This window comes from Brevibacillus sp. SYP-B805 (assembly GCF_011059135.1).
GTDB lineage: Bacteria > Bacillota > Bacilli > Brevibacillales > Brevibacillaceae > Brevibacillus_F.
In genome coordinates, this window is record NZ_JAALGD010000002.1 from 228,865 (window position 1) to 452,657 (window position 223,793).

General features: G+C 56.7%; 202 protein-coding genes, 2 pseudogenes, 2 riboswitches and 2 other annotated features (1 of these 208 running past the window's edge). Of the genes and pseudogenes, 44 read left to right on the top strand and 160 right to left on the bottom strand.

Annotated elements, in window-relative coordinates:
* The 5 genes in view from G3578_RS03910 to G3578_RS03930 are tightly spaced (at most 41 nt apart) and all read right to left on the bottom strand, a layout consistent with a single transcriptional unit that may run on beyond the window.
* Positions 1-690, bottom strand: partial view of a type II secretion system F family protein gene (locus tag G3578_RS03910; protein ID WP_165208826.1) — the 5' portion only. 519 nt of this gene lie to the left of the window's left edge; 690 of the gene's 1,209 nt are visible here — the first part of the coding sequence; its start codon is at positions 688-690; its stop codon lies off the left edge, out of view.
* 4 nt (positions 691-694) lie between these two features.
* A complete protein-coding gene (locus G3578_RS03915) occupies positions 695-1,741 on the bottom strand; it encodes a type IV pilus twitching motility protein PilT (RefSeq protein ID WP_165208828.1) in 1,047 nt (348 codons plus the stop codon).
* Between the two features lie 9 nt (positions 1,742-1,750).
* Positions 1,751-3,409 carry a GspE/PulE family protein gene (locus G3578_RS03920; RefSeq protein ID WP_165208829.1) on the bottom strand — a complete coding sequence of 553 codons (1,659 nt, stop codon included), beginning with the start codon at positions 3,407-3,409 and terminating at the stop codon, positions 1,751-1,753.
* A gap of 24 nt (positions 3,410-3,433) precedes the next feature.
* Positions 3,434-5,023 (bottom strand): VanW family protein, encoded by a 1,590-nt coding sequence (locus G3578_RS03925; protein ID WP_165208830.1) that lies wholly within the window; start codon positions 5,021-5,023, stop codon positions 3,434-3,436.
* 41 nt (positions 5,024-5,064) lie between these two features.
* Positions 5,065-5,943 carry a hypothetical protein gene (locus G3578_RS03930; RefSeq protein ID WP_165208831.1) on the bottom strand — a complete coding sequence of 293 codons (879 nt, stop codon included), beginning with the start codon at positions 5,941-5,943 and terminating at the stop codon, positions 5,065-5,067.
* A 196-nt stretch (positions 5,944-6,139) separates the two neighbouring features.
* Between G3578_RS03930 and G3578_RS03935 the strand changes: the two genes are divergently transcribed.
* From G3578_RS03935 to G3578_RS03945, 3 genes are read left to right on the top strand one after another with little or no spacing between them, the layout of a single operon-like run.
* Positions 6,140-6,688 (top strand): type IV pilus modification PilV family protein, encoded by a 549-nt coding sequence (locus tag G3578_RS03935; RefSeq protein WP_165208832.1) that lies wholly within the window; start codon positions 6,140-6,142, stop codon positions 6,686-6,688.
* Entirely contained in the window at positions 6,685-7,473 is a 789-nt protein-coding gene (locus tag G3578_RS03940; RefSeq protein WP_165208833.1) for a hypothetical protein, read from the top strand. The genes G3578_RS03935 and G3578_RS03940 overlap by 4 nt, the downstream gene beginning before the upstream one ends.
* Positions 7,463-9,268, top strand: a complete 1,806-nt coding sequence (locus tag G3578_RS03945) for a hypothetical protein (RefSeq protein ID WP_165208834.1) — start codon at positions 7,463-7,465, stop codon at positions 9,266-9,268. The genes G3578_RS03940 and G3578_RS03945 overlap by 11 nt, the downstream gene beginning before the upstream one ends.
* A 50-nt stretch (positions 9,269-9,318) precedes the next feature.
* Here the strand turns inward: G3578_RS03945 and G3578_RS03950 are convergent, their stop codons facing one another.
* The 6 genes from G3578_RS03950 to G3578_RS03975 form a co-directional block, all read right to left on the bottom strand.
* Positions 9,319-13,266, bottom strand: a complete 3,948-nt coding sequence (locus G3578_RS03950; protein WP_165208835.1) for a VWA domain-containing protein — start codon at positions 13,264-13,266, stop codon at positions 9,319-9,321.
* A gap of 242 nt (positions 13,267-13,508) precedes the next feature.
* Positions 13,509-14,891: a UDP-N-acetylmuramate--L-alanine ligase gene (gene murC, locus G3578_RS03955; protein ID WP_165208836.1), complete on the bottom strand. Its 1,383-nt coding sequence runs from the start codon at positions 14,889-14,891 to the stop codon at positions 13,509-13,511.
* Position 14,892: 1 nt separating this feature from the next.
* A complete protein-coding gene (locus G3578_RS03960; RefSeq protein ID WP_165208837.1) occupies positions 14,893-16,260 on the bottom strand; it encodes a bifunctional folylpolyglutamate synthase/dihydrofolate synthase in 1,368 nt (455 codons plus the stop codon).
* 100 nt (positions 16,261-16,360) lie between these two features.
* Entirely contained in the window at positions 16,361-19,030 is a 2,670-nt protein-coding gene (locus G3578_RS03965) for a valine--tRNA ligase (RefSeq protein ID WP_165208838.1), read from the bottom strand.
* A gap of 49 nt (positions 19,031-19,079) precedes the next feature.
* Positions 19,080-19,341 (bottom strand) — a binding site (T-box leader).
* A 63-nt stretch (positions 19,342-19,404) separates the two neighbouring features.
* Positions 19,405-19,719 (bottom strand): STAS domain-containing protein, encoded by a 315-nt coding sequence (locus tag G3578_RS03970; RefSeq protein ID WP_165208839.1) that lies wholly within the window; start codon positions 19,717-19,719, stop codon positions 19,405-19,407.
* A 164-nt stretch (positions 19,720-19,883) separates the two neighbouring features.
* Positions 19,884-22,031 (bottom strand): PP2C family protein-serine/threonine phosphatase, encoded by a 2,148-nt coding sequence (locus tag G3578_RS03975; RefSeq protein WP_165208841.1) that lies wholly within the window; start codon positions 22,029-22,031, stop codon positions 19,884-19,886.
* Positions 22,032-22,130: 99 nt separating this feature from the next.
* Between G3578_RS03975 and G3578_RS03980 the strand changes: the two genes are divergently transcribed.
* A complete protein-coding gene (locus tag G3578_RS03980) occupies positions 22,131-22,313 on the top strand; it encodes a hypothetical protein (RefSeq protein ID WP_165208843.1) in 183 nt (60 codons plus the stop codon).
* Positions 22,314-22,345: 32 nt separating this feature from the next.
* Here G3578_RS03980 and G3578_RS03985 read toward each other — a convergent pair whose 3' ends face one another.
* The 16 genes from G3578_RS03985 to G3578_RS21255 form a co-directional block, all read right to left on the bottom strand.
* Complete coding sequence (locus tag G3578_RS03985; protein WP_165208845.1) at positions 22,346-23,341, bottom strand: phosphotransferase; 996 nt, start codon at positions 23,339-23,341, stop codon at positions 22,346-22,348.
* Positions 23,328-24,332 carry a phosphotransferase gene (locus G3578_RS03990; RefSeq protein ID WP_165208847.1) on the bottom strand — a complete coding sequence of 335 codons (1,005 nt, stop codon included), beginning with the start codon at positions 24,330-24,332 and terminating at the stop codon, positions 23,328-23,330. The genes G3578_RS03985 and G3578_RS03990 overlap by 14 nt, the downstream gene beginning before the upstream one ends.
* Before the next feature lie 17 nt (positions 24,333-24,349).
* Positions 24,350-25,774 carry a LysM peptidoglycan-binding domain-containing protein gene (locus G3578_RS03995; protein ID WP_165208849.1) on the bottom strand — a complete coding sequence of 475 codons (1,425 nt, stop codon included), beginning with the start codon at positions 25,772-25,774 and terminating at the stop codon, positions 24,350-24,352.
* 155 nt (positions 25,775-25,929) lie between these two features.
* The gene (locus tag G3578_RS04000) at positions 25,930-26,784 is read right to left on the bottom strand and encodes a DUF4097 family beta strand repeat-containing protein (RefSeq protein ID WP_165208851.1); all 855 of its coding nucleotides are present in this window, start codon (positions 26,782-26,784) and stop codon (positions 25,930-25,932) included.
* Position 26,785: 1 nt separating this feature from the next.
* Positions 26,786-27,337 (bottom strand): HAAS signaling domain-containing protein, encoded by a 552-nt coding sequence (locus tag G3578_RS04005; RefSeq protein ID WP_165208853.1) that lies wholly within the window; start codon positions 27,335-27,337, stop codon positions 26,786-26,788.
* Between the two features lie 209 nt (positions 27,338-27,546).
* On the bottom strand, positions 27,547-29,418 hold the full coding sequence (locus tag G3578_RS04010) for a bifunctional metallophosphatase/5'-nucleotidase (RefSeq protein ID WP_346773950.1): 1,872 nt from the start codon (positions 29,416-29,418) through the stop codon (positions 27,547-27,549).
* Between the two features lie 76 nt (positions 29,419-29,494).
* Positions 29,495-30,283 (bottom strand): alpha/beta fold hydrolase, encoded by a 789-nt coding sequence (locus G3578_RS04015; RefSeq protein WP_165208855.1) that lies wholly within the window; start codon positions 30,281-30,283, stop codon positions 29,495-29,497.
* A gap of 432 nt (positions 30,284-30,715) precedes the next feature.
* Positions 30,716-32,005, bottom strand: coding sequence for a glutamate-1-semialdehyde 2,1-aminomutase (gene hemL / locus G3578_RS04020; protein WP_165208857.1), 1,290 nt, complete (start codon positions 32,003-32,005; stop codon positions 30,716-30,718).
* A 178-nt stretch (positions 32,006-32,183) separates the two neighbouring features.
* Positions 32,184-33,236: a siroheme decarboxylase subunit alpha gene (ahbA, locus tag G3578_RS04025; RefSeq protein ID WP_165208859.1), complete on the bottom strand. Its 1,053-nt coding sequence runs from the start codon at positions 33,234-33,236 to the stop codon at positions 32,184-32,186.
* Between the two features lies 1 nt (position 33,237).
* Positions 33,238-34,218, bottom strand: a complete 981-nt coding sequence (gene hemB / locus G3578_RS04030; protein ID WP_165208861.1) for a porphobilinogen synthase — start codon at positions 34,216-34,218, stop codon at positions 33,238-33,240.
* 39 nt (positions 34,219-34,257) lie between these two features.
* A complete protein-coding gene (cobA, locus tag G3578_RS04035) occupies positions 34,258-35,787 on the bottom strand; it encodes a uroporphyrinogen-III C-methyltransferase (RefSeq protein WP_165208863.1) in 1,530 nt (509 codons plus the stop codon).
* On the bottom strand, positions 35,784-36,728 hold the full coding sequence (gene hemC / locus G3578_RS04040; RefSeq protein WP_165208865.1) for a hydroxymethylbilane synthase: 945 nt from the start codon (positions 36,726-36,728) through the stop codon (positions 35,784-35,786). The genes cobA and hemC overlap by 4 nt, the downstream gene beginning before the upstream one ends.
* Positions 36,661-37,380, bottom strand: coding sequence for a precorrin-2 dehydrogenase/sirohydrochlorin ferrochelatase family protein (locus tag G3578_RS04045; RefSeq protein WP_165208867.1), 720 nt, complete (start codon positions 37,378-37,380; stop codon positions 36,661-36,663). The genes hemC and G3578_RS04045 overlap by 68 nt, the downstream gene beginning before the upstream one ends.
* Positions 37,381-37,398: 18 nt before the next feature.
* On the bottom strand, positions 37,399-38,217 hold the full coding sequence (locus G3578_RS04050; RefSeq protein WP_165208877.1) for a cytochrome C assembly family protein: 819 nt from the start codon (positions 38,215-38,217) through the stop codon (positions 37,399-37,401).
* Positions 38,218-38,252: 35 nt separating this feature from the next.
* Positions 38,253-39,611, bottom strand: coding sequence for a glutamyl-tRNA reductase (gene hemA, locus G3578_RS04055; protein ID WP_165208880.1), 1,359 nt, complete (start codon positions 39,609-39,611; stop codon positions 38,253-38,255).
* Between the two features lie 228 nt (positions 39,612-39,839).
* Positions 39,840-41,459 carry a methyl-accepting chemotaxis protein gene (locus G3578_RS21255; protein ID WP_165208883.1) on the bottom strand — a complete coding sequence of 540 codons (1,620 nt, stop codon included), beginning with the start codon at positions 41,457-41,459 and terminating at the stop codon, positions 39,840-39,842.
* Positions 41,460-41,633: 174 nt separating this feature from the next.
* On the opposite strand from G3578_RS21255, the gene G3578_RS04065 reads away from it, so the two are divergent.
* Both G3578_RS04065 and G3578_RS04070 read left to right on the top strand, forming a co-directional pair.
* Positions 41,634-42,566 (top strand): DMT family transporter, encoded by a 933-nt coding sequence (locus tag G3578_RS04065; protein ID WP_165208885.1) that lies wholly within the window; start codon positions 41,634-41,636, stop codon positions 42,564-42,566.
* A gap of 314 nt (positions 42,567-42,880) precedes the next feature.
* On the top strand, positions 42,881-43,336 hold the full coding sequence (locus tag G3578_RS04070) for a hypothetical protein (protein WP_165208888.1): 456 nt from the start codon (positions 42,881-42,883) through the stop codon (positions 43,334-43,336).
* A 271-nt stretch (positions 43,337-43,607) separates the two neighbouring features.
* Here G3578_RS04070 and G3578_RS04075 read toward each other — a convergent pair whose 3' ends face one another.
* The 24 genes from G3578_RS04075 to lonB all read right to left on the bottom strand — a co-directional run bounded on the left by G3578_RS04075 (position 43,608) and on the right by lonB (position 67,911).
* The gene (locus G3578_RS04075; RefSeq protein ID WP_165208890.1) at positions 43,608-44,852 is read right to left on the bottom strand and encodes a Glu/Leu/Phe/Val family dehydrogenase; all 1,245 of its coding nucleotides are present in this window, start codon (positions 44,850-44,852) and stop codon (positions 43,608-43,610) included.
* 69 nt (positions 44,853-44,921) lie between these two features.
* Positions 44,922-47,183: a carbamoyltransferase HypF gene (hypF, locus tag G3578_RS04080; protein ID WP_165208893.1), complete on the bottom strand. Its 2,262-nt coding sequence runs from the start codon at positions 47,181-47,183 to the stop codon at positions 44,922-44,924.
* A gap of 18 nt (positions 47,184-47,201) precedes the next feature.
* On the bottom strand, positions 47,202-47,453 hold the full coding sequence (locus tag G3578_RS04085) for a glutaredoxin family protein (protein WP_165208896.1): 252 nt from the start codon (positions 47,451-47,453) through the stop codon (positions 47,202-47,204).
* On the bottom strand, positions 47,446-48,510 hold the full coding sequence (locus G3578_RS04090) for an SIS domain-containing protein (protein WP_241254441.1): 1,065 nt from the start codon (positions 48,508-48,510) through the stop codon (positions 47,446-47,448). Before G3578_RS04090 ends, G3578_RS04085 begins: the two co-directional genes overlap by 8 nt.
* Before the next feature lie 132 nt (positions 48,511-48,642).
* The gene (gene hypE / locus G3578_RS04095; RefSeq protein ID WP_165208901.1) at positions 48,643-49,677 is read right to left on the bottom strand and encodes a hydrogenase expression/formation protein HypE; all 1,035 of its coding nucleotides are present in this window, start codon (positions 49,675-49,677) and stop codon (positions 48,643-48,645) included.
* A gap of 48 nt (positions 49,678-49,725) precedes the next feature.
* A complete protein-coding gene (locus tag G3578_RS04100; protein ID WP_165208904.1) occupies positions 49,726-50,415 on the bottom strand; it encodes a HoxN/HupN/NixA family nickel/cobalt transporter in 690 nt (229 codons plus the stop codon).
* Between the two features lie 25 nt (positions 50,416-50,440).
* Positions 50,441-51,559: a hydrogenase formation protein HypD gene (gene hypD, locus G3578_RS04105; RefSeq protein WP_241254442.1), complete on the bottom strand. Its 1,119-nt coding sequence runs from the start codon at positions 51,557-51,559 to the stop codon at positions 50,441-50,443.
* Positions 51,556-51,804, bottom strand: coding sequence for a HypC/HybG/HupF family hydrogenase formation chaperone (locus G3578_RS04110; RefSeq protein WP_165208907.1), 249 nt, complete (start codon positions 51,802-51,804; stop codon positions 51,556-51,558). The genes hypD and G3578_RS04110 overlap by 4 nt, the downstream gene beginning before the upstream one ends.
* 4 nt (positions 51,805-51,808) lie before the next feature.
* Positions 51,809-52,138, bottom strand: coding sequence for a HypC/HybG/HupF family hydrogenase formation chaperone (locus G3578_RS04115; protein ID WP_165208910.1), 330 nt, complete (start codon positions 52,136-52,138; stop codon positions 51,809-51,811).
* 54 nt (positions 52,139-52,192) lie between these two features.
* Positions 52,193-53,293, bottom strand: a complete 1,101-nt coding sequence (locus G3578_RS04120; protein WP_165208912.1) for an NHL repeat-containing protein — start codon at positions 53,291-53,293, stop codon at positions 52,193-52,195.
* Positions 53,275-54,123, bottom strand: coding sequence for a NifU family protein (locus G3578_RS04125; RefSeq protein ID WP_165208915.1), 849 nt, complete (start codon positions 54,121-54,123; stop codon positions 53,275-53,277). The genes G3578_RS04120 and G3578_RS04125 overlap by 19 nt, the downstream gene beginning before the upstream one ends.
* Positions 54,124-54,125: 2 nt before the next feature.
* On the bottom strand, positions 54,126-54,503 hold the full coding sequence (locus G3578_RS04130; protein WP_165208918.1) for a hypothetical protein: 378 nt from the start codon (positions 54,501-54,503) through the stop codon (positions 54,126-54,128).
* A gap of 50 nt (positions 54,504-54,553) precedes the next feature.
* Entirely contained in the window at positions 54,554-55,771 is a 1,218-nt protein-coding gene (locus G3578_RS04135; RefSeq protein WP_346773951.1) for a tetratricopeptide repeat protein, read from the bottom strand.
* 57 nt (positions 55,772-55,828) lie between these two features.
* Positions 55,829-56,131 carry a hydrogenase maturation protease gene (locus G3578_RS20675; protein ID WP_241254443.1) on the bottom strand — a complete coding sequence of 101 codons (303 nt, stop codon included), beginning with the start codon at positions 56,129-56,131 and terminating at the stop codon, positions 55,829-55,831.
* Positions 56,121-56,588, bottom strand: coding sequence for a hydrogenase maturation protease (locus G3578_RS20680; RefSeq protein WP_346773952.1), 468 nt, complete (start codon positions 56,586-56,588; stop codon positions 56,121-56,123). Before G3578_RS20680 ends, G3578_RS20675 begins: the two co-directional genes overlap by 11 nt.
* Before the next feature lie 68 nt (positions 56,589-56,656).
* Positions 56,657-58,288, bottom strand: coding sequence for a nickel-dependent hydrogenase large subunit (locus tag G3578_RS04145; protein ID WP_165208921.1), 1,632 nt, complete (start codon positions 58,286-58,288; stop codon positions 56,657-56,659).
* A 66-nt stretch (positions 58,289-58,354) separates the two neighbouring features.
* A complete protein-coding gene (locus tag G3578_RS04150) occupies positions 58,355-59,326 on the bottom strand; it encodes an NADH-quinone oxidoreductase subunit B family protein (protein WP_165208923.1) in 972 nt (323 codons plus the stop codon).
* Between the two features lie 72 nt (positions 59,327-59,398).
* Positions 59,399-60,085 carry a hydrogenase nickel incorporation protein HypB gene (gene hypB / locus G3578_RS04155; RefSeq protein ID WP_165208926.1) on the bottom strand — a complete coding sequence of 229 codons (687 nt, stop codon included), beginning with the start codon at positions 60,083-60,085 and terminating at the stop codon, positions 59,399-59,401.
* Complete coding sequence (gene hypA, locus G3578_RS04160) at positions 60,060-60,434, bottom strand: hydrogenase maturation nickel metallochaperone HypA (protein WP_165208929.1); 375 nt, start codon at positions 60,432-60,434, stop codon at positions 60,060-60,062. The genes hypB and hypA overlap by 26 nt, the downstream gene beginning before the upstream one ends.
* Positions 60,427-60,954 carry a helical membrane plugin domain-containing protein gene (locus G3578_RS04165; protein WP_165208932.1) on the bottom strand — a complete coding sequence of 176 codons (528 nt, stop codon included), beginning with the start codon at positions 60,952-60,954 and terminating at the stop codon, positions 60,427-60,429. The genes hypA and G3578_RS04165 overlap by 8 nt, the downstream gene beginning before the upstream one ends.
* Positions 60,955-61,553: 599 nt before the next feature.
* Entirely contained in the window at positions 61,554-62,906 is a 1,353-nt protein-coding gene (locus tag G3578_RS04170) for a beta-N-acetylglucosaminidase domain-containing protein (protein ID WP_165208935.1), read from the bottom strand.
* Positions 62,903-63,529 (bottom strand): ribosome biogenesis GTP-binding protein YihA/YsxC, encoded by a 627-nt coding sequence (gene yihA, locus G3578_RS04175; protein WP_165208938.1) that lies wholly within the window; start codon positions 63,527-63,529, stop codon positions 62,903-62,905. Before yihA ends, G3578_RS04170 begins: the two co-directional genes overlap by 4 nt.
* Positions 63,530-63,535: 6 nt before the next feature.
* On the bottom strand, positions 63,536-65,863 hold the full coding sequence (lon, locus tag G3578_RS04180; protein ID WP_165208941.1) for an endopeptidase La: 2,328 nt from the start codon (positions 65,861-65,863) through the stop codon (positions 63,536-63,538).
* A gap of 335 nt (positions 65,864-66,198) precedes the next feature.
* Positions 66,199-67,911 (bottom strand): ATP-dependent protease LonB, encoded by a 1,713-nt coding sequence (lonB, locus tag G3578_RS04185; RefSeq protein ID WP_165208944.1) that lies wholly within the window; start codon positions 67,909-67,911, stop codon positions 66,199-66,201.
* A 251-nt stretch (positions 67,912-68,162) separates the two neighbouring features.
* On the opposite strand from lonB, the gene G3578_RS04190 reads away from it, so the two are divergent.
* Entirely contained in the window at positions 68,163-68,909 is a 747-nt protein-coding gene (locus tag G3578_RS04190) for an MBL fold metallo-hydrolase (RefSeq protein ID WP_165208946.1), read from the top strand.
* 212 nt (positions 68,910-69,121) lie between these two features.
* Here G3578_RS04190 and clpX read toward each other — a convergent pair whose 3' ends face one another.
* The 6 genes from clpX to rph all read right to left on the bottom strand — a co-directional run bounded on the left by clpX (position 69,122) and on the right by rph (position 74,409).
* Positions 69,122-70,387 carry an ATP-dependent protease ATP-binding subunit ClpX gene (clpX, locus tag G3578_RS04195; protein WP_165208949.1) on the bottom strand — a complete coding sequence of 422 codons (1,266 nt, stop codon included), beginning with the start codon at positions 70,385-70,387 and terminating at the stop codon, positions 69,122-69,124.
* Between the two features lie 15 nt (positions 70,388-70,402).
* Entirely contained in the window at positions 70,403-70,990 is a 588-nt protein-coding gene (gene clpP / locus G3578_RS04200; RefSeq protein WP_165208952.1) for an ATP-dependent Clp endopeptidase proteolytic subunit ClpP, read from the bottom strand.
* A gap of 109 nt (positions 70,991-71,099) precedes the next feature.
* Positions 71,100-72,392: a trigger factor gene (tig, locus tag G3578_RS04205; RefSeq protein ID WP_165208954.1), complete on the bottom strand. Its 1,293-nt coding sequence runs from the start codon at positions 72,390-72,392 to the stop codon at positions 71,100-71,102.
* A gap of 121 nt (positions 72,393-72,513) precedes the next feature.
* Entirely contained in the window at positions 72,514-73,038 is a 525-nt protein-coding gene (locus G3578_RS04210) for a metallophosphoesterase family protein (RefSeq protein ID WP_165208957.1), read from the bottom strand.
* Positions 73,035-73,640, bottom strand: a complete 606-nt coding sequence (locus G3578_RS04215; RefSeq protein WP_165208959.1) for an XTP/dITP diphosphatase — start codon at positions 73,638-73,640, stop codon at positions 73,035-73,037. The genes G3578_RS04210 and G3578_RS04215 overlap by 4 nt, the downstream gene beginning before the upstream one ends.
* A complete protein-coding gene (rph, locus tag G3578_RS04220) occupies positions 73,633-74,409 on the bottom strand; it encodes a ribonuclease PH (RefSeq protein WP_165208962.1) in 777 nt (258 codons plus the stop codon). The genes G3578_RS04215 and rph overlap by 8 nt, the downstream gene beginning before the upstream one ends.
* Positions 74,410-74,615: 206 nt before the next feature.
* On the opposite strand from rph, the gene G3578_RS04225 reads away from it, so the two are divergent.
* Positions 74,616-75,860, top strand: coding sequence for an MFS transporter (locus G3578_RS04225; RefSeq protein ID WP_165208965.1), 1,245 nt, complete (start codon positions 74,616-74,618; stop codon positions 75,858-75,860).
* Here the strand turns inward: G3578_RS04225 and G3578_RS04230 are convergent.
* Positions 75,857-76,921 (bottom strand): GerMN domain-containing protein, encoded by a 1,065-nt coding sequence (locus G3578_RS04230; RefSeq protein ID WP_165208967.1) that lies wholly within the window; start codon positions 76,919-76,921, stop codon positions 75,857-75,859. The genes G3578_RS04225 and G3578_RS04230 overlap by 4 nt on opposite strands.
* 108 nt (positions 76,922-77,029) lie before the next feature.
* Positions 77,030-77,851, bottom strand: a complete 822-nt coding sequence (racE, locus tag G3578_RS04235) for a glutamate racemase (protein ID WP_165208970.1) — start codon at positions 77,849-77,851, stop codon at positions 77,030-77,032.
* Between the two features lie 168 nt (positions 77,852-78,019).
* Between racE and G3578_RS04240 the strand changes: the two genes are divergently transcribed.
* Positions 78,020-78,970: a superoxide dismutase gene (locus G3578_RS04240; protein WP_165208973.1), complete on the top strand. Its 951-nt coding sequence runs from the start codon at positions 78,020-78,022 to the stop codon at positions 78,968-78,970.
* A 99-nt stretch (positions 78,971-79,069) separates the two neighbouring features.
* On the opposite strand, the gene G3578_RS04245 is transcribed toward G3578_RS04240, so the two are convergent.
* The gene (locus G3578_RS04245) at positions 79,070-79,963 is read right to left on the bottom strand and encodes a PhzF family phenazine biosynthesis protein (RefSeq protein WP_165208975.1); all 894 of its coding nucleotides are present in this window, start codon (positions 79,961-79,963) and stop codon (positions 79,070-79,072) included.
* 123 nt (positions 79,964-80,086) lie between these two features.
* Between G3578_RS04245 and G3578_RS04250 the strand changes: the two genes are divergently transcribed.
* Positions 80,087-80,980 carry a LysR family transcriptional regulator gene (locus G3578_RS04250; RefSeq protein ID WP_165208978.1) on the top strand — a complete coding sequence of 298 codons (894 nt, stop codon included), beginning with the start codon at positions 80,087-80,089 and terminating at the stop codon, positions 80,978-80,980.
* A 62-nt stretch (positions 80,981-81,042) separates the two neighbouring features.
* On the opposite strand, the gene G3578_RS04255 is transcribed toward G3578_RS04250, so the two are convergent.
* The 14 genes from G3578_RS04255 to G3578_RS04320 all read right to left on the bottom strand — a co-directional run bounded on the left by G3578_RS04255 (position 81,043) and on the right by G3578_RS04320 (position 96,657).
* Entirely contained in the window at positions 81,043-81,492 is a 450-nt protein-coding gene (locus G3578_RS04255) for a GyrI-like domain-containing protein (RefSeq protein WP_165208981.1), read from the bottom strand.
* A 153-nt stretch (positions 81,493-81,645) separates the two neighbouring features.
* Positions 81,646-82,602: an oligopeptide/dipeptide ABC transporter ATP-binding protein gene (locus G3578_RS04260; RefSeq protein WP_165208983.1), complete on the bottom strand. Its 957-nt coding sequence runs from the start codon at positions 82,600-82,602 to the stop codon at positions 81,646-81,648.
* 22 nt (positions 82,603-82,624) lie between these two features.
* A complete protein-coding gene (locus G3578_RS04265; protein ID WP_165208986.1) occupies positions 82,625-83,530 on the bottom strand; it encodes a C40 family peptidase in 906 nt (301 codons plus the stop codon).
* Entirely contained in the window at positions 83,527-84,627 is a 1,101-nt protein-coding gene (locus tag G3578_RS04270; RefSeq protein WP_165208989.1) for a dipeptide epimerase, read from the bottom strand. Before G3578_RS04270 ends, G3578_RS04265 begins: the two co-directional genes overlap by 4 nt.
* Positions 84,628-84,642: 15 nt before the next feature.
* Positions 84,643-85,599 carry a S66 peptidase family protein gene (locus tag G3578_RS04275; RefSeq protein WP_165208991.1) on the bottom strand — a complete coding sequence of 319 codons (957 nt, stop codon included), beginning with the start codon at positions 85,597-85,599 and terminating at the stop codon, positions 84,643-84,645.
* Positions 85,600-85,881: 282 nt separating this feature from the next.
* Positions 85,882-87,534, bottom strand: coding sequence for a peptide ABC transporter substrate-binding protein (locus G3578_RS04280; RefSeq protein WP_165208994.1), 1,653 nt, complete (start codon positions 87,532-87,534; stop codon positions 85,882-85,884).
* A gap of 117 nt (positions 87,535-87,651) precedes the next feature.
* Positions 87,652-88,665, bottom strand: coding sequence for an ABC transporter ATP-binding protein (locus G3578_RS04285; protein WP_165208997.1), 1,014 nt, complete (start codon positions 88,663-88,665; stop codon positions 87,652-87,654).
* A 6-nt stretch (positions 88,666-88,671) separates the two neighbouring features.
* Positions 88,672-89,589, bottom strand: a complete 918-nt coding sequence (locus G3578_RS04290; protein ID WP_165209000.1) for an ABC transporter permease — start codon at positions 89,587-89,589, stop codon at positions 88,672-88,674.
* Between the two features lie 5 nt (positions 89,590-89,594).
* Positions 89,595-90,527 (bottom strand): ABC transporter permease subunit, encoded by a 933-nt coding sequence (locus G3578_RS04295; protein WP_165209003.1) that lies wholly within the window; start codon positions 90,525-90,527, stop codon positions 89,595-89,597.
* A gap of 134 nt (positions 90,528-90,661) precedes the next feature.
* Positions 90,662-91,006, bottom strand: a complete 345-nt coding sequence (locus G3578_RS04300) for a DUF3870 domain-containing protein (RefSeq protein WP_165209006.1) — start codon at positions 91,004-91,006, stop codon at positions 90,662-90,664.
* Between the two features lie 208 nt (positions 91,007-91,214).
* A complete protein-coding gene (locus G3578_RS21260) occupies positions 91,215-92,252 on the bottom strand; it encodes a plasmid pRiA4b ORF-3 family protein (RefSeq protein WP_165209363.1) in 1,038 nt (345 codons plus the stop codon).
* A gap of 411 nt (positions 92,253-92,663) precedes the next feature.
* Positions 92,664-93,851, bottom strand: a complete 1,188-nt coding sequence (locus G3578_RS04310; RefSeq protein ID WP_165209009.1) for a Ger(x)C family spore germination protein — start codon at positions 93,849-93,851, stop codon at positions 92,664-92,666.
* Between the two features lie 14 nt (positions 93,852-93,865).
* Positions 93,866-94,996 carry a GerAB/ArcD/ProY family transporter gene (locus tag G3578_RS04315; RefSeq protein ID WP_165209011.1) on the bottom strand — a complete coding sequence of 377 codons (1,131 nt, stop codon included), beginning with the start codon at positions 94,994-94,996 and terminating at the stop codon, positions 93,866-93,868.
* Positions 94,997-95,034: 38 nt separating this feature from the next.
* Entirely contained in the window at positions 95,035-96,657 is a 1,623-nt protein-coding gene (locus tag G3578_RS04320) for a spore germination protein (RefSeq protein WP_165209013.1), read from the bottom strand.
* Positions 96,658-96,703: 46 nt separating this feature from the next.
* On the opposite strand from G3578_RS04320, the gene G3578_RS04325 reads away from it, so the two are divergent.
* Complete coding sequence (locus G3578_RS04325; protein WP_165209016.1) at positions 96,704-97,969, top strand: putative periplasmic lipoprotein; 1,266 nt, start codon at positions 96,704-96,706, stop codon at positions 97,967-97,969.
* 73 nt (positions 97,970-98,042) lie between these two features.
* Here the strand turns inward: G3578_RS04325 and G3578_RS04330 are convergent, their stop codons facing one another.
* The 7 genes from G3578_RS04330 to G3578_RS04360 all read right to left on the bottom strand — a co-directional run bounded on the left by G3578_RS04330 (position 98,043) and on the right by G3578_RS04360 (position 106,652).
* A complete protein-coding gene (locus tag G3578_RS04330; protein ID WP_003387736.1) occupies positions 98,043-98,264 on the bottom strand; it encodes a helix-turn-helix domain-containing protein in 222 nt (73 codons plus the stop codon).
* A gap of 271 nt (positions 98,265-98,535) precedes the next feature.
* Positions 98,536-98,994, bottom strand: coding sequence for a chemotaxis protein CheX (locus tag G3578_RS04335; protein WP_165209019.1), 459 nt, complete (start codon positions 98,992-98,994; stop codon positions 98,536-98,538).
* Positions 98,995-99,083: 89 nt separating this feature from the next.
* The gene (locus tag G3578_RS04340; RefSeq protein WP_165209022.1) at positions 99,084-99,464 is read right to left on the bottom strand and encodes a hypothetical protein; all 381 of its coding nucleotides are present in this window, start codon (positions 99,462-99,464) and stop codon (positions 99,084-99,086) included.
* An 85-nt stretch (positions 99,465-99,549) separates the two neighbouring features.
* Complete coding sequence (locus G3578_RS21130) at positions 99,550-103,329, bottom strand: S8 family serine peptidase (protein ID WP_277603115.1); 3,780 nt, start codon at positions 103,327-103,329, stop codon at positions 99,550-99,552.
* Between the two features lie 174 nt (positions 103,330-103,503).
* A complete protein-coding gene (gene sdhB, locus G3578_RS04350; RefSeq protein ID WP_481752718.1) occupies positions 103,504-104,256 on the bottom strand; it encodes a succinate dehydrogenase iron-sulfur subunit in 753 nt (250 codons plus the stop codon).
* On the bottom strand, positions 104,256-106,019 hold the full coding sequence (gene sdhA / locus G3578_RS04355; protein ID WP_165209028.1) for a succinate dehydrogenase flavoprotein subunit: 1,764 nt from the start codon (positions 106,017-106,019) through the stop codon (positions 104,256-104,258). Before sdhA ends, sdhB begins: the two co-directional genes overlap by 1 nt.
* Before the next feature lie 18 nt (positions 106,020-106,037).
* Positions 106,038-106,652: a succinate dehydrogenase cytochrome b558 subunit gene (locus G3578_RS04360; RefSeq protein WP_165209031.1), complete on the bottom strand. Its 615-nt coding sequence runs from the start codon at positions 106,650-106,652 to the stop codon at positions 106,038-106,040.
* Positions 106,653-107,053: 401 nt separating this feature from the next.
* Between G3578_RS04360 and G3578_RS04365 the strand changes: the two genes are divergently transcribed.
* Entirely contained in the window at positions 107,054-107,533 is a 480-nt protein-coding gene (locus G3578_RS04365) for a DUF2507 domain-containing protein (RefSeq protein WP_165209034.1), read from the top strand.
* 178 nt (positions 107,534-107,711) lie between these two features.
* Here G3578_RS04365 and metX read toward each other — a convergent pair whose 3' ends face one another.
* From metX to trxA, 4 genes are all read right to left on the bottom strand, one after another.
* Positions 107,712-108,773 carry a homoserine O-acetyltransferase MetX gene (gene metX / locus G3578_RS04370; protein ID WP_165209037.1) on the bottom strand — a complete coding sequence of 354 codons (1,062 nt, stop codon included), beginning with the start codon at positions 108,771-108,773 and terminating at the stop codon, positions 107,712-107,714.
* A gap of 109 nt (positions 108,774-108,882) precedes the next feature.
* Positions 108,883-108,987: riboswitch (SAM riboswitch) on the bottom strand.
* A 64-nt stretch (positions 108,988-109,051) separates the two neighbouring features.
* Positions 109,052-110,296: an aspartate kinase gene (locus tag G3578_RS04375; protein ID WP_165209040.1), complete on the bottom strand. Its 1,245-nt coding sequence runs from the start codon at positions 110,294-110,296 to the stop codon at positions 109,052-109,054.
* Positions 110,297-110,612: 316 nt separating this feature from the next.
* Positions 110,613-110,800, bottom strand: a riboswitch (Lysine riboswitch).
* A gap of 82 nt (positions 110,801-110,882) precedes the next feature.
* Positions 110,883-112,655 (bottom strand): excinuclease ABC subunit UvrC, encoded by a 1,773-nt coding sequence (gene uvrC / locus G3578_RS04380; protein WP_165209043.1) that lies wholly within the window; start codon positions 112,653-112,655, stop codon positions 110,883-110,885.
* Between the two features lie 172 nt (positions 112,656-112,827).
* On the bottom strand, positions 112,828-113,163 hold the full coding sequence (gene trxA, locus G3578_RS04385) for a thioredoxin (protein ID WP_277603121.1): 336 nt from the start codon (positions 113,161-113,163) through the stop codon (positions 112,828-112,830).
* A 138-nt stretch (positions 113,164-113,301) separates the two neighbouring features.
* Between trxA and G3578_RS04390 the strand changes: the two genes are divergently transcribed.
* A complete protein-coding gene (locus G3578_RS04390) occupies positions 113,302-113,610 on the top strand; it encodes a hypothetical protein (protein ID WP_165209049.1) in 309 nt (102 codons plus the stop codon).
* Between the two features lie 189 nt (positions 113,611-113,799).
* Here the strand turns inward: G3578_RS04390 and G3578_RS04395 are convergent, their stop codons facing one another.
* From G3578_RS04395 to G3578_RS04430, 8 genes are all read right to left on the bottom strand, one after another.
* Positions 113,800-114,759, bottom strand: a complete 960-nt coding sequence (locus tag G3578_RS04395; RefSeq protein ID WP_165209052.1) for an electron transfer flavoprotein subunit alpha/FixB family protein — start codon at positions 114,757-114,759, stop codon at positions 113,800-113,802.
* A gap of 16 nt (positions 114,760-114,775) precedes the next feature.
* Positions 114,776-115,543 carry an electron transfer flavoprotein subunit beta/FixA family protein gene (locus G3578_RS04400; protein ID WP_165209055.1) on the bottom strand — a complete coding sequence of 256 codons (768 nt, stop codon included), beginning with the start codon at positions 115,541-115,543 and terminating at the stop codon, positions 114,776-114,778.
* Between the two features lie 15 nt (positions 115,544-115,558).
* Positions 115,559-116,335 (bottom strand): enoyl-CoA hydratase, encoded by a 777-nt coding sequence (locus G3578_RS04405; RefSeq protein WP_165209058.1) that lies wholly within the window; start codon positions 116,333-116,335, stop codon positions 115,559-115,561.
* Between the two features lie 140 nt (positions 116,336-116,475).
* Positions 116,476-117,063: a TetR/AcrR family transcriptional regulator gene (locus G3578_RS04410; protein WP_165209061.1), complete on the bottom strand. Its 588-nt coding sequence runs from the start codon at positions 117,061-117,063 to the stop codon at positions 116,476-116,478.
* A 356-nt stretch (positions 117,064-117,419) separates the two neighbouring features.
* A complete protein-coding gene (locus G3578_RS04415) occupies positions 117,420-119,126 on the bottom strand; it encodes a long-chain-fatty-acid--CoA ligase (RefSeq protein WP_165209064.1) in 1,707 nt (568 codons plus the stop codon).
* Positions 119,127-119,325: 199 nt separating this feature from the next.
* The gene (locus tag G3578_RS04420) at positions 119,326-120,348 is read right to left on the bottom strand and encodes an LCP family protein (RefSeq protein ID WP_165209067.1); all 1,023 of its coding nucleotides are present in this window, start codon (positions 120,346-120,348) and stop codon (positions 119,326-119,328) included.
* A gap of 158 nt (positions 120,349-120,506) precedes the next feature.
* The gene (locus G3578_RS04425; protein ID WP_165209070.1) at positions 120,507-121,679 is read right to left on the bottom strand and encodes an acetyl-CoA C-acyltransferase; all 1,173 of its coding nucleotides are present in this window, start codon (positions 121,677-121,679) and stop codon (positions 120,507-120,509) included.
* 87 nt (positions 121,680-121,766) lie between these two features.
* On the bottom strand, positions 121,767-122,684 hold the full coding sequence (locus G3578_RS04430) for a 50S ribosomal protein L11 methyltransferase (protein ID WP_241254444.1): 918 nt from the start codon (positions 122,682-122,684) through the stop codon (positions 121,767-121,769).
* 284 nt (positions 122,685-122,968) lie between these two features.
* Between G3578_RS04430 and csaB the strand changes: the two genes are divergently transcribed.
* A complete protein-coding gene (gene csaB / locus G3578_RS04435; protein WP_165209073.1) occupies positions 122,969-124,072 on the top strand; it encodes a polysaccharide pyruvyl transferase CsaB in 1,104 nt (367 codons plus the stop codon).
* 18 nt (positions 124,073-124,090) lie between these two features.
* Positions 124,091-124,942 (top strand): class I SAM-dependent methyltransferase, encoded by an 852-nt coding sequence (locus tag G3578_RS04440; RefSeq protein WP_165209076.1) that lies wholly within the window; start codon positions 124,091-124,093, stop codon positions 124,940-124,942.
* A gap of 60 nt (positions 124,943-125,002) precedes the next feature.
* On the opposite strand, the gene G3578_RS04445 is transcribed toward G3578_RS04440, so the two are convergent.
* Positions 125,003-126,637, bottom strand: coding sequence for a putative polysaccharide biosynthesis protein (locus tag G3578_RS04445; protein ID WP_346773953.1), 1,635 nt, complete (start codon positions 126,635-126,637; stop codon positions 125,003-125,005).
* A 153-nt stretch (positions 126,638-126,790) separates the two neighbouring features.
* On the opposite strand from G3578_RS04445, the gene G3578_RS04450 reads away from it, so the two are divergent.
* A complete protein-coding gene (locus G3578_RS04450) occupies positions 126,791-128,158 on the top strand; it encodes a phenylacetate--CoA ligase family protein (protein ID WP_165209079.1) in 1,368 nt (455 codons plus the stop codon).
* Here the strand turns inward: G3578_RS04450 and murJ are convergent, their stop codons facing one another.
* Complete coding sequence (murJ, locus tag G3578_RS04455) at positions 128,159-129,688, bottom strand: murein biosynthesis integral membrane protein MurJ (RefSeq protein WP_165209082.1); 1,530 nt, start codon at positions 129,686-129,688, stop codon at positions 128,159-128,161.
* 170 nt (positions 129,689-129,858) lie between these two features.
* Here murJ and G3578_RS04460 point away from each other — a divergent pair, with 170 nt between their 5' ends.
* Genes G3578_RS04460 through G3578_RS04470 form a run of 3 tightly spaced genes read left to right on the top strand, consistent with a single transcriptional unit; the run spans position 129,859 to position 133,582 of the window.
* Positions 129,859-131,121: an O-antigen ligase family protein gene (locus tag G3578_RS04460; RefSeq protein ID WP_165209085.1), complete on the top strand. Its 1,263-nt coding sequence runs from the start codon at positions 129,859-129,861 to the stop codon at positions 131,119-131,121.
* A 21-nt stretch (positions 131,122-131,142) separates the two neighbouring features.
* The gene (locus tag G3578_RS04465) at positions 131,143-132,777 is read left to right on the top strand and encodes a hypothetical protein (RefSeq protein WP_165209088.1); all 1,635 of its coding nucleotides are present in this window, start codon (positions 131,143-131,145) and stop codon (positions 132,775-132,777) included.
* Complete coding sequence (locus G3578_RS04470; RefSeq protein WP_165209091.1) at positions 132,770-133,582, top strand: hypothetical protein; 813 nt, start codon at positions 132,770-132,772, stop codon at positions 133,580-133,582. The genes G3578_RS04465 and G3578_RS04470 overlap by 8 nt, the downstream gene beginning before the upstream one ends.
* Before the next feature lie 43 nt (positions 133,583-133,625).
* On the opposite strand, the pseudogene G3578_RS04475 reads toward G3578_RS04470, so the two are convergent.
* A pseudogene (locus G3578_RS04475) lies at positions 133,626-134,618 on the bottom strand (MFS transporter); the annotation flags it as partial.
* On the opposite strand from G3578_RS04475, the gene G3578_RS04480 reads away from it, so the two are divergent.
* Positions 134,611-134,766: a hypothetical protein gene (locus G3578_RS04480; RefSeq protein ID WP_241254468.1), complete on the top strand. Its 156-nt coding sequence runs from the start codon at positions 134,611-134,613 to the stop codon at positions 134,764-134,766. The pseudogene G3578_RS04475 and the gene G3578_RS04480 overlap by 8 nt on opposite strands.
* A gap of 16 nt (positions 134,767-134,782) precedes the next feature.
* On the opposite strand, the gene G3578_RS04485 is transcribed toward G3578_RS04480, so the two are convergent.
* Positions 134,783-136,162, bottom strand: coding sequence for a glycosyltransferase family 4 protein (locus G3578_RS04485; RefSeq protein WP_165209100.1), 1,380 nt, complete (start codon positions 136,160-136,162; stop codon positions 134,783-134,785).
* 124 nt (positions 136,163-136,286) lie between these two features.
* On the opposite strand from G3578_RS04485, the gene G3578_RS04490 reads away from it, so the two are divergent.
* Positions 136,287-137,465, top strand: coding sequence for a glycosyltransferase (locus G3578_RS04490; protein ID WP_165209103.1), 1,179 nt, complete (start codon positions 136,287-136,289; stop codon positions 137,463-137,465).
* Between the two features lie 30 nt (positions 137,466-137,495).
* A complete protein-coding gene (locus tag G3578_RS04495) occupies positions 137,496-138,320 on the top strand; it encodes a M55 family metallopeptidase (protein ID WP_165209106.1) in 825 nt (274 codons plus the stop codon).
* A gap of 114 nt (positions 138,321-138,434) precedes the next feature.
* Here the strand turns inward: G3578_RS04495 and G3578_RS04500 are convergent, their stop codons facing one another.
* The 6 genes from G3578_RS04500 to G3578_RS04525 form a co-directional block, all read right to left on the bottom strand.
* A complete protein-coding gene (locus G3578_RS04500; protein WP_165209109.1) occupies positions 138,435-138,980 on the bottom strand; it encodes a GNAT family N-acetyltransferase in 546 nt (181 codons plus the stop codon).
* A 133-nt stretch (positions 138,981-139,113) separates the two neighbouring features.
* Positions 139,114-140,412 carry a nucleotide sugar dehydrogenase gene (locus tag G3578_RS04505; protein ID WP_165209112.1) on the bottom strand — a complete coding sequence of 433 codons (1,299 nt, stop codon included), beginning with the start codon at positions 140,410-140,412 and terminating at the stop codon, positions 139,114-139,116.
* A gap of 18 nt (positions 140,413-140,430) precedes the next feature.
* Positions 140,431-140,592 (bottom strand): hypothetical protein, encoded by a 162-nt coding sequence (locus G3578_RS04510; RefSeq protein WP_165209115.1) that lies wholly within the window; start codon positions 140,590-140,592, stop codon positions 140,431-140,433.
* A 76-nt stretch (positions 140,593-140,668) separates the two neighbouring features.
* A complete protein-coding gene (locus G3578_RS04515; protein WP_346773954.1) occupies positions 140,669-140,965 on the bottom strand; it encodes a 2Fe-2S iron-sulfur cluster-binding protein in 297 nt (98 codons plus the stop codon).
* A 24-nt stretch (positions 140,966-140,989) separates the two neighbouring features.
* Complete coding sequence (locus tag G3578_RS04520) at positions 140,990-141,400, bottom strand: DUF350 domain-containing protein (protein WP_165209118.1); 411 nt, start codon at positions 141,398-141,400, stop codon at positions 140,990-140,992.
* 19 nt (positions 141,401-141,419) lie between these two features.
* Positions 141,420-143,774, bottom strand: a complete 2,355-nt coding sequence (locus tag G3578_RS04525; RefSeq protein WP_165209121.1) for an endonuclease MutS2 — start codon at positions 143,772-143,774, stop codon at positions 141,420-141,422.
* A gap of 154 nt (positions 143,775-143,928) precedes the next feature.
* Here G3578_RS04525 and G3578_RS04530 point away from each other — a divergent pair, with 154 nt between their 5' ends.
* Together G3578_RS04530 and G3578_RS04535 are read left to right on the top strand one after the other, a co-directional pair.
* Entirely contained in the window at positions 143,929-144,303 is a 375-nt protein-coding gene (locus G3578_RS04530; RefSeq protein WP_165209124.1) for a phage holin family protein, read from the top strand.
* A 158-nt stretch (positions 144,304-144,461) separates the two neighbouring features.
* Positions 144,462-145,376, top strand: coding sequence for a DMT family transporter (locus tag G3578_RS04535; RefSeq protein WP_165209127.1), 915 nt, complete (start codon positions 144,462-144,464; stop codon positions 145,374-145,376).
* 41 nt (positions 145,377-145,417) lie between these two features.
* On the opposite strand, the gene larB is transcribed toward G3578_RS04535, so the two are convergent.
* From larB to pheS, 5 genes are all read right to left on the bottom strand, one after another.
* Positions 145,418-146,173, bottom strand: a complete 756-nt coding sequence (larB, locus tag G3578_RS04540; RefSeq protein ID WP_165209130.1) for a nickel pincer cofactor biosynthesis protein LarB — start codon at positions 146,171-146,173, stop codon at positions 145,418-145,420.
* Positions 146,166-147,038, bottom strand: coding sequence for an ATP-dependent sacrificial sulfur transferase LarE (gene larE / locus G3578_RS04545; protein ID WP_165209133.1), 873 nt, complete (start codon positions 147,036-147,038; stop codon positions 146,166-146,168). The genes larB and larE overlap by 8 nt, the downstream gene beginning before the upstream one ends.
* A 273-nt stretch (positions 147,039-147,311) precedes the next feature.
* On the bottom strand, positions 147,312-147,575 hold the full coding sequence (gene zapA, locus G3578_RS04550; protein WP_165209136.1) for a cell division protein ZapA: 264 nt from the start codon (positions 147,573-147,575) through the stop codon (positions 147,312-147,314).
* An 89-nt stretch (positions 147,576-147,664) separates the two neighbouring features.
* On the bottom strand, positions 147,665-150,088 hold the full coding sequence (gene pheT / locus G3578_RS04555) for a phenylalanine--tRNA ligase subunit beta (RefSeq protein WP_165209139.1): 2,424 nt from the start codon (positions 150,086-150,088) through the stop codon (positions 147,665-147,667).
* A 15-nt stretch (positions 150,089-150,103) separates the two neighbouring features.
* Positions 150,104-151,138 (bottom strand): phenylalanine--tRNA ligase subunit alpha, encoded by a 1,035-nt coding sequence (pheS, locus tag G3578_RS04560; protein WP_165209142.1) that lies wholly within the window; start codon positions 151,136-151,138, stop codon positions 150,104-150,106.
* A gap of 41 nt (positions 151,139-151,179) precedes the next feature.
* Positions 151,180-151,415, bottom strand: a binding site (T-box leader).
* Positions 151,416-151,526: 111 nt separating this feature from the next.
* Between pheS and G3578_RS04565 the strand changes: the two genes are divergently transcribed.
* Positions 151,527-152,240, top strand: a complete 714-nt coding sequence (locus tag G3578_RS04565) for a DUF2225 domain-containing protein (protein ID WP_165209145.1) — start codon at positions 151,527-151,529, stop codon at positions 152,238-152,240.
* On the opposite strand, the gene G3578_RS04570 is transcribed toward G3578_RS04565, so the two are convergent.
* Positions 152,237-153,055 carry a TrmH family RNA methyltransferase gene (locus tag G3578_RS04570; RefSeq protein ID WP_165209148.1) on the bottom strand — a complete coding sequence of 273 codons (819 nt, stop codon included), beginning with the start codon at positions 153,053-153,055 and terminating at the stop codon, positions 152,237-152,239. The two genes, G3578_RS04565 and G3578_RS04570, sit on opposite strands and share 4 nt — an antisense overlap.
* Before the next feature lie 3 nt (positions 153,056-153,058).
* Entirely contained in the window at positions 153,059-153,712 is a 654-nt protein-coding gene (locus tag G3578_RS04575) for a potassium channel family protein (RefSeq protein ID WP_165209151.1), read from the bottom strand.
* A 174-nt stretch (positions 153,713-153,886) separates the two neighbouring features.
* Here G3578_RS04575 and sspI point away from each other — a divergent pair, with 174 nt between their 5' ends.
* Complete coding sequence (sspI, locus tag G3578_RS04580; protein WP_165209154.1) at positions 153,887-154,123, top strand: small acid-soluble spore protein SspI; 237 nt, start codon at positions 153,887-153,889, stop codon at positions 154,121-154,123.
* 87 nt (positions 154,124-154,210) lie between these two features.
* Here the strand turns inward: sspI and G3578_RS04585 are convergent, their stop codons facing one another.
* The 6 genes from G3578_RS04585 to G3578_RS04610 all read right to left on the bottom strand — a co-directional run bounded on the left by G3578_RS04585 (position 154,211) and on the right by G3578_RS04610 (position 159,232).
* A complete protein-coding gene (locus tag G3578_RS04585; protein WP_165209378.1) occupies positions 154,211-155,278 on the bottom strand; it encodes a M42 family metallopeptidase in 1,068 nt (355 codons plus the stop codon).
* Positions 155,279-155,316: 38 nt separating this feature from the next.
* On the bottom strand, positions 155,317-155,670 hold the full coding sequence (locus G3578_RS04590; protein ID WP_241254445.1) for a DUF1294 domain-containing protein: 354 nt from the start codon (positions 155,668-155,670) through the stop codon (positions 155,317-155,319).
* Between the two features lie 5 nt (positions 155,671-155,675).
* A complete protein-coding gene (locus tag G3578_RS04595; RefSeq protein WP_165209157.1) occupies positions 155,676-156,290 on the bottom strand; it encodes a DedA family protein in 615 nt (204 codons plus the stop codon).
* Positions 156,291-156,577: 287 nt separating this feature from the next.
* Positions 156,578-158,395 (bottom strand): B12-binding domain-containing radical SAM protein, encoded by a 1,818-nt coding sequence (locus G3578_RS04600; RefSeq protein ID WP_165209160.1) that lies wholly within the window; start codon positions 158,393-158,395, stop codon positions 156,578-156,580.
* An 82-nt stretch (positions 158,396-158,477) separates the two neighbouring features.
* Positions 158,478-158,984 (bottom strand): MogA/MoaB family molybdenum cofactor biosynthesis protein, encoded by a 507-nt coding sequence (locus tag G3578_RS04605; RefSeq protein WP_165209163.1) that lies wholly within the window; start codon positions 158,982-158,984, stop codon positions 158,478-158,480.
* Positions 158,981-159,232, bottom strand: coding sequence for a hypothetical protein (locus G3578_RS04610; protein WP_165209166.1), 252 nt, complete (start codon positions 159,230-159,232; stop codon positions 158,981-158,983). Before G3578_RS04610 ends, G3578_RS04605 begins: the two co-directional genes overlap by 4 nt.
* Here G3578_RS04610 and G3578_RS04615 point away from each other — a divergent pair.
* From G3578_RS04615 to G3578_RS04625, 3 genes are read left to right on the top strand one after another with little or no spacing between them, the layout of a single operon-like run.
* A complete protein-coding gene (locus G3578_RS04615) occupies positions 159,222-159,602 on the top strand; it encodes a sigma-w pathway protein ysdB (RefSeq protein WP_165209169.1) in 381 nt (126 codons plus the stop codon). The genes G3578_RS04610 and G3578_RS04615 overlap by 11 nt on opposite strands.
* A gap of 57 nt (positions 159,603-159,659) precedes the next feature.
* Entirely contained in the window at positions 159,660-160,259 is a 600-nt protein-coding gene (locus tag G3578_RS04620; RefSeq protein WP_165209172.1) for a DedA family protein, read from the top strand.
* 15 nt (positions 160,260-160,274) lie between these two features.
* Positions 160,275-161,621: a TrkH family potassium uptake protein gene (locus tag G3578_RS04625; RefSeq protein ID WP_165209384.1), complete on the top strand. Its 1,347-nt coding sequence runs from the start codon at positions 160,275-160,277 to the stop codon at positions 161,619-161,621.
* A gap of 82 nt (positions 161,622-161,703) precedes the next feature.
* Here G3578_RS04625 and G3578_RS04630 read toward each other — a convergent pair whose 3' ends face one another.
* From G3578_RS04630 to G3578_RS04705, 16 genes are all read right to left on the bottom strand, one after another.
* A complete protein-coding gene (locus tag G3578_RS04630) occupies positions 161,704-163,086 on the bottom strand; it encodes a sodium:solute symporter family transporter (RefSeq protein ID WP_165209175.1) in 1,383 nt (460 codons plus the stop codon).
* 145 nt (positions 163,087-163,231) lie between these two features.
* Positions 163,232-164,335 carry a 3-isopropylmalate dehydrogenase gene (gene leuB, locus G3578_RS04635; protein ID WP_165209178.1) on the bottom strand — a complete coding sequence of 368 codons (1,104 nt, stop codon included), beginning with the start codon at positions 164,333-164,335 and terminating at the stop codon, positions 163,232-163,234.
* A 54-nt stretch (positions 164,336-164,389) separates the two neighbouring features.
* On the bottom strand, positions 164,390-165,928 hold the full coding sequence (locus G3578_RS04640) for a 2-isopropylmalate synthase (protein WP_165209181.1): 1,539 nt from the start codon (positions 165,926-165,928) through the stop codon (positions 164,390-164,392).
* 39 nt (positions 165,929-165,967) lie between these two features.
* Positions 165,968-166,990: a ketol-acid reductoisomerase gene (gene ilvC, locus G3578_RS04645; protein ID WP_165209184.1), complete on the bottom strand. Its 1,023-nt coding sequence runs from the start codon at positions 166,988-166,990 to the stop codon at positions 165,968-165,970.
* Positions 166,991-167,042: 52 nt separating this feature from the next.
* Positions 167,043-167,546 (bottom strand): acetolactate synthase small subunit, encoded by a 504-nt coding sequence (gene ilvN / locus G3578_RS04650; protein WP_165209187.1) that lies wholly within the window; start codon positions 167,544-167,546, stop codon positions 167,043-167,045.
* 1 nt (position 167,547) lies between these two features.
* On the bottom strand, positions 167,548-169,281 hold the full coding sequence (gene ilvB / locus G3578_RS04655) for a biosynthetic-type acetolactate synthase large subunit (protein WP_165209190.1): 1,734 nt from the start codon (positions 169,279-169,281) through the stop codon (positions 167,548-167,550).
* 599 nt (positions 169,282-169,880) lie between these two features.
* Complete coding sequence (gene sat, locus G3578_RS04660; RefSeq protein WP_165209387.1) at positions 169,881-171,050, bottom strand: sulfate adenylyltransferase; 1,170 nt, start codon at positions 171,048-171,050, stop codon at positions 169,881-169,883.
* 19 nt (positions 171,051-171,069) lie between these two features.
* Positions 171,070-171,771, bottom strand: coding sequence for a phosphoadenylyl-sulfate reductase (locus tag G3578_RS04665; protein ID WP_165209193.1), 702 nt, complete (start codon positions 171,769-171,771; stop codon positions 171,070-171,072).
* 236 nt (positions 171,772-172,007) lie between these two features.
* Positions 172,008-172,367 (bottom strand): 50S ribosomal protein L20, encoded by a 360-nt coding sequence (rplT, locus tag G3578_RS04670; protein WP_165209196.1) that lies wholly within the window; start codon positions 172,365-172,367, stop codon positions 172,008-172,010.
* Positions 172,368-172,474: 107 nt separating this feature from the next.
* Complete coding sequence (rpmI, locus tag G3578_RS04675) at positions 172,475-172,672, bottom strand: 50S ribosomal protein L35 (RefSeq protein WP_165209199.1); 198 nt, start codon at positions 172,670-172,672, stop codon at positions 172,475-172,477.
* Positions 172,673-172,704: 32 nt separating this feature from the next.
* Positions 172,705-173,208 carry a translation initiation factor IF-3 gene (gene infC / locus G3578_RS04680; protein WP_165209202.1) on the bottom strand — a complete coding sequence of 168 codons (504 nt, stop codon included), beginning with the start codon at positions 173,206-173,208 and terminating at the stop codon, positions 172,705-172,707.
* A 269-nt stretch (positions 173,209-173,477) separates the two neighbouring features.
* Entirely contained in the window at positions 173,478-175,391 is a 1,914-nt protein-coding gene (thrS, locus tag G3578_RS04685; protein ID WP_165209205.1) for a threonine--tRNA ligase, read from the bottom strand.
* A 317-nt stretch (positions 175,392-175,708) separates the two neighbouring features.
* The gene (gene ytxC, locus G3578_RS04690; protein WP_165209208.1) at positions 175,709-176,623 is read right to left on the bottom strand and encodes a sporulation protein YtxC; all 915 of its coding nucleotides are present in this window, start codon (positions 176,621-176,623) and stop codon (positions 175,709-175,711) included.
* Between the two features lie 241 nt (positions 176,624-176,864).
* Positions 176,865-178,010, bottom strand: coding sequence for a cyclic dehypoxanthinyl futalosine synthase (gene mqnC, locus G3578_RS04695; protein WP_165209211.1), 1,146 nt, complete (start codon positions 178,008-178,010; stop codon positions 176,865-176,867).
* Positions 178,011-178,162: 152 nt separating this feature from the next.
* Positions 178,163-178,381: a hypothetical protein gene (locus G3578_RS04700; protein WP_165209214.1), complete on the bottom strand. Its 219-nt coding sequence runs from the start codon at positions 178,379-178,381 to the stop codon at positions 178,163-178,165.
* A gap of 69 nt (positions 178,382-178,450) precedes the next feature.
* Positions 178,451-179,341, bottom strand: a complete 891-nt coding sequence (locus tag G3578_RS04705) for a spore coat protein (RefSeq protein ID WP_165209217.1) — start codon at positions 179,339-179,341, stop codon at positions 178,451-178,453.
* 152 nt (positions 179,342-179,493) lie between these two features.
* On the opposite strand from G3578_RS04705, the gene G3578_RS04710 reads away from it, so the two are divergent.
* The 3 genes from G3578_RS04710 to gerQ all read left to right on the top strand — a co-directional run bounded on the left by G3578_RS04710 (position 179,494) and on the right by gerQ (position 181,123).
* Positions 179,494-180,063, top strand: a complete 570-nt coding sequence (locus G3578_RS04710) for a YqaA family protein (RefSeq protein WP_165209220.1) — start codon at positions 179,494-179,496, stop codon at positions 180,061-180,063.
* A gap of 160 nt (positions 180,064-180,223) precedes the next feature.
* Positions 180,224-180,646 carry a cell wall hydrolase gene (locus tag G3578_RS04715; protein WP_165209223.1) on the top strand — a complete coding sequence of 141 codons (423 nt, stop codon included), beginning with the start codon at positions 180,224-180,226 and terminating at the stop codon, positions 180,644-180,646.
* A gap of 60 nt (positions 180,647-180,706) precedes the next feature.
* Positions 180,707-181,123 (top strand): spore coat protein GerQ, encoded by a 417-nt coding sequence (gerQ, locus tag G3578_RS04720; RefSeq protein WP_165209226.1) that lies wholly within the window; start codon positions 180,707-180,709, stop codon positions 181,121-181,123.
* A gap of 72 nt (positions 181,124-181,195) precedes the next feature.
* Here the strand turns inward: gerQ and G3578_RS04725 are convergent, their stop codons facing one another.
* Positions 181,196-181,387: a hypothetical protein gene (locus G3578_RS04725; RefSeq protein ID WP_165209229.1), complete on the bottom strand. Its 192-nt coding sequence runs from the start codon at positions 181,385-181,387 to the stop codon at positions 181,196-181,198.
* Positions 181,388-181,527: 140 nt separating this feature from the next.
* Between G3578_RS04725 and pdxR the strand changes: the two genes are divergently transcribed.
* Positions 181,528-182,955 (top strand): MocR-like pyridoxine biosynthesis transcription factor PdxR, encoded by a 1,428-nt coding sequence (gene pdxR / locus G3578_RS04730; RefSeq protein ID WP_165209231.1) that lies wholly within the window; start codon positions 181,528-181,530, stop codon positions 182,953-182,955.
* A 50-nt stretch (positions 182,956-183,005) separates the two neighbouring features.
* On the opposite strand, the gene G3578_RS04735 is transcribed toward pdxR, so the two are convergent.
* From G3578_RS04735 to G3578_RS04745, 3 genes are all read right to left on the bottom strand, one after another.
* On the bottom strand, positions 183,006-183,446 hold the full coding sequence (locus tag G3578_RS04735) for a PilZ domain-containing protein (protein ID WP_165209233.1): 441 nt from the start codon (positions 183,444-183,446) through the stop codon (positions 183,006-183,008).
* A gap of 169 nt (positions 183,447-183,615) precedes the next feature.
* Complete coding sequence (locus tag G3578_RS04740) at positions 183,616-183,798, bottom strand: hypothetical protein (protein ID WP_165209235.1); 183 nt, start codon at positions 183,796-183,798, stop codon at positions 183,616-183,618.
* A gap of 118 nt (positions 183,799-183,916) precedes the next feature.
* Entirely contained in the window at positions 183,917-185,653 is a 1,737-nt protein-coding gene (locus G3578_RS04745; protein ID WP_165209237.1) for a YcdB/YcdC domain-containing protein, read from the bottom strand.
* A gap of 195 nt (positions 185,654-185,848) precedes the next feature.
* On the opposite strand from G3578_RS04745, the gene G3578_RS04750 reads away from it, so the two are divergent.
* Together G3578_RS04750 and nrdJ are read left to right on the top strand one after the other, a co-directional pair.
* On the top strand, positions 185,849-186,283 hold the full coding sequence (locus G3578_RS04750; RefSeq protein WP_165209239.1) for a DMT family transporter: 435 nt from the start codon (positions 185,849-185,851) through the stop codon (positions 186,281-186,283).
* 486 nt (positions 186,284-186,769) lie between these two features.
* On the top strand, positions 186,770-189,169 hold the full coding sequence (gene nrdJ, locus G3578_RS04755) for a ribonucleoside-triphosphate reductase, adenosylcobalamin-dependent (RefSeq protein ID WP_165209241.1): 2,400 nt from the start codon (positions 186,770-186,772) through the stop codon (positions 189,167-189,169).
* Positions 189,170-189,255: 86 nt separating this feature from the next.
* On the opposite strand, the gene G3578_RS04760 is transcribed toward nrdJ, so the two are convergent.
* On the bottom strand, positions 189,256-189,990 hold the full coding sequence (locus tag G3578_RS04760) for a glycerophosphodiester phosphodiesterase (RefSeq protein WP_165209243.1): 735 nt from the start codon (positions 189,988-189,990) through the stop codon (positions 189,256-189,258).
* A 189-nt stretch (positions 189,991-190,179) separates the two neighbouring features.
* On the opposite strand from G3578_RS04760, the gene G3578_RS04765 reads away from it, so the two are divergent.
* Positions 190,180-190,698 (top strand): C40 family peptidase, encoded by a 519-nt coding sequence (locus G3578_RS04765; protein WP_165209245.1) that lies wholly within the window; start codon positions 190,180-190,182, stop codon positions 190,696-190,698.
* A 28-nt stretch (positions 190,699-190,726) separates the two neighbouring features.
* Here the strand turns inward: G3578_RS04765 and G3578_RS04770 are convergent, their stop codons facing one another.
* From G3578_RS04770 to G3578_RS21265, 9 genes are all read right to left on the bottom strand, one after another.
* A complete protein-coding gene (locus G3578_RS04770; RefSeq protein WP_346773955.1) occupies positions 190,727-191,950 on the bottom strand; it encodes an anhydro-N-acetylmuramic acid kinase in 1,224 nt (407 codons plus the stop codon).
* Between the two features lie 159 nt (positions 191,951-192,109).
* Entirely contained in the window at positions 192,110-193,105 is a 996-nt protein-coding gene (gene mglC / locus G3578_RS04775; RefSeq protein WP_165209249.1) for a galactose/methyl galactoside ABC transporter permease MglC, read from the bottom strand.
* Between the two features lie 19 nt (positions 193,106-193,124).
* A complete protein-coding gene (locus G3578_RS04780) occupies positions 193,125-194,639 on the bottom strand; it encodes a sugar ABC transporter ATP-binding protein (protein ID WP_165209251.1) in 1,515 nt (504 codons plus the stop codon).
* A 169-nt stretch (positions 194,640-194,808) separates the two neighbouring features.
* Complete coding sequence (locus tag G3578_RS04785; RefSeq protein WP_165209254.1) at positions 194,809-195,864, bottom strand: galactose ABC transporter substrate-binding protein; 1,056 nt, start codon at positions 195,862-195,864, stop codon at positions 194,809-194,811.
* A 383-nt stretch (positions 195,865-196,247) separates the two neighbouring features.
* A complete protein-coding gene (locus tag G3578_RS04790; protein ID WP_165209257.1) occupies positions 196,248-196,436 on the bottom strand; it encodes a hypothetical protein in 189 nt (62 codons plus the stop codon).
* 111 nt (positions 196,437-196,547) lie between these two features.
* Entirely contained in the window at positions 196,548-197,249 is a 702-nt protein-coding gene (locus G3578_RS04795) for an SIMPL domain-containing protein (protein WP_165209260.1), read from the bottom strand.
* 224 nt (positions 197,250-197,473) lie between these two features.
* Positions 197,474-198,802, bottom strand: coding sequence for a TIGR00366 family protein (locus G3578_RS04800; RefSeq protein WP_206529464.1), 1,329 nt, complete (start codon positions 198,800-198,802; stop codon positions 197,474-197,476).
* Positions 198,803-198,949: 147 nt separating this feature from the next.
* Entirely contained in the window at positions 198,950-200,344 is a 1,395-nt protein-coding gene (locus G3578_RS04805; protein WP_165209263.1) for a sigma 54-interacting transcriptional regulator, read from the bottom strand.
* A complete protein-coding gene (locus tag G3578_RS21265) occupies positions 200,307-202,181 on the bottom strand; it encodes an ATP-binding protein (protein WP_165209266.1) in 1,875 nt (624 codons plus the stop codon). The genes G3578_RS04805 and G3578_RS21265 overlap by 38 nt, the downstream gene beginning before the upstream one ends.
* Positions 202,182-202,508: 327 nt before the next feature.
* Between G3578_RS21265 and G3578_RS04815 the strand changes: the two genes are divergently transcribed.
* Complete coding sequence (locus G3578_RS04815) at positions 202,509-203,213, top strand: pirin family protein (RefSeq protein ID WP_165209269.1); 705 nt, start codon at positions 202,509-202,511, stop codon at positions 203,211-203,213.
* Between the two features lie 111 nt (positions 203,214-203,324).
* Positions 203,325-203,939, top strand: a complete 615-nt coding sequence (wrbA, locus tag G3578_RS04820; protein WP_165209272.1) for an NAD(P)H:quinone oxidoreductase — start codon at positions 203,325-203,327, stop codon at positions 203,937-203,939.
* 113 nt (positions 203,940-204,052) lie between these two features.
* On the opposite strand, the gene G3578_RS04825 is transcribed toward wrbA, so the two are convergent.
* From G3578_RS04825 to G3578_RS04850, 6 genes are all read right to left on the bottom strand, one after another.
* Complete coding sequence (locus tag G3578_RS04825) at positions 204,053-204,484, bottom strand: DUF4395 domain-containing protein (RefSeq protein WP_165209275.1); 432 nt, start codon at positions 204,482-204,484, stop codon at positions 204,053-204,055.
* A gap of 107 nt (positions 204,485-204,591) precedes the next feature.
* A complete protein-coding gene (locus tag G3578_RS04830) occupies positions 204,592-205,539 on the bottom strand; it encodes an aldo/keto reductase family protein (protein ID WP_165209278.1) in 948 nt (315 codons plus the stop codon).
* 126 nt (positions 205,540-205,665) lie between these two features.
* Positions 205,666-206,967: a Ger(x)C family spore germination protein gene (locus tag G3578_RS04835; RefSeq protein ID WP_346773958.1), complete on the bottom strand. Its 1,302-nt coding sequence runs from the start codon at positions 206,965-206,967 to the stop codon at positions 205,666-205,668.
* Complete coding sequence (locus G3578_RS04840; protein ID WP_206529465.1) at positions 206,964-208,076, bottom strand: GerAB/ArcD/ProY family transporter; 1,113 nt, start codon at positions 208,074-208,076, stop codon at positions 206,964-206,966. Before G3578_RS04840 ends, G3578_RS04835 begins: the two co-directional genes overlap by 4 nt.
* A 96-nt stretch (positions 208,077-208,172) precedes the next feature.
* Complete coding sequence (locus G3578_RS04845) at positions 208,173-209,726, bottom strand: spore germination protein (RefSeq protein WP_165209400.1); 1,554 nt, start codon at positions 209,724-209,726, stop codon at positions 208,173-208,175.
* 138 nt (positions 209,727-209,864) lie between these two features.
* Positions 209,865-210,953, bottom strand: a complete 1,089-nt coding sequence (locus G3578_RS04850) for a polysaccharide deacetylase family protein (RefSeq protein ID WP_165209281.1) — start codon at positions 210,951-210,953, stop codon at positions 209,865-209,867.
* 631 nt (positions 210,954-211,584) lie between these two features.
* Here G3578_RS04850 and G3578_RS04855 point away from each other — a divergent pair.
* Positions 211,585-212,079: a GNAT family N-acetyltransferase gene (locus G3578_RS04855; protein ID WP_165209284.1), complete on the top strand. Its 495-nt coding sequence runs from the start codon at positions 211,585-211,587 to the stop codon at positions 212,077-212,079.
* Positions 212,080-212,191: 112 nt separating this feature from the next.
* Here the strand turns inward: G3578_RS04855 and G3578_RS04860 are convergent, their stop codons facing one another.
* Complete coding sequence (locus G3578_RS04860) at positions 212,192-212,623, bottom strand: DJ-1/PfpI family protein (RefSeq protein WP_165209287.1); 432 nt, start codon at positions 212,621-212,623, stop codon at positions 212,192-212,194.
* 73 nt (positions 212,624-212,696) lie between these two features.
* Here G3578_RS04860 and G3578_RS04865 point away from each other — a divergent pair, with 73 nt between their 5' ends.
* The 3 genes from G3578_RS04865 to G3578_RS21135 all read left to right on the top strand — a co-directional run bounded on the left by G3578_RS04865 (position 212,697) and on the right by G3578_RS21135 (position 214,438).
* Positions 212,697-213,557 carry a copper amine oxidase N-terminal domain-containing protein gene (locus G3578_RS04865; RefSeq protein WP_165209290.1) on the top strand — a complete coding sequence of 287 codons (861 nt, stop codon included), beginning with the start codon at positions 212,697-212,699 and terminating at the stop codon, positions 213,555-213,557.
* Between the two features lie 284 nt (positions 213,558-213,841).
* Positions 213,842-214,180 (top strand): zinc ribbon domain-containing protein, encoded by a 339-nt coding sequence (locus G3578_RS04870; RefSeq protein ID WP_165209293.1) that lies wholly within the window; start codon positions 213,842-213,844, stop codon positions 214,178-214,180.
* 150 nt (positions 214,181-214,330) lie between these two features.
* Positions 214,331-214,438, top strand: coding sequence for a hypothetical protein (locus G3578_RS21135; protein WP_346773959.1), 108 nt, complete (start codon positions 214,331-214,333; stop codon positions 214,436-214,438).
* 479 nt (positions 214,439-214,917) lie between these two features.
* Here G3578_RS21135 and G3578_RS04880 read toward each other — a convergent pair whose 3' ends face one another.
* From G3578_RS04880 to G3578_RS04895, 4 genes are all read right to left on the bottom strand, one after another.
* Positions 214,918-215,958: a FecCD family ABC transporter permease gene (locus G3578_RS04880; protein ID WP_165209296.1), complete on the bottom strand. Its 1,041-nt coding sequence runs from the start codon at positions 215,956-215,958 to the stop codon at positions 214,918-214,920.
* Entirely contained in the window at positions 215,955-216,980 is a 1,026-nt protein-coding gene (locus G3578_RS04885) for a FecCD family ABC transporter permease (RefSeq protein ID WP_346773960.1), read from the bottom strand. The genes G3578_RS04880 and G3578_RS04885 overlap by 4 nt, the downstream gene beginning before the upstream one ends.
* A gap of 112 nt (positions 216,981-217,092) precedes the next feature.
* Complete coding sequence (locus G3578_RS04890; RefSeq protein WP_206529496.1) at positions 217,093-218,064, bottom strand: ABC transporter substrate-binding protein; 972 nt, start codon at positions 218,062-218,064, stop codon at positions 217,093-217,095.
* 157 nt (positions 218,065-218,221) lie between these two features.
* Positions 218,222-220,117, bottom strand: a complete 1,896-nt coding sequence (locus G3578_RS04895) for an AraC family transcriptional regulator (RefSeq protein ID WP_165209302.1) — start codon at positions 220,115-220,117, stop codon at positions 218,222-218,224.
* A gap of 436 nt (positions 220,118-220,553) precedes the next feature.
* On the opposite strand from G3578_RS04895, the gene G3578_RS04900 reads away from it, so the two are divergent.
* Both G3578_RS04900 and G3578_RS04905 read left to right on the top strand, forming a co-directional pair.
* A complete protein-coding gene (locus tag G3578_RS04900; protein WP_165209305.1) occupies positions 220,554-221,240 on the top strand; it encodes a helix-turn-helix domain-containing protein in 687 nt (228 codons plus the stop codon).
* 214 nt (positions 221,241-221,454) lie between these two features.
* A complete protein-coding gene (locus G3578_RS04905) occupies positions 221,455-221,673 on the top strand; it encodes a tautomerase family protein (RefSeq protein WP_165209308.1) in 219 nt (72 codons plus the stop codon).
* Between the two features lie 160 nt (positions 221,674-221,833).
* On the opposite strand, the gene G3578_RS04910 is transcribed toward G3578_RS04905, so the two are convergent.
* From G3578_RS04910 to G3578_RS20685, 3 genes and pseudogenes are all read right to left on the bottom strand, one after another.
* On the bottom strand, positions 221,834-222,439 hold the full coding sequence (locus G3578_RS04910; RefSeq protein WP_165209311.1) for a hypothetical protein: 606 nt from the start codon (positions 222,437-222,439) through the stop codon (positions 221,834-221,836).
* Between the two features lie 21 nt (positions 222,440-222,460).
* Positions 222,461-223,171, bottom strand: a complete 711-nt coding sequence (locus tag G3578_RS04915; RefSeq protein WP_165209314.1) for a hypothetical protein — start codon at positions 223,169-223,171, stop codon at positions 222,461-222,463.
* Between the two features lie 209 nt (positions 223,172-223,380).
* Positions 223,381-223,793 (bottom strand): annotated as a pseudogene (locus G3578_RS20685) (hypothetical protein); the annotation flags it as partial.

Sequence of the window (223,793 nt, forward strand, 5' to 3'; positions counted from 1 at the left end):
AAGAATGCCGAGCAGCCAAACATACCAATCATCCACCAGGCTGTTGCTGAGCGAGACGACCCACGCTGTCAGGGCGGGCACTTCCGCACCGGCCGCGGTCAGCATCCCGGTAAACTGCGGCACCACTTTGATCAGCAGAAACGCGACGGCCAGAATAGCTACAATGCCAACGACGATGGGGTATGTCATCGCCGACTTTACCTTCTCGATGGTGAAGTGATCCTTCTCGAACTGGCGGGCCAGCCGGTCCAGCACCTCGTCGAGATTCCCCCCGGTCTCCCCCGCCCGCACCATGTTGACAAAGATGGGCGGAAAAATCTTCGGGAATTCGGCCACCGCTTCAGAGAGGGCTGTCCCTTTGCGCAGCTTGTCGGCCACCTGGACCAGCGCCCTGCTTAACGCCTTGCTGTCCGTTTGATTGCTCAGGATCGTGATGGCGTCGACAATGGGGACGCCGGCGCGGAACAGGGTGGCAAACTGGCGGCAGAAGACGACGAAATCCTCCATCTTCACCGGCTTGCCGATGGTGATCTCCATCTGCCAGATCGATTCTTCCTTCTCGGTGATCGATTTGGCAGCCAGGCCGCGCTTTTTCAGTTCGGCAATCGCCGCGCCCTTGGACGAGGCGGAGAGCACGCCCTTCTGCCGTTTTCCCCGCTCGTCGACGGCCAGATAGGCATATTCAGGCATCCCTTCACTCCCCTTCCGGCAGGTAGAGTCTCGCCTTGTCGGCGGCAATCAGCCCTTGCTTCAGCAGTTCCTTGATGGACATCTCCAGCGTATGCATGCCCTGCGCCTTTCCCGTCTGCATCATGAGCTTGATCTGATGCACTTTTTCCTGACGAATCAGGTTCGAGACGGCCGGCGTGTTGACCAGCACTTCTGTCGCGGCAATCCTTCCCTTGCCTTCCGCTTTCGGGAAAAGGCGCTGGGAGACGACGCCGATCAGCACGGAGGCAAGCTGGATGCGAATCTGCGGCTGCTGATGGGCGGGAAACACGTCGATGATCCGGTCGATCGTCTGGGAGGCATCGGATGTATGCAGCGTCGCCAGCACCAGGTGTCCCGTTTCGGCCGCTGTAATCGCCGTATGGATGGTTTCCAGATCGCGCATCTCGCCGACCAGAATCACGTCGGGATCCTGCCGGAGCGCCGCCCGCAGGCCGTTGGCGAAGTTGTTGGTATCAAAGCCGACCTCGCGCTGGTTGATGATGGAGCGGCCATGGCGGTGCAGATATTCGATCGGGTCTTCCAACGTGATGATGTGGCGGGACATGTTCTGGTTGATGTAATCGATCATGGCGGCCAGCGTGGTGGACTTCCCGCTTCCCGTCGGCCCTGTCACCAGCAGCAGACCATGCGGCCGCTGGGCAAACTTGTACAGAATCTCCGGCATGTTCAGCTCTTCCAGGGAGGGAATGGTGCTTGGAATCACCCGCGCCACCAGGCCGATGCAGGAGCGCTGCATGTAGGCGTTGATGCGGAAACGGCTTACCCCCGGCACGCCGTAGGAAAAATCAATCTCGCCGCGCTGCAGGAAAATCTCATACTGATCCGGCTTGATCAGCGTGCGGGCCATCTGTTCCGTCATGGCAGGCGTCAGGATGGTTTGGCCGTACCGTTTCAGGTCTCCGTCCACCCGGAAGATCGGCGGTGCCCCGGCGGTGACATGCAGGTCGGACGCTTGGGAAGAGTGGGCCAATTTGAGCAAATGGATGATGTCGAGCGACTTCTCTTCCATGGAAACCTCCTAGTCGTTCACGGCAACGCGCAGAACTTCCTCGATGGTGGTCAGCCCCTGCAGCACTTTCAACAAGCCGTCGTCAATCAGGAGCACCATCCCGTTTTTGACGGCATGCATGCGGTATTCCCTGGCGGTGCGGTTTTCCAGGATCATCCTGCGGAGCGCGTCATCCACCGCCAGTACCTCCTGGATCGCAATCCTCCCCCGGTAGCCGGTCATTGCGCAGTTGCCGCAGCCTTCCCCCCTGTATATCTTCTGGGGCTTGAACCCCCGTTTTTCCAGGAGGGAGCGTTCGTGCTCACTCGGTTCCACTTCCCGCTTGCAATCGTTGCAGATCCTGCGCACCAGGCGCTGTGACACCACGCCGGTCAGGGAGGAAGCGACCAGAAACGGATGGATGCCCATTTCCACCAGGCGGGTGACCGTCGTGACGGAGTCGTTGGTATGCAGGGTGCTCAGCACCAGGTGTCCCGTCATGGAGGCCCGGATGGCAATCTCCGCCGTCTCCAGATCGCGAATCTCCCCCACCATGACAATGTCGGGGTCCTGGCGAAGGATGGAGCGCAGCCCCTTGGCAAACGTCAGGCCCGTCTGCGTGTTCACCTGCACCTGATTGACGCCGTCCAGATGGTATTCCACCGGATCTTCCACGGTGATGATGTTCACATCCTCACTGTTCAAGTAGTTGAGCGACGCGTACAAGGTGGAGGATTTCCCGCTGCCGGTCGGCCCCGTGATCAGGATCAGGCCGTTCGGCTGCTCCAGCATCCTGCGGAACAGCGGCAGGTTGCGCTTGTTGAACCCGAGCCGGTTGATATCGTTGATCGCCGCGGACACATCCAGAATGCGCATCACCACTTTTTCGCCATAGATGGTAGGTAAGGTGGAGACGCGGATGTCGATCTCCTTCATGTTGATCTCCTGCTTAATCCGTCCGTCCTGCGGAATCCGCCGCTCCGCAATATTCAGATTGGCCATGATTTTGAGGCGGGCGATCACCACATTGGTCATGTGGCGGGGGAGCGTCCGTTCCGTCCGCAGCACGCCGTCCACACGGAAGCGGACGCGCAGGCTGTCCTCCTGCGGGTCGAAGTGGATATCGCTTGCCCGGGTCTGCACCGCCTGCTGGATCAGCTGGTTGACGAGACGCACGATGGGGGAGTCTTCATCGGCAAGCTCCGTTTCCACCATCTCCTGATCGACCGACAAGTCCTCCATCAGCTCGTTTACGGATTCCTGCAAGCTGTAGTAGCGGATGATGGCGCGCTGGATCTCGTCTTTGGTGGCGATCGCCGGCTCGATCTGAAAGCCCGTGGACATGCGCAGGTCGTCGATGGCGAAATAATCGAGCGGGTCCGCCATCGCCACCATCAGTTTGTTCCCCTCTTTGCGCAACGGAATCACCTGATAGCGCCTGGCCATCGCTTCCGTGATGACACTGGTGAGGGATTGATCAAACTTGTATTTGAAGAGGCTGACGTGGGGAATTCCCAATTGGAACTCCAGCACCTCGATCAGCTGGTTTTCGGAAAGGTAGCCCTGCTGCAGCAACACGTCGCCCAGTTTCTGCTTGGTCGTTTTTTGCTCCTGCAGCGCTTTCTGCAGCTGCTCTTCGGTGATCAGTCCGCTTTCGACAAGCAGGTCACCCAATCGTTTCCGGATCATACTACCACCTCGCGATTTTCCGGTTTATGGCGACGGAATGAGTACATTGGGATCCTCCGGAATGTCGGGAGGACGGGCTGTATCCGGCACGGTGTCGGGAATGTCGGGCGGACGGGCCGCATCTGGCACCATGTTCGGATCGTTGGCAAATCCGCCTTCTGCCGTTTGCGGCGGCACAGGCGGCGACGGCTGGCCGGCGGAGTCGAACACCGCCAGATTGCCGTCTCCTTGATTGATGATTTGGGAAGGAGGGCCTACATACACAAGTTTTGGAATAGGTCGATAGTAGTCTTTCGTGATCAGCTGCCTGCTTTCCTCCTGCTGGGAGCCCTCTTTTTTGACAACACGGAAAATTTTGGCGAGCACGCCTTCCGCTCCCTCCTGTGCAATGCGCCGCTCAGTGGGAGCCAGCGATCCGTCAATCAGAACGACCGTTTCCGGCCTGAAGCGTTCCGGCTGCTCCAGCACGATGCTGCTCGTTTTCCGATCCGCATTGTTTCCATACAGGCCGATGTGCAGCTGGCCGCCTGTCAGACGGGCGTCCACATAGACGGGGTGATCAAACGGATTTTCCAGCTTCAGATCAAGCTTGCCGTCCCAAATGGCGGCATCCAGCCCGGGCGGAACGTACGCCTGCGGCTGCAGGTGGGGGTGCCGCTCCACGATGGCAAGCTCCGCCTTGAGCGCCGCCCAGTAAAGGGTGGAAGCGGCCTGGCCGATGCCGAATTGGATGCCGCCTGTCTTCTGTACGGAACCGGCGTCCGTGCCCGTCACATAGGTTCCCCCCTGCACAAACGGTCCGATCGTCTGGAGAAACGAGAAGACCGCATGGCTGTCAATCACTTGGCCATTGAGGCGGGAGACGATCTTCTTGATGTTTTGCCGGTCCGTGGCGATCTGGGCAGGCAGTGCCGTGCTTGCTTCCGCCAACAGCGTGTCGATCATCTCCAGCCTGGTGCCGACGACGGCCGGTTCCTTCTCCTGCACCGCCAGCGGAATGCGGCGATCCGCCTCCAGGCTGTGCAGGGACAGCTCCATCCGTTTCAATGTTTCGTCGATGGAAAGCGTGCGCCCCGTCCGATGCGGGATCACGCGCACCTGTGTTCCGTCAATCCGGATGACGGCATTGGCCGGCTGCTGGTCGATCGCTGCCTTGATCTGTTCCAGGGCGCGAACCGCTTCCTCCGGTTTCCAGGTATAGCGCAGTTCCACGACCGGATTGACCGGCTCTCCCGTCCACGTGTGCCAAAGCTTGCGCAGCCCCTGGGTAGCGGTCGATTTCTGGAGCAGTTCCGATGTGGTGCCTTCCAGATCGTACACAAGTCCCAGCTGTTCCGGCGTCAGCGTCCATGTTTGTCCGTCGTATTCCAGGACAAGAGGTTTGGCTTGGGCCGCATGAATCAGTGCCGCCACACGCTGCCGCGCCTGTTCCACCTCTAGTTCTCCCAGCGAAAGGCCCCCGATCTTTACGTCCGGGGAAAGCCTGGTTGGCTGCACGGCTTCTTCCAGCGGGGGAGCGACCATTCCGGTGACCACGATACCGCACACAACCATCACAAGGTAAAGGATGAGCAGGGATGCCTTTTCCGGGATACGCCATCGTCTTTCTTCCATCTTCCCTCACCTCATGTCCTGTTCCATTCCCATGCCAATGCTTATCGCTCGGGGAACTCCGCAATCTCCTCCAGTTCCAGCAGCTTGGCATGGCGCGGCGTTTGCTGTTCCAACCCATCCGCCGCCTGCGCAGAAAGCCCGTCCGCCTCGATTTCCTCCAGCTGCAGCACAAGCCTACGCATGTCGCTCATGTCAGGCTTGTCCGGCTGAGCGGGGGGCACATATGCCGTCTCGAGGCTGCCGGGAGAGGCGGTTTCGCTTTCGTCCAGCAGGGCGGTCAGATTGGAGAGAAGGAGTTCTTCGCCGTCATCTTCTCCGCTGGGCACATCGGGCTCCGCTTCCCTATCTTCCTCGATAAAGGCAGTTCTGTCAATAACTTCCAGTATCACCGATTCCATGCCGGTCCGGTCGTCTGCGCCGGCATCGGCGTCCGCCGATGCGGGCTCTTGTGCAGCGGCGGTCTCTTCTTCGCCTGCTGCCCGTAACCCCCGAATCAGCTCATCAATGGCCGCCTGTTCATCAAAGGGGGCCGTTTCTACGGCGAATGCGGCGGCCTGTGCTGCATCATCGCTCTGTTCCTGCATCACCCCAGGTTCCGGATCGCGGGCGGCAAGCGGCGGCTCCGCGTGATGATGGCTGACCGCTATTCCCTCTGCCGCCTGTACCAACACCGCCTGCTGCCGCTCCTTTGCGACCAGCCAACCTGCCAAGCCGGAGATCCCCAGTACCAGCAGCACCAGCAGCGCAACCGGGATACCATATCCAACGTACTCAGCCGCCAAAAAAAACAGCAGCACGGTACCTGCGGCGGCAAACCGGACCATCGTCACATGCTTTTCGGGAAGAAAAGGCGGTGCCAAGCGCTTTCCCAGAAACAACAGACCGCCGCTGACAAGCAACGCGATTACCAGTGTGATCATAGCACCTCCTGCTGCGAAGAGGGGGAAGGCGGACCTCCCCTTCTCCCTTTGTCCCCCAACTTGGTATTTCATTCCTTTTCTCTTTATCTTACAATAGTCCTATGCATACTGAAAATAGTTGATTCAAATTTACTATTATCACAGTGAAATATGTACTATCCCGGTAAAAACAGTTCAACACCAGACAGGTGATGTTATGGGTCATTGGATGGATTGGCGAGACGAGCGGGGATCTTCCCTGATCGAAGTGATTTTGGCGCTGACGGTCGTTACGCTTGTGGCCATGTATTTCATCAAGTCATTCTATCAGGCCGAGCAGTCCGTTCAGGTTTCCGACAGAAAGCTGATCGCCGCCACCCTGGCGCGGCAGGAAGTGGAAAAGTGGAAGCTGGGAGATTTTCAAAAAATATTGGCTGATGTTGATCCCGATCTGACGGATGGCAGGGCTGTGACGAAAACGTATCCGTTTGACACGAAGCTGGATACGAACCCAGCCAATCCGTTTCCGAAAAAGACAGCAAAGGAACTGGATACGGTAAACGGCACCATCTACCATACGCTGGTACAGATTACCTCGCTGGACGACAATCAGCCGGACGATGCCAATGATTACGACGACCAACTGTTGAAAATAAAGGTCACGGTAACCTGGTTGAATGAAACGGAGTATAACGCAGCAGCGGACAAGCTGCGGGTTTCCTCCTCCGTCGAGGCATTCATTGCAAAGGAGGTGCTGCGCCGATGAGGCAGGCAAATCCTCGCTCTTCCTTGGCGAATGAGGAGGGCCTTACCCTCGTTGAACTCCTGGCCGGTTTGCTGCTGTTCAGCATGGTGCTTGCCATGCTGTATGGGGTGCTGATGTCAGGGTATTCCTTGAAAAACAAGGTAACGAGCCAGGCAACCATGCGCAATCACGCGGACGCCCTTGCCAACAGCATTATCACCTCAACCCGAAACGCATACGGCATCGAGAACGTTACCGACTACATGACCGCCCCTCCCAACACGACGGTGGGCAGACAGACGAAAACGGCCGAGGCCTCCGCCGTCATCAGCGCAATATGGCTGACCCAGCTGGTCAATCCAGGGCAGCCGGACCAGCACTGGGTCAATACGCTGTACAAAATCGAGCAGGACGGCGCCCCAAGACCCGGTGAGCACACCCATTACCGCCTGGTGCGCGAAACGTTTACCCAGCCGCCAGGGCAAAACTATCTGCCTTTTCCGGCAACCAAATACTTTACCAGCAAAGAAAACGGCGGCAAAGATCCGGATCCCGGTTCCACCATTCAGCTGAACGACCCGCGTTTTCCCCTGCTGAATGATGTGAAAGTGTCGGATGCGGAAGGCAATAACCATGTGCAGCAATCTTTTGTCAAACCCGACTATAACGACAAATTTGAGCGTTCGCTGGAGATCAGTCTTGTGCTGTGCGAATACGACCCCGATCGCGGTCAGGAGTCGCTGCCCTATGAATTCCGCAGCAGGATCCATATCGAGTCGTTGAGGGGGATCTTCTATGCCCAATAGCAAAGCAAAACTGAAAGACGAACAGGGCTATGCCGCACTCGTCGCCATCCTGGTGATTTTGCTGCTCACGCTGCTCGGGACGAACCTGCTGCAAGTAACGCTGGGCAGTCTGGCGATGGCACGCAAGACGGAGGCGCGGGGCGAATCCCAGTATCTTGCCCGCATGGGGATGGAGGAAGCGCTGGCGAGGCTGGATAAAGCGGTTGAAGTGGTGAATGATCAGATCGAGGCAACCGGCAAAGAGAAGAGCAATGAGATCTACACCGATATCTATCTCCCCGTCATGCGGAAACATTTTCCGGAAAGCCCGTTTACCAAAACCTATCCGGCAGCCGATGCCCCCGCCAAATACGAGCTGACGGTTACCCGCGAGCCGAAGAAACCAACCGATGCAGGTAACGCAGAAACCGAACTGGCGAACCCGAGCACGCCGATCGTGGAAAAATTCACGATAGAAGCAACGGGGACAGCCCCTGCCGCCTACGGAACCGAAACAGCCAGAATGAAAGCCGTCGTCTATGTAAGCACGATCCCGGAAGAATTTCATTATGTGCTGTCCACACCTATTGATGATTCGATCGATTGCCAGAAGAATGCCGCCCGATGCTACCAGATCGTGTTGAACGGGTCCCCTTTCATTCGAGGAGACATCTATTCCAACACCTTTACCATGAGAAACACGGCTACCTACTATTCCAAAGGGAACGAAGTAAAGGAACCTACTACCTATCCTTCCGTCGTCGGTCAGCTGGGCAGTCCGTATGCATATGTCACAAACCACCATATGTTTTGGGAAGAGACGTCGTTTGTACCGGACATCTCCAACATTTCTTCGGAATGGTACAAGGCGTTTGTCATCCAACCCACCCTCAACCTGAATCTGCAGCCGGCTTTTGGCAACATTCGGCCCATCGCGCAGGTGATCGGGGAGAAACGGCCGACGTGGCCGTCTTTCGGCGCCTCTGACAGTACGGAAGAGGAAATTACGGCAGATCAAGACATTGGCGCCACATTCACCAATGGGGGTGTCAGGATCAAACAAGGCGTTACGTTGACTGTCAATGGCGGCGACTATGTCGTCAACGGTGTCTTGACGATGGATGGGAATGATTCCGCACTCATCGTCAACGACGGGAATCTGTACATTGCCGGTAATAATAAGAACGCGGTCAACAACCAGGCTGCATTTCTGCGAGGAACAGTAGACGTAGGTGACGGGCATATGATCTATATTGACGGAAATGCAGTCTTTGAAGATCTGACGTGCAATGAGCCGATCTATATCAATGGCGATCTGCGGGTGCAGGGCTCCTTCAACATGAATGCCACCGTCTATGTGAAAGGGAATGTGCAATTTACAGAAGAAGAGACCAACAACGAAGAAAACCCCGGTACCCTGGTGATTCTGGCTGGCGGCAAAGTGGAGCTGTTTAACCTGAGCATGCGAAACAGCCAAAAAACCATCAGTTCCTTTGTTTACACCGAAGCGCCCGACGGCATCACCCTGTATGGCGTAGCCTCCAACTACAGGCTGTACGGAGGGATTCACGCCAAGAAGATCGAGCTGAATGCGGTGAGAGGAGACGTCATGCTGGAAAATGGCGTCGCCAAACTGGATGCAGATGGGAAAGTGGTTTTTGATTCCAGCCATGGACCGTTGAACCCGGATCCCAACTCAGCCCGTTTGAAGGTTGAGTTTAATCCTGGTTTGTTCGAAAATCCCCCGCCCGGCATTCCGATCAAGCACAGGTTTTCCTACTATATTCATGAGTTTGCCACGCTGAACAATCCATAAAAGCAGCACCCTCCGGTCAGATACCGGAGGGTGCTGCGCTTCGTGCCTTCTTACATTTTCTTCAGATTGGGCCTTACTGTAAAGGTTCCATCCAATATCTTCGTGATTTGTACCCCGACCGCATCTTTGGATGGATTCCAGCGTGTGTTGGAATCGGTGATGCGGATGGCTACCTTCCACGGCACGTCAGGCGTTGTGATGACGATCTGGGATGATTTCAGCGGAATCCAATCATCTTTGGTAGGTTCCCTACCTTCCGGATAAATGGCGTACTCGATCAGCTTGACGCCCCAATCCCAGTCTCCCTGGCCGATCTGCCCGTCACGGTTGACGTCAAACCAGCTGCCGAGCGCAAGCTTCTCCGCTTCCGTCGAGGGCTTCGCCAATGTCGTGGTGAAGTAGGAAGCGCCCTGTTTGGTTAACGAAATGGCAATCGGTCTGCTGGAAACAACATCATTGCCGTAGTGTTGTTGTCCGAAATCGATGCTGGGGTCGGCGGCAAGCTTGAAGCCCGGGCTGACGAGAAAGACGTCCGAGTGGCTGTCTACCAGCCGCTCCACGGTTTGGTTCGACTTGTTCTTATGCCTGTCGTATGCCTTCACCGTCACTTTGTACCAACCGGGCTCATCGCCCGCATTCGCGTTCGCCGAATACTGGCTGCCGCCGCTGTTGTACATTTCACCGGATACATCGGCTGTCTCGCCGAACTGGAATTGGTCGTCCGCCTTGTAAATCTCATAGGTGACTCTCTCAATGCCGCTTCCCCCCGGCTCATCCGTTACGTTGGCATTGATGGTAATGTTACCGCTATCGCCTTTCAGCTGGATGATAAAGTTGTCGCCAAGATGAACCTCCGGCGGGGTAATGTCGATGACAAACAGTTGCTCGACCGTCGTGCTGTGACCCGCATGATCCGTGGCCTGCGCGTAGACGGTTACCTGACCGGTCGATGTCGGCTGCGTCGTATAGGTGCCCTGGCTTCCTGTAATCGTCCGGGCGTTCGATGGTCCGCCGATGGAATCCCACACCGTGAGCGATTTAACGCCGGAGCCGTTGGGATCTTCGGCCGAAATAAGAATATCTTTCACCTGTTTATCCGGTCCATCCGGGGTACCCCCGCTGATCGTGACCACAGGCCCCGTGCGATCAAGCTTGATCTGACGGGTAATCATGGTGCCGGAGCCGGACGATTCGCGGTAGCTGATCTCCGTCGTCCCCTCTTTGCTGATTTCAATCAGGCCGGTGTAAGGATGCTTGCTGCCGTCCAACAGGTATTCCTTCGGCAGCCCTGCCGGGAAATCCAGCTTGGCATAGACGGTTTGACCAAACCACTCGCCATATTTCTCCTCCGGTACGGGGTTGGTTCCGTCCGCATCGTAGTAAAGCGAAAAGCGGGTCGTCCCCCCTTCTTTGATTACCGTGAGGGTTACGGACCGTTTGTTTCCTGCCAGGTCCCGGGCCGTAAAGGTAAAATCATTCTCCCCGGCAGCGAGCGAAGCCTGGTACGAAAACGAACCATCGGTGTTGACCGGGATGGTTTCGTCGGCAGGAAGGTCGTTTGCCCCCGTCAGCTTCAGCCAATCAAGGTAAGGCTCCGTCACTTTCCCGCTGATCGTAACCCTGTCCGCATCCAGGACGGCGCGGTCTTCCGGCGAAAGGATGGTGATCGCTGGCGGTGTCCGGTCAATCCATGCTTCCCTGGAAACGATCTCGCCTGTCGCAAAGCCGCCGGTTGCCTTGACCTCGATGGTATACTTGCCGTCGGCGTCGAGATCAAATCTGTACGGAGCCGACAGCGTCTGCCAATCCTCCCTCGTCCCGTCTCCGGTGAGGCGGTACTGATACACGACATGGCTGCCGGAATCCGGAACAAGCCGGGTTAGCGAGATTTCCACCGCTTCATTTGTCCAGGTGCGATCGGCGAGCTGCTCCCCACTCTCCTTCTCCTTCATCAGGACGTCAGGAACGAGCGGCAGTTCTGCCGTGACATCCCGTTCCCCTTCGACATCGCGATAGGTGACAGCGATGATCCGGTTGCTGTTCCCCGGTTTAAAGAGCATGCTTTTGACGGGCAAGGTGATCTCCCGGTCATCCTGCACGAGCGTAACCGAATCCGCCATCGTATTGTCCGCGTTCAGCAGTTTGCGAATCTGGCCCAGCTCATTTGCTTCATAGGTGTAGCCACGGGCGTCCGGCAGCTTCACTTTCAGCCTGACAGGGTCCTTGGGCGCTTCAAACGTCGTCTTTTTGGCGGATTCATCGTCCGTGTAATACACTTCCGGGTTCTGCAGGCGTTCGTTCAGCGCCCATTCCACCTGCACCTCCAAGGTGAAAATCTGTTCCGGCGCTGAGGAAATCTTGGAATATTCCACCTCCTGCAGGCTGATCTCAACCGGAGAACCGGTTCCTGGTGAAACGGGCACTCCATTGATCGACAGCAGCTTGACTCCCTTCGGAAGCTGTTGAACCAGCTTGCCGTTGGACAGTTTCCCTGACGGGCTGCCGTGCCCGTTTCCGTTGCCATTGCCGTTGACGTCGCCGACCGCTTTGACGGTGTACCGAATCCGGAACGTGTCACGGGTCCGTCCATCATTTGGCGGCCATTTCTCCAGCTCCGAGACGTTATCGAGGTAGCTCATGGTCACCTGGTACGAGGGAGGTACCCGATCCCGCACCTTGAACTGCACATGTCCGGGATATACCCGCACGGTTTCCCCCTGCAGGTTGACATATTCCAGATACATGTCCTTGCCGCTGTTGTCGTCCGAATTGTTGAAATTGTATGTCCCTTTTTCCAGAAATTCCAACGGCAGCATATAGGATTGCGGGCTGGGGGTGGCGCCACCTACCGTGTAAGGCACGTCATTCAGATTCATGACCGCATAATCGCCGTCCATATAGGCGTTCGCATTGGGAGCGAGCCGCACTTTGCCGTTGTACTTCGAAAGGTTCACCTTAAATTTTACCTGCCCCAGCACCAGCCGGTTGATATCGTCCGTAATCGAGCGGAACACGCTGTTCAAATTGTCCGCCCTGCCATGTTCAGCCGTTCCACCCGTCAGTTCGGAGAGCTTTCTCAGGTAATCCAGGTCCACTTCTTTTTGGGCGCCGTCGATGTCGCCGAAGCCGATGGCGTACAATTTGATGTTGGCTTTTGACAAGGCCTGTGCGGCATCAATACCATGCGATCTGATTTCCGATTTCACCGCATTGTAAACCGTGTCGTCACTTGGCCGGTATGAAACGTTATTTTCCAAATAAACTTTCTGGGACGTTCCATTCTTGTAGTAATACTTCTGGGTAGTATAAGGCCGGGCGCTGTCAAACAGTTTAAAATAAACCAACCGCTCCGCATTGTCGATCAAAAGATTCTTTTTGGAAAAGGTAGGCATCCCGTCCGTCAGAAAAATGATATATTTTCGCCGTTGGGAATCATTCAGGATTTGCCTTGCTTTCTCCAACGCGACGGTATAGTTGGTACCGCCGTCCGCATCCAGCGCGAGCGCTTTTTGGTACAGGTACTCCAGATTGTTCGTTAGTCCGTATGTTTTCGACTCTGTTTCGTCTTCGCTGCTGAACGGCACCAGTGCAAAACGGTCTCCCAGGTTCCTCCCTTCCGAATTGACCCCGGAAAACAGCTTCACGGCTTCCCCCATTGCCGTTTGAGCCAGCTTCAGTTTCGTTTTGGAGCCAGCCTTTTCTTTCATCGATCCCGACTTGTCAAAAACAAACACAACATCGATCGGATCGCGGGTTGCATTGGTTACCGTTCCTTGAGGCAGTACCGTCAGATTGATGGCCCCCTGCGCAGGACCATCAGCCGGCAAGGGGATATCCCGCTGAGCGGCTTCCGCTGCAATCCCCAGGGAAGGCGTGTTGGGAGTGTTCCCGTTTCCGTTTCCATTCCCGCTGCCATTTGCTTCGACAGGCAGATGCCACGATCCGAGTACCAACTGCAGGATGATGAAGAAAACCATGAATGACCTGAAGAATCGCAAAGACATCCTCTCCCTTTTGCTCACCTGATCTACATGAAGCGTCTGACATGGTTGTCCTGTTACTCTAATAGTATCACATTCGGGAGCATCGGAAATGAAAGATTTGGTAAAATAGTTTCACTTCTATCTATGACAAATGAACTAGTTTATAACCTGTGTAAACATGATCTGAATAAAAAAAAGAAGCGTTCTCGCACAATGAGAACGCCTCCGTGTGCAGACAAAGTCCGCTGCAGCAGCCCTTATTTTGCCAACCGCTCCGCCAGCCAGTAAGCGGACTTCCAGATATCCCCCGCTCCCATGGTAAGCACCAGGTCGCCCGGCCGCATCTCGTTCATCAAATGCTCCTGCACCTGCTCCTTGGTTGGAATATAGCGGGCGCGCGGATGGCTGTTGGAGCGAATCTTTTCCACCAGCACCTCTGCCGATACCCCGTCGATCTTCGTTTCTCCTGCCGGTGAATAGATGTCGGTCACAATCACCTCATCCGCTTCGGCAAACGCCTTGCTGAACTCCTCCATGAGAAAGAAGGTACGGGTGTAGCGCTGTGGCTGGAAAACGGCGATCACCCGCCGATTGCAGGCCCGGGCGCCTTTCAAGGTTGCCATGATCTCCGTCGGATGGTGGGCGTAATCGTCCACCACCAGAATGTTCCGGGCTTCCCCGACAATCTGGAACCGCCGCTTGGCGCCGCGGAACGTGGACAGCGCATCCGCGATCCGCCCGAACGGCACACCCGCATCCAGGCAGACGATGATGGCTGCGAGCGCATTGGCCACGTTATGTATGCCGGGGACATGCAGCACCAGTTCTCCCAGCCGTTCATTGCGGTGCCATACCTCGCAGCTAGTCTTGCGGTCGCCCAGTTCGATGTGAAGCGCCTTGTAATCCGCCTTCTCCGCAAACTCGGGCGTGATGGCATACGTTACCACCGTGCGGTTCACCTGGGGGATCAGTTGGCGGACATGCTCGTCATCCAGGCAGAGGACCGCTTTGCCATCCTCTTTCAAATGGCTTAAAAATTCGGCATACGCTTTTTTCAGATTGGCAAAATCGCCGCCGAAGTGCTCGAGATGGTCAGGCTCGATATTGGTGATGATCTCGATGGCGGGACGGTATTCGAGAAACGAACCGTCGCTCTCATCCGCTTCGGCGATCACATAGTCGCTTTTTCCCGCTTTCGCATTGGTTCCGGCGTTCATCAATTCCCCGCCGATGATGTACGTGGGATCCACGCCGCACTCTTCCATGACATGCGCGATCATGGAGGTGGTGGTGGTTTTGCCGTGGGCACCCGCCACGGCCACCCCCCTGCGTTCGTTCAGAATGCGGGCAAGCATCTGGGAGCGGTGCAGGAGAGGGATTCCCCTGGCGATCGCTTCCCTGATCTCCGGATTCTCTTTCGGTATGCTGGTCGAATACACGACAAGATCGGCCCCATTCACATGCGAGGCATCATGCCCCTGGTACACAATCGCTCCCCGTGCCTCCAGCTTTTTCGTTAATTCATTCGCTGCCACGTCTGAACCTGTGACTTTCAGCCCAAGGTCGATCACGACGCGGGCGATGGCACTCATTCCATAACCGCCAATGCCCACAAAGTGGACGTGTTGTCCCTGATCCACCCTATTCACCTGCCCCTTCTACGAGTATGGATAAGTACGAGCGCACTTGGGCGATGTAGTAGAGCGATCCGCAGACGATCAGCCAATCGTTCCGGTGTGCCGTTCCTTCATCGATCCACGTGCGCAAAAAGGAGCGCCAATCGGGAACCGTCGTCACGGTGCCGGCATCCAATCCGCCCGTGCATAATGCGTCATGCAGTTTTTCCGCCGAAGCGGCGCGGGGGAAATCAAACGATGTGACGAAGACCGATGCGAGTCGGTCGCCAAGCGGTCGCCATGTTTCCGCCATACGGACAAGCGGCTTGTCCGCCAGCGCTGCCACCAGCAGATGGAGCCGGACCTGTACCGGAGCCAGCTTCGCCATGCTTGCGGCCAAGGCGGCCATCCCTTCCGCATTGTGAGCGCCATCGAGCAGAATCAGCGGCTGCTGCGACACGATTTCCAGACGGCCGGGCCACCTGGTATTCTCCAATCCCCGGGCCATTTCTTCTTCCTCCACAAGAAAGGAGAAAAATTCGCGCAGCAGATCGACCGCCATGATCGCCACGGCGGCATTGGCGGTTTGATGTTCCCCGTTCATCCTGATCCGGTAGGTCGACGGGTACCGCCGATACAGGCTGCGATAGGTAAAAACCTGTTCGCCGAGCTGTTCCTCCAGCGGTTCGGCGTCAAACTGGTTCCCCCGTGCATAGACCGATGCCCGTTTGCTGACGGCGACGGACTTGATCACCTCCAGCGCTTCCGGATTCTGCTCGCCCACCACCACCGGCACTCCCGGCTTGATGATGCCTGCCTTTTCTTGGGCAATTTCCTGCAACGTCGATCCCAATACATCCGTATGATCCAATCCGATATTGGTGATCACCGTCACGAGCGGAAAAACGACGTTGGTCGCATCAAGCCGTCCGCCCAGTCCCGTTTCCCAAACGACCACGGGCGGCCGCACCACGCGCGCAAAATAAAGAATGGCCATCAGCGTGATCACTTCGAATTCGGTGGGAGCGCCATAATCGGTCTCGGCAGCGCAGCGGTCCACCAGCGGCTTGATCTCGTTCGCGAGCGCCAGCAGCGCTTCCTCGGAGATCCATTCGCCGTTGTAGCGGATCCGTTCCCGAAAATCGGTGAGATAGGGAGAGGTGAACTCCCCTGTTTTATAACCTGCTTCCCGCAGCATCTGTGCAATGTACGAACAAACGGAGCCTTTGCCGTTTGTTCCCGCCACATGCACAAAGGCAAGCGTGCGTTCCGGATGATCCAGCTGCTCCAGCATCCACTGCATCCGTTCCAGCCCCGGTTTCTGGCCGAAGCGGAGCAGGCCGTGCAGCCAATCAAGCGCTTCCTTGTACGTAGCAAAACTTTCCGCTCTCATACCATATGACTCCCATCCCCATGATATGCCTGGAAACGCCCGCTCTGCCCGCTGATGCGCCGGCAGAGCGGGCCCCGTGCATTCGGAACAAGATCCGATCCTAAGCCTTCAATTCCGCCAGGCGGGCAAGCACCTTCTCCCGCTTTTCCGCGTAATCGGCCAGCTTGGCTTTCTCTTCTTCGATCACCTTGGCCGGCGCCTTGGCGATGAAGCCTTCGTTCGCCAGTTTCTTCTCGATCCGCTCCACTTCGAAGGTGAGCGTGTCCAGTTCCTTCTGCAGACGCTTCAGCTCCTGTTCGATGTCGATCAGGCCCGCGAGCGGCAGGAAGATTTCCGCTCCCGTCACGACGGCGGACATCGCTTTTTCCGGCGGGGTTAGCGCTGTGTCGATCTGCAGGCGCTCCGGATTGCAGAAACGGACGATGTAGTCTTCGCCCCGCTTCAGGCGGGCCAGCGTTTCCGCATCGGAAGCCTTGATCAGCAGCTCGATTTTCTTGGACATCGGCACGTTCACTTCGGCGCGGATATTGCGAACGCTGCGGATGATCTCCATGTAGAGGCTCATCTCCGCTTCGGCTTCCGCGTCCTTCCAGGCCTCGTTCACCTGCGGCCAGGCCGCTACCGTGATGCTCTCTCCCTCATGCGGGAGCGCCTGCCATATTTCCTCGGTAATAAACGGCATGAACGGATGCAGGAGACGGAGGGTTTGATCCAGTACCGTCACCAGCACCGACTGCGTCGTTTTCTTCGCCGCTTCATCGGACCCGTACAGCGCCAGCTTCGCCATCTCGATATACCAGTCGCACAGGTCATCCCAGATGAAATTGTACAGGATGCGTCCCGCTTCCCCGAACTCAAAGGCATCCATCAGGCGGGTCACATCGGCGATGGTCGCCTGCAGGCGGGAGAGAATCCACTTGTCCGGCGCAGACAGCTTGCCGGAAAGATCAATATCCTTCACCGTGAAGCCGGACAGATTCATCAGCGCGAAACGGGAGGCATTCCAGATCTTGTTGGCGAAGTTGCGGGAGGCCTCTACCTTCTCCCAGTAGAAACGCTGATCGTTCCCCGGCGAGTTGCCCGTCGCCAGCGTAAAGCGCAGCGCATCCGCCCCGTACTTTTCGATCACTTCCATCGGATCGACGCCGTTGCCGAGCGACTTGGACATCTTGCGCCCTTCGGAATCGCGGATGATCCCGTGAATGAGCACGGTCTCAAACGGGTTCTGGCCGGTGAACTCCAGGCCGCTGAAGATCATGCGGGCCACCCAGAAGAAGATGATATCATAGCCGGTAACCAGCACATTGGTCGGATAGAAATATTTGAAGTCTTCGGTTTCGTCCGGCCAGCCGAGCGTGGAGAACGGCCAGAGTCCGGAGCTGAACCAGGTGTCGAGCACGTCGCTGTCCTGTTCCAGCTTGTGGCTGTGACATTTCGGACACTCCGTCACGTCGGTGCGGGAAACGATCTCTGCCCCGCAATCCTGGCAATACCAGGCGGGGATGCGGTGTCCCCACCAGAGCTGACGGGAAATGCACCAGTCGCGGATGTTTTCGATCCAGCGCAGGTAGTTGTTCTTGAAACGTTCCGGCACGAACTTGACGCTCTTGTCGCTCGCGGCATTGGCGAGCGCGGCATCGGCGAGCGGCTGCATCCGCACGAACCACTGGGTGGAGAGATACGGCTCCACCACGGCGTCGCTGCGTTCGCTGTGCCCAACCTGATGCACATGTTCTTCGATCTTGAACATGACGCCCTGCTCCGTCAAATCCTTGATGATCTGGGCACGGCAGGCGAAACGGTCCAGCCCTTTGTACGGGCCTGCGTTCTCATTCATCGTCCCCGTCTCATCCATCACCACGATTTGCGGCAGGTTGTGGCGAAGGCCCAGCTCGAAGTCGTTGGGATCGTGCGCCGGCGTGATTTTGACGGCCCCGGAACCAAATTCCGGATCGACGTAGTCGTCCGCCACGATCGGGATGTGGCGGCCCACGATCGGCAGCACCACCATCTTGCCGACCAGATGCTTGTAGCGCTCGTCGTCCGGATGAACCGCGACGGCGGTATCGCCCAGCATTGTCTCCGGCCGGGTGGTCGCCACTTCAATATAGCCGGTGCCATCGGCCAGCGGATAGCGCATGTGATGCAGCGCGCCTTTTACTTCCTTGTAAATGACCTCGATATCGGACAGCGCGGTGCGGGCCACAGGATCCCAGTTGATGATCCGGTTGCCGCGATAGATCAAGCCTTTTTCATAGAGGCGGACGAATACTTCGCGCACCGCCCGGGAGAGTCCTTCGTCCATGGTGAAGCGTTCGCGGGAATAATCAAGGGCCAGCCCCAGCTTCTCCCACTGCTCGCGGATGTGGTGGGCATAGATATGCTTCCACTCCCACACCTTCTCCAGGAATTTCTCCCGCCCCAGATCATGACGGGAGATCCCTTCCTCCCGCAGGGTCGCTTCCACGCGCGCCTGCGTGGCAATGCCGGCGTGGTCCATCCCCGGCAGAAAGAGCGTGGCATATCCCTGCATCCGTTTGGCCCGGGTGATAATGTCCTGCAGGGTCGTGTCCAGCGCGTGGCCCAGGTGCAGTTTTCCGGTCACGTTCGGTGGTGGAATCACGATGGTAAACGGTTTTTTCTGCGGATCGCGCTCCGCTTTGAAAAACTGTTTGTCGATCCAGTACGGATACCATTTCGCTTCCGCTGCCTTGGGATCGTAATTTTTGGGCAGCAGATTGTCGATGTCTGGAGTTGCTTGGGTTGACATAGCCGACTTCCTCCTTGATTTGGCCATCAAAAAATAAAAAACCCTTCATCCAAAGGACGAAAGGATTGCTTCGCGGTACCACCTTTGTTGGCAAACGCTCCTCTTCCTCGTGCGGGAGAGCCTGCCCACTCTTTCCCGATAACGGCGTTGGCCGATCCCGACTATCGGAAAAACGAGACATCCGCATTCCCGTTCATCGGGACAACTCATGGGCGACCTTCAACGCTTCCGCCTTGGAGAATCTCGCAGCCAAACGATTCTCCTCTCTGGCAAGGCTGTCCACGTTTACTCTTCCCACTCATCGTACTTCCCTGCATTCAATTGTCGCAACTATTATAAACGAACGGTGCCTGCCAAGTCAAATGGGGATCCGTTTAAGATGCCGGTTTCAGCGGGACGCCCAAGGCTTCCGCAAATCCCAGGATGCGCAGGATATCCAGTATCTCTTCCCGGATATTGACGATCTCCATCGCCCTGCCGCCTGCCAGCAGCTCTTTTGTCGCGTAATACAGGCTGCCGATGCCGGATGAATCCACAAACGTTACGCCCTGAAAATCAACCGAAATGGAGGAATAACGCTCTCCGCACTGCCGCAGCACCTCCCCCAGCTTGCTCCCAACCGTCATATCCAATTCGCCTTCCAGATAGAGAGTGGCATGGTCCTGTTCTTCTTCGATCCGGTAATTCATCCGTCAAGCTCCTTTCCTGCCCGTGCTCCCCCGCACGTCCATCAGCGTATGCCTTTCCCTGTTCATTACCCGTTTCGCCGCGAATGTAAACATTCCTGCCACGGGCGCAGCCGCAGCTTACCATTCCTGATTGTATCATCAATGGCAATCCTGCGCCAAGCGTGTCACCGCCCCGACCGCGCAGCCGTGCTGCCGGGGAGAGGAGCCGCTGCGGGGCGCGCTTTTACATCCAGGATCAGCAGGGAAATGTCATCTTCCTGTTCCATGGCGCGCGTCCTCTGCCGGACCTCTTCCTCGATGGCGGCGATCCGGTCGCTGGCCTCCCGTTTATCGGCCGAAACAGCAGCCCGGAACCGCTGCAGCCAGTCCTGTGCGGTCAGCGCCTCTTCCTTTCTGCCCAGGTCAGTCAAGCCATCCGTATAGATCACCAGGATAAAGTCTTCTTCCACCGGCCATTCGTCCATCTTGTATCGCGTCTCCGGAATGAGGCCCAGACCGATGCCATTCGCACATGGCAAAATCATCTGTTTGGCAGCAGAAAGATAAAGCGGCTGCGGATGTCCGGCCCGGCTGGTGCGCAGCACGCCGGCCTGTTGATCGTATACGGCCACAAACATGGTGATGAATGAGCGTGTTTTGGCCAAGTCTTCGTGCATCAGGCGATTGAGCCTGTCCAGAATTTCATTCGGCGCCATCGTCGTTTGCAGGACGGCCCGAAACGCGATGCGCAGCCCTGTCGTCAGCAGGCTGGCGGGAATCCCGTGTCCGGAGATGTCGGCCACCAGAAAACAGCTGAACCGATCGTCAATGGCCACGTAATCGACATAATCGCCGCCGATCGACGCGACCGGCAGATAGACGGCTTTCGCCTGCAGACCGGGCAGCACAAGCCGTTCTTTCGGGATCAGGGAAAACTGGATCCGGGACGCAAGCTCCATTTCCTGTTCCATCAAGCGCAGTTCCAACGCCTGCTGGTTTTGCAGGCAGCGCTGGATCAGACCGCGGATATGGATGGCAAGCAGGTTGAAGATGGAATCCTCCATCTCCGTATCGCTGCGGAAGGTGGGCGTGGTCAGCGCCTCAATCACGATCTGCCGGGGCACAAGCGGCGTATCGGCCCGATCGCCCACCAGGACGGTGAGGGAGACCGGTCTGTGCGGCGTCTCACCGCGCGCTTCCGGGCGGCCGCGCACGGTCTCGTAATAGCTTGTCCCTCCTTGTGAGCGCAGAGAGATGCGGAGGAAATCCAGCCCGATCATGTTGGCATACCAGGCGTCCGCGATCTCTTCGATCAGTTGGTGCAGGTTTTCAAAATGAACCTCCCGCATGCTCTGCCGGTTGCTTTCCACCAGCAGCATTTCATAGCTTTGCTTGGCGGACAGCAGATTGGAGAGATGTTCATTTTTCTGCCTGATCTCCTGCATGTTCTCTTCAAACTGCTTCTCCAGGCTGCGCGAGAGATGAAACATTTCTTGCATGGCCGCGTCATTCTCCCGTCTTGTGAAATAGATTCGCCCCAGCAGCATGAACAGACTGATGCCCGTGCCCAGCAGGAAAACGGGCGGATGATGCGGGATGGCGATCAGGAGAATGATGGACAGAAAAAAATAGGCACGGTTGACATGATCGTCGCGGAATTGGAAACTAAGCTTCTCGTGAAAATAGAGATATTCATCCAGCACATCCACTTTTCCCCGCAATTTGCGCATGTTGTACAACCCGAGCAGGATCACCGCAAAGGTCACGGCCGTAAGGATCTCCATCGGCTTCTTGAAGAAATGGTGTCCGGTCGTGTCGAATAACAGGAACAAAACGGCCCCGACCAACAGCAGGTGGTTATGGTCGCGTTGGGCGTTTTTTTCATTCCCCATGTATACGGTATAGGCCCTGCCCAGGATAAAGAGGGAAGCCTGCGCATGTACCAGCGGCTCATACAGCGCGGATCGGGAGGGATCGAACCAGACGGTCAGGGTATACGTCAGATAGATGGCAGAAAGGATGATGATGTCCAGAACGGATTTCCACCGCTCATAATACAGATGGGGAGACAGCGGAAACGCATGAAACGCCATCAGCAGAAACAGATAGAACAGAAACGAAACGGGGGACGCGAGCAGCTTCAGCAGCAGGTTGGGATGCAGACGGAAGAGATGCCCCAACCCCCAGGCCAGGAGTGCCATGCCATAGAGAAAAGAGAAATCATACCAGCGCTTGAACGTGATCAAATGCCGCGAGGAGAGCAAAAACAGGCAGGCGACAAACACGCCGGTGGCGTATAACGACGCTTCCCAAATCACCCAATCACCTACCATTCCGTTCGGTTCCTAGCCATTCTATACCCGCTTTCCGGCATGGCAAAACCTCGGCACTGCCGTGTTCGACGGCGCATATACTGAAACGAGGTGATTGCGATGAATCCCCGTTGGAAGTACCACCCCACGTACTTGCGCATCAAATACGGCTGCAAGCAGATCCTGCTGCCGTTGATCTGTTTTCAGTTCATACGTACGGTCATTTTCCCCACCTCGTTTGATGTCATTATACTAGGGCTCTTGGCAGCGCTTTATGTGTCCATATCGCTGGACTGGATATGAGCGAAGCACAACGCCTCCGGGAGACGTTGTGCCTAAAATGCCCGATGAATCCAGCGGTTGAGATGCATCAGGCGATCGATATCCTTTTCCAGCCGTTTGACGGCGTACAGTTCATTCCAGTCCCGCTTGCGTCCGTAGTAGATCTCAAGGTCGCGCATGACGCGTTCCGGAAAACAGAGGAAGGCGGCGGTCAGCTCAATCTCTTCCGGCCGCAGGGGAAAGACGTTGGAATAGCGGCGAAGCAGTTCCGAAGCCGTGTCCGCATCCCCGCCCAGATGAAAATAGGTGCGGTAAAACAAGGTCAGGTCGCGAGCGGGCGAATCGAACACGGACCGGTCAAAATTGATCAGCCGCACCTGCCCGGAACGGTCGAGGATGAGATGGGCGGGATGGGGGTACCCATGGATGATCGAGAGGCGAAAATGGGCGTGGGTGCGGTGTCTCTGCCGCCACTCCCGCAGCAGCCGGATCGCCTGCTCGGCCGCATCCCCGATAAACGCCTGATTGGCAAGAAAGACGACGTCAAAGGGGGACGGGTATGTACGGGACTGCGCGGCCTTGGCCTGCCGCTTCATTTCCGCCAGCCAGTATTCCCACCGGTTCAGCAGGGAGTCAACAAGCGGCTCTACCTGCCGCGGGTCATCAAACCGAAAGTTCTGGGTCAAATGGTGCAGTTCCGCCAACCGTTCAATCGTGGGCCCGGCCCATTCGGCCGGGCGCATCCCATCAGGCTTCAGACTCTGCTGCCACGCCGTCAGATAGTAGACGGCATCTCCGCGCTTGACGAACGGTTCGTCATACTTGGTATAGGTAAGCGGCACGCATCCTTCCCACCCGCGCTGATGCAGGTGGCGGAGCACGCCGCTGATGTAATGGAGCCGGTTTGGCGGCGCGTTTGTCCGTTTGCATACATAGGAGCCGTAGGGCGTCTTGATCTTGTAGACATTGGGTGCCTTCAGCACCTCAACGGATTGGGCGAACATGTCATATTCCTGAATCAACGGAGGTATATCCTCAAAGCGGCTCATGGACAAACCCCCTTGTTTCTTCGGCACGATGCGCGATGTGGAGCAGCAGACGGTCTACCCGCTCCTGGGCTGCCAGCGCCTGCTCGATGCCGTGCGGCGACTGCTCATCCTTTTCCGAAGAAGCGTGGCATACATACTGTTCGATGCTGTGCCACGTCTCGTGCGGAAAAGCCATAAAAGCCAGCAGCATCTTGTAATCTTCATAACCGAGCTGTTTTTCGGCCATGTAGCCGTCAAGGAAGGCATCGATCCGCTGCGTATCCTCCGTGTCGGCATACAGCTGTTTGAGATACCCGGCGACGTCCCGCAGCTGTACGGACAAACCGGGACGGAAAAAACCGCGCAGCATGACCTTGTCGTTGACCAGCGCCCAGTTTTCTTTGCCCATGTGCCGGTGGGAAACCGCCAGCGAGTCGGCATCGGCATGCGTGCCGGTGAGCAGTTCGGCGCTGCGTTCCATCCTCTCCAGCAGCGGCGGAAACAGGCTGGCGACCCATCGGTCCCGCTCGCTCAAAAAAGCATGCCGCAAGACAAACTCTTTCTTAAGCCTGCGCGCCCGTTTGGCTTCGGCAACGGCAAATCCCTGCTCTTTTTTCAACAGCTCCGCTGCATCCAGCAAATGGTTGGCCTGCTGGGCCTCATGCATCTTTCCCACCATCCGCCCGCACGTTTCGGCATGAACAGGCGATGGCTCAAACGGTTCCGCTCCCCGCAGATGGTCGGTCATCGTGAAGCCTTTGCGCCCGACAACAACGAATGGCTTGGAATCGCGGGTCCGAATAAAACGCTCAACCTCCCGAAACCCTGCGCGTGCCAATTGTTCCCGCCAGGCAAACGACCAGCGCATCACGTCGATTCGCGGCCACATCCGCAGCTCCTTCGGCCCCCGGTTGGTCTCCAGCAGATAATAATCGTCGTGCGGCGTGATTTGAATCACCCTTACCTTGTAGCGCTGACATACCTGTGTCAGGTCGATCCGCTCACGTGCCACCTTATCCTCCCCTCCGCTCACTGGGGAATGTAAAGAATTTGTCCCTCCGAAACGCGGTCGGAGGTGAGATTGTTGATTTCCAACAGGCGGGAAGTCGACAGGTTGTAACGGGCGGCGATCGATTCGATCGTCTCGTTGCGCTGAATGATGCAGATGCGCAGCCTGCTCATCTTCTCTTCCGATTGGCGCACCACCGACGTCAGATTGCTCAACGACTCCAGGCGCTTGCGCCTTTCTTCGCCCTCGGCCGACCAGCGTCCGCCGGCAGGGGAGGAATCATCTGCATCGACAATGGCCGGCGGCTCGGGCATGCGTTTGGCCTGCGTGAAGATGGTGGTAATGTTCACCTTCGCCTCCGGTTCGGGCGCCGCTTTGCTGCCGATCGCCACCTTCATCTCTTTGGCGTCATCGTGCGTTTCGGCCAAGACGGGCTCCTCCACCGTCTCCGCCGTTTCCACTGTTTCCACTGTCTCCGCTGTCTCTGCCAGTGCCTCAGCCGCCTCATCCAAGCCGCCGGCTGCCTGCGGCTGGTTCTCCGGATGCCCGGCAGCCGCCTCTACGGGAAGGATGGCATCCGGCTGTTCTTGTGGAGTGCCAGTTTGCCATTCCGCATCAAGCCTGGATGATTCAGACAGATCGCCGTACAGCGGTTGGGCCGATTCGTCCCGATAAGAAGCAACCGGCTGCGCGGACTCCTGGTCATACGAGCTGAACGGCTGCCCATGGCTGACCTGCTCTTCATCCGCAGCCGTCGGGAAATGATAGAATCCGGTCTCCCCCTTGTCATCTGCGGCAAAGACCGCAGCTACCCCCTCTCTTCCCGGCTGTTCCTGCAAACGGATCTCCTCTTCCAATTCCGCCAGCTTCCGTTCAATCTCTTCCAGGGAGTCGGGGTGCGGCACATGCTCTTGCGCTTCGTCCGTCACATGAACAAATTCCCATTTCTCCTCCGCGTGCTCTTCTGCGGCATCCCCCTGTGTGCGCATGGTGATCCCGGCAATTTTCAGCACCGCCTGGATTTGCAGCTGGGAAGGATGGTCCAGCTGATAATCGAAGCTGTCCACGATCGCGTAGATATCGCCGATCTCCTCCACTCGCGCCAGGGGAATCGAGATGTTTACGGGGATGCGGTGGGCGATTGATTCTTCGGTTGTGTAGGGGAACGTTCCAGACTTGTTTTCTTCCAGTTGAAAGGGCGTAAATCTCATTGCCGCCACCAATGTATCGCCGTCGGCCGCATCCTCCTCCCTCTCCGGTCGATAGGGTTCATATTTGCCGTACAAGTGCAGGCAGCCGGTGATGGAAATCTCCTGCTGGCTCTCGATGATTTCCACATCCGGCTGCAGCTCCAGCTCCCGCAGCTCCCCGATGCCGGTTTTATCTGATGAGAGGAAAACAGTTTCCTTGATTTGAAACGACAGCAAACCATCCTGCAAAGCCACCTGTGCTCCTCCTTTCGAGTCCATCCATTCCCTATACTATATGGACATTGCCGCAGTTTTAGACCACGGCGGCAAAGGAGCAAAAGAGATTGGAAGATTGGCCGCCAACCTGACGATGATAGGAGAAAGGGGGGCGGGGGGCTATGGGGACGCGTTCATGGTTGGCTGATGGAGATATCCCCTGTCGAACTGCGAACGTTGATCAACGGCCCGCCGCTGCCAATCGAAGCCTTCAACTGCCGCTCCGATTGATGCGCAATGTTCAGGTGGTCAAGCGTGACGGACAGGTCTCCTGCGTTCGTTTCCACATCCAGGGAGGCTGCAGCGGGGGGCGTTTCCAGCCGGATCACGACATCCCCCGTGGATGTTTCCACCCCCACGTTTCCGGCCAGCCGGACAAGGCTGAGCTCTTCCACCGAGCCTGTGGCGGTATTGATTTCGACACCGCCGTCGATATGCAGAAGCCGCATGTCTCCCGTGCTGGTGGACACCTGCATCTCCTCGCCGGTAAAACCGTTGATCTCGATATCGCCGGTCGCGGTGTCGAGTTTGAACCGCTTTTCCTGCAAGGGCTGGCTGCTTTCCACGTCGCCGGTTTGCGTGGTGATCCGAAGCCGGTCGAAGATTTTTTCCGGCAGGGCGACTTGAAGATTCAAGTCCTGCCCCGGCCCGAAATCAAAGAATCGCTCCTCTTCCGCCACTTTGATCTCAAGGGCATCGCCGTTCTCTCTTACCTCCAGCAAACCGCCGCTTGCGGCCTGTATATAGCTATCCCCGGTCAATCCGATCTGAATGGTATCATCCGCGCTGCGGGTAAGCCGCACATCCGCCGTTGCCGTGTCAATCGCGACGCTGGACACATCCTTGCCGCTCACGCTTTTTTGCTCATGGACGGCGGTCTTTTGAATAGGCAGCGCCTTGTTTTTGATAGAGAGATAGAGAAGGCCGGAAACGCCGATCAGGAAGAAGAGAAACGCGAGCACAGCCACTTTCTTCAGCAATCGTCCCATCTCATTCCCCCCTGATCAATCGCAGATTAAATCGCACATAAAGGACGGTAAGCCGATACATCCACTTCGTAACATAATACAGCACGATGGCAACCAGCAGGCCGAAGCCGACTGCAGCCATGCCGCCGAAAACCGCATACGCCATCTCATCCCCGCTGACCGGCGGGGCCAGATAAGCCATCAGCGCAACCGGCGACAGGATCAGGGCGAAGGCAGCGACCCACAGGCCGATGATGCTGCCGGCGATCGCCAGAAAGGGGCCCAACACAACCACCACATTGAAAAATCCCAGCCCGATTCCCGCGATGATCATCCGGGGGGCTTTTGGGATGGTGGCGTTGGCTTTCATGCGGCTCAGGTGGTAACCGGTCAGGATCTCTTCGGCGATCTGCGCCGGACTGCCCAAAGAGGCCGCAATCTCCTCTTCCTTTTTGCCTTTTTCCATCTCAGCCAAGAAATGTTGGGTATAATTTGACAGGAGGTCCAACCGCTCCTTGTCGGGCAGCTCGCTCAGCCGTTGGTCCAATTCCCTGATAAACTCCACCCTTGTCATCATCTTTCCTCCCGATTCTGCCAGTGCCGGCCCGGATGAACCCTCATTCTTGCGCAGACTGGAGAACATTGTACCCGAACCGGCATGCATCCTTGTTCCATCTCCGGATGGTTTTTTTCCTCCATCCCCGGACGGAGTTCATTCTCCAGTATACGATGCTTTGACAAAAAGAAGGAGGGGTTCTCCCTCCTTCCGCTGCGCACGTTCTCTTATTTCACTTCCACGATGCGGCCTTCCACCTTGGGATTGATGGTCTTGCGCTGGATCAGCGCTTCTTCCACAACACTATACATGGTATAACCGGTGTTGAATGCCGGCTTGTTCAGGGACGTATACCCGTCACCGCCCGTTGCCAGGAAGTCGGTTGTCGCCAGTTTGTACGTTTTCTTCAGATCAAGCGGCTGGCCGCCTACCTTCACTTCCAGCACGCGCTGGCCGGCCGGTTTCTTCGGATCGTAGGTGAAGGACATGCCGCTGATTTGGGGGAATCGTCCAGCCCCCGTTTCTACCTGGCTTACCCCGTTTTCCAGCGCCTGCTTCAACTCCTCGCCGGTCACCTCGATGACCACCAGCGTATTCGGGAACGGCAGCAGGCTGTAGAGATCCTTCTTCGTAATGTCGCCCGCTTTCAGCTGGGTACGGATGCCGCCGCCGTTGGTCAGCGCCACATCCGCCTCATGTCCGGGAATGGATTTGGTGCGCTCCAAGAAGGCATCTGCGATGAAGTTGCCGATATTGGTTTCTCTTGTGCGGACAAGGCTGCGATCGCCGTCCAGGTCAACTTCGGATCTGGCAATTACCACATTCATGGCCTCGTCGATCTTCTTCACGATCTCCTGCACCATTTTCTCCACTTCCGGATCCGCCTGCACCTTCTCATCATACTCGGCCAGACCGCCGCTGAAGGCAACCAGTTGATTGTTGTAATAGTAGAGATCCGCACGGCCGAGCGATTTGCCGTATTCCCAGTCCTGGACGATGTAGGTGCCGTTCACAAGCTCCGGTTCGCGGAGCGGCGTATGGGAGTGGCCGCCGACGATCAGGTCGATGCCCGGCACGTTCTTGGCGATCTCGCGGTCAACGTCAATGCCCACATGGGAGACCACGATCACATGATCCACTTCTTTTTTCAGTTGCGGGACAACCTGCTTGGCGATCTCGACCGGATTCTTGAAGGTAAGTCCCTTGACGTTATTGGGATGGGTGAGGATCGGGGTGTCTTCCGCGACAAATCCGACGAAGGCGAACTTCTTGCCGCCGATTTCCGTTTTGTAGGTGGGCACCAGCAGCGTGGAGCCGTCCTCCTTGAAGACGTTGGCCGACATGACCGGATATTTCAGCATGTCGCGCAGCTTCAGCAGCTGTTCATAGCCGAAATCGAACTCATGGTTGCCGGCTGCCATCGTGCTGTAGCCGAGGGAGTTCAGAATCGGCACAACCGACTCTCCTTGGAACTGGTTTACATAGACCGTTCCCTGGAAGGTATCCCCCGCATCCAGCAGCAGGAAGTTCTTGTTCTCTTCCCGCCATTGTTTGATCAGCGTCGCGATTTTGGCATAGCCATATTCCTTCAGATTCTTGTCTTCCGTAATATGGCCGTGCACGTCGTTGGTGTGCGCAATGGTGATGTGTTCCGTAATGGCGTCGCCAAGCGCCTGGAAGAACTCGCCGCGGGTAACCGTCGCCTTATCGGCCAGGTCGAGCGGTATGCCCAGCTTGGCGGAGATCGCGTTGATCTCTGCTGCCGAGACAAGCGCGCCGGGCGTTTTTACCTTGTTGGCGTCCAAGGCTCCCTGGGACTGAGCCCACGCCAGATACGGTTCAGCCCAGTGTTTGGCACCCGCCACAGGTTGCGGCGTCTGCTTCTTCACCTTGGCGATGGTGACAACCACTTCCGCCAGCGTGATGTTGCGATCCAGGAACAGGTTGCCGTCTTTCGCCGGTGTCAGGATCGATTGTTTCACCATCCAGTCGGTGTGGTTGACCGGATGAAGCGGTGTTGCCAAAGCCGCCCCCGCCCACAGGGAAGAAGCGAGTGCACAAGCCAGAAACGAGAATACGACGCGATTCTTTTTCTTCACACTGATTCTCCTCTCTGTTCACAAAAACTACCAAAATTATACCAAAACATACCAGAGAGAAGCTAGACGAACACGGTCATTCTTTTGTTAAAAAACGGTAAATTACGCCGCACAGCCCTTGCGGATCCTCCAGCATGCCGATGTGTCCGGCGGCAGGGAGGAGAGCTTGGGTAATATGGCCGCCTGCAGCGGAAAAGGTGCGCTCCGGCGGAATCACCTGATCGTGGGCGCCCGCTACCAGCAGCACTGGCAGGGATGTCTCCCGCAGCACGTGATTGCGGTCCTGCCGTTCTTTCATCCCGCGGATCGTATTGATCGCCCCCTGCGGATTGGTGGCCAGCCCGATCCGCTTGGCCCTTTCCACCTCGTCGGAGTGGGACTGGAGATGACCGGGGGCGAACAAGCGCGGCACCAGCGTCTTGATAAAGGGCTCCATGCCGTGGGCCGCGATGCTTTCCACCGCTTTGTCCCGCGCCGCCTTGGCTTCGTCGCTGTCGGGATGGGCGGTGGAATGAACCAGCGAAAAAGCGGTCAGCCGCTCCGGATATTTTTCCGCAAAGGCCAAGGTGACGTACCCGCCGAGCGAATGGCCGAACAGCGCCGCCTTCTCCACTCCCAAACGATCCAGCAGGTGGGCAATGTCATCCGCCATTTGCTCCATCGTGTACACCTCGTCCGGCACGCCGCTCTCCCCGTGTCCGCGCAGATCCGGGACGATCACGCGATACTTCTCCGCCAGCTTCGGGATCACATGGACCCAGTACTCCGCGCTGCCGCACAGTCCGTGCAGCAGCACCACCGCCTCGCCGCTCCCCTCGTCGTCATAGGCCAGTCGGATTCCGTTTGCTTCGATTCCTTTTTTCACGGTGTTTCACCACTTTCCAAAGGTTTCATGTCCTCATTCATCAGTATAGGCGATTTTGGAAAAAAATCATGGTCGGACATGAAGAAACCCAGGGCGAAGCCCCGGGCCCAGTGTGCAAACAAAATCCGTCGATCATGGGTGATGGTTCCTGTTCGCTCTCTTGACGCCCCGCGAGGAAGTGGGCCGTGTCCGCTCCGAAACGCGACGCGGGCAGGGGGCTCAACATCTGGGCGTTTCAAGGATGTGAGACTCACGCCCCCTGATCCCCCGCGTCTTTGTTTCTCCGCTATGTCGGTCGTCAAAGGAGCTCGCTTGCCCCCCTCACACCATGAAGCGGACAAACGATTCTCATCAGACTGAACCCGAGGCGAAGCCCCGGGACTTGTACAACCCCCCCTTTGTCATGTGACAAAGGGGGTGCATCCAATGGTGTTACAGCCGTTTCATCGCCCGGTAGCTCGCTTCAATCGTGCGCTCGATATCCTCCTCCGTGTGCGCGAGGGAAACGAACATCCCTTCGAACTGGGACGGCGGGATCATGACGCCTTCTTCCAGCAGGTAGTGGAAGTAGGCGGAGAAGCGCTGCAGATCGGATGTTTTGGCCGTCTCGTAATTGATGACAGGCGTATCGGTGAAGAAGAGACAAACCATGGAGCCGACGCGGTTGACGGTGTGCGGCAGGCCCAGCCTGCGGGCATTGTCGGCCAGTCCCTCGGCCAGTCGGGCGGAGCGGGCTTCCAGCTGCTCATACACACCCGGACGTCCCAGTTCCCGCAGTGTCGTGATTCCCGCCGCCATCGCCAGCGGGTTGCCGGAGAGGGTGCCGGCCTGATAGATGGGACCGGCCGGCGCCACCTGCTGCATGATCTCCCGCTTGCCGCCGTATGCCCCGACCGGCAGGCCGCCGCCGATCACCTTGCCCATGGTGGTCAAATCCGGCGTGATGCCGTACAACTCCTGCGCCCCGCCGCGCGCGACGCGAAAGCCGGTCATCACCTCGTCAAAGATGAGCAGGGTCCCGTGCTGCGCCGTGATCTCGCGCAGCTCTTCCAGGAAGCCCGGCTTCGGCGGCACAACGCCCATATTGCCTGCAACCGGCTCGACGATGACGGCCGCCAGCTCGTGGCCGAATTTGTCAAACGCCAGCCGTACGCTGTCGAGATCGTTGTACGGCACGGTAATGGTATGGACGGCTGTGGTCTGGGGCACGCCGGGGCTGTCCGGCAGACCCAGGGTGGCCACGCCGGAGCCCGCCTTGATCAGGAGACTGTCGGCATGGCCGTGATAACAGCCTTCGAATTTCATGATCTTGTCGCGTTTGGTATACCCTCGCGCCAGCCGCAGCGCGCTCATCGTCGCCTCGGTTCCGGAGTTGACCATCCGGACCACTTCCACGGAAGGCACGATCTCGCACACCAGCTTGGCCATCTCCGTCTCCCGTTCCGTCGGCGCACCGAAGCTGGTGCCGAGCGACGCCGCCTCCTGGATGGCCGCAAGCACCTGCGGATGCGCGTGCCCCAGGATCAGCGGCCCCCAGGAGCCGATATAATCGATGTAGGTATTGCCGTCCACGTCTGTCACCCGGGAGCCTTCCCCCTTGACGATGTAGACGGGATTGCCGCCCACGCTCCGGAACGCGCGGACCGGGCTGTTCACTCCGCCGGGGATGTACTGCTGGGCCTCGGCATAGAGCTTCTTCGACATTTCATAGCCTTTATGCATCTGCTTCACCTCATATCATCATCCAGCCGACGTAAGCTGACGCTCCACCCACACGCCGTTGGCTAATGCTCTACCCACTCGGCGAAAGCTATCGCTGCGCCGGGCGGGGCCCTTCAGCCCTTCTTTCGCTGCTTCAGCGCTTTCAAGTGTTTGCACGATCCTACTATGGAAACAACCGCTACAGCCCCAAACGCTGGGCGACCGCCTCTTCCCATTCGTAAATCTCCGGCGTGAAGTAAGAAACCCGCGTCTTCTTGTATTCTTTGGTGGAGTACAGCGTGATGCGGTCGGTAATGCCGGTCTCGTCTTCGATCGCCTGCAGGATGGCTTCGCACTCCTCCATATCGCGGCCATGCACCATCGTGAAGATGTTGTACTTCCAGTCCGGGTAGATCGGGCGCAGGTAGCAGTGGCTCACCGCCCGGAAGCTGCCCATTTTGTAGCCGATCTCATCCGTCCGGTCTTCCGGCACATGCCACACGCCCATGCCGTTGGCGCGGAAGCCCGCTTTGCGGTGGTTGAGCACGGCGGAGAAACGGCGCATCTGCCCGCGTTCCACCAGCAACTTCGCATGCGCAAGCAGCTGGTCGGTCGTCATGTTCAGATTGGCCGCCCATTCATCAAACGGTCGGGAGACAAACGGCAGGTCCTTCTGCAGCTCCAGAATCACCTTGATGTCCAGATCGGTCAGCGGAATGCTCATCGCCGCCCGGCGCATCTCCTCGGTGTAGTTGGGGTCTGCCTTGGCATTCGCTTCATTTTCCTTTTTCACATCCAGCTGCACGCCGATCTTGAAGAGCTTCAAGGTCGGCAGCAGGCGGATCGAATCCACCTGCCCCAGTTCGCCGAGGATCTCCACGGTCTTCTCCAGGCCGAAGCGGCTGTTGGGGGGAACCGCGATGGTGAACCAGAGGTTGAAGTCGTGATTCCGCTTGTAGTTGTGGGTGATGCCGGGATGCTCATTGAACACCTTTGCCATCTCATCCAGCTTTTCCGGGGCGATGCGCGCCGCCACCAGGCTGGATTGATAGCCGAGCGCCTTCGTATCGAAAATCGCGGATACCTGGCGAATCTCCTGCCCTTTCATGCTGCGGAGGCGCTCCAGCAGCACCTCCTCTGTCGTGCCGATCTTCTCCGCCATCGCCTTGTATGGTTCGGCGACGAGGGGAATCTCCTTCTGCACGATATCCAGAATCTCTTTATCCAGCTCATCCCGTAAGTCGACTGACATGTTACACGCCCTCCTTGAGCCATTTCGCCACATCTTTGGCATGGTAGGTGATGATGAGGTCCGCGCCTGCCCGTTTAAAGCCCACCATCGTCTCCATGACGATCCGCTGCTCATCGATCCAGCCGTTTGCCGCCGCTGCCTTCACCATGGAATATTCCGCGCTCACATTGTAGACGACAAGCGGCAGATCAAAATTGGCCCGCAGCCGCAGCACCATGTCCATGTAAGCCAGGCCTGGCTTCACCATCAGGAAATCGGCGCCCTGCTCCACATCGGCGGCCGCCTCGCGCAGTCCTTCGCGCGCGTTGGCCGGGTCCATCTGGTAGGTTTTCCGGTCGCCGAACTGCGGCGCGGAATGGGCGGCATCGCGGAACGGCCCGTAGTAGGAGGACGCGTATTTCACCGCGTAGGACATGATCGGCACATGGACGAAGCCCGCTTCATCCAGCGCCTGCCGGATCGCCGCCACGAAACCGTCCATCATGTTGGACGGCGCGATGATGTCGGCGCCCGCCTGCGCCTGGGAGACCGCCGTCTTGGCCAGCAGCTTCAACGTTTCGTCGTTGTCGACGTATCCGTCATGCAGCACGCCGCAGTGCCCGTGATCGGTATATTGGCACAGGCAGGTGTCAGCGATCACCACCAGCTGCGGATACGCTTCCTTGATCAGGCGGATCGCCTGCTGCACGATGCCGTTCTCCGCGTAGGCCTGGCTGCCGCATGCATCTTTTTCGGCCGGCACGCCGAACACCAGCAGGGATTGGATGCCCAGGCCCACTACTTCATCCAGCTCCTGCTTCAACAGATCCAGCGAGTAATGATAGACGCCCGGCATGGAAGCGATCTCTTCCTTGATGCCCGTTCCTTCCACGACAAACAGCGGATAAATCAAATCTTCCACCCGCACATGATGCTCCCGCACCAGATTGCGCATCGCGGCGCTGTGGCGCAGGCGGCGATGCCGTTCAAACGTTCTGTTCATAATCGTGTCCCCTCCCTGGTTTTACCCGACCGGCGGCAGTTAGCGCTGCGCCGCGCGGGACTCGCTGGACAGCAGGGCGTCCAGCAGCCCTTGAATCGAATACTCTTGCGCAACGATATCCGGTGTAATGCCCAGCGCTTTGGCCGTTTCGGCGGTGATGGGGCCGATGCAGGCCACCTGCACGCCGTCGAGCAGCTCCGTCACATGCTCGGAACCCAACGCCTGGACAAAGTTTTTCACAGTGGACGAACTGGTAAACGTGACGATATGGATCGCCTTGCGCTTCAACAGTTCAATGGTTTCCGCCGCATTTTCCGCGTCGATGACCGTCTCGTACGTGTCCGCTTCGGTCACCGCCATGCCCCTTTCCCGCAGCTCGCGCGGGAGCGTTTCCCGGGCGATGTCGGCGCGCGGCAGCAGCACCTTTTCCCCGGGCTTCATCTGATCCGCCAGGCTGTTCAGCAGTCCCTCCGCCCGGAACTCTCCCGGCAGCACCTGAACGAGCAGTCCTTTTTCCTCCAGCGCCGCCGCCGTTTTGGGTCCGACGGCGGCCAGCTTCGCCTTCATCCGGCGGATGTCCACACCCAGTTCGCGCAGCCGTTTGAAGAAAAAGGAGACGCCGTTGACACTGGTGAAGATCACCCAGTCGAAGGTGTCAAGCTGCTGGATCGCCTCATCCAGCGGCCGGCTGTCGCGGGGCGGGATCATTTTGACCAGCGGGAATTCGTACGCTTCTCCGCCCAGCTCGACGATGCGCTCCGACAGCTCGCTGGCCTGGCTGCGCGCCCGCGTCACCAGCACCCGTTTGCCGAACAGCGGCTTTTTCTCAAACCACTGCAGCTTCTCGCGCAGTCTGACCACTTCGCCGACGATGATGATCGCCGGGTTGCTGAGCCCCGCTTCTTCCCGCTTTTCTACGATATTCTCCAGCGTGCCGACCAATGTCTCCTGCTCCACGGTGGTTCCCCACCGGATCAGGGCCACGGGGGTTTGAGGCGAGCGGCCGTATCTGATCAGCTGCTCCCGAATGAACGGCAGGTTGCCCACCCCCATGTAAAACACAATCGTTTCCACCGCCGTGGCCAGCTTTTCCCAGTTGATGCTGGAAGCCGTTTTCTCCGGCCGTTCGTGCCCCGTGACGATGGCCAGCGAGGAATTGAAATCGCGGTGCGTCACGGGAATGCCGGCATAGGCGGGGGCGGCGATGCCGGAGGTGATGCCCGGCACGATCTCAAACGGGATGCCGTGCTTCACCAGCTCTTCCGCTTCTTCTCCCACGCGCCCGAAAATGGAGGGGTCTCCTCCCTTCAGCCGTGTCACCACTTTGCCTTCCAACGCCTTTTCCACCAGCACTTGATTGATCTCTTCCTGCGTCAGGGTATGCCGATCCGGCAGCTTGCCGCAGTAGATCAATTCCGCGTCCGGCCGGGCGTGGGCCAGGAGACGGGGGCTTGCCAGCCTGTCGTAGACGATGCAGTCCGCCTGTTTGATCGTCTCCAGGCCGCGCACGGTGATCAGCTTCGGGTCACCCGGACCCGCCCCGACGAGAAACACTTTGCCTTTGCTCATAGCCGATTCTCCTCCCGCACCTTGGCCAGCACCTCGCCGGCACCGTCCGCCAATACGCGCTCCGCCGTCTCGCGGCCGAGCGCCTGCGGATCCGTTCCTGTCTGTGTATGGGTAAAAAGCCGCGAGCCGTCCGGTGCGGCCACCAGGCCGGTCATCCTGATCAGCGGCAGTCCGTTCTCCGCTGTTCCTTCCACGGTCGCATAGGCGCCGATCGGCACCTGGCAGCCTCCCTGCAGCGTGTGCAGGAAGGCGCGCTCCGCCGTCACGGCAAGGCGTGTCGGCAGATGGTCGAAGCGCGCCAGCAGGGCCAACATGTCGCCGTCGTCGGCTCGGCATTCGACGGCCAGCGCCCCCTGGCCGACAGCCGGAATGCTGATCTCCACCGGCAAGAACTGCGTCACCGTCCCCTGCCAGTTGACCCGCTCCAGGCCCGCCGCCGCCAGCACGATGGCGTCAAAGTTTTCTTCCTGCAGCTTGCGAACCCGCGTATCGATATTGCCCCGGATCGGTTTGATGACCAGATCGGGCCGACGGGCAAGCAGTTGGGCGGCGCGGCGCAGGCTGCTCGTGCCGACCACCGCGCCTGCCGGCAGCTCATCCAGTGTCCTGCCGTCTCTGCTCAACAGGACGTCCCGCGGGTCCACCCGCTCCGGGATCGCCCCGATGACGAGTCCTTCCGGCAATTCGGCCGGCATATCCTTCAGGCTGTGGACCGCCATGTCCGTTTCATGGTCAAGCAGGGACTGCTCGATCTCTTTGACAAACAATCCTTTCCCCCCCACTTTGGAGAGGGTCACATCGAGGATTTTGTCCCCTTTGGTGACAATTTCCCGAATCTCGAAGCCCGCGTCGGGATCGAGCCGTTTCAGTTGGTCAATCACCCAGTTGGTTTGTGTCAGCGCAAGCATGCTCCTGCGCGTGCCTACTTTCCAGAGTTTCATCGTTGCCTCCCTGCGGTCCCGCCGCGCGCTGCTGCTGCTGGATCAGGACCGCTGCCATCTGATATCGCTCTTCCTCGCCCGCCGTCAGATAGGCATCGTGCAAGAGCTCGCGAAAAATCGCCTTTCGTTTCGCCGGATCCGTCACGTCCCGCATCACCTGCTTGCGGATTGCGGCGAGAAAATCCACGTATGATTCATATTCGCTGCCGATCTCCCTCTCGATCCGCTGCCTGATCTTGCGGGCCAATCCCGGGCTTGCGCCGGAGGTGGAGATCGCGATCAACAGCTTTCCCCGCTGGACGACCGACGGCACAATGAAATTGCAGAGATCAGGGCGATCCACAATGTTGATCCAGCCCCCCGCCTCCTTCACGTCCCGCCAGACGGCCAGATTCACCTCGGCCTGATCCGTCGCCGCAATGACCAGATCATATCCTGCCGCTGCCCGCGGGGTGTAGGGCTCCCTGCGCCACGTCAGTTTTCCGGCACCGGCCCAAGCCGCGATCTCTTCCGTCGCCAGCGGCGCGATTACCGTCACAGCGGCCGCTGCATGGAGCAGGGCTTCGATCTTGCGGGTGGCCACCTCTCCCCCGCCGACCACCAGACAGGGCTTCCCCGTCAGGTCAAGGACGATCGGAAAGTGTGTCTGCATCCAATCCCTCTCTTCCCGTCACAGCCAGCGATGAAAGCTGGAGGTGTCCGTCATCAAAAAATTAAGGATAAGCAGGGCAAAGGCCCCCAGATTCCAGACGGCCAGCCTGCGGGCCTGCCAGGTGTCGGTCAGGCGGCGGTACAGCCAGACCGAATAGGCCAGCAGAACGAGCGCCGACATCCATACCTTGGGGTCCAGCCAGAAATATCCGGATAATACCAGTTGTGCCCAAATACTCCCCAGGATAACAGCCAGCAGCAGCAGCGGCACGCCCACCATGTTGCTGTGAAACGAAAACTGCTCCAGGCGCTCCAGGCTGGGCAGACGGCGCAACAGCGGCGTCCAGCGCTTCTCTTTGAGCAATTTGTGCTGCAGGAGATACATGGCGGAGAAGATCATGGAGAGGGAAAACGCGCCGTAGCTCAGCATCGCCATCGTGATGTGAATGAACAGGAGTTCGGAGACGCGGGCATCCGTGACGCCATGCAGCGGGCTTTCCGAGAGAAACATGGAGAGCGTCAGCACGACAAAGCCGATCACGTTGGCAAAAAAAACGAGTATGTCAATTCGGAAGAAATAGTTAATCAACAGCGACAAGGAGACCAACACCCATGAATAGAAAAAAAGGGTCTCAAACAGGGTGAGCACCGGAAAATAAGGCTTCTGAGCCATCTGCGAAACGAAGAAAACGGTTTGCAGCGCCCAAACGACAGCAAGCAACCCGAAAGCCAGTCGGTTGACTTTCCGGTTGCTTTGCAGAAAATCGTTAAAATAGAAGAGAACACTCGCTGCATAGAGAAAGATCGTCAGGTCGTAGATCCATCTCGTGTCCGCCATATTCGCTCTCCTCTCTTTCCTAGCGGCATGCCGCCCTAATCGCCGATGCGGGGGGCAAGCGCCTGTTCGCGCACGACCTGCCGCTGTTTCTCATTCGCCCAGGCCGCCTCCTGTTGGTTGCGCTCCACGATCTCCTCCAGGGCGAAGATCGTGGCGAACAGCTCCAGCACTTCCTCGCCGCTTTTTCCTGCCGCCAGTTCCTTCAACCGGACGACCGGGTCGTGCAGCAGCTGGTTGATGATGCCTTTGGTATGCTTGCGGATCACATGCAGCTCCCGCTCTGTCAGATTGGGCAGTTTATTCTCGATCTTGCGCATCGCATCGCCGTGAATGGCAAACGCCTTTTCACGCAGGGCGGCGATCAGCGGCACGACGCCCAGCGTCTGGTACCAGGTGGTAAAGGCGGCGACCTCTTCGCGGATCATCTCCTCGATGCGCTCCGCTTCCTTGCTGCGTTCCGCCAGATTGCTGGCGACGATTCCTTCCAGATCATCGATGTCATACAGGTAGACATTGTCCAGCTCATGCAGACCGGGGTCCAGATCGCGCGGCACGGCGATGTCAATCATGAACAGCGGACGGTTTTTGCGCTGCCTGAGAATTGGCTTCAGCTGTTCGGGCGTCACCACATAACCGGTCGCCCCCGTGGAACTGATGACGATATCGGCGGCGAGCAGCGCCTGGGGCAGCTGCTCCATGGTACAGGCGTCGCCGTGGAATTTGGCCGCCAGGGCTCTTGCCCGCTCCAACGTCCGGTTGGCCACCGTCACGCGGCTGGAGCCGTTGGCATGCAGGTGCTTGGCGGTCAATTCGCTCATCTTGCCCGCGCCGATGATCAGCACGTGCTTCCCTTCAAAGGAGCCGAAAATCTTCTTGCCCAGCTCAATCGCGGCGTAGCTGACGGATACGGCGTTCTCGTTGATGCCGGTCTCGGTATGGGCGCGCTTCGCCAGCGTGATCGCCTGTTTGAACAGCGTGTTGAACACCGTCCCGGTTACCTTTTGTTCCTGTGCGAGCAGGAAGGCGTCACGCACCTGCCCAAGGATCTGGGTCTCTCCCATGACCATGGAATCAAGACCGCAGGTGACTCGGAAAAGATGCTCGATCGCGTCCACATTTTCTTTTATGTACAGGTGGTCCTGGAATGTTTCCTTTTCCACGCCGAACCAGTCGGCCAGGAAGTTGCGGGAATAGAAGCGGCCGGTGTGCAATTGGTCGCACACGACATAGATCTCCGTACGATTGCATGTGCCCAGAATCACGCACTCCACGATGCTCTTCGTTTGGGAGAGAAGATGAAGAGCCCGAGACGTGCTGTCGTCGGTAAAGGCAAACTTCTCGCGGATTTCGACAGGTGCCGTTTTGTAATTTAGTCCGATGAGCAGGATGTCCATGTCCTTCCTCCCAGTCGTGTGTGCGTTCTATCTGTAAAATTGCACTCTTATTATATCATTATGTCCCCATACAAGCAGGTTAAAATGTGAAAAGTTTATTAAGGTTCACGTTTCGACAGGAGGAAGCAGGTCCTGCCTGCCGGTTTTCGGGCGTTTCCTTTCTGGGCAAACAGGTGCGCTGCCCGGTGAAACAGCCTGAGCCCGGTAGCGTAACCGGGCTCAGGCTGCCTACATCCGAAACCGTTTCACGATCCTGTCCAGCGCCGCAGATTTCTCCGCCAGCTGATTGGCATCTTCCGCCAGCCGATAGATGGACACGATGTTTCCCTCCACCGCCGCCGCAGCCGCCGTCACGCTTTCGGTGAACGCTGCCGCGATTCCCTCGATCTGCCGGAGGGTCTCTTCGATCGCCCGGCTGTGCTCCAGCGCCCGCCGCGCCCGGTCGCTGTTTTCCACGGACTGCCGCTTCGTTTCGTCAACCGCCACCCGGAGGCTTTGGATCGCTTCCCCCGCCTGCTTTACATGGCCGACAGCCGTTTGCAGCTCCGCGAGATTTGTCTCCGCACTGCCGGCCGCCTCGTTGGCCCCCGTCTGGATCGTTTGGACCGCCGTCAGAATGCGCCGGGCAAACGATGCGGTTTCTTCCGCCAGCAGCCGGATCTCATTGGCCACCACGGCGAATCCGCGCCCCTGTTCACCGGCCCTTGCCGCTTCAATCGCCGCGTTCAAGGCCAGGGTATTGGTCTGGCGGGCGATGCGGGTGATCGCGGACACCTGCGCACCGATCAGATCGGCTTCCTGGGCCAGCAGCCGAATCCGCTGGACGTATCCGGCCATCTCCTGCTCCACCTGACCCACTTCTGCCGCCGCCGCAGCAACGGCCTCGGTCCCGCGGGTGGTTACCAGCGCCGCTTCCTGGCTCATCCGCTCCGCCAAAACGACGGCATCCGTCATCTCGCTCAGCATGCGCAGCATCTCCTCCAGCCGCTGGATCGCCGCCCCCGTCACATGGGCTTGCTGGCCGGCTCCCGTTTTGAACTGGTTGAACATCCCGCCAAGCTCTTCGAACGTTTCCGTCAGCTCCCTGGCCTGTCCGGCCTGCACCTGGCTGATATCCCGCGTGGTTGCAGCCGTGGCGGCAATCTCGCCGACGATGTTTTGGATGCCGATCGCCATTTTGTTCAGTTCGAAGCTCATCTGATGAAACTCATCGCGGGAATCGTTTTCCAACCGCCTGGTCAGATCGCCGGCGGAGACGGCCCTTGCCATCTGATGCCACGCCTTCATCTGGCGCCTGAACATCCGATAGATCAACCCGCTCAGACAGAGGCCAAGAAAAAGGGAACCGCCCGCCGTGGCTGCCAGCGGCAGAAGGGGCAGCTGGCCAACCCAGCCGATGGCGGCGGCGAACAAGGAGGGGAGGATGCCGACGCCCAGCATGAGCGGCCCGAGAAACGGCCGGTGCACAAGGGTTCCCATCCTCAGGACATACGACATGCCATTGATGCTGCAGACAGGCGCTGCGGAATCGATCAGCCACTCCCCCGTATTGCGCGGATACAATTGGGACAGCACCTCGCGCGTACGGGCCGCCTTTTGCCCCACCTCATCGCCAAAGAGAATGCCCTCCCTCAGCCTGTTGGTGTGGATAACCCCCAGGCCTGTCTGATCCACCAGCACGAAATACTCCTGTTCCCCCAGATGCTCGTCCAGGATGCGGCGAATCTCCTCCCGCATTTCATCAATATCGCCAGCCGCTTGCAAACGGGCGGCCAGCATTTCTGCAACCGCTTTCACTTTTGCTTCTGCCAAACGGGCTCGTCTGGAACGCAAGATGGATGTTTTCACAGCGTTGCTCCCCCTTACCGAACGAGATCGTAATTTAGGTCTGCTGTTTTTTCCTGTCTTTATCATACACGGAATATTCCGCCAAATATATATGATTTTTGCTTGCGTTCCCGTCGGCAATGTTTTATGATGCAGGGAAATATTTGTAGAGACATGCGGGGGAAGAGAGGAATCATGGGAAAGAAGCAGCTTGTCGCCGATCTGGTTTTGCTATTGATCGCATTTATTTGGGGAGCCACGTTTCTCGTCGTGCAGAACGCGGTTTCCACACTGCCTCCCAATACATTCAACGGCGTCCGTTTTACCATCGCTTCGCTCTTTTTGGCACTGATCCTGCTGCTGTTTGCCCGGCACGAACGGGCCAGCTTCAACCGGCAGCTCGTCAAAAACGGGATGTTTGTCGGCTTGTGGCTGTTCGCGGGGTATGCCCTGCAGACGATGGGACTGGTTTACACGACGCCCTCCAAGGCAGGGTTTATCACGGGCTTGTCCGTCGTGCTCGTTCCGCTGTTCTCCTTCCTGTTCCTGCGCGAAAGAATCAAGTGGCCGGCTGTGGCGGGGGTTCTGATCGCCGTGGCGGGGCTCTATCTGCTGACGCTGGGGGAATCGCCGCGGCTCAATACGGGAGATCTGCTGGTGTTTGGCTGTGCCATCAGCTTCGCGCTGCAGATCGTGTTTACGGGCAAGTATGCGCCGCACCACCCGCCGCTGCCGCTCGCCATCGTCCAGTTGGCATCGGTCGCCCTGTTCAGCTGGATATATGCCTTCTTCCTGGAGGAGTGGCAGCTCGCCTTCGACATGCAGGCGATGCTCTCTCCGGAAGTGGCGTGGGGGCTGTTTATCACAGCGATTCCGGCCACCGCCCTGGCGTTCCTGGCCCAGACGGCTTTCCAGCAGCAAACCTCCTCTACGCGGGTGGCCTTGATTTTTGCCATGGAACCCGTGTTTGCCGCCCTGAGCGCCTATCTGTGGATCGATGAGCTGCTCACCGGCAGGCAGATCCTCGGCTGCGCCCTGATCTTTGCCGGCATGATCCTGGCCGAGCTGCCGGTTGGCGAGTGGCTGCGCCGGAAACGTCCCGCCGCCTCCAGACAGGAGACCGGTTGAGGGCAGAACTGGCGGATCACCTTCCAGAGACGGGAAGGGTCAGTGTGGAGACAAAGCCCCGTCCTGTCATGGGAGATACAACTCCTCCTGCAGCACTGGTATTGAGTCATTTTCAAAATCCCCTCTCCTGGAATGTTGTCTGGACAACATCATTCTAACCGAGGGTTTTTGAAATGGCTCTCTTTTTTATAGAGACTGTGTTTTTACACAATGATAAGGACTCAACTTCTGCCGTCAACATTTTTGTTGCATAACATATAATAACTATGTATATTGTTATATAACAGAAATGCGTTGGGGAGGGGGAGTGATCCATGAAAAAACGCGTCGAAAAAGCATATAAAATTGCGGAATTGATGATCCGCGTCTTCGAAATCGGTCTGTCCTTTTTTATCGTGATCGGTATCTTCATCGAAGGAATTATGCACGCAAAACGGCTGTGGAATGTGACTTTTGAAGGCGAGTTGCAGTCATTTCAAATTTTTCTTGACAACGTGTTAATGTATATCATCGGCCTCGAAGTCGCGATGTTGTTTGTCAAGCGTGAACCGAACATTATGGTGGACATCCTGATCTTTGCCATCGCGCGAAAAATGATTATCGATACATCAAAAGGTATCGACTTTATGTTTGGAGCGTTTGCCATACTTATCTTGTTCATCGTCAAATGCTATGGGATCAGCTGTATTTTGCTGCCGGGGTATTTCCGGCGGACGGCGAACTCTCCGGATTCGAATCCTCGCTCCTCCGACACTCAAACTCAAGTTTGACACCAAACCACTACATGTGGATAACTGAGTGCGACAGGCATTCTTTGGGAACAACTGGTATTGAGCGATTCTTACGGAAACTAATGGATGATGCAGAGATTACTGTCCACTACGAGGAAGCGATTATTATTCCTTAGTGCTCTGTGTCAAATTTAAGTCAAAGTTTGGGTTAACTGTCCAGTTTAACCGCATCGCCCACTCTCTCCTAGGAAATCGCACAAAAAAACCGCCGGGCAGGCGGTCTCATGCCATGAACCTCCTTTTCCGCAGGCTACACCCAGCCGCGGGCTTTCATGGCGTCCACAATTCGTTGCAGGGAAATCATATAGGCTGCAGTCCTCAGATCGGTCTTATACGTGTTCGCCGCCTGAATGACCGCATGGAAGCTGCGAACCATCACCTCTGACAGCTTGACGTTCACTTCTTCTTCACTCCAGTAATAATTCATCAAGTTTTGCACCCATTCGAAGTATGAAACCGTCACGCCTCCTGCATTCGCCAAAATATCCGGGATCACCCATATCTGATTGGCCGCAAGGATTTGATCCGCATCCGGGGTGATCGGGCCGTTTGCCCCCTCCGCAATGATCCTGGCTTTGATCCGGTCGGCATTCTCCGCTGTAATAGAGTTTTCCATTGCGGCCGGAACCAAAATGTCCACATCCAGTTCGAGTAGTGCCTGGGGATCGATTTGATAATCAGCGCCATAATCCAGTATGGAACCTTGATCTTTCAGACGCTCTACTTTCGTAATGTCGAGCCCGTCCGGATCCAAAACGGCCCCTTTCGAATCGCTGACCGCCACGATTTTGCATCCCAGTCCCGACAGCAGTTTTGCCGTATGTCTCCCCACATTGCCGAAGCCTTGGATGGCGACAGTGGCATCTTGCAAAGGCCGGCCGAGTTCTTTCATCGCTTCCCTGATCGTGATGACACAACCGCGGGCGGTTGCCTCGGTTCTCCCTTTGGAGCCTCCCAAAATCAACGGCTTTCCGGTAATGACGCCGGGGGAGAACGATTTATTCAAGCGGCTGAATGTATCCATCATCCAACCCATCACTTGCGAGTTCGTGTAAACATCCGGTGCAGGTATGTCTTTGTCCGGACCGATAATCTGGGCAATCGCTTCGATAAATCCCCGGCTGATCCGTTCGAGTTCACCGGGGCTGAGATTGCGCGGATCACAGATGACACCGCCTTTGGCACCTCCGTAGGGAAGCCCCACCACCCCGCATTTGAAAGACATCAACATCGACAGGGCCTTGACTTCATCCAGTGTGACATTGGGATGAAAGCGAATCCCGCCTTTGGTCGGACCGATCGCATCGTTATGTTGGGATCTGTACCCCTCAAACACCCGGATTGTACCGTCATCCATTTTCACAGGGAAGGACACTGAGAGAACCCGCATCGGTTTTTTCAATATTTCCACAATGTGCGAATCCAGGCGCAGTTTATCTGCGGCAGTTTCAATCTGCTTCTTCGCAATATCATACGGATTCAAAGTTTCTGACATAATGATTTTTCCATCCCTCCCTGATCTGGTCCCCAATTCTTGCATCAATCCACAGAAAAAAGTCGCATCCTACCGATATCGGCATGTGGCCGCCACCAACGCCGCCTGCCCCAGACTGATGCCCCCGTCATTGGGAGGTACCTGCCTCCCCAGCCATACGTTCATGGCGCTTTCCGCAAACAGTTCCTTCAGATCGGTCAGCAAAAGAGTATTTTGAAAGACACCGCCGGCCAGTACAACCGTGTCGACCCCGTGGGCTTCTCCCAAAGCAAGGACGCTTTTATATAGGCCTTCTGCGATGCTCCTGTGAAACGAACGGGCAATCGCCGCCACATCCCGTCCGTTCAAACGATCTTCGAGCATTGCATGCAAAAGAGGACGATAATCAAGCTCTTTTTCATCCCACGGAAAAGGATACACCCTTTCCACAGGGACAGTGCGGGCGAGATGTTCGAGCCAAATGGCTGCCTGCCCTTCAAACGAAATGGCATCGGTGAAGCCCAAAATGGCTGACGCTGCATCAAACAGCCGACCGACGGACGTGGTGGGAAAAGTGCGGAGGTTTTTTTCCACCAGTTTGAAGGCGGTAAAAAACCGTTCCGGAAAAGCAAGCCGTCGGCCCATATCCATCGCCAATCCCGGATCGTCTGCAAAGAAACCGGTCATCGCCTGCAGCGGTATGCGAGCCGCCGCATCGCCGCCGGGCAGCACGGCGTAACGAAGATGGCCGCACCGTTCCAACCCTTCTGCGGCACTTCCGACAAACAGCTCCCCACCCCAGATTGCCCCATCGTCGCCAAAGCCTGTCCCGTCAAATGCCACTCCGATCACCCGTTTGTCCAGGGCCTTCCGTTCCGCCAGCACTGATGCCACATGGGCACGATGATGCTGGATGCCAAAGTGCTCGCAGGCTTCCAAACCACGTGCAAATTGGGCGGAGCGATGATCCGGATGGAGATCATACGCCACGACCGTTTCCGCCAATGGGACGTCATACATCGACATCAGGTCGAAGACGGTCTGCTCAAACGCCGTATACGCCTGGTACCGCGTCAGATCCCCCAAATGTTGGCTGATGATCGCCTGCCCTTTGACGACCAGAGTAACGGTATTTTTCAAGTCAGACCCGACAGCAAGAATGGACCGTTCACCGGGCAATTGAGTGACAGGAAACGGGGCGTACCCCCTCGCCCTGCGGAGTACGGTGGGGCCGAATGCACTCATACGAACGATGGAATCATCGACGAAACGGGCAATGGGACGCTCCCCGATGAGCCAAGCGTCGGCCAGCCCGCGCAGCGCTTCGGTCGCGTCTTCATCAGTATAGACGATGGGTTCGCTGGAACGATTCCCGCTCGTCATTACCAGTACAGGCGGCGCTCCGAAATGAAACAGCATATGATGGAGAGGCGTATACGGAAGCATTACGCCCAAATCGGCGTTGTCGGGGGCGATGCCCGGGAGTGTCCGGTGTGCCCTGGCCAATACGATAGGACAGGTTGAAGACGTAAGGAGTTCTTCTTCTTCGGGTGAAAGATCTATCAGCGTCCGCGCCGTCTCCATGTCTTTTACCATCAGGGCGAACGGTTTCGCCTTGCGGAGCTTCCGTTCCCTGAGTGTCCACACTGCCTGACTGTTTTCAGCATCGCACGCCAGGTGATACCCGCCAAGCCCTTTGATCGCCAGGATGCGCCCTTCGCGGAGAAGTTGGGCCGTCTTTTCGATAACTTTGTCATCCCCACGCATCTCTCCGCCTTGCCACCGCAAGTAATAATGAGGCCCACATTCGGGACAGGCGGTTGGCTGCGCGTGGAACCGGCGGTTGGTCGGCGCATGATATTCGGCTGAACAAGTCTCGCACAAGGGCCACGCTTTCATCGTCGTATAGGGACGGTCATACGGCAGGCGCTGTATCACGGTATATCGCGGACCGCACTCCGTGCAATTGATGTACGGATACAGATAGCGGCGGTTTGCAGGATCGAACAGCTCGCTTAAACACGCCGGACACACGGCGAGATCGGCAGGGATGTACACTGTCGGCCGATCATTGCGCATGCTTTCACGGATTTGAAAATCGGGGAATCCTTCCACAGCTGCGTCTTCGATTTCCAGACCGGTCACCTGGGCTAACGCAGGAGGACGTGTCGTGATTTCTTGAAGAAACGACTGGAGGGCATCTGTGTCCCCTTCCGCATGGATCTCGACGCCGCTTTCCCCGTTGAGCACCCATCCGCTGATCTCCCACCGCTTGGCCAAGCGAAAGATAAAGGGGCGGAATCCGATTCCTTGGACAACGCCATAAACGCGAATCCGACGTGCCGTCTTCATAACCAGCCACCCACCTTTTTACAGAGACGCATCTTCCGTGGAAGAAGGGCGTGCCACATTGCATCCGCGTCCCAAATACCCGATTTGAATGACACGTTCGTCTTCCGCCAGTACAGGAACAGTGGTTCCACCTGTCAAAGCGATCAGCCGTCTTAACGCCTCCCGGTCTTCTTCCACGTCATATTCTACAAACTCCTCCCCGTCCCATAGCAAAGATTCCCGCAGATCCTTCGTGTAGGGGCATCCTTTCGTGCCAAAAAGTTCAAGCATCCTTTACCAGCTCCTCCAGACCTTCACGGATGATGTGATAAACGCTTGCCTGTGCTTCCTGGATGCGCGGAATGTAGTCGGAGCGAATGACGATGGGTATGTCCGCCAAGCCGTTTCGGACGATCTCGCCTCCGTCGTAGCCGAGAAGGGCCATCGTCGTCAATCCGCTTCTTCTCGCCTCCGCCAGGGTCATGAGCACGTTTTTCGAGCCACCGCTGGTGGAAATCGCAATGACGACGTCGTTTGCTCCGGCTTGGGCAATAAGTTGACGCAAAAAAATGACCTCCGCCCCCACGTCATTGGCCAGTGCCGAGAGAATCGCCGGTTCCATGGCCAAAGAAACGGCTGGATAGGGTCTCATCCCTTTAGGCGGGAGCGTCATATCCAATGCCCAGTCGTTGGCATCGGTGGCGGATCCGCCGTTGCCGAAGAGAATCAGTTTTCCTCCCCGATCAATCTGCTCAGCCAGGGTGTGGATAGCTCTGACAATCTGTTCCGATTCTTCGTCTGCCACTTTTTCCCGTAACTGTTCCACGTCTTTCGCCTTTTCCTCGATCGACCGGGCCACTTCAGTTACGACACGCGACATGTCTTGCCGTTCAGATCCGAGAAACGGATATAAAAACGATGCTTCCCCTGCTTCCCGGCCAAGTTCCCGATGTTCAAAAAAGACGTGAACCGTCTCCCACAAGGTATGATACAAAATCTCGATCAATTCTTGTTGAATAAACGGATCCTCGTCCGGCGGCGCCACAGCGTAATCGCCGATCCTCCCCGGCAAAGCAAACGTTTGCGCACCCTTTAACCGGGCAAAGGCCAACGCCTCATCCACCGCTGCGTCCCCTTCCGGCGGCGAAAACCCCATCACGATGTCCTCCGGTCGGACGATCGTTTTTACCCATTCAGAAAACGCCATGGATAGATCCAGAGCGGGGAGCGCCCGTTTGCCGACGATAACGGGGTGCACAAACTCGACGGAAACGTGCTGTGCGTCGGTCGCGTATGCTCCCCGGCCAAACGCTAGAAGGTGTCCGCCGTCGAGGAATCGTAGGGCCATTTCCTGACATGCTCGCGCAAGCCGTTCCGATTCTTTGGGGAAAAAGCGCCGCGAGGCCTCGTTACGCGCATAAAGGCGTTCTTTTACCCATATCGGGAAACGTTCCATAACCAGATCCCTTCTTCTTATTAGTTAGCAGATACGCGGCAACGGATCCCCCACCAGCATATCGATGACCCGCGTACCTCCATATCGTGACCGCGCTAGGACGACCCGCTTCGGTTCTTCCTGGATTTCTCCAATGCGCCGCGCATCCTCCCCGCCTGGTACACGTCTGAGAGCGTCGAGCGCGATGTCGGCATGTTCCGGTGAAACGATGGCCACAAACTGCCCTTCATTGGCAATGTGGAGGGGATCCAGTCCTAAAATTTCACAGGCACCGCGTACCGCAGGACGTACCGGAATCGCTTCCTCTTCCAGCATGACGGCAACCCTGGCATCTCGTGCCAATTCGTTTAAAGCCGTCGCCAGGCCGCCCCGCGTCGGATCCCGCATCCACCTCAGTCCAGGCGCCGCAACCTCGGTGAGAGCCGCAACAAACGGCCATAACGGGCGTGTATCGGAGGTAAGATCCGCTTCCAAATCCAGTTCTCCCCTGGCCAGGAGGACTGTGATCCCGTGATCCCCTATCGGTCCGGAAAGAATCACCTGATCACCGGGTCGAACGTTTTGAGACGAAAGATGGACGCGTGGGTCTGTGAGACCAATACCGGCAGTAGTGATGTACAGCCCGTCCGCCTTCCCGTGTTCCACCACCTTCGTATCGCCCCCCACCACGGGCACCCCGGCACGCTGCGCCGCCTTGGCCATGGCCGCCACTTCCCGTTCCAACTCGGATGCGGCCAAGCCCGCTTCTAAAATCAGCGTGGTGACCATCGCCAACGGTTTGGCGCCGCCCATGGCCAAATCGTTTACCGTCCCGTTTATGGCGAGTTCCCCGATGGACCCGCCTGGAAAAACAAGCGGTTTCACCACATAGCTGTCCACCGTAAAGGCCAAACGCCGCCCCTCCGCGTCAACATACGCCGCATCGTTCAACTCCGTCAACGTGTCTTTCATCAAGTAGGGAACCAACAACCCCTCGATCAGCCGTCGGCTGGCTTTCCCGCCGGCGCCATGGGCCAACTCAATGTGGGTATCGGTAAAATGCACCTTGGTGGTCTTCATACTTTTGTCTCCCCTTCATCTCTTGCCGTACATTCCTGAAGCGTTTCCTTATGCAATCAGTTCGGGCAGGATCGTCCAGATCATATAACCACCAAATAATAAACTGACGAAACCCGCCACCGTCCGGATGCTGGCGTGGACGGCGACCCGCTTGGAAGCCGCCGTAAGGGCTGGTGCTGCGATGAACATCGTCATGGCAAACATCCCAAGAACCGTCCCCAGACCGAACAGTAAGAGCCAAAGAATCGCCATCCCCATGCTTGGCGAAGCCTGCATGGCCAACACGGCAACAGCGCCGCTTCCGGCAAGACCGTGTACCAGGCCAAACCCGAAAGTGATCCATTGACGGCGTTCCAACTTCACCGTCGGGTGGCGATGGCCGGGACGATGAAAATGTCCATGCACCGTTTCATTGTGGGAATGGACATCGAAATGGACACGCTCTTTGATCACGCGCCGGAGCGCAACCACGCCCAGTAACACCAGAAGAATAGCTACACCCAAGTCGGTGAATTGTTCAAATTGAGGAGCCAACTCTAAATGCAAAATTAATAGAGGGAGCCCCACGAAGGCGATGGGAATTAAGTGACCGATCCCCCAAATGAAGCCAAGCCACGCGGCAGGCCAAAGTCGCCGTTCTTCAGAGACCAAGGTAGAAACAGCCACCACATGATCCGCGTCCAATGAATGACGTATACCGAGAAAAAGGGCAATTCCGAGCAGAATCAACCAATCCATCGACGTATCTCCTTTCGTTTTCGGACTATTCGCCGACCGCCTGACGCAAGTGGACGTGGTGGTAATATGCGGCGCACGCCCCTTCGGACGACACCATCAGGGCACCCACAGGATGTTCAGGTGTGCATTCTTTACCAAACAATTTGCATTGATGCGGTTTAAGCACCCCTTTTAACACCTCACCGCATTGCGCTGCTTTCGGATCAGTAACGCGAACGCCTTCTACCTGGAAGCGAACTTCCGCATCCCACTGGGCGAATTCGGGTCGCAGTTTCAACGCCGATTGGGAAATGAATCCAAGGCCGCGCCACTCGAAGAAGGGCCGGACTGCAAAGACTTCGTTCATCGCTTTGAGCGCGGGGATGTTCCCTTCCGAAGGGACAACGCGGCTGTACTGATTTTCCACTTCAGAACGGCCTTCCCGCATTTGTTTGACCAGCATGAGGATGGATTGCAGTAAATCCAACGGCTCAAAACCGGAGATCACCACAGGTTTTCTGTAATCTTTTGCGATAAATTCATAAGGACGGGCGCCGATCACAGCTGAGACATGGCCAGGTCCAATAAACCCGTCGATGCGCATATCCGGGGAATCCAAGATCGCGCGAATCGCCGGCAAAATAAGGACATGATTGGAAAACACAAAAAAGTTTGGCACGTTAAGATCGCGGGCGCGCAGGAGCGTCAGCGCCGTCGACGGAGCCGTCGTTTCAAAGCCGATGGCAAACAGCACGACTTGCCGATCAGGATGATCGATGGCAATTTTTAAAGCGTCCAAGGGAGAGTAGATCATACGAATATCGGCTCCCTTGGCCCTGAGTTCCAACGGGGTTCCCTGCCGACCCGGAACCCGCATCACGTCACCGAAAGCGGTAAAAATCACATCCGGCTGCCGGGCGATCGACAAGCCGTCGTCCATGCGCCCCATGGGAAGGACGCAAACCGGACATCCCGGCCCATGGACGAGCTCGATGTTTGGCGGCAGCAAGTTCTGTAACCCGAATCGAAAGATAGAAAACGTATGCCCGCCGCATACTTCCATAAAACGGTAATGGTAATTGGGATCGACGAGACGATGAATCTCTTCCGATGTCTTACGGATCAATTCCGGATCGCGAAACTCGTCAACGTATTTCATCGTCATAAGCGCACCTCCAATGCTCGCCCCAAAGCCACGCCCATATGAACAAGGAGTATGTCTCCTGCCTTGATGCCGGGAACGAAGTCGATGGCGACGGTCGTGCGTATGCCCAGGCGGTCTTCCACCACAGCTTCCCCGCCGTGGACTTCGATAACTTTAACCGGAACCGCCACATCGCCACATGTCGAACAACCATCATGAGCCAACGTGTTTCTTCCTAATTTTTCCAGTTCCCCGTCATTGGTCATCCCGTCATCCTTCTTTCCCTTTTTCAGTTGAGGGCTTGGACGTTGAAAGTTTCATGTTTTCTTCGTCATCAAATTGATAACCCATTACCTCCTGCATGGCCTCGTCCGATTCGCCCAACAAGCTGAGCAATCTCAGTTGCTCGACCGCTTGTTCTTCACTGATCTTGCTCATGGCAAATCCAACGTGGATGAGCACCCAATCGCCAAGATTGGTTCCTTCATTTTTCAGAAGGCCAATGTTAATTTTCCGCCGCACGCCGGAAACGTCGACCACGGCGTAATGGTGATCACCGTCGAGAAGCTCCACAATTTGACCTGGAATAGCCAAGCACATGGCGGCGTCCCTCCCCACTTTGTAATCAAAAGCTTGTTCAGTGTCTAACCCCGTTTACGCAAATCCGAGGCGCCACACGATGACGCGGTTGTTTCCCGAATCGGCAATAGCCAAACGGTTCTTGTGACACCAAATTCCGTAAGGCCAGCATAAAGTGTCCCATGCCACCGCCTGCCAACGGTTTTCTCCCGACCCGTCGAAATCGGTTTGGCCGATGACGTATGAGGCGGGGTGATACGCCCCTTTTCGCGGCAACTCTGTATAAAGAAGGACGCGATTGTTGGCCGTATCGGCCACCGCAAGCAGATCGCCGCATAACGCAACGCCGTAAGGAAAACGAAATCGCCGGGGTCCCTGGGGGACGTGGGGGAGTTCAAACGACTGAGTGAAGTCTTTTTGCCCGAGAATCAGATCGGCTGGCCGGTCCACGTCTGGAGGAGGGGTATAACCGAGGACGCGATGATTGCCTGCATCGGCGACATACAATGTGCTTCCATCGCCGGCGAGAGCGTGGGGCCAGCGAAACGTGTCCACCCCCACACCCTTTCCTCGGTTTTCGCCGTTCACGTAACCATGAGGTTGACCGAGAATCAGATCGGGAACGCGACCGTCTTCCGGGATGTCTTTCCATCCCAGAACCCTGCGGTTGCCCGTATCGGCTACGTAAAACCAGCCATTGACGTATGCGAAGCCGTATGGCCAATAAAATCCCGTCGGGCCTACTCGCCCTACTCGATTGGTGGCGGTGCCCTCCAGATCAGACTGCCCCAAGACATGATCGGGCGGCTGGTTGTTTTTTTCCGGCAGCGTTTCCCAGATCAGAAGACGATGGTGCCATGCGTCTGCGACAAATAACCGTCCTTCGATCACCGCCACGCCAGTTGGGAGGTGAAACAATTTGGGTCCCTCTGCTTCAAAATCGGCCTGTCCTAAAACGACGTCGGCCGGGGCGTGATCGTTCTCGGGCCAACCGTACCAAATGAGCACACGATGGTTGCCGCTATCAGCCACCACGACGACGTCATCGTCCACATACACTCCCCTCGGGGCGTAAAGATGGATCCGGTTTGGCCGGGCCGGTGGCAACGCCAGGCCGCCGGGAGCCGGTCCCCCCAACCAACGCTCGGGGTGAGCGGTCAACCTAACCGTATCCATACCCGCTGATCCTCCACTCGTACCGGAAAAGGTTCCAACTGCACGTGGGGCGCCGTCATGCATTCCCCGGTTGATAAATCGAAACGGAAGCCGTGCCAGGGACAAGTAATGGCAGATCCTTCGACGAGTCCTCCGTCGAGAGGCATCCCCATATGGGGACACTGATTGCGAAAGGCCATCACCTTTCCATCGATGCGGACCAACAGTACGTCGCACTCCTCGCGGGTAAGGCGGACCGGTCGTCCTTCCTCCAGTTCCGAGATGGACGGACCTTGCAGCCAGCCACTTTGTTCCAGGTTACCTGCATCATCGATCACATGCAGGGGCAAGTAGCCGGAAGCAACTTCGTCTTCCGCCATGAGGACATATTCAATTTCCGGAACACGCGCTTTGATCGCCTCCTCGACCCCGTTTTTCAACGTCACAGCTGACAGAGAACAACCTGCGCAGGCACCGTGAAGGCGCACATAAACGGTCTCTCCATCAACTTTAACCAACTCCACATCGCCACCATGGGAGCGCAAATAGGGGCGCACTTCTTCGATTACCGCAGCGACACGGGTAAACAGATCTTGTTTAATGATCCCGTGCATGGAAAATATCGCGTAGACGGCAGGGTCTTCCGCCGCTTTAAGCAACAACTCTTTGCCCGCATCCGTTTCACGAAACGTACGGACGAGCTTTCTCAGGGCATGTTCATGAAACGCTTCGATGGCCTTTTTCAACTCCAACGCCTTTATGCGCGCATCCTCCGGCAACTCTTTAATCGAGGCCAACACCCGATCCACACGTTCCGCCAAAGCGTGAAAGTCCTCCTGCTGGACTTTCATCGTCAATCACCTCCAAATACCAAGGTCTGCTCGAGCGCTTCTTCGGTTTTCTGCTGTAACAAGGTGGCGAAGGTTTGTTTAGCCATCTCTTGCAGCACCTCCCCGACGGTGGCACGTTCGAAAATGGGGGAAGGAACGTTTAAACGCCGATTGGCCAACGCTTGTAGAATCAAGCACGATCCAGCAGGGTTATCAAGGAGAGCATCCCGGAAAAACGCGTCCACGAATTCATTTAGCCACACACCGTCTCCCTGGGGATTCGTACGGAGCCGATCTAACGCGTTTTGTGCCCCTTCGTTGCGCTGGATGATACGTTCACTAAAGCGATCGACGGCCATCGCCAACAAAAGGTTGACGTACTGCTGCTCATGGGGATCCATGACACACTCCCCCTTTCATCCATTGATTGCACCTTTTGTGCCTGCCTGCTTCAACCTTTCTCATTCGATGTTGTTTCCATCCGTTTACGGGCAATCTCGGCTAAAATGCCCTCTACGGCCTCTGCCGCATCGTGTTCCCCTTGTGCACGAAACAAGCGACTGGCCTCTTCTAACCGAGGTACCGCCCGGGAAAACGCGCCCAGATGAGCCAAGGCATTTCCCTGATTGGCTAAGACGCGGGCATACCCCATGGGATCGTCCTCAGGGCGGCGTACACCAAGCACGTCTTCATAAAGTGCCACAGCTTCCCAAAGGTTTTCTTCCGGGTGGGACGTTTCCACATGCTGTAACGCGTTGGCGAGATTGACTGTTGCGCTCGCCCAAAGCTCCGGATGTGTGTCCTTTTGGAAAATGACCAAGGCTTCCCGCAGTGATTGAATGGCCATCGCAGTGCGCAAACGGGCGCTGCGATCTAATGACGGCATGGCAAGATATGCCAATGCCAAATTCATATGAACCATGGCGTAGCCTTCGGAATGAGTGTCTCTTCGATACACTTTCAGCGCTTCATGGTAGCACCTGACCGCTTCCAGGAGGGCCCCCTTCCGACCCTCTGCGTCCGTTTGATACGCGGTGCCCAATTGAAACCACAGCTCAGCCCGGGCTTCCTGAAAGGAAGATGTCTCTAAAAGCGCGAGGGCGCTGCGATATCCATCTACCGTATCCTGCCCGTGATCGCCAAGCATCTGTTTCGTCGCCGCCCATTCGGCATAGAGGCGGGCGGAAAAAACGGGGGAGACATCCCTGACTGTTTCCGCCGCCTCCAAAAGGATCTCAAGCCCCGTTGACCAATCTTTTTGGTTAAACGCGTCGTACGCCTGCGTGGCTAACAGAAACGCCCGTACTTCCCCGGCGGCGTTGCCATACGGTGGGGGCGTTTCGTATAAACCGAGTCGCCACGCCACCGCGTCTAAAAGAAGGGAGAGGTCCCCTGTGAGCGATTCTTTGGCCAAAGCATATGTGTGGACTTGTGGCTCCAGAATAAAACGGTTGTAAATTCCTTCCGGACCTTCCGGCAATAACGCTAAAATCACATCCTCGCTTCTACCCTCAATTGCCGCAGCAAAAAAACGCCAGTGCTCCGGCCAAATGTCGGGAAGATAGCCGCGGAGGAGAAGCGGCAATAGATTGTCTCCTTCCGGAACAGACGGTAAAAGAAGAAAACCTGCCGTTCCAGGAAAAACACCGATCGGTTGCGGTCGCAGCACGGTTCTCCCCCCCTTTTTTTCCTCAGAAAAACAAGATCCAGAAAACAAAAGCCATGACTAAAGCTGCGCCGTAGTACTTGAGCAGAAAAGGGGGATGCGGAGCGCTACGAGCTTATCATCCCATACAGCAACGCGAACCCCAGGAGGCACACCTTCAGGCAAAAGCTCTTGTACAAACAAACTTCGGTCACCGCGGGAATTGCGCAGTTTTAACAATAATCCCCCTGCCCCTGGATGACTCACCGGCATGATCCACAGTTCTTCACCGCGTACTAAAGCGATAGCGGTTCCCGTAGGGAACCGCACCGATTCTTCGGCGGGAATATGGAGATAACCAGTAGAGGTAAGTTCAAGTTTCACTATTTTTCCCTCCCAAGCGCTGGAGCAACTCCTTGGCCAAACGATCCATGGCCGCTTCCACCGTGGGAGACAAGCCAAACCCGTGCAACAAGTTTTCTGCTTCGATGAGGAAGACCGTCACTTTCTTTGGAAAGCGGCTTTTTAGTAACCAACGTCCCAAGGCGATGGCGTTATCCCACCGAAAATCGTGGAGGTTGACGTCATTTAGAGGAGGAGTTTCCACTTCTTCTCCAGGCAGTTCAAAAATGGTGCCCGGTTCGGCCCCTGTCTTACATGCGTCAACAAGGATAAGTTCCTCGGCATCCCCGATTTGAAAGGTCACATCCATGCCAGCGGTTCCACCATCGGCCAAGCGGACTCCCGGTGGAACCCCAAGTTCCCACAATTTGCGGATGAGCATGGGGCCCGCTCCGTCGTCGCTACGAAGTAAATTGCCACATCCAATAATGACGGTCACATCAATTCCCCCTTCTACGAACGTAACCGGTTTACGACCCACGGACCAGAGCAGTTTGATCGCCGCCCCTAGATCTTGATAACCTCGTATTTGGCTAATTCTTTATGCGACTTGGCGTCGTAAGCATGAACGGTGCAGACGAGGCACGAATCGTAGCTTTGCGCAATGTGAGCCAGTTCGACCGGGTCTTCGGGATTTTTGACGGGTACGCCAATCATCGCCGTCTCAATAGGACCTCGCTGGCCGTGACGATCCCGAGGACCGATGTTCCACGCCGTCGGAGTTACGACTTGATAGTTTTCGATCTTCCCGTCTTTGATTTGAATCCAGTCGGCCAAAGCGCCACGGGCTGCTTCGGTAGCCCCGAAACCGCGCCCTTCAGGAAGCTCTTTTGGCTTGACATAAAATTTCTCATGTAAATCGATCTGCCTAAGCCATTCCCGCATGCGCAAATAGTACTTCGCTGCTTCGTGCAAACGCGCCAGCACGCGCACCATGACACTAGGGCCGATTTCGTTGATGATATTCAAAAAGAGGGGATCGTAATCCTGCCACTCTTCCGCACCCGGACGACCGGCTATCACTTGTCGAGCCAACGGCCCTACCTCTAACGAAATCTCGCCAATCCCCGGAAGGTCATACCGGGGCGCCTTGGCCCAGGTATACTTCCCTTCTTTTTGGCCCTCTGTCGGATCAATGGGGTCGGTCACCCCTTCAAACGGGTGGAAGGAACCGCCTCCACGGTAGAAAGAATGAGTGTGATCTTCCCGTACGCGGGCTTGATCAAAATCGTGATATGCCTTCCCGTCAAATACCCCGGAGCGGGCGATCAACGCAACATTACGTCCTTCAATGGTGGGATAACGGTATTTTTGCGGATGGAAGAAGTTCCCCATCGCCAAATAACGCCCCGGACCAGCCCCGTATTTGTCCAAGCCGATTTCCATGCTGTAACGAATGAACAAACCAAGATCGGAATCGCGGTGTTCCGGTTTTTCATCCAGCCACGCAAGAACATCTGTCCAGGTCTTGTTTTCCAGCCAACGTTCGACGGAACAACCTAGGAGAATTTTCTCCAGCCAGGTTTCACGGTAATATTCCAAAATGGAGATGGAACGGGTTATGTCGGACAACGTCGGCGCACTGACAACGCCTCCGGGAACCATGAAGCTGGAATGGGGCCACTGGCCACCGAAGATCGCGTAAATTTCCACCGGTTTGGCCGAAACGACCACCCCGGCCTCATAATGTTCGCCTTCAAAGGGCGCCCAACGGCGAACCACTTCATCGTACAATTTAGAGGACGCGTAGTTTCGATGCGTCAGGCCGATGGCGAACAGGGCATAAAACCAACGGGGGATGCTCTGGATCGTTTCCGCTGCCTGGGCGATATTACGGATAAGCGTAGCGTTAGGCGGTACTTCCGTGCTCCAGGCTGTGTCTAAAGCATAGACCGCCTTGGTAAGATGGCTGCCGCCGCAAATGCCGCAAATCCGGGGGGTAACAATCAGACCTGCCTGCGGATCTTTTCCTTTTAAAATCATTTCAAAGCCGCGGAACATGGTGGCTTCCGTCCAAGCATCAACAACGACTCCGTCTTCGACGGCCACTTTGACGTCCAAGTCACCTTCCACGCGCCCTAGCGAGTGGACTTTGATTTCCATTTTTTGTCTTTTTGTCGTAACTTCTTGCTTATTCATACTCACGAACCCCACCTTTAAAAATGGTTTTCCCTAAAAAGAGACAAGTAGGGGTACCAGTTATGTTTATGGAACAAACATATCTTCCTTCGCCCATTTCGGTGCTACCGCGCGAGCCATTGCCGCATGGACGGAGTAGCTTAACGGGTCGCTGCCTTGCGGTACTTCCTTTGGAATCGAGCCGAGAACCTTTTGTGTCTTGAACACCGTACCCGGCGCCAAGTCGAAGAACGGGAACTGTGGCTCCGTACAACCGATGCAAGGCATACCTGCCCGGGTTTTCGAAGATTGACGGTTCCAGAGAATACGGTTACACGGCGAGTGGGTCATCGGGCCGCGGCAACCTTGTTCATAGAACAAGCAACCTTTCCGCGTACCTTGTCCGAATTCTTCCACAGGTTCTTTCCACTCAAAGTATTGCACACGCGTGCAGCCGGTTTGGGTGAACGTCTTAAAGAAGGTTTGCGGCCGTTGCAAATCGTCCAAAAGGACGTCTTCCACGCGACCGGTGGCAACGGCGACGAGAATCTGTGTCACCCAGTCGGGATGAGCCGGGCAACCGGGAATGTTGATAACCGGCAATCCCGCTTTCGAACGGAATTGGGATCCGAGGAACCCGCCCCGTTCCCCCTTGAGGTATTGAAGACCAATGGATTCAGACGGATTCGGTTTCGTCGCCGGGATCCCGCCCCAGCATGCGCAGTCGCCAATGGCGACGACGTACTGGGCTTTATGGGCAAATTCCCAAATCCAATCTTTTTTCGGGCGATCCATGAGCATGTCATAGTGTCCGGTACCGTTTGGCCCTTGAATGATCGTCCCTTCAACGACAAAGATATCCAAGGGGATTTCGTCATTGAGGATCTGATCATACAAACGGCGCACCTGGTCGCCGAATTCCATGGACAACGAATGGTGATAGAGGATGTTGATGCCGAAATCGGTGACCAAATCAATCACTGTCGGCTCTTCAGCATTTAAAAACGACTGGGTGTTTCCATTGCACGCACCGCCGTGCATCCAAAGGAGATTCGCCACTTCATCCACCTCCAAAAGAGCGAGTTTTTTGAACCAGTTGTTCTGCGAATTGCGGTATGGATTGGTGATCGATTACGAGGAAACGACCGCTTTCTCAAACGCTGCTTTGTCCGACTCCAAGCGGGAAATCCACTCGTCGATACCATCTCCCGTGCGGACAGAAACTTCATGAATGGAGATGCCTGGTCTTACGTCGTTCAGCGCTTCATAGAAGCGATCCCGTTGAAACCCCACGGCTTCGGCCAAGTCAATCTTCGTAATGACTGCCACATCGGCGCTGTTGACGATGGTCGGATACTTCACTGGCTTGTCTTCACCTTCTGTCACAGAAAAGAGAACGACACGCTGATTTTCTCCCAAATCGTAACTGGCAGGACATACGAGATTGCCAACGTTTTCGATAAAGAGAAAATCAATATCTGCCAAGTTCCATCCTTCCAAGGTCCTGTCAACCATGTCCGCCTCAAGGTGACAAACTGTACCAGTGGTAATCTGACGCACTTTCGCTCCGCTTTCACGCAAACGTTCGGCGTCGTTTTCTGTGGCTAAATCACCGACTAACGCTGCCACACAATACCGTTCGCCAAGGCGAGACAACATTTCTGTAAGCAGCGTCGTTTTTCCCGCACCTGGGCTTGAGACCATATTGATGACGTAGACACCGGCCTCCTGAAAGCGCTTTCGTAATTCCCGAGCAAGGAGGTCGTTTTTCTTAAGGACGTTCTGACGAATTTCAACAATCCGGGGGTTTAACGTCATCTTCTACACCTCCTTCCAAGGCATACAATTCCATCTCGCGCCCCTCGAGCAATTGACCTGTTTTCGTCCCGCACACAGGACAGCGCATAGGAAACGGTTCAGGCAAAATATGCGCTTCTTGGCAATCAGGACAGAAGACTTTTACAGGAACGTCCTCAATCACGAGCCTTGCCCCTTCGAGAGGTGTCCCCTGGATGACCGCATCGAAGGAAAATACCAGAGCTTCCTTTACCACACCCGACAAGGCACCCAGTTTTACGTAAAGGGCTTGCACCCGTTTAATTCCCGTATGTTCTGCCGCTTCGATGGCTAATTCAACCAGGCTATGGGCGATGGACAGTTCATGCATCGTCGAACTCCTTCGACAAATGTCGCGTGAAATTGAGAATAAAATTGAGCGCCGGCTGCAACTCTGGATCGCTCAATGCCCGCATGATCCCAAGGAGCCCCACGCGTTTCGTTCCCGTCTGGGCCGTTTCCTCAGTGGCTCGGATCATTGAACGCGACACTTTTCCAACGATTTGCACCGAACGCACGTCGAGGACATCGGATTTCAACAGCTCTTGAACTTGAGGAGAATCAAGAAACTCCTGCATTCGACGCAAGGCGGCAAAGGCGTGCTCGAAGCGCGTGACGTATTCAGGCCTGGACAAGCTATGTCGTAAAAGAACGACGAGATCGTTGATCGAATCAGCGATTTCAGGCCCACGACGGAGAAAATTTTCCAACATGTCGAACAGAAACGTCACATGCTCCAGCTTGTCGAGCAGGCGAACCAGTTGCTCGATCGTTTTCGGGTCCGAAAGTTTCTCTACCAACAAATGATCGATCGGCGCCTCCGCAACCGCCCCTTCCCCAATATTCACCATGGACCCCCCTCCTTTCATGGTATCCGCAGGGAAAAAATAAGCGCGTCTTTTTGATACGTTACCGTTTTTCCTCCCTTACGTTTTATTTGTATCAATACTTTAAATTATGTGAAGATTCTATCATACAAAGATTTCTTCTGTCAAAGTTAGCTCCTGCTAATTGTGTAATAAGTTAAACGATACGAGCCATTTCATCGACTCTGAGTTCGATGAAGTTGGCAAAAAACATTCAGGAAAGGAGAATCAGAAATGATCAAACCATTGATTTTTGAGATTACGTCTTCCGTCGTGAAGTTCAGTTTTTTACCCATTTTTGGTTTTTACTGGAATTAAAAACCGGATTGTTCTCGTCATCGTTTCCCTTTATGCTGCGTTTTCCGTCCTTGGGCAGCCCTCTGATCAAGACTTGCCTTTTCGCTCTGTCCCAAAAGAAAAGGTTGCACGCTTAATCAAACAGTCGCCCGATCAGCTTGTCAAAATTACGTGGAAAATGATTGAGTGAATGAAGGGGAACCGCCAACCCCCACCAATGAAAAAAGGTACCCCGCTGGTACCTCAGAAAAAAAAGAAAAAAAGCGGCTCGGCGGAACGCCTTTGTCTCATCTCCGCCTCGTCGCTTTCGCCAGCACGGCATCCACAAACAGCTTCATCACATGGCCGCACACCTTCTGCGGCAACCGTTCCGCCCGCCTCCGCCACTGCTTCAGCCTGAGCAGGTGAAAGACCGCCTGTGCCGTCCTGCCTTGAATCGCTTCCCCGATCATGGCGGCCGCCGACTGCCCCACCTTCGCCCAGCAGCGGTACTTTTCCACCCATCCGCGCACTTCCGCCGCCAGCTTGCCGTTCTGCATCCGGGTCAACAGGTATGCCGCCGTCTCCTCCATCTGGTCAAAAACCGCCTGCAGGGCCAAAACCGCCTGCCGCTGGTCACCGCGCTCGAACTGGAAGCGGAACTGCAGCAGTGCCTCCATCAGACGCGGCGACTCCTGTTCGTTCAGAAACGAGCTGCGGACATTGTCCGCGAAGCGCAGGAACAACGGGGCGTCGGTTGTCCCCGCCACTTCGGCCACCGCCTGCTGCCACGCGCGTTCCGGATCGTAGCTTTCGGGTGCCTTCAGATAGGCAGCGGTGGTATACAGGGCGATCTTGGAGCTTTCCGCCAGCTCCATCGCGTTGGCGACATAGCCGCTCGCATGGCGCCAGAGAGCGGGATCCCGATTGAGCAGCGGCCCGATATGCAGCTCGTTCGCCATTCCCAGATCGTTGACGGGATAATTGTCCCAAAAGAGCGGATGATGCCCCGTCCATTGCGCAAATTTTGCCGCGTCTCCCTCGGTCAGATACGGGGAGCAGACAAAACGGCCGGTCCAAAAGATCTCGATCTCCTGCGGCAGCCGGCCGGCCAGCCGCCGGATGTACGGCTCGTTTCCCAGCCCATGGTACTGCGTGGGACAGATGACGAGGCGGCACGCATCGGACCATTCGCCCAATCGCCGCCACAGGCGCAGCGCGACGTCCGCATGCGCTTCCGCCAGATCATCGTACCGCTCCCGGTCCTCTTCATGCAGCAGGGTCTGGGGAATATCATCAAAAAAGAGGCCGAAGTGGCGCACCCCTGCCTCATATGCCCGGCGGTACTTTCCGGCAAGCCGCTCAAAATCCTCCGTCCTGCCGTACCGCATGTCAAGACCGGGGCTGACGCAGTAGTAAAAGGCGAGCCGCAGCTCCCGCGCCGCGTGTGCCAATTGCACAACATGGGCGAATTGGCCGTCGGGATGCGGCTCCTGCCAGCGCTCCCGCAGATACGGATCGTCTTTGGGCGCGTAAAAATAGGCATTGAAGCCATGCTGCGCCATGAAATGAAGCATATCCAGCCGCTCCGCCTGCGTCCACGGTTTCCCGTAAAAGCCTTCGATCACGCCGCGTACGGGGAAGGCTGCCGCATCGGTCACGGGTTCTCCCCCTTCTGCGCCTCCTCCGTCTCCCCGGCCTGCTCCAGCCGCCGCAGAATCTCCTGCCACAGCTCGTCTCTTCCCTGGCCGGTTTCGGAAGAGAACGGTATGATCGGGTCCTGGCTGCGCAGCGTCAGTGCTTCCCGGATGATTTTGGCATGCTGCTGCCAGCGGCCGCGGGCGATCTTGTCCGCCTTGGTAGCGACGATCACCGTATCCAGGCCGTTCTCCTTGCACCACGCGTACATGGCGATATCATCCTTCGTCGGGGGATGCCGGATATCGATAAGCTGGATGACGAAGCGCAGCTCATCGCGCTTCGCCAGATAGCCTTCGATCATTTTGCCCCAGGACTGCCGCACCGATTTGGAGACTTTGGCATAGCCGTATCCCGGGAAATCGACGAAATACAGCATGTTGTTGACGCGAAAAAAGTTGAGGGTTTGCGTTTTTCCCGGCTTGGAGCTGGTCCGCACCAGCGATTTGCGGTTCATCATTTTGTTCAACAGGGAGGACTTGCCTACATTGGAGCGGCCCACCAGGGCGATTTCCGGCAGGCCGTCCGTGGGATACTGCTTCGGTCCAACTGCACTGATGACAAATTCAGCCGATATGATCTTCATCATGTCTCACCGTTTTTTCGTTACCAGGGCGTGGCGCAGCACTTCATCCATGTGTTCCACCGTGATGAACGTCAGTTCGTTCCGCACGCTCTCCGGTATCTCCTCGATATCCTTCTCGTTTTCTTTCGGCAGGATCACGACCTTCAGACCGGCGCGGTGGGCGGACAGCGCCTTCTCCTTCAAGCCGCCGATGGGCAGGACGCGCCCGCGCAGGGTGATCTCGCCGGTCATGCCCACTTCCTTCTTCACCGGAATACCGGTCAGCGCCGAGACGAGGGCTGTCGCCATCGTGATCCCGGCCGATGGTCCGTCTTTCGGGATCGCCCCTTCAGGAACATGGATATGGATATCGTTCTTCTCGACGAATTCGGGATCGATCTCCCATTCGTTGGCGCGCGAACGGATATAGCTGAACGCCGCCTGGGCCGATTCCTTCATGACGTCGCCCAACTGGCCGGTCAGGGTGAGCTTTCCTTTGCCCGGCAGCACGCTGACCTCCACATTGAGCGTGTCGCCGCCCGTCTCGGTCCAGGCGAGGCCGGTGACGGAGCCGACCTGATCCTCTTTCTCCGCCAGCCCGTACCGGTAGCGCGGCTTGCCCAACAGGGCCTCCAGCGATTTCGGCGTGACGACCACCTTTTTCTTCTCCCCGCTGACGATGATCTTGGCCGCTTTCCGGCTGATATTGGCCATTTCGCGGTTCAGGTTGCGCACACCCGCTTCCCGCGTGTAATGCCGGATCAGCTTCAGCATCGCTTCCTCGTTCATCTGCAGCTTATCCTTGCCAAGCCCATGCTCTTCCAGCTGCTTCGGCAGGAGGTAATCCTTCAGGATGTGCAGCTTCTCCAGTTCGGTGTAGCCGGAGATGTGGATCACTTCCATCCGGTCCAGCAGCGGACGCGGAATGGTGTGCAGGGAGTTGGCCGTCGTGATAAACATCACGTTGGACAGATCGTAGGTTTCCTCAATGTAGTGATCACTGAACTTGTCGTTCTGGTTGGGGTCGAGCACTTCCAGCAGCGCCGCAGCCGGATCGCCGCGAAAATCGGAGGCCAGCTTGTCGATCTCATCCAGCAGGAAGACCGGATTGATCGTCCCCGCCGTCTTCATGCCCTGGATGATCCGGCCCGGCAGCGCGCCGACATAGGTGCGGCGGTGGCCGCGGATTTCCGCTTCATCGCGCACGCCGCCCAGGGAGATCCGGACAAATTCCCGTTCCAGGGCGCGGGCGATGGAGCGGGCGAGCGATGTTTTCCCGACGCCCGGCGGACCGACGAAACAGAGAATGGGTCCGCGCATCTTGTTGACCAGCTTCTGGACAGCCAGATATTCCAGCACGCGCTCCTTCGGTTTTTCCAGGCCGTAGTGGTCTTCGTTGAGCACTTCTTCCGCATGCTTGATATCCAGATTGTCCACCGTCCTGCGCGTCCACGGCAAGGCCAGCAGCGTATCGATATAGGTGCGGATGACGCTCCCTTCCGCAGAAGTGGACGGCATTTTCTCCAGCCGCTCCAGCTCTTTTTCGATCTTCTTCCTGATCCGCTCCGGCGCGTCCGACTTGTCCAGCTGGGCCCGCAGCTCTTCCACTTCGCCGGCGCGCCCTTCTTTTTCGCCCAGCTCTTTCTGGATGGCTTTCATCTGTTCGCGCAGGTAGTATTCCTTTTGCGTCTTTTCCATCTGCTTCTTGACCCGGGCGCTGATTTTGCGCTCCAGTTCCAGGATTTCCCGCTCGTTGTTCAGAATGTTCAGCAGGATCTCCAGCCGCTGCTGAATGTCCACCGTTTCCAGGATCTCCTGCTTATCCTTCATCTTGAGGGGCAGATGGGAAGTGATGATATCAGCCAGGCGGCCCGGTTCATCGATGTCGCTGACAGAGGAGAGTGTCTCCGGCGACACCTTTTTCGACAGCTTGATGTACTGCTCGAAGTGGTTAAGTACGGCACGCATCAGCGCCTCTACTTCGTTCTCGTTCCCCTTCTTCTCGTCGAGATATGTAATGGTGACGTAAAAATAGTCGTCCTCTTGCAGATACTCTTCGATTTTGGCCCGCTGCAGCCCTTCCACCAGGACGCGGATCGTGCCGTTGGGCAGCTTCAGCATCTGTTTGACGCGGGCGACCGTCCCCACGTTGTAAATCTGTTCCGCACTGGGTTCTTCTATATGTACCTCTTCCTGTGTGGCCAACAAGATTTTATTGTCGTCAACCATGGCTCTCTCCAGGGCCTTGATCGATTTCTCCCGGCCCACGTCCAAGTGGAGCACCATGCTGGGATAAACGAGCAGCCCGCGCAGCGGCAGCAGCGGAATCTCCCGTTTACCATTCTGTTCGCTCATGGCCAGACACCTCCCGATCCCTGTCGCATTGTTCTCGTTCTGTTTTTTTCAGTAGAAAACGGCCTTCGGCTGAGGCCGTTTTCGTATCATTTTAGCGTAAACGGAAGACAATGTCTAATTTCCCACGCACTTTGGGAAGACCCCGACGGCGCGAGCGAACCATCGGGGCCTCCGGTTGTGGAATAGGCTCCGATCGATGCCTTTCTTAGAGGAAGAAAGTTGGGGGCCCCCGCCGACACAGCATGTTCAGGGGTCCCCAAAAAGTACTCGGATTAAGCTTCGAAGGTCAACGTCACTTTTTGGGGTTGAGCATAGCTTAAGTCGGCGGGGTTATTTTACAGATGCAGGCTCGACGAAGCAAACCCGTCTGCGGTCTGCAGCGGCACGGCGATCGTCGGGATGGGGGTCTCTTCCACCTTCTCTTCCGCCTTCTCGTCCACAAGGGCCAAACGGAGCGCCTGCTCCACGGTGGCGACGGGGATCACCTGGATGCCTTCCATGTCTTCAAAAATGCTCTGCCAGTTCTCTTCCGGAATCAGCACGCGGGTGGCCCCCGCCTGCCGGGCCGCTTCCACCTTGGCGACGACGCCGCCCACCGGTTTTACCTTGCCGTGGATGCTCACTTCGCCCGTGACGGCGAGATAGTTGTCAACCGGCTTCTCCATGATGGCGGAGTAGATGGCAATCGCGATGGCGACGCCGGCGGAGGGACCGTCCACCGGCACGCCGCCCGGAAAATTGATGTGCAGATCGTAATCGTACGGCTTGATGCCCAGCCTGTGCAGGACGGTCAGCACATTTTCGATGGAGCCTTTCGCCATCGACTTGCGCCGGATGGTGCGGCTGCGGCTGCCCATCTCCTCTTCCTCCACCAGGCCGGTCATGGCGACCCGTCCGCCGCCCGGTGAAACAGCCAGCGTGGCGGTCACTTCCAGCTCCATGACGCTGCCCATGTTGGGGCCATAGATAGCCAAGCCGTTGACCAGGCCGATCTGCGGCGTGGTGTGCACCGCTTTTTCCTGACGCGGCGACTTCTGGCTGCTGTGCACCACCCATTCGACATCGGCCGGGGTGATGGTGCGCCGCTGTTCCGTCAGCGCGATCCCGGCGGCAATCTGCAGGGTGTTGATCGCCTCCCGCCCGTTGGTGGCGTATTTTTCGATAACTTGGACCGCTTCCGGCATCAGCTGCATCTCCATCTTTTTGACGGCAGTGCGCACAATGCTGCCGATCTCGGCCGCCTTGAGCGGACGGAAAAAGATCTCCAGGCAGCGGGAGCGCAGCGCCGGGGGCAGTTCTTCCGGCGTGCGGGTCGTGGCGCCGACAAGCCGGAAGTCGGCGGGCAGACCGTATTTGAAAATATCGTGGATGTGAGACGGAATCTGCGTATTCTCCTCGCTGTAATAGGCGCTCTCCAGCATCACTTTGCGGTCTTCCAGCACCTTCAGGAGCTTGTTCATCTGGATCGGATGAAGCTCCCCGATCTCGTCCAGAAACAGGATGCCGCCGTGCGCCTTGGTGACAGCCCCCGGCTTGGGCTGCGGAACGCCGGCCTGCCCCAGCGCTCCCGCCCCCTGGTAGATCGGATCATGAACGGAGCCGATCAGCGGGTCGGCGATGCCGCGCTCGTCAAAGCGGGCGATGGTGGCGTCGATTTCCACAAACTTCGCATCGTGTTTAAACGGCGAGTAAGGATTTTTCTTCGCTTCTTCCAGCACGACGCGGGCCGCCGCCGTCTTGCCAACGCCGGGCGGGCCGTAAATGATCACATGCTGCGGGTTGGGGCCGCACAGCGCCGCGCGCAGCGCCTTCAACCCGTCCTCCTGGCCCACGATCTCCTGCAGCGTGCTTGGACGGGTCTTTTCCGAAAGCGGCTCCGTCAGGGCGATCATCCGCAGTTTGCGCAGCTGGTCCAGGTCCTTGCGGGATTCCTTGTCGCTCGATACTTTATTCGTCCGTTGCGTGCGAAGCAGATTCCAGAAGTAGGTACCGATAATGATCCCCACGACCACTTCGATACAGGCAATCACCAGTGTCGTATAGTCCATCGTCTATCCCTCCCACCAAGTTACGCTTTGCGATGGCGTCTCTTGAATCATATAGAGTAGTATTGCCGAGCGAACGGGGGAGTAAACGAGATGCGGCAGAAAGGGGGAACATCAACAAGGAAAAGATCCCCAAAATTGCACTTGACAAATAATAATTTTTGTGGTATGATTATATATTTTATTATTGATGTGGAGCCAGGATTTGTGATACATAATAGGATGCAGGAAAATTCCAAAAGGAGGGAACACGCATGAAGATTTCGAACGGGGTGGAAATGCTGGAATTGGACGTGCAGGTTTTCGGCAGCCGTGCCGTATTCAATCCGACGCTCGTTTGGGACGAGGAAACGGCTATCTTGATCGATTGCGGCATGCCCGGCGGATTGGAGCAAATCCGGGCGGCGATGGCCAGGGCCGGGGTCCCTTTCGACAAGTTGACAGCCGTGATTCTGACGCATCAGGATATCGACCACATCGGGGGTCTTCCCGAAATCCTCCAGGCATCCGGACGCCGTATTGAGGTGTATGCGCATGCGCTTGACCAACCCTATATCGAAGGGAGACTGCCGCTGATCAAGCTGGAGCCAGGCCGCATGGAGAAAGCCATGGGCTCCCTTCCGGAAGAAGTGCGCCAGCAAACGCTGGCCTTGTACGAGAACCCCCCGAAGGCCAAGGTGGACAGGACGTTGGCGGACGGGGAAGAGCTGCCGTATTGCGGCGGGATTCGCGTTGTCTATACCCCCGGCCATACTCCCGGCCACATCAGCCTGTACTTGAAGCAAAGCAAAACCCTTGTTGCCGGGGACGCCATGATCATCTGGGACGGGGTATTGCGGGGACCCGTCCGGCAGACGACGCCGGACATGGACACGGCCATCCGATCGCTGCAAAAATTCTTGGACTTGGACGTGGAATCGGTCATCTGTTACCACGGCGGCTTGTGGCAGGGAAACGTGAATGAGCGGCTGCACGCCATCCTCGGGCTGTCCGGCAGTTGAAAACCCCGCCGACTTAAGCTTTGCTCAACCCCCAAAAGTGACGTTTGCCTTCGAAGCTGATTCCGAATACTTTTCGGGGACCCCTGTAAAAAATTGTGTCGGCGGGGGCCCCAGCCTTTCTTCGTCTCTTAAGCGCTATAAAGAAGTTTGCTAAAAACGCAAAAAGGCTGTTTCCGAAGCGGCGGCCCGCTTCAGAAACAGCCCCTGTCGTCTCAGGCGCTTTCGCTGTGGATGGTGCGTCCCTCTTTGTTGATCAGCTGCGGCTTCACCTTGTCGCGGACGGTCTCCTCGGTGATCAGGCACTTGTTGACGTCATCGCGCGACGGCAGCTCATACATCATGTCCAGCATGATCTGCTCGATGATGGCGCGCAGTCCGCGGGCCCCGGTGTTGCGCTTGATCGCTTCCTTGGCGATCAGGTTGAGGGCGCCGATTTCGAAATCAAGCTCAACGCCATCCAGGCTCATCAGCTTTTGGTACTGTTTCACCAGCGCGTTCTTGGGCTCCGTCAGGATGCGGACCAGCGACTCTTCATCCAGCGGCTCCAGGGTGGCAATCACCGGCAGCCGGCCGACGAACTCGGGAATCAGGCCGAATTTCAGCAGATCCTCGGGCAGCGCATATTTCAGATATTCGCCCGCTTTCAGGTCGCCTTTCACGTTGTCCGCCAGATCGGCTCCAAAGCCAATCACCTTCTTGCCGATGCGCCGCTTGATGATCTGTTCCAGACCATCGAACGCGCCTCCGCAGATAAACAGGATGTTGGACGTATCGATCTGGATGAATTCCTGATGCGGATGCTTGCGCCCACCCTGCGGCGGCACGCTGGCGATCGTGCCTTCCAGGATCTTCAGAAGGGCCTGCTGCACCCCTTCCCCGGAGACATCGCGGGTGATCGACGGGTTTTCCGATTTGCGGGCTACCTTGTCGATCTCATCGATGTAGATGATGCCTTTCTCCGCTTTCTCCACATCGTAGTCAGCCGCCTGGATCAGCTTCAGCAGGATGTTCTCCACGTCCTCGCCGACATAGCCAGCCTCGGTGAGGGACGTCGCGTCAGCGATGGCAAACGGTACGTTGAGGATGCGCGCCAGGGTTTGGGCCAGCAGCGTTTTGCCGCTGCCCGTCGGCCCGATCAGCAAGATGTTGGACTTTTGCAGTTCCACATCCTCGATCTTGGCATTGGAGTTGATCCGCTTGTAGTGATTGTAAACCGCCACCGACAGCGATTTTTTCGCCATATCCTGGCCGATCACATAATCGTCGAGGATCTTGCGAATCTCCATCGGCTTCGGGATTTCCTTCATGTCGATCTCTTCGTCGGAGCCCAGTTCTTCCTGGACAATCTCATTGCAGAGTTCGATGCATTCGTCACAAATATAGACGCCAGGTCCAGCCACCAGCTTGCGCACCTGCTCCTGCGACTTGCCGCAGAACGAGCACTTCAGCTGACCTTTGTCGTCATTGAATTTAAACATTCGCTTCACCTCTCATCAGATCGAATCCCTGCGTTCAATGATTGCATCCACCAGCCCGTACTCCTTCGCTTCCTGGGCGCTCATGAAGTTGTCGCGGTCGGTATCCCGCTCTATCCGTTCGTACGGCTGACCCGTACGTTCTGCCAGGATCTGGTTCAGCTGGCGCTTCGTCTTCAGGATCCAGTCGGCATGGATGCGGATATCCTCCGCCTGGCCGCGCACGCCGCCCAGCGGCTGGTGGATCATCACTTCGCTGTTCGGCAGGCAGTATCTTTTGCCCTTCGCCCCTGCGGCAAGAAGCACCGCCCCCATGCTTGCGGCCATGCCGACACAAATCGTGGAGACATCAGGCTTTATAAATTGCATTGTATCATAAATCGCCATACCTGCGGTAACAGAACCGCCCGGAGAGTTTATGTATAAACTGATATCTTTGTCCGGATCCTCTGCCGCCAAAAACAGCAGCTGGGCAACGATCAGATTGGCCACCTCATCGTTGATTTCGCTACCCAGAATGACAATCCGGTCCTTCAGCAGACGGGAATAGATATCATATGCCCGCTCACCGCGATTGGTTTGCTCAATGACCATAGGAATCAGCATGGGTATCCCTCCTTCAACGGTTGTAGGAAAAGATGGATGGTGGAAAAACAAGGCACGAAAATCGGTTCGTGCCTTGCTTGCTTGCCTCGTGATTGACTCATCAACCAGACTATGCGGTAACTTTGTTTTCGGCTACCAGAAGATCGACGGTTTTTCTCGCCTTGATGTCTTGTTTCAGGCCAGCCAGCCCATCCTGCGCGTTGAAGATCTTGCGCAGTTCGTCGGCAGGACGGCCGTATACGCTGGCCAGCTTGTTCAGCTCTTCGGTGATCTCTTCTTCGGTCACCTGGATGTTCTCCGCCTTGGCGATCGCGTCAAGCGTCAGCGCAGTGCGCACGCGGGTGGTGGCGTCCGTACGGAACTGGTCGCGCAGCTGGCTTTCATCCATACCGGAGAACTGGTAGTACAGGTCGATGTCCATGCCTTGGATGCGGAGGCGTTGGGCAAACTCGTTCACCATTTGATCCAGCTCATGCTCGATCATGACGCCCGGAATGTCGATTTCCGCATTCTCGCTCGCCTTCAGGAGCAGCTGCTCGCGCACGTAGGTGTCCTTGTCCTTGGCCGCTTTCTCCTCCAGCTTTTTCCGGGTGTCCGCCTTCAGCTCTTCCAGCGTGTCGAATTCGCTGACATCCTTGGCGAACTCGTCATCCAGCACAGGCAGGTTCTTGCGCTTGATGCCGTTCAGCTTCACTTTGAACACGGCCTGCTTGCCCGCCAGGCTGGGCGAATGGTATTCCTCCGGGAAGGTGATGTTGATCTCCTTCTCTTCCCCGATTTCCATGCCGGTCACCTGCTCTTCAAAGCCTGGCACAAAGGTGCCGGAACCCAGCTCAAGCGAATAGTTTTCCGCCTTGCCGCCTTCGAACGGCACCCCATCCTGGAAGCCCTCGAAGTCGATTTGCACGATATCGCCGTTTTCCGCCTTGCCGCTTTCCACGACAACCAGTTCGGCATGGCGCTCCTGCATGCGCTTCAGTTCGGCGTCAACATCTTCCTCGGTTACCGCGAACTCTTTGGGTTCGATCGTCAGGTTCTTGTAGTCGCCCAGCTTCACTTCCGGCTTGACGGTAACCGTCGCCTTGAAGATCAGGTTCTTTCCTTTCCCGATCTGCTCAATGTCCACTTCCGGACGGTCAACCGGTTCGATGCCGGTTTCCCGGACAGCTTGTCCGTACGCCGCCGGCAGCAAAATGTCGAGTGCGTCTTGATACAAGGACTCTACGCCAAAACGCGCCTCAAACATCTTGCGCGGGATTTTGCCTTTGCGAAAACCAGGCACGCTCACTTTTTGCACGACTTTCTTGAATGCTTGATCCAGAGCTGCGTCTACCTGCGCGGCGTCCACTTCCACCGTCAGGATTCCCTGGTTATTCTCTACCTTTTCCCATTTTGCTGCCACGTAAACTTCCCCTCCTAGATTGAATCCACACCCCGCCCTGCGGCCCTGTGACCCAGCAGCGGGCATTGTCCTGCCATTATAACCATTTAAGTATACCATATGGCAACCAAAATTCAAGAAGTCATCGCCTTACCAGATAGCGTCCGCCGCGTTCTGTCACCACGCTGCCCTTGTGATCATAGAAGACCACTTCCAGCTGATGTCCCTCGGGCAACTCCGCTTGTTTGGCAATTACTGCGTAGGTCGGCCTGTCAAAGCCGCGCGGGAGCTGCAGGCTGCCGGGGTTGACAAACAGGATCCCCCGCTCCACGGTGCTGACCGGTACATGGGAATGGCCGAACAGCACCAGGTTGGCCCCCACCTCTTCCGCACGGTAATGAAGCTTGAGCAGGGAGCTTTTGACGCCGTGCAGATGGCCGTGCGTCTGATAGATGGTAAGTCCGTTCCAGGTAACTTTCCGTTCAAGCGGCACATCGGTGGCGGTGTCGCAGTTGCCGCGGACGAGCTGCATGCCGGCAAACGGCTCCCGGCGGCTGTCGACGCAGAAATCGCCGCAGTGGAGGATCATGTCCACCTGATGGCGGTCCACCACCTGTTTCACTTCCTGAATCAATCCGTGCGTATCGCTAAGGATGAGAATGCTCATTGCCCACTCCTCCTGATCTCCTCCAGCAGGGACTGCATCGCCTGCGCCCGGTGGCTGATCCTGTTTTTCACGTCGGGATCCAGCTGCGCCATCGTGCAATTGCGCCCGGGCAGGAAAAAGACGGGGTCGTAGCCAAAGCCGTTGGTTCCCGCCGGTTCAGGCAGGATCACCCCTTCGCAGGAGCCGGATGCGAGAATCGGTTCACCGCCGGGCTCCACGTAGGCGAGGACACAGCGAAAGCGCGCCGTCCGCTTCTCGAGCGGCACATCTTTCAGTTCGAGGAGCAGCTTGCGCCAATTCTCTTCATCCGATGCCTTTTCCCCGGCATAGCGGGCCGAATAGACGCCGGGACGGCCGCCGAGCGCATCCACTTCCAGTCCGGAGTCGTCCGCCACCGCTGCCATGCCGAGCGCCTCCGCGATGGTGACCGCCTTCTTGATGGCGTTTGCCGCAAACGTCTCGCCGTCCTCGATCACTTCCGGGGCATCGGGATAGGCGGCCAGGCTGTGGACCTCCCAGCCGAGCGGCGCGAACAACCGTTCAAATTCGCGCACTTTTCCCTGATTGCGTGTGGCCAGCACCACCTGTTTCCTGCTAGACACGGCTGCCCTCCGTCACTTTCGCTTCGGCGGACGACACGGCTGTGTACAGCTCGATCTCGCCAAGCATTTTTTTCTGCGCATCGATCAGCTCCGCCACACCTTTCTGGGCCAGCGCCAAAAGCTGCTGCAGCTCTTCGCCGGAGAAGGGCGCTTCTTCCCCGGTCCCCTGCAGTTCCACATACTTGCCGCTTCCGGTCATCACCACGTTCATGTCGACCCTGGCGCAGGAATCTTCCTTGTAGTTCAGGTCCAGCATCGGTTGGCCGTCGATGATGCCGACCGAGGTGGCGGCCAGATAATCGGTAATGGGCAGCCTGCTCCAGGTGCCGTTCTCCACCAGCTTCTGCATGGCGTCCACCATGGCCACAAAGGCGCCGGTAATCGAGGCCGTCCGTGTTCCGCCATCCGCCTGGATCACATCGCAGTCAAGCCAAACGGTTCGCTCCCCCATCGCTTCCAGGTGGACAACCGAGCGCAGGGCGCGTCCGATCAAACGCTGGATCTCCATCGTCCGGCCGCCCACCTTGCCCTTGGTCGATTCCCGCGGATTGCGCGATTCGGTGGCGCGGGGCAGCATGCCGTATTCGGCGGTGATCCATCCTTTGCCGCCGCCGCGCATAAACGGCGGTACGCGATCCTCCAGCGTGGCGGTGCAAATCACTTTTGTATCTCCCACTTCGATCAGGCATGACCCTTCCGCATGCTTGATGTAATTGCGGGTGATCGTAACCTGTCGCAGCTGATCGCTTGCCCGTCCATCATGTCTCATTCTATGTTCCTCCTACATCGCTTTCGTCGGCTCTGCTCATTATACCAAACGCCGGAAATGTTCTGCCACTCTGTTCCGTTTCTACTAATGTTTACGGATCGCTGCCGATCGTTATGACTGGATCGCCGGCATCAGAAACGCTTGCAAAAGCGCAAGACATTCGACTATTATCTAATTAAAATAACATCTAATTAGAAGGTGACAAAATGAACGCCTATCGTCTGCTCCGCCATCGTCCTTACCGCCGCATGCTGGCCGCCCACTTTCTCAGCGGCATCGGCGACTGGTTCAACAGTGTGGCGATTCTCAGCCTGCTGTTGCAATTGACGGGAACAAGCATGGCCGTCGGGGTGACCCTTGCCCTGCGCACGCTGCCCTACCTGCTGTTTGGACCGCTCGGGGGCAAGCTGGCCGACCGTTTTTCCCGCAAAAGGATCCTGGTGATCTGCGACGCGGCCCGGGCGCTCATCGCCCTCTCCTTTTTGCTGATCTCCTCGAAGGAGGATATCTGGATTGCGTACGCGGGCACCTTCTCCCTGATCGCCTTCTCCGCTGCATACCAGCCGGCACGCGCCGCCATGATCCCGCAGATTGTCCCGAAAGAGGACGTCGCTGCCGCAAACGCCCTGGAGCAAAGCGTCCTGGGCACCGTGATGGCGATCGGCTCCCTGGTCTCCGGGGTTGTCACGTCCGTGTGGGGGCCGGGGGTTGCGTTCGTCTGCAACGCTCTTTCCTTCGTGGCATCCGCCCTGCTGATCATCGGGGTTCCCGTGCCCCATGACCGAAAGCACCCGCCGGAATCAGCCGCGCCAGACGCACCCTCCCCCACCTTCCGGGAGCTGCTTCCGCTGTTCCGCCAGACACCGCTTGTGCCGCTGATTCTTGCGTTTTCCCTGCTTTGGCCGGTGGGGGGCGGCATCGCCAACGTCCTGATCAGCGTCTACGCGTATCAGGAGTTTCACGCGGGCAATGCGGGAATTGGGTTGTTGTACGGGGCGATCGGTGTGGGATTCCTGGTCGGGGGGCTGCTATCAGCTGCCTTGCAGCGCTGGCCGTTTCACGTGGCGGCCGTCAGCATGACGGCGGAGGGGATTGCCCATCTCCTGATCAGCGCCGCCCCCTCCCTTTCTGCGGCCGCCGTGCTCTTTTGCTTGTCCACCATCGCCGGCGGCATGGGGAACGCGAGCCTTCAGACGCTTTTGATGCAGCGTGTGCCGGACCGCTTTCTCGGAAGGGTGTTCGCCCTGGAAGGGACGTTCTCCGGCGTCGTGATCGGCTGCTCCATGCTTGCGGGCGGCTGGCTGCTTGCCATTGTTCCTCCCCGCACGCTGGGATGTATCTCCGGCCTCTTTATCACGCTGATTTCGCTGGCGATCGGCCTGGCCCTTCTGCGGTTTCAGAAGCATGAACAAAAACGTCCCACGCCGCGTACAGGCGTGGGAGTTTCTTAGAACTGCATCGTATTGATGGTAAGGGGACGGACGACCGGTTTGCTGAAATCGAAAGCGCCGCCGGAGATCGGCTTTCCCTCCACCAGGAGCTGCACCTTGTTGAAGCCGGTGTTTTCCGTCAGCGACAGCACCAGCGATTCCAGCGATTCCGGATTGGCTTCCTTGCCGCTGTCGTACCTCAGGATATCGCTGCTCAGGTTAACCGTAACGGTGCCGTCCGTTTCCTTGACATCCAGCACCTTGGTGGTGGACAGGAGCGCGCTGAAGAGCGGCGACCCTTCCTTCGGCCCTTTGATCAGCTCTTCGACGACGGCCCGGGCCACATCCCTGGTCTTGGGAATCAGCCTGGTGACCGGGACAAAATAGGTGCGCTTGTCATCCAGCTGGCTCTGAAAATATACCGTGACGGCCGTGGTCTGTCCGGGGATGGCGCCGTCGGCCAGCTCGACATTGACGCCGTGGTTCCGGTCCAGACGCGAAACCGGCGTGTTGTTGACCGGCATCTCGGTCAGCGGTTGGCCGTTCACCCAGATCGAGACGTTCTTGATGTTGGGGAACTCCGTCAGCGCCCGGGTGATCGCGTCCATGATTTTCTTCTCGTCCTTGGCGTCGTAATTCTTGAACTCCCTGGAAAAGTCAACGGTTGCCGTACCGTCTTTGATCACCATGCCGAGGATTTTCGTCCCTTCCGGCAGCACGGCCGCAAAGCCCTGCGGCAGCATGCTCTCCACCGGGCCTCCTTTTACCATGTAGGCCAGCACCTGCTTGGCGACGCCCTCTTCCTTCGGCAGCGTAAGCGACACCGGCACAACGTAGCCATTGGCATCCAGCAGATAAACCGTCCGATCAACCGATGCCTGGACCGCATCGCCCGGAGCCTGGGCCTGGTCGCCGGAGAGCGGCGCCTCGCCCGGGGGATTTGTCTCCAGCGCCGTTTCGGACTGCGGCGGCGGGTCAATGCTGGTCGATTCGTTTGCCGGCCCAAACAGGCTGCAGCCTGCCGTCAGCATGGCGCTAATCCCGAGCACGGCCGTTATTTTGCCGATGCGTGTGTGTATCATACCTTCTACCTCCTCGGACCCTTTGTACTACCATGTATACGAGCATGGCCCGGGTTTATGCGTGATTGTCCCGAGGGAATTGCCAAGCACGCCGAGGAGGCAGGAGGGTTATTTGATGGGAACGGATGGCTCCAGGACGCGGTGTTCCACGTTTACCGGACAGCCCAGCCATTCTTCGCCGATCTGGCGGAACACCTCTATTTCGCCGCTGGTGAAGAATTGATGGCGGGGTTGGTCCCACTGGGCGGGCGCATGCATGTCGCTCAAGGACAGGAGCGTGCTCAGCTCCCGGGCCGTTTCCTCCGCCGAACTGATCAGGGTAATCTCATCCCCCAGCGCTTTCTGGATCAGCGGAGCCAGCAGCGGATAATGGGTACATCCGAGAATCAGGGTGTCAAGCTCTTCGTACTTGAGCGGGGCAAGCGTTTCCGCCACGATGCGTTCCGCTTCCGGCGTATGGATCAGCCGGTTTTCCACCAGGGGAACGAACTGCGGGCAGGCCAGCCCCGCCACATAGAGGTTGGGATTGATTCGGCGCAGGGCCCGTTCATACGCAGCGGTGCGAATGGTGGTTTCGGTGCCGATAATCCCGATTCGCCCGGTTCGGGACGCGGAGATGGCCGCCCGCGCTCCCGGCTCGATCACGCCCAGAACCGGCACGGCTGTAAATTCCCTCACTTCCTCCAGCACCACCGCAGCCGCCGTATTGCAGGCGATCACCAGCGCCTTGACCGGATACTGGAAGAGAAACTGGATCATCTGGAGACTAAACGAACGAATTTCGCCGGGAGGTCTGGACCCATAAGGACAGCGCGCATTATCGCCGAAATAAAGGATCCGTTCTTGCGGCAGCTGGCGCATGACCTCACGCGCCACCGTAAGGCCCCCTACGCCTGAATCAATGATGGCAATCGCTTTTTGCTCGTTCATACCGATTCTCCCTTGTGCTGTGGTATCAATGGATGGGTTTTCGTTTTCGTATGCATGCGTGATAATACCTTATGCGTCAGGCGGCTGCCCTGTACTCCGCTGATGCCGCACCCCTCCTGGGCGATGTTCATATAGTATGGTTAGCCAATGATTTAAGGAGGAGTTGCGTTGAAAGAGAAGATAGAACATCTCATCAACTGGAGCGAATGGGGCCGCCAGTGGGTGGATTATCTGCGGCGCAAGCCAGCGCTGATTCACGAGTTGGAACGCCAAGTCAGAAAGTTTGACGCAGCGTTTCACCAGATTGGCGACAAGGCGCGTCAACTGCAAAAATCGGAGCCTGACGAAGCGGAAATACGCCGCCTGACGGCACGGGCAGAAGAGGTGCAGCACCACTTCCACCAGCTGCTGCACCTGGTCCAATCCCGCAGAAACGAAGAGAAGGCCGACGTCACGTATGTGAACCAGCGGCAATCGGTGGCCGTCACCCGGCCGGTGCCGCCCGGCGGCCATACCCTTCCGCCGCTGCCCTACGCTTATGATGCCCTCGAGCCGTACATCGACGCCGAGACCATGCGCATCCACCACAACAGACATCATCAGAGCTATGTAGACGGCCTCAACAAGGCGGAGCTGATGCTGGCACGCGCCCGGGCCGCCAATGACTACGAACTGATCAAGCACTGGGAGCGGGAAGCGGCGTTTAACGGCGCCGGTCATTACCTGCACACGATTTTCTGGCAGGTGATGAGTCCGAACGGCGGCGGTGAACCCCAAGGAGAGCTGGCCGAGCAGCTCATCCGCGACTTCGGGTCGATCGACGGGTTCAGGCGCCACTTTTCCCAAGCCGCAGAGAAAGTGGAAGGCGGCGGCTGGGCGATCCTGGTCTGGTCTCCGCGTGCCCAGCACCTGGAGATCCTGCAGGCGGAAAAACATCAAAACCTGTCGCAGTGGGATGTAATCCCCCTCCTGGTGCTGGACGTTTGGGAGCACGCCTACTACCTGTCCTACCGGAATGATCGCGGCAGGTATATCGATGCCTGGTGGAATGTCGTGAACTGGCCGCATGTGCAGGACCGATACCTGCAGGCCCGCCGCCTGCGCTGGCAGCCGTACTGAGAGAGACACCCCGGATCGGACGATTGTTCGATGACGTTAATACTTTTCTGATACAGTAATAAAAGATGGACGATTTGTCCATCTTTTTTTCATGATCCCTTAGATGCGCAGGTTCCCGCATGCCATCACACGGGCCGCGCCGCCGACCTGAATGACCGGACCGTTTGGCCCCGGGGTGACCTTGACGGAGAGGGTGCCGGGACGGCCGATCGCATGGCCCTGGGCGATGGTCAGGGCATGGGGCTGGTCAGGGGGCAGAATCCGCTCCAGGACAAGATAGCCGGCCAATGCGCCGTTCGCGGCTCCCGTCACCGGATCCTCCGGAATGCCGATGGCCGGGCAAAAATCGCGCGTATACAGATCATACGCATCATCCCCTGTATCGAAGCTGAACAGATGCGTCGTACTCGCTTCCAGGCTGCGGTTCATCGCCCCAAGCTCCGCCAAGAGCGGTTGGGCTGAATCAATCGCCTGGCGCGTCTTGACCGGAACAAGCAAATGCCAGTTCCCCGTATGGGCCAGCCGGATGGGGTAACGGTCGTCAAGATCGGTTGGGGCGATGCCGACAAGACGGGCGATCTCGTCCCTGTCAACCGGGATTTCCTTGGTGCGCGGCGCCACCTGCGTCATGGTGACCGACTTCAATGCACCGTCCGCCTTGTCGAAGGTGACCGGCACCAGACCGATGTTGGTTTCCAGGACGACCCGTTCCGCTCTCCAGCCGAACTCCTGGGCCAACAGCCAGGCGGCGCCCACGGTGGCATGACCGCAGAAGTTGATCTCTTCCGCCGGGGTAAAATAACGTACCCGAAAATCGGCGGCCGGATTGTCGCTTTTCATCAGGAACGCCGTTTCCGATTGATGGAGTTCCCGGGCAATCTTCTGCATAACGCCCTCATCCAGCGTTTCGGCATCCGGCACCACTCCCGCCGCATTGCCGCCGAAGGGCTTGTCGGCAAAGGCGTCCACCAGGTAAAAAGGCAGATTGTTCATGTTTTTTCACACCTTTCTTGCACACGCATCGCGTTACCCTTATGATAGTATGCAGCCATACATCTGTAAAATGAATGTTTTATATAAATTCCATGAGAAAAACATCATGAAAGGAGGCCCCGGATGACCCTTTTGCAATTGGAGGTTTTCGTCGCTGTCGTGGAGGCCGGGAGCTTTACCAAGGCGGGTGAAAAGCTGAATCTGAGCCAATCGGGGGTGAGCCATGCCATCGCGGGGTTGGAAGCGGAGCTGGGGATTTCGCTGTTGACCCGCAGCCGCAGCGGCGTCAGCCTGACGGAGGCGGGAGAAGCGGTGCTTGTTCATGCCAGGGAGGTGTTGAATCGGCTTGAACAAATCAGACAGTCCGCTGCGGCGGCTGCGGGACTGCAGATCGGCACGCTGCGGGTCGGCAGTTTTCCCAGCGTCTCTGCCAAGCTGCTGCCGGGACTGCTGCGGCTGTTTCGCGACCGCTACCCCGGCATCGAGCTGACGCTGTTCGAAGGCAGCTATCCGGAGATTCGTGCGTGGATACAGGCGGGTGCCGTGGATGCCGCGTTTTTCCCCTATCCGGAAGAGGGGCTTGAGATCGTGCCGCTGCTGGAGGATGAGCTGGTGGTGGTGGTGCCGGATGGGCATCCCTGCAGCAGCCGGTCCGAACTGACGGTCGGGGAGATCGCCGCGGAGCCGTTCATCATGCCGAAAGCTGGATGCGAAGTCCTGGTTGAAGCAGCCTTCGTGAATCACGGTTATGCGCCAAACACCCGGTTTGAGGTGGCGGACACGGCCACGATCCTGGCGATGGTGCGGGAAGGGCTGGGCATCACCGTCGTGCCCAGGCTGACCCTTCCCGACAGCGTGCCTGGCCTCCACGTCTGTCCGCTTGCGCCGCGCACCTGCCGCCAGATCGGACTGGCCGTCCGTTCCCTTCAGTCCCCTTCCCCCGCCGCAGCCGCCTTTCTCAAGGAGGCGCAGGCCTGGGTGAACCGGCAGTTTCGCGCAAAGCCAATGGAGAAGTAAGGAACAGAAAAATCCTGCTGCTTGGCGCTGGTTTTTCTTCCAGGGGCGCGTGGTTGCTTCGTCTATTTTCCAACGGGGATGAAAATCTCCACGGTGTTTGCCTGGGTGTCGGCATGGTAGCGCTCGATGCTGTGGAAGCTGGTTAGACGTTCGCAGCCGTTTTGTTCGAGCCATTGGAACATGTTCATGTAGGTGCCGGGCACTTCGGAGAGCGGGCCGCGGTGGGTGACAGTGGCGTAGGTTAAGGCGGGCACGGTGAAGCCGAACATGCCAGGGGGGATTCGGGAAAAACGCTCCACTTCGGCGCAGGCGTAGATGGTGTAGGTGCCGTTCGGATCTTCGATGGAGAGTTCGTAGCGGATGAGCGGGTCGCGCTTGTGCGGGATTTCATCGAGGCGCGCCTGCAGCTCCCGGACAATTTGGGGGACGCCTTGGCTCAAGGTGGGAAACGGCCCGGCATAGGATAAGCCGATGAGATGCATTTCAGGTTGGCTGCGGATGGTCACTTCCATGTTCATCACACTCCGGTGGATGTTTGTTGTTTTCACTATAACATGGAGAGTGGACGGTTTCCGATACAAATAACTGATGTTTCTGAAAAAAGTTGAAGACGCTGTTGCCAGCGTTCGAACGCTAAAAAACAAGAGAGCACAAGGACTGTGCTCTCATTCATACAAATGGCAGGCCGTATAATGACCCGGAGCCACTTCCCGCCACGTTGGCTTTTGGGCAGCGCAAATCTCCATGGCTTTCGGGCAGCGGGTCCGGAAGACACAGCCCGATGGCGGATTGATCGGGCTCGGCACTTCCCCTTCCAGTATGATCCGCTCCCTGCTCTGCTCCAGATCGGGATCGGGAAGCGGGATCGCCGACAGCAGCGCCTGCGTGTAGGGATGCTTTGGCTCCCGATACAGCTCTTTGCTCGCCGCCAGCTCCACCAGATTGCCGAGATACATCACCCCGATGCGGTCGCTCATGTGCTTCACCATGGCCAGATCGTGGGCGATGAAGAGATAGGTCAGCTTGCGTTCCTGCTGCAGCCGTTTCAGCAGGTTGACCACCTGGGCCTGCACGGACACATCCAAGGCCGATATGGGTTCATCCGCAATGATGAATTCCGGATTGACCGCCAATGCCCGAGCGATACCGATGCGCTGCCGCTGGCCGCCGCTGAATTCATGGGGAAAGCGGCTGGCGTGCTCTTTCTGCAGGCCGACCATCTCCAACAGCTCGTATACCCGCTCCAGGCGCTCCCTGCCGCTGGCCAACCCGTTCAGCACCAGCCCTTCCCCGATGATCTCGGCCACATCCATGCGCGGGTTCAGGGACGCGTAGGGATCCTGAAAGATCATCTGGATCCTGCCGGTAAGCCGCTGCCTCTCCCTGCCGCTGACCCGGTGGACATCCTGCCCGTCGAACAGCACCTCGCCGGCTGTCGGCTTGTACAGTCCGATGACCGCCCGCCCCGTCGTCGATTTGCCGCAGCCGGACTCTCCGACCAGCCCGAACGTTTCACCCTGATAAATGTCGAACGACACGTCGTCGACCGCTTTCACATACTGCCCTTTGCCGATTTTGAAATGGATTTTCAGATTTTTCACTTCCAGCAGTTTCTTAGGCACGACACCCTTCCTCCCGTTCCGGTCACCAATATCTTCTCGAGATGACGTGCTCACGCTCCAGCTTGTAACCGGCGAGTGAGACGATTTCGATCGCGTTTCTGGAATCGGGGGAATGAATCATCGCATTGTCCCCGACGTAGATGCCGACATGGTGAATGCGCCCCTTGCCTTCATCATGGGCAAAAAAGAGCAGATCGCCCGGCTGCAGGTCCTCTTTTTCCACCCATTTTCCTTCATTCGCCTGATCGGATGCGTCACGCGGGATGAGGATCCCCTGGGCGCGGTGCATGGAGTAGGCGAAGCCGGAACAGTCGTAGCCAAATCCGCTCATGCCGCCCCACAGGTAATGCAGGCCCAGAAACTGTTTGGCGCACGCTACGATTTTCTCTCCGGTGTTTCCGCCGGTCTGCGGGCTGCCATCCGTCACCCGCACATCGGCGGACTTCAGGAGACGCGGGCCGTGGGGGGTGGCGACGGCCGTCCATGCATCACGGACGGCCAGTACGGGCAGCGTCGTCAGATAGCTGATCTCCATCTCAGCCGCTGATTCGCTTGTATACAGCCAGGCGAGAGGAGAGGTGACCACCGCTTTTTGATCGCTTGCGGCCAACTGTCTCTCATACTCCGGCGCTTCCATCAGCTGCCGCCTCGGAATCCATCCCGGATAGCCGCGTTCGTCCTTGCGGCAGCGCTGATCCGGGATGATGACTTTCACCCAGTCCCCCTGCTCCTCTTCCACGAGCACCCTGCTCCCGTAGAGAACCTGGGTCTGGACGAGATTGTTCGTGGAAAGGGCCAGCCGTTCTTCCACGCTGATGCTGCCCAGCCACTCGCGGATTCTCACCGGGTTTTCCAGCGCCGGCCGATCCAGTTCCCGAGGCGAGTCCGGTGAAGTCCATACGGTTGCGACCGCTGCAGAGACGATCATCCCCGCTCCACTCCTTCCCCGACACGCACGTTCACGATCCCGAGGCCCGGTTGATCGGACAGGGTCATGACTCTGCCTTCATATTTCACGCCGCCTTCGACCAGATCATCGGCCAGCATCAGGGGGGCGTCAAAATCAAAGCGCGTGATGTTTTTCTTGCTGGCGGCGAAATGGGCGGCCGCCGTTACCGAAAGGCGGGATTCGATCATGCTGCCGACCATGCATTCCACGCCGCATTCTTCCGCCAGCGCATTGATGATCTGCGCCTTGTAGATCCCTCCCGACTTCATCAGCTTGATATTGATCAGGTCAGCGGCCCTGATTTTCAACACTTCCAGCGCCTGCTTCGGCGTGAACACGCTCTCATCCGCCATGATGGGCGTATCCACCGCATCGGTAACGATCTTCAAGCCTTCCACATCGTGCGCCTTGACGGGCTGTTCCACCAGTTCGATATCCAGCCCCATATCCTCCATTTTGCGGATGGAGGAGATCGCCTCTTTTACCTGCCAGCCCTGGTTGGCATCCAGCCTGATCTTCACCTGGTTGCCGACGCGATTGCGAATTTCCTGGATACGCAGGATATCATCCTGGATGTTGTCTTTGCCCACCTTGATTTTCAAGACATTGAAGCCGTCCTTCAGGTACTGCAGCGCATCTTCTCCCATCTCTTCCGGAGAGTTGACGCTTACCGTATAATCGGTCTCCAACTGGTTCTGATAGCCGCCCAGGAATTGATAGAGCGGCATGCCGCAATGCTGGGCAATCAGATCATACAAGGCCATATCCACGGCTGCCTTGGCGCTGCTGTTGCCCACCATGGAGGCGTGAAGCGCATGAAACACCCGTTCGTAAGCAAGCAGGTTCTGCCCGATCAGCTGCGGTTTGATCGTTTTCAGGATGGCCGCTTCGATGCTGTCCAGACTGTCGCCGGTAATGGCGACGGTCGCGGCCGCTTCTCCCCATCCCACCATGCCGTTGTCGCAGGTCACCTTCACATAGATGGATTCCAGCTTTTCCACGGTACGCAGGGCGGTCTTGAATGGTTTGATCAGCGGTACATAGAGTCGGCTCAGTTCGATGTTCTGAATGATCATACGTTTCTCCCTCATTTATTCACCAGCGGCAGGGCCGTCCGTTACGCCCGGTTCTACAATGGTGAATGTTTTTTCTTTGGTATCGATTCTGCCCATGGCACCAAGAGGAATGGCCAGATTGGGCGAGCAGTGGCCGATGCGAAAGCCGGCCAGCACCGGTTTCCCCGCAGGCGTGAGGTAATCGTCAAACACCTCCTCCAGCGTGAGGGAAGCCTCTTTCCGTTTGACCGGATCGCAATTGTGAAAATCGCCGAGGACGATGCCAGCCGCCGCATCCAGCTTGCCTGCCATGCGCAGCTGGTTCAGCATGCGGTCGACGCGGTAGGGCTCTTCGTCCACCTCCTCGATAAACAGCAGCTTCCCGGTGGTGTCGATTTCAAAAGGGGTTCCCACCGTGCTGACCAAAAGGGAGAGATTGCCGCCGACCACGCGGCCGGTCGCTTCTCCCTCCGCCAGGACACGCAGCGGGGCGATCGTGTCATCGTATCGCAAGGGTTGGGGATCGAACAGCTGCTGAAAGGTCGCGAGCGTGAGCGGATGAACGTCATCGGCGGCAATATCGGATGTGAGCATCGGGCCGTGGAAGGTGACCAGACCGGTTCTTTGAAAGATCGCCGCATGCAAAAAGGTGATATCGCTGTATCCCCAGAAAATCTTCGGGTTTGCCCGGATCAGCTCGTAATCCAGGAGATCGGCAATCCTCCCCGTACCGTAACCGCCCCGGGCGCAAAAGACCGCCTTCACCTCCTTGTCGGCAAACATGCAGTGCAGGTCGCGGGCGCGCTCCCGATCGGTTCCCGCGAGATAGCCGCGCTGCTGCCGCACCGCATCCCCCAACCGCACACGCAGACCCAATCCTTCAAAAAAGCGGGCCGCCACCAGAATTTTGTCGAAATCGCCGCAGCTTGCCGGCGCAATCACGCCAACGGTATCTCCCGGCTGCAGTTTCGCAGCCTTGATGACTTCACGCATAGATCTCCACCCTTTAGCTTAGATAGCAAAATTTACAACAAAGCGAGGCAAGAAAGGTTGGGGGCCCCAGCCGACACCAGCAAGGGACCACACTCGGCCAAGCGCTGGCTAGCGCCGAGTGGGTGGAACTCAGGGGTCCCCGAAAAGTACTCGGAATTAGCTTCGAAGGCCAACGTCACTTTTTGGGGTTGAGCATAGCTTAAGTCGGCTGGGTTATTGAGAAAAAGGGAGGTTCATCCCCCGATGCGAATGAACCTTCCCTCAACTTGATTTTTACAAACATTACGGCTTCAGGTCCGCCCATTTCAGGTCCATGTAGCCAAGCGCGTGCCGGACGATGTCCACCGCCTTGTCGCTTTGCAGGTAGGCGCTGTTGTAGAAGAAGAGCGGAGCGATCGGCGCATCGTCCATCAGCACCTGCTCGGCCTGGTGCATCAGCTGGAAGCGTTTCGTGTCATCCGCTTCGTTGTAGGCTTGCTTGATCAGGTTGTCAAACTGCGGGTTCTTCCAGCCGGTCCGGTTGAACGGGTTGTCGGAGAGGAAGCCGTCCAGGAAGTTGATCGGATCGCCGAAGTCGGGCAGGAAGGAGCTGCGCGCCCATTGATAATCCAGGCTCTTCATCTTGGCGGTGAGCGCCTTGCTTTCCATGACCTCGATCTTGATCTCCACACCCAGATTCTTCTTGATCATTTCCTGGATCACTTGCGCCACTTTTTCTTTCGTTCCGCCGGACGAGACGGAGAGGGTAACCGGCGGCAGCGTGGTATACCCCGCCTCTTTCATCCCCTGCTCCAGCAGCTTTTTCGCTTCCACGGGATCATATTTGATCAGCTCGCCGCCGACATCGCGGAAATCCTTGCCGTCCGGCTCCAGGAAACTGTAGGAAACATAGCCCGTGGCAATTTTCTGCTTCTGCTTGTTCACCACATCGACGATCAGCTGACGATCAATCGCCAAGCTGAATGCTTTGCGGATATTCTTGTTGGTAAACGGCGGCTTCGTGACGTTGAAGCGGTAGAATTCCGTGCCGGCAGAATCCGTTACCGTCACCTTGTTTTCGGCAAACAGCTGCTCGGCCAAATCAGGCGGAACCTCCGTCGTATGCAGCTCGCCGGTCTGGAACAGCTGGTAGGCGGTATTGCGGTCGTTCACCATCTTCCAGGTGACGCCGTCCAGCTTCACGTTGGCGGCATCCCAGTAGTTCTCGTTCTTGACCATCACCAGCTGGCTGTCGTGTACCCACTCGGTCAGCTTGAACGGCCCGTTGGAGAGGATCGTCGCCGCTTCTTTTGCCCAGTCCGGATTTTTCTCCACCGTGGCTTTGTGCACCGGGAAGAAGGCCGGATTGGAGACGAGCAGCAGGAACCAGGAAGCCGGCTGCTTCAGGTGCACTTCCAGCGTCTTGTTATCGACCGCCTTCACCTGGACGTCTTCCGCCTTGCCCTTGCCCGCATTAAATTCTTCCGCCCCTGCGATCACGTTGGCCAGGAAGGCGGCGCTGGAACCTGTTTTGGGATCAGACAAGCGCTTCCACGCATACTCGAAGTCCTGGGCCGTCACCGGATCGCCGTTGGACCATTTGCTGTCGCGCAGGTGGAACGTATAGGTTTTGCCGTCCTGGCTGACTTCCCATTTCTCCGCCATGGCCGGCTCCGGCTTCTGGTCTTTGCCCAGGCGGGTCAAGCCTTCCATCATGTTGTTCAGGATATCGTAGGAAATCTGGTCGAAGCCGATCGGCGGATCGAGCGAGGTGGGCTCCTGCAGGTTGTTCAGGTACAGCATTTTGGAGCCAGCCTGCTGCGCATTCGCCTGCGGTTGGGGCGTCTGCTGCCCCGATCCCTGCGGCTCTGCTGCGGGCTGGCTGGACGAACATCCGGCCAGCATGACCGCGGCCGCCAGGAAGGCGCTGCTTGCGAGCGATACGATTTTTTTCATCTTTGCTTCCCCCTTTTGTTTTTCTTTGTTCTGCTGCCAGCTTGCGTGTCTATGTACACCCATCACCTGCCTTCCAAAGATGGTTGCATCAAGCGTGAGGACATATGGAATCGAGTGCTACATGCCCGTAGCCGTCCGGAGCGGAAACACGTGTTTGGCACGCGGATCCTGCAGCCAGCAGGCTACCTGATGCTGACTCTGGATGCAGCTGAATTCCGGCTGATGGTGGCGGCATACCTCCAGGGCATAGTCGCACCGGGCGGCAAAGGCACAGCCTTTGGGAGGCGAAAAGAGATCCGGCGGCGTCCCGGGAATGGAATAAAGCGGCTCGTGACTGTCGTCATCCAGCCGCGGCATGGAATACAACAGCCCCTTGGTGTAAGGATGCTGCGGGTTGTAGAAGATATCGCGGACGGTTCCCGCTTCCACCACCTTGCCGGCGTACATGACGCACACCTTGTTCGCCATTTTGGCGACGACGCCCATGTCGTGGGTGATCATAATGATGGATACGCCGGTCCTGCGCTGGATTGTCTTGAACAGTTCGAGAATCTGGGCCTGGATGGTGACGTCCAGCGCCGTTGTCGGCTCGTCGGCGATCAGGATGGACGGCCGGCAGACCAGCGCGATGGCGATCATGATGCGCTGCCGCATCCCGCCGCTGAACTCATGCAGGTACTGCTTCAACCGGCGTTCGGGATTGGCGATGCCCACCAGGTGCAGCATCTCGACCGCCTGTTCCCTGGCGGCAGCCCGGGAGACCTTTTGATGGCGGATGATGCCCTCCATGATCTGCTCCCCGATCGAAATCGTGGGATTCAGCGAGGTCATCGCATCCTGAAAGATCATCGAGATCGCCGAGCCGCGCAGCTCCCGCATCTCCTTTTCCGTTAGCGCGAGCAGATCCCTGCCCTCAAACAGGATGCGGCCCTCCCGAATCCTGCCCGTATGCTCGGGGATCAGGCGCATGATGGAGCGGGCCGTGACGCTTTTGCCGCAGCCGGACTCCCCGACGATGGCGAGGGTTTCCCCCTTGTCAAGCGAGAAGGAGACGCCGCGCACCGCCTGGATCTCCCCGCCGTGCGTCTTGAATGTGACATGCAGATTTTCCACCTGCAGCAGCTTTTCCATTGCTTCCTACCTCCTCTGCCTCGGATCGAAGGCGTCGCGCAGCCCGTCTCCCAGCACGTTGAACGCCAGCATGGTCAGCGAGATGAAAAAGGCGGGGAAGAAAAGGCGCCACCAGTGACCCGACAGGATGGTGGGAAGCGCGTCGTTGGCCATCACGCCCCAGCTGGCGAGCGGCGGCTGCACACCCAGTCCGATAAAGCTCAGGAACGCTTCCGCAAAAATGGCGCTCGGCACGGAAAACGTGACATGCACGATGATGATGCCGAGTGTATTGGGCAGCAGGTGCTTGCGGATAATGTACGGCATTCTTCCGCCCAGCGTGCGTGCGGCCAGCACATATTCGGATGCTTTCAGCTGCATCACCTGGCCCCGGACCGTCCGGGCCATCCCCAGCCAGCCGGTGGCGCTCAGGGCGGCGATAATGGTCAGCAGCCCGGGTCCCATCACCACCATCAGCAGGATCACCATCAGGAGGTAGGGAATGCCGTACAGGATATCGACGATGCGCATCATCACGTTGTCCACGTTGCCTCCCAGATAGCCGGCCACCCCGCCGTAGATCACGCCGATGAACAGGTCGATCAGCGCCGCCATCAGGCCGATAAACAGCGAGATTTTGGCCCCGTACCAGATGCGGGCGAAGACATCCCTGCCCAATTCATCCGTCCCGAACCAGTGCTTCGCCGACGGCGGCTGATTGCTTTCCAGGAGGGACTGATCCGTATGATTGTACGGGGAGATCGCCGAGCCGAAAACGGCCATCAGCGAGACAAGCAAAATAACGAGCAAGCCCAGCATCGCCAGTTTATTCGAAAGAAGCCGTATCCACGCCCCGCGCCAGTACGAGATTTTGGGGCGGACGATGGTCTCGGCATGGATATTTTCCTTGTTCATGGGGACAAACAATTCATTGGAGACCGCCATCTGCGTCACCCCTCTTTCTTGTGCAGTTTGATACGCGGATCAATCAGGCTGTACACGACGTCGACGACAAACATCATCACGATCAGCAGAATGCTGTAAAAGACCGTGGTGCCCATGATCACCGTGTAGTCACGGTTGTAGATGCTGTCGACAAAGTACTTCCCCATGCCCGGGATGGCGAAAATCTTTTCGATGACGAAACTGCCCGTCAGCACGTTGGCCACCAATGCCCCCAGAAGCGTGATGACCGGCAGGAGCGAATTGCGCAGGGCGTGCTTCACGATGATCACCGCCGGATGGAGCCCTTTCGCCTTGGCCGTTTCGATGTATTCCTGCGTCAGCACCTCCAGCATGCTGGTTCGGGTCAGGCGTGCAATGATGGCGGTCGGCCCGAACGACAGGGCCAGCGCAGGCAGCACCACATGCTGCCAGGTGCCCCAGGTGGCGGCAGGCAGGAGCTTCCACTCGACCGCAAAATATTTGATCAGCAGCGGCGCCACGACAAAGTTGGGAACGGCGATCCCGATCACCGCGAAGACGGTCGCCGCATAATCGATCAGGCGGTTATGGCGCAGCGCGGCGACGACGCCAAGCGACACCCCCGCGATGATCGAGATGAACAGCGCGGCGAATCCCAGTTTGGCCGACACCGGAAAGGTACGGGCCAGCATGCTGTTGACCGTTTCCGGATGGCGGATGATGGAGGGGCCCAGTTCGAACTGGACCAGGCTTTTCAAGTAGGCCGCATACTGGACCAGCAGCGGTTTGTCCAAGCTGTAGAGCGCCATCAGGTTCTTCTCGACGGTGGCGGGCATCGCCCTGCCTTCCCGGTCAAACGGGGATCCTGGCACGGTATGCATCAGGAAGAAGGTGATGGATACGATCAACCAGAGGGTGATCAGCATCGAGAGGAATCGTTTCAACAGATAAGCCAGCACGCAGGAATCTCCTCCCTCATGACGTGTTTCACACAAAAACCCAGCAAATGACCTCTCTCGCCGAAAGCGTCATCTGCTGGGTTTTATTTACGGTACATGCGTTGATGCGCATACAGATAAATAAAGCAGCCCGGTTATGTAGTTTCCAGCGCGGCCCTTTCCCTGGCTTCCAGGGCCAGCTTGTATTTTTTCTGCGCGTCCTTGAAGGCGACGACCAGCGCTTTCTGCGACTGGCCGAAATAGCGCAGGCGGATTTGGGACTCCACTTCATGCGTGTCCAGAATGGACTGTCCGACAAAGATGGAACGGACGAAATCGGACGTCAGCTGGATCGTAGAGGAGCAACCGGCGTCCACAATCTTGCCGTTTGTTGTATCGACCACGAGTCCGATGAAAAAACCGCTGAACTGCTGCGTAATGGGATTATTGCTCGGCGACTGCGCATCACCGACGAGGTAGACGGTGTCTCGGTCAAACATGCGATACCCTCACTTTGCAGAACGTTTAGGACGATGCGGCGGGATGTTTATCGGGCGGGCAATAAACGGCCGTCCACACGTTAAACGCTTGATTACACTTTATCACAACAGAGCCCTTTTTGCAAATATTTCTGACATCTCCAAAAGGGGGAAAGCCCCGGAGGAGATGCCCAACCGAAAAGATGGCGTGCCCTCCACCAGACCGGTGTCAGGACACGCTTCCCGCGCCTGCTTCCCTTTCATTCCACCATCCCAATTCTGCATAAATATCCTGCATCGCTTCCTCAAATCCCCAGCCGATGCCTGCCGACGCAGAAACGACCGCTTCGATCCGATCTTTGTATTCCTCGATCAGCTCGGTTCCTTCCTCTTTGTTCAGCATGTCAACGACGGCGGAAAACATGCTCACCAGGCTTTGGTAAAAACGATACTCCATCTCTCCATAAACGTTGGCAAATTCCACCCCCATTTCCACATAGAAGAGTTTCAAATCCAACGCATATCTTCGATGCCGCGTGATCTTCTCAAACTCGTCAATGGCCTTCCTCGCCTCACCCAGGCGCAGTTTCCCCACACCCCGGTCAGGAAAAAATTCATCCTTTACTTTTTTCCGGCATTCCAGAAACAGCGCTTCAGCCGCTTCTGCCCCCGCGAATTTGACAGTCAGGAACTGTTCCGTCTGCTTGCTAGCCTTAAAGCAATCGACAAGCAGTTGGACAAGCTCTTGCTGCGTCATTGCTTGCAATTGCTTTTTCAAGGCTGCAGCCGTCAGCTTCGGCGGTTTCGTAGGCGGTGCTTTTTTCTTCTCTTGATATTGGTTCAGTTGGTAGGCCTTTTTCCGCAGCAAAGTATTCACTTTTGAAAGAGAAAATCGGTCCGGATCATACTCTTTCACAACCCAGGGAAGCGCTTTGCTTTGGTTCTCGTCACGCAGATCCGTCAAAAACTCTTGATATCCCCATACTCCTCCGCAATCCTCCGGCGGACAATTTCTCTCCCCTTCCAGACAATAGGGATAAGTTTGGTCGGGTTGTACGGGCAGGATTTTTTCAAGTACGATCCGGTGGCTCCAGCTGTCACCGAAATCATAGAGATATCGCACCTCTTGACCTTCATGCGTGAGATGCTCGTTCAGACGCTGCTTGCTGGCATTCAATACGCGCTTATTCCTCGAGTCCGGGTCAGGCATGGTTATCGTTTTGTCTCCAAAATCAAACGAGTACAAATGCCGATTCTCCCACCCCATGACAATTTGCAGGGTTAGATGAAGCTGGTGAAACGTGATGTTGCTTTTTCAAGAAACCGCCGCCAGACTGAGGGCGATATCCCTTCCCGCCTCTATCAAAGTATCTACCATCACTCTAACCTTACCATTGACAAACATGTAAGAAAACCCCGTCGACTTAAGCTATGCTCAACCCCAAAAAGTGACGTGGACCTTCGATGCTTAATCCGAGTACTTTTTGGGGACCCCTGAACATGCTGTGTCGGTGGGGGCCCCCAACCTTTCCACCTTCGCTTTATCGCTTTAAAGAACTCGATTTCCGATATAACAAAAATAACTCCCTTTTCTTCGAAGCGAAGAAAGGGAGTGCCGGGTGGCGCTGCACACTGGCAAGGAGACGGCGATCCCTGTTCCTGTCAGCGATATACCTGCTTACGGCCGAAGCGAGCGGCTGGGAGTTTCCAAGGTGTTGCCGAGATTGCGGATCTTCAGCGACACACGCATGTCGAACGTCAGGCGCTGAAAGAACTCTTTTGGCCGCTGCCGAATCTCCCGGTACATGGCCGGATCCTTTTTCAATCGTGTGGTCAGGCGAAACAGATCGGAATGATACTTCTTGACCAGTTCCTCCATGGTTCGCTGCAGTCTGCGGGACAAGATGGCGGAGTAGCTGCGCTCCAGCCGCTTGATGTTCTCCGGCTTGTCCATCGCTGCACCCAGGCATTGGTATTCGACAAGCTCCGTCTCCATCTGGATGTCAAACGTAACATGCGGCGTGTTTCCCCGCATGTCTGGCTTGAGCCGGGTTTTCCCGCGTAATACCTGCAGGGCTGCTTGTTTGCCGCCATAACAGGGAAAATGCAAAATCCCGCGCTGGATCTCGTCATGCAGGATGGAGAGATCCGTCAGCTGGCTGCGTGACAGGGTGCCGACCATCTTAAATCCCTCAAACACGGCCGCCCTGTTTATCACAATCTCCTTCTTGTCGTCCAAAGCGACCAACAGCATCAGATAAGGGGTTTTGCCGCGGATATTCTTGCTTACGACGCCCAGATTGGTATCGGGGATCATTAATGTTTCCGTGACGCTATCCGTCAACTGCGCGATGTGAAGGGCCGGGGTCGGTTCGGTGATACTCTGTGTGGTAAAGAACGGCGGCAGCGAACCGGAAAATACGACCATTTCGGTTTTGCGGCGCATCTGCGGAAAGCGTGTAAAAAAGTCGTACAGTTCATTGAATCCCTTTTTTGCCACCTTTTCTCCCATACCGATCAGTTGCAGGTGCGCCAGATTGGGGATGCGGTCGCTGCGGGTGATAATCCGATCAATGCCTTCCGCGATGGACGGCGTTTCAATAGTGAAGTTGGTATACCCTTTGGTTCCCTGCCCCCTCCCTATCATGCCGCCTTGCGTTGGTCCACCGCTCTGGCCGGTCGGCTCCACCACCTGGACGATAAGCTGATACATCCGCATCTCTTTCCCCTGATAACGTGCAGGAGGCAGTTCATCGATGCCGAGCCCGACGATTAGGGCGCGATCCTCCAGTTCCCGGTAATCCCAGCAACCGGCCATCACCATGCCCAGCAGCACCGCAACGACAAGACCGTGAAACCAAAGCATGCGCCGCCTCGTTTTCATCCTGTTTCCCCTATCCGATCCTGTTCGGGCAGCAGATGCAGTTTTCTTCTGATCCAGACTGCCAACAGCAGCAGCAGCGGATATCCGGTTGAAAAGAACAGCCCGACCACGCCCACTTTATCCGTCCAAGCAGCCATTTCTATCAAATTTTGCGGGATCAAAGAAACGGTAAAGACGGCCGGAACCAGCCCTGACAGCCACCAGCGCAGGGTGATGGGGGGGAACATGCGCTGCAGCGTGAACGCCGTGGAGAATAAGGTGACGATATGCGTCGTGTAGGCGAGCGGCAGCCAAAGAATGATCAGGAGCAGCTCCCCGCGCTCCACGAACTGCCGGACCACTTCGATCAATTTGGCCATCGTAATCACCGGATAGGTTTGTGCGATCGCAACATCCACGCCAATCGTCACCAGCGTTCCCAATACGATGAAGGCGTAAAACAAGGCAGTCAGGGCGATGGCGATGCTCCCTCCCAACAGCGCTTTTTCTTTCCGCATGACAAACGGGTAATAAAGGAAAAGGATTTCAAAGCCGAGATAGGAATAGATCGTGGTTGGCAGCGCCTGGAAAACAGGCGCAATTCCCTCCACAAACGGGACGCGCAGCTCGCTCCAATCGGCCTCCAGAAAGGCGAACAGCAGAAAAAACACAATCAACAGGAAGGTGAGCGGCAGTCCGGATTCTTTCAGCCGGATGATCGGCATCAGTCCATCCCAGGAAACGTACACAACCGCGAACAGCATGGTCAGAATAATCACTTCCAGGGGAGTGAACGGCAGCATCTCGGCGCGCACCACCTCCGCCATCGTCCGCACGCCGGTAACGGTAAAAAAGAAAAAGTAACCGGCATATGCCAGATTGAACAAGAAGCCGAGGATGCGGCCAAACGCTTTGGGATTGTATTCGACCAGCGTATCCTGCGGAAACAATCGGGCTGCCCGCACGCTCAGCCACAAGGCGAGAATCGACACGATCCCCGCCAGCAGCACGCTGATCCACGCATCCTCCCGCGCTTTTTCCATCACGCCCCGCGGCAGGGTGATGAAGCCGACGCCGACGATGGTGCCAAAAATCAGGAAGACGAGCTGAAGCGGGCTAATGACAGGGGGATTGCTGCTCTCTTTCACGACGACCCTCCTTCAGGTTAGAGATGATCCGATATTCGTCAATGGCGCCGCGGGCGAACCCTCGTGGACAGCGCCTTCACGCGCTGAAGCGGCTTGAGAAAGGACGGGCGCGAGGTCAACATTTTGTACGAGAGGCGGACGATCGAATCGACCCAGTCCCCCAGCCGCAGCGGGGAAAGCGGTGCCAGGTAAGGAACCCCGAACGACACCAAGCGGGCCAGGTGGGCATGAACCAGAAACAATCCCAGCAAAAAACCGTACAGCCCCAGCATGCTGCTGGAAAGCAGCAGGAAAAAGCGCAGGATTCGGAACGACACGCCAAGCAAATAGACCGGAGCGGTGAACGAAGAGATGGCGGTAAACGCCACGATCACCACCGTAACGGGACTGACCAGATTGGCATTGACGGACGCATCGCCGATCACCAGCCCGCCGACGATGCTGACCGCCTGGCCGATCGGTTTCGGCAGCTTGAGCCCGGCCTCCCGCAGAACCTCGATCATCAGTTCCATGACGAAAATTTCCACCACGATCGGCAGGGCTACCTTGACGCGGGCGGCATCCATCGAGATTACCAACCGCGTGGGAATCAGCTCGGGATTGTAGGCGACGAGGGACAGGTACAGCCCGGGGACGACAATGCTGAACAGGAGCGCCAGCATGCGCACGAAACGGATCAAGGTGGCGTACTGCCAGCTGCTGTAGTAATCGTCTACTGTTTCCAACAGCTGAAAAAAGCTGATGGGGAAGATGAGGGCATGCGCCCCTCCGTCCACCATCAACGCCAGATTGCCTTCCAGCAGGTAGGAACAGGTGGCGTCCGGCCGCTCCGTGGGACGCATCTGGGGAAACAGGGAAAAATTGTTGTCATGGATCAATTCCTGCAGGTGCAGCTGTCCCTGGATGGCATCGACATCGATCCGGGACAGGCGCGATCTCACCTCTTGGACGATCTGTGGGTTGGCGACATCCGCCAGGTAAAAAAGCGCCACTCTCCCGCTCCCGCGCCTCGTCAGCCGCCACTCTTCGACGGAAAGATGGGGATCGCGGAGCCGCTGCCGGATGAGCGTGATATTTGTCGTCAGGTTTTCTACGAAGCTTTCGCGCGGACCGATCACGCTTTGCTCCGTATCGGGCTCATCAATCCCCCGCTTCTCCACCTTTTTCACGTCGATCAGAAGACCCTTTGTTTCTCCTTCCGCGAGCAGCAGCACGTATCCCTGCAGCAGCTGCGAAACAGCCTCATTCCACGCTGCCACTTGATGCGTTTCCCTGAGCACGATGCGGAGTGAGATCTCCTCCATCAAACCGGCTGCCGTCCCTTCCCCGACGCTGGTCCCTGTCCCGCCGTCGGTCACTTCCACGCCGCTCGTCCCTTCCCCAGGGGAGACTGCCCGAAGAGGGTCCACCACCTGTTCGCTCAAGAGCTTGATGTCCACAAGGGTTTCAAAGAAGAACAGAGCGGCCTTCTGTTCCGCGTAAATCAGCCGTCGGGTGACGAAATCCGCATTGTGCCCGAGGCGTTGGCGTATCTCCGCGATGTTCTCTTCCAGGGAGGACGAAAAACGATCCGGGGGAAAAGGAGCGGGTTTTCTCTTTTGCAGCAACCGCTGCAATTTGGTTCGCTTGACTCTCTTCGCTCCGGGCTGCGTAGGTTTCATCGCGCGATTTCCTTTCAATCACTGGCTCCTGTTTGGTTTTTCTAGTATGCCCAAACAGACTGGCAGCATGCGGCAATTCCATCATCATCTGGTAACGGTTTCCTTGCCCTTGTATAATAAGAAGAATCGGATGTGTGCTCATCCCGCTATTCCCCCACATGAAGCAGGAGGCGTTTTCATGCGTCGATTCATTCCGATCATTGTACTCGTGATGCTGGTGACAGGGTGCCAATCACCCGCAGCGTCGGGAATTCTCCCAACCACGGATGAACACATCACCTTGCATGCTTCCTCTGTCCCGGTCGTGACTCCTTCCGTACAAACTGTTGCACCTCCCAAGCAAAGCCCCCGGAAACTGCCGGAGATTCTCTTGGGAACCTTCTCGATTGCGGGCGAAGATGCATTGAATCAAAGAGACGCCGAGGTAACCGCGAAAGGAAACGGCCTCTACCATCTCCATGTGGAGGTTTCGTTCGGATTTACGCACCATGTAGGCAGCATCGATTCAGATTTTACGGTATCCGGCGGACACATCCGTTTCACGGAAAAGGAGTATGAAAAGGTCTCCCTTACCTTCAAAGAAAATCAATTGATCATTGATTATCCCGAAAATACGTTGTTCGGCGGATTAAACGCAGAACCAAAAGGTACCTACTACCTAAAAAATGCCGGCAGTCAGCATGAACCTTTATTTTTTACAAACCTGTACAACGCTGTGAATCTGGAAGACCAATATCGCCATGGGCTTACGGATGTTTTTGTAACGGATATCGCGAACGGAGCAGAGCTTCTTCTTCTGCGTTCCCGAAGCCGTGAGAATCACTCCGCTTATGTTCTGGATCAGGTCGTCGTATATGATGAAGCGAAGAAGGCGTTCACCGCCATCGGTGAAATCGACCCGCAGGATACCGGTAACATGTATGATCAATTGCTGGCGTTGGGATTCTCCAGGGATACGATCTATCGGACATTGCGAAAGGATGAATTTGATCGCTATCAGGAAGTATTGATGGATCGTTTTGACTCAGGTAAACCAAATCCTGCAGAAGAATTATTGACAGAAGAAGAAGCCTTTTACATCGCCACTGGGGAAAAGCACACCACTCAAATCATCCAAAACCGTCGGGATCAAAACAACATGGGTTCCATCTTTCACACGGAAGTGGATCATGCAGACGGGAAAGAGGTGGTGATTCACATATACGAGGAGGTACGCAATGGAAACGATGACCAGCATACCGCAACAACCGATTGGCTGTATGTAGACCGGATAACAGGGAAAGTGACCAGTTTCTTGGAGAAGAACGATTGAACCGGTTGCTGCGAACAAAAAAAAAATCTCCCTGCCTTCTGTCCGAAGAAAGGGAGTGCTGGGTGGGCTGGGTTCAAATCTCTAATTCTCCAAGTCGAACAAGTTCGACCACCGCTTGAGACCGACCTTTTACACCTAATTTTTGCATGACGTTTGAAATGTGATTGCGAACGGTTTTTTCGCTGATGAAGAGTTGTCCGGCTATCTCTTTGGTTGTTTTGTCCTGGACCAAGAGTTCGAACACTTCTCTTTCGCGATTCGTTAATAACGGCTTGGTTTGGTCGCTACCCTTCAATCGTGCCACCCCTCCTTGTGGGCTCTACAGGAACAAGGTTGAGGGATACAGTCACCTTATCCTATGTAGCGGAGTGGGTGATGGTGCCGGAGTATAAGGGATTTTAGGCTTTTGCCTTATACTCTATTCCGGAAATGGGCAATGGGTTCCAATAATGCCGCAGCGAGTAACGGCGGGCGCCGGAACGCAAAAACGGGCGTGGCAGCCCCCCTAAAGAAAAACGCCCTGCGTATGGCGGGCGCTACCTTCAGTGTGCAACTGTTTGCCGCAGTCAGGACAACGCAATGACGTGGATTTCCAAGCGGCCCAAATCTCCAAGATTTAACGGGACAGCCAGCGCTTTTCCGGATGACGGCAGCGCCTCTTGATTCTGGACGAGCTGCGGGGGGGTGATGTCGATCGATACCCCCTGGTTGAACAACAGCGTGCTGGCGTTGCCGGAAATCATGTTGCCCAGCTCCGATATCGCGCTCTTGCCGATCTCATCCAGCTCGCTGATCGGAAATCCCCCCATCATGGCAGACACAACGCGTAGGGCAACCTCATGATGAAGGCCGAAGATGACATCGCCTTCCAACTGTCCGGTCAGGCCGATCCTGATCCAGATGTGATCTTCGGAATAGGCCACATCCTTGATACCCAATTCACCGCGGGTGATGGTCACGTTGCAGATCTGTTGAATCACGGTAGCGGCCGATTCCAGAAAGGGATGAATGTACTGAGCGTTCATGCTAAACAATTCCTTTCTTGGCTGATTATCCCTGCTAGGCTCATTATAGTGTCGAATTTTCGGAGAAACAAGCATTTTTCGTCGACTGCCTATGTATGCAGGAGCCTGATGGGGACGTGCGGGAACAGCCGACTGATTTCGACAACCTCTTCGGTGAGGTAAATCTCTGTACAATGGCGCAGATCGAGCGCAGGTACCCCCACTTCATGGCGGCTCAGCTGCCAGAGCGGATCGGGCAGATGGGCAAACCCAAAGACGGTATCTCCGAAGGCAAGGCATTCCCGGATACATTGTTCCACCGGATATGCTGTACCCGCTTCCAACAGGTGAACCGGTTCCAGCCCAAACTGTGCCAGAAGATGGAAGCGGTCGGACATCTGCTCCCGGCTTTTGCGGGAGATCCCGCGGCGCGGAGAAAGAATCGGATAATCCTGATATACATATTCCCATTTGATTCCATGATAAAACATGTTTTCCCCCCTTTTCAGCCAAACATGTTCCCACCCGGCCATGGCGCTGCGCGCGGGTGGGAATCACGTTCGGGAAGCGGATCGATCAATCCTGCCGGCCGGCTGCACGGACACCCTGCACCGGCACGCTGGCACGCACATCCCTCCCCAAGATGTCCCTGCCGACGATGATCACTTTTTCCTTTCCTTCCGTCACTTCCGGCAGAAGCAGGCGGAATTCATTCCGGTCGTTGACATCACCCTGCAGCCGTTTCTCCCTGTAATAGAACTGGAGCTGTACCGGAAGCTGGCCGTTTACCCTGCCCCGAATCACCAACGGTTTGCCGGCCACCCCTTCATAGCCGGGCTGTGCCACATGCATGGTCGGGGCAGGCAGCGTTTTTGCCTGATAGGTGAAGCGCTGTTCCCCGTGGTGCAGAACCAGGGTGCCGGCGTTCGTATCCACATACGCATGGATCGACAGCGTTGATTGGTTTCCCGCCCCGTCGGCCCCTTCCACCAACAGCCGGTTCTCCCCCTGCTTCAGCGGGAGAGGATGGACGAACTGCTTGTGGACGGCTTTCTCCAGCTGATCCTCTTCCCAGCTGGCAATGATCTGGCCGTTTACCTTGACGTGCCCTTTGTAGGTGGCATCCCGGTACTGCAGGCGCAGCGGCAGCAGCATCCGTTTGGCGGAGGGGTCGAAATACAGCTCTTCGGAGCCGTCGTTCAGCAAATGAAGCTGCGGGGGTGTCATGTCAACGATCACCCGCTGGGTAAACTGGCGGCTGTTGCCGTACATGTCCGTCGCCTGGTAGGTGACGTAGTGCAGTCCCTCGGGGAGCGGCAGCACCGTTTCAAACGAACCTTCCTCGTCCACCTTCACGGGGGTTTGGTTGATCGTCAGCCTGACCCGGTCCAGCATATCTTCGCCCCTGATCCGGCCCTGGACCGGGACGTACGGCCGGTTGGTCAGGAGAATGGCGTCGAACAGATCGTGCGGAAACGCGACGAGCGGCGGGTCGATGTCGCTCTTGCCGTTCACATGGACCGCCGTCACGTTGCCGGCGAAATCATAGGCCACCAGCGTGATATGTTTGCGGGGCTGGCTGATCAGGGCGCTGTGTTCCGCAGCCGAATAGGGGCCGCCTTTCTTCTTCCCGTCCTCGTACAGGAGGTAGCCCTGCACATCCTTGTCCCGGGTTGACCAGCGGACGCGGCTGCCGTCCAGCGAAGCGGTCACGGTCGGGGCCCGGGTGTCCACATGGATGGGCAGAAGCATCGTTTGCCAGTCGGCATGGCGGCCGTCGATCCTGGCCCGAATCTGAAAGTAGTATGAACCGTCCGGTACCTGCTTGTACTCCCCTTTCTCCGGGACGTACATCCTGCCGTCCCAGCCCCATTCTTCCTTCTCTGTGTAGTAATAGGGAATGCCCAGCCTGGACTGGTCGTATTTGGTCACTTTTTCGTCCTTGGCGAGGGAACGGATCACTTTGCCCTCGCTGTCAATCACATCGATGGTCACCTGCTTTGCATTGCGCAAAAAGGTGACGGACGGCGCGGCCACATCATAATGGCCGTCTCCATTGGGCGAAAACGCGATGCGGGCCGGATCGATCAGTACATTGCCGTCCCCGTCCACGCCGGTTACCCCGAGATAGTCGCGGTATCTCCACTTGTCGTTCTCCTTGTCGTGATACCAGGTGGTTTTCACGCCCGTCCGTTTTTCCTGGCTGCCCGCTTCCCACATCGGCGCATCCATGATCCGGGGTTCGTCCCACTCGCCGTAAAATCCGTAATACGGCACATGCAGTTCGGGCAGATCGGACCCGGTCGGCACAAACGACAGAAATCCCTCCGCGAAGATGTTGCGGGGAGCGCTGGCGGGAATCGAGAGCGTCACCTTCACTTCCTGCTTCTGCCCGGGCGCGACGGTCACCTGCCGGGGCTGGATCTCCAGCCTGGCCCCCGGGAGCGGTGTCTCCCGCAGCCAGTTCACCCCTTCGCGGCGCAGATCCGTCAGCACGCCGAACATGTCGCGCACGGCATAGGTAAGCGGCTTCGTACCAAATTTGTTCTCCACGAACAGGGAGAACGTGGCCGACGCGCCCACTTCCCCCATAGAGACACCTGCCTTTCCTTTGCGGTCCGTCACGATCACCGGGGTTTGGATCGCTTTGGCCGTCTGGATCATCCCCGCCCCCTGCACGCGGGGGGAGTATGGAAGCGAACCCGGCTGATGGCCGACGGAGGCCGCAGCGGTCTCGCGGGGGTCCATCAGGGGGAGAGCGGTGTTCATCGCAGCCGCTTTCAATGTTTCCACCAAGGCTCTGCCCTGCAGATTGCGCCCCAGCTTCTGATACCCCTGTTTCATCAACGCCATGGCGCCCGCGACATGCGGGGTAGCCATGGAGGTGCCGCTTTTCACGGCATAATCCGCCTCCCGCACGGTGGAAAGAATCCCTCCGCCCGGCGCCGTAATCTCCGGCTTGAACTGAAGATCGGGCGTCGGCCCCCAGGAGGAGAAGGAAGAGATGATGCCGCCATTTGGATACGGCATGGGGTTTTGCCCATACTGGCCGTCAAAGGTGACCGTCACCGTTTTCCCCTTTTTCAGGGCGTTGGCCAGGGTTTCGCCCTGCTGCTTCAGAATGGAGACGGCCGGAATGTTTTTGCTCTCGGCCGCGCTGATCATGAGCGGCCCCGCCTCGTTGTTGTAAACGATCACGCCCGCCGCACCCGCTTCCCGCGCAATCCGCAGCTTTTCGTCGAAGGTGATTTCGCCGCGTTCCACGAGGACCACTTTGCCCTTGACGGAGATCGTATAGTCTTCCCTTTTTCCTTTCCCCATGTATACCAGCGGATGGGGGCGAGCGAGCGATTGGGTCGGCTGCAGCGGTTCGCCCGCCGACACATGGGCCGGCAGATAGACGATCCGGTCCAGGGCGTCGACGCCGTTCACGGCGAAGCCGACGCCCGCCAAGGTGGTGGAATTGGCAGAGGCAACGGACAGGGCGTCCGGAGCCAGCCCCGGTGAGCCTACCATCGCGGTGTCAGGGTTCTGCTCCAGCACCTTGTCGCTGCCGAAATACCCGTCGTTGCCGGCGGCCGCCACGACCACCACCCCATTGTCGACAGCCCGCTTGATCGCATACTGCTCGGTATTCGTCTCATCCACGTATCCGGCCGAAGAGCCGAGGCTCAGATTGATCACATCCGCTTTTTTGGCGATGGAGTCATTGATGGCGAACAGAATGGATTCGCTCAAACCCGGCAGTTCCCCCTGATAGTTGCTGAACACTTTCTGGCTCAACAGCTGCGCTTCGGGGGCAACTCCCTTTATCTTGCCGTTGCCCGCGACGATGCCGGCCACGTGCATGCCGTGCTGCGCCTCTCCCACATCGGCGGTAACCTGGTTGCGATCCGCCCAGTTGTACCCCGGGATCACTTTTTGGGTGGAGCCCGATTTCTGCTGGGCCAACCGTTTGTCGCGCGGCGGCGGCAGATCGGGATGCCGGGGGTTGATCCCCGTGTCGACGATGGAGATCAGCATCCCTTCTCCTTTCAGCCCGAACTGGTCCCATACTTTTGGCGCTTCGATCATCTCCAGGCTTGACCTCGGCCCCTCCTTTACCTGTTCCCCCAGCACGGTTTCCCCGAGTCGGCTCCATTCGTCGGCAGCAGACGCCCTCCGCTTTGCGCCGTTTCCCTGCAAAAAAGGGCTGCCTGCGCCATGCAGATCAGCCATCACCTGTCGGGTAAAAGACGCTGCCGCATCCACGCTGTTCGTTCCCCCGGCCACTGCGGCCGCCAGCGGAGCGGGCATGGTTATGGAAAGCATCAGATACCACAAAGCCGTTCCCGCACAGATCAATCGCTTTTCCATCGCAACCTCCTCGAGCAGAATTTGTCCCATTTCCAACAGTTTTCCTTTGGAGGATGAATGGTATGCAAAACAGCCTGGCTTTCCACAGAAAGGAAAACCAGGCTGTTTCTTGCTGCCAGCGCCGGGCGTGAGCCGACTTGTCCCGCCCGTCGTCCGGGCAGGGGGCATCCCGCATCAGGAGAAGAAGAACTTCTTGATGGCGTATTTGGTTGTCTCTTTGTTCATATGGGCAATCGACGTGGTGAGCGGAATGCCTTTCGGGCAGGCCTGCACGCAGTTTTGCGAGTTCCCGCACTCCTGAATGCCGCCCTCCTCCATCAAGGCTTCCAGACGTTCGTGTTTGTTCATTTGACCGGTCGGATGCGTGTTGAACAGGCGCACCTGCGAAATTGCAAACGGACCGATAAACGGCGACTTGGCGTTCACGTTCGGGCAGGCTTCCAGGCAGACGCCGCAGGTCATGCACTTGGAAAGCTCATAGGCCCACTGGCGGTCCACCTCCGGCATGCGGGGACCCGGACCGAGATCGTGGGTGCCGTCGATCGGAATCCATGCCTTGACGCGCTTCAGGGCATCAAACATGCGGCTGCGGTCCACCGACAGGTCGCGCTGCACCGGGAATGTGCGCATCGGCTCCAGGCGGATCGGCTGTTCCAGCTTGTCGATCAGGGCGGTGCAGGCCTGACGCGGCTTGCCGTTGATCACCATGGAACAGGCACCGCACACTTCTTCCAGGCAGTTGGATTCCCAGGTGACCGGAGACGTTTTCTGGCCGGCCGCGTTAACCGGATTCCGCTGGATTTCCATCAGGGCAGAAATCACGTTCATGTTGGGACGATACGGAATCTTGAATTCCTCTTTGTAAGGAGTGCTGTCAGGCGTGTCCTGACGGGTGATGATCAAGTGAATGAATTTGTCCGACATGATCAATGCCCTCCTTTCTTGTTCTGGGTGTAGTCGCGTTTACGCGGCGGAATCAGCGAAATGTCCACGTCCTCGTAATAGATGTCAGGAGCCAGCGTTTCCGGATTGAACTTCGCCATGGTCGTTTTCAGGAACTGCTCGTCGTTGCGCTCGGGGAATTCGGGTTTGTAGTGAGCACCGCGGCTCTCGTTGCGCAGCAGGGCGCCGATGGTGATCACGCGGGCAAGGATCAGCATGTTCCAAAGATGGCGGGTAAACGTTGCACCGGAGTTGCTCCAACGCTGGGTATCGTTGATGTTGATGCGCTTGTAGCGCTCCATCAGTTCCTGAATCTTCTCGTCCGTCTTTTTCAGACGGTCATTGTAGCGCACCACCGTTACGTTATCGGTCATCCATTCGCCCAGTTCGCGGTGGATCAGGTAGGCGTTTTCCGTACCGTCCATCTTCAGGATGTTGTCGAATTTCTCCTGTTCTTTTTTCGTATAAGCGTCGAACATGGCGCTGGACAAGGCTTCAGACGTTTTTTCCAGGCCGTTGATATACTCGATCGCCTTCGGCCCCGCAACCATGCCGCCGTAGATGGCCGACAGGAGCGAGTTGGCGCCGAGACGGTTGGCCCCGTGCTGCGAATAATCGCACTCACCGGCAGCGAAGAGACCCGGGATGTTGGTCATCTGGTTGTAATCGACCCACATGCCGCCCATGGAGTAGTGAACGGCCGGGAAGATTCTCATCGGCACCTTGCGCGGATCTTCGCCCATGAATTTTTCATAGATTTCGATGATGCCGCCGAGCTTCACATCCAGCTCTTTCGGATCCTTGTGCGACAGGTCCAGGTAGACCATGTTCTCGCCGTTGATCCCCAGCTTCAAGTCTACACACACATGGAAAATTTCGCGTGTAGCGATATCCCGCGGCACCAGGTTGCCGTATGCCGGGTATTTTTCTTCCAGGAAGTACCACGGTTTTCCGTCTTTGTAAGTCCAGATGCGTCCGCCCTCGCCGCGAGCCGACTCGGACATCAGGCGCAGCTTGTCGTCGCCCGGGATGGCAGTCGGGTGAATCTGGATGAATTCCCCGTTGGCATAGATAACGCCCTGCTGATACGCCGCCGATGCCGCCGTACCGGTATTGATGATGGAGTTGGTCGATTTGCCGAAGATGATCCCCGGGCCGCCGGTCGCCAGAATGACGGCATCCGCCGGGAACGACACGATTTCGCTGGTACGCAGGTTTTGGGCCGTAATCCCGCGGCAAACGCCCGCATCATCCAGGACAATGCCAAGGAAATCCCAATACTCGTATTTCTTTACCAAACCTTCTGTTTCGAAGCGGCGCACCTGTTCGTCCAGCGCATAGAGAAGCTGCTGGCCCGTCGTCGCGCCGGCAAACGCAGTGCGGTGGTGTTTGGTTCCCCCGAAACGGCGGAAGTCCAGGAGACCCTCCGGCGTCCGGTTAAACATGACGCCCATCCGGTCGAGCATGTAGATAATCCCCGGTGCCGCATCACACATCGCTTTCACCGGCGGTTGGTTGGCCAGGAAGTCGCCGCCGTAAATCGTATCGTCAAAGTGCTCCCAGGTGGAGTCGCCTTCCCCTTTGGTATTCACCGCGCCGTTGATCCCGCCCTGGGCACAGACGGAGTGGGAGCGTTTCACGGGAACGAGGGAGAACAGCTCTACGGGAACGCCTTTCTCTGCTGCTTTGATTGTCGCCATCAAGCCGGCCAGACCGCCGCCGACGATGATCAGTTTGCCTTTAGCCATTGCGATAGTCCCCCTATCCTACTGTATGAACGCGGCCATCGCGCGCAAGCCGATGAAAGAGACGACCACGAAGATGCCCATGGTCAGATAGGTGGCTGCACGCTGCGAACGCGGGCCGACGGTAATTCCCCAATGGACGAGGAAAGACCAGATACCGTTGGAGAAATGGAAAACGGCACTCAAAATACCGATGGTGTAAAACACGACCATGGCCGGGTTGCTGAGGATGTCCACCATCATCTGATAGTTCAGCTCTTTCGCGCCGAGGGCGTATTGAATGCGCGTTTCCCATACGTGCCACGAAATAAAGATCAACGTAATGATTCCGGTCAGACGCTGCCACAGGAACATGTGATTGCGGAAATAGCCGAAGCTAGAGACATTGTGCTTCGCCTGAAACGCAATGTAGATCCCCAGAATGGCGTGGAACAGCAGCGGAAGGTAGATAAGTACGAACTCAAGCACAATCAAAAACGGCAAGCTCTCCAGAAAGGCAACCGCCTGATTGAATGCTGCTTCGCCCCTGGTCGCCTGGTAGTTGGTGACCAAGTGCACGAGCAGGTACAGCCCTACGGGAAACAATCCAAGCAGGGAGTGGAGCTTGCGGTTGAAAAAGTGATGGCTTTTCGCCATGCATGGGTCCCCCCTTCTAAGTATGAAAAACAATATGACCCTTTTCTCCTTTATCCTTGCCCATTGTCCGGACGGTTAGACAGCCCCTTCCAAGCCGGTTTGCAACCGTTTTCCTTTTCTTCCTCTTTGCCTGAACGAAAGAAAAAGGAGGCGATGACAAACTAGCTAGCTTGCTGCCAACCTTCCAACACGAAATATGTCGAATAAAGGAAAAAAGTGATCAAAAAGTGACCAAAATCATTGTACTCCTGTGCTTTCGCAGCGTCAAGACAGTGGTTAGACTGGTTCTATTGTTGGAATAGTCACATTTTTCCATCTATTTTTTCATAGTTTTCCTGGCATGTCTGCTGCTTTTCTTTCATATGTTGGTAGCAAACAAAGAGAAAAGGAGTGTGGCCCGTATGAAACCGGTCGAGGATCAGCTCGCCGCCCTGCTCCCCGTCACCGCGATTCCCCATGCGGAAATGACCAGCATGCCGTATCTGGGCTATCATCTGCTCCGCCAAACGCTGACCCAACAGCTGCTGGGCAGCTCCGAAGCGCCTATCCTCCATTGGCTGGGAAAAGATATCGGGAGGCAGATCCCCATCCATTCCGCCCAGGGGCTTGTCCTGCCCTTTATCCGCCTCGGGCTGGGCAAGCTGGAGCTGATGCAGGAGAGCCCCGATCGTTACCTGTATCGGCTGACGCATCCCATGTTTGAGCATCTGCCGATCGAGCGCCTGGGGACAAGCTTGTCCCTGGAATGCGGCATCCTGGCGGGGGCGCTCGGCCAGTGGAGAGGGATGGAGGCTGATGTGAAACTGGAACTGCACCACAACCCCGCCGACAAGCGAAGGGAAGCGCGCATCAGCGTCACGCTCATCCCTCCGCGCGAGTGAAGGATGTAACCCCGCCGACTTAAGCTAGGCTCAACCCCAAAAAGTGACGTTGACCTTCGAAGCTTAATCCGAGTACTTTTTGGGGACCCCTGAACATGCTGTGTCGGCGGGGGCCCCCAAACTTTCTTCGTCACTTTATCTGCCAAAGAAAACCGGTAGGGTCAGCCGCCGCTTCCACTTAGGTGAAGTAAGGTTCCAGCAGCGGGGCAAACTTGGGGAAATCCACCAAAAACGCATCATGGCCGTATTTGGACTCAATGGTATAAAACTCCACGTCCACCCCGCATTGTTTCATCAGCGCTACCATCTCCTGCTGATGATCAACCGGATAAATCAGGTCATTGACGATCCCGATAGCCAGCACCCTGGCCTTGATGTGCGCGATGGCTTCCTTCAGACCCCCTCTGTCCCGGCCGATATCATGCGTATCCATCGCTTTCAGCAGATACAGATAACTGTTGGCATCGAAGCGTTTCACCAGCTTTTCCCCCTGATACCGCAGATAGCTTTCAATCTCGAAAACCGAGTCGGTCAAGGGGTTGGCTACGGAATCCCGCAGGTTGCGGCCAAAACGCTCTTCAAACAATTCCGCCGTTCGATAGGTAAGCATGCCCACCATCCGGGCAATCGAGAGCCCCTGCCGCGGGCCTTCACCCGGATAGTAATCGCCGTCTTTCCACTCCGGATCGCTGCAAATCGCCTGGCGCCCCACGTCATTGTAAGCGATGCCCACCGCAGACATCCGCGCGCAGGTGGCGATCGGCACGCCCACGTCCATCATGTCGGGGTATTCGACCAACCACTCATACACCTGCATGCCGCCCATGGAGCCGCCGATGACTGCGTACAGCCTCTCCACCCCAAGCACGCTCAGCAGCCGGCGCTGCACGCGGACCATGTCCCGGATGGTAACCACGGGAAACGACGACCCGTAAGGCTTCCCCGTTTCCGGACAGATGCTGGCGGGACCCGTGGTGCCGTAACAGCCGCCCAACACGTTGCTGCAGATGACAAAATATTTGTTCGTATCCACCACTTTCCCGGGGCCAATCAATCCGTCCCACCATCCCTGACGCTCCCCGTCGCCAGCCGCGTACACGTCTCCCGTCAGGGCATGACAGACCAGCACGGCATTGCCCTTCTCCGGTTCATAGGTGCCATAGGTCTGATAGCCGACTTCCACCTCGCTCAGTACTTCCCCCGATTCCAGGGTTATCTGGCCAAGCCTTGCTTTCAGCATCCTTGCTTCCCCCTCCACCCGTATCAAACGCGAAGGCATTCCTTTTCGCACAGAAAAACCCCCTCTTCCCGAGAGAAGAGAGGGTTTGTTTTTGGCAAAGTCACCCACTCTCTTATCTCCCAGGCGCACGTACGCCTGCTGGAATTGGCACCTCTCCGCACTGCGGGGTTGCCGGGTTTCATCGGGCCAGTCCCTCCACCACTCTTGATAAGAGATCACGTCTTGGTTTGTTTATCATGATACGGGCAAGACGGGTGTACTGTCAATAAGTGTAACCGTTACAAGCCGTGCACCACCGCTTTTTCTTCCACATCATCCAGCCCAAAGGCCGTATGCAGCGTGCGCACGGCAAGGGCGGTATGTTCAGCCGGAATGACGCACGACACCTTGATATCCGAAGTGGAGACCATCTTGATGGAAATCTCCTGTTCGGCAAGCTGGCGGAACATCTCGGCCGCCACCCCCGGATTGTTGATCATGCCGGCGCCCACGATGGAGACTTTGGACAGCCCCACTTCATGATCCACTTTGCGGAACGCCAGTTCTTCCCGGTGTTGTTCCAGCGTGCTCAAAGCCCGGGGGAGATCCGTCAGGGAGACGGTGAAAGAGATGTTGGATTCCGCCGCATCGTAGGAGCTCTGGATGATGATGTCCACGTTAACCTGATTGTTTGCCAGGGTGTTGAACAGGCGCGACAGCGTGCCGACACGGACGGGCATACCGACAACCGTGATTTTGGCCACATCTTCATCATGGGCGACGCCGCTTACGACTCTTCCTGTTTCCATGGTAGAACCCTCCTCAACGTACGTTCCTTCTTCCGCCGTAAAGCTGGAGCGGACAACCAGCTTTACCTTGTATTTCTTCGCCGCTTCCACGGAGCGCGGATGAAGCACGCCCGCTCCGAGATTGGCCAATTCCAGCATTTCATCATACGAGATGCGCGGCAGCTTTTGCGCGGTCGGCACTACGCGCGGGTCTGCCGTAAAGACGCCGGCCACATCGGTAAAGATTTCGCACTTCTCCGCGTTCAGGCTGGCCGCCAGCGCGACCGCCGTCGTATCGGAGCCCCCGCGCCCGAGCGTGGTGATCTCCTTTTCGTCACTGATGCCTTGAAATCCTGCCACGACCACGATGCGGCCCGCCCGCAGTTCCCTCAGGATGCGCTCATTGTCAATGCTTTTGATGCGCGCCTTGCCATGAACGGCTTCCGTCGTAATGCCGGCCTGCCAGCCGGTCAGCGAGACGGCATCGTACCCTTTCTGCTGCAGCGCCATGCACAAGAGGGCGATCGACACCTGCTCCCCGGTTGACAGCAGCATGTCCAATTCACGCTCGGAAGGCTGAGGGGCGATTTCCTTTGCCATCTCCAGCAGGACGTCTGTCGATTTCCCCATCGCGGACACGACGACCACCATGTCATGCCCGGCCTGTTTGTATTGGATCACCCGGTCTGCAACCCGCTGAATGCGCTCAATGGTCCCGACGGACGTACCGCCGTATTTCTGTACGATCAACCCCATACTGGCTTCTCTCCCTTTTGATGATCAAGTCTTGAACCCCGTCGACGTAAGCTGACACTGTTGTCGGCGGGGGCCCCGAGCCAAACCCTTCGACGTAAGCTAATGCTCCACCCACTCGGCGCCATCTCACGCTTCGCCGAGGGGTCGCTTGCTGGGGTCGGCGGGGGCCCAACCAAGCCCCGCACACTTACATTTCCCTAAAAGCAAAAACAACGACAAGGAAAACCTGTCGTTGTGTCATGCACATACCGGTTCCTCCCTCCCTTGCACGTCGTCGGACGCAGACGAACAAAGCCCGTCACAAGCTCATCCGACTCGGTGAGATAGCGCTCCATCCGGACAGCGGGTATCTGGCCGGATGACAGTCCTGCGCTTATTCAACGCAGGCCCAGCACGGACGCCTTGGGTGACGTACCGCACTTCGGCGAATTCCCCTTTCCCCTCTGGTCACCGACTCCCAATCTCGCAGAGGATACTGATGGTTTTCGCGCCTCTACCTCACTCCATTTGGGAAGTGAGGCACATATTCACTTGAAGGGAATTATAACATGCGGGCCGGGACAGTTCAATGCGTTTTTCCCGCCAATCAGAGGGAGCGCAGGTGGCGGATGATGTCGCGCGCCAGCTTGTCGCCGATCCCCAACTGGCGGAAATCTTCCACCGTCGCTTCCTTCATGCGGGCGAGCGAACCAAAATGCCGGAAGAGCATGTTGCGCCGTTTTTCGCCGATTCCGGGAATTTCGTCCAATTGGGAAGCCAGCATCGTCTTGGTCCGCGTCTGCCGGTGGAAGGTGATCGCAAAGCGGTGCACCTCGTCCTGGATGCGCTGCAGCAGATAGAATTCATAGCTGTCGCGGCGCAATTCGACGGGCTCCGGCGGATCGCCGAACAGCAGCTGGGCCGTCTTGTGCTTGTCGTCCTTGGCCAGGCCGCAGACGGGAATGTACAGGCCCAACTCATTCTCCAACACATCCATCGCGGCTGCGATTTGCCCTTTCCCGCCGTCGATCACGATCAGGTCCGGCAGCGGCAGGTTCTCCTTCAGGACGCGGGTGTAGCGGCGCCGGATCACCTCCCGCATCGAAGCGTAATCGTCCGGCCCCTCCACCGACCGGATCTTAAATTTGCGGTATTCCTTTTTGTCCGGTCGTCCATCGGTAAAGACCACCATGGCGGATACCGGTTCCACGCCCTGGATGTTGGAGTTGTCAAACGCCTCGATCCGATGCGGGGTGCCGATGCCGAGCACGTGCCCCAGATTGTGGACCGCCTGGATGGTGCGGGCGTCGTCTTTGGACATGAGGGCAAATTTCTCCTGCAGGGCGATCTTGGCGTTTTCGCAGGCCATCTGCACCAGCTCGCGCTTCTTGCCGCGCTTCGGCGTCAGGACTTTGATACCCAGCCACTGCGCCAAAAGCTCCGGTTCGCTCTGCTCCGGCAGCAGGATCTCCTTGGGCAGCGCCTGCTGTTTGTCGTAGTAGAACTGGGTGACGAAAGACATGAAGTCCTCCGTTTCATTTCCGTAATAGGGAAACGAGGTGGTTTCCCTCTCGATCATCTTGCCTTGCCGCATGTAAAAAACCTGGACGCACATCCAGCCCTTCTCCACGGCAAAGCCGATGATGTCCCGATCCACCGTGTCGGCAAACGTCACCTTCTGCTTCTCCATGACCGCTTCGATGCTGCGGATCAGGTCGCGCAGCTCCTTGGCGCGTTCAAACTCCATGTTCTCGGCCGCCTGCATCATCTTCTCCGTCAGCTCCGCCTTCATCTCCGCATGGCCGCCGTTCAGAAAATCGGTGATCGCTTCCACCAAACGCTGGTTTTCCGCGGGGTCCACCTCGTATTCACAGGGAGCCAGGCATTGCCCCAGATGGTAATACAGGCAGACCTGCTTCGGCAGATGTTTGCACTTGCGCAGCGGATAGAGCCGATCCAGCAGCTTCTTTACTTCGGACGCGGCCCCCGCATTGGCGTACGGCCCAAAATAGCGGGCCTTGTCTTTCAAAACCTTGCGGGTAATCTCCAGGCGCGGGTGTTTTTCGTTGGTAATCTTGATGTACGGATAGGTTTTGTCATCCTTGAGCATCACATTGTAGCGCGGATTGTGCTGTTTGATCAGGTTGCACTCCAAAATCAGCGCTTCGATGGCCGAGGAGACGATAATATATTCAAAATCGGCAATTTCACTCACCAGCAGCTGTGTTTTGCCGTCGTGGCTGCCCGTGAAGTAGGAGCGGACGCGATTTTTCAGCACTTTGGCCTTGCCGACGTAGATGATTTCCCCTTTGTCGTTTTTCATGAGATAACAGCCGGGTTTCTCCGGCAGAACCGCGAGCTTGTCTTTCAGCTTGCTCATGGGCCCTCTCCTTTCTCTTCGGGCTCCGTCCGGCCCCGCGTTGCCTGGGCCGGGTGGGTCTCCATCTCTCATGGTAGCACAGATGTTCCCCGTTTTTCATCCCACTCCTCGGATGGAAAAATGAAACGGCACCGCCGAATGGGCGATGCCGTCTTGCAGGTGCTGCGATCGATTACAGATGCTTGCCGAGAGTCGCCATCAGCGCCTCTTTCGGCTGGAAGCCGATAATTTTGTCCACCGGCTGACCATCTTTCATGAGCAGCAGGGTCGGGATCGACATGATGCCGAAGCGGCCTGCCGTTTCCGGATTTTCATCCACGTTTACCTTCGCTATTTTCAGCTTGGAGCCCACTTCCGCGTCGATCTGCTCCAGCACCGGAGCAATCATTTTGCACGGGCCGCACCAAGGGGCCCAGAAGTCAACCAGGACGGTTCCTCCTTGTTCCACTTCCTGGCTGAATGTTTGATCCGTTACGTTAACGATTGCCATTATCGCTACCTCCTTCAACTCGCTTCGATACAATCTGTTCGACCGATTTCAGTATACCATTCTCTCCCTGAAATGACTACGCTGGCCGACACTTTGGGGCACACATATTCTTCCCCCGATTCGCCCAATCTATTGAAAGGAAAGGGGAGGTTGAGCATGGCAGCCATCATCGCATTGTTTCGGGACGAACAAGAAGCGCAGCAGGTGATCCGCCAGTTGGTGCTGGAGTCAGCCATCCAATCCATCACTTTCCTGCATGGTCACGACCATCATGCGATGCCGGGCCACCCGGATTCCTCCATCAGCGATGCGCTTCATCGGCAGGGATTTGCTGCCGAGCAATGCGCCAGCTGCATGCAGGCTCTCGGCGACGGCAGAGCCGCCGTCCTGCTTGAATGCGACGATGCCGCCGACATGCTGGTGGCCCTGCACAGCTATGGTGTCCGGAATTATCATATGGCGTAAAAGAACCCCGCCGACTTAAGCTAACGCTGGGGTCGGCGGGGGCCCCGAATCATAACCCCGCCGACCTAAGCTAACGCTGGTGTCGGCGGGGGCCCCGAATCTTTCTTACTCTCTCCTATATACCAACAAAGCATCCCGTGCCCTGCCGATCGGGGGACGGGATGCTTCGTTGCTACCGGGTGGGATTTCTTATGCCAGCACTTTTTTAAACTCTTCCGTCAGCAGCGGTACCACTTCAAACAAATCGCCGACAATGCCGTAGTCAGCCACTTGGAAGATCGGCGCTTCCGGATCCTTGTTGATCGCGACGATCACTTTGGAGTTGGACATGCCCGCCAAGTGCTGGATCGCGCCGGAGATCCCGCATGCGATGTACAGGTCAGGCGTTACCACCTTGCCCGTCTGGCCGATCTGCAGCGCGTAGTCGCAATAGCCGGCGTCGCATGCGCCGCGGGAGGCGCCAACGGCCGCTCCCAGGACGTCAGCCAGTTCTTGCAGCGGCTTGAAGCCATCCGCGCTCTTCACGCCGCGCCCGCCGGACACAACGATCTTCGCTTCGGACAGATCCACCTTGCCGGTCGTTTTGCGCACCACTTCCTTGACGATGGTGCGCAGATCCTTGATGTCAGCGGCAAACGGGACGGTTTCCGCCGTTTTGCCGGCCTGCGGCTCCCCTGCCGGAATGTTGTTCGGACGGATGGTGACAAAAATCTTGCCGTCCGTGAACCTGCGCTTCTGGAACGCTTTCCCCGCATAGATCGGGCGCGTAAAGACCGGTCCCGCTTCCACTCCGGTGACGTCGGAAATCAAGCCGTACCCCAGGCGGGCGGCCACCCGCGGAGCCACATCGCGGCCGATCGCCGTGTGTCCGGTTACGATCGCATCCGGGGCAACCTCGTTGATTACCTGGACAAATGCCTGGGTATACCCGTCAGGCGTATAAGTGGCGAGCGCATCATGTTTTACCAGATACACCTTGCCGGCGCCGTACTCGGCCAGCTTGTTGGCAAGAGCCGCCTCATCGGAGCCGAAGACCGCCGCCACAATCTCGCCGCCTTCCGCAATGCGCGCTGCCGCAGCCAAGGCTTCGAAGGAGACGTTGCGCAGTTGACCGTCGCGAATTTCTGCCAATACCAGTACTTTTTTCATCTCGATCCCCTCTCCCTTAGATCACTTTCGCTTCTTGGCGGAGCAGCTGCACCAATTCGGAAACCTGCGCCGGCAAATCGCCGGTCAGGATGCGGCCCGCTTCTTTTTTGGGCGGCAGGAAGTTCTCCACAACTTCGGTTTTCGCGCCCACTTCGGCGGCGGACAGGCCGAGATCATCGACAGACCAGCGATCCATCGGTTTCTTTTTCGCCTTCATGATGCCGGGCAGGGATGGATAGCGCGGCTCGTTCAAGCCCTGCTGCGCGGTGACCAGCACGGGCAGGCTTGTTTCCACAATCTCCAGGTCGCCCTCCACGTCACGCTCAACGCGGACGGTGCTGCCGTTCACTTCCAGCTTGACAGCGGTGGAGACATGATTGATGCCCAATTCTTCGGCAAGACGCGGTCCGCCTTGGCCGGCTCCTGTGTCCACGGCCATCTGGCCGCCCAGGATGATGTCGTACCCCACTTTTCTGGCTACGGCAGCCAATACTTTTGCCGTTGTATATTCATCGCCAAAGAGCGATTCGTCATCAACAAGGATCGCCTTGTCAGCGCCCATCGCCAGCGCCGTGCGCAGTGCGCTTTCCGCACGGTCCGGTCCGATGGTGACCACCGTCACTTCGCCCCCATGCTGTTCTTTCAACTTGATCGCTTCTTCCACCGCATACTCATCGTAGGGGTTGATAATGAATTCGACCCCGTCTTCGCTGATGCTGCCGTTTTGGATGACGATTTTCTCCTCGGTGTCAAACGTCTGCTTCAGTACTACCAGTATGTTCATGCAGATCCCTCCTCGTTAGCGATCCTGGAATTGGGGCTTGCGCTTCTCGAGAAACGCGCTGACGCCTTCTTTCACATCTTCCGAACGAAACGCTTCGCCGAACAGCTCCGCTTCCCGACCAAGCCCTTCTGCCATGCCCAGCTCGAAGCCGCTGTGGATGGCATCCAGCGCCAGGCGTATGGCTACGCTGCTTTTCTGGGCGATCGTCTGCGCCAGCTGTTTGGCCTGGTCAAGCAGCTCTTCCAGCGGATAGACGGCTTCCACCAGGCCGATCCGGTGCGCTTCTTCGCCGCCGATCATTTCCGATGTCAGAATCATCCGGGTTGCCACGCCTCTGCCTACCAGACGCGGCAGCCGCTGCGTCCCGCCGTATCCCGGAATCAGGCCGAGATTCAGTTCCGGCAGACCCAGCTTGGCTTCCGGTGCGGCCAGCCGGATATGGCAGGCCATCGCCAGTTCCAGGCCGCCGCCCAGGCAGGCGCCGTTGATCGCGGCGATGACCGGCTTGGGAAAGCGCTCGATCCGGTCAAACAGGCGCTGCCCTTTCTCCGCCAGGGCTTTCGCTTGTCCGCCGTCCAACCGGGTAAACTCCTTGATATCCGCTCCCGCGACAAAAAAGCGCCCTTCTCCGGTTAACACGATCGCCTTTACCTGCGGATCGCTTTCCAGCTGTGTCAATACGCTGTCCAGCTCCTGCAGCGCCGTTTGGTTCAATGCGTTTGCCGGCGGGTGGTTGATCGTCAGAACAGCCACGCGATCCTCTACAGCCAACCGTAAATGGGTATAGGTCATCCTTCTCCCCTCCGCGATGTGCGAATCGCCGCAATTCCCAGAACTGAGCGACCGCTCAGAATAGAAGTGTTCCCTCGGTATTATTGTACACGTGCTCATTGTATCAGATGCGCATTGACAATTAAAGCGTTTTCTCCGGATTATCTCCGCATCAGCCCATACAGGAAGAGGTTATGAATGGGATCTACGAGAGAAACAAGATCGTATTTGCACTGCTTCATGACCCAGGACGTGGTTGCCTCGTCCAACGTGCCGAAGATCATCATGCGGGCCATGCGCACATCGGTCTCCGGGCGAAAGGTTCCTTGTTCGATGCCGGTGCGAATCACATCGTCGATCAGGTTGAAATATTGTTTCAACACCGCGCCGATGCCTTTGCTCACTTCCGGATTGGACTGACGCAGCTCGATCTGCGTCACTTTCGCCATGTTCGGATCTTTCGCCAACTGGCTCAAATGCGCGTGAACCAGCACGTACAATTTCTCTTCGATCGTTTTCGCCTCCGCAATGCGTCCGCGGCATGTTTCAATGAACTGTCCCATTTTCTCGTTGAAGAGTGAAATGAGAATGTCATCCTTGTTCTCAAAATAGAGATATATCGTGCCGTCAGCCACCTTCGCCTCCTTGGCGATGCGCGAAACCTGCGCGTTGTGATACCCGTGTTTCGCAATGACGGCAACTGCTGCATCGATGATGGCCTGATACTTTTCCCCCGTTTTTTTCGCCATGTATACCTCCATTTGATCTTAAGATGACTTATTCGAACTGAATGACTATTCATTCACAAACCAAGTGTAATACATCCTGCTGAAACGTGTCAATCCCTCTCTGTTTTGCAGGATATGTCAGCGGAGAAATGTGTTGAAATGGCGAAGAAAAAGTTGGGGCCCCCGCCGGCAGCAGCAAGAGACCCCACTCGGCACAGAGAGGGCCCCCGCTCGGCGCCGCGATAGCCATCGCCGAGTGGGTTGAGTGATATCTTGCGCCGCGTGGGTGGAGCGTTCGCTTACGTCGGCGGGGTTTATAAGAAACGGCTTCGCCCCCGTCAGCCTGGAGGCGAAACCGTTCATGCAGCCACTGCCTGTCACGAGGAGGAGCGGGTTTCCTGTGCCGCCTGCATGCGCTCTTTTTCCTCTTCCTGCAGCTTGCGGCGCAACACCTTGCCGACCATCGTTTTCGGCAGCTCGCTGCGGAACTCGTACTGGCGCGGCACCTTGTACGCGGCCAGGCGCTTGCGGCAGTGCTGATCCAGCTCTTCTGCCGTCGTCTCATGGCCTTGTTTCAGCACGATAAACGCTTTTACCGTCTCGCCCCGGTACGGATCGGGAACGCCGATCACCGCTGCTTCCTGCACGGCCGGATGCTCGAACAGCACTTCTTCCACCTCGCGCGGATAAATGTTGTAGCCGCCTGCGATGATCAGATCTTTTTTGCGATCCACGATATAGAAATATCCTTTCTCATCCATGTAAGCCATATCTCCGGTCAAGAGCCAGCCGTCCTTCAGGGTGGCGGCCGTCTCCTCGGGGCGATTCCAGTAACCGAGCATCACCTGCGGGCCGCTAACTGCCAGTTCCCCGATTTCCCCCTGCGGCAGCTCCTCGCCGGTCACCGGATCGACGATCTTGCAATCCGTATCCGGCCACGGCAGCCCGATGCTGCCGGAAATGCGATGGCCCCACAGCGGGTTGGAATGGGTTACCGGAGATGCTTCCGTCAAGCCGTAACCTTCCACCAGCTTGCCTTTCGTGATCGCTTCAAAACGCTGCTGCACTTCAACCGGCAGCGGTGCGGAACCGCTTACACAAGCTTCGATGGAAGAGAGATCATATTTCGGCAAATCAGGATGGTTGATCAAGGCGATGTACATCGTCGGCGCTCCCGGAAAAATCGTCGGCTTCAGCTTGTTGATGGTGGTCAGAATCTGCTTGACGTCAAAGCGGGGGATCAGGATAATTTCGCCGGCCATTTTGATGCCGACGTTCATCACGGCCGTCAAGCCGTAGACGTGGAACAGCGGCAGGGCTCCCACGATGCGCTCATTGCCGGGCTTCATTTTGTAAAGCACCGCCTGGCACTGGTACGCATTGGCTACGAGGTTGCGATGCGACAGCATCACCCCCTTGGAGACGCCGGTCGTACCGCCCGTATACTGCAGGAGAGCCAGATCGCGTTCAGGGTCAACCTCCACCTCCACCGGATTGGCAGCGCTTTCTTTCAGCAGCGAAAGAAAAGATTCCGTATCGTCTCCATAAGGAATCTGCGGAGGTTTTTGTCCCTGCTTGCGCTGGGCGAGCGGGTAGAACAGCTTTTTCACAAAGGGAAGAAAATCAGCGACGCTTGTGATGATGATTCGCTTCAGGGGCGTGGATGCCTTGACGCTCCTTACCCTGTTGTAGAGCATATCCAAGGTGATGATCGTCTCTGCACCCGAGTCGTTCAGCTGATGAATCAGTTCCCGCTCGGTATACAGCGGATTGGTCATCACGACGGTCGCTCCGGCAAAGAGTGCGCCGTAGAAAGCCACGACAGCTTGCGGGGCATTGGGCAGCATGATCGCGATGCGGTCTCCTTTTTTGACGCCGCGCGCGATCAAGGCATGGGCAAACCGGTAGCTCATGGTTAAGAGTTCACCGTATGAGATCCGTTTCCCCATGAAATACAGAGCGGCATGCTGGGGGTAGGCGCTGGCCGCTTCAACCAAAAAGTGCGTCAGCGGGACACGGGGGTATTCCAGCGACGCGGGAATTTCAGGCGGGTAGCTGGCAATCCAAGGTTTGGCAACAGACATCATGTTCTCTCCATCCCTTCATGGCTTACCTCTCCCGTACGATCGACATTCATAACCTCTTCCTGCCATTATTGTAGCCGAAAAATTAAAATATTCCAACAGAATTTGGGAGTCAACCGATGAAGTTCTCCCCATCGCGCTGACCAGGATGAGGGCGTCGATTCCGCGTCTGGCGCGGCCGGCAAACCATCGGCGCCCGTCATTTTCCGTCTTGCTTGCCGTTTATTTCCTGCATGAGCCGCTTCTGCACCCGCAAACGCTCCGTCTTGGGAACCAGATAGTACCAGCCGCGGATGCCGTTGCGCCAGATTCGCTCATCCGTTCCATTCAGCGTGTCCATTTCCAGATGATGCTGCTTCGGATCGTAATAGGTGGCCAACAGCGACGCGATCTCTTCCTCGCTCAAGTCGGTTTTGACGTGTTTCCCCAGAATCTCCATCAGGGTAAACGCCTTGATGAATGCCTGCAGCGTCTCCCCTTTGCCGGCCAGCGCCTGAAGCACTTCCTGCTGCCGCTTGATCCTCTCATAATCGCTGTCTTCTTTTCCCAGGTCGCTTTTCCGGTAGCGGACATAATCGAGCGCCTGCTCCCCGTTGAGCGTCTGGAGGCCGGGATACAGATCGATGTAGGTGTTATCCGTGGGGTCGGTGTATTTCATCCGTTTTTTTACATGTATTTGGACGCCGCCCAGTTCGTCCACGATTTTGCGGAAGCCGTCGAAGTCGATCTTCATGTAGCGGTCGATGTTCACCTGGAAAAATTGTTCGAGGGAACGCTTCAACAGTTTGGGACCGCCATAGGCAAGAGCATGGTTCACCTTGTCATACCCTCTCCCGGGCAGCACCATATAGCTGTCGCGGGGAATGGAGATCAGGTAGGCGCGCCGGTCGGCGGGACGGACCACCGCCAGAAGCATCGTGTCAGCCCTCGCCCGTTCCCCGTCCCTGCTGTCCGAGCCGATCAACAGCAGCGTGAACGTTTTGAGCGGCTTGGGGCTGGGCAGCAGCTCGGGAAGCGGCCGGGGCGTCTGTCCAAGGGGCTGGACGGTTGGCGCGTGGATGGGTGTCCGCTCCTCTTCTCCGATGGGCTGAAACCACTCCTGGGTCATCCGTTTGTAGTGATAGGCGGAGTAGCCGACATAACCGGCTGTTCCCACGAGCAGGAAAAGCACAGCGCACAGCACGATGCGCCTGCCATGGCGCGACAAGAATGTTTCCCCCATCAACCGTACCTCCTCCGGTAAAAAAAGCGCTGGCCGACCGCCGCGTTTGCACGCAGCCGGCCCCGTATCGAAAAAGTCCCCATCTTGTTGAAGCACAGATGGGGACTGTTACCAGTGTGGCCTGTTTGAGGGAAGCTTATACGTGCCGCAGCGGGTTCCTAACGCTCTACCACCATCGCCATGCCCATGCCGCCGCCGACGCAGAGCGTGGCCAGCCCGCGGGAAACGCCGCGCCGCTTCATTTCATGAATCAGGGATACGACGATGCGGCAGCCTGTCGAGCCGACCGGATGCCCAAGGGAAATGCCGCTGCCGTTTACATTGGTGATCTCGCGGGGGAGCTCCAGCAGCTTCTCCACCGCCAGATACTGGGCGGCGAACGCTTCGTTCACTTCGATCAGGCCGATGTCGGCAAGCGACAGCCCCGCTTTTTCCAGCGCCTTTTTCGTGGCCGGCACCGGGCCGTAGCCCATCAGGTCGGGTTCCACTCCGGCCCAAGCATACGAGACGATGCGGGCGAGCGGGGTAAGCCCCAGCGCATGGGCGCGGCTTTCCTTCATCAGGATGACGGCAGATGCCCCGTCATTGATGCCCGAAGCGTTGCCGGCCGTCACCGTCCCATTGTCACGGAACGCCGGTTTCAGCGCTGCCAGGCTTTCCAGCGTCACGTCGCGGCGGGGATGTTCGTCGGTCTCCACAAAGACGGTCTCGTTCCGCTTCCGGATCGGGACGGGAATGATCTCTTCCTTGAACGTCCCGCTGTCGATGGCCCGAATCGCATTCCTATGCGAACGGTACGCCACCTCATCCTGCTCCTCGCGGGTAATGCCATAGCGGTCCGCAAGCCGCTCCGCTGTCTCCCCCATCAGAATCCGGTGATGCGGGTCGGTGAGCAGTTCCCACATGGCATCCGTCATTTCGCCGTGCATGATCCGTTTGCCCCAGCGTGCGTTTTTCAGCACATAGGGGGCGCTGCTCATGCTTTCCACCCCGCCCGCAAGCACCACGTCCCGGTCGCCGAGGGCGATTTGGGCAAAGCCGCTGACGATGGCCTGCATCCCGGATGAACACTGGCGCTGCACGGTAAAGCCGGTCACCTCTTTCCCCAGCCCCGCATCGATCGCGGCCACGCGCGCGATGTTGGCCTCATCGGAACGCTGAATGCAGTTGCCAAGGATCACCTCGTCAATCAATCCGGGATCGATGCCCGCCTTGTCGATCACGCCCCGGATCGTCACTTCCGCCAGTTTGCGAGCGCTTACATCTTTCAGCACACCGCCGAACGAACCGATCGGCGTCCGGCCGGCTGCCACAATGACAATCGGTTCCACCTGCTCTTCCTCCTCTCCCTTGCTTCTTCTCTATCATCGCACAAAGAGGCCTTGGTGGAAACAGGAAGAAAGCCCCCGGCTCACTCCCTATTTCTGCCGCATCTGCAGCGTCACCCACTCGCCGCTCTGCTTTTCTGCAGCCACCGTGAATCCGGCGCGTCCGTAAGCTTTTTCCACCTTGGGCCGTATCCACTCCACGATGCCGGACAGGATCACACATCCTCCGGGGGCCAGCGTGCGTTCCACAAGGGGCAGCATGGCGATCGCTTCGCCTCCGCCGATATTGATCAGGATCAGATCGGCCTGGCCGGGCAGCAGGTCGCCGTCCACCAGGGGATCGCCGATGATGACCGCGACCGCCGTGTCCGGCAGGCGATTGTGGGCAAGATTTTGCCCGATCTCACTGCGTGATTGCGGATTGATGTCGATGGCATGGACCGGCGTCGCCGCCCCCTGCAGGGCGCAGAAAATCGAGAGGATGCCGGAGCCTGCTCCGATGTCCAGCACCCGCTTGCCCGTCACATCCATCTCCTGCAGCAGGAGCAGGATGTCCTGCGTCGTGCCGTGATAGCCCGTGCCGAAGGCGGCCCCCGGATCGATCCACAGCACGTGCTGTTTGTCGGCAAGCTGCTCCGACGGTGTCCAGGATGGGGCAATCGTCCAGCCTCCCACCTGAATCGGGGTGTACGCTTCTTTCCAGGATTCGTTTTCCTCCGCCACCGTCTCCGCCGCGATCAACCGTACGCCTTCGCCCCACCCGGCGAGAAACGAGCGCAGGCGGGCTTCGTGCACCGGCGGGGTCTCCGTCAGCGGTTCAAACAGGTAGGCGACGACGGGCCTTTCCTCTATTTCGCGGTAATCGTATCCGTTCTCCGTCACAAGGACATCGATGTACGGTTCCGTCCAGCCCAAGGTATAGGGACTGTCCAGCACCATGGCGACAAAGGCTTCTTCCAGCTCATGGGCGACATGCAGGGTATACTTCAACCAGTAACCGGTGCTCAATGGGCTTCTCTCCTTTCCATCACTCAGGTAGTCTCTCGTCCGGCTGCATGGTATGATAGAGGGGATGTGACAATCCCCATGGGGAGGAACGTGCCATGTTTGATGAATTCTTTTACCGCCGCCGCAAGAACAGGGCGCTGCTGGTCGTCATGATCGGCCTGATGCTGCTTGGCGCGGCGCTGGTCGCTGCCGGGGTTTCCTATCTTTTCTAGGTCGCTTTACTTCCCTGCGATTCCTCGATTATACTGGAAAAAGTGTCATTTACATAGAAAGAAGGTTCTCACATGCCGCGAATTCTCATCTCCGGTTATTACGGTTTCAACAATGCCGGAGACGATGTTGTTCTGTACGGAATCATCTCCTCGCTTCGACGGGAACAACCGCATATCTCGCTGTCCGTCCTGTCCAACCAGCCCGAGCGTACAGCTGCATTGTTCGGAATAGCGGCCCACAACCGTTGGCGCCTGTCTGTGATTTTCCGTGAACTCTCCCGCTGCGATCTCCTGGTGATGGGGGGAGGCACCCTGATGCAGGATGTGACCAGTCCTAGGAGTGTGCTTTACTATCTGGGGATTGTGACGATGGCCAAAATGCTGGGCAAGCCGGTCGTGTTTTATGCCCAGGGTTTCGGTCCCGTGCTGAAGCCCTTCAGCCGGTGGATGATCAAGCGGGTGGTCAACCTCGTGGACGTGATCACCGTGCGGGATTTTGAATCGGGGGAAGATTTCAAAGCATGCGGAGTCACCGCGCCGCTCTATGTCACGGCGGATCCCGCCCTGACGATCCATCCCGATGAGATCGATGCTGAACCGGGTCGCCGAATGCTGGCTTCCCTGTTTTCCGATATGAGCAAACCGCTCATCGCCTTTTCCGTCCGTAATTGGAAACAGGAAGAGCGTTTCAAACAAGCCATCGCCCGCGCTGCCGACTATTTTGCCGAACAGGGCTGGAACGTTCTCTTTCTGCCCATGCATTACCCAAGCGATATCGCTCCCTCCAAGGAGATCATCGGGATGATGGGAAGGCCGGGCGCCCGCATTATCGAGCAGGAAGTCACGTTTCACGAAATCATGAGCATACTGAAAAACTGCCAGTATGTCGTGGGCATGCGGCTGCATTCGCTGATCCTGGCGTGCATGCTGCAGGTTCCGTTTACCGGCATCTCCTACGATCCCAAGATCGATCGCTTTGTGGAACGCGCCGGGATGCCCTGCGCCGGTCATATTGTGGATCTGGACAGCGAGGCGCTGCTGGCGCTGCTGACCGAGCGGACACGCGATCTGGAGCGGGAGCGCGCCATCGTTTCCCGCACTTCCCAGGCGCTCGCCCGGGAAGCAGGCAAAAGCAGCGAGCTTGTCCTGCAGGCACTCCGAGCCAACCAAAGGTAGGGAAAGGAGGAATAAAGCATGACGATCGCTGCCCGATTGTTGTGCCAACTCAATAAGCTTTTCCCCCTCCCCGTCCATCCGTTCAATCTGGCAAACGACGGAAAAATGAGCTATACCGAGTGGCAGTTCGTCAAAGGGGAGCAGACCATTCAGTTCTTTTTACCCTTCCATACGCAGGAACAGATGTTTACGGACAAAACGGTGCTTGACATCGGCTGCGGCGGCGGGGGCAAGACGTGTTATTACGCCACGTTTCGCCCCAAAAAGATCATCGGGATCGACGTGGTTCCCCGTTACGCGGAAGAGGGAAACGCGTTCGCCCGCCGGAAAGGGCTGGAAGATATCGCCTCTTTCATGACCGCCGATGCCGCCCGGATGCCCTTCGCCGACGAGACGTTTGACACGATCGTCATGAACGATGCGATGGAGCATGTGGAGCAGCCGGAGCAAACGCTTGCCGAATGCTTCCGCGTGCTGAAGCCGGGCGGACATCTGTACATCAACTTCCCCCCCTATTATCACCCGTACGGGGCCCATCTCTCCGACGTTATCGGCATTCCCTGGGTCCATTCCCTCTTCTCGGAACAAACCCTGATCGAAGCATACAAGCAGCTGGTCGCTCCCCTGCCGGACGGGCAGGAGCGCATCGCCTTCCGGATCGGCAGAAAGGCGGACGGCCGGGAGTATTTCTCCTACATCAACCGGATGACGATCGCCCGATTCCGCCGGATTCAGCGCGGCGTGCCGTATCCGGCCGTCTACCAGAAGGAAGTGCCGTTGCGCCCTCAGGTCGCCGCCCTGGCGAAGCTGCCCGGACTGCGCGAGTATTTGGTCAAAATGGTCGTCTGTGTCTATCAAAAAGATCGCTGAACGCGAACACCCCCCTCTTTTCCGCAGCGGGAAAAAGGGGGGGTTCTTTATGGCAGTCCGTTATTCGCGTTTGAGTCCGATGCTTCTCTTCCGCACCGCTGCCATCAGCGTCTGCAGGCGGCCGCCACCCGGCACCCACTCCAGTTCCTTGTCGTCGATCAGCGGAATGACGAGCGCCGAGGAGAAATAGACCAGCAGGCCCACGCCAATCCCGGCGATCGTCTCTGCCGCTCCCAGCAGGCGCGCGCCCAGATGGCCGTGACACAGGTAATGGATCGTTTCCGTGGCGCCCCACGCCAGCAGCAGCATGACGTTTGCCACGATCAGCGGATAGGTAAGGTCAAAACGCCAGTTGACATCCACCCGCACCAGCCGGGAAATGGCCCTCACGTTCAACCAGCACACCACGGCGGTCGCGCAGATCCAGGAAATGGACAGACCGTCGATGCCGAAAAGCGATGCGAAGAGGAGCGTTGTCCCCGCTTTGACGAGCACCCCCCAGGCCAGATGCTTGGCGGGAACTTTCTCTCTGCCCAACCCTTGCAATATGCCGTTCGTCGCCGAGAGCAGGGAGAGGGGAATGGAGCTGATCCCCAGGATGGCAAGGGCCCGCGTGCCGTCGGCGTCGCCGTACAGCGCGAGATTGGCCCCTTCCGCCACTGCGGTCAGGCCAAGACCGGCCGGCAGCCCGATCAGCCAGGCAAACCGATAGGAGAGGCGGGTCAGCATGCTGACCCGTTTGTCGTCACGGGAGCGTTTCGCTTCCGCAATCGCCGGCACGATGGACAGTGCGATGGACGCGCCGAACAGGCTGGCCAGCTGGATTAGGGAGCCGCCGCGGCTGTATATCCCGAACCACGTATCGGCCGTTACCCCGTCCACGTGCCAGACGTATCGGAAAATGTTGATGGCCAGGAACGAATCGACCAGGCTGAAGATCGGAATGACCAGGGCGCTGATGCAGATGGGCCAGGCAATCCGCCACATCATCAGGTAGAAATCGCGGTCAAACCACCACCGCAGGCGCCGCCATTCGTCCGGGTTCCCGTCCGGCTCCCGGCGCCGATGCAGCCATAACAGAACCGCCAGAAACAGCACGCTGATCAACGTGCTCAACGCCGTGCCGTAATTGGTCCCGGTAATCACCGTACCGGTATCTTCGCCGAGGGAAACGAGATAAAGCGACGCCATCAGAATGAACGCCGCCCGCAGCGACTGCTCGAAAATCTGGGACAAGCCGACGTGCAGCATTTTTTGATAGCCGTAAAAATAGCCCCGGAGCACCGCGATCAGCGGCACAAACAGCAGGGACAGCGAAACGGCCCGGATCGGGTCCACCAGTTTCGGATTGCCCATCAGATCGGCCAAAAGAGGCGATCCCGCATACAATATGGCGAACAGAACCAGGCCGATGCTCCCCATCATCACCATGCTGCGTGCCAGCGTCTGCCTGATCAGCCCCTGATTTCCCTCCGCCAATGTCTCCGCGATGATGCGGGACAGCGCCACCGGCACACCCGCCGTCGCCAGAATCAGAAACGTCATGTATAACGGAAAAACCTGTTGAAACAAACCAAATCCGCTGTTGCCGACGATCACCTGCAAGGGGATCAAGTAAAACATCCCGATCGCCTTGGAAAGCAGACCGGCTACAGCCAGAATCATGGCACCGCCAAGAAAACGACCTTTGTTCACAATGTCCGTATCCCTTCTTCAAGATCCTTCCTCATAACAGTAGACCAGTTGCGCAGGTATATCAAGCCCTTGTTGCTGGAATAATGGGTGAAATAACCCCACGGAATTACTTGATCGTTTGAAAAAACCCACCTATCCAGAAAGGGGTCAACCATGCCGCTTACACGCTTTCTGATCAGACATGTCCATTGGCCGCTGATGGAACAATGGAAAGGCAATCGCATTCGGACATACCTGCGGGAGCTCGAACAGGCGCAATCGCTGCCGGTTTCGCAGCTGCAGGCCAGCCAGGAGCAAAAGCTGAAACAGCTGCTCCGCCACGCCGCCGACCGCGTTCCGGCCTACCGAGCGTACCGGGAAGAGCTTGCTTCCGAGGAGGAGATGGCGTCCGCCCTGCTGCGGCGCATCCCGAGCTTGAGCAAGCGGCGGTTTAACGAAAATCCGGAGGCTTATCTCGCCCAGGACATACATCCGTCTTCCCTGATCCCCAACCGCACGGGCGGTTCAACCGGGGAACCGACGCGCTTCTATCTCGACCGGCCCACGGTGGAACATTACGAAGCCGCCCGCTGGCTGGGGCTGTCCTGGTACGGGATCGGCATCGGCGATCCCTGCGTGATGATCTGGGGCTCCCCCCTGGAGCTGAATCAGCGGCAGGCGTTCACGTTTCGCGTAAAAGAGCGCTTGCTGAAAAACCGGCTGCTGCTCTCCGCCTATGACTTGTCCGAAGCGGAGCTGCCTCAAATCCTCAAACGGATCCGTTCCTTCCAGCCGCATTATCTGTACGGCTACGCATCAGCCCTCCACCTGTTTGCCGAGATGATGCTGCGACGCGGGCTGACGCTGGGCATTCCGCTCAAAGCGGTGGTGTCTACGGCGGAAATCCTTCATCCCTATCAACGCGAGACCATCGCGCGCGCACTGGATGCGCCGGTGGTAAACGAATACGGGGCCCGCGACGGCGGTATGATCGCCTATCAGTGTCGGGAGGGACGCATGCACATCTTTTCCGAGAACTGCTATCTGGAGGTGGTGGACCCGGTCAGCAGGCAGCCGGTTCCTCCCGGAGAATCGGGCCTTTTGCTGGTTACCGATCTGCACAATTACGCCATGCCCCGCCTGCGCTACGAACTGGGGGATGTGGTGCAGCTGTCCACCGAACCCTGCCCCTGCGGCATCCAGTATCCCGTCCTGGCGCATATCGACGGCAGGGAGGACGATATGTTCCTGTCGCTGCGCGGCCATTACGTCCATGGACATTATTTCAACCATCTCGTGCGGGGCATGGAAGGCTTTCGCACCTTCCAGATCATCCAGCACGAACCGGACCGCCTCACCCTGAAACTGGTGAAATACCCGGAGAAGTATTCCCCCGCCGAAGAAGAACAATTGATCACCGGCATCCGTCAGGCGCTCGGCGACGCGATCCGGCTGGACGTGCAGCATGTGGACGAGATTCCCCCCAGCGCTTCGGGCAAATTCCGCTATGCGATCCGCCAATTCTCCCTGCCTTCCCCCTGATCATCCGGCTCCCCTGCCTGCGCGCTTGCGCCATGCTTTTTCCAGCATTTCCGTCACCAACGCCTCTTTGCACAGGTAGAGGACGATGCCGTACAGCAGGGCCGCCGCGCTGATGCCGCCCGCCAGATGCAGCCAGAGCGGCAGGCGGGAGAGCCACGGTTCCGCAACCACGATGGCGGTCCCCATCACGGCGGACGCTGCCGCCACCTTCCCTGCCGTTGCCGCAAAGGTGGCCGCAATCGGGCGGCCGATCCGCCGCCAAAGGGAGACGAACAGCAGCAGCATCTGGCAGAATGCGGAAACCGAAGAGCTGAGCGCCAGCGCCCCGTGATCCAGATACGGGATCATGCTCCAGGCTGCCAGCATATAAATCCCGATGCCGACCGCCCCGATGGTTACCGGCGTACGGGTATCTTCCAGGGCATAGAAGGCCCGCGTCAGCAGATCCCGGCCGGCCAAGGCGTAGAGTCCCAGACTGTAATACACCAATCCCCCGGTTGTCCATGCCACGGCTGTCTCCCCGAACGCACCCCGCTTGTACACCAGTTCGATCAGCGGTTTTCCGTACAGGATCAACCCGACCGTCACCGGCACGAGCAGGATCAGCAGGTAGGCCAGCCCTTTCTGCAGGACGGTTTTCATCTGCGCCATCTCGCCGCGCTTCACGTAGCTTGCCATCAGCGGAAAGAGCGGCAGTGTAAAGGCCCCCACAAAGACGGCCATCGGCAGCTGTGCGATGGTATTGGCAAACATCAGGGCCGAGATTTTCCCGTCGCCCAACGCGCTGGCGAAGCCCCGCTCCAGGAAGGTGGTGGCCTGCGCAATCACCGCGCCGATCAGGATCGGCACCAACCGTTCTCCCATGCTCGCCAGCGCCTCATCCTTCTGCCAGCGGAACGACAGGCGATGGGCGTAGCCGAACCGCCGCAGGGTCGGCAGCATCGTCACTGCGGCGGCCGCGTATCCCAGGGTGGTGGCCATCGCCAACCCGTCCACGCCGTAAACCGGCGCCAGCAGATAGATCGCAACCAGGACAAGGGCGCCGTTGGCTACCGTGCCCAGCGTCGGCGTGAAAAAATGCTGATGGGCGTTGCACACGCTTGACCAAAGGCCGGCCAAACCGATAAAAATGGCGGATGGCCACATCCACTGCAAGAGCTCGGCCGTCAGCGCGGCTTTCTCCCCTTCCAGTCCGAACAGGAACGCCGTCTCCCTGGCAAACGCGATCCCCAGCGCAGCCAGCGCCGCAAACCCGACGAACACCACGGCCAGCACTTTCTGATAGAGCAGCTCCGCCCGCTGCCGGTCTGCCTTTTCCAGGATCCCCCGCATGGTCGGGATCAGGACAGCGTTGATGGCACCGGGAACGACAAGAAAAAGGGTAAGCGGGATCGTGGAGGCGATCCCGAATGCGTCCGCCTCCATTCCCGTTCCATACAGGTTGGAGATATACACGTTGCGGAAGAAACCGAGCAATCTGCCCATCAGGGTCAGCACGACGATCAACGATGCGGTTTTTACTAGACTCATGCGATGTTCTCCCATGTGACGAAAATCTGGTGTTGCAACTCTTTGTAATCATAGCCGATTTCCCGCCATTCTACCAATCCTTTCTCGCACGCTCCGCCTTTCCTTGCGGCGACCGGAAGAGATTCATTATAATAAATAGGTTGAACTTACTCACGGGAGGACGTACCTACATGGGACAAACGCTGCGGACATGGATAACCCGGTCGGACACCTGGCTCTATCTGCTGCTCGGTTATCCAATCATAGACTACGTGATGCGAAAGATTCTGCCGATTCCCATTGTCTCCTCGTTCTGGGACGATGGGCTGCTCTTGGTGCTCATGCTGTTTACGTTCGGGGCCTATCTGAAAGGAACCCGCAAAATGCCGGGGATCAAGCAGCCCTTTCTTGCTTTTCTGGTGCTGGGCCTGGCCCTGATCGTGACCGATATGGCCCATGCGGATGCCGGCGTGGAAGGCTTTCGGGCGATCTATCAATACATGCTCGCCTTTTTTGTTGGCTTCTATCTGATTCAATCCGCCGGACAGCTGGAGAAGTATGTCAAGCTGCTGGCCATCGTCGGCTTTGTCGTCGGCTTGATCGGGATCGCACAGGTGGCGCTCGGCGTTCAGACCTCGCTCGCCTGGGTCAATGCAGGGGAGGCGACGCGCACGCGGGCCTATTCCATCGTGACCAGCCCCAACGTGCTCGGAAGCTACATGGCTTTGATCAGTCCCGTGTCGATCGGACTCTTTTTGCACAGCACCACGAAAAAAGACCGCCTCATCTGGGCGGTCGTCGCGCTGACCTCGCTGGCGGCGCTGGTGTTTACCGGCTCGCGCGGCGCCTGGTTCGCCCTGGCCTTGGTGCTGTTCATCGGCTGCCTGATGTGGAACCGACGGGTGGCCGCCTGCTTCCTGATCGCCGGCCTGATCGGCGCGGTCGCGCTCTACTTCGCGCCCCATCTGCCCGTGATCGGCACCATCAAAGACCGGATCGCCACGCTGTTTACCAGAGAGTATCTGGAAAAAAGCTTGAGCGACGGCCGACTGGCCCGCTGGTTCGATGCCTATGACCAGCTGCGGCTGGAGCCGCTGTTCGGGGCAGGCCCCGGCCATCACGGCGGCGCGGTGGCCGCCCGCCACTTTGGCACGATTTATACGGACAGCTACCTGTTCAAAAGCATCGCCGAACTCGGCCTGATCGGCGTGGGCCTGCTGATCGCCCTGATGGTGATCACCCTCCGCTACGGCTACCGGCTGGTGCGGCAGATGACGGGCACTCCCCATTTTTTTCTCGTGCTCGGGCTGTTTTGCGGCCTGTTTGCCGTCATCCTGCACAACATGGTGGAGAACATCTTCGAAGTGCCCTTTATGGCTCTGTACTTTTGGTTGTTTGGCGGCTTCTTGACCGGTCTGTTGGCTGATCAATCGCATGCGAAGCAATCGCGGTAAACTATCCGGAAGGTGAATGCCATGCGACAGATATTCAAACTGCAAACGCTCTGCTGGGCGCTGTACGCCATCGCCCTGTTCCTGATCTATCACTTGCTGGTGAAGCCGGCGTTTCTGGACGGCTCCTGGATCGCGCTCGCCGTGTTCATCCCCGTCCTCGCCCTGGCCTATTTCATTCCCCGTCCTGCGGAGCGCCGCCAGGTCGTCACCTTCACCCTGGGCTTTCTGCTCCTGGACCGTGCGCTGACACGGCTGGAGACGGACTCGCTTCTCGCCATGCTGTTCGGGGCGGCTGTCGCCATCCTGGTCGTGGCCGCGCTGGCAGCATGGTACGGCAAGCTGGCGGGGAACGCCGTCCTCGCCCTCGTCCTGGTCGCCGTCCTTGCCAACTTCACGTTTAACCGGGACAATCTGGCGGTGCTGAACCACTTCTACGTCAAATGGGAGTCGGAGCGCCTCTATCACGGGGAGTGGGTGGATTATTTCCCGATCACCCTGTATGACGTGGACGGCGACGGCAAGCAGGAGATCGTCACCTACGGCAATAAAGATGAACTGCCGGAGGAAGAGGAAAGCAAGAAACCGGAGACGGAGGCGGAACGCAAGGCGCTGGCAGACAAGCTGCTGCCGCTGAAGGAGGAGCCGGTTTACCTGTATGTGTTTACCTGGAAGGACGGCCACATGGTCCGCGTGCCCAACGACCGGATTTCCGCCGACACTATGGCCAAACTGCAGGAACAGATGCCGGCCGACTTTCCCGGCTTCCCGTACTACACCGCCATGGATGGCAGGCTCGTGCCCAATGTGCAGCGCCAATCCTACGCGGAAGGCATGCTGCAGGTGGGAACGGCGCCGTATCGCGCGCTCCAGCTGGATCTGCAGAATATCGACCGCCTCCTGGCCGCCAAGCAGGGCCGGATGGACGAGCGGACGGGCTTCGGTCCGCAATCGAACTTCCGCGACCTGCTGATCACCTCCGGACAGATCAGCGGGACGTACGACGGCAAGCCGTTCTCCGCACCCACCACGGCGACGAAGCTGCTCGGGACGATGCGCCTGCCGGATGGGCGGGAAGGGCTGCTTGCCCAGGGGGAACAACTCAGCGTCTATGCGGTCCAGCCGGATGGCTCTCTCGCGGAGGCCTACACCTTGACCACCAAACAGGTGTCGCTGGCCAACTCGGAGTTCATCCCGGCCGATATCGATCATGACAATACGGACGAGTTGTTGGTGGCGGGGACGCCCTCCTACATTCTGGAGCCCAAAGCGGATGGCGGCTGGCAGATTCTCTGGGCAAGCGCCGAAGGGGATGAAAGCTTCCGCTTCTCCAACTTCGCGATGGTCGGTCATGACACCGAACCGGAGATCATCGCCAAAGCCAAAAGCTGGGTCAGCAGCAACCCGCTCCGGTACGTGAGCGGCTTCCGCTATACCCCGGACGGCCTGGAGCAGCTGTGGCGCGTTTACCTGCCGCTCCTCAACATCCAGGTGGGGGATGTGGATGGCGACAAGGAGAACGAAATCATCGCCACTTCCTACGATACGCACCGCCTGCTGGTATTGAAGCAACATGATCTTCCCGTGCTGCCGATGGTGATCCTGCTCTTTGCGGGATTGCTGGGTTACGGGATCGCAAGGAGGTTCCGCCATGCGTAACGTTGGCAAACGAGGAGCGGGAGCGCTGGCGTTGGCTGCCGTGCTGCTGTTGAGCGGCTGCACGTACGAGTCCGGTGAGAAACGTTTTGTCCTGGAGGCGGCGGATTCGGCCGCGACCGAGCTGAAGCCGGCTGCCGAAGCGGGCCAGCTGCTGAAGGCCGCCATCGAAAAAGGGGAAACGGACCCTGACGCCCAAAAATTCTGGTACAAGGGACACGTGAAAAACACCGTCCTTTCCCGGACGACCACCATCATGTTCGAAGGCGCGGTGATCAAGCCGGACGGCTATAATGTGGACGCCCGCATCGCCAGACAGCCGTATCAGTATTACCGCATCGGGGACAAACGCTACGTCCGCGTAAAGGACGCCTGGATGACTGCCAAGGAAGATCCCCTGCCGTTCGATGTGCTGCACGGCTTTGAGGATCTGATTCCGCTGATGGATCGGGCTGTGCTGGCCAAGGAGAGCGACGAGATTTACGGGGTGGATTGCGCGGCGTACCAGGTGAAGATGACCGCGACCGAATGGGTGGCTGCCAGCAAAAGCCCCCTGTTCGGGCCGCTGCGCGATCAGCTCGCCGGCCGTCCCGACATGCAGCAGATCCTGGACAACGGCACCGTCAAGATAACGCTCTGGATCGGCAAGGAGGATCAATTGATCCACCAGTACGAAACATGGATCATCCTGCCGTTCCCGGGAGGCGGTTACATGGATCAGCAGGTGCTGTTCAGCTTTTACAAGTACAACGATCCGGGCATCCAGATCAAAGATCCGGCAGAAGTGGAAAAATATTTGCTGTACTAAAAAAGGAGGGCCGCCGGTGCGCGCGCCCTCCTTTTTTCTTTATTCAGCTCGTTGACCGCACCCGGGCTGCAGGAAGCATCAGAAGGAAAAACCCCGCAATGGCGATGACCCCTGCGACACCGAACGGCGCCTTGGGAAAAACGGCGCTCCCGATGATCCCGGACAAAATGGGAGCGATCGCCGCCCCCATCCAGCGGACGAAATTATAGACACCTGAGGTGATGCCTCGCGGGTAAGGGGATACCTCCATCACATGGCTGGTAAACAGCGCGTTGTTCAAGCCCGAAACCAGTCCGGACAGGATAATCAGCGCAACCTGCAGCCACAACGCCTGAACGGTGAACAGCAGGAAAAGCAGCAGGGCAAAGGCAAGCAATCCGAAACGGAGCAGTTTGTCCGGCGCCCATTGATGTTCCAGCTTGTGGGAGAGGACAGCGGAACCATAGGCGAGGCAGAGGCCCCACCCGAAAAAAATAAAGCCGAGATGGATGGCAGACATCTTCAGCACCAGCGGCGAATAGGCCAACACCGTAAAGAAGCCGTAGTAATACAGCATCCCCGCGAGGGCCCCCTGCAAAAACGGCCGATGGGCGAACAAATGGCCCATTTCCTTTAGGCCGGCAGCCTTCCGCGCCTGCTTGTTCACAGGTTCCTTGACGAAAAACATCACCAGGAAAAAGGCCGTGAAAATCAGCAAGCCCGTCGCATAGAAGGGATAGCGCCACGTGAACCCGCCGAGGACTCCGCCCAGCAGCGGCCCGCCGGCCATCCCCAGTCCGATCGCCGCTTCATACAGGCCTACCGCCGTGCTGACCTGATCGGACAGCGCAATCAGCAGGGTCATGGCCGTCGCAAAAAACAGCGAGTTCCCCAATCCCCAACCGGCCCGAAAGATGGACAGCTGGGAGATGGTATCCGAAAAACCGCACAGCAGCGCAAAGACCGCTACAAGCCCCAGCCCGACCACCATCGATCGTTTGTCGCCCAAGCGGCCCGCCAAAAGCCCGGCGGGAAGCATCATGACGGCCATGGTCACATCCATCGGCTCCAGGCAGTTCGGCCGCTACATTCTGTTTCACCGAAAGCTGCGGCTGGAAAAAGAGGAGATTGCCTGGTGCCGGTGGGTTCTCGCGCTCCTGGAAAACGAACCGCTCGGCAGTAATGAAAACGGCCCGGCGCGATAGCAGCGCCGGGCTCCTTTCACATATTTCCGTTCTTTGGTTGGGCGGTCAGCTCGTCCAGCAGGGACGCCAGCTGGCGCGCCTGTTCCCTGCGTTCATACGGCTTCACCCGCTCGAAAAAGTCGGCGTCACGGCTGGCATCATCCGCCTGCCCCTCTTCTCTGCCCGCTTTCCATTCGCGGTAAAGCCGCAGGAACGCTCCCTTGATCGCATCCTTGTCGGTCGGATCCGCCACCTGACCCAACCGGAAGCGCTGGATAATCTCGGTCGCTTCCCCTGCCATGTTGAGCGCCAGGATCGGCTTGCCGATGCCCATGTATTCATACAGTTTCCCCGGAATATACGCCCCTGCGTCGGGAGAGACGTCCCCGATCAGCAGTTGCACATCCGCGCTTTTCATCAGCCGCAGCGCTTCCTTGTGCGGCAGATTCCCCACGATGCGCACGATGTCGGACAAGCCCAATTCCCGCACGCAATCCGTATTTTCCGAATAACCGGGATAATCAAAGACACCCGCAAAACTGAGCAGCAGATCGTCCCTCTCCACCATCCCCTCATCGATCAGCTCCCGGATGGCCCTAAGCAGCAGACGGGGATTCCGCTTCTGGTACAAAATCCCGGCATAGACGGCATGAAATTTTCCTTCCTCCGCATACGCAGGCTCCAGATCCGCAAAATCGGCGCGGTCAAATCCGTTGTAGATCAGTTCCAGGCGGCGGATGCGCTCGCCATATTTCCGTTTGAAGTTGGCGGCAAAGGTGGCGGTCACGGTCGTAATGGCGTCCGCCTCCGTCATCACCCGCTCCTCCAGCCGCTCCTCCAGCCGCTCCCGCCACGCAATGCCGGTGCGGTGCATGTTCTGCGTCCAGGGATCCCGGAAGTCGGCAATCCAGCGGCAGCCAAACTCTTTGGCAAGCCTGCCCGCCACCAGATGATTGGTGACAGGCCCCGACGTGGAAAAGATGGCGTCGATGCGATGGCTGCGCATGATTTCCCGCCCTTTTTTCAGGGCTTGCGGGTACCAGAGAATCTGATCGTCCGGGATCAACAGGTACGGCTTCACTTTTTTCAGCCCGTTGATCACCATTCGCTTCATCCGGGCGGCGAGGGATGGCCGCCCCGGCTCGCCCGGACTGCCTCCGCCCTGCGCGGCCGCTTTCGGGGCAGGGACGGGAAGCAGGGAGAACTCCTTGGCCCGATGAATGACGACCTCATCCGGCACCTGGGCCAGCAGCGTGTGATCCAGGGTGGCGTGGTACGACGGATCGGCCGTCAGCACGTGAACCCCCCAGCCGAAGTCGCCCAGATACCGGGCCATTTTCAGCGGGCGGGGAACGCCGCCTCCTCCGATGGGGGGGAATATATAGGCAATGATCAGTACATTCCGCGTCTTTGTCATGTTAATTCCTTCCTCGTCGTGCAAACTTCATTGTTAACCATACCACAAGTCCCGTGTTATTGCGAATCCATGAGCCATCTGCTATAGTGAAAATGGCTTGTTGGAAAGGTTCGGGTGGATCAACATGAAGAAATTACGCATCCTCCACGTGATCGGCGGAGGAGAATTCGGCGGCGCTGAACAGCATATCCTCAACCTGCTTTCCTCCTTTCCGAAAGATGCGCTGGAGGTGGGGGTCGTCTGTTTTTATGATTCGGCATTCGCCGCCCAGCTGCGCAAAGCGGGGATTCCTGTTGCGGCGTTGACCCGCTACGGCCGGTTTGACCTGCGTCTGGTCAGCGGACTGAGACGGACATTTCAGGAATATCAGCCTGACATCATACATACCCACGGCGTGAAAGCCAACTTTTTCTCCCGCCTGGCCGCCCGCGGCATCTGCCGCACATTGCTCACGACCGTGCACAGCAACCTGCGTTACGATTATGTCAATCCGCTCGCTTACCTGATTGTCTCGCTGATGGAGCGGAGCACGCGCCGCTTGAACAACCATTACATTGCCGTAAGCGATGCGATCGGCGAGATCCTGCGAAAAGAAGGCGTTCCTCCCCAGGCGATCAGCCTGATTTACAACGGCATTGACATGGGGCCGTTCCGCCAGAGGGAGAGAAGGGCGGACGACCGCTCGCGCCTTTTCGCGGAATGGGGAATCGATCCCGACGCCTTCGTGTTCGGCTCGGTCGCCAGGCTGGTCCCTGTCAAAGGGCTCTCTTTTTTGCTTCAGGCGTTCGCGCTGTTCCTTCAGGAAAATACGTCCCGCCCTTACCGCCTGGTGCTCGTGGGGGACGGTCCCGAAAGAATGACCCTGCAGCAACAGGCGGAGGAGCTTGGCATCTTGCCGCTGGTCACCTTTGCCGGGTTCCGCCGCGACATCCCGACGTGTCTGCATGCTTTTGATGCATTTGTCCATTCTTCCCTGTATGAAGGGCTGGGCTATACGATCATCGAGGCGATGGCGTCGGAGATCCCGGTGGTCGCCACCAATGCGGGCGGCGTGAAAGAATTGGTCAAGCCGGAAGAGACCGGCCTGCTTGTCGAGCCCGGCAATGCGCGGGCATTGGCGGATGCGATGCACAGGCTCGCCGCCGATGCGGACCTGCGCACCCGCTTGACCGCACAAGCCCTGCAGTTGGTGGAACGGACGTTTACCATCGAGCAGATGGCGGATCGGACGCTCGCCTTGTACCACGCTCTTTTGCGCGACATGCCAACGAAACAAGAGGCAACCAGCACCGGCTCCCCGTGATCCGGCGCTTTTATAAGGAGGTCGAAGGCAATGAAACTGTTTATCTCCGCCGACATGGAAGGCTCCACCGGCATCATCGATCCCTCTTACTGCAATCCGGGAGCGAACAATTATGAGCGCGGTCGCCGCTTGATGACCGCCGATGTGAACGCGGTTGTGGAAGCGGCGCTGGCTGCGGGCGCGACCGAAATCGTGGTGGCGGACAGCCACCACAAGATGAACAACATTTTGATCGAAGAGCTGCATCCCGGCGCCACCCTCCTGTGCGGCTCCCCCCGCGACCATTCGATGATGCAGGGGCTCGACAGCACCTTTGACGCCGCCTTCTTTCTGGGGTACCATTCCCGCCACGGCATGCCGGGTGTGTTAAGCCACACCATGTCCGGCGCAATCAAGAACATGTACATCAACGGCCGGGTCGTCGGGGAATTTGGCTTCAATGCGATCTATGCCGGCCACTACGGCGTCCCGGTCTGCCTGGTTTCGGGAGACGATCAGATCGCGCAGGAAGCCAAGGAACTGATCCCTGCCATCTCCACAGCGGTCGTGAAAACGGCAACCTCCCGCACCTCCGCCATCTGTCTGCCGCCTGCCGCGAGCGCCAATCTCCTGCGCCAGGCGACCCAGCAGGCGCTTGCCCGCGTGCGGGAAATCAAGCCGCTGCAGGTAAGCCTGCCTCTCGAGCTTACCATCGAGTTCGCCCATACCGGCCAGGCGGAGATGGCGGCAATCATTCCCGGGGCCTCCCTCCGTCCGGGCACCACGGAAGTTACCTGCCTGGTGGAAGACCCCCGCGAGATGTACAAGACCATGCGGGCGATGCTTAATCTTGCCGGAACCGCCGAATTTTTTTAAACAGCCAACCATTCATGAAAAATCCGACGTGAATTGCACGCCTTATCGTAGACATTGGAGAAACCCCCTATGGATAACCGATGTTACCATAGGGGGGCTGTTCCTTTTACGATATCATTCATGAAATCTTCCCATCATTATGGTGTTGTAGTATTTACCGTCGGCAAGCTTTCTGTCGTTTTTTAATATCCCTTCGATTTCAAAGCCAAACCTTTTATACAGGTTAATGGCTTTCTCGTTTGTTTCCAAAACACTCAAGGTCATTTTTTTAATGCCGTTGGAGTCAGCCCACGAAACGGATTCCTTTAACAGATTTTTCCCAATCCCATATCCCCAATAGTCTTTTAATACGCAGACACCAAACTCTACTTTATGCGAGAATCTGTTTAAATAAATTCCTTCGCATCTTGAAAACCCGACAATCCGATCATGAACGACAGCAACCAGAAACAAGTTTCTCGGTTTCTCCGCATCCATTTTGATCATCCGCTCAAATGCTGGTATATCGATGAACGCCTCCCCTTTTTCCCTGTCCAAATTTTCGGTCTCTCCATCAATCTGTACTCTTAATTCAGACAGTTCTTTTGCATCTTTTTCCATTGCAGATCTAATAGTATAACTGATCCCATTTACACAAAATTCCCGTTTGTTGATGATCATGATATCCTCCATTCCTGTTCGGCGCCATCCTCCGCGGTGAAAAGCATGAACGTCTTGGGACAGGCAAGGGCATGCGAATCAAAAAAATGGATAGAGCATCAGTTGTGTTCTGACCTCTATCCATTCCTTTTGCTTAGATGCGCACCACGGTTACTTTCTCGTCCACATGGCGCGGAATGCGGTTTTTCGTATCAAAGAGAACAGGGGATTTGCCCATCTTTTCCACGAGCGACAGCCAGTCGGCGTCCACAAATTCCTGCTGCACAGCGGTCAGCAGGAGAGCGTCCGCTCCCCGTACCGCCTCTTCCAGCGAATCCACCTTGTGCTCATAGCGGCGGGGAACGGCCGGGTCATACGACACCACGTCCGCGCCGCGCGCCTGCAGCTCCGCGACCAGCTGATGCACGGGGCTGACGCGGTCATCGTTGGAAAAATCCTTCATGGCCAGCCCGAGGACTGCCACCCGGCTTCCGGCCAGCGGCTTGCCAACCTCCTGCAGCGCCTTCTCCAGCATGCCCGCGATTACCCGCGGCACGCCGTCGTTGATCTGCCGCGCCAGCTGCAGCAGGGGCAGCGGCACGCCAAGCTCGTTGGCTTTGGGCTGCAGGTAATGGAGGGCATTGGGCAGACAGAAGCCGCCAACTCCGGGACCGGGGGTGAGCAGATTGACACGGGTATGGGTGTTAGCCACTTTGATCAGCTCAAACGTATCGATCCCGAATGTTTCGGCAAAACGGGCAAACTCCTGCACCATGGCGATGTTGACATCGCGCTGGATATTTTCAATCACCTTGGCGGTTTCCACCACACGGATGTCGGACAGGGTAATCTCCGCTTCGCTGATAAACGACAGCAGCTCTTTCCCTTTCTCGGCGCTTGCCTCGTTGATTCCGCCAAGGACAAGCGGCATGCGGATAAATTCCTCGAAGGCACGCCCTTCCGCGATCCGCTCGGAGCAGTAGGTCAGGTAAAAATCGCTTCCGGCTGCAAGACCGCTTGCCTCTTCCAGGATGGGCTTCAGCACCTCTTCCGTCGTTCCCGGCACTACGGTGCTGCGGATCATGACCATATCTCCCTTTTTCAGCACTTTGCCGAGCGTCTGGGCGCAGCTTTTGAGCGGCCGCAGATCCGGATCGCCGTTATGCACGGGCAGGCCGACCGTCACGATATAGTTGCTCACCTCTCCGGCCGCTTCCTCGTAGGAAGTCGTGGCGCGGAAACGTCCCGCCGCAATCTGCTCCCGGAGGATTTCCGCCAGCGTTTTTCCCTGGTATGATTCTAAATGGTGCGAATGGCCGCTGTTGATCTCCTCCACGAGACCCGGCAGCGCATCCACACCGATCACGCGAGCCCCTTTCATGGCATAGGTTAACGCCAGCGGCAGTCCCACAAAACCGAGGCCTATGACGGCGACACTTACGGGTTGTGTCATCTGAATCTCCTCTTTCACTTATTCTAGTCTGTTCCCTGCGCATTCAATGCCGCTGTTCATGGCAGGCAGGACGGCGGCTGGGGCGGCAGACGCCTTCGGCAGGAAGTAAAGCACATACACCACACCTGCGGCAAAAAACAAGAGACAACACACAAGCAGCACCTTGTACAGCGTTTCCAAGGTGATCCCCCTCTTCCTCGCCTGTCCCTGACGACAAGCCGGTATCAACCAACTGTTAATTATAGCAATGGGCCTTTCATAAGTAAACGGTAAGGGGCCCCTGCACAAACACCTGACAGGCAAGACGGCACCCCTGCTGAACCGCCTGCTCCCCCAGCCGGTAGCGTTCCGTCCCGCTCGGCGGCGCCGCGGAGCCGTCGGGAATCTCCATCCGCAAGCGGCATGTGGCGCATTTTCCCGTGGTGCACATGAACGTTACGGGCAGGCTGGCTTCCACCATCGCCAGCAGCAGATTCTCCCCTGGCTTTACCTCCAGCTTCCTGCACTCGTTCCCCACCATCACGCTGACTGCAATCCGGCTGTCCGCCTCCACGATATCCTCTCCCCGCCTGAGCGTCTATAACGACAAACTGGCCCCGATCACATAGGAAAAACCGATCGAGATCACCATGGCTATCAGGCCGACAGCCCGATTATCCCGGGCGATCTCCTCATCCACCCGAAAGCTTGGTGTCATGAATTCAAAAATGAAATAGCTGATCAGGAGCAGGAGAAAGCCGAACGATCCCCAGATCAGCGACCGTCCGATGCTGTCGTGATGCTCGATGGAAAAGCGGAACACGTTGGCTACGCCGAATATTTTGCCGCCCGTCGCCATGGCTACGGCCAGATTGCCGTTCTTGATCTCCTCCATCACATTGTAGCGGGTAACCAGCTCAAAAACCGTGAGAAACAGGATCATCGCAAGTCCCGTCACCGCATAGTAAGCGGTCGTCGCGATATATGGATTGCTCAACAGGCTGGCCATACCTCTGCCTCCCCCGCAGTTATTTCAATTCCACAATCGTGGCGCCGACGCCCCCTTCGCCCTGTCCTCCCAGGCGGAACGATTTCACATGGCGATGGCTGCGCAGATAGTCATGCACGCCTTTGCGCAGGACGCCCGTCCCATGCCCGTGGATGATGGAGACCGTATGCAGCCCGGCCAGAAGCGCTTCGTCCAGATACTGGTCGATCTCCCGAATGCCGTCCTCCACGTTGTACCCGCGCAGATCCAGCTCCATCTTGACGCTGCCGCGGCTCCGCTTGACCGCGGTATAGCTGACCATAGGCTCGGTCTTCACGGGTTTGACGACCTGCATGTCGTCCTGCTTCACCTTCATCTTCATCATGCCGATCTGCACCAGAAACTCCTGGCCCGATACCTTCTCCAGCACCGTGCCGCGCTGCCCGAAGCTGGTCACCATCACTTCGTCCCCCGGTTTGATCTGTCCAGCGCGCGCCGGTTTCGCCGGTTTCTTCACTTTTTCCTTCTCCAGCTCCAGCACGGCTTCGTTCAGCCGTTTCCTGGCCGCAATCAGGCGGTGCTCCTTGATTTCCACGCCTTCCGCCATCATGCTCCGCAGCTCGCGGATGACCGCGTCCGCCTCCTCCTTCGCCAGCTGAACGGCGATGCGGGCCTCTTCCTCGGCTTTCGCCAGCAGGCGATTCTTCTCCTCCGCGAAACGGGCGCGCTCTTCTTCCAGCTGGCGGCGCAGATCCTCCGCTTCCCGGCGCAGCGCTTCGGCGCTCTGCCGCTCCTGCTCCGCTTTTTTTCGGTTGCGTTCCAGCGACGCGATCATGGATTCGACCTGATTCTCCTCGTCGCTGATCGATGCCTTGGCCCGGGCGATAATCTCCTCGGACAATCCGAGACGCCGCGCGATGGCAAAGGCATTGGAGCGGCCGGGCACCCCGATCAGCAGGCGATAGGTGGGCCTGAGCGTCTGGACGTCAAACTCCACGCTGGCATTGATCGCTTCCGGCCTGTCGTAGGCGTATGCTTTCAGCTCGCTGTAATGCGTAGTGGCGATCAGGCGCGCACCGCTGTCGATCACATGGTCGATGATCGCCATCGCGAGCGCCGCCCCTTCCGTCGGATCGGTGCCCGCGCCCAACTCGTCAAACAGGACCAGACTGCGCTCATCCATCGTCTTCAGAATCTGGATGATGTTGGTCATGTGGCTCGAGAAGGTGGATAAGCTTTGTTCAATGGACTGCTCATCCCCGATATCGGCGAAAATGGAGGAGAAGACGGTCATTTCGCTCTCCTCTTCCGCCGGGATATGCAGACCGGCCATCGTCATCAGCGACAGCAGGCCCACCGTTTTCAACGAGACGGTTTTTCCGCCCGTATTGGGACCCGTCACGACGATGGCGGTATAATCGCCGCCCAGTTCCACATCGATCGGCACCACCGCGTCGTGGGGAATGAGGGGATGGCGGGCTTTTTTCAGCCGAATGTAGCCGCGCTCATTCAGCTTCGGGCCGATCGCTTTCATGCTGCTGGCAAGCTGCGCCTTGGCAAAAATGAAATCCAGCTCCGCCAGTGCCTCGATGTTTTCCCGGAGCGGCTCCACTTGGGCCGCTACCAGCTCCGTCAGCTGGTACAGGATGCGCTCAACTTCCCGCTCTTCCTTCAACCGGTATTCGCGCAGCTTGTTGTTCATCGCCACGATCGCTTCCGGCTCGATGAACAGCGTGGCGCCGGATGCGGACTGGTCGTGGACGATCCCGCCGAACACGTGGCGGTACTCCTGCTTCACCGGGATCACATAGCGGTCGCCGCGGATGGTGATAATGCTGTCCATCAGCATCTTCTGATAGCTGGACGAGCGTATCATCTGGTCCAGCTTTTCGCGGATGCGGGCTTCCAGCTGGCGGATCTCCTGCCGGATCTGGCGCAGTTCGGGGCTGGCGCTGTCCAGCACATCGCCATTGTCATCGATGCAGCGCTTGATCTCCGTCTCCAGCTCCCGCAGCCCCTCGATCCGCTCCGCCTTCCCCTGAATGATGGGAAGGGGCTCATCCTCACACAGATCAAGGAGAAAGGTTTTTAACCGCCGGCCGGCGAAGACGGTGCTTGCCACATCCAACAGTTCCTGCGGGGCGAGCATCGAGCCAAGCCGCGCCCGCTGAACAGGCCCGCGGATATCGCGAATCCCTCCCAGCGGCACGCTACCTTTCAGGCGCAGGACCGTCGCCCCTTCCCCCGTCTCCTGCTGCGCCAGCCGCACCTGTTCGATATGTGTAAAGGGAAGCAGTTCTTCCGCCTTTTCCTTGCCGAGGACGGATGTCGCCTTGTCCACCAGCAAAGCGATCACCTTGTCATACTCCAGGGTTTTCAACACCCGTACTTCCACAATGATCCTCCTTCAAATCCTTGCATACATGCGTTCATTCCCTTCATTATAGCATGCCGGGGAGGAGAAGAATAATTTGACATGCGTTCGTTTACATACTTTCACTGCCGGTGCGCAGAATGTTAATAAACCCAATTTACAAGGAGGAACTGCCATGACGATTCTCCGTCACGTCGTCCGCTTTATCGTAGCGGCCATCGTGCTGATGTTTGTCGGTTTTCTGGTTCCCGGTTTCACGGTCAGCAGCTTCTGGACTGCGCTTATTGCCGCCCTCGTGATCGCTGCGATCGGCTGGGGTGTGGAAGCGCTGTTTGGAGACAGGATCTCTCCGTATAATCGCGGGATCGTCGGTTTTCTGGTCAGCGCCGTGGTCATTTACGTCACCCAGTTTTTCGTATCCGGCTTTCGGGTTACCGTTCTGGGTGCGCTGCTTGCCTCGCTGGTGATCGGGATCATCGACCTGTTTATCCCGATCAAAACGCATATGGATATGCGCAACGGCGATGCAGGCAATCGCCAGGAGAGCTGACAAAGCCCAGCCGGGTGCAAGAAGGGATGATCCTTCGCTTCCAAGGGACGGATGATCCCTTTTTCTTTTGGAGAATTGCACGGCAACATGTCGAATGATTGAACGGCGATCTCTGTGGTAAAAAAAGAGAGAGAAAGACGACAACGGGGGAGGATGCCATGAAACCAAAAGATGTACTGGCGCTGTTTGGACTGGCCGCCTTATGGGGAGCATCATTTTTGTTCATTCGAATCGCTGCGCCCGTCCTGGGGCCGTTTCTCACCATTCAAGGGCGTGTCACCCTTGCAGGCGTCGCACTGCTGCTTCTGTTGTGGGGGACCAGACGCTCTGCAGCCTTTCGGCAATACTGGAAGCAGTATCTGATCATCGGGGCATTGAATGCAGCGATCCCGTTTTCCCTCATCGCGACAGCCGCCCTGCATTTGCATGCCTCCCTCTCCGCCATTCTCAACTCTTTGACGCCGTTGTTTACCGCGTGCGTTGCCGGTATCTGGATGAAAGAGCGGTTGACGGCGCGAAAATGGGCGGGCATCATGCTGGGGATCAGCGGCGTTGCGGTGTTGGTCGGGTGGAGTTCCCTCCCCTTGACGCGAGAGGTGATAATGTCCGTACTCTTTTCGATTCTTTCGACCTTGTCGTACGCCTTTGCGGGGGTTTATGCCAAGAAAGCCTTTCAGAACCAATCGCCGCTCGCCGTCGCGGCTGGGCAGCAGATGGGGGCATCGGTTCTCATGCTTCCGCTTGCGGTTTGGGACCTGCCGGTTGCCGCTTCTGACCTTTCTGCCGTCGTCATTTTCTCCGTCCTCGGGCTGGCCCTGTTTTGTACCGCCATCGGTTACCTGCTGTACTTCCAACTGATTGCCAGCGTAGGGCCGACAAAAACCCTGAGCGTTACCTTCCTGATCCCCTTGTTCGGCGTCATCTGGGGCGTACTCTTCCTGCACGAGCAGGTCACCTTTGGCACGCTGGCAGGTCTAGCGGTCATTCTGAGCAGCATTTTCCTCATCTCGGAGCTGCCGCTGCCGGCTTTCCTTGCCAGTCAGCAGAAAGAAGCGCGCGAGCAGCAGACCTGACGCATGGAAAAGAGGCTCACGCGCTGTGAGCCTCTTGCGGTTTATGCCGATCCGGGAGCCGCCATCCGATGGATCATGCCGGCCAGATAGCCTGCCCCAAATCCGTTGTCGATATTGACCACCGCCACGCCGGTGGCGCAAGCGTTCAGCATGGTCAGCAGCGCGGAGAGGCCGCCGAAGTTGGCGCCATACCCGACGCTGGTCGGGACGGCGATCACCGGCTTGTCAACGAGCCCCGCCACCACGCTTGCCAAAGCCCCTTCCATCCCGGCGACACATACGATCACCGCCGCCTCCCGGATCTCGGCAAGCCGGTTGAACAGACGGTGAATGCCCGCCACGCCCACATCCGCAATGACGCGGGCTTCACTGCCGAAACAGCGCACCGTCCATGCCGCCTCCTGCGCGACCCGCCAATCGGAGGTTCCAGCCGTCACGATCGCCACATACCCCGGTCGGACGGGAACGAGCGGTTCTTTGCTCCACAGGGCAATTCCCGCCTCCTGATCCACCCGGATGTCGGGGATGGCCGCGGCCAGGGCTTCCGCCTGCCCGTTGGAGACACGCGTCGCCAGCACCACATCCTGATGCTGCATCAGCCGTTGAAAAATGGCGACCAGCTGTTCAACCGTCTTGCCTGCCGCAAAGACGACTTCGGGAAAACCGGTTCGCTCCTGCCGGTTCAGATCGAGCGCCGCAAACCCCAGGTCGCCCACCGCCGTCAGCAGCTCCTCCGCTTCCTCCACGCTCAACCGGCCGTTTCTCACATCCTCCAGCACTCTTCTGAGATCAGCCATGCTGCGCTTTCACATCCGATCCCAGCATCGCATTCAGGCTGCCTGTCTGGTACCCGAACAGATCAAGCGTCACATATTGGAAACCGATCTCCTGCAGCGTGCGGTTGATCTCGGCATGCTTTTCCACAATCCTGGGGAAATCTTCGGGACTTACTTCAATCCGGGCGATGGTGTCATGGTGGCGCACGCGCACCAGATGGAAGCCGAGGCTCAGAAGATATCCTTCCGCCCGGTCGATCTGGTCGATTTTTTCCAACGTAATCTCCGAGCCGTACGGAATCCGGGACGACAGGCAGGCAAACGACGGCTTGTTCCACGTCGGCAGCCCCATCTCCCTGGACAGCTGCCGAATCTCTTCCTTGTACAAACCGGCTTCCTGCAGAAGGCTGCGGACCCCGCGCTGCGCAGCGGCCACGCGCCCCGGACGGTAATCGCCCAGATCGTCCATGTTGGCCCCGTCGCAAATCACGCCATTCCATTCATTGCGCTCCGCCAAATCCCCCAAATGCTGATACAAGCCGTCCTTGCAGTAAAAACAGCGGTTTACCGGATTGGCAACAAAATTGGGGTTCTCCATCTCCCGGATCTCCGTGGTGTAAAAGCGCGCATTCAGCTGCTTGGCCAGCTGCTTGGCCGCTTCAAACTCGCGCGTGGGAAACGTTTCCGAGGAGGCCGTCACGGCGATTGCCCGATCCCCCAGTTCCTGCACCGCCCGCGCAAGCAGAAAGGTGCTGTCCACCCCTCCGGAAAACGCGACAATCACGGTGCCCAACTCGCGGAGAAGCTCTCCCAGCTTTGCATTCTTTTCCTGTATCGTCAAACGGCTTGCCTGCTCGACCAACTGCTCCTTCGACAGTGCCGCCATCTGCAGTTCCCCCTTTCCAGTTACGCACGACTCTCATTATATCACTAAATAACCCACCCGGCATAAGCTGGGCTCAACCCCAAAAAGTGAAGTTGGCCTGCGAAGCTTATTCCGAGTACTTTTCGGGGACCCCTGAACAACTGCGCCGGGCGGGGCCCCGAACCCATTCTACGCGGCGAAACCGGAGTCCCCAACTTATCAATTCTTATCGCACGAAAAGAAGAGAGAGGCGCACGTCCGCCTCTCTTCTCCATGTTCTATTCCCGACAGCCTTCAGCCTTTTGCGTCTTCCTGCAGCAGCTTCAGCAGTTCCTCGTATTCCTGACGCAGGCGAAAGTATTCATCAGCGATGTTGACGGCGCTCAACACGGCAATCTTGGCGGTATCGAGGCGCGGGTTGTGCTGGGCGATCTCAGTCATCTTGTCGTTGACATGCCCCGCCACCATCCGCATATGGCTTACGCTCGCCCTGCCGCAGAGCCGATATTGCTGCCCGAATATCTCCACCGTTAACCGATTCTTCCCGTCACCCTGCACCAAGGTTTCCTCCCTCAACTGACGATACTTCGTCTCTCTCAGGTTACTGAAAATGACAGATTTCGTCAAGATTTTCCGGTTTGAAGTCCCTACGCGCGCAGCTCGGCTCCCGTTTTTTCCGCGAGGGCCTGGATGACGCGGGAGGTTACTTCCTGCACTTCTTCATCCTGCAGGGTGCGTTCCGGATGGCGATAAACGAGCGAGAAGGCCATGCTTTTCTTGTCGGCCGCAATCCGTTCGCCTGTATACACATCGAACAGGGTGAGCGATTCCAACAGGTCGCCGGCCGCTTCCCGGATCGTCTCCGCCAGCGCTGCCGCCGGCGTGGCGCGGTCCACCACCAGCGCCAGGTCACGCGTCACAGCCGGGAATTTCGGCAGCGGCGCATAGTTGATGAGCGGTGTCGACAAGGCGGCCAGCTGGGCGACGTCGAACTGGAAGACATACGTCTCCTCCAGATCGTACGTTTTTTCGGTCTGCGGATGCAGCTGACCGAAGAAGCCGATCTTCTTCCCGTTCACCGTCACCTCAGCCGTGCGGCCCGGATGCATGCCCGTCAGATCGGCTGCCGGCCGGTACACGGCGTCAGCAATGCCCAGACGGGAGAGCAGCGATTCGACGATCCCCTTTACCAGGAAAAAGTCGACAGGCTGTTTCACTCCTTGCCAGTTTTGCGGAACCCATTGGCCTGTCAGCACCCCGCCCAGGTAGAAACGCTCTTCCGGCAGCCGGGTCAGCTTCTCTTCCGCGCTTAAAAAGACGTGTCCCAGCTCGAAGAACGCCAGGTCGTGATTCTGCCGGTTCCTGTTGTAGGTGAGCGTCTCCAGCAGGCTGGGAAGCAGCCCGGTGCGCAGCACGCTGTGGTCTTCGCTCATCGGCATCGCCAGCGGGATCGGCTTGAGCTCCCCTTCATGGAGTCCGGCCACCGCCGCATTCAGCCTGGGATGAACCAGGGCGTAGGAAATGGCCTCCGCCATGCCAAGGCCGATCAGATGATGGCGGATCGTGCGCCGCAGCTTTTGCTCCGGTGTCAGGCCCCCCTGCACGGTTTCTCCCTCCGGCAGGCTGGTGGGGATGTTGTCATAGCCGTAGAGCCGGGCCACTTCTTCGATCAGATCCTCCGGCAGGGCAATGTCCCCCCGGCGGGTCGGCACCGTGACGCGCCAGGCGCTGCCGGTCTGCTCATAGGCAAATTGCAGACGGTCAAAAATGGCCGACACCTCTTCCGCCGTCAAGGACGTGCCGAGGTGGCCGTTGATTTTCTCCAGCGTGATGGCGATCGTCACCGGCTCCGCCTGCTGCACCACAGCGCTCGCCACTCCACGGGAGACGGTCGCTTTCGCCAGCTGCTGGATCAGCATGGCCGCCCGTTCGCCCGCTTCCGCCACACGGGACTGATCGACGCCTTTTTCCCAGCGGACGCACCCCTCCGTGCGCATCCCCAGCATGCGGGCAGAGCGGCGGATGGAACGGGGAGTGAAATAGGCCGCTTCCAGGATGATTTCCGTCGTGTCGGGAACGATCTCCGAGTTGGCGCCTCCCATGATGCCGGCGATGGCCAGCCCTTTTTCCGGGTCCGCGATCACCAGGGTTTCGCCGTCGAGCGTTCGCTCCTGATCATCCAGCGTCACCAGCTTCTCTTCCGGCTCCGCCAGCCGCACCACGATGGAGCGGTTGGCTACCTTGGCCGCATCGAACGCGTGCAGCGGCTGCCCGTATTCGAGCATCACATAGTTGGTGATATCCACCACGTTGTTGATCGGGCGCACACCTGCCGCCATCAGCCGGTTTTTCATCCACTGCGGCGAGGAACCGATCTGCGCATGGGTGAAATGTCTGCCGACATACCGGTAGCAATGGTCTTTCGCTTCAATCTGGACGGTGACGGGATTCTCCCCGCCGTCTTCCACCACCTCAATGCGCGGCAGCTTCACCTCCCTGCCCAGGATGGCGGCCACTTCGTATGCCACGCCGATCATGCTGAGGCAATCGGAGCGGTTGGGAGTCAGGCCCAATTCCAGCACATAGTCGTCCAGGCCGAGATAGGTGACCGCATCCATCCCGACTTCCGCCTCATCCGGCAGCACCAGGATGCCTTCCTGCTGATCCTTGGCCAGCAGCTTGTCGTTGATGCCAAGCTCCTTGGCGGAACAGATCATCCCTTGGGATTCCACGCCGCGCAGCTTGGAGCGCTTGATCACAATCCCTCCCGGCAGCTTGGCTCCCGGCAGAGCGACCGGCACCTTTTGCCCCTGTGCGACATTTGCCGCGCCGCAGACGATCTGCAGGTCTTCTCCCTGGCCCGCATCCACGATGCAGACGCTCAGCCGGTCCGCATCCGGGTGCTTGCTCCGTTCCTTCACATAGCCCACCACCACATGGGAGACCCCCAGGTTGCGCGGCTCCACCGCTTCCACTTCAATCCCGCTGCGCGTCAGCTTCTCCGCCAGCTCATGCGGGGTGATATCGGACAAGTCGACATAATCGGACAGCCATTGATAGGATACCTTCATCGTTTCCTTTCCCTCCTAACCACGGTTGAACTGCCGCAAGAAGCGCACATCATTGGTGTAGAAATGGCGGACATCCTCCACGCCGTAACGCAGCATGGCAATCCGCTCCACTCCCATTCCGAAAGCAAATCCGCTCACCTCTTGCGGATCGTAGCCGGCCATTTGCAGCACCCGCGGGTGAACCATGCCGGAGCCAAGGATCTCGATCCATCCGGTATGTTTGCACACCCGGCACCCTTCGCCGCCGCAGATCACGCATTGAATATCCACCTCGGCGCTCGGCTCTGTAAACGGGAAGAAGCTTGGCCGCAGCCGGATCTGCTGATTCGGCCCGAACATCTGTCTGGCAAACGAGAGCAGCGTCCCTTTCAGATCGCTCATGCGAATGCCTTTGTCCACCACTAGGCCTTCCACCTGCGTGAACTGATGGGAGTGGGTCGCATCATCATCGTCGCGCCGGTACACCTTGCCGGGACAGATGATCTTCACCGGCGTCCGGCCTTCCTTCTTCAGCATGGTCCGCGCCTGCACCGGCGACGTATGCGTTCGCAGCAGGATGTCGTCGGTAATGTAGAACGAATCCTGCATGTCGCGGGCCGGGTGATCCTTCGGCAGATTCAGCATCTCGAAGTTGAAGTGATCCAGTTCCACCTCGGGACCTTCCGCCACCTCAAACCCCATGCCGATAAAAATGTCCTCGATCTGTTCAATGATGCGGGACAGCGGATGCATCGTGCCTGCCGGTACGGGACGTCCCGGCAGCGTCACATCGATCTGCTGGGACGCAAGCTTGGCCCTGAGAGCCGCCTGTTCCAGCTCTTCCTGCTTCTCGCCCAGCGCGCGTTCCAGAGCTTCGCGCACGTCGTTGACCAACTGGCCGACGATGGGCCGCTCTTCCGCGGAGAGGCTTCCCATGCCGCGCAGGATCTCGGTAAGCTCGCCCTTTTTGCCCAAATATTTGACGCGCAGCTCCTGCAGCGCCTGGGCGTCCGCCACCTGGCTGATCTGTGCCAGGGCGGATTGTTTCATTTCCTGTAATCGTGCCTGCACACCTCATCGCTCCTTTGAAAAAAATAAAAAACCCGTTCCCCCAAAGGGACGAGTTTGCTCGCGGTACCACCCTATTTAGGCCCACGATACGGGCCTCACCTCACATGTTGGTAACGGGAACACCCGGTCGCCCCTACTGCATTCCCGGGAGAAATGGTTCAGGGGACAGCTCGGGAGGGAATTCGGCCAGGATAGTATGGAGATGCTCTCAGTCTTTGGCACCCCCTCCCTGTCAAAACTATGGGTCTGGCTTACTAGTCTCCGTCAACGCAATGTTTTATAATATGAAAATGTAGGTAAATTATACCGTAAGGACGCTGCTTTGGCAAACCGGCCGGCACAGCGCGAGTATCGACAAAATGATATCACGTCAGGGAGGATCTTGCAAATGGCTGTAGACTCCGATTGCCTCTACGATAAAAATTGCGCCTGCTTGCACTGCGGCACCACGTTTACGTCGAAGCGCGTCCGTTCCGGCTCCCAGCCATTTGTCAAACGGGACACCGATTTTTGCACCTATTTCAAAAACCAGCGCTTGAATCCCATCCTCTATACGGTTTATGTCTGCCCGGCCTGCGGGTTCGCCTTCACCGACCAGTTTGATCCCGTCATGCCCCCGCTTGTCCGGAAACAGATCCACGAAAAGCTGACATCCAAATGGATTTCCAAAAATTACGGCATTATCCGGACCATGGAAGAAGCGATGGCAACCTACAAGCTGGCCATCTATTCCGCCGGGTTGAAGGGGGAAGCGCACAGCGTGAAAGCCGGGCTTTATCTGCGCCTCGCCTGGCTGCACCGCTTCACCGGAAACGCAGCGGAAGAGCGACGTTTCCTCAACGTGGCGGTGGAGGAGTACGAACGCTCCTACATCCATTCCGACTATATCAAGGCGGACAAAGAGATGTCCGAAGCGCGGATTCTCTATCTGATCGGGGAATTGATGCGCAGGGTCGAACGGTACGACCAGGCGATCCGGTATTTTGCCAAAGTCGCCGAATTGAAGGACCGCACCATCGAAACCGGCATCATCAATATGGCGCGCGATCAATGGTCGCTCGCCAGGGAAGAATACAGGCTAAAACAGCAGCAGATCGTCTAGCGTTTGCGCTGCCGCTGCGCCTCGTACAGCATGATGCCGGCCGCCACCGCAGCATTGAGCGATTCCGCCTGACCATACAGCGGGATATGAACCCGGCGGTTGGCAACGGCCAGCATTTCCCGGGAAACTCCCCGCGCTTCGTTGCCGATCACGATGGCGATTTTGCCATCGTACGGCAGGCGATCATACCGCTCCGTCCCTTCCCCCAGGGAGGTGACGTAGAGTTCGCCCCCATGGCTTTGCAGCTGCGCCGCCGCTTCCGGCAACGGACAGGAAAAAACGGGCAGCCTGAACAACGCCCCCATGGTGGAACGGACAACCTTGCCGTTGTACAGATCAACCGTGCCTTTGCCGATGATGACGGCATCAGCTCCGGCCGCTTCCGCCGTGCGCAGGATCGTGCCCAGATTGCCCGGATCTTGGATCCCGTCCAGCATCAGCACCAGAAAATCGCGGGACGATAGCTGCCGAATCATTTCATTCCAATCGCGCTGCGGCTTTTTCACTTCCGCGACGATTCCCTGGGGCGACTTGGTTTCCGACAGCTTGGCCATGACAGCCGGAGAAGCCGCAATGAGATGGATCCCCTCCCCGCTCCGCCGTTCCAGCGCACGGCTGCAGACCGGATCGATTCCCTTTTCTCCGTCATAAATTACCGAAACCACCGCAGCCCCGGAGAGAAGCGCCTCTTCCACGAGATGAACCCCTTCGACCAGGAAGCTGCCGGCCTCCTCCCGCCCCTTCCGCTCGTGCAAAAGGCACAACCGCTTCACCAGGGGATTGTGAACCGAAGTGATGGTTTGACTCTCCTTCATGCTTCACGCCTGCTCTTCGAATTCTTTCAAATCCATGTTGTTGCCGATGACGACCAGAATGTCATTGGCTGCAATCACATCGTCCGGACGCGGCGCAATGTTGAATTTGTCCCCGCTCTTGATGGCAATGACGTTGACGCCGTATTGGGCGCGCACGTCAAGCTGCCGCAGCGTTTTGCCCACCATCTTGTTGGAGACAACCACCTCGGCCACGCTGTAATCTTCCGCCAGTTCGATGAAATCAAGCACATTGGTGGAGATCAGGTTGTGGGCGACCCGGATGCCCATATCCCGCTCCGGAAAGACGACGCGGTCCGCCCCCACCTTGTACAGCACCTGTCCGTGCCGCTCGTTTTGAGCTTTGGCCACAATTTTTTTGACCCCCAGCTCTTTCAGCTGCAGGGTCGTGAGGATGCTCGCCTGAATATCTGCGCCGATCGCCACCACCACCACATCAAAATTGCGGATGCCGATCTCGCGCAGCGCCGTTTCGTCCGTCGTATCGGCGACGACCGCATGCGTCACATGCTCGATTGCATCGTTGACGCGTTCTTCGTCTTCATCGATCCCCAACACTTCATAATCCATTTCGAACAAGGTTCTGGCTACACTGGAGCCAAAACGCCCCAAGCCGATTACCGCAAACTGCTTCGACATTATTTCACCTCATCTGCGCAGGCATGCTGCGCTTACATGTCATCCATACGGGCCTTTTTCCATCCGAATTATACCATATCCGCCCGGGGACTACAAAAACGTATCGAGACGGGCCTGCGGGCGAATACTAGACGTATCATGCTTACAATCCGATGATGAGGAGTGGGAACCCGAGTGAATATCAATGCCCTTAACCTGCGTCAAGCGATTATGTACAAAATGCAGGGCGCCGACGCCAAGGATGTGGAAGAAACCATCAACGACGCGATCTCCTCGGGGATGGAGAAAACCCTTCCCGGCCTTGGCGTGCTGTTTGAGGTTCTCTGGCAGAACAGCAATGACGCGGCGCGCCAGCAAATGGTGGCAACCATCTCCGAACACCTGCCCCAACAAGCCTCGTCACCCGTGTAGAACCCCCGCCGACGTAAGCGATCCTCAATCCCTAAAAAGAAAAAACAACAGCCGGCTGCGCCATGCAACCGGCCGTTTTTCTGCCAGCTATTCATAGGAGAGAAGCGTCTCCACCTGCTTGCGATCCAGGCGGCGCAGCAGGGCGACCACCAGCTTGACCAGATGCTCGTAATCGTCATAGTGAATCAATGCGGCGTGACTGTGGATGTAGCGGGCCGGGACAGACAGGGCCAGCGACGGCACGCCGCTGCCTACCAGGTGCAGGGACGCCGCATCGGTGGCTCCTCCCGGGATTGCCGTCAGCTGATAAGGAATCTGCTCCTCCTCCGCCACCGCGATGACAAAATCACGCAGGCCCGCATGCGGAATCAACGCCGCATCATAAATGCAGATCTCGGGTCCCGCCCCCAGCCGGGTCGGCATCTGCACCCGGGCGATTCCGGGCGTATCGGCGGCAATGCCCACGTCGATGGAAAACGCGATATCCGGCTGCAGATGTTGGCCGACCGTCCGGCCTCCGCGTCTGCCCACCTCTTCCATCACGGTGCCGACCGCATAGACGGTGTTGGGATGGGAACCCTCCTGCAGCCTTTTGAGCGCTTCGATCACGACGGCGCAGCCCAGCCGATTGTCCCAGGCTTTGGCCATCAACAGCTTCGGATTTTTCATCACGGTGAAGGGGCAGACCGGCAGCACGGCATCGCCCGGCCGAATCCCGAATTCTTCCGCCTCTTTTCTGCTGGCAGCCCCGACATCGATGAACATGTCGTCGATCTCCACCATCTTGCGGCGGGCCTCAAGTGAAAGAAGGTGCGGCGGAACCGAGCCGATCACGCCGTCGATCATCCCGGAGCGGGTCTGCACCTGCACCCGCTGCGCCAGCATCACCTGCGCCCACCAGCCGCCAAGCGGACGGAACTTCAGAAACCCGTCCTCGGTGATTTGGGTCACCATGAATCCTACTTCGTCCAAATGGGCTGCAATGACCACGCGGGGGCCCTGTTCCTCCCCCGTCTTGCGGGCGATCAGGCTGCCCAGGCCGTCATATTCGATCTGATCCGCATATGGAGCGATGTATGTACGCATCACCTCGCGAACGGCCGATTCGCGCCCCGGAGCCCCGGGCGCTTCCGTTAAATCCCGAAACATCTGCATGGTGGATGCATCCACTCAGACTTCCCCCTTCCATTTCCTCACAACCTCGCCAAAAAGAGGAGCAGCACGTGCAAACACAGCACGGCCGGCACCCCGTACCGAAAGGCGGCGTGCCGCGTCTTGTGGCGAAACAGCAGCATTCCCGCCAGCAGCCCTGCCGCACCTCCCAGGAGAGCCGACAGCCAGAGGCTGGCTTCCGGTATGCGGGGGCCGTTGCGCTGCGCCGCCCGTTTATCCACGAACGCGAGGCCGCACGCATACAGGTTGATTACGAGCAATCCCAACGCGGCCAATGCGGTCCGCTCCGCATACCAGGCGGCAAGCAGCAGCGACCAGCAGAAGAGAAGCACAAGCGCACGCGTCCGCTTGTGCCGCCACAGGTATGTTTTCAAGGTATTCACTCTCCCTGCGCCTTATACGGCCGATTGGCCCATTTCATGCGGACGAACACGCCCAGCGCGATCAAGACCACCATGGCGCCCAGGGCGTAGAAACCGTATGAACGGATCAACGCAATGACCGATTCCACGTTCTTGCCAAACAGGTAGCCGATCACATAAAAGGCAGTCGTCCACGCCAGGCCGATGGAATAGGAAAGCAGCGCGTACCGGCGATACTTCATGCCGCCCATGGCGACCAGATACGGCACGATATGGCGGACGACCGGAAACAGGTAGCTGACGCACAGCGAGAAGGTCCCGTATTTTTTGATCAATTCTGTGGAACGGGCGATCATGCGCTGCATCTTTTTCGTCTTGGACAGCCATCTCAGGATCGGCGTGCCAAACCATTTGCCCAGCAGAAAGCCGATGGTTAACCCGGACATCACGCCCAAATAACCGGACAGGAACGAGTACCAGGGATTCAATATGTGCACCGACGCCAAAAATCCGCCGGTTGCCACGACCAGTTCATCGGGTATGGGCAGACCGACAATCCCCAGCCAAAGCAGAAAGAAGATGGCGGCATAACCATACTGTTCAATTACTGATATGAGCAGATTCATATCCATGCGGCAAAATCTCCTTATCGTTTCCACGATGTCCCTGCATCTTGGCCGAGGCTTCCGGGCCGTGCTCCGACACCGATGTAAGCCTGGATCGTGCGGTATTTCAGTTCTTACGGGAAATACGATTCGCCGGGTAAAAGGTTACCCGTTTTATTGTGCTATATATACGAGCGTTTTACAAGGGACAGGACTTTGAACAGGGCCCGCGCCAAGGCTAAACGGCGAAACAAAAGACCCACCCGGCTGCGGCGGACGCCATGCCGGACGGGCCCAAACGCTTGCGGCGGGCTTCAGGGGCGGGAAGGATGCAGGTTGTGCGCCAGGCCAACGGATGCCGCGATTCCGGGCCGTTTCACGACCACGAACGCATTCTCCTTCTGCGCCTGATACGGATAGTACACCACCAGGGCATAATCTCCATCCACGACCTCGCCAGTAGCCATCCAATGCCCGATATCGAAGGTGACCCCCGCCGCCATCGTATGTTTGAAATACTCCTTTTCCGCCAGGACATGTTCGGCGAAATCGCCGGGGAGACGGTCCCGTTCGGCCAGCACGGCATCATGGATGGCCTGCAGTTCCCGTTTTTCCAGCGGCTCCTCCCACCAGACCTTGCGCGGACGATGCTTCTGGTTGCGCAGGTAATCCAGCTTCATCAGGCTTTCCACATGCTCCCTGCCCACGAACTGGCCATGACGTAAAAACGTGCGCAGCCGGGTGAAGAGATCCTCCAGCTGATGGCCCATCCTTCCCCAGCCCTGCTCTTCCCAAAAGTCGCCGAACGCCTGGAAGAAATCAAACGGCGTTTCGAAATAGCCGGCCGCAAAGATCCATTCCAGCGTCATATCCATCCGGTGGGCATTCCAGTACTTCTCCAGAATGTCTTCCACCCGCTTGATCTTCAGCATGTCATCAAAGCTGAGTACGTTGTTGCCCAGAATCTCGTACGGGGCTTCATCCATATAGACATAGCCGTGGTTGGCCGCACGCGCCCGCACGCCCGTTCCGCGCAGCATCTTCAGGAAACCCAGCTGCAGCTCTTCGGGTCGCAGGGCAAACACATCGTTGAATGTTTTGCGAAACGAGCGGTAATCCTCTTCCGGCAGCCCGGCGATCAAATCCAGATGCTGGACGATCTTGCCCGAAGCCTTGATGCGGTTCACATTGGCGCTGAGGCGGTCGAAACGCTGAATCCGCTGCACCAGCCGATTCGTTTCGTCATTGGTGGACTGCACGCCGATCTCAAAGCGGAAGATACCGGGCGGCGCCTTCTCCAGGAGAAAATCAACCACATCGGATCGCAGGATGTCAGCCGTGATCTCGAATTGGAACACCGTGCCGTTGTGATGGTCGATGAGGAACTGAAAGATTTCCAGCGCATACTGTTTGTTGATGTTAAAGGTCCGGTCCACAAATTTGATCGTCTTCACACCATGGTCAATCAGCCGCTTCAAATCGGCTTTGACGCGCTCCAGCGGGAAATAGCGCACCCCGTCCTCAATGGAAGAGAGGCAGTATTGGCATTTGAACGGACAGCCCCGCGACGCCTCGAAATAAACCACCCGGTTGTCCAGTTCGTGCAAATGTTCCATGTACGGAGACGGAATGGTCCCCAGGTCCTGAATCTGTTCGCGGGGGGCGGAAAAGCGGACATACGCTCCGTCCCGGTATGCGATGCCCGCCACCTTCTTCCAGTCGGCCGCTTTTCCGGTCCGGAAGGCTTCGGCGTACGTCCGGCACACCTCCAGGAACGTGGCTTCCCCTTCACCCATGACGATGATGTCGATCTCGGGATGCTTCTTCATCCACTCGTCCGTATCATAGGAAACTTCCGGTCCGCCCAAAACGATCGGCACCTCCGGGCGAATCTTCTTCAGCGTGCGGATGACATCGAGCGTTTCGCGAATGTTCCAGATATAGCAGGAGAACGCGACCAGATCCGGTTTTCTCTGATGGATGTCGGCCACGATATTAAGCATCACATCATTGATCGTATATTCCGCCAGTTCCATGTCGGGAAATTCCTGCTTCGCATAGCTGCGCAGATACCGCAGCGCCAGCGACGAATGGATGTATTTGGCGTTTAAGGTGGCAAGCAAAATCTTCATCGGCCCGTTCACTCCTTTTGGCTCCAGCATTTCATTATAGCAATGATGCGCGGCGACGGGCAAACCGGACGCTCTCCCCCTTTCACTTGTGCAGTTCCCGGACGATGTGCCCCAATTCGGGGATGATCAGCTTCGTCATCGCCAAACGGACGGCGCCCGTCGAACCCGGTGTGGAGAAAACGGCTTTGCCCCGGTAGGTACCGGCGATCGCCCTCGACAGCATCGCAGCCGACCCGATATCTTCCGTGTAGCTCAGCATGCGAAAGAGTTCGCCGAACCCGGGCATCTCCTTCTCCAGCAGCTTCTGTACCGCTTCATAGGTGGTATCCCGTTTGGCGATGCCGGTCCCGCCATTCAGCAGAATCACGTCCACATCCGCGTGAAGCACCCCTTCCTCGATCGCGGCGGTGATCTCCCCCGGCTCGTCCTTGACGATCCGGTACAAGTGAACCGGCTGACCCGCCGCTGCCAGCAGCTCCTTCATCAATCGGCCGCTTTTGTCCGTCTCTTCCGTCCGTGTATCGGAAACGGTGATCACCATGCAGCCGACAGCATGCGGCGCTTCCTTCTTATGCTCCTGCGTACTCATGTCATTTTTCCCCTCTCTTCGTGCCCGAACTCAACGCGCTTCTGGGCAATCGGATCGCACAGCTTCATCTGCCCACATGATACCATTGCCGCGCGGATTTCATCCAGCTTGCCCGCAGGCATTTTCGGCGTCAGGCCTTTTTTGGCGCCTGGGCATCCTGGCGGAACTCGCCTGCGAAACCATCCGCTGGCGGGTTCGTAAAAAGAAGGAACGAGCTGCCAGAGAGGATGATTCGGAGTGGTTTTCATGTTGCGCGTCCTGCTTTTTCTCACCGTATTCTTTCTTGCCTGCTACGGCCTCCGCTGTTTCCTGCATCCGAAGCGCAAGCTGAAATCCGCCCGAAAAAAACGTCAAACCTACTTGCTTGACGATGTCGGCGATGTGCGGAAAAACTTCCTGCTGACGCACAAAGGCGCCTTGTTTGAAGGCGAGAAACACCCGGAGACAACCGCCGACGCTTGCGCAGTCACCCGCATTTTGGTATGGATTCGCGATCCTGTCCAACCGGACCGTTTGACGACAGAAGACTTGATGAAGCTGGAACAATTGATCCGGAAGCATTATCCCGCCGCGCAAATCGAATGGAAACAACCGATCCGCCAGATCCTGGTCCCTTGACAAAAATCCGGTTTTCATTTCCGGTTTTGTCCAGTATACTTACATGAGGTGATTTGAATGATCACTGCCATGTGGGAGACGATCGTGAAATGGGCTGTAGGGCTGGGAGGAATCGGCGTTTTTGTTTCCCTTTCGATCGAGGGAGCGGGGCTTCCCTTTCCCGGGGATGTCATGCTCGCCTTCTTTGGCTATCTCTCCAGCAGGGGCCAATTGTCCCTGCCTGCCGTGATCCTGATCGCCACGCTGGGCAGCAGCTTGGGCTCCATCATTCCCTTCGCCCTGGGACGGCGGTATGGTTTCTTTCTCTTGCGCCGCTACGCAAGGTATTTGCTGATCTCGAGCCGCTCCATGGAACAAACGGTACGGCTGTCCAACCGCTACGGGGTGCTCGTCCTTCTTCTGGGACGGCTGTTCCCCGGAATCCGTGCCCTCTCTTCCTACATCGCCGGCATCGGCCTGCTTCCCTGGCCTGTTTTCCTTTTATGCAGCACCCTCGGCTTTGCGTTATTCTGCATCTTCTGGACGCTGATCGGCTATCTGCTGGGGGAGAACTGGCGCACCGTAGTCGGGCTGATCCATAAATATTTAGTAGGAATTGCGATTGGAGCCATAATACTGATAGTACTTTTCCTGACACGCAGAATGGGAAGGAAATAGAGGTTACAGGTCATGATACTGAAGAAACTGATTGATATGTTCCATCTTGATCCACCGAAAATACTGGTGCTGGGATTCGCCCTCATCATTCTGATCGGCGCGGCTCTGCTGCACCTGCCGGTCGCGACGGTGGACGGCCAGGGACTCCCTTGGCTCGATGCCATGTTTACGGCCACATCCGCCACCTGTGTGACCGGTCTGGTTGTGGTGGACACCGGTACCACCTTTACCCTTTTTGGGCAGCTCGTGATCCTGTCGTTGATTCAGGTGGGCGGGCTGGGCTTCATGACATTTGCCACCCTGTTTGCGCTGATCGTACGCAAGCGGATCTCGTTGAGCGAGCGTTTGCTGCTGCAGGAATCATTGAACCAGCTTTCCATCGAGGGGATCGTCCGCCTTGCCAAAATGATCCTGATCTTCACCGCCATCATCGAGCTGACCGGCGGCCTGCTGCTCGCGATCCGCTTTTCGTTTGACATGCCGCTTGGCAGGGCGCTGTATTTCGGGCTGTTCCATGCGATTTCCAACTTCAACAACGCCGGATTCGATCTGATGGGCAATTTCTCCAGTCTGACCCGCTATGTCGAGGATCCGCTCGTCACGCTGGTGGTATGCGCGCTGATTACGCTGGGCGGCATCGGGTTTATGGTCATGACCGAACTGTACGAATACCGCTCCACCCGACGGCTTTCCCTGCATACCAAAGTGGTGCTGGCCACCAGCGGCCTGCTGGTGGCAGTGGGAACCCTGCTGATCTTTCTGTTGGAATATGAGAATCCGAAAACGCTGCAGCCGCTGTCCGGCATGGGAAAAATACTCGCATCCCTGTTTCAGGCGGTCACGCCGCGTACAGCCGGTGCCAATACCCTGAATATCCCTGATCTCCAGCAGTCGACGCTCTTTCTGATCATCATCCTGATGTTTGTCGGTGCGTCCCCCGGCTCCACCGGCGGCGGGATCAAGACCACCACCTTCGCCACGCTGATCGGAGCGGTCTGGGCACAGATCAAGGGGAGGGAAGATGTCATCTTGTTCCGTCAGCGCATCCTTCCACACATGATATACAAATCGCTCACGGTCACGTTGAGCGGCTTGTTTATCGTCACGGCCGTCACGATGATCCTGTCCATTACGGAGCGGGGCGCGGACTTTCTGATGCTTCTGTTCGAGGCCACCTCCGCCTTCGGCACGGTTGGCCTCTCCATGGGGCTGACTCCCCATCTCACCCCCGTCGGCGAAACGATCATCATGCTCACCATGTTTGCCGGTCGGGTCGGGCCGCTGACGATCGCCTATGCCCTCGCGCAGCGGAAAAAGAAAGAGTATTTCCGTTATCCCAAAGGCAAGATCATGATTGGATGAGAAAACTCGGAGCGAAGCCCCGGGCCTTTTGGCGTTAGAGAATATCCGAACGTTTGCGATTAGCTGGATTATCCCCATCGCTTCAGCCGGAAGAGCGCAGCGATGGGGATTTTCGTTTGGCCATCAGGAGGGTGGCCGCACTCCAGAGGCCGCTGACATAAATCGGATCGATTCCGGTTGCGGACTGCCCCCACCATGTCCACAGCAGGGCCACCATGGGTGAAATCCAGACGGACCACGCAACCCAGCGGTGGTCGAGGGGTCCGAGCCGCAGAAGATAACACATAAGCGGAAGGAAGATCGTGACGCCGCGCAGCGTCATGGCCAGAAACGCCCAATGCAGGATCAGCGAGTCGGCTTCCAGGCAGACGAGCGCATAAGCCAGCGCGATCACCAGCAGGATCAGGGCCCGGGAGACCGCCAATTTTGCCGACTCCCGGACGAGGTGGGTGGTAAAGCGCTGAATCACGTCCTGGTTCAGGATGGTGCCAATGCTGAGCGCCAGGGCAGCCCCTGTCATCACCACGGAGATCAGCATGACCGCATACGCGATCCCGGCGAACCAGGGCGGTGCATGCAGCAGAAAGAACTGCGGCAGCGCCGAACGGGGCGGCAAATCCGGATGGATGTCGTGCATATACAGGCCGATCCATGCGCTGCACAGGCCGATGAGGATGATGACAGCCCCCGCCATAAAGGCCCCCCTGCGCGCCGCTTGGGCCGACCTGCTCGCAAAAATCGGCTGGATATACGCCTGCGTCGAGAAGATGCCGATGAACATGGCCGCTCCCTGCGCCCACCCGGCAGCCGGATCGCCGGCAAACAGGGAGAGCCGTCCCTCCTCCCACCAGCGCAGATACGCCGCACTCGCCATTTCCGTGAACAACCAGCCCCCGGTAAGGAAAAGAACACCGATGAGCAAAACGGTTTTGATGGTGCCGACCAGACTGGCGCCCATGAATCCGCCCAGCATGATGTAGGCCAGGATCAGCAGGGAAGGAAGCAGGGCAAGAAGCGGCTGGTTCCCCTGCCAAAAGCCGGCGAGAATCGGCAGGGCGGCCAGGATCTGGGCCACCACCTGGATAAACATGCCGAGTGACAGAAACAGACTGGCACCCAGACGGGCGCGCTCGCCGTATTCGTGCCCGATCAGCGCGGGCAGCGTCTCCACCCGGATGCGCCGCAAGCGCTCCGCAAACAACCCGAGCGCCATCACCGCAACCCCGCCGCCAAGCGTAAACCAGAGCGCCGACAAGCCGTGGCGGAAGGCCAGCTCCCCGGTACCGACAATCGACGTCCCTCCGACAAAGCCGCCTACCAGCGCTCCAGCCACCATGCCGGAAGAAAGCGTTCCCCCCGCATTGGCAAAATCGCTCGCCCTCTTCACCCTGCGCTTGGCAGCGATCCCGGCCGTGACTGTGACAAGCAGGACGAGAACGAATGCGCTGTAAAACGTGGCTGACACCTGACCGCTCTCCCTTCCGAATCTGATCTGAGTTCATTAATGATTTCAGTATAGAAGATGCCTTCCTCTTTTTACAAGAAAAAAGAAGGGGCTGCCAAAGTAGCAGCCCTTCCATGAAGCTCACATGCAACGCGTATGATCTGCGTTACTTTTTCACCGTCCGCTTCGCCAGTTCGTTCAGCACCAGCTGCCCGATTTCCACGGTACCGAGCGCCTTGCTCTTGTCCTGCGCAATGTCGCCCGTGCGATGTCCTGCTTCCAGCACCGCCCACACCGCCTGCTCAACCGCAGCGGCTGCTTCGTCAAGACCGAGGGAATGGCGCAGCAGCATCGCAGCGGACAGGATGGTCGCCAGCGGATTGGCGATCCCCTTGCCGGCGATATCCGGCGCGGAACCGTGAACCGGTTCGTACAGGCCGAAGCTTCCTTCCGCCAGGCTGGCCGAGGCCAGCATCCCGATGGAGCCGGTCAGCATGGCCGCCTGATCGCTCAAGATGTCGCCAAACATGTTTTCGGTGACGATCACGTCAAACTGCTTGGGGGCGCGTACCAGCTGCATGGCGCAGGAATCGACCAGCATGTGCGACAGCTCCACATCCGGATAATCGGCGGCCACCCGCTCCGCCACCTTGCGCCAAAGGCGGGAGCTTTCCAGCACGTTCGCCTTGTCGACGGAGACCAGCCGCCTGCTGCGTTTGCGCGCCAGTTCGAAGGCGACGCGCAGAATCCGCTCAATCTCCGCTTCGTGGTAGATCAGCAGATCTTCGGCCACTTCCCCGCCATCCGCTGCCGCATACCGTTTCTTCTCGCCGAAGTAGATTCCGCCCGTCAATTCCCGGACGACGATCAGATCAACGCCGGACACCACCTCCGGTTTCAGCGAGGACGCGTCCACCAGGCTGGGATGCATCGTTGCCGGACGGATGTTGGCAAAGAGTCCGAGCGCTTTGCGGATGCCGAGCAGCCCCGTTTCCGGACGCAGGTGGCCCGGATTCTGGTCCCATTTCGGTCCGCCGACCGCTCCGAGCAGCACCGCGTCTGCGCGCTTCGCGATCTCCAGGGTTTCTTCGGGAAGCGGCGTGCCATCCGTATCGATGGCGATGCCGCCGATTCGTCCATACTCGAATTCAATCGTTACGCCGGTCTGTTCGGCGACGGCGCCCAGCACCTTGACCGCTTCCGCGACGATCTCCGGGCCAATTCCGTCCCCCGGCAGGACAGCTATTTTATATGTGTTCTTTTTCTCCATCGCGCACTTCTCCCACTCGTAATCTCCGTTCTGTTTCTCCCCACTTTGTCTCTGCTATACTTCCACACTGACGGCCAGGGGTTCACCGCGCCGTTCGATGATTTTGTTGATGGCGCGCACATAGGCGATCGCGCTCGCCTCCAGCACGTCCGTGCTTACCCCGCGACCCTGCACGACGAGATCGCCCTGCTGCAGCCGGACGAACACTTCGCCCAGCGCATCCTTGCCGTGCGTGACAGAGGAGATCTTGTAATCGACGAGCGTCACGTCTTCGCCGGTCGCCCGGTCAATCGCCTTGTAGATCGAATCGACCGACCCGTTGCCGCAGGCGGCTTCTTCGCACACCTGGCCGTCCACCCGCTTCAGCCGGACGCTGGCCGTCGGCATCGACAGGTTGCCGTAGGAGAGCTGGATCGACTCCAGATGATAGGTTTCCGGCACGCCGACAATCTTGGCGTCCACGAGCGCGAGGATGTCCTCGTCGCTGATCTCTTTCTTCTTGTCGCACAGCTCCTTGAAAGCGGCGAACGCCACATCGATCTCCTGCTGCTCCAGATGGTATCCAAGCTCCGTCAGCTTATCCTTGAAGGCGTGGCGGCCCGAATGTTTGCCGAGCACCAGACGGTTGGACTTGAAGCCGACGGACTCCGGACGGATGATTTCGTAGGTGGAGGCTTCCTTCAGCACGCCATCCTGGTGAATGCCCGACTCATGAGCATATGCGTTGGCACCGACGATCGCCTTGTTCCCCGGCACGATCATCCCGGTCAAGCGGCTGACCAGCTGGCTGGTGCGGGCGATCTCGCGCAGATGCAGGGCGGTGGTCGCCTGATAGACATCCTTGCGCGTCTCCAGGGCCAGGGCCACCTCTTCCAGCGCCGTGTTGCCCGCGCGCTCTCCGATGCCGTTGATGGTGCCTTCCACCTGGGTAACGCCCGCCTCAATCGCCGCCAGGCTGTTGGCCACCGCCATGCCGAGATCGTCATGGCAGTGACAGCTCAGTTTCACCTTTTCAATGCCGGCAACCCGTTTTTGCAGTTCGCGGAAGATGTTGCCGTACTCGATCGGCGTCATGTAGCCGACTGTGTCAGGAATATTGATGATCGTCGCCCCTGCCTTGATCACGGCCTCCACCACTTCGGCCAGGAAATCGATCTCCGTGCGGGCCGCGTCCTCTGCCGAGAATTCCACTTCGGACAGGTAGTTCTTGGCGTATGTCACGGCGGCGACCGCCCGCTCCACCACTTCTTCCTTGCTCATGCGCAGTTTGTACTGCCGATGAATCGGCGAGGTGGCCAAGAACACGTGCATACATGCATGTTCCGCATGGCGCAGCGCCTCGTATGCCTTATCGATATCATCCTTGACCGAACGCGCCAGACTGACGACAGTGGCATTTTTGATCCGCTTCGCCACTTCTGCAACGGATCGCTGATCGCCGGGGGAGGCGGCCGCGAAGCCTGCCTCGATCCGGGTGACGCCAAGCTTCTCCAACTGGAGAGCAATCTCCACCTTTTCATTGGTGCTCAAATTTACGCCGGGTGACTGTTCGCCATCTCGCAACGTCGTGTCGAATATTTCGATAATCCGCACTTCTCTCCACCTCCGTTTTTCTTCTCGTCCCAACCTGGGTTAACGCTTGGCCGCTGCTTCCGCCTTTTTCTCTTCTTTTTGCAGCCAGGACATCATCTTGCGCAGCTCGGCGCCCACCTGTTCGATGGGGTGTTCCGCTTCCAGACGGCGGCGCGCATTGAAGGCGGCGCGGTTGGATTGGTTCTCCAGGATCCAGCTGCGGGCAAAGGTACCGTCCTGGATCTCACGCAGCACTTTTTTCATTTCCTTGCGGGTCTCGTCAGTGATGATGCGGCGACCGGTGCTGTAGTCCCCGAATTCCGCCGTATCGCTGATGGAATAGCGCATGCGGGCCAGGCCACCTTCATACATCAGGTCAACGATCAGTTTCAATTCGTGCAGACACTCGAAGTAGGCGATTTCCGGCTTGTAGCCCGCTTCCACCAGCGTGTCGAAGCCGGCCTTCACCAGTTCGGATACGCCGCCGCACAGCACCGCCTGCTCACCGAACAGGTCGGTTTCCGTCTCTTCGCGGAACGTGGTTTCAATCACGCCGGCCCGGGTGCCGCCAACGCCGCTCGCATACGCCAGCGCGATCTCCTTCGCCTTGCCCGTTGTGTCTTGATGCACGGCGATCAGGGCTGGCACGCCGAAGCCTTCCGTGTATACGCGGCGCACGAGATGTCCGGGGCCTTTGGGGGCCACCATGATGACGTCCACATCAGCCGGCGGCACGATTTGGGCAAAGTGGATGTTGAAGCCGTGGGAGAAGGAGAGCGCGGCGCCCGGTTTCAGATTGGGCGCGATTTCGTCGCGGTACACCTGCGCCTGCCGCTCGTCTGGCATGAGGATTTGCACCAGATCGGCCCGCTTGGTCGCCTCCGCCACGGAATAGACCTGGAAGCCGTCTTCCACTGCCTGATCCCACGATTTGCCGGGACGCAGGCCGATGATGACATGGTAGCCGCTGTCGCGCAGGTTCTGCGCCTGCGCGTGACCCTGGCTGCCGTAGCCGATCACCGCAATCGTTTTGCCGAGCAATACCTCTTTGTTCACATCTGCTTCGTAGTACATTTTGACCATGTTGATTTCCTCCCTTAATTCCAAACGTTTTTTCATTTGTTCAAATGGTTTGTCAATTCGCCATAGCGGCTGCCGGTACCACGCTGCGCGCCATGGCCATGGAACCGGTGCGGGTCAGTTCCAGAATCCCGTAGCTTTGCAGCAGAACCAGCAGGGCGTCGATCTTTTCGGAATCGCCCGTCACCTGGATGATGAGCGATGCCGGGCCGACATCCACGATCGTGGCGCGGAACGGTTCGACGATGCTGTTCAGCTCCACCAGCTGGCTCGGGGTGGCGTTCACCTTGATCAGTGCAAGTTCGCGCGAGACATATGGGTTTTTGCTCAGATTGGTCACGGAGATGACATCGATCAGCTTGTTCAGCTGCTTCATCAGCTGGTCGATCTTCTGGTCATCCCCGCTGGTGGTGATGATCATCCGGGACAATCCCGCTTCTTCGCTGCTCCCGACCGTGATGCTGTCAATGTTGAAACCACGCTGTCCAAACAGGTTGGCAACGCGGGTGAGCACCCCGGGACAATCGTTGACCAGTATGGCGATTGTATGACGCTGCATGTTACTCGTCCCCCATTACCATTTGATCCAGGGTGTGTCCTGGTGCGACCATCGGCCAGACATTCTCCTCAGGCGCTACGCGGAAATCGATCACGACCGGACCGTCGTAAGCGAGGGCTTCCGCCCAGACGGCTTTGGCCTCCTCCGATGTAGTCGCCCGCAGCCCTTTCACGCCGTATGCTTCCGCCAGCTTGACGAAATCCGGGCTGCACGTCAGGTCGATCTGGCTGTAGCGGTTGTCGTAGAAGACCTCCTGCCACTGTCTGACCATGCCCAGGCACTGGTTGTTGATGATAGCCACCTTGACCGGCAGCTTGTATTGATTGAGGATCGCCAGCTCCTGGTTGGTCATCTGGAAGCCGCCGTCCCCGACAACCGCGATCACCGTCCGGTCGGGATGGGCAACCTGCGCCCCGATCGCCGCCGGGAAGCCGAAGCCCATGGTGCCGAGACCGCCGGAAGAGATCAGCGAGCGGGCGTGCTTGAACTTGTAGAACTGGGCCACCCACATCTGATGCTGGCCGACGTCCGTCGTCACAATCGCGTCGCCCTGTGTCGTCTCGAACAGCATCTCGATCACTTCCTGGGGCTTCAGTTCCGCTCCCTTGCGATATTTGAAGGGATAAGCCTGCTGCCACTCCTTCAGCTGCCCGATCCAGGCTTCCGTATCGCAGGCTTGGGCCAACGGCAGCACTTTTTGCAGGGTGCTCTTCACATCCCCCGCCACCGTCACCGCCGTCTCCACGTTCTTGCCGAGCTCGGCCGGGTCGATATCGACGTGGACGATCCGCGCATTGGGCGCGAACTCCTTCGTCCGTCCCATCGTGATCCGGTCGTCGAAACGGGCCCCGAGTCCGATCACACAGTCTGCCTGCAGCAGGGCCTGGTTGGCGGTGTAGCTGCCGTGCATCCCCGGCATGCCGAGGGCGAGCTCATGCGTACCCGGGAATCCTCCCAACCCCATGAAGGTATTGATCACCGGAATGCGGGTTTTCTCGGCAAAGGCGAGCAGCTCCCGATCCGCCCCGGCGCTGATGACGCCCCCGCCCGCAAGAATCACCGGCTTTTTTGCCTTCCGGATCGCCGCGAGGAATGCCTCCACCTCTTCATCCTGCGGCACCAGCGTATCCTGATAGCCGCGGATCTTCACCGTCTCCGGATAGTAGAACGGCGCCTTCGCGTTGCTCACATCCTTGGGGATATCAATCAGCACCGGACCCGGACGTCCCGTGGTGGCGATATAGAACGCTTCCTTGACGATGCGCGGCAGGTCGCGCACGTCGCGGACAAAGTAGCTGTGCTTCGTGATGGGAAGGGTGATCCCGGTAATGTTGGCCTCCTGGAACGCGTCCGTTCCCACCAGCGACTGCGGCACGTTGCCGGTGATGCAGACAAGCGGAACCGAATCCATCTGGGCCGTCGCGATGCCGGTTACCAGATTGGTTGCCCCCGGACCGGACGTTGCCATCACGACACCAGGCTTGCCGGTTGCCCGGGCATAGCCGTCGGCGGCGTGAATCGCTCCCTGCTCGTGGCGGGTCAACACATGCTTCAGATGGCTGTAGTAGAGGGAATCATAGATCGGGAGCACCGCGCCGCCCGGATAACCGAAAACATACTCCACGCCTTCGAGTATCAGACAGCGCAGGAGTGTTTCCGCCCCCGTCAGTTCTTCGCCGAACCCAAGATTCGGCACGCCGCGTTTTGCCTCTAATTCGGCGATTTCTACACTCATGGTTCTCTCCTCCATCCTTAGGAAAATAATAAAAACCCTTTCCCCCCGACACTGTAACCATGTCTGTTTGGGGCGAAAGGGTTCGCGGTACCACCCAACTTCGTTGGCGCCTCACGGTCAAGCCAACCTCTGGCAGTCCTGGAATCATCCAGTTTCTGACTGCGACACCATAACGGGTGTCAAGCGGTCCCAACTACTGATCGCATGCGCGACGTTCATCAGGACGGCTCGGAGGGGAGCAATTGAACGCATTCTTGCCTGGCTCTCATCAACCCCAGACTCTCTGTGAAGAAGAGGCGCTCAATTATTGTCCTCGTCATTGCCCTGTTTTTGTAAAATTCCCAATTGTCGACGGTATCAGAAAATAAAAGGTTATGACTGATTATAGCTAGGCAAATCCGGGGTGTCAACGAAATCAAAATATTTTTATTACACTTTTTTCCGAACGATTGATCAGTCGAAAACCGCTTTGCGGCACCCTTTTTTCGTGTAAGCGGATACACACATTTTTCATAAAAGCAGGGATCGTTCTGTAAATCAATGGAAAAGGCCGGTCAGCCTCCTGTGTGCTGATACCGGCCTTTTCCCTTTTTCTTCCATTATGATTCCACAGTCAATTTTTCCTGCAGCCCCTTGATCAGGACACGCGCCACTTCGGGACGCGTGAACTCCGGCGGCGGCGTCTGGCCGCTCTGCAGCAGCTGCCGCACCTTGGTTCCGGAAAGCGTCAGATGGTCGGCCTCGTCATGCGGGCACGTCTTGGCGGTCGCCATGCTTTGGCATTTGCGGCAGTAGAAGCTGTGCTCGAAGAACAGGAGCGTGATCCCCAGCTCCTCCGGGGTAAACTCGGAAAAGATATGCTGGGCATCATACGTGCCGTAGTAGCTGCCCACCCCGGCGTGATCCCGGCCGACGATGAAATGGGTGCAGCCGTAGTTTTTGCGCACCATGGCGTGAAAGACCGCTTCGCGCGGCCCCGCATAGCGCATGGCGGCCGGAAACGCGGCGAGAAACACCCGCTCCGGCGGGTAGTAGTGCTTCAGCAGGACGAAGTAGCTCTCCATGCGCACCGCCGCCGGGATATCGTCCGCCTTGGTTTCCCCCACCAACGGATTCAGGAAAAGACCGTCCACCATTTCCAGGGCCGCCTTCTGGATATACTCGTGGGCCCGATGGACGGGATTGCGCGTTTGAAAGCCGACGACGGTCTTCCAGCCTTTCTGTTTGAACACGGCCCGCGTCTCGGCTGGCGTATAGTAATGTTCCCGGAACTGGCAGGAAGCGAGCGGGTTGAGCACGTCGATCGGGCCGCCCAGGCAGAGCGACGGCCGTTCGTACAGCCTTTTGACGCCGGGGTGGGCGCTATCTGTCGTGCGGTAGACGTGCAGGGCTTCTTTCCGTTTGTCCGGCCAATAGATGCTGGCAACGGTAAGAATGGCATAATCGATGCCGTCCTGCCCGCGCAGCAGCACTTTGTCCCCGACCGAGAGCTCCCGGTAGCGCTCATCGACCGCTAGCGTGACCGGAATCGGCCAAACGGTCCCGTCGGCCAGCCGCATCGTCTGCAATACCGCCTCATAATCCTCCTCTCCCAGAAAGCCGGTCAGCGGGGAAAACGCCCCCATCCCGATGCACTGTATATCGGACAGCGTCCAGGCATCAATATGGAGTACCGGATAGGAGCGGCTCTCCTGCAGCGCCCTGTCGCGATCCGCCCCTGTCAGGAAGCGATCGACGAGGAAACCGCCGTGCGGCAAGTTGGTATCCATCATCTCACAACCTCCCCGTTTATTTGTGCAGGCCGCATTCCGTTTTGGCAAAGCCTGCCCAGCGTCCCGCCCGCAGGTCTTCGCCGGGGTTGACGGGACGGGTGCAGACGCTGCAGCCGATGCTGGGATAATGGCGGTCATGCAGCGGATTGTACGGCACATCATGGGCGCGGATATACTGCCACACCTCTTCCCATTTCCATGCGGCCAGCGGGTTGAATTTCACCAGGTTGAATTTGGGGTCCCATTCGATTTTCTGGACACGGGCCCGGGTCGGCGCCTGCTCGCGGCGAATCCCGGTGATCCAGGCGCGATATGCCGGAAGCAGCCCGGCCAGCGGTTCTACCTTGCGCAGATTGCAGCACAGGGTAGGATCCACTTCCCAGAGCTTCTCGCCATAGCGCTCGGCCTGCTCCCGCAGTGTCAGCCTGGGCGTTACCCGGAGAAAGGAGATGCCGTACCGTTTTGCCAACCGCTCCCGCGTCTCCTCGGTCTCCGGGAAGTGCAGGTTTGTGTCCAAATAAAAAACAGGTGTCCCCGGCGCCACCTTCTGCAGCATATCGATCAATACCACGTCTTCGGCACCGAAGCTGGACGCCAGGATCATCTCCGTCCCAAACCGCTCGGCCGCCCAGGACAGCACCTCTTCCGGGCTTTTGCTCTCCAGCCTGTATGCCCAGAGACGAATCTCCTCTGCCGTCAGATCCGTTCGATCTGTCATCTGTCTGTTCTCCCCTCCATGCGATCTTTCGCTCTTCATCATATGACCGCCGGAAAAAAGTGGATATTCGTCCCTGTGAAAAAAGACGCCAGGGGCAGGAGGCCAAAAGAAAACCCCGCCGACAACAGCGTTAGCTCAAGTCGGCGGGGGCCCCCAACCTTTCTTACGTCGCTTTAGCGTTTTAAAAAAGCACCCGTCATCGCATACGGGTGCTTCGTGCAGGAAAACGCGCAGGTTTACGCGTTCAATTTGCTTTTTGCCAGCGTAGCCAATTCGTTGAATGCCGGCTTGTCGTTCACAGCCAGGTCGGCCAGCATCTTGCGGTTTACTTCCACGCCAGCCACCTTCAGGCCATGCATGAGGCGGCTGTAGGAAAGGCCGTTCAAGCGGGCCTGCGCATTGATACGGGTGATCCACAGTTTGCGGAAGTCGCGTTTTTTCTGACGACGGTCGCGATATGCGTACAAGAGGGATTTCATCACTTGCGCATTCGCGGATTTAAACAGACGGTGTTTGGAACCGAAATAACCTTTGGCCAGTTTCAAGATCTTTTTATGACGACGACGGGTAACCGTGCCACCTTTAACTCTTGGCATACTGAATTCCTCCTGATCTTTCGAGCATGGCGGTCCCAGGGAGCGGGACACTTAGGGAGCACATGCTGGGCGTATTTTTTCTGGTGTTCGCAATAGGGGCGTATCCCTTACAGATACGCGATCAATTGTTCGATGCGTTTCTGATCGCCTTTGGAAACAGTCGCGCTCTTACGCAGGTGACGTTTCGCTTTGGTCGATTTGTTGGCAAACAAGTGGCTGGTGTAGGCGTGGTCACGCTTCAGACGGCCGGTACCGGTCTTTTTGAAACGTTTGGCAGCGCCTTTATGGGTTTTCATTTTCGGCATGTCGGTAGTCCTCCTTAATTAAAAACCTGCGTTTACTTGTCCGATTTCGGCGCCAAAATCATGATCATGCTGCGACCCTCGATTTTGGGTTTGCGCTCGACGATGGCAATGTCTTCACATTGGGCCGCCAGGCGTTCGAGCACCTGCTGTCCGATTTCGGAGTGGGTGATTTCACGGCCGCGGAAACGAATCGTGCATTTCACCTTGTCCTCGTCCTCAAGAAACTTGCGGACATTGCGAAGTTTCGTCTGAAAGTCGTGCTCTTCGATCGTGGAGGAGAAGCGCACCTCTTTGATCTCGATCGTCTTTTGATTGCGGCGGGCTTCCTTCTCCTTTTTCGCCTGTTCATACTTGAACTTGCCGTAGTCCATAATCCGGCAGACGGGCGGTTTGGCCGTCGGCGCAACATTCACCAGATCCAAGTTGGCTTCTTCCGCGATGCGCAAAGCTTCCCTGAGCGGAACGACTCCCAACTGCGTGCCGTCCGGTCCGATCAAACGAACTTCGCGGGCACGAATCGCTTCGTTTACTAACATCTGTTCCTTGCTAATAATGTGCCACCTCCGTGAACATTCGAGAGACAGTGAAAAATAAAATGTGCGAACGCTGATGCGCCCGCACATATCTCACCTAGCAAAAACAACAAATGTGTAGATGCTTTGCCATGAAAGACCCGTCAACAGTCATCACCGGACGTCGAAGCAGGTGAGAAGCTGGGCGCTTCTGCTTGTTTCTCGAAGTATGAAGTCATTTATACTCCATTTATATTCCTATCTTACCGATTGGTGTTCCGCTTGTCAAGCCTTTACTTGTAGGCGCTGATCTCTTCCAGGAGGCCGGCGATGAACTGCTCGACCGGCTGGGCCCCGACGTCGCCTACCCCGCGCTTGCGGACGGAGAGCGTGCCATCCGCCACTTCCTTCTCGCCGATCACCAGCATGTACGGAATCTTGGCCACCTGCGCTTCGCGGATCTTGTAGCCGATCTTCTCGTTGCGGGCATCCAGCTCGACGCGCACACCAGCCTGCTCCATTTTTTCCTGTACCTGCCGGGCGTACTCCACATGGGCTTCGTTGATGGTCATGAGACGCACCTGCACCGGGGCCAACCAGGTCGGGAAGGCGCCCGCATAGTGTTCAACCAGAATGCCGATGAAGCGCTCCATGGAACCGTACATCGCGCGGTGCAGGACGACCGGACGATGCTTTTCGTTGTCTTGGCCCACATAGGTGAGGTCAAATTTCTCCGGCATCTGGAAGTCAAGCTGGATCGTGCCGCACTGGTGCTTCCGCTTCAGCGCGTCGGTGATCTGGAAGTCGATTTTCGGCCCGTAGAACGCGCCGTCGCCTTCCTTCACGTAATAGTCCAGCCCGGCGTCCTCCAACACTTTCCGCAGCGAGTTTTCGGCAATCTCCCACAGTTCCAGGGAACCCATGTATTCTTCCGGACGGGTGGAGAGCGCCACGGAGTACTCAAAGCCGAACACCTTGTAAATCCGGTCGATGAGGGCGATCATATTTTTGATCTCGCTTTCGATCTGATCCGGGCGGACGAAGACGTGGGCGTCATCCTGACAGAAGGTGCGCACGCGCAGCATGCCGTTTAAGGCGCCGGAGAACTCGTGACGGTGCACCTGGCCGAACTCCGAGTAGCGGATCGGCAGATCGCGGTAGGAGTGGATCTTGTTTTTGTAGATCAGCATGTGGCCCGGGCAGTTCATCGGCTTAAGCGCATAGGTGGTATTGTCCACCTCGGAGAAGTACATGTTTTCATGATAATGGTCCCAGTGGCCGGACTGCAGCCAGAGGCGCTGGTTCATGAGAAACGGCGTGCGCACCTCCGTGTAGTGGGCCAGCTGCTGCAGGCGGCGGGAGAACTGCTCCAGCTCGTTGCGCACCGTGAAGCCGTTCGGCAAATAGAACGGCATGCCCGGGGCTTCTTCGGAGAACATGAACAGCTCCAGCTCTTTGCCCAGCTTGCGGTGATCCCGCTTCTTCGCTTCTTCGAGGAAATGGAGATATTCGTCCAAGTCCGCTTTTTTCGGGAACGCCGTGCCGTAGACACGCTGCAGCACCTGATTGTCCGCTTTGCCGCGCCAGTAGGCCCCGGCGACGCTCATCAGCTTGAATGCCTTGATATGGCCGGTCGACGGCAGATGCGGCCCGCGGCAGAGGTCGAAGAATTCGCCCTGTTCATAGATGGAGATTTCCGCATCTTCCGGCAGATCGCGAATCAATTCCAGCTTCAAATGGTCATTGATCGCCTCGAAGGTTTTGATCGCTTCCTCCCGGCTGACCACTTTGCGGCGGATGGGCAGATCTTCCTTCACGATCTTTTCCATCTCCGCCTCGATCTTGCCGAGATCCTCCGGCGTCAGGGAAACCGGGATATCCATGTCGTAGTAGAAGCCGTCCTCGATCACGGGACCGATACCCAGCTTCACCTCCGCCCCGTAAATCCGCTTCACGGCCTGGGCAAGCAGGTGAGCGGTGCTGTGGCGATATACTTCCAGACCGTCGGGGGAATCAAGGGTAACCACTTCCACCTTCGCGTCTTCGTTTACCGGTGTGTAGAGATCCACCACTTTGCCATTCAGTTTGCCTGCGACTGCTTTTTTCTTCAGGCTCGGGCTGATCGATGCCGCGATGTCCTCAATGGTGCTGCCGGCCTCAACCTGACGCACGGCGCCATCGGGGAGCGTAATGTTTACTTGTGCCACCATTCATCTTCCTTTCTGCGTGAATAAAATAAAAAACACCCATCCCCCAAGGGACGAGTGTTGTGCTTCTCGTGGTACCACCCTACTTCGATTCGGTTCCGCCATCACGAACGCGAATCCTTCCTTGCGATAACGGGATAAAAACCCGGCGGCCGATACTGCGGGATGTCTCATCCCGGTTCCCGGCGGCTACTCGAAGGGGGTAGATCATTGCTTCATCCGCAGCGGGCTTGCAGCCGGCGACCCGCCTCTCTGCAGCGTAGAACGCAACGTCCATGTCCTTCTCATCGTATTTGGTGCCTACTCATTTTTTGTAATTATAGTGGAGTTGGCTGCTGGAAGTCAAGCGTGCGTCCGTTGATTAAACAATGGGCACAAGCGGAACAATAGGAAAACCCGTCTTCAAAGATGCTGTGAAGGGTCTGGGCAAGCGCTTGCCGGCCTTCCGCCTGATGAAACACGATCTTGTGGGGCGCAAGCGAAATCAGCGCGCTCAAAAGAAGATCATCCGTCCGGTCCGGCGCATCCCGCATGCCCACATACGCTTCCAGCCCCTCCAGCTGCAAAGGCAGGCCGCTTTCATCATACAGGGCAAAACGATTGCCCTCCAGCGGGACGATATGGATCGTCTCCCGCCTGGATTCCTGGGTGGAAACAAAAAAGCGGAGCAGCTCGATAAATTCCTGATACTGCTGATCCTCCAGATAATCGTCGATCGCTTCCGCCACGGCTTCCGCCAGTTCCTGCCGGTATTCCTTCAGGCGGAAGCGGACGAACCCGTGCAGATGCACCTCGCTGTTTTCCAGCAGGTAAGCAAAGAAGGTGCGGTATAACCGTGACTTGCGCAGCGTGTTTTTCCCGATGGACGCTTCTCCGTACGCGGACTCGTTCAGGACGCGCAGCACATACGGCTTGAGCTTCTCCCATTCCCCGATCGCACGGGGTTCATTGCGCACGCAGAGCGCCACGCATGCCGGTTCGACGACGCGCACCACCCATTCAGCCAAGGCCAGCGCAACGAATGCACGGACGATATCGATGGTCTCCAGCGTATATTCCTCCGCCGAGTAGCTGACGAATGTAAATACGGCCGTATGGGAATACCGGGTTGGCGCTACCTCGATCGTCACGGGATCGGTTCGCACTTTCTGCCGCAGGCTCTCCACAATGGCCTGAAATGCGCCGATATGGGAGGGATTGTCTGCATCAAGCGCCACGGATATGGTCTGCACCTTCGTCACCTCCAACCGGAATGTACTTACAGTATATGTCCCACCCAAGACGATATACTTTCAAACGGTTGGAAACACCCCGCTGCTGCCTGATCGCGCCGCATGCGCCCACATAGCAAAAACAAGGCCGGTCATGTCAGGAGCGCTGGTTCCTGCCCGCTCTCCTGGCGACCGGCGGGATGACACGGTACGTTTTGGGAAGCATGATGCAGCAGATAGGGCGCGCGGAACAGGCTGGCGTTTAGTTTTGCATGACGAAATCGTTCTCCACCATTTCGCCTTCCCGAAACACCCGCAGGATTTCGTACCGGGTATTGCGCTGGGCGGGAATCTTGCCCGCTTCCCGGATCAGCTGCAGGATCATGTTGGTGTTTACCTTGTAGGCGCACTTGGCAGCCGAGACGACGTTCTCTTCGATCATCGTCGATCCGAAGTCATTGGCGCCGTAGCTAAGGGAAAGCTTGCCGATTTCCGGCCCCATGGTGACCCAGGAGGACTGGAAGTTGGCGATGTTGTCCAGCATCAGGCGGGAGATGGCCAGCGTTTTCAAATATTCCTCCGGCGTGTTGTTGACCGCCTTCATGTTCGTATTGTCAGGCTGGAAGGTCCAGGTGATAAACGCCGTGAAGCCGCCGGTTTCGTCCTGGGCTTCCCGAATGCGCATCAGCGACAGCACGCGTTCCTCCATCAATTCGCCGAAGCCGATCACCATCGTGGCCGTCCCCGGCAGGCCGACCCGGTGCGCCGTCTTTTGCGTCTCGATCCAGTTTTTCCAGGAACCCTTCAGCCGGGAGATTTTCCGCCGGGTCCGGTCGTCGAGAATTTCCCCGCCTGCCCCCGGCAGGGAATCAAGGCCCGCCTGCTTCAATTCGATCAGCACCTGTTCGACGCTCAAGCCGGAAACCTGCGCGATTTTCTCCACTTCCGCCACCGACAGCGAGTGCATGGTGATCTGCGGAAAACGCTGCTTGATGCCGCGCAGCAGATTGGTGTAATAGGACAGCGGCAGGTCCGGGTTGGTTCCCCCCTGCATCAGGATCTCCGTCCCGCCCACATCAATCGTCTCCTGAATCTTCTGGTAGATCACCTCGTCCGGCAGCACGTATCCTTCCGGCGAGCCGGGCGGCCGGTAAAATGCACAGAATCGGCAGTACGTGTCGCAAATATTGGTATAGTTGATATTGCGTCCGATAACAAAGGTCGTGATCGGTTCCGGATGCCATTTTTTCATGACCAGATCGGCGGCGTGGCCGATTTTCTCGATCTCGTCGCTTTCGAAGAGCGCCAGCCCGTCTTCCAAGCCGAGCCGCTCCCCTGCCACAGCCCGTTCCAGGATACGATCGATCTTCAACAGGAACACTCCTTTCCCAAATGAATCCCTCTCCATCCTACCACAAAACCGGGCGGACATGGCAAAAGAAAAAACCCCGCCGACTTCAGCTAACGCTCTACCCACTCGGGTCGCTGTGCCGAGCGGGGGTCCTCGCTGGTGTTGGCGGGGCCCATCCTTTCTTCCTTCACTTTCGTGCTTCTGGCTCTTTACTCATATCCGATCTGTTCATACACTTCGGGATCCCAATATACCACGGTGCGATCGAGGGGAAAATTTGATTCCCGGGCGCCGTTCGGCTTGCCGTTGAAGTAGATGATTTCCGTCACCACGACGCGATTGCCTCGGATCACAATCTCTCCCTTGATTTCCAATTGGGTGCCGTCTGGCGCGTAAAAATGGATTTTGCCCGAACCGATGTCCTTCATAGGTACCTCCGTGATCGCGAATGTACCTTTATAGTAGTTGAGGGGCACGGGCTCGTCAATCTTCCCTGTTTAGCCGTTTCCGTTCTTTTTGCGGCTGCGCACCGGAGGCGCTTGTTCCGCCACACTGCCGAATGCCGGCGGCGATTCATTTTCCATGGCCGGCTGAGGCTCCGCCGTCGCGCCGTCCGTTTGTTCACGGTAAGCGGGCGAAGAGAACATCGCGCTTGCATTCGTCACAATTGGCGGATGCGGGTTTGGCGCCGTTCCGCCTGCCGGCGCCGGCTGCTGGTAGGCGGGCTGGACCGGCTGCTGATGTTGCGGCTGCATCTGTCCTGTTTGGGGAACGCCATCGGACGTTTCCGGATAGGCGGCCGGAGAAGCTTGCGGCATCATGCTGGTTGTCATCGGCTCTTGCTCCGCCGGGATCGGCTGGAAAGGGGCCAACAGCTGGGCATTGGCCGACTCCGGCAGGCTGGCCAGCGTATAGTAGCCCCGGTGATACATGTACCTCCACACCTCGTACGCCTGATTGGCGCAGTTTGCCGCTCCCTGGACCAGGGCGTTGCGGATTTCCGGATCGGCACACTCCAAGGCGGCCGCCATCCGCTGTTTCGCGCTTGCCTTGTGCAGGCCGAGGATGGCCGAGGACACATCGCGATCATCGATTCCCCGCGCGCCGGAAGCCGCCATGACGGGTTGATGGGCAGTCAGCACCGCCTGCGGAACCGACGTCATGACCCGATACGGCACAGCAGCACCTGCCCCCCGGCCGTTGATCAAGTGCACCATGCGGTTGTATTCGTCTGTCATGAAATGAAGCTGATGGGACAGCATATGGCGAAGTTCCGGATCGGTTGCATGGGAGATATACAGCTGGAGTGTATGGATTCCGTCGATGGAACCGCTCATCGCCTCATGCAGTTCCATCACCTCATGGGCACCGTATGGGCTGGTTTGCATCCTACCTTCCTCCTTTAACGATCTGGATTGGACTCATCATCCAGTATGTCCGAAAGGGGAAAAGCGGAAACGGGATCGAAACCTGTTATAACCCATTCTCTTCCTGTATACTAATAAAGAAGCAGTGATTGTCTGTCCAAAGGAGACCACATATGTTCGATCAAGTTACGCATTTCTTTGAACAATATGGAATATGGGGATTGTTCGGGATTGCTTTCCTGGATTCGTTCATCCTGCCGGTTCCCCCTTTTTTTCTGCAGATCACGATGAGCCTGTTCAACCCGTCGGCGGCGCTCAGCTATGCCACGATCGCGTTTACCGGTTCCATCCTGGGGGCGCCGTTCGGCTATCTGTTGGGCAAATGGCTGGGCAAACCGCTGATGCATAAAATTCTGCCTGCGAAATGGACGGAAGCGGCTACGGAACTGTTTGTCAAAAAAGGGGACGGGGCAGTGCTGATCGGTTCGTTTACCCCCATCCCCTTCAAGTTTTTTACCATCCTCTCGGGCGTTTTCGGATATTCCTTGTCCAAACTGATGCTTTATGCGATTCTTGGGCGCGGACTGAAGTTCTTTTTGATCGGCATTCTCTTTTTCTACTACGGCAAGCATGCCAAAGTGCTGCTGGACGAGTACCTGGAAATCTCCCTGCTGGGGGTTGCCGTCGTGGTTGCCCTCTGCTGGTACCTGTGGAACAAGCGAAAAAAAAGGTTCCAGACATAACCGAAGCGTTCATGGACGATTCGTTTCCCACTGGAACCATGATTGTCATATACCTTCCCCCTCCCAGCGGGTGGCTGCGGCAAAAATTGCACGGGACAATCACCTAAATCGGCTTCCCCAATATATTGTAAAGTGTGAATCGATCTGGGGAGGTGAGGGGATGGCGGTAGTCAAGGCAACTTCCAGGGATGTTGATCTGCTGGCAAGATTGCTACGTGCCGAAGCGGAAGGGGAAGGTCCGCTCGGCATGCTGATGGTGGGCAATGTAGGCGTTAACCGCATCCTTGCAAACTGTTTGGATTTCAGAGGCATCCGCACGATTCCGCAAATGGTGTTTCAATCGCCCGGCGGATATGAAGCCGTGCAGAGGCCGTACTTTTACCAACGCGCCCGGGACAAGGAGAGACGGTTGGCCAGACGTGTGATCGGCGGTGAACGTACACATCCGGCAACCTTCTCTTTATGGTTTTTCCGCCCGACTGGTGGCTGTCCGCCGGAGTGGTTTAACCAACGCAATGTCGGCCGCTTTAAAGCCCACTGTTTCTTTGCGCCAGCACCGCAGGATTGTCCCCGTGTCTACTGATGGTCTTGTCTTTTGACGTTTGGAGGAGTGTCCGAGTACACCACGTGAAGGAGAGATAACATGTTTCAAAGCCCTTGCTTTCAGTTTGCCGGTTATCAACTCCCCGGTTATGACGGGATGTATCCCCAGCAATACCCTTATCAGATGATGCCGCAGCAGATAGTCCCGCAGCAGCCAAGCGGTTCCCGCATTCCTGGAGCGCCCGGCACGCCGATCGTGGAAGAATCGTATGTGGAGAATATTTTGCGCATGAATCTGGGCAAAACCGCCACGATCTACATGACGTTTGAAAACAACTCCCAATGGAACGCCAAAATTTTCAAAGGCGTTCTTGAAGCGGCGGGGCGTGACCACATCATCATCAGCGATCCGCAGACGGGAAGACGCTATCTGCTGCTGACGGTCAATCTCGATTACATCACCTTTGACGAGCCCTTGAATTACGTCGCCCCCCCATTGCCGCCGGGGGTACGCTGAGAAAACCCCGCCGACGGAAGTGAACGCATGAAAAAGGGGAACCGATGATGGCAGATCATCCGTTCCCCTTCTTCAGCTGGTTTTAAAGGCAAACATCACCACCAGGAAAAGAATGGCAGCTATCCCATACAGCGCGGTCAGCCTGACCACTCTCTTTTTGGTCGTCTGCACATAGTTTTCTTCCCGCGGCTGAAAGCCGACCAGAATGGTTCCCACTCCGGCACACAGGCAAAGAAGAATGATCATGACAAGATATGGCAGCATTGTCCTCTTCCTTTCTCATAACCCCTCCCCCTTATCATATCGTTCCCGCCGAACAGTTAGGCCATCCACTTTCGCTTTATTTTGCCCATCCACTTCTTTATAATGGGAATAACGCTAGGAAGACAGGCAGTGTGACCGCGATGGAATGGAACCCTATCCGTTCGAAAGATTATCCGCTATACAAGCAGATCGCCGACTACATGGCCCGCCGGATCGCAGCCGGCGAGTTTCCTGCCGGCAGCCATCTGCCGTCTGAACGCACTCTGGCAAAAGAGCTGCAGGTGAACCGCAGCACGGTTGTTGCCGCGTATGAAGAGCTGTACGCTGCGGGCATCGTGGAAAAACGAAAAGGCAGCGGGACGATCGTCAGCGCCGACATCTGGGGCATGCCGCGCAAGCGTTTGCCCAACTGGCGCCGCTATGTGGAGCAGGGATCATTCCTGCCCAACCTGCCGCTCATCCGGCACATCCAGAAGGAAAGCAAGGAAGCGGACATCATCGACTTTGCCAGCGGCGAGCTGTCTCCTGACCTCTTCCCCCTGGAACAATTCCGCTCCATCCTCGCGCAGCAAACATTCGACTGCCATTTGGGGTACGAAGATCCGCAGGGAAATCTCGCCCTGCGCGAAACGATCGCCAGACATGTCAAAACGGATAAAGGGATCGAGGCAACCCCCTCGTCGATTCTGATCACTTCCGGTTCGCAGCAGGCCCTGCACCTGATCGTCCAATGCCTGCTCAAGCCAGGTGACGCCGTGGCGATCGAAGACCCCTCGTACACATACTCGCTGCCCATCTTCCAGTCTGCCGGGCTGAAAACCTTTCTCTTGCCGGTCGGCCGCACCGGTATCAATCCGGACGATCTGACGCTACTGCATCAGAAACATCGCATCCGCATGGTTTTTCTCAATCCAACCTATCAGAACCCGACCGGTACCGCCATGCCGCTGGAACAGCGCCGGAAAATCCTGGCTCTTTCGGCAGAGCTGGGCATTCCCGTGATTGAGGATGATCCCTACACGCTGCTTTCCTTTACGGGCGAACGGCTTCCCACCCTGAAATCACTGGACCGGCACGGGACGGTATTGTATATCAGTTCGCTTACCAAAATCGCGGCTTCCGGCCTGAGGATCGGCTGGGTGATCGGTCCGCAGCCGGTGATAGAACGCCTGGCCGACGCCAAACAGCAGATCGACTTCGGGCACAGCATCTTCCCGGAATGGATCGCGCAGCGCTTCCTCGCGTCCCCGGAATTTTCCGCTCATCTGGACAGGCTTGTGGGAGAACTGAAACAGAAACGGGATTTGCTGGTTGACTCCCTGGAGCGCCACCTTTCGGGAATCGTGGAGTTTCACGTGCCGGCGGGAGGCATTCATCTCTGGTGCAAGCTGTTGAAAGAGACAAACGATCTCCAGCTGCTCCGGGAGGCGATCCGGCATGGGGTTGTCTACGTACCCGGCCGTGTGATGGGAACGCAGCAGGGGTTTGTCCGCTTTACCTTTGCCCGGGCGGAGAAAGAGCGGATCGATGCCGGCATCCGGCGATTCGCCGAGGCATACCGGGGTTGAGCGATGCGGCGGAACAAAAAAACCCCGGTGACCGAGGCATGTGAATCGTGCTAGGAATGGCCTAGATAGGCCAATTTTTCTCCCTCCAAAAACCGGCCGCTGGGCAGGACCCCTTTCTGCCTGAGGCGGATCGCCAGCATATTCGTGAGGCGGGAAAAATCGGCGATCCTCTCTTCATCCATGGTGAACTGCATGCCGTATTCCATCAGCGGTCCTTCCAATGCCTGGTTCCGCACGATGCATCCAATCATTTTCAACGGCTGCCCCAGTACCTCAGTGACCAGCTCCAGCACTACATGGGGAGTGACGGGCAGATGCAGGGTGCTTTGAAAACGAAGCCCGCCAGCTCCCAGATCCACAATCAGGACTCTGGCTGATCCGGTTTCGAGCGTCTTGCCATTCACCCGCACGATGGTCATATCGGCGCAAAGCGGCGGGTCAAGCACCAAACGGAAGAATTGACGCTGATTCACCATCATATTCTTCTGCATCCTTTTGTTACCACCTCATAACCGTCGTGTTGACTGGTTGATCGCTTGACGATTTCCGTGCTGCCTGGAAACATCCATAGCAGGGGAAGCCCTTCGCTGTGGGTCACGATTGCCAATTTTTCCATTTTTCTTGCGGCCTTTATTTATCTTATCACATGCCCGTCAACAATCAACGCTGTTTTTTCCCCGGTTTTCCGTAGTACCAGAAATCATCCGGCTTGATGCGAAATTGTTCCCACAAGTGGTTCAGATCATGTTTCAGCGTATCTTTTTCGATAAAACGGAACAGGAGCTCCACAACCAGCCACACCACCAGCAGCAGCGCACACGTTAAATAAAGCGCTCCAAGCATGTCCTTTCATGTCCCCTCCTCTTCCTTTTCCTTTATGCATATGCGCATAATTGTTGAAAGATTCAAAAAACAGATACAAAAAGAAGGCGGATGTTCCGCCTTCTTCCCTTGCGCTTGCTTATTCTGCTTTGTCCCGTTCCACCACTTTGCCGGTGAAGGCATCGATATACCCGTACGGATTGTCTTGGGGGACATAGACCAGGAGAGGCTTGGGTGCCCGTTGGCCGTCGTACTGCGGCCAAATGTAGACCAGTTCCAGCGGCCGGTGTTTCAGATACGCATCGGCTGCTTTTTGGGGCGAAACCGTCCCTTTGTTAGCGGGAAGAGTCACTTTCTTGCTGTCCGTGTTCATGAAGAACCCTACCACCTTTCCGGTGCGGGCGTCTATGGTCAGGAAGTAGCTGTCGTTCTCGATGGGAACCCCCTGGTAAAGCGGATGGAAAGCAAATTCATACTCTTCTGTCTCGCCATCCGTCTCCAGATCATCATCCTCTACCCACGGAGGAATGTGCGGATATTCATCCGACGGATACGATTCCGTCAGCTGCACCTCTTTGTTCGAACTGGGCAGATATTTTTCCAGCGTCGCCGTAGCGATCCCCAGCGCTTTTTTCTTGCTGATCGGTTTGGCCGTTTTGTCCGTGTCCGTAATGTAATAGCTGAAACTGCGGAATGCGCCGCTGCTGGCATTCACTCTCAGATAAAGGGTTGCGCTGGGCCGGACATCCTTTTTCGTATGCCAGACATAGAGCTTCCAGCGTTCCGGACTTTCGCCGTACACATCCTGCTCTTCCAGTTCCATACTGTCCATGTCGAAGCCAAATTCCTGCTTCAGCAGGGTTTCAGCCGCTTTTTGGGATCTGGCAGTCAGCTTTTTCCCTTTCGGAGAGAGCGCGATGGTTTTCGGCTCCTGCTCCTTCCAGTAGAAGATGTCGTCCGGTATCTCCCCCGTGCTCGCATCCATGGGGCCTTCGTACAGCGGCACGTATTTCAGCACAGGCTTGGTTTTGACCTTGTCCCCCTCGTCATCGTCGTCGTGGTCGTCCTCAAGCGGTTCGTACCGGTTGTAGACCAGATGCATCCCGAGCAAGCGGGTGTATGCTTCCTTCGCTTTCCTTGCAGACAGCACGTCTGTGGGCTCGGGGACGCTGCTTTCATCGATTTCCAGGCTGCTTTCTTCATGGTAGCGGATGACATGGCCCTCTTCGTCAACCGACACGGAAATGCTGAAGCCGCGGACGGGGATGTTGTGCAGCAGCCTGTCAAAATGGACGTACGCCCGGTCATCAGAAGGTTCATATTCGTACGCATCTTCATCCTCATCCGTCGGGACGACCTCTGCCCGATACTGTGCAGGATCCTTGCCGGCCACGTTTTCCAGGAATTGGCTCGCCTTCCTGATTGCCAGCTCGTCCGACGGCGGCTTGCGGGAAATCCAGTGTTCGTTCGCGATCCGGTAGGAAGTGAGCGTACCCGTTTCCGCGTTGAGGGTTACATGGGCAGAAATGTACCCTGCTTCCTCATCTTCGCTGTTGGTAAGCCAGTATTCCCATCGATCGGCCTCTCCGTCCTCCCCCTCAAGAATGGCCGCTTCCTCCACGCTTAGTCCGGCCAGTTCCGGCAGAACGGCGGTGAGGCGATCCAATGCCTGCTTCATTTCCACAGGCAGTTTCTTGATGGACAGCGGCCGCACATCTTTTTTCCCCTGTCTGGGTTGAGCCTGTTCCAGCTTTTGCAGCCACTCCTGCTTGGCGGTGAGTTCACGAAGCGGAGATGAAGAGCTTGCCCCAACCGGCGCAGCCGTAAGCAGGGAGAGCGCCGTCAAGACAGCAAAAGCTTTGAATCCCCTTCTCATGCGAATCCTCCTATCTCTTACTTCCTGCATAAAATTACCATAATGCTGCCATGAAGGCAATTTCAAATTTTTTGTTTTGCTGCAATTTTAACTTTTCCTTACTTTCGATTTGCCTGTATATTACAATGGGGTCGAACCAGGATGAAGCCAAGAAAAGGCAGACGTTATGCGCAAGAGAGAAGGGAGAGACCGGGAATGAACTGGCTGATGACCGCACTGGCCTTGTTAGGGGGCGCTTGCATCGGGCTGCAGGCCGGGATCAACGGACAGCTGAGCAAGAAGATCGGCGCATTGGAAGGAGCGTTCGTCTCCTTCTCGGTAGGGACGCTGCTGCTGTTGTTTGCGCTGATTTTTTTGGGGCAGGGCAATCTGCTGAGCGTGCAAAGCGTTCCCAAGTGGCAGTTGACGGGAGGATTGCTGGGGGCTGTCTACATCTTTATCGCGACGCTTGCCGTGCCAAAGATTGGCGTTGCCACTACCCTGCTGGCGGTCGTGACGGGGCAAATCCTCACGAGCACGGTGATCGATCACTTCGGTCTGATCACCGGAAACCAGATTCCGCTGGATGGGAAGCGCCTGACTGCCCTGCTGCTGCTCGCTCTGGCACTCTATCTGTTCTACAAGCGATAATGCCGCACCACAGGACCTAACATGAAGCAAACAGAGGGAGCACGCCGCTCCCTCTCCAGTTTATAGACAAAGTTCGTCAAGTCATGGGTGATGGTTCCCGCTCGCTCTCTTGACGACCAGCGAAGAAGTGGGCCGCGTCCGCTTCGAAACGCGACGCGGGCAGGGGGCAAACATCTGGGTATCTCGAAGAAGTGAGACTTGTGCCCCCTGTTTTCCCCGCGTCTTCGTTTCTCCGCTGAGTCGGTCGTCAAAGGAGCTCGCTTGATCCCATCACGCCATGACTCAAACTTTTTCTACTACTTCGTCGGATCCATTGGCAATCCCCCGTTCCCTTCCGTTTTCCTCGCGCGGCTGAGAGCAGCATGTCGAAAAAAATTCTCATTCCCAGCAGGAAAAACACAATATATATGGTATTATATAAATCACAGACACAACATATTGATATCGCAAATAGACAACCACGCCATGCGAAAGGAGATTTGCCATATGGTCGCACGCCTTCGTGAAGCCTTTTTGGAGAAGTTCAGAGGAGTGGAACCGCACTGGGGGGCGCTGGGATGGTTCACCTACAAGCGTACATATGCCCGTGAAAACAAGCTGGAGGGACGCACGGAGGACTGGTCCGAAACCATCCAGCGTGTGGTGGAAGGGAACGTCAACATGATTCCGGGCGATCCCCTGGTCGATGACGCCTATATGGAGAAGATGTATCGGCAGATTTTTCATCTGATCTGGACGCCGCCGGGCCGCGGGCTGTGGATGTCGGGCAGCGAGTTTGCCAAGCGCAGCGGCGATGCGATGAACAACTGCTGGTTTGTTCAAACCCGCCCATACCGGTACGGGGCGACCAGCAGAATCTTTACCCGCTACGCGATCGATCCCGACGCGTCGTATCCCTCGTACCCGTTTGTCTTTACCTTTGACCAGCTGATGAAAGGGGGCGGCGTGGGCTTCAGCGTCGAAAACGCCCTGCTTGAACGGATGCCGGTCGTCCAGAACAAGGCCACCCTCAGCTTCCACATCAGCGAAACCCATCCCACCTATCCGGAGATCAGGGAGCTGGCCCACACATACGGCTTCGCTCTGAACCGATCCGGGGAAGAAGCGGATGTCCACCTTGTCATCGCCGACTCGCGGGAAGGCTGGTGCGAATCGCTTGCCGTCGCCATCGATCGTCACTATACCGGCTCCCCGCAGCATCTCTCCTTTGATCTGAACGAACTTCGGCCAAGGGATGCCGAGATCAAAGGCTTCGGGGGAAAGGCAAGCGGCAGCGCGCCGCTGGTGGAGCTGCTGCTCTTTGTCAACGACATGCTGAACAAGCGGACAGGCCGTCGGCTCACCTCCAAAGACTGCACGGATATCTACAACATGATCGGCCGCACCGTCATTGCCGGCAATGTGCGCCGCAGCGCGGAGGTTGCCCTCGGGGACGCCGCGGACGAAAGCTTCATCCATATGAAAAACTGGCGCCTTACCGAACATCTCTGGACGTACGAAGGCGGGGAGCGCCGGCTGAAAACGGTGGAAGAGGTGATGGCCGAACACGCCGTTACCGCCGAAGAGGCGGAGGAGCTGCTTTATGACGCATGGGCACAGAACAACCACCGCTGGTCCAGCAACAACTCGGTAATCATCGACGACCCGAGCGGCTATGACTTCGGCCTGATCGCGCCTGCCATTGAGGTGAACGGAGAACCGGGGATCTACAACCGCTGGCTCGCCCGCAATTTCGGCCGCATCATCGACGGCTACCGGGCGAACTGCGACCCGGCGGATGGCGGCAACCCGTGCATGGAGATCTCGCTCGCCTCTTATGAACCGTGCAATCTGGTGGAACTGCACCTGCCGAAAATGCTGGAGCACCGTCTGGACCCTGCGGACGTGCTGCCGATGATGGTGCAGTACGCCAAGCGCATCACTTTCGCCCAGTACGATTGGGAATCCACCCGGGAGATCGTGCAGAAGAACCGGCGCATCGGCATCTCCCTCTCCGGCATCCAGGACTGGATCGTGATCAAATGGGGCAGAAGCGCCATCGTAGGCTGGGAGCTGTATCACGAAGAAGAGTGGGACGATATGCAGTGGCTCAACCGGACGCGTACCCCGTATGCGGTGGTGGAAGAGCTGCCGGCGAACTATGAGGGGTATGCGGAACCAATCTACCATCCGGAGATCGTGGACGAGCTGAACCGGATGTACGCGATTGTGAAAAAGGCGGACGAGGAGTACTCGGCCCTGCTCTCCCAGGTGCTGGGGATGGAGGTACGGCCATCGATCAAGCTGACCACGGTCAAACCGTCCGGCTCCGTCAGCCTGCTCTCCGGCATCACACCGGGGATTCACTGGTCGTACTTTGAATACGGCATCCGTCGGATCATGTGCCAGAAAGGGGATTTCCTCGTCGATCTGGCGAAGGATTGCGGGTACCGGGTGGAAGATTCCGTTTACACCCCCAATTCCGTTGTGATTGAGTTTCCTTACAAAGCTTCGTCGGCCGGCTTGCCGGGCTTCAAGTCGTGCGCGGAGATCACCATCGAGGAACAGTTTGCCATGCAGGCCCTGTTTAACATCTACTGGGCGGACAACATGGTGTCGTGCACCATCTCGTTCCATGAGCACGAAAGAAGCAAGATCGCCAAGCTGCTGAAGCAGTACCGGATGCGGATCAAGTCGACCTCGCTGCTGCCGTACAGCGGTCATGGATACCAACAGGCGCCCTACGAGCCGACCACCCAGGAGGAATACGAAGCGCGGCTGGCCGACATCAAGATGCCGATCGAGCAGTACTACCGCCGCCTCAGGGAGATGCGCAAAATCCAGGACACGGAGATGACGCTGGCGGAAGCTGCCGAATGCGTCGGCGGCGCATGCCCGATCCGGTAACGACAAGAACCAAAAGAGGCTGCCCCTTTTTTAAGGGGTTGCCTCTTTTCTTATTGATACCAGCACCTCGTTCGTGCCATTTCCGATTACGCACCTCGGGGCTCTCTGAGTCCAAGCATCCGATCCGGATGATTTGTCACGATCTGCAGCTCCGGATGCAGCTTCATCATTTGCTCCATATGGTGAGGGTCATCGATCGTCCAGGCGATCAGCGTAATGCCATCGCCGATCATGCGTGCGACGAAGTCCTTCGTCAGATAGGGATACGCCATTGAAAGGATGGAGGCGCCCGTTTCCCGCAGCTGTTCCTCAAGGAGCGTCGGCATCCCATCGATGATCAGTCCGGTCCGGATCCCGTCATCCAGCGAGGAAACGGTTCGGATCGCGTCGTGGTTGAAGGACGTAATCATCACATCCGACCTCATGTCATACCGGCGGATCAGATCCACCACCTTCTTCTCCAGGCCTTCATACCGGTCTCCCGGTTTTTTCAGCTCGATATTCAGCTGACACTTGCCCTTGACCGCCTCCAACACTTCTTCGAGCGTGGGAATCGGCTCCCCTTGAAAGGCGGGGGCAAACCAGCTGCCGGCATCGAGGGCTGCCAGTTCCTCGTAGGTATGGTGGCCGACAAAGCCGGTGCCGTTTGTGGTGCGTTCCAGGGTAAAATCATGGATCACGACGGGAACCCCGTCTTTCGTCAGCTGCACATCGATCTCAATCGCCTCTATTTTCGGTTCTTCCAGCACCAGGTTGATCGCCGCCATGGTGTTTTCCGGCGCTTTTCCGGACCACCCGCGATGCGCCATGCATGGATTCATTCCCAACACTCCCCTCGTCCAATATGCGGAGCGGCAGCTTGTGATCGTACCAAAAACGCATGGATTTTCCTCCGTTCGTCCGACTTGCCATCCACCGGCGATTGCCGGGGAGGAAAAAGTGTGCAGGCGGTAGGGAAACCAACACCTCAACGCCCCTGGACCAATATCATGGGTAATGAGGTGATGAACATGAATTCGGGAAGAGAAATCAAAGCCGGCGATATCCTTGTCGCCTGCGACAACCTGTATCACATCCCGCACGGTTACATGGGACATGCGGCGATTGCAGTCGATGACAAATGGCTGGTGGAAGCCACCGACAACGTCCCCTATATCCGGATGAAATCGTTCGAGCATTTTCTGAAAGAACACCCCATCCATGCCCAATACCGCCCCCGGTCGGCAGAGATGGGACAGATGGCGGCCTCCTGCGCCATGGACTACCAGCTGAAATATGCCAACAACCTGCGGCAAGGCGAAAACAAACCGACCTTCGCCTTTCTTTCCGGCTCGCCCTTGCACGATCCGTGGGGAACGGTTTACTGCTCGAAGCTGGTATGGTTAAGCTATTTCTACGGGGTACAGTATGCCTTTGCCAACGACTTCGGCCTGTTTACCCCGGAGGATTTGGATACCTGTTTGAAACATGACCCCCATTTCGAGCTGGTTTACCGGCATCCCCGATTCAGATTTGTGATAAACACATAAGCAAGCTCCCGGACAGGAAACCTCTTGCTCATGGCAGGCAGAGGTTCCCCAGCAGGACCGCCCGCCGAGCCCCTGTCACGGACGGAACGTTGCTCGGCCTGCCCATGAGCGTTTCATGGCCGAGAATGGCGAACGCGATGGCTTCCTTGGCATCGTCCGGCACCCCGAAATCGCCTGCTGTCAGCAGGGCGACGCCGTCGGGAAGTTCCCGGCGAATCATCTCCAAGAGCGTCCGGTTATGCGCTCCGCCGCCGGAGACGATCACCTCGTCCACCCGCCGGTGCGGAAACACAAATCGGCGGTATGCCTCGGTCATGGTGGCAGCCGTCAGGGCGGTCGCCGTCGCCACCAGATCGGCTTGGGACAGCCTGCGCCTTTCTCCTTCCCGGAGCAGCTGTTCGGCAAACGCCCTGCCGTACGCCTCCCGTCCCGTGCTCTTGGGTGGCGGTTGGGCGTAGTACGGGTCACGAAGCAGCTGTTCGAGAAGCGCTTCGCAGACGTTCCCCGCGGCAGCCAGCCGTCCCCCGTCATCGTACGCCTGTGCACCGCCCGTCACGGCGTGGACGATCTGATCAATCACCATGTTTCCCGGGCCGGTATCAAACGCGTACAGATCGCTCAGCGCCGCCCCCGCCGGAAGCACCGTCACATTCCCGATGCCGCCGATATTTTGCAGGAGGCGCCCCTTCCCGGGATCACGGAACAGGATGTAATCGGCATAGGGGACGAGCGGTGCGCCTTCTCCATCCGCAGCCAGATCCCTCGCCCGAAAGTTGCCGATCACCGGAATGCCTGTACGCTCGGTCAGGGTGGACAATTCGCCGATCTGCAGGGATGCCCGCACCGGCACGGTTCCGGTAGGACCGGGAAACGGCGTCCGGCCGGCGACATGCCAAACCGTCTGCCCATGCACACAGATGGCATCCACGGCGGCTGGTAAAACGCCCGCTTTGGCCAGCAGCTTCTGCACGGCTTCCGCATACCATTCGGCAAGCCCGAAATGGGCCGCGGTCAGCAGATCCAAACGGGCCGTCTCCACGCTGCACAGGGAGACCAGCCGTTCCCGAAGATCGGCTGAGTAGGGGAGATACGCAAAATCTTTCAACGAAACCGCACGGATCTCCCCGTCTTCCTCCGTCTCAATGGCGACCAATGCGGCATCCACCCCGTCGAGTGATGTGCCCGACATCAATCCCACCAGCAAATGCTCCCGCTTTTCACGGTAGCCAGGCCACCCATGCGCATGATTCACAAAAGCCGCCCCCTCCTGTTTCTGACAGCGATGGCAAAACAACATCCTGGAAATATTGTATGACTGGCATGGGGCCCTTATCGGAAAAATTTGTACAGAAAAATGCAAAAAAGATCCCCTCCCGGCCTGGATGGCCGGAAGAGAACCTCTACCGAATACTTATCGCTTCGCCAGATACTTCCGAATGTCGAAAGCCACGGCCGTCACGATGATCAATCCTTTAATGATCAGCTGCCAGTATGGATTTACCCCGATAAAGGTCAAGCCGTAGTTGATGACGCCGAAGATGAGCACCCCTGCCAGCACGCCCGGAACCGTCCCGATTCCGCCGGATGTCGATACCCCGCCTACCACGCAGGCGGCGATGGCGTCCAGTTCGTACATGTTGCCATAGTTGTTGGTGGCGCCGCCCGTTCTCGCCGCTTCGAGCACCCCGCCCAGGCCGTACAGCGCGCCGGCGATGGCATAGATGAAGAGCAGGTTCTTGCCTACATTGATCCCGGATACGATGGCCGCTTCCCTGTTGCCGCCGATCGCATACATGTTTTTGCCGAGCACGGTCTTGTTAAAGACGATCCATACCAGAATGGAAACGATAATGGCAATCAGGACAAGAATGGGCATCCCGAACACATAGCCTGTCCCCAGGTTGGTAAAATCGGGACGCAGCCCCCCGATCGGCTGTGAATTGTTTGGAGGCAGATCGAAGTAAATGGAGTTGATGCCATAAACCATAACCATGGTGCCCAGTGTCGCAATAAAGGGAGGAATGCTGAATTTCGAAATCACAAAACCGTTTAACAGCCCGACCAACAGACCCGCGACAATGGCGATCACGATGGGCAGCCATAGCGGCATCTCGCCCAGGTTGGGGTAGAACCGCTGGGCATAATCCGTGGTCTGCAGCATAGATGCCGACAATACCGCCGTCAATCCCACCACACGCCCGGTCGACAGGTCAACCCCGCCTGTAATCAGGACAAACGCCGCCCCCAGGGCGATGATCGTCCGGGTAGAGGATTGCAGCAAAATGTCGCGAAAAACCGTCAAGGACAAAAAACGCGTATCCCAAATGGCAATAGCGATGACCAGAACGACCAGGACGATATAGATCGCGTTTTGCGACATGAAACTTATGATCTTTCTCCCACTCATCAGTTGTCAACCATCCTTCCTACACAAGTAACCGGGTGGCAAGCCGCATGATCTCTTCTTCTGTTGCGCTTGCACCATCAACGAATCCTGATACCTGCCCCGCGCTCATAACCATGATGCGGTCCGACATGCCCATCAACTCGGGCAGTTCCGAGGAGATCATAATAATGCTTTTGCCTTGTTTGGCAAGATCGGCGATGATGGTATAGATTTCAAATTTTGCCCCGATGTCAATGCCGCGCGTCGGTTCATCGAGGATGAGGATATCGGGTTCCGTCAGCAGCCAGCGCGCAAAGATCACCTTTTGCTGATTCCCGCCCGACAAATCCTTGATCAGGGTTTTCAGGGAAGGGGTTTTGACCCTCAGCATTTTGACGTTCCGGTCGGCATCCTCTTTTCGCTTTTGCTGATGCAGAAGCTTATAGGGGGTCACGTATTGGTGCTGGTTGGCAACCAGCGTGTTTTCCATGACCGACAAGACGGGGAAGATGCCCGTGACGCGCCGCTCCTCCGTCAGCAGCGCCATTTTATGTTTTTTCGCGTCGATCGGCGAATTGATCTTCACTTCCCGATCATTGATAAAAATCTTGCCTGACGCGACTGATCTCAATCCAAACAAAGCTTCCACCAATTCCGTCCGCTGCGCGCCGACAAGCCCGCCGACGCCCAGGATTTCCCCCCGGCGCAGCTCGAAGGAAACGTTGCGGAACGATTTGGCAAACGGGGATGTGAGTCCCTCCACCCGCAGCAATACTTCTCCCGGCGTATTGCTCCGCACCGGAAACCGCTGCGTCAGGTCGCGCCCCACCATCTTCGAGATGATCATGTCGATGGTCATCTCCGATGCGGGCCATGTGCCGACAAGCTTGCCATCGCGCATGACGGTGACATCATCCGCAATCTTCAGAATTTCTTCCATTTTGTGGGAGATGTAGATAATCGCGACTCCCCGTTCCTTCAGTTCATCGATCGTCTTAAACAGCTGTGCCACTTCATTTTCCGTCAGGGATGAGGTCGGTTCGTCCATGACGATCACTTTGGAGTTGTAGGAGACCGCCTTGGCAATCTCCATCATCTGGATCTGCGATACGGACATGCTGCCGACGATTGTATCCGGCTTGATATCCATATCCAGGTCTTGAAAAAGCTTTTGGGTATCTGCAAACATCTTTTTCTCGTCCACGAAGCGGAAGGGGCCAAACCCCTTGAGCGGAAATCTTCCCAACCAGATATTTTCCATCACATTGCGAAACGGAACGGGATGCAGCTCCTGGTGAATCATGGAGATGCCGTGATTCAGCGCATCTTTCGAGTTGGTGATGGTTACTTTTTGGCCGTTCAGCAGAATCTCGCCTTCATCAGGCCGGTAGATGCCGAACAGACATTTCATCAATGTCGATTTGCCGGCCCCATTCTCCCCCATGAGAGCATGGACGGTACCCGGACGCACGCGGATGGTAACGCCATCCAGGGCCTTTACGCCGGGAAACTCTTTGGAGATGTTGATCATTTCAAGAAGATAGCGGTTGCCCATTCTCATCGCCCCTCACTAACCTGTTCCAGAGAAAGCCGGGGATCGTCCCAGGCCTTCGGTGTCGGCGACTGCCCGGTACACGAATGGAGAGAGCAAGGGGTCAACCCATCCTCGATTGTCCCCTTGCCCCCCACTCTATTCACGGATCGACGATCTGTTCACGGCAGGCTTATTTCGCGTCGTTCATGTTTTCTTTGGTGATTTTTTTGTACGGTACCCAGACATACTTGCCGTCCACGATGTCGTAGCCTGTGTTTTCTTTGGTCGGCGTTTGGCCTTGACCCAGCACGGCGGCCAGATTCAGGGTAGCTTTCCCCTGGTTCTTGGCGTCGTTCAGCACGGTGCCGAGGAGCGTGCCTTCTTCCAGCGCCTGCAGGGCGGGAGCGGTAGCGTCAACCCCTACGACCGGCATGTATTTGCCATCCTTGAAGTAGCCCGCCGCTTTCAGCGCCTCGATCGCGCCGAGCGCCATGTCGTCGTTGTTGGCGAAAACGGCTTCGATCTTGTCACCATGCGCGGCGAGGAACGCAGCCATCTTCTCCTGGCCTTTCACGCGATCCCACATCGCCGTGTCTTCCGCCAGCTTTTCAACCTTGATGCCCGCATCTTCCACCGCCTTGATGGAGAACTTCGTACGCAGTTCGGCGTCCTGGTGGCCCGGTTCGCCTTTCAGCATCACGTATTGCAGCACGCCGTCCTTGTTTTTGTCAGCTTCCGGATGCGATTTCCAGTAGTCCACGATCAATTGGCCGGAGATCGTTCCGGATTCCTCCGCTTTTGCCCCTACATAGTACACTTTGTCCCACTTTTTCATATCTTCAGGCAGCGGTTCACGGTTGAAGAAGACGACCGGAATGTTGGCGTTTTTCGCCTTGTCAATCAAGACGCCGGCCGCGTTGCGGTCCACCGGGTTGATTGCAAGCGCATTCACTTTCTTTGTAATGAAGAGATCCACTTTATCGTTCTGGGTCGGTTGGGAGTTCTGGCTGTCCACGATTTCAATGCTGGCTTTCCCTTCGGCAGCTGCCGCGATGGCGTTGCGCACACCGGTCATGAAGGTGTCATCAAACTTGTAAATGGCAACCCCGATGGACGGTTGGCTGCCGCCCCCTCCAGTTCCTCCTCCGGAAGCGCTTCCACTTCCAGTACTGCTGCCGGCACCACATCCTGCCAACACGGATGTCAGGCCTACCACGCTCAGTAACGTGAACACAACCTTCTTCATAATGATCCCCCTTTGTAAATTAATTAATTTAAAAAAGATACCTCTACCTGCTATTCTAATCAAACATGTAAACGTTGTCAAAACAGAAAATTATGAATGAAGATGATGACGGTTCCGAACTGTACAACTCCTTATGTATCAAGGCCTGGCAGAGTCGGCGGCCATTCGGTTCCGGCCAGGGAAACCGGCCTGCGCGAAAAAAAGGATGCCCGTCCGCATCGCGGCGCCTGTCAATCTGCCGATTTCCAGAAACCCACTATTTACGGAAATGATTTTTAATCAGAAAATAGAAGCGCAACTGGATCCAGAAAGCAGTTCTTGGGATCGGGAGGCAGCCAATTCTTGCAGACGGTTGCCTCCCCTTTTTTTTGGTTCTGCCTGATTCAGGACTGCGTCCCGTTTGGGTCATGCTGATACCTGCGATGTTCAATCCGCGATCGGTTGCGAAGGACAAACCGCGACCATTCATCCATCAATTCTTCAAACGAGGCATCATTGAGCGGTTTCCCGCAAGCATGCGTGATCCCGTTTCGAATCAGTTTCACAACCAGTTCTCCCCTGAAAAACGTCATTCCTCTTCGCCTCCCGCTCTCCATTTGCCTCATACATATATATGATTTTTCCAAACCATTGACCAAGGAAAATAACCCCGCCACCGGCAGGGACAATTGGAAAGCCATGGATCAGAAGCTGTAGATGACGTTGACCGACGCCTCGATTTTGATCTCCCCTGCGAAAATCTCCGTTGGGGCGATTCGTCCCAATTCGGCTGCCTGTCTTTGGGAGTAAACGATGGGAGGTGGAGCGGCGCCGCCTTCCGTGATCGAAACGACTCCCCTGATTCGCACGCCGGCTGCCGCCGCCAGCACCTCCGCTTTGGCTCGCGCATCCTGAACGGCTTGATCCAGCGCTTTTTTCTCGTATTCATCCCTTTTCTCCGTACCAAAGGAAAGGGCGTCGACACGATTGACACCGGCTGCGGACAATTGGTCAAGCAGTCTGCCGACATTGCCCACGTCCCGGTAGGTTACACGCACGATTTGCTGTACCCGGTAGCCGGTAAGCTTTTGGTTGTCATACACCGGAAACGTGTTGAACTGGGTGGTCTGGATATCCTTCTCCGCCACCCCGGCCTTGATCAACGCCGCTTTCACGGCTTCAAAGATCCGGGCATTTTTTTGCACCGCTTCGCTTGCCGTCTTGCCGGAGGTTTCCACGCCGAACTGGACGTACGCCACATCGGGGGCGGCCGTAACCGTACCGGTACCGACGACCGAAATATGCCGGTTTGGCGCATCCGGCAGCGCATGGGCGGCTTCCGGTCGCGCCCATGGAACAAGGCAGAACAAAGCAAGGATAAGCATGATCCGGTTTACTTTTTTCACGGCTGGCAAAAACTCCTTTGTCTTTTCGGTTCCTTCCATTCCTTAGTCTTTGCAGCCAACCGCAACCCTTATGCGCCTTTCTGCTGCGAAGATTGAAGCGCAAACGAGGCTTTTGTCTGCCGTGATATCCTGTGCGAGAAGACGCCAAAGCCCCTTGCCATGATCAAGGGGCTTTGGCCGCCTGCCGTGCGGAAGCGATCCGCAAGACAGAGAACGATTTAGATTTAGAAGAATGACAAGCCGATCGCAAAGATGACGCCGGAGACCAGCAGGGTCGTGACGCAATAGCCCATGATGTCCCGCACGCTTAATCCGGCGATGGCCAGCGCAGGCAGCGCCCAGAACGGCTGAGCCATGTTCATCCATGCTTCGCCGTACGCAATCGCCATCGCGGCAATTCCCGGATCAACCCCCAGCTGCTGGGCCGCAGGCATGATGAACGGTCCCTGTACAACCCAGTGGCCGCCGCCGGAAGGAACGAAGAAGTTGACGAAACCGGAGCTTAAGAACGCCAGGAACGGGAAGGTCGCGGGCGTCGAGATGGAAATAAACGCATTGGTGATCATTCCTCCCAGCCCGGACTGCTCCATCATGCCCTGGATGCCCGCATAGAACGGGAACTGGATGATGATTCCGGCCGTTCCCTTCGCCGCATTCACCACTGCGTTCATATAGGAGAGCGGCGTTCCATGCAGGAGCAAACCGGTCGTGAAGAAGAGCAGGTTGACCGTATTGATGTCCACCTTGAAGCCTTTGTTGGCAAAATAGTAAATCAAGTAAGCGTATCCAAGAAGGGCGATCAAAATGCCCAGCACGCGGCTGTTTTCCATGCGGACGGCAAACGTCTTGGCGACGGGCGCCTTCACGGCCGCCGTCGCTGCCGTCTCCTCCTCGGCAAGCAGGCGGGGGTCGATTTCCACAACTTCTTTGCCGGTCGGCATCATGAGACGGGTCATGACCGGCAGCGCGATCAGGAGCGCCACCGTGATGAACAGGTTGTAATCCGTAAAGATGGTTTGCGTCAGCGGGATGATGCCTGCCGTTTTTTCCATCGGGTTACCCGGAGTGGCGGCCACCAGCGGAATGGAACCGGAAAGCCCGCCGTGCCAGGTGAGGAACCCGATGTACGCACAGGCGATCAGGAAGCGATAATCCGAGCCGGGAACGCGTTTGGCCACTTCTTTGGCAAAGAGGGCCCCCACGATCAGCCCGAAGCCCCAGTTGATCAGGGACGCAATCGCCGCGCCCAGGGTTACCAGAATCACACCTTGCGCCGGGGTCTTTGCGATGCCCGCCAGTTTGGTCAGGTTGCGTTTCACCAGCGGCGAACTTGCCAGGGCGTGGCCGGTGACCAGCACCAGGCTCATCTGCATGGCAAAGGCAAGCAGATTCCAGAAGCCGCTTCCCCAGAACTCCACCATCTCAACCGGCGTGTGTTGGGTAAAGAAGATGCCGGAGACAAACAAAATGATGGTCAGAATAAGAGCAAACACAAACGGGTCCGGCAAGTACTTTTGCACCAGTGCCGAAAAAAATCTTGACAGCGCTTTCAAAATAAATGTCCTCCTTCATTCATGTCGTCGTCCATTCTCTCATTCAAGAATTGTGCCAACATTATTGTCCCGCAAACGCAAGCATTGCCGGTCTGGGAAACAAACAAAGGTGTGTAAAAAGTACACACTCTGTACAGAAATTACACACTACGAAATGCCATACTCCTGACATTTGTAAATCAGGGCTTTGCGGGAAATACCGAGCCGCAGGGAGGCCTGCGCCTTGTTTCCTCCCGTTTCGCGCAGGGCGGCCAGAATCGCTTCCCTTTCCACCTCGCGGAGCAGCTCTTTCAGCTTCCGGCCGCCGGTAACGGGAAGCGGCGCCCCCTCCTGCCCCTCCTCTCCGGCTTCCGCCCGCTGCTGCGGCTGCACCACGTGTTCCAGCTGAATGTATGGCCCCTGCGCCAGGATCACCGCCCGTTGTATGACGTTTTGCAATTCCCGCACGTTGCCCGGCCACTGATAGCCGCACAGCCACTCCTCGGCTTCCCTGGCAATGCCCCGCAGCCTTTTCCCCGTTTCTTTCACATACTTCTCGAAAAAATGGGCGGCCAACAGCGGGATATCCTCCCGTCGCTCCCGCAGCGGCGGTACCTGGATGGCTACCACGTTCAAACGGTAGTACAAATCCTCCCGAAATCTTCCTTCCTCCACCAATTGGCGCAGATTCCGGTGCGTCGCTGCCACAATGCGCACATCCACCTTGCGCTTGCTCTCCCCGCCCACCCGTTCAATTTCCTTCTCCTGCAGCACGCGCAGCAGCTTTACCTGCAGCCACAGAGGCATTTCGCCGATTTCATCAAGAAAGAGGGTGCCGCCGTCAGCAAGCTCGAATTTTCCTCGGCGGCTCTGCAGTGCGCCGGTGAAAGCGCCTTTTTCATGCCCGAACAGCTCGCTCTCCAGCAGATGCTCCGGTATGGCGCCGCAGTTCACTTCCACCAGGGGGCCTGAACTGCGCAAACTGTTCGCGTGAATGGCGCGGCAGATCAGCTCCTTGCCGGTGCCGCTCTCTCCTTCGATCAGGACGGATGCCGATGTTGCCGCCACCCGGCCGATCAGCTTGTAGACCTCCTGCATCTTCGGGCTCGTGCCGATCAGGCCGCCCCATGGCGTTTCGGGACGGTTCAACTCCATCTGCGGCCCGTCTGCCGCCCGGTTGTCCGCCTGCCTGGCGGCCATCACCTGCCGGACAAGCCGCTTGATCTCCTGAATGTCAAACGGCTTGGTCAAAAATTCGTACGCCCCTTCCCGCATCGCCCCCATCACGTTTTCCGGGGTGCTGTAGGCGGTCATAAAGATGACTTCGATCCACGGATACTTCTTGCGCAGGAACTGCTGCACCCCCCGCCCGTTCAATCCGGGCATCTGGATGTCCAGGAGGAGCAGCTGCAGGCTGCCGTGATACTTTTCCAGCTGGGCGATCGCCTCATGGCCGTTGGCTGCCTCGGCGATCGCGTATCCCTCCTTCTGCAGCACCGTCCGGAGAGCCAGCCTGACATGTTCTTCATCGTCGACCACCAGAATGACGGGATGTTCCTTCACCGATTACCTCCCCTTTCCTCTCCGAATCCGTTCGTGGTATCGATACCGTAAATGTGACGCCGTTCGGCTCGTTGCGAAACGTCAGGCTCCCCTGATACAGCCGTACAATGCTTTGCGACACCGAGAGGCCCAATCCGACCCCCTTCTCCTTCGTGGAAAAGAACGGATTGAAGATGCGCTCCTTGTGTTCCTCGGGGATGGGCTCCCCTTCATTGAACAGATGGAGTGACGCCGCTTCCTCGCCCGCTTCCACGCGAATGCGGATTTCTCCCTCCGCAGGGGTGGCCTGCACGGCGTTGAGCAGCAGATTGAGGAGCACCTGCCGGATCAGCTCCGGATCGACAGCAATCTCCGCCTCCTCCGCTGCGTCGAAGGAAAGCCGAATCCCTTTTCGCCGACACTCGCTTTCCACCAGCGGCAGCGTCTCCATCACGATGGAGCTGAACGGCACGACGGCTTGGCGCAGGGGAGACGGTTTGGCGAACAGCAGCAATCGCTCCACGATCCTGTTTATGCGTTCCACTTCTTCGATGATCACTTTGGTGTAGGTGCGATTGTTGCTCTCATGCTCCGGGAAACCGTCTTCCAGAATCTGCGCGAATGCCTTGATCGATGTCAGGGGGTTGCGGATCTCGTGAGCCATGCCGGCAGCCAGTTCTCCCACGGCGCGCAGGCGGTCCGACCGTCTGATCTGCTCTTCCGCCAGCTGCTTCTCCGTCAGGTCGCGCATCACCAGCAGGGCCCCCATCACCTTTTCCCCGTTTTTCAACAGCGACGTGCTGGAATTGACAGGCACGCGCCGGCCGTCGCGGCGCGGAAAGTATGAATCAATCGCTTTCTGTTCGATACCGGTCTCCCACGTTTGCATCAGCAGGCTCTCAAATTCCGGGGCGTGCCGGTACACTTCCGGATACGGCCTGCCCAACACCTCGGCGGCAGGAATTCCAGTGATGTTCTCCATCGCCGGATTCCATTCGGTGACGCGGCCGTTGACATCCAGCGTGACAATGCCGTCCTGCACGCTGCTGATGACGTGCTCCTTGTGGCTTCGGCTCTCGGCCAGCTGGCGGACCATGTCGTTGATGGCACGGGGGATGCGGCCGAGCACCCCGACAGGCTCGGAAAGGCGGAAGCTCTGGTCTTTGCCGACTTTTTCAATACCGTCGATCAGGTTGTCGATGAAGGAAGCCACGTGGGAAAACAACCGGTACGAGGCAAGACTGGCAAGAATGAGACCGATGAAAAGAATCAGGTAAATGTTGCGCTCCATGCGCATCATCTGTGTGGTCACATCGGTGGTCAGTTCATTTGCCCAGGTGTAGCCGATCACCCGGCCGTCACGGCTGATCGCGTGCATGGCGTTCATGATGTCTCCACGCATCTGCTGTCCGATGTACAACGTATCCCGGCCGGTCGCCAGCACGCTTCTGCCCGGATGATCGGGGGCGATGGGTTCGCCCACCTTTTGCCCCAGCTGCTGGCTGGGGCCGTAAGCCACAACGGCATCAAGCTCTTTGGAATAGTAGCCGATCCCCACCCCGGGATAGAGCGCCGCGATCCGGTCCGTAAGCGGCGACAGCTTCCGGTTGAGGGCCATGATTTTTTCTGCGCGGGAAGCGCCGTGTTCCTCGGAGGTCAGCAGTGCGTCATAATCCTTTTCCAAAAACAGGTCAAGCTGCTTGGCCAGCCCGAACAGCTTGTTCTCCTTCTCCTCCAGCAGGCTCTGTTCCGCCTGCTTGATCATGAAATAGTTCGTCACCAGCAGGGGAAGCGCCACAGACAAAAGAACGATCAGCAGGTACTGCACCCGAAACGACAGATGTTTATCCTTCCACACGATGATCCCGCCTTGTCTTTCGGACTTTTCCTACTTTTCTACTGTAACATTCGGCTGTCGATGACGTCCAGAAAGGCCGCTTGGCAGGAAGAAGCGAATCGCCGCGTTAAATCGCTTTTTATATGATATAAAATCTAGTTACTTGACAAAAGTAAGTATATTAAAGTATGATGCTTACAGGAAGAAACAGTTAATAATAGATGAGTGGATACCAGCAAGATGAGCGAAACGGCCGATGCCCATCCCGGTCTGCAGGAGACAGCGAATGGGCGCAAATCAATCTGGTACTCATAGCCGCCGACGGAAATACCAAGACAGGAGGCTCCCATGATAACCATCTATCCGGCAGAGTCCCGATTTGCAGCAGATCATGGCTGGCTGCGCAGCAACTTCAGCTTTTCGTTCGCGGAATACTATGATCCGCACAATCTTCAATTTGGCCCTCTCCGCGTTTTTAATGATGATGTTGTTCAGCCTTTGCGCGGCTTTGGCCCGCATCCTCACCGGGAAATGGAGATCGTTTCGGTTGTCCTGCAAGGCGAAATCAAACACGAGGACAGCATGGGGAATTCGGCGATCCTGCGTCCCGGTGAGGTTCAGCGCATGACGGCAGGGACGGGCATTATTCATTCAGAGGTAAACCCTTCTTCGACGGAAGAATTGCATTTCCTGCAGCTGTGGTTTCTGCCGAATCAGCAGGGCTTGCCCCCGTCTTATGAGCAAAAGGCCTATGATCAGTCTGCCATGAAGAATCAGCTGCTTCCGGTTGTCTCCGGGCAGCCGTCATCCGCAAACACCGTCTTTATTCATCAGGATCTGACGCTTTACCTGTCGGAGCTGGAAGCGGGAAAAACCCTGAGATTTACGCAGCAAGCGAACCGCAGAATCTACATCTTCGTGATCGAGGGAGAACTCGTCCTGAACAGGGACTCACGCCTCGGCAAACGAGACGCAGCCAGGATCACCGCTATCGCTGACCTGGAACTGGCGACACCAGCCGGCGCGACCTTCATGCTGATTGACCTGCCTTGAACACCCGCGAAAACAATCCCCCGTATTCCAATCGCATTTCACGCCTGCATGGCGGAGCAATGCCGGGGTTTGTTTCATCCATCACCAACCACAAAAAGGAGAGTGGACCACATGTCACATGTAAATCTGGCCGTCATCTATTACAGCTCCACCGGTACCAACTACCAGCTGGCGCAATGGGCCGCTGAAGGCGGGAAGCAGGCAGGGGCCGAAGTGAAAGTCCTGAAAGTTCCGGAGCTTGCTCCCCAGGCAGCCATCGACTCCAATCCCGCCTGGAAAGCGCATGTGGAAGCGACGAAGGATGTGCCGGAAGTCTCCCTGGCCGATCTGGAATGGGCGGATGCCATCATTTTCAGCGTTCCGACCCGTTTCGGCAACGTTCCGTCGCAGGTGAAGCAGTTCCTGGATACCACCGGCGGGCTGTGGTTCCAAGGCAAGCTGACCAACAAAGTGGTGAGCGCCATGGCCAGCGCCAGCAACCTGCACGGCGGTCACGAAGCAACGCTTCTCTCCCTGTATACCACGATGTATCACTGGGGCGCGATCGTCGTGGCGCCCGGCTACACGGACCCCGTAACGTTCGGCGCCGGAGGAAATCCTTATGGAACAAGCGTGACCGTTGACCAAAACGGCCAGATGAAAGAAGATGTGCGCGACGCCGTCATCCATCAGGCGAAGCGGACGGTTACGGTGGCGGGTTGGGTGAAAAAAGGGCTGCAGGGATAAGGCGGCTTCCCTGCAGCGATTATCGACAAAACAAATGCTCCCTCATGCAGGGAGCATTTCCGTTTGGTAATGGTTCCTTATCAGTCTGACGCCTTCCGGGGAAGGCGCAGCCGTTAAGATAGATGCTTGGCGCTCTTTTTGTGGGTGTATTGAAGCCACTGGTACCGAATAAAGCAGCCGATGCAAAATCCGAGAATGGCGATAAACGCGGCCAAGGCGACCATGGCGGTGAATACATAGGCCATAACAGGCCAGTTCGCCACATAACCGATCAGACCGAGCACCAGGCAGACGACGGCAATGATCTGGTTGAACTGCTGCTGATCCCAGTCTTCAGGGATATAGGCATCCGGCGGCTTTCTGAGAAAATGCTTCGCGATCCACATGACCGGATTGAAACCAAACAGGAGTCCCAGCAGGCCTGTCCCTAAAGGAAGCGCCAGGATCCACTCGCTGCCTGACAGCCAGGTGGCAATCACGCTGATCACCAGGAACCACTGATTGGTTCGGACCAGAGGACGCGGAATCGAACGGGGACGTTCCATGTGCGCTCACATCTTTCTTTCCGATATTGTTTCCATTATACGCCACATGGCAGGAGGATGGAAAGAGTCGCCGCTCGAGAAGCACTCTCTTTGATGGGTCATCCTTCTCATTGCAAAATCTCATCAATCCGCTTGCAGATTTCGTCCGAAAGTGCAACGCCGGAGGCTTTCACATTGGTCTCCACCTGCTCGGGCGCGCTCGCCCCGATGATGGCGCTCGCGACGTTCCGCTGGCGCAACGTCCACGCCAGGGCAAGCTGGGCCAACGTGAGCCCCAGTTCATCGGCGATGGGCTGCAGCCGTTCCACCTTGCGCAAATTCTTTTCGTTCAACCATGATTTGACCGTCTCCTTACCGTGTTCATCCGAAGCCCGGCTGCCCGCAGGAGCCTCGTTCATCCCTTTGTACTTGCCGGCAAGCACACCCTGCGCCAGCGGTGAATAAACCACTTGGCCTATGCCGTTTTTCTCGCAGAAGGGAATGATTTCTTTTTCGATATCCCGTGCAAACATGTTGTACAGCGGCTGATTGGCCACGATCCGGTTCAACAGGTATTTGTCCGAGACCGCTACCGCTTCCGCGATTTGTGCCGCTGTCCAGTTGCTGAGGCCGACGTACAGAACTTTCCCCTGCCGGACAAGATCGTCCATCGCCCGCAGCGTCTCTTCGACAGGGGTGTCAGGATCGAAGGCGTGGCAGTAGTAGACGTCGACATATTCAACACCAAGGCGCTTCAGACTCGCATGGCATTGTTCCATAATATGCTTGCGTGACAAGCCCCGGTCGTTGGGACGCTCGCCCATCGGCCCCCATACTTTGGTTGCCAGTACGTATGATTCGCGCGGATACTTCCGCAGGGCTTCCCCCACTACCTTTTCCGCTTCTCCATTCCGGTAAATGTTCGCTGTGTCGAAGAAGTTCACTCCCAGTTGATACGCCTTGTCAATGGTGGCGATCGCCTTCTCCCTGCCAACATAGCCCCCGTAGGTCAGCCAGCTTCCCAGACTGATTTCGCTAACTTTCAATCCAGAATTTCCGAGACGACGGTATCTCATCTGCGTGTCCTCCTTCGAAAGTTTTCGAAATAGGGGTAAGCGTTTTGAGCCTTTCTCCAAAATTACGCGTTTGGCAAGACAGCGGATTTATGCCTGCAGAAAAATTTTCGTTCTTACTCCTTCCTCCTACTGCTGCACTTCGTTCTTCGGCAGGGCCGGCGATTCGGTGGACACACCGGGCCTGTGGATGTACACCGTGGCGTCAACCTTTACTTCGACGTTGGGAAAGATCTGATCCCAGCGGTCTTTCGCGGCAGCCCACTGCTTGGGATATTTTCGGTGAAACGCTTCGGCGAAACCAAAGATGTCCGCTTTCATCCCTTTTTGTACTTTTTTCAGCGCCAGATAAACCCGATTTTCGAGGTCTTTTTTCGCTTCTTTTTGCAGCATCTTCAAAACTGACGGATTTAGCATGTCCAGATTGGTGGCGTTTTGCACCACATCATCTTCCGCCACGGCCTTCAGCGTCATTTTCCATGTTCCATGTTCAATTTGGGGAATCAGTTCCGTTTTCGCCCGAATCAGTTCGAGTGAAACACGCCCTTTCGTCTCACTTGGCTCAATCGTAACCGTCGCTCTTTTGATCTCGTTTCTCAGCCACAGAATTCCTCTGGTTAACTCGTCATTGACGTATCCGACCATTTTATCCTTCTTAAAAACAGCTGTTCCGTTCAAGCGCACAGTGGTATGGTCTTTCTCTCCTCCCGTTGTTGGCGGTACTTCTTCGATCCTGGGCAGGGCAGCCGCCCCTGCCTCCCCCTTCAGCATCTGCAGCAGCTCTTTCATCGTTTTATTCAACCCGAACTGTGATAAGGCCAATTCCCTCGCTGATTCCGCCGAAGATTTCTCGAGAGGCGGGAGTACTTCCAGAATGTCAGCAGCCTTCCCTTTGCTGACAAACACATGGAGCCGCAGGCGGGATTGCGGATGGCGGGCGAGGTAATCCACATGCTCGCGAATGCCTTCTTTCGCCAGTTCTTCCCCGAAGATCAAAACCTTCATCTGCCCCCAGAAGATCTTTCGCGAGATCTGTTCCTGAAGCTTCGCAATTGCATCGGCAATCGTAATACCGGTAGCCGAATTGACAAAAGTAGGGTTTACTCCTCCACCGCCTCCACCTCCACCACCGCTTATTGATTGCTGGCCGCCACCCGTGGCTTTCGGAACGACGATTTGAATCGAAATCTCGATCTTGTCGTTCTTTTTATCAATGCCGACCGCCGACACAAGCAGTACATCATTTATCTCCTTTCTGTCCCAGCAGCCGGCAATCGGCAGAACAGACGTACAAAGGAAGAGGAGCAGGAGCATTCGTGACATTTTTTGCAATCCGGGAAAGTTCATCTCTCTGGCACCCCTTTTTCGGATACGCGAGATACACGTAAGAAAGCTGGTGAGGATGGCTTGCGGGCTGCCTTTCTCACTCATCCTTCCTGCACCGCTTTTCCTCCATTGGTGACCCGCTTTCGTATCAGAGCAATCATCAATAGCAAGAAGGGTAAAAGCGTTTGGATGATGATCCCGATAACAGGGGCGATGTATTTGAGATAAATGGCCAATTCCGCCAAGTTGGGTCTCGGCCACATGCAGGTAATGACCAACAGCATCCCGATCGGATACACGAGTGGGCGATAATCAGAAAGATTTAACCATTGGGCGGTACCAAGCACAAGCACATAATAGAGCACGCCGATTTTGATGAACGTCCCCGCCACCCAGATGGCCATCACCAGCGACTCGATATGTTCCAGAAAATCCGCAATGCTGATGTACCGTACAGCTTCCACATACGGGTAGGTTAAACTGGCTGTAATCTCTCCAAACAACCAAAGGACCAAGAGATTGATCACAACCATCGTGAGCATCGTGGCAATCACGGTAATCATTCCCCATGTCATCCCTCTTTCCCGATCGGTCAAAAAGGGAAGCATAAAAGAGATGACGATGAACTCGCCGAACCATTTCAGCGGTTCAACCGCTCCCTTGATGGCCGGCAGGATTCCCTTCTCCATGACAGGTAACATGTTTACCGGTTTCAGGTCAGGAAAGAGCATGAGACTGATCATCCCGAAAACGAGAATGAAAAGGGGAACGAAGTACTGGGCGGCCCTTCCCAATACTTCCACGCCGCCTCGCACGGCGGCAGCACAGACCAGGAGCATGGATCCAAGAACCACAAACATCGGCGTTCTGGGGAGAAATTGACCAACCATTAACTCTCCATACTCTCTCAAGATGCTCCAATCCAACTGCAGAAAAAAGAGCAGGTAGACAAACCCGATACCCTTTCCCAGAATCCTGCCGACAATATGTTCAGAGTATTGGATAATCGTCTCCTTCGGATAAAGCCTGTGCAAACGAACCGCAAGATACACAGAAAGAAAGCCTGTAAGGGAGGCCAAAATCGGTGAGATCCACATATCACGCCCCGCTCGGGTCGCCGTAGCTTCCGGCACCCAGAGGATCGCTGTCGCCACAATTGTCGGATACATCATGATTCCCATCTGGGACGCGGAAATTTTGCCCTTCTCGATCATTTTCTCTTCCCTCCTCAGGCAGCTGCCTCTTTCCCACACGCTCATCCCACTCGGCGGTAGCTAGCGCTGTGCCGAGTGGGGTCCCTTACCCGCCTTCTATTCTGTTCCCCGGGCTGGATCTGGTTTCTGCCCGGGAGCTTGCCGGTATTTGTTCTCTTCTCCCGTTAAACGGGGCCTCGTGTTCAGCATCCACCACGGTGCCCGGAACAGTACGTCTTTGACATCTCGTCCTTTTATCGGAGCCAACGGAGTCAGGTACGGAACCCCGAAGGAGCGGAGCGTGCACAGGTGTACAATGATTGCGATGATGCCTAGCATAACTCCAAGCAATCCCAAGGATCCCGCGAGAAGCATCATCGGGAAGCGCAGCAGCCTGAGCGCAATGCCGGCGGAATAGCGAGGAACAGAGAACGAAGCGATTCCCGTGATCGCCACCACCATCACCAGCGGCGAGGAAGCGACACCGGCTGAGACCGCCGCCTGCCCGATAATCAGGGATCCGACAATACTGACGGCAGCACCGACTTGTTTCGGCAGCCTGACACCTGCTTCCCGCAATGTTTCGAAGGTAATCTCCATAAAGAGCGCTTCCACAAGTGCCGGAAACGGGATCTCTTCCCGGGAACGTGCCATGCTGATCAGGAGCGTGGTGGGCACCATCTCTTGGTGAAAGGTGATCACTGCAACATAAAGCGAAGGAAGCAGCAAAGAGATGACAAAGAAAAAATAGCGCAACCACCGGATCGCAGTGCCAATCATAAACCTTTGATAATAATCCTCTGCCGCTTGAAGCAAAGAATACAGGGTTGTAGGCACGATCAGGGCAAAGGGGGTGCCGTCCAGCAAGATGGCTACCCGGCCTTCAAGCAGGTTCGCAGCCACCACATCCGGGCGTTCCGTATTGATCACTTGCGGAAACGGGGAGAACGGATTATCTTCGATCATTTCCTCGACATACCCGGATTCCAGGACGCCGTCCATGTCAATGCGCTGCAGCCGATTTCTGACTTCATCAATTAGACTTGTGTCAGCAAGCCCTTCGATGTAAGCGATCACGACCTCGGTCTGCGTATAGCGCCCCACTTTCATCGACAGGATTTTCAACCGGGGACTGCGAATCTTCCGCCGCAAGAGGGATGTATTCACCCCCATGGACTCGGTAAACCCTTCCCGCGGCCCCCGCAAAACCGATTCCGCCGTGGGTTCTTCCAGCGACCTTTTCTCCCACTTGGCCAATCCCAACGAAAGCGCCCGGTCTTCCTGTTCGATCAGAAGCACCGGATTGCCGATCGAAATGTGCCCGATACAGTCGGCGAATGTCTTCACTTCCTTAATCTCTGGGACCGTTATCTTATTTTCAATAATCGCACGCAGTGTGTCTGCTTCTCCTGCAGCAGCATCCATAAGCGGGCCGAGGACACTCCGGTCGATCTCCTCGATGTTGGAAAGCCCTTCAATGTAGACAATCGCCGCTTTTTTGTTTCCCCCTATCAAAAAGGGCCGAAAGATCACATCCGCACAATTGTTGTAGATCGAACGGAGAACCTGCAGGTTTTCGTGAAAATCCGTGGAAAGCGGATCCTGTTGAGGAGTTGACGGCTGTTTCTGGCTGAGCGGCTTGGCTTTGCGGAACCACTTGCGGAACACGATGGCACCCCCTTTCTTCTATCCGTAGCAAGTTGTGTCCATCCTGTCCCCGGTACCCCGTGCAGGAATGAGAGACTGGTTGAAACTGGCGTCGATTCCTTTTGCTGCACCTATTCTTCCCTGCATGGATAAAATCATTCGTCAATCACACGCCTCCCATATCGGGATGCAGCCATGGGTAACGGCGAACTGAAAAAAGCGCAAGGCATGTGTTGGACATGCTTGCGCTTGTGAGGGGAATGAAACCGTCTTCGATTGGGTGTCCGTCGAGTGCTGCAGGGGAAGCGCTGTGCCGCTTTTGCCATGCACAGCACTGTTGCCGCGCGGAAGGGATGCGCCGTTTGCGGGGGAGACCAAGCCCGGTTGTGGATGCGGGGCAAAGTTTCCAGGGGGGACCGGGCGTTCCGTCTTCGGGAATTCGGCAAATGTGTCCGTATTCACTACATGCAGCCGCTTGAGCGTATAAAGTCCGTTATAGTATTGGGTCAGCCCGCTTCGCGTGGTAAACGCGGCCTGGTATCCCGCTTCCCGCAGGATCGGGAACAAAAACGGACGGTATATGCCCATCGGATAGGCAAACAGGGTGACCGGCTGGTGCAAATGGGCTTCCAGCATCGCCTTCGACACGGTCAGTTCCATCCTGGCCTGTTCCGGGGTCAGTTTGCTCATGTCGGGATGGTGAACCGTGTGGGATTCCACGTCCACAAGGCCGCTTTTCGCCATCTCCTCAATTTGCGGCCAAGTCAGGTAATTGGGTTTTCCGACGGCACCGGTAATAACAAACAGCGTCGCTTTCACCCGGTATTTTTTCAACAACGGAAACGCGTTGGTGTAGTTATCCCGGTATCCGTCGTCAAAAGTCAGCACGATGGGACGCGCGGGCAAAGGCGTTCCGGAAAACCAGGATTTGACCAACTCGCGTGAGGTGATCGGCGTGTAGCCTTGTTTGAGCAGGTTGCGCAGCTGCAAGTCAAACCGCTGCGGTTCCACGTACAAGTTGTTGCTGCCGGCCGAGATGCAGTGATACATCAGGATCGGAACCTGCCGGAAGCGATTTTTCGCAGCCTGCAGGGAGGCCTTCCACTTGTCCGTCGAGGTCGGACCAGCTGCGAACGGTTTGCTCACCGCCTGATAATGGGCGCTGCCGTTCACAGCGATGCCGCCAAACTGGCATCCCGTAACCAACAGGAAACACAGCAATGCCAGGAATCCTTTTGCAAGGGTGCGCATGGCGCACGACACCTCCAAAACCGCTTTGTTCATCGATTGGTGTGAAAGGGATGTAATCATTTTTCCTGTTCCGTCTGTCAGCGGCCGGATGGCACGGGCGGATAAAGAGGGCTCCGTTCATCCGGAATGGGGTCAATCCCTCCCGATGTATCCTCCAAAAATCGCATGAGGGCAGAGAAATGCCGTGTTCCCGGCAGTTCCGGAAGGCCCTGCTACCAGTAGCATACTCCCTGTTTGCCGGACGTGCCAGAGGGTTTTTGTCACGGCTGCTCCTCTTCTCCGGCAAAAGAAACGAGGACGCCAGCATACTCATCTTCCGTTCTCCCCCTGGGGAGGAACATGGTATAATTTGGATGTACAGTCTCCGGAATCGGGAGCTTTTCAGGAGGAGTTACTTTGTCGGGATTCGTTTTATTTTTGTCGATAACAGTCGTTGGATTTGTCTATAGTCTGTTACAAAGCTTTTACAACCTGGTTCATGGACAAGACAAAAATGAGTTTACTGTTTCCGCTGCAATAACTGCAGTATTGGCCGGGGTGATTTGCTTTCTGCTGTTGTTGGTGTCATTCAGGTAATCAATGCCCTATTTATTGATGTTCCTTATCTCCAGTTAGAAATGGGGGTGTAAAAATGGAACTGATATTATGTGATAAACAACAAAAAGACATTTTATTAAACTTGTACCAACTATATTTACATGACCTTTCGGAATACAGTCCTGACTTGCAGATTGGAAGCAATGGTTTTTTTGACGTGGGAAACATCCATTTATATTGGGAAATGACAAGTTCATTATTTCCTTACCTCATAACCTTACATGGGCTTCCTATCGGATTCATTTTATTAGCCGGACACCCTTATACCTCTCCCGACACCGATTATAATCTTCAAGAGGTATTCATCGCTCGTAGTCACCGTGGAAAGGGAATCGGAAGAAATGTGATAAGAAACCTGTTCAAGAGGCATCCGGGAACATACTACATTTGTCAATTGAAAGAAAATATTCCGGCTATTCATTTCTGGAGAGACTTGTACAAAGAATTGGATATTCCATACACGGAATCTTACGAAGTCGATGACGGACAAGAAGTTATTGTTCAAAAATGTACTGTTCCTGATCGTTGATTAACAAACAATTAACGCACTATCCATTGTGTTACATAGTCGTCTTGTACCACTGTGGGTCAAGTGACAAGTTCAACAACTCCCCTACTTTTACTCCGAATTCGACGAAAGCTCATCCTCTTGCTGTCACCAGGTTTCCATCATGGACAAGCAGCTCATCTGTGTAGTACTTTTCATCAAAAACACCTAACCATTCACGATCTTCTTTAGAAAGCCCCACTGTATACCTTTTGTTTTCTAAAAGACCTGCCTTGGCAAGGTTGAATGGCGAGCTGGATATTGCAAAAATTTTGGTATCGTTTCGAACCACTTTCTTTACAAACCGAAAAAGTTCATGTGCCTCCCTTAATGTAGAGATACCATAGCAACCAGGAAAAAGAAGGCTGTCTATGCTCGTAGCATCAGCTTCAGCAATCGAAATGTCCGGTTTACAAGTCAATCCAGATTCCCCTTTGACCGGATCACGAGGCTCGGATAACAATGTCTTCTCACGTGCACATTTGGAACTGGCCGAATAGGAGAAAAAATAAACAAACTCATGCAACCTATTATCACCTTTCCCCGTCAGGAAAGTGCGGATACGCAATACATACACCTAGAAGGAGAGGGGAATTGCAATGAAAAAAGTTGTATCTGCTTCTTTAGTAGCTGCTCTGCTGGCAACCAGTGTACCTGCTGCGCTAGCGGCGGACCTGGATGGCAAAGGCAATAGGAGCGGTAAGCCGGAAATCAAAGTGGAAGAAAAGGTGAAATCGACTGTAACATCGGAACCCACAACCGATAGCAATGCAGAAAGCACAACTGAAACCACCACAGAAGCAAACATTAAAGACGAAAATTTGAAAAAACAACTGATCGAGCTTCGTCAAGAGCTGAAGCATGTGACCGAAATCACCGCAGAACAAAAAGCAAAGTACGAACAGTTGGTTGCTGAACTGGAAAAGCTCTCCGACAAACACACCGCTTTGGAAGTGCAGTTGGAGCTTCTTCAGCGAACTTACCAAAAAGGAGATCACACACCATTCAAAAAGCTGGGACAACTGCTCGAAGCGACGGGTTCCACGGAAGTAAAAGCATTCGTAGATGGACGACTGGTGCAATCTGATGTGGCACCGTTCGTACAGGGCGGAAGAGCTTTGGTACCTGTACGTGCCATCAGCTCCGCATTGAAGGCGGACGTCAAGTGGGATGCAAAGACGCGTACCGTCGTCATTACGCGTGGGGAGCGATCCATTACGCTGTACCTGGATAAAAAGGAAGCAACGGTAGATGGTAAAACCATTACACTCGACATCGCACCCGTGCTGAAAAAGGGGCGTGTATTCCTGCCTCTCCGATTCATCAGTGAACAGTTGAAGGCGAAAGTGGAATGGCAGGCTGAAGGTAAAATTGTCATCATTGACGACATACAGCCACCTGCCGAATCGAAAGAGGGTACTGAGAATACCACCACGACAACCGATGCTTCTGCGAAGTAAGAAAGACAATGAGCCCTCGGGTAACCGGGGGCTTTCACTTTGTATCGAATAAATTTCAGTAAGACTATCAAGAAATTGTTCTGGACTACCATTCTGACACCCTTCCCTCCCCCCTTCACCCGTATAACAAAATACACAGTCTCTAACATCGTTGTTCATCAACACCTAATTATTGGTATAATTGTTCTTAGATCCCTTTTGAAAAGGGTAGTTTACTTTTCTGGATTTCTCTCGCTGCATCGGTCATATTAATGTAGTTCACTCCCAAAAAAGAGGTGACCTTATTGTCTAAAAATTTCGGGTTATTCATCCTTATCGCTGGTTTCGTTTGCTTGGGTTTCTCTATGTTTGAATTCTTAACGTTAGATATGTGGGAAACTCCCAAATACTTTTGGCTTGCGTTTGTTGCCTTGCCGCTTCTCTTTTTTGGCTTTGTTCTCTCAGCTCCACGCATTCAACGCTCCTTGCTGAATCAGCAACGCGATAACATACGCGAAACCATGAAAGTAATGGCAGATGGGCTGCGAGAAGGGCTTCATGCAACCAATAAAATTTGTGAAAAATGCAACCATCGAAATGAGGCGTCAGCTATCTATTGTTCCCACTGCGGTACAGCTCTTTAAACCCGTTCAAAGCCACATCATAACTATTTTGTATAACTTGTAACCATTTCCCATATCTCTCGTCTAAAATAAGTAGTCACACAATATCTCATACAATAGGAGGATTCGCGGATCGACCCCGAAACCAAGGTAAAAACTTTCCATAACGGTATAGACTACGCTGCTCCAAAAGGAACCGCTATCTTTGCCGCAAATGATGGGGTTATTATTTTGGCAGATAGCGTAAAAGGGTATGGAGAAACCATCATCAAGCATTGATTTTTTCAAAAGCAAGTAAGTGAAGCTCTTAGTCACCTTCCGAATGGATAGTTGGCTGTTTTTTAATAGTAACCTCTTCTTTTCCCAAGCGTATTAATCAGTATCAGAAGCAGAAGGAGATGATTGCTATAAGCCTGTTCCCTCTCTTCTTCTCCAAGTACAAGTGCCTGGTTTATACCGCTTTTGGCAGTGAAGACTACTTTCGAGTGGCCAATCAATTACAGTCTCATGGGGTGAAATACAAAACCAGGACTTTCAACAACTCGTATCATTCAACTGATTTTTTCCCCAGAGTGGATAACACGCAGTATGATATCTACGTCAGGTGCGAGGATGAATACAGAGCACAACAAGCGATCCACGGTAGATAACTCTGGGGGAGTTATTTTTCATCATACCCGGCAGCAAGAAGACAGATTGTTGCCCCCATCCGTTCGACCGCAGCAAGTTGAAAATGCTCTGATTTTTCGCGCCTGTTCCTATTTTTTGCGATTTTTAAAAAGCAAATAGAGAAAGAAAGGCGCACCCACCCCCGCTGTAAAGACACCCGCAGGAATGTCGAGCGGATGGAAGGCCGTCCTGGCAATCGTGTCGGCGACAAGAAGCAGCAGGCTGCCTGAAAGCGCCGCAACCGGAATTAATCCGCCATGGGATGGCCCGACCAGTTTTCTGGCGATGTGCGGGGCAATCAAGCCGATAAATCCAATCGCTCCGGCCACCGCCACGGCCGAGCCTGCCAGCGCCACGCTGATGAACAGCAGCAGGCAGCGGTGAAGTTGAACAGGAATTCCCAACCCTTTGGCAATATCGTCCCCTAACACCTGAACATTGAGGTTTCGGGAATAAATGATCGCCAACGGGATAAAGACCGCCACCCACGGCAGCATGGTATACACATTTTCCCACGATGCGCCGTAAATGCTTCCCGTCAGCCAGATATAGGCGCGACTGGCCGCCGTAATCGGGCTGAGGATAATCATCAGCATCGTTAATGCATGGGTCGTCGCTGCAACCCCAATCCCGATCAGCACCAGCCTCGTGGAAGTCACCCCTTTATTCCATGCCAACAAATAAATGATGATCGAAACCAATCCAGCCCCCAAAAAAGCGGCTGCCGGAAGCCACTGTATGCTTACCGTCCCCGCCAGGTAGGTAATGAACGCCACTGCCGCGAATGCCGCTCCCCCGGTAATCCCGATAATATCCGGCGAGGCCAGCGGATTGCGGACAATCCCCTGCAGGATCGATCCGGAAACGCTCAGAGCCGCTCCACACAGCACGGCGACGATGGCGCGTGGAAGCCGCAGCGTACCGATAACCAACGCATTCTCCGCTGTTCCCAGCCCCAGCATCGTTTTGAGCACATCCAGTGGGGATGTGTTTTTGCTGCCCAAGAGGATGCTGAAGACAAAAGCAGTGAGCGAGAATGCCGCCAGCAGCGTGAACACAACGACCGTTCTCCTGGGCACCAGGAATGAAAACATGCCCGTTTTGCTCCGAAACGTGATCAGCCGATTCATTGCGAAGCCCCTTTCGAGCGAAACTCCTTCCGAGCCGTATAAATAAAAAATGGCGCTCCGAACAATGCCGTCATCACTCCGATCGGCATCTCGGCGGGCATAATCAGAAAACGCGCAGCAATGTCTGCAATCAACAGCAGGACCGCTCCTAGCACGGCGCTGTAAGGAATGACCCAGCGATAATCGACGCCAACCAGAAAACGGGCAATGTGCGGAATAACGAGCCCTACAAATCCGATGGAACCGGCTACCGCGACAGAACTTCCCGCCAGCAGAATGACCGTCATGGCGATTGAAATTTTGACAAGGCCCGTCTTTTGTCCCAGCCCTTTGGCGATATCCTCTCCTGAAGAAAGGATGTTGACAGGATGTGCCAGCACATGCGCGGTTATTCCGGCTGCGAGCATGTAGGGCAGGAGCGGAATCAGCTTCTCCGCGTCTTTGCCGGCGACAGAACCGGCCAACCAGAACAGCACATTTTGCAGGCCCGTTTCATTCAGTACCAGCATCCCTTGGGTAAACGAGGAGAACAATGCTGTCATTGCCGAACCGGCCAACACGATATTGATCGGGGTCATGCCGTCCCGCCCCAAGGAACCGAGAAAATAAACAATCAAAGCTGAAATGCCCGCTCCCAAAAAGGCAACCCACACCAATTGCTCCATACGGGTGATGGGTAAAAATGCCAATGCCATCACCACAAAAAAAACAGCCCCGGCATTGATACCGAAAATGCTTGGAGAAGCCAGTGGATTTCGGGTCAGCGCCTGCATCAGGGCGCCGGCAACGGCCAGATTCCCTCCGATCAGAGCGGCAAAGATGGCGCGAGGGAGCCTTGTCGTCTGGATAATCACATGTTCGCTCGATGACCCGTCATAATTAAGAAATGACTCGACAACCGTTTGAACGCCAATCTTCGTCGTCCCAAAGGCGATACTGGCAACAAATGAAAGCATGAGAAGAAAAATGCCAAACACCAAACCCAGAGCTCTGGGAAAAGTCTGGTGCAGTAATGGACGCACAACAATCCTCCCTCGTCGAAGATTCCTACACTGCCCGGCGTTCACGCAACGAAGCGGGTTGAAAGAAAACTGTTGACACCATCATCGGTCAACAGCCTCTTCGTTTGATATGCTATTTTAACCCATAGATGTCATAGAGATCTTCCAGCATCTCCACCGCCGCCAACGGACCGGAACCGTTGTTCCAAACCGCCGTATCCACCTCGAATACCCGATTGTTTTTCACGGCGCGCAGATTTTTCCACAGCGGATGCCCGGTCCATTCTTTTCTCAAATCCAATCGGCCGTCATCTCTTGTCGTGCTCGTCTGATCGAAGATGATATCAGCATCCATCTGCGGGATGTTTTCTTTGGAAGTGAGCTTGACGCCCCATTCTTCACCTTTCTGGGTGGCCGGCCGGGCGATTCCCAACTCGTCCAAAACAAGCGCTGAAAATCCGGTATACACGATGCGGGCATGATCCGGCCGGAAGTCGACGATGCCAGCTTCCAGTTTTAATTGATCGCCCATCTTTTCTTTGAAATCAGCTACTTTTTTCGCCCACTCTGCCAGAAATTTTTCCTCTTCATCCTTTTTGTTCAGCGCTTCCGCAGTCAGGCGCAACGTATCCTTCCACAGATGCACCTCTTCGGTCATGACCGTTGGCGCGATTGCCGACAATTGCGCATAAATGGCTTCGTGGCGTGTCTTGGAAGCGATGATCAGGTCCGGATGAAGCGAAACGATTGCTTCCAGGTTGGGCTGGTTTTCCGACCCCAGGTTGGTCACTCCGTCCATCTTGTCCCTGATGTAAAGGTACCAAGGCTGTTCGATCCAGGATTCAACGGCTCCCACAGGTTTGACTCCCAACGCCAATGCGGCGTCGGTAGCCCCTTGAAAGAGGGTGACCACTCTTGCAGGGGTGCCTTTCACTTCGGTAGTCCCCATTGCATGCTGAATCACCCGGACATTTTGTTTTTCAGTTTCTTGTGCTTGTGTCGGTTGAGAAGATGCTTCCGATTGCGCCGGTTGAGAGGGCGCCCCCGTTTGCGGATTTCCTCCGCAACCAGCGATGGCAAACACCAGCAGAACAATCGTCGCCATAAGCAATGACCATTGTTGATACCGAACCACTCCTGTTTCCTCCCCCTGTTTTCCAATGTTGTCGATGCTACTGCCATTTCACTTGCGGCCAACCGTCCCGGTCATCCTGTCCAGATATGCAGCGCACGCTTCCCCGTCGAGCAATGCGGAATGGGATTTATAGCAGGGCTTCGGCAATTTGATCCACAACCAGATTGTTTCCAAGCGGACCGTAATAACCGACCCAGACGGTCGTGTTGACCGTGCATACCCGGTTGGCTTTTACCACACGCAGGCCCTTCCAAATCGCTGTCTGCTGATACGCTTTCGTCAATTCCGCATTGGAGTCGTCCTGCAAGACGAAGAGGCAGTCGGCGTTCAATTCCGGCATTGCGTCAAGTGCAATGAACGCGCTCGTCCTATGGCTGTCCATGGCCATTGCCGGTGGCGCCATGCCGAGATCACGGTACAAAATCTTTGCCGTGCGATGCGCGGTCGTATGCAGCCTGATCATGTTGTCGCGCGGCCGGATCAAGGAAACAGTCTGACTGCCCAGCTTGGCTGCAAGCGCGTCCTTCAGATGGACAATTTTGCGATTGTATGCGTCGATCACTTGCTGCGCCTCCAGTTCCCTGCCCATAATTTTCCCGAGCATCGGCAGGGTGGATCGCCAATCTTCATTTCTCTCAAGCATCAGCGTCGGCGCAATCTTGACCAACTCGTCATAAATGTTCTCCTGAACCTCCGTACAAATGATCAGATCCGGTTCTGCCTGGGCAATGGCCTCCACATCAGGCTTCTCCTTCGTCCCCACCACCTTGAGATCCCCCAGTTTATCCGTCAAATATCCGGGAAATAGCGCGGTGTCCGACGTACCGATTACGCTGCCAATCGGCTGTTTGCCCAGCGCCAGCAGTTGATCGATATACTGGTAATCCAGTACGACAATTTTCGTCGGAGTTTGTGCCAGCTCCAGTTCGCCTTTCAGGTGCTTGATGTTTATCCGGATGTTCCCTGCCTTTCCCCCTTTTGAATTGACATGTCCTGTTTTTCCGTTGGTGACAGCTGGTTGAATCGTATGACTGTCGGCTGTGGATGCCGCTGTTGGACCGCTGTAATCGTGTATACCCATCCCTTCTTGATAATGAATACCATTCTCGACAACATCACTATACATGGGCACTTTCCTGGAGACAATGTACGATTGCGACAGTCGCGATGGATTTTGGCGACGGATTTGGGGGTGCCATGCCTGTTCCTTGAATCGGCTTGGAGAAATGCCCATATATTTTTTAAACATCCGGCTAAAATAGTAGCTGTCCGAATAGCCGACAGCCTCGGCAATTTGGGCGATCGGGACATCCATCTGTAGCAGCAATGCCTTGGCTTTTTCCAAACGAACCTGAATCAGATACTCCATCGGCCCAACATGCAGTTCCGCTCTGAACAGCCGCTGCAACCGCCTAGCGTTGCAGTCCAGCAGCGCTGCCAATGAATGCAGTGTAATGGGCTCGGCGTAATGCTCATCCATATAGCGAATCGCTTGGGCAACAATTTTCGGTAGAGTCGTCTCTTCCTCGAGGGCCTGCAGCTTCAGCAGTTCATAAACGAACTGATGGAACAAAACATTGACATGAAACTTTTCCAGCATGCCGTTTTGCTGCCATTCGCGGTGCATCTGCTCCACTCTCAAATAGAGGGAGAGTGGATGCCGCGGCGCAAAGCCGTATTGAAGCTGAAAAGGATTGCTGGTTTGTTGCAAGCGCAGCAGATCCTGGCGTCGCGGCATCGTCAAAACGGCTTGATAAAACACCATGTAATATTCAAATACGTCCGCCACCTGTACAATCTCGAGGACAGTGCCTTTGCCAGCATGACAAACATGGTATTTGTCCGTCTCATACGCTGTTTGATCGAGCAGCATCAGCGCCTTGCCCCGTATCGGCAGCAAAAATGCGCTGGCCAGAAGTTGATACGCACGAAGTTGTTCACCCGGCTGCATGATGGCATGGCGTACGTCCAGCACCTTGAGAGCCGCCTGATTCCACAGCAGCATATGGTCCTGCAGTGACAATTCCCATTCCCCCTCCCGAAATGCGTTTAAATGTACCGCCATTGGATGAGCTTATTATATCGATAATGATTCTCATCATCAATTATAAGCGTTCCAATTTGTGGTACGAAACCCTGTTTGTCAGTCGGGCGGTTCCGGATCAGCGGTCCGCTTGACCAGCTGCACGGTAATGGCTGAAGTACGGGAACAAAATAAAAAAACGGCAGTGGATGCCGTTTCCATTACAAGAGGCACTACATCAATTTGAAAAAGATGAAGTTTACTGGAATAAAGGCCCGAAAGTAGGTGGTGTATGAACATATAAGTAACCTTTATGAAGCAGTGATAAATCAAATTTTCTGAACCCGGGTCCTTACATCGAGCAGATCTACATCTTTTGACCTTCCTTGCCGATATTCCTTATTATAGACAGGAGTACTGGTAGGAGGTCTTTTTCATGGACATTCGATCAGAGTTTGGACAGAGGATACGGGAGCTTCGAGCAAGAAGCGGCATGTCGCAGGAGATGTTAGCATACAGAACGGGGCTGGACCGGACATACATCAGTGGTGTTGAGCGGGGAGAACGCAATATCAGTCTTGTGAACATCGAAAAGATCGCAGCGGCGCTTCAAGTGTCGGTAGCTTATTTGTTCTCCAACGAGAGGTTTTCGGCAACTCCTGCCTATCAGCCCAAGGAGTTTACCGTTCCGTTCCTGGAACGTTTCCAATATAAACTGGATCACGAAAAGAAGATATTGGCCTTTACTGTGAGCGGATTGCTTACCGGCAAAGATGTGGACCATATGAACGCTACATTGATGGGGATTTGTTCGGTCTTTGGCAAAGGTGAGCTGACCCTGTTTGTCGATCATCGGGACATGAAAGCTTCGGATGGAGAGCCAGCGGTTTATTCGCCCGAAGTGGCCGAACGAGCTGTCGTGTTTCAACAAAATCTGCTGAGATACAGCAGTAGGGCTGTGGTGCTGTGCAACTCAGAGTTTCAAGTTCAGCAATTGAATCATGTGACTCGGGAGAGCGGTATCCCCTCCATTCATCTTTATGGACAGGATAAAGAAATGGTTGGTAGGGCATACGAACTGTTGGGCATCCATGGTAACGAACTTATCAAAGCAAAAAAGTAAAAACTGCCAGGTTCGCTTCCGGCGGTCTTTGAATATTGAGGAAGAGCAAGGTATGAGTGGATCTGCAAAAAGCGAAAAACGCCCGCATATGGGCATCTCTCTTTCCCCCATCATACCTCGACAGGGAATTGGTATAATAACGTCAGAACATTCGTTTGTATGTGAATTTCGATACAATTTTACATGTAAAACAGCGTAAAGGAGTTGTTACTGGATGCCTATTATTAACGTGAAAATTGCGAAAGGACGAACGATTGAACAAAAACAACAGTTCGTGGAAGCCATTACAAAAGCATCAGCCGAAATACTAAACGTGAAAGAAGAATGGGTGACAGTCGTCTTCGATGAATATGAAAGAGACTGTTGGGCTTCTGGTGGCACCCTTCACTCCACTAAATTTGGCGAAGGATTCGGGAAGATGGGGACGGAATGATTACCTTATGCTTCCACATAACAAAGTACTTGCCGCGATAGGTCGCCTCACTGAAGGTGCGTATGCTCGCCGGCTCTAATAACATTAGATATATTCAATAAACTAAAAGAGGGATGGCAATATACCTTCCCCTCTTTCAATATTACAACTCAATTTCTTTTCATCTGATGAACACAATATACACGTTGTCTTTCTTCAACGGTTGACCTTCCTCATAAATCGTAACCATGTCCTTCAAATCAGGCGGTAAATTCTTGATTAAGTGCCGCGCGGCGGATAAAGTTTGGTCACCAAAGTCATAGATCACCATAAATTTATAAGCTTCGGTCGGGTCTAGCGATTTTACTTTGGCTTTGCCCTCAAGTAACCCCTTAATATCCTTGATGATACCCGTTTTCTGTTGGGAACCAAATTTGTAACCATTGTTGATCGGTTTGTTACACTTGATCTCGGCTACGATCTTTACATCTCCAGTGACCATAAGATCGTACCCGTTGTCGCTTGGCTTGGTCCTAAGAACCTGATTCAAGTAAACCTGATAATTCTCCTTTACATACGGGAAACGGTGGCTCACCCAGTCGATGAAGCGAATCGTTGTCTTGTAGGTAAGGATGTTATGTATGTCCTTCAGGGTGGTCTTGATGTCCTCAAAATCTTCAACTGTCAACCTGGAATAATAATCCTCGATTCTGCCAGTTATTTTGTCAGCAATGAATCGGTTGAATCGTTCCTTCAGTTCGGATTCTCGGTTATATGGTTGATTCATGATTTACCCCCTCAATAATCACTAAGACAACAATTTATACTTTGCAAATCGTTCATGGTTTGCGAACCCTTCTCGGTATTTCTGACTGATTACGACAGCTTTAACAAACCTCTGATAACTCTGTACGTTCTTTATGGCGAAAGCACATTGATCGACAGCATGATACCATAAGTCGAAGATTACGCTTGCGAGATAACCAATTTTCCAAATAAAAGCCCTTTGAATGAGTGCATCCTGCTTATCAAAGAAACCGAAGCGCTCCTCTTTTCTAAGTGAGTTGAACATATTGCCGTGAGCATAAAAACTGTTGATCATATCCTTGAACCACTTAAGTTGGTGCGAATGAGAGGGGAAATGCTTGTTTACGTATTTGAATGAACGATCTAAGGTTTTCTGAATAGGCTTTGCCCCATTCTCGTCTTGTCCGAGGAATTTATCGATATCCGGTTCGACTAATGAGTAGGTCGCTAAACATGCTTTCTCAATGGCTTGACGCTTCATCAGCTTTGACTGTGTCTCATGTCTCCTAAGGGATGAAAGTAAACAAAGGACTAAATCGTTTCTGACCTGGCTGCTTAGCAGATAGAAGCTGGCTGCTCTCTTGTCCTTAGAAATGACAACATCCGATAGAAGCATGATTAAATCTTCAACATTGGCAAGAATATCTTGATTATTTTGCAAGGATTCCTGCAGGATTTCTTCTTCATAACGAATATAGTCACTTAAATCCATTGATACCCCTCCTGCTGCTAACAACTATTCGATCATCTTGATCGACTAATTTGTCGGAATTCTGTAAGCATTTGATTCAATACTTTCCCTGTTTACAAGCGATCACGATCTGCTCTTCCTGACGTTTGGTGTTAGACTCGATCCATGAAAACTCGCCATCCATAGAATTTAGTTTGTCTGAAAAATCGCTTTTGTGATGGTGGATGTACTCAATTCTCAAGTGTATTCTCAAATAACAGAACGACCTCGAAGAATCGCCTTCTGGCATACCCCTCTTCATGCTTATCCTCATCATAAAGAAACTCATTCAACTTGTAAGAAGGACTATCCTTGGTAAAATATTTAAGAGCATAATCAGCGTGTATCCTGTTTTCTCCAAAATAGCGGAACTCCCATTCAGGTGTTGGCGTGGTATACCTTCCTCCATCTAGAACCACTATCTGTTTACCGTAAATCTGGAGTCTATAAACTATTTTGTGTAAACTCCTAACCTTCAAAATAGGGTACAATGAATTCAAAGAAAGGTTGGGAGAGCCCATGAGCCTGATGTCCAAAGAGCAACTCAAGCAGTGGATCAAGGAAAAGAACATGCAATCGGTGGAAGACGTCCAGTCGGCCTTGA

Excerpts from the sequence above, each read along its gene's own strand:
- G3578_RS04110 (WP_165208907.1), bottom strand. The coding sequence starts at position 51,804 with ATGACCAATGACGGGGAACTGGAAAAATTAGGAAGAAACACGTTGGCT.
- G3578_RS04565 (WP_165209145.1), top strand. The coding sequence starts at position 151,527 with ATGGCTGTAGACTCCGATTGCCTCTACGATAAAAATTGCGCCTGCTTG.
- G3578_RS04470 (WP_165209091.1), top strand. The coding sequence starts at position 132,770 with ATGCGTAACGTTGGCAAACGAGGAGCGGGAGCGCTGGCGTTGGCTGCC.
- G3578_RS04530 (WP_165209124.1), top strand. The coding sequence starts at position 143,929 with ATGACGATTCTCCGTCACGTCGTCCGCTTTATCGTAGCGGCCATCGTG.
- G3578_RS04115 (WP_165208910.1), bottom strand. The coding sequence starts at position 52,138 with ATGTGCTTGGCTATTCCAGGTCAAATTGTGGAGCTTCTCGACGGTGAT.
- G3578_RS04915 (WP_165209314.1), bottom strand. The coding sequence starts at position 223,171 with ATGGATTTAAGTGACTATATTCGTTATGAAGAAGAAATCCTGCAGGAA.
- G3578_RS04120 (WP_165208912.1), bottom strand. The coding sequence starts at position 53,293 with ATGGATACGGTTAGGTTGACCGCTCACCCCGAGCGTTGGTTGGGGGGA.
- G3578_RS04340 (WP_165209022.1), bottom strand. The coding sequence starts at position 99,464 with ATGTTTTATCATGGAATCAAATGGGAATATGTATATCAGGATTATCCG.
- G3578_RS04490 (WP_165209103.1), top strand. The coding sequence starts at position 136,287 with ATGAAGAAATTACGCATCCTCCACGTGATCGGCGGAGGAGAATTCGGC.
- csaB (WP_165209073.1), top strand. The coding sequence starts at position 122,969 with ATGCCGCGAATTCTCATCTCCGGTTATTACGGTTTCAACAATGCCGGA.
- mqnC (WP_165209211.1), bottom strand. The coding sequence starts at position 178,010 with ATGGAGAGGGATTCATTTGGGAAAGGAGTGTTCCTGTTGAAGATCGAT.
- lonB (WP_165208944.1), bottom strand. The coding sequence starts at position 67,911 with ATGGACTATACGACACTGGTGATTGCCTGTATCGAAGTGGTCGTGGGG.
- G3578_RS04375 (WP_165209040.1), bottom strand. The coding sequence starts at position 110,296 with ATGGGGTTGATCGTACAGAAATACGGCGGTACGTCCGTCGGGACCATT.
- G3578_RS04500 (WP_165209109.1), bottom strand. The coding sequence starts at position 138,980 with ATGATCATCAACAAACGGGAATTTTGTGTAAATGGGATCAGTTATACT.
- G3578_RS04850 (WP_165209281.1), bottom strand. The coding sequence starts at position 210,953 with ATGCGCACCCTTGCAAAAGGATTCCTGGCATTGCTGTGTTTCCTGTTG.
- clpP (WP_165208952.1), bottom strand. The coding sequence starts at position 70,990 with ATGCTGATTCCTATGGTCATTGAGCAAACCAATCGCGGTGAGCGGGCA.
- G3578_RS04225 (WP_165208965.1), top strand. The coding sequence starts at position 74,616 with ATGAACGCCTATCGTCTGCTCCGCCATCGTCCTTACCGCCGCATGCTG.
- G3578_RS04415 (WP_165209064.1), bottom strand. The coding sequence starts at position 119,126 with ATGTCTGTTGCCAAACCTTGGATTGCCAGCTACCCGCCTGAAATTCCC.
- G3578_RS04595 (WP_165209157.1), bottom strand. The coding sequence starts at position 156,290 with ATGGATATGAATCTGCTCATATCAGTAATTGAACAGTATGGTTATGCC.
- wrbA (WP_165209272.1), top strand. The coding sequence starts at position 203,325 with ATGTCACATGTAAATCTGGCCGTCATCTATTACAGCTCCACCGGTACC.
- hemA (WP_165208880.1), bottom strand. The coding sequence starts at position 39,611 with ATGGACATCCTGCTCATCGGACTAAATTACAAAACGGCACCTGTCGAA.
- G3578_RS04085 (WP_165208896.1), bottom strand. The coding sequence starts at position 47,453 with ATGCTTGAACTTTTTGGCACGAAAGGATGCCCCTACACGAAGGATCTG.
- G3578_RS04750 (WP_165209239.1), top strand. The coding sequence starts at position 185,849 with ATGAACTGGCTGATGACCGCACTGGCCTTGTTAGGGGGCGCTTGCATC.
- sdhA (WP_165209028.1), bottom strand. The coding sequence starts at position 106,019 with ATGGCTAAAGGCAAACTGATCATCGTCGGCGGCGGTCTGGCCGGCTTG.
- G3578_RS04440 (WP_165209076.1), top strand. The coding sequence starts at position 124,091 with ATGACGATCGCTGCCCGATTGTTGTGCCAACTCAATAAGCTTTTCCCC.
- lon (WP_165208941.1), bottom strand. The coding sequence starts at position 65,863 with ATGAGCGAACAGAATGGTAAACGGGAGATTCCGCTGCTGCCGCTGCGC.
- G3578_RS04255 (WP_165208981.1), bottom strand. The coding sequence starts at position 81,492 with ATGGAAGTGACCATCCGCAGCCAACCTGAAATGCATCTCATCGGCTTA.
- larB (WP_165209130.1), bottom strand. The coding sequence starts at position 146,173 with ATGGCTGATCTCAGAAGAGTGCTGGAGGATGTGAGAAACGGCCGGTTG.
- G3578_RS04535 (WP_165209127.1), top strand. The coding sequence starts at position 144,462 with ATGAAACCAAAAGATGTACTGGCGCTGTTTGGACTGGCCGCCTTATGG.
- G3578_RS03965 (WP_165208838.1), bottom strand. The coding sequence starts at position 19,030 with ATGTCAACCCAAGCAACTCCAGACATCGACAATCTGCTGCCCAAAAAT.
- hemL (WP_165208857.1), bottom strand. The coding sequence starts at position 32,005 with ATGCATAAAGGCTATGAAATGTCGAAGAAGCTCTATGCCGAGGCCCAG.
- larE (WP_165209133.1), bottom strand. The coding sequence starts at position 147,038 with ATGGCGGCACTGTCGAAGGAGCAGTTGGTCGAGCAGGCAAGCCGTTTG.
- metX (WP_165209037.1), bottom strand. The coding sequence starts at position 108,773 with ATGCTGAAAGCAAGGCTTGGCCAGATAACCCTGGAATCGGGGGAAGTA.
- G3578_RS04780 (WP_165209251.1), bottom strand. The coding sequence starts at position 194,639 with ATGGGCAACCGCTATCTTCTTGAAATGATCAACATCTCCAAAGAGTTT.
- G3578_RS04250 (WP_165208978.1), top strand. The coding sequence starts at position 80,087 with ATGACCCTTTTGCAATTGGAGGTTTTCGTCGCTGTCGTGGAGGCCGGG.
- G3578_RS04480 (WP_241254468.1), top strand. The coding sequence starts at position 134,611 with ATGGTCACATCCATCGGCTCCAGGCAGTTCGGCCGCTACATTCTGTTT.
- G3578_RS04275 (WP_165208991.1), bottom strand. The coding sequence starts at position 85,599 with ATGCGTGAAGTCATCAAGGCTGCGAAACTGCAGCCGGGAGATACCGTT.
- G3578_RS21130 (WP_277603115.1), bottom strand. The coding sequence starts at position 103,329 with ATGGAAAAGCGATTGATCTGTGCGGGAACGGCTTTGTGGTATCTGATG.
- G3578_RS04520 (WP_165209118.1), bottom strand. The coding sequence starts at position 141,400 with ATGGCCAGCCTGTTGAGCAATCCATATATCGCGACGACCGCTTACTAT.
- G3578_RS04620 (WP_165209172.1), top strand. The coding sequence starts at position 159,660 with ATGATCACTGCCATGTGGGAGACGATCGTGAAATGGGCTGTAGGGCTG.
- G3578_RS04075 (WP_165208890.1), bottom strand. The coding sequence starts at position 44,852 with ATGTCAGAAACTTTGAATCCGTATGATATTGCGAAGAAGCAGATTGAA.
- G3578_RS04335 (WP_165209019.1), bottom strand. The coding sequence starts at position 98,994 with ATGAACGCTCAGTACATTCATCCCTTTCTGGAATCGGCCGCTACCGTG.
- G3578_RS03935 (WP_165208832.1), top strand. The coding sequence starts at position 6,140 with ATGGGTCATTGGATGGATTGGCGAGACGAGCGGGGATCTTCCCTGATC.
- G3578_RS04825 (WP_165209275.1), bottom strand. The coding sequence starts at position 204,484 with ATGGAACGTCCCCGTTCGATTCCGCGTCCTCTGGTCCGAACCAATCAG.
- G3578_RS03980 (WP_165208843.1), top strand. The coding sequence starts at position 22,131 with ATGAATCCCCGTTGGAAGTACCACCCCACGTACTTGCGCATCAAATAC.
- G3578_RS04450 (WP_165209079.1), top strand. The coding sequence starts at position 126,791 with ATGCCGCTTACACGCTTTCTGATCAGACATGTCCATTGGCCGCTGATG.
- G3578_RS04045 (WP_165208867.1), bottom strand. The coding sequence starts at position 37,380 with ATGCAGACACACTTTCCGATCGTCCTTGACCTGACGGGGAAGCCCTGT.
- G3578_RS04815 (WP_165209269.1), top strand. The coding sequence starts at position 202,509 with ATGATAACCATCTATCCGGCAGAGTCCCGATTTGCAGCAGATCATGGC.
- pheT (WP_165209139.1), bottom strand. The coding sequence starts at position 150,088 with ATGAAGGTATCCTATCAATGGCTGTCCGATTATGTCGACTTGTCCGAT.
- G3578_RS04835 (WP_346773958.1), bottom strand. The coding sequence starts at position 206,967 with ATGAGTGAGAAAGGCAGCCCGCAAGCCATCCTCACCAGCTTTCTTACG.
- G3578_RS04665 (WP_165209193.1), bottom strand. The coding sequence starts at position 171,771 with ATGACAGATCGAACGGATCTGACGGCAGAGGAGATTCGTCTCTGGGCA.
- infC (WP_165209202.1), bottom strand. The coding sequence starts at position 173,208 with ATGTTAGTAAACGAAGCGATTCGTGCCCGCGAAGTTCGTTTGATCGGA.
- clpX (WP_165208949.1), bottom strand. The coding sequence starts at position 70,387 with ATGTTTAAATTCAATGACGACAAAGGTCAGCTGAAGTGCTCGTTCTGC.
- G3578_RS04400 (WP_165209055.1), bottom strand. The coding sequence starts at position 115,543 with ATGAACATACTGGTAGTACTGAAGCAGACGTTTGACACCGAGGAGAAA.
- G3578_RS04830 (WP_165209278.1), bottom strand. The coding sequence starts at position 205,539 with ATGAGATACCGTCGTCTCGGAAATTCTGGATTGAAAGTTAGCGAAATC.
- G3578_RS04365 (WP_165209034.1), top strand. The coding sequence starts at position 107,054 with ATGAAACCGGTCGAGGATCAGCTCGCCGCCCTGCTCCCCGTCACCGCG.
- G3578_RS03975 (WP_165208841.1), bottom strand. The coding sequence starts at position 22,031 with ATGGTAGGTGATTGGGTGATTTGGGAAGCGTCGTTATACGCCACCGGC.
- G3578_RS04280 (WP_165208994.1), bottom strand. The coding sequence starts at position 87,534 with ATGAAAAAAATCGTATCGCTCGCAAGCAGCGCCTTCCTGGCGGCCGCG.
- G3578_RS04410 (WP_165209061.1), bottom strand. The coding sequence starts at position 117,063 with ATGGCGAAAAAAACGGGGGAAAAGTATCAGGCCATCATCGATGCAGCA.
- G3578_RS04840 (WP_206529465.1), bottom strand. The coding sequence starts at position 208,076 with ATGATCGAGAAGGGCAAAATTTCCGCGTCCCAGATGGGAATCATGATG.
- G3578_RS04570 (WP_165209148.1), bottom strand. The coding sequence starts at position 153,055 with ATGAAGGAGAGTCAAACCATCACTTCGGTTCACAATCCCCTGGTGAAG.
- G3578_RS04735 (WP_165209233.1), bottom strand. The coding sequence starts at position 183,446 with ATGCAGAAGAATATGATGGTGAATCAGCGTCAATTCTTCCGTTTGGTG.
- G3578_RS03945 (WP_165208834.1), top strand. The coding sequence starts at position 7,463 with ATGCCCAATAGCAAAGCAAAACTGAAAGACGAACAGGGCTATGCCGCA.
- G3578_RS04705 (WP_165209217.1), bottom strand. The coding sequence starts at position 179,341 with ATGCAAACCAGCCCATACGGTGCCCATGAGGTGATGGAACTGCATGAG.
- G3578_RS04700 (WP_165209214.1), bottom strand. The coding sequence starts at position 178,381 with ATGAAGGACATCGGTTCGGGCAAAATCCATTTTTACGCGCCAGACGGC.
- G3578_RS04740 (WP_165209235.1), bottom strand. The coding sequence starts at position 183,798 with ATGCTTGGAGCGCTTTATTTAACGTGTGCGCTGCTGCTGGTGGTGTGG.
- G3578_RS21260 (WP_165209363.1), bottom strand. The coding sequence starts at position 92,252 with ATGGGGTGGGAGAATCGGCATTTGTACTCGTTTGATTTTGGAGACAAA.
- G3578_RS04300 (WP_165209006.1), bottom strand. The coding sequence starts at position 91,006 with ATGTTTGACCGAGACACCGTCTACCTCGTCGGTGATGCGCAGTCGCCG.
- pdxR (WP_165209231.1), top strand. The coding sequence starts at position 181,528 with ATGGAATGGAACCCTATCCGTTCGAAAGATTATCCGCTATACAAGCAG.
- G3578_RS04760 (WP_165209243.1), bottom strand. The coding sequence starts at position 189,990 with ATGAATCCATGCATGGCGCATCGCGGGTGGTCCGGAAAAGCGCCGGAA.
- G3578_RS04505 (WP_165209112.1), bottom strand. The coding sequence starts at position 140,412 with ATGACACAACCCGTAAGTGTCGCCGTCATAGGCCTCGGTTTTGTGGGA.
- ilvC (WP_165209184.1), bottom strand. The coding sequence starts at position 166,990 with ATGGTCAAAATGTACTACGAAGCAGATGTGAACAAAGAGGTATTGCTC.
- uvrC (WP_165209043.1), bottom strand. The coding sequence starts at position 112,655 with ATGAGCAAGCTGAAAGACAAGCTCGCGGTTCTGCCGGAGAAACCCGGC.
- yihA (WP_165208938.1), bottom strand. The coding sequence starts at position 63,529 with ATGAAGATCATATCGGCTGAATTTGTCATCAGTGCAGTTGGACCGAAG.
- G3578_RS04790 (WP_165209257.1), bottom strand. The coding sequence starts at position 196,436 with ATGACGTTTTTCAGGGGAGAACTGGTTGTGAAACTGATTCGAAACGGG.
- G3578_RS04710 (WP_165209220.1), top strand. The coding sequence starts at position 179,494 with ATGTTCGATCAAGTTACGCATTTCTTTGAACAATATGGAATATGGGGA.
- G3578_RS04420 (WP_165209067.1), bottom strand. The coding sequence starts at position 120,348 with ATGGGGGAAACATTCTTGTCGCGCCATGGCAGGCGCATCGTGCTGTGC.
- G3578_RS04210 (WP_165208957.1), bottom strand. The coding sequence starts at position 73,038 with ATGAGCATTCTCATCCTTAGCGATACGCACGGATTGATTCAGGAAGTG.
- G3578_RS04575 (WP_165209151.1), bottom strand. The coding sequence starts at position 153,712 with ATGTCGAAGCAGTTTGCGGTAATCGGCTTGGGGCGTTTTGGCTCCAGT.
- G3578_RS04600 (WP_165209160.1), bottom strand. The coding sequence starts at position 158,395 with ATGAAGATTTTGCTTGCCACCTTAAACGCCAAATACATCCATTCGTCG.
- G3578_RS03925 (WP_165208830.1), bottom strand. The coding sequence starts at position 5,023 with ATGGAAGAAAGACGATGGCGTATCCCGGAAAAGGCATCCCTGCTCATC.
- G3578_RS03940 (WP_165208833.1), top strand. The coding sequence starts at position 6,685 with ATGAGGCAGGCAAATCCTCGCTCTTCCTTGGCGAATGAGGAGGGCCTT.
- G3578_RS04070 (WP_165208888.1), top strand. The coding sequence starts at position 42,881 with ATGAAAAAACGCGTCGAAAAAGCATATAAAATTGCGGAATTGATGATC.
- G3578_RS04145 (WP_165208921.1), bottom strand. The coding sequence starts at position 58,288 with ATGAATAAGCAAGAAGTTACGACAAAAAGACAAAAAATGGAAATCAAA.
- G3578_RS04310 (WP_165209009.1), bottom strand. The coding sequence starts at position 93,851 with ATGCTTTGGTTTCACGGTCTTGTCGTTGCGGTGCTGCTGGGCATGGTG.
- G3578_RS04460 (WP_165209085.1), top strand. The coding sequence starts at position 129,859 with ATGGGACAAACGCTGCGGACATGGATAACCCGGTCGGACACCTGGCTC.
- G3578_RS04765 (WP_165209245.1), top strand. The coding sequence starts at position 190,180 with ATGAATTCGGGAAGAGAAATCAAAGCCGGCGATATCCTTGTCGCCTGC.
- G3578_RS04605 (WP_165209163.1), bottom strand. The coding sequence starts at position 158,984 with ATGAGTACGCAGGAGCATAAGAAGGAAGCGCCGCATGCTGTCGGCTGC.
- cobA (WP_165208863.1), bottom strand. The coding sequence starts at position 35,787 with ATGAGCAAAGGCAAAGTGTTTCTCGTCGGGGCGGGTCCGGGTGACCCG.
- rpmI (WP_165209199.1), bottom strand. The coding sequence starts at position 172,672 with ATGCCGAAAATGAAAACCCATAAAGGCGCTGCCAAACGTTTCAAAAAG.
- gerQ (WP_165209226.1), top strand. The coding sequence starts at position 180,707 with ATGTTTCAAAGCCCTTGCTTTCAGTTTGCCGGTTATCAACTCCCCGGT.
- G3578_RS04190 (WP_165208946.1), top strand. The coding sequence starts at position 68,163 with ATGAAGATTTCGAACGGGGTGGAAATGCTGGAATTGGACGTGCAGGTT.
- ilvB (WP_165209190.1), bottom strand. The coding sequence starts at position 169,281 with ATGAGTGTAGAAATCGCCGAATTAGAGGCAAAACGCGGCGTGCCGAAT.
- G3578_RS04905 (WP_165209308.1), top strand. The coding sequence starts at position 221,455 with ATGCCTATTATTAACGTGAAAATTGCGAAAGGACGAACGATTGAACAA.
- racE (WP_165208970.1), bottom strand. The coding sequence starts at position 77,851 with ATGAACGAGCAAAAAGCGATTGCCATCATTGATTCAGGCGTAGGGGGC.
- G3578_RS04230 (WP_165208967.1), bottom strand. The coding sequence starts at position 76,921 with ATGATACACACACGCATCGGCAAAATAACGGCCGTGCTCGGGATTAGC.
- G3578_RS04495 (WP_165209106.1), top strand. The coding sequence starts at position 137,496 with ATGAAACTGTTTATCTCCGCCGACATGGAAGGCTCCACCGGCATCATC.
- G3578_RS04405 (WP_165209058.1), bottom strand. The coding sequence starts at position 116,335 with ATGACCTATACCCATTTACGGTTGGCTGTAGAGGATCGCGTGGCTGTT.
- G3578_RS04610 (WP_165209166.1), bottom strand. The coding sequence starts at position 159,232 with ATGAAAACCACTCCGAATCATCCTCTCTGGCAGCTCGTTCCTTCTTTT.
- G3578_RS04100 (WP_165208904.1), bottom strand. The coding sequence starts at position 50,415 with ATGGATTGGTTGATTCTGCTCGGAATTGCCCTTTTTCTCGGTATACGT.
- G3578_RS04165 (WP_165208932.1), bottom strand. The coding sequence starts at position 60,954 with ATGGTGAATATTGGGGAAGGGGCGGTTGCGGAGGCGCCGATCGATCAT.
- G3578_RS04000 (WP_165208851.1), bottom strand. The coding sequence starts at position 26,784 with ATGGGACGATTGCTGAAGAAAGTGGCTGTGCTCGCGTTTCTCTTCTTC.
- G3578_RS04390 (WP_165209049.1), top strand. The coding sequence starts at position 113,302 with ATGGCAGCCATCATCGCATTGTTTCGGGACGAACAAGAAGCGCAGCAG.
- G3578_RS04715 (WP_165209223.1), top strand. The coding sequence starts at position 180,224 with ATGGCGGTAGTCAAGGCAACTTCCAGGGATGTTGATCTGCTGGCAAGA.
- mglC (WP_165209249.1), bottom strand. The coding sequence starts at position 193,105 with ATGAGTGGGAGAAAGATCATAAGTTTCATGTCGCAAAACGCGATCTAT.
- G3578_RS04065 (WP_165208885.1), top strand. The coding sequence starts at position 41,634 with ATGGGAAAGAAGCAGCTTGTCGCCGATCTGGTTTTGCTATTGATCGCA.
- G3578_RS04005 (WP_165208853.1), bottom strand. The coding sequence starts at position 27,337 with ATGACAAGGGTGGAGTTTATCAGGGAATTGGACCAACGGCTGAGCGAG.
- hypA (WP_165208929.1), bottom strand. The coding sequence starts at position 60,434 with ATGCATGAACTGTCCATCGCCCATAGCCTGGTTGAATTAGCCATCGAA.
- rph (WP_165208962.1), bottom strand. The coding sequence starts at position 74,409 with ATGAGACATGATGGACGGGCAAGCGATCAGCTGCGACAGGTTACGATC.
- hemC (WP_165208865.1), bottom strand. The coding sequence starts at position 36,728 with ATGAAACTCTGGAAAGTAGGCACGCGCAGGAGCATGCTTGCGCTGACA.
- G3578_RS04270 (WP_165208989.1), bottom strand. The coding sequence starts at position 84,627 with ATGATCATTCAGAACATCGAACTGAGCCGACTCTATGTACCGCTGATC.
- G3578_RS03970 (WP_165208839.1), bottom strand. The coding sequence starts at position 19,719 with ATGAATTACCGGATCGAAGAAGAACAGGACCATGCCACTCTCTATCTG.
- G3578_RS04855 (WP_165209284.1), top strand. The coding sequence starts at position 211,585 with ATGGAACTGATATTATGTGATAAACAACAAAAAGACATTTTATTAAAC.
- hypB (WP_165208926.1), bottom strand. The coding sequence starts at position 60,085 with ATGACGTTAAACCCCCGGATTGTTGAAATTCGTCAGAACGTCCTTAAG.
- hypE (WP_165208901.1), bottom strand. The coding sequence starts at position 49,677 with ATGAAGACCACCAAGGTGCATTTTACCGATACCCACATTGAGTTGGCC.
- G3578_RS04585 (WP_165209378.1), bottom strand. The coding sequence starts at position 155,278 with ATGCAGATGTTTCGGGATTTAACGGAAGCGCCCGGGGCTCCGGGGCGC.
- hypD (WP_241254442.1), bottom strand. The coding sequence starts at position 51,559 with ATGACGATGAAATACGTTGACGAGTTTCGCGATCCGGAATTGATCCGT.
- G3578_RS04130 (WP_165208918.1), bottom strand. The coding sequence starts at position 54,503 with ATGGATCCCCATGAGCAGCAGTACGTCAACCTTTTGTTGGCGATGGCC.
- G3578_RS04900 (WP_165209305.1), top strand. The coding sequence starts at position 220,554 with ATGGACATTCGATCAGAGTTTGGACAGAGGATACGGGAGCTTCGAGCA.
- G3578_RS04245 (WP_165208975.1), bottom strand. The coding sequence starts at position 79,963 with ATGAACAATCTGCCTTTTTACCTGGTGGACGCCTTTGCCGACAAGCCC.
- rplT (WP_165209196.1), bottom strand. The coding sequence starts at position 172,367 with ATGCCAAGAGTTAAAGGTGGCACGGTTACCCGTCGTCGTCATAAAAAG.
- leuB (WP_165209178.1), bottom strand. The coding sequence starts at position 164,335 with ATGGAGAAAAAGAACACATATAAAATAGCTGTCCTGCCGGGGGACGGA.
- G3578_RS04910 (WP_165209311.1), bottom strand. The coding sequence starts at position 222,439 with ATGAATCAACCATATAACCGAGAATCCGAACTGAAGGAACGATTCAAC.
- G3578_RS04320 (WP_165209013.1), bottom strand. The coding sequence starts at position 96,657 with ATGAAACCTACGCAGCCCGGAGCGAAGAGAGTCAAGCGAACCAAATTG.
- G3578_RS03930 (WP_165208831.1), bottom strand. The coding sequence starts at position 5,943 with ATGATCACACTGGTAATCGCGTTGCTTGTCAGCGGCGGTCTGTTGTTT.
- G3578_RS04050 (WP_165208877.1), bottom strand. The coding sequence starts at position 38,217 with ATGGCGGACACGAGATGGATCTACGACCTGACGATCTTTCTCTATGCA.
- murJ (WP_165209082.1), bottom strand. The coding sequence starts at position 129,688 with ATGAGTCTAGTAAAAACCGCATCGTTGATCGTCGTGCTGACCCTGATG.
- G3578_RS04725 (WP_165209229.1), bottom strand. The coding sequence starts at position 181,387 with ATGCTGCCATATCTTGTCATGATCATTCTTCTTTGCCTGTGTGCCGGA.
- G3578_RS04865 (WP_165209290.1), top strand. The coding sequence starts at position 212,697 with ATGAAAAAAGTTGTATCTGCTTCTTTAGTAGCTGCTCTGCTGGCAACC.
- G3578_RS04265 (WP_165208986.1), bottom strand. The coding sequence starts at position 83,530 with ATGATCGTCTCTGCAGCGGTCGCAACCGTATGGACTTCACCGGACTCG.
- G3578_RS04465 (WP_165209088.1), top strand. The coding sequence starts at position 131,143 with ATGCGACAGATATTCAAACTGCAAACGCTCTGCTGGGCGCTGTACGCC.
- G3578_RS04395 (WP_165209052.1), bottom strand. The coding sequence starts at position 114,759 with ATGAAAAAAGTACTGGTATTGGCAGAAATTCGCGACGGTCAACTGCGC.
- G3578_RS04360 (WP_165209031.1), bottom strand. The coding sequence starts at position 106,652 with ATGGCGAAAAGCCATCACTTTTTCAACCGCAAGCTCCACTCCCTGCTT.
- hypF (WP_165208893.1), bottom strand. The coding sequence starts at position 47,183 with ATGAAGACGGCACGTCGGATTCGCGTTTATGGCGTTGTCCAAGGAATC.
- ahbA (WP_165208859.1), bottom strand. The coding sequence starts at position 33,236 with ATGTCAGTCGACTTACGGGATGAGCTGGATAAAGAGATTCTGGATATC.
- G3578_RS04785 (WP_165209254.1), bottom strand. The coding sequence starts at position 195,864 with ATGAAGAAGGTTGTGTTCACGTTACTGAGCGTGGTAGGCCTGACATCC.
- G3578_RS04285 (WP_165208997.1), bottom strand. The coding sequence starts at position 88,665 with ATGGAAAAGCTGCTGCAGGTGGAAAATCTGCATGTCACATTCAAGACG.
- G3578_RS03915 (WP_165208828.1), bottom strand. The coding sequence starts at position 1,741 with ATGGAAGAGAAGTCGCTCGACATCATCCATTTGCTCAAATTGGCCCAC.
- G3578_RS04745 (WP_165209237.1), bottom strand. The coding sequence starts at position 185,653 with ATGAGAAGGGGATTCAAAGCTTTTGCTGTCTTGACGGCGCTCTCCCTG.
- G3578_RS03960 (WP_165208837.1), bottom strand. The coding sequence starts at position 16,260 with ATGAGAGCGGAAAGTTTTGCTACGTACAAGGAAGCGCTTGATTGGCTG.
- nrdJ (WP_165209241.1), top strand. The coding sequence starts at position 186,770 with ATGGTCGCACGCCTTCGTGAAGCCTTTTTGGAGAAGTTCAGAGGAGTG.
- G3578_RS04290 (WP_165209000.1), bottom strand. The coding sequence starts at position 89,589 with ATGGCGGTCTCCAATGAATTGTTTGTCCCCATGAACAAGGAAAATATC.
- ilvN (WP_165209187.1), bottom strand. The coding sequence starts at position 167,546 with ATGCAGCGTCATACAATCGCCATACTGGTCAACGATTGTCCCGGGGTG.
- G3578_RS03920 (WP_165208829.1), bottom strand. The coding sequence starts at position 3,409 with ATGATCCGGAAACGATTGGGTGACCTGCTTGTCGAAAGCGGACTGATC.
- G3578_RS04090 (WP_241254441.1), bottom strand. The coding sequence starts at position 48,510 with ATGGCCCTACGATTCCTCGACGGCGGACACCTTCTAGCGTTTGGCCGG.
- hemB (WP_165208861.1), bottom strand. The coding sequence starts at position 34,218 with ATGAACAGAACGTTTGAACGGCATCGCCGCCTGCGCCACAGCGCCGCG.
- G3578_RS04880 (WP_165209296.1), bottom strand. The coding sequence starts at position 215,958 with ATGAATCGGCTGATCACGTTTCGGAGCAAAACGGGCATGTTTTCATTC.
- G3578_RS04890 (WP_206529496.1), bottom strand. The coding sequence starts at position 218,064 with ATGGCGACGATTGTTCTGCTGGTGTTTGCCATCGCTGGTTGCGGAGGA.
- G3578_RS04125 (WP_165208915.1), bottom strand. The coding sequence starts at position 54,123 with ATGAAAGTCCAGCAGGAGGACTTTCACGCTTTGGCGGAACGTGTGGAT.
- G3578_RS04485 (WP_165209100.1), bottom strand. The coding sequence starts at position 136,162 with ATGACAAAGACGCGGAATGTACTGATCATTGCCTATATATTCCCCCCC.
- sat (WP_165209387.1), bottom strand. The coding sequence starts at position 171,050 with ATGGATACCAACTTGCCGCACGGCGGTTTCCTCGTCGATCGCTTCCTG.
- G3578_RS04325 (WP_165209016.1), top strand. The coding sequence starts at position 96,704 with ATGCCCAAACAGACTGGCAGCATGCGGCAATTCCATCATCATCTGGTA.
- G3578_RS03985 (WP_165208845.1), bottom strand. The coding sequence starts at position 23,341 with ATGAGCCGCTTTGAGGATATACCTCCGTTGATTCAGGAATATGACATG.